The following is a 189,022-nucleotide window of genomic DNA, read 5'->3' on the forward strand; positions in this document are numbered from 1 at the left end:
TCCGGGTGGCGCTGGCCGAGGTGGCGGCGGGGCCGGGGCCGGCCGCGGCGCCGTAGCCGGGACGTTCTCGTCCGGGCGTCCCGGCCCGCGGGCGGCGTCGGGGGGCTTCGGCGCGCGCTAGGCTCGTGCGGTTCGGTGCTCGGGCCGGGCGGGCCGCGGGTGCGGTCGCGCCGCAATGCGCGCAGCGATGCGGGCCGGATTTCGAAATGATGATGGAGCGATGAAGCGTAAAGGCACGGGCCCCGACGGGCTGGTGATCGTCGACAAGCCGGAGGGCATCACCTCGCACGGCGTGGTCGCCAAGCTGCGGTGGCTGGCCGGGACCCGCAAGGTCGGGCACGCGGGCACCCTCGACCCGATGGCCACCGGCGTGCTGGTGATCGGCGTGGAGCGGGCCACCCGGCTGCTCGGGCACCTGATGCTCACCGCCAAGACCTACGAGGCGACGGTCCGGCTCGGGCAGACCACGATCACCGACGACCGGGAGGGCGAGGTCACCGCGTCCGTCGCGGCGGACGGCGTCACCCGCGCGGCGGTCGACGCCGAGGTCGCGAAGCTCACCGGCGAGATCATGCAGGTGCCGTCCAAGGTCAGCGCGATCAAGATCGACGGGAAGCGCTCGTACGCCCGGGTCCGCGAGGGCGAGGACTTCGAGCTCGCCGCCCGCCCCACCACGGTGCACGCCTTCACGGTGCACGAGGCGCGCACCGCCGTCGCCGAGGACGGCACGCCGGTGCTCGACCTCGACGTCACGGTCGAGTGCTCCTCCGGGACGTACATCCGGGCGCTGGCCCGGGACCTGGGCGCGGCGCTCGGCGTCGGCGGGCACCTGACCGCGCTGCGGCGCACCAGGGTCGGGCCGTACGCGGTCGAGTCGGCGCGCACCCTGGAGCAGCTGGAGGAGAAGCTGGAGGTGCTGCCGATCGCCGAGGCCGCGGCCGCCGCCTTCCCGCGCTGGGACGTGGACGCCGAGCAGGCCCGGCTGCTCTCCAACGGCGTGCGGCTGGACGCCCCCGGGCTGGGCACGGCCGGGCCGGTCGCGGTCTTCGACCCGGACGGGCGGTTCCTGGCGCTGATCGAGGAGAGCGGCGGCAAGGCCAAGCCGGTGGCGGTGTTCGTCGGCTGAGCGGCACGCTCCGGCAGCGGCCCCGGCGGGATGCGTCCCGCCGGGGCCGCCGCCGTTCTCAGCGCAGCGGCAGGCGCCAGTCGTTGCTGCGCAGGAAGCGCCCCGAGCCCCGCGGGTACTCGAAGGCGCACGGGCCGGCGCAGGTGAAGCCCAGCCGGGCGCAGAGCGCGTTGGACGGCGCGTTGTCGACGGCCGGGAAGGCGTGCAGCACGCCCGGGGCGGCCGGGTCGGCGGCGACCAGCGCGCGCAGCGTGCCGAGCAGCGCGCGGCCGGCCGCGCGCGCGACGCCGCGCCCCTGGAACTCGGGCAGCACGTTCCAGCCGGCCTCGTGCACCTCGGCGCCCTGCCAGTCGCGCCGGTGGCGGGCGATCGAGCCGGCCGGGGCGCCGTCGGCCAGCACGGCGTACACCATGCCGCCCCGGGACGGCAGTTCGAGGTAGCGGCGGTGGCGCAGGAGCAACTGCTCCTCGCTCTCCGCGCCGCCGACGTGGCGGCGCATCAGCGGGGTGTTGACGCGGCGCAGCAGGTCGAGGTCGGAGTCGGACCAGGGGGTCAGGCGGACGTCCATGCCGGGCAGGGTGACTCCCGGGGCGGGCGGGACGCCAGCGGTTTTCCGGTCGCGGGGCCCGAAACGCGATGAGCGGCGCGGGCAAGTACGCGGCGGAGGTCGGCAGTTGGCGGCGGACGGGAGCGGGCCGGGTGGTCCGGGGCGGGGTGCGCGCCGGGCGGGGCGGTGGGGGGCGCGCGGAGTGAAGCGGTGTGGTGAGAGGGGCGTGCGGGGTGCCGTGGGGCTGGTGGGGGGCAGGCTCACCCGCGGTGTGCACGGCGGCCGGACCCCGGCGCCGTGCGGGGCCGGGCGCGGCCCGGCACGGAGGACCGGCGGGAGGACTGGCGGGATGGGCGAGGGTGCGGGCGCCGGCTTCGCGGGGGATCCGGCACGGGCGCTGCTGCGGATCAGGGACCAGCAGGGCCGGCTGTGCGGCCTCGGCTTCGTCGCCGACCGGCACGGCACCGTGGTCACCGCGCACGAGGCGGTGGCCGGCGTGCCCCGGCTGGTGCTGCACACCCCCGGCGGGCAGTCCCGGGTGCTCGGCCCGGAGAGCGTCGACCTGCTGCCCGGCCACGGCCTGGCCCTGCTGCGCACCGCCGCGGTCGGCGGCCTGCCCGGCCCCGCGCTGCCGATCGGCCGCACCGCCGTCACCGGCCCCGTCGCGGTGCCGCACCAGCGCTGGGAGGACGGCGCGCCCGCGCTGGCCCGCGGCGGACCGATCGGCCGGGAGAGCGGCCGCTGCGGCGACGGCGCGCTGGTGCGCACCGTCCCCGGCGTGCTGGTGCTCGACCTCCCGGTCACCCCGCCCGCCGGGTCGCCGGTGCTCGACCCGGAGACCGGCGCGGTGCTCGCCGTGGTCGCCCCCCGGGTGCGCGCCGTCGCCGGGCCCGGCGTGGCGGCCGTCCCGCTGGCGGCCGGCCCCGGCCCCGAGGACTCCCCGCTCGGCCGACTGCTGGCCCGCAACGGCGCCGACGCCCCCGCCTTCGGCCGGGCGCTCAACCTGGGCGGGGCGCTGCGCCTGACCGAGGCCCAGCTGGAGGCCGCCGCCGCCGGGCCCGGCCGGATCGCCGAACTCGCCGCCGACCGGGTCGACCGCCCCGACGGCCTCAGCGGCGAGGAGCCGCAGGACGTCCTCACCGTGCTGCTCGGCGAGAGCGGCAGCGGCCGCAGCACCGAACTGGCGGCACTGGCGGTGCGCCGGGCCGGCGCCGCGCAGCCGCTGCCCACGCTCTGGCTGCGCGGCGCCGACCTGGCCGCCGGGGACCGCACCCTCGGCGACCCGCTGCGCCGCCGACTCGCCCTGGCAGCACGGGAGTTCGGCGTACCGGAGGTCGACCCGGGGGAGCTGGCCGCGCTGTGCGCCGCCGCCGGACGGCCGCTGCTGGTGGTGCTCGACGGCCCCGAGGAGGCGCCGCTCGCCCTCTCCGCGCGCTGGCTGACGGCCGGGCTGGAGTGGCTGCGCGCGCACCGCGCCCGGGCCCTGGTCGCCTGCCGGCCCGACGGCTGGGAACAGCTCGGCCCCTGGCGCTCCACCGCCCGGGCGCTGTGGCTCGGCCCGCTCACCGACGACGCCGCGGCCCGGGCCGGCCGCCGCTACGGCCTGCCCGGGACGTTCCTCGCCCCGGCCGAGCGCGGCCACCCGCTGGCCCTGCGGCTGGCCGGCGAACTGCGCGGCGCGGGCGCGCACGGCCCGGTCGGCAGCCGGGCCGAACTCTTCGACGGCTGGCTCGACCTGGCCTGCCTCGCCGTCGCCCGCCGGGTCGCCCGCACCCCCGGCGGCCCGCGCCGCCACCGGCGCGGCGGCCCGGCCGCACCCGGCGAGGACGCCCGGCAGGTCCGCCGGCTCGCGGCCGTCGCGGCCGGACGGCTGCACGAGGCCGCCCGCCTGATGCTCGGCGCGGGGGACGGGGCGCTGCCCGCCGCGGACTTCGCCCGGCTGTTCCCGGAGGCGGGCGGATGGGCCCGGGCCGTCCGTGAGGAGCGGCTGCTGGTGCCCGCGGGCGCGGGCCACCGGGCGGGCCACGAGGAGTGGGGGAGTGGCTCCAGAGCCTGCACCTGGACCTGGACGCGGCGCTGCGGCTGCTGCTGGAGGAGCCGGACGGGCCGGAGGAGGGGGACGCGGCCGGGGCCGGGGCGGACGGTGCCGACCTCGACGGCGCGGACGCTTTCGGGGGCGGGGGCGGGGGCGCTGTCGGCGGCGGGGGCGGCGCGGGGCAGGCGTCGGGGAGCGGTGGGACGCTTCGCGCGCCCGCCGGCGGGGCCTCCGGCGGCGGCGAGCCGCGGGCCCGGGCGGACGCCGTGCCCACGCCCGCCGCCCCTACCTCAGCCGTCCTCGCGCCCGCCGTTCCCCGGCCCGTCGGCGAGGTCCGGGGCGGCGTGGGCCGGGGCCGGGTCGGGGTGGTGGTGGGGGCGCTGCGGCGGGTGGGGCAGGTGCGGGGCGCGGCGGTGCTGGACGGGTGGCTGCGGCGGGTGCGGGCGGCGCTGGAGCGGGCGGAGCGGGGCGGGGAGGCGGACTGGTGGGCGGCCCGGCTGCTGGCGGCGGGGATCGCGGCGAGCCCGGAGCCGTCCGCGCACCGGGAGTTGCTGGAGCTGCTGGCCGAACGGGCCGGCCGGGACGAGCGGTTCGGCCCCGGGTTCTGGACCGGGCTGCCGCTGCCGGTGGCCGAACGGGTCGCGCTGCTGGGCCGGCTGGCCGGGGACCCGGGCCGGGCGGAGGTGGCCCGGACGGCCGCCGCCGAGCTGCTGACGGCCGATCCACGCGGCGTGCTGCCGCTGCTGTGCGCCTGGTACGGGCGGACCTCCAGGGGCGCCGAACGCACCGAGAACGCCGAACGCACTGAACGCGCCGGGGAGGCCGAACGCGCCGAGCGCACCGAACGCGCCGCAGCGCTGGCCGACGAGCTGCTGTACGAGCACCGGGCGCTGGCGCTGGACGAGTTGACCGAGGCCCTGGTGGCCACCGCGCACCCGCGGGCGGACGCGCTGCTGGGCCGGCTGGCCGAGCGGGAGCCGTCCGCGCTGTGCCGGGCGGTCGACCGCTGGAGCCACGACCCGCGCCCCGAGCGGCACGTCGCGGCGGCCGTGCACGCGCTGCGCACCGCCCCGCACGCGGGCGGCTCGGGCGCGCAGCTGCTGCGGCTGGCGGCCCGGACGCTGCTCGCCCGGGAGGACGAACCCGCCCTGCACGGCGCGGCGTTGGCGCTGCTGGTGCGCGACCCGGCGGGCCGGGCCGAGCACCTGCCGGCCGTGCTGGCCGGGTACCGGGCGGGCGATCCGTTCCTGACCGCGGAGGTGCTGGCCGGGCTGCTGGCGGAGCACCCGGCACCGGTGCTGGCGGCGGTGCGCGAGCGGCTGCGGGCGCCGGGCGCCCGGGCGGGGGAGGGCCTGCGGGTGCTGGCCGGGGCGGCCGACCCGGCGGTGGCGCGCTCCGGCCTGCTGCTGGCCGCCGAGTTGCTGCGGGAGGACCCGGAGCGGGCCGAGGAGGTCGCCCGGCACCTGGACGCGGCCCTGGACGCCGGGTGGGACGGCCGTCCGCTGCTGGACGCGGTGCTGGCGGCCGGTCCGGCGGTGCGGGCCCGGTTCGCGCCGGTGCTGGCGGCGCCCGGCGGCGGACGGGAGGCGCTGCTGGACGCCCTGCTGGCCGTCGAGCGGGACGGGCGGGTGCTGGCGGCGGTGGTGGAGGCGCTGGCGGCCCGGCACGCCGGGCACCCGGAGCGGCGGGTGCGCGAGCTGCTGCTGCTGGTCGCCGAGCGGTGGCCGGGCGCGGATGCCGCCCTGGTGCGCTGTGCGGGCCGCTGGGCGGGTTTCGCGCGGCTGCTGGCGTCCTGGCCCGAGGACGCCCCGCCGCCGCCCCTGGGGCCCCGGCTGGCCCGGCTGCGGGCCCTCGCCGCGTCCGGCCGGGACCCGCAGTACGCCGCCGCCGAGGCCGAGCGGCAGGTCGACCGCCCCGGCGGTCGTCTGACCGGTCACACCAAGGGCCTTCCGGTACCTGGGCAGGGCCGGGCGCATGGCACGCTATAGGGGTTCGGTTTCGGTCTTTCGCGTGCACGGCCCGTGCACCCCGTAGGAACAAGGAGCGGTCAGGTGCAGCGCTGGCACGGCCTGGAGGAGATCCCCGGGGACTGGGGGCGCAGCGTCGTCACCATCGGATCGTTCGACGGGGTCCACCGCGGACACCAGTTGATCATCAACCGGGTGGTGGAGCTGGCCGGCGAGCTGGGCGCGCGGTCGGTCGTGGTCACCTTCGACCCGCACCCCAGCGAGGTGGTCCGCCCCGGCACCCACCCGCCGCTGCTGGCGCCGCAGCCGCGCCGGGCCGAGCTGGTCGAGCAGTTGGGCGTGGACGCCGTCCTGGTGCTGCCGTTCACCGCCGAGTTCTCCCAGGAGTCCCCGGAGTACTTCGTGCGGTCGGTGCTGGTCGAGGCGCTGCACGCGAAGGCGGTCGTCGAGGGCCCCAACTTCCGCTTCGGGCACCGCGCGGCGGGGAACGTCGAGCTGCTGGCCGAGCTCGGCCGGGCCGACGACTTCACCGTCGAGGTGGTCGACCTCCAGGTGCGCGGCGCGGCGGGCGACGGCGAGCCGTTCTCGTCCAGCCTGTGCCGCCGGCTGGTCGCGGCCGGCGACATGACCGGCGTCGCCGAGATCCTCGGCCGCCCGCACCGGGTCGAGGGCGAGGTGGTCCGCGGCGCCCAGCGCGGGCGCGAACTCGGCTACCCCACCGCCAACGTGGACACCGTCCCGCACTCGGCGATCCCCGCCGACGGCGTGTACGCGGGCTGGCTGACCGCCGACGGCGAGACCATGCCCGCCGCGATCTCGGTCGGCACCAACCCGACCTTCGACGGCACCGCCCGCACCGTCGAGGCGTACGCCATCGACCGGGTCGGCCTCGACCTGTACGGGCAGCACGTGGCCGTCGACTTCCTGGCCTGGCTGCGCGGCATGGAGAAGTTCGACTCCGTCGACGCCCTGCTGGAGCGGATGGCCGAGGACGTCAAGCGGGCCCGCGAGCTCACCGAGCGCCCCTGAGCGGACGTCAGGAGCCCCCGCGGACGGGTCGTCCGCGGGGGCTCCGGCGCGTGCGGGCCCGGCCCGGGTGGCCCGGGTGGCGGGCGCGGGCTCAGCCCTGGTGGGGCGGCGGGTAGCCGTACCCGTGCGGCGGCGGGTAGCCGTAGCCGGGCTGCGGGGGCTGCTGCTGCGGCTGGCCCTGCGGCGGGTAGCCCCCCTGCTGCGGGTAGGGCTGGCCGGGCGGCTGCTGCCACGGCTGGCCCTGCTGCGGGTAGCCCCCCTGCTGCGGGTACGGCTGGGGGTAGGGCTGCTGCTGCGGGTAGCCGCCCTGCGGCGGGTACTGCTGCTGCCCCTGCCAGCCCGCCTGCTGCTGGGAGCGGGCGATGTCCTCGCCGACCAGCGCCGCCAGCTCGAAGTAGGCGTCCCGGACCTTGGGCCGCATCATCTGCAGGTTGACCTCGGCGCCGGCCGCCAGGCTCTCGTCGAACGGCACCACCACGACGCCGCGGCAACGGGTCTGGAAGTGCGCCACGATGTCCTCGACCTTGATCATCTTGCTGGTCTCGCGGACCCCGGAGACCACTGTGATCGAGCGCTGCACCAGGTCCGCGTAGCCGTGCGCGGACAGCCAGTCCAGCGTGGTCGAGGCGCTGGAGGCGCCGTCCACGCTGGGCGTGGCCACCACGATCAGCTGGTCCGCCAGGTCCAGCACGCCGCGCATCGCCGAGTACAGCAGGCCGGTGCCGGAGTCGGTCAGGATGATCGGGTAGTGCTGCCCGAGCACCTGGATCACCTGGCGGTAGTCCGAGTCGTCGAAGGTGGTGGAGACCGCCGGGTCCACGTCGTTGGCGACGATCTCCAGGCCCGAGTTCGGGTCCTGCGAGGTGTACTGGCGGATGTCCATGTAGCTGCGGATGTTCGGGATCGCCGTCACCAGGTCGCGGATGGTCGCCCCGGTCTGCCGCTTGATGCGGCGGCCCAGGGTGCCCGCGTCCGGGTTGGCGTCGATCGCGATGACCTTGTCCTGCCGCTCGCTGGCCAGGGTCGCGCCCAGCGAGGTGGTGGTCGTGGTCTTGCCGACACCGCCCTTGAGGCTGATCACCGCGATCCGGTAGCAGGTCATCACCGGGTGCCGGATCAGCTCCAGCTTCTGCTGCTTGCCGGCCTGCGCCGACTTGCCGCCGAACTGGAACCGGGACTGCTTCTGCACCTTCGGCTGGCCGCGCAGCAGCCGGTCCGAGGACAGCTCCACCGCCGCCGTGTACCCGAGCGCCGCACCGTGCGCCGCGGCCTGCCCGCCCCCCTGCTGGAACTGCGCCGGAGCCGGCGGCGCGACCCCCGGACCCTGCTGCGGGTACGGCTGCGGCCCGCCCTGCCCCGCCTGCGGCCAGCCACCCGCCCGCGGGTCGACCGGCGGCTGCTGCTGCCACGGCTGGCCCTGCTGCGGGTACGGCTGCTGCTGCGCCTGCGGCGGCTGCGGCTGGGGCCACGGCTGGCCCTGCTGGGGGTAGGGCTGCGGCGGCTGCTGCACCTGCGGCGGGTACGGCTGCTGCTGCTGGACGGGCGGCTGCTGGACGGGCTGCGGCTGCGGCGCCGGCTGCTGCACCGGCGGCTGCGGCTGCTCCGGCTGCTCCGGCTGCGCCGCCGCCGGCGGGGCCGCGTCCGGCACCGGGGCCGGCGCGGCCTGGCCGTGCGGACCGGCCTCCGGCTGCGCCGCGACCTGCACCTGCGGGTCCGGCTGGGGAGCCGGCTGGGCGGCCTGCTGCTGCACCGGCGGCTGCGGCTGCTCCGGTTGCACCGCCGCCGGCGGCTGCGCGGCCTGCTGCTGGACGGGCGGCTGCGGCTGCTCCGGCTGCGGCTGCACCGGTGCCGGGCCGGTCACCTGCGGCGGCGGCTCCTGCTGCTGCACCGGTGGCGGCTGGACCAGCGGGGGCTGGGCCGCCGGCGGCACCTGCTGCTGGACGGGCGGCTGCTGGACGGGCTGCGGCTGCGGCGCCGCGGTCGGAGCACCCGGCGCGGCGCTCTGGGTGTACCAGGACGGAGCGGTGTAGTCCGGGGCGTCGGACCAGTCATCGTCGTCCTCGGCCGCGTTGTCGCCGACGTAGACGCCGTCCCGATCGCTGCTCACTGGGGCTCCCTCGTTCTCGCCGAAGCTGCTTCGGCGGTTGCCGTCGGGCAACAAGACTAGGCCGTGCACAGGGCCGCTTTGAAGGCGGTGCCCGACCTGACGGCGGATTCGTCCGGCCCGGCCGGCCGGCCCGCCCCGGGCCGCGGGAGCCGCCCCGGAGCGCGCCGGCCGGGCCGGTGGGCGGTCAGTCCATCCGGCGGGGACCGCCCAGCACCTGGGTCTCGGCCTCGCCCTGGTTGGTCATCACGTACTGGCGCCGCATCCGGGTCGCCCACAGCGTCACGTTGTCCGGCAGCGTCGGCAGCGCGCTGACGTCACCGGGGGCCAGCGACAGCAGCCGGCCCAGCAGATCGGCCTCCTGCGGCGAGACCCGCTGCAGGCCGACCAGGTCGGCGGCGTTCAGCACCCGGCTCGCGTTCGGGCCCAGGTACGGCAGCACGGTCAGCGTGGTCTGCCAGGGCGTCGCCGACAGCCGGCTGCGGTTGGGCCGCGCGCCCAGGTCGCGGACCACCAGAACGGGGGACGCCACCGACGCGCCCTGCGCGCCCAGCCGGCCCACCTGGTGGATCGTCACGCACGGCTGCCCGCCGCCCGCCGCCTGCGCCATCGGCGCCCACGCCTGCGGACGGCCGGTCTCCACCGCGATCCGGGCCCCGGTCGCGGCCGCGCGCAGCGCGATCAGCTGCGCCGTCCACATGCCGCCGACCAGCACCACGTCGAACGCGGACGGGCGGAACAGCCCGATCACCGCGGGCTGCTGCTGGTGGTCCAGGCCGATCACCACGCCGTCGTCACCGACCGGGAAGGCCACCGCCGCCAGGTCCTCGACCGTCAGCACGTGCTTCTCCCGGCGCGGGCCGCGCAGGCCGTAACCGGGGCGCACCCGCACCGGCCGCTGCTCGACCGGCTGCGGGGCCTGGCCGGAGTAGGTCTGGTAGGCCATCAGGACGTCCCTCCCAGGGGCAGCGTAGCGAGCAGGCCGGGGGCGTGCTCCAGGTCGAGGCGGGTCAGCGAGGCGCCGTTGTGCTGCGCCCGGGACTCCGCCTGGCGGCCCATCTGGTCGAGCCTGGCCTCGTTGTGCTCGGTCAGCCGCAGGTGGCCGCTGAGCGCCACCGCACCGCCCATCGCGCGGGTCGCGGTGACCGAGAAGGTCGAGGCGAACGCGGGGGTGCTGGTCAGCTGGTTGATCAGGTCGGGGGCGGTCACCCGGCCGCCGCCGATGCCCGGGCGGGACAGCACCGGCCACTTGGAGATCCAGTACGTGGCGTGCCAGCGGTCGTCGATCCGGCAGTACTTCGACGACTCCTGGGCCCGGCGCACGCCGACCCCGCCGCCGCCGGAGCCCTGCCGGCCCGCCACCGCCACCGGGTTGGCGCACACCGAGATGGCCAGCGCGGCGATCAGCTCCCGCTCGTCCAGCACGGTCGCGATGAACCCGGCGCTGTTCAGCCGCCCGGCCAGCTGGTCGGTGACGCGCTGCAGCGTCTTGCGGGCGCCCTCCTCGCCGCCGCCGCGGGCCAGCACGGCGGTGGCCGCGCGCTCCGGGTCGAGCTTGAGCGCGACCCAGGTCAGGCGCAGCGCCGGGGTGCTGACCCCGCCGGGGGTCTGCTGGTAGGCGCGGGCGGCCAGCGAGTGCTCGGGCAGGTGCGGCGCGGGGGCGGGCTGGGTGTGCTGGACCAACTGCACCGACTCCAGGCCGATGTCGTCGACCTGGAGGATCGAGCAGATCAGGTCCAGCGGCACCGAGGAGGTGGCCCGGCCCGGGCGCAGCGGCTGGTCCTTGGACTGGACGAGCAGCACCGAGGTGAAGAACGTGCCGTCGCCGACCATGCCGGTCTCGCGGCGCAGCGGACGGCCGTCGCCGAGGTCGGTCTCGATCGCGTGGGTGCAGGTCTTGAGCGCCGGGTCGAGCTCCATCACCGGGGCGATCGCCGGGTCGGTGCCGGGCGGCGGGACGTTGTACTTCGCCTCCTTGCGGCGGGCGTTGTACGCCGAGCGGACGCTCACCGCCTCGCCGGTGGTCCGGCCGCGCAGCCGCAGCAGGGCGATCGCGACCAGGACCAGCGCGGGCACCGCGAAGACCCCGGCCATCATCGTGTTGATCGACCAGCCGACCGCCACCAGGGCGGCGGCGACCTCCAGTTGGACGATCTGCTTGAGTTCCAGCCGGCGGCCCAGCAGCCCGGGCCTGGGCAGCAGCCGCAGGCCCACCGGGCCGACCGCGGCCGGGGCGGGCGGTGCGTTGCGGGCCCGGCGTCCGCCCGGGGCGTCCGGCCGCCGGTCCTGCGGAGTGGAGCGTCGTCGTGCTGGAGCGGACTGGCTTGGCATCCCCCGAATTGCCCTCTCTGCTTCAGATGTCCCGTCAGATCCCCCTGCGGGCCCGGACGAGTCTCGGGCGGGGGCCGGGTCGGCGGCCCGGATGGCGGACCGTCGGAGCCTACCCGTTACCGTACTCACCGTCTGCTGCCGCATCGTAGAGGAGTGGCCCCGGGGGCCGCCCGCCGGGTGGCAGACTCACGGACAGCACAAGCGCGTTGACACCCGCGCGGCGGGTCACACAGGGGAGACGGGGACGAGCATGGCATCACGCCGGGACGAGCTGAACGCCTACACCTTCGCCCGGAAGCGGATGGTGGGGGCCTTCCTGCAGCCGGGCGGTGGCGGCAACGACGAGGACGCGCCGCGCCCGCTCCGGGCGGTGCTGCCGAGCTTCGTGGTCGCCGCGGTGGTCGTCGCCGGCTTCGGCATGTGGGGCGTGCTCAAGCCCGCCGCGCCGCCGAACTGGGACAACGGGAAGTACATCCTCCAGGGCAAGTCCTCCACCACCCGCTACGTGATCCTGAACGACGGGAAGAACAAGGAACCCACCCTGCACCAGGTGCTGAACATGTCCTCGGCCCGCCTGGTGCTGCCCGCGGGCGCCACCGTGCTGTCCGTCGCCGACGACGTGCTGGACAAGTACCCGAGGCGCGGCGCCACCATCGGCATCCCCTACGCGCCCGACAAGCTGCCCAACAAGGACGACGCGGGCAGGCAGAAGCTCTGGTCGGTCTGCGACACCCAGGGCAAGGACAAGACCCAGTCGAGCATCGGCCAGTCGGTCTTCGTCGCCGCCGGCGACGAGGAGAAGAAGCTCAAGAACCCGGCCCTGGTGCTCAACGAGGAGCAGGTGCTGTTCGTCCAGGAGCCGCCGGTGGACGCCAAGACCGACGGCTCGCTCTACCTGGTGGACTCCAACGGGCTGAAGCACGCGATCGGCACGTACAACCAGACGTCGGAACAGGTCAAGTCCCTGAAGCTGGCCCTCTTCGGCCAGATCCCCCTGCCGCAGCAGGTCACCCAGGCCTGGCTGGACACCCTGGGCAACGGCTCCCCGGTGCAGTTCCCGGTCATCCCCGGGATGGGCGACAAGGGCGCGGCCGGCTCCTCCCGCCTCGACATGTCCGACCCGAAGCAGAAGCGGATCGGCCACCTGCTGTCCTTCCAGGACGCCTTCTACGTGGTCGGCGCCGATCAGCTCTACCAGATCACCCCGTTCCAGTACCAGCTGATGCGGAACGACCCCGCCGTGGCGATGGCGTACGGCGGGACCGAAGAGGTCAAGGCCGAGCCGATCAACGCGAGCGACATCAACAAGCTCCAGCCCATGATCGACAGCCACCTGATGACCGAGCGCCCGGACATGCCCACCCACCAGGTGAAGGCCGTCAACGCCGGGGAGAAGCCGCGCACGGTGGTCTGCTCGACCTACGCCGGGGCCGAGGCGGACGGCCGGATCAAGCGCACGGTCTGGGCCGACGTCGAGTACCCGGCGACCGTCACCGCGAACTCGCTCAGCGCCCACGTGACGGCCGGACACGGCCTGCTGTACCGCGCGGTGGACGGCGACACGCTCGACACGAGCGGCCAGGCCAGCTCCGGCAGCTACTTCCTGATCACCGACGCGGGCCTGCGCTACTCGCTGCCCGCCAGCACCGCCGCCCCCGCGGCCGACGGCTCCTCCGCCGCGCCGGCCGCCCCGGCCGCCAAGTCGGACACCAACGAGGCCCAGGCCCGGCTCGACTACAAGGACGTCGTGCCGCCCCAGGTCCCGGCCGCCTGGTCCAAGCTCGTCCCGGCCGGTCCGGTGCTCGACACCATGGCCGCAGTTCAGCCGCAGAACGCCTGACGGGACGTCAACGCGGGTAGCGCGATCCAGTGTCATGGTCTGGTAACTACCCGCTACCCGGTGTTGGGTGTAGGGCAGTTGGCCGTTACAGTGCTTCAGAGCACCACACAAGTGGTGCCCGTACGGGCGTTCGCCACAGGGGCGTCCGGACGTAGTCTGTCTCATGGGGGACGGTGGATCATGGCAGGTCAGTTCACGACGACCGCGGAGGAAATGACCGCCTTCGCGAACCGCATCGGTGAGGTCAACCAGCAGGTCCAGGGTGAGATCGGTCGCCTCAACAACCTGGTCTCCGAGATCGCCTCGGGCTGGAAGGGCGCGGCCGCGTCCGCCTACCAGCAGATGCAGTCGCAGTTCAACGAGGACGCCAACGCGCTCAACCGGATCCTCGACGAGATCCGTCAGGCCATCGAGGCGACCACCAAGGCCTACTCGATGACCGAAGAGGAGCAGCGCGCTGCGGTCGGTGGCATCGGCTGACGCCGGTAGCTCAGTAACCACCACCACACTGCGTCTCCGCGGAGGCGCGCCGTGAATCCATCGAAGGGGAGAGATCAATGTCCGGCATTCTCGTCAATTTCCAGACCATCCAGAACGCCAGCTCCGAGGTCCGGCAGACCGCTTCGCGCATCCAGAACCAGCTGGACGACCTGAAGTCCGGCGTCCAGCGCATCGCCTCCAGCTGGGAGGGCGCCGCCCAGCAGGGCTACCAGGCCCGCCAGGCCGAGTGGGACGCCAAGGCCGCCGACCTGCAGGAGGTCCTCGGTCGGATCGCCGCCGCGCTGGACAACGCCGCGCAGAGCTACCAGCAGACCGAGAACGCGAACGCGGGCATCTGGGGCTGACCGTCTGCCGACGGCACGGGGGAACCGGCACGGCGAGTGCTTGACACGGGCGGGCGTCCTCAGGGGCGCCCGCCCTTCGTGTGCCGCACGGGGCGGGGCACGACCGGAACGGGTGGAACGCAGTGAGGGGTGGAGCAGAGGTGTCGTCAGGATCGTTGCGCCGAACGGGTGCGGTGCTGCTGGTGCTGGGCGCGATCGGCCCGATGGCGATCGGCCCCGCCTGGGCCGGACCGGCTCCGGCGGGCGGTGACACCCGCGGACAGCTGCGGCCCGCCGGGTCCGGCGACTGCGACTTCCCGATCAACGACGACGTCGCGGCCAAGCCGTGGTCGCTGCAGCGGGTGTTCCTCGACGAGCTGTGGGGCACGGACAAGGCGCGGGCGAGCGCGTCGCCGTCCGGCCAGGGCGTCTTCCCGAACCAGACCGGCAACGGCATCAAGGTCGCCGTCATCGACACCGGGGTGGACGACAAGAACCCGCAGCTGAAGGGCAAGGTCGACGCGGGGCCCGACCTGCTCACCGACACGCTGCGGAAGAAGGGCAAGCAGCTCCCCGCCACCAACTCCAGCACCGAGGACAACGTCGGCCACGGCACCAAGGTGGCCGGCATCATCGCGGCCGCCCCGGTGCCGGGCATCGGCTTCGTCGGCCTGGCCAAGGACGCCCGGATCTACGCGATCCGGCAGAACGACGCCGAGGGCAACGGCGACGTCTCCAGCCTGATCGAGGCGGTCGACAAGGCGATCGAGGCGAAGGTCGACGTCATCAACATCTCGCAGGACGTCCGGGTCCAGATCGACCCGAACAAGTCCGAGAACCAGGACCGGTTCGACAACGACCAGGCGCTCAAGGCCGCCATGGAGCGGGCCGACAAGGCCGGCATCGTGGTGGTCGCCTCCTCGGGCAACGACGGCGTCGAGGGCCCGACCTTCCCGGCCGCCTACCCGACGGTGCTGTCCGTGGGCGCCTCCGACCGGAACAACGAGCGGGCCCCGTTCTCCCAGTACGGCGACTTCGTCAAGGTGGCCGCGCCCGGCGTCGACATGCTCTCCACGGTGCCCGGCCACGGCCAGTGCACCGACAACGGCACCAGCTTCTCCGCCCCGTACGTCTCCGGTCTGGCCGCCGTCCTCAAGAGCCTGCACCACGACTGGAACCCGATGCAGATCCGCACCGTGATCGAGCAGACCGCGCAGCGCACCGAGCGGGGCCCCAACAAGTACATCGGCTGGGGCGTGGTCGACCCGGTGAAGGCCGTCGAGTACGCCAAGGTGCCCGGCCCGAGCGCGTCGCCCAGCATGGACCCGAAGGTCAAGCTCGACAACGTCGCGCTGCAGCCGCAGCCGCTCGGGCTGGAGGAGACCCAGGCCGACCGGGACCGCCGCACCGGCACCTTCGTGCTCGGCATCGGCGCCCTGGTGGTGGCGGGCCTGGCCGGCGGCGCGATCGTCACCCGGGACCTCAACCGGCGCCGCGGGCGGCACGGCTGATCCGCCGGAGCCGTTCCGCTTGAGCCGGTTCGCCGGAGCCGTTCCGCCGGAGCGCGGGAGGCGGGCAGGACGCACCAGGGGCCGGTCCCGGAACAGGGGCCGGCCCCGTCCGGTCTCGGGGACCGGACGGGGCCGACGGGAGCGGGTCCGCGGGGGTCAGACGCGCTCGTCCTCGGGGAGGGTGATCACCCAGCGGGTCTCCGGGCGGGGGCGGAGGTAGAGCGCCCAGTAGAGGCTGGCCGCGGCGGTGATGCCGAGCGTCCACCACAGCGCGGTGTGGTCGAGCTGGGTCAGGACGTACGCCAGGGCCACGATCACCAGGACCGGCAGCGCGGGCCACAGCGGCTGGCGCCAGGCCGCGGCGTCCTTGTGGTGGGCGCGGCGGGAGAACAGCGCGCCGACGGCGACCAGCAGGTAGAGCGCGGCGACCGCGACGCCGGTGATGTTGATCAGCATGCTCTGCGGCACGAAGCAGAGCACCGCGCCGGGGACGCCGACCGCCAGGGTGGAGATCCACGGGGCGCTGAACTTGTTGAGGTTGCCGAACGCCCGGTTCACCGGCTCCGGCCAGGCCTTGTCGCGGCCGGAGGCGAACAGCACCCGGGAGTTCTGGATGACCATCACGATGCCGGCGTTGATGATCGCCAGCGCGATGCACAGGCTGATGAAGGTGCCGACGCCGCTGTTGCTCCAGCCGATCACCAGCTGCGAGACGTTGCCCGAGGTCAGCGCGGTCAGGTCGGGGGCGCCCAGGGTGATCGCGGCGACCGGGATCACGATGACGGCGGTCGACAGGCCCAGCGTCCACAGCACGGTGCGGGCGACGTTCTTGCGCGGGTTCTCCAGCTCCTCGGAGAGGTAGATGGCGGTGGAGAAGCCCTGGGTGACGAAGAGCGCGGTGCCCATCGCGGTCAGGACCGCCGCGAAGCCGACCCCGGTGGAGCCGCCAGCCCCGTCGGAGACCGCGCCGTGCAGCAGGCTGCCCACGCCGCGCTCGGAGTGGCCGAAGCCGAGGAAGGCCACCACGGCGCAGGCGATGACCTCCAGCACCAGGAAGACGCCGGTGATCCAGGCGTTGGCCCGCAGGTCCAGCAGACCGGCCACGGTGGCGGCCAGCATCACCGCGGCGCCGGCCCACTTGGGGTCGAGGTGGATGATCGGTTCCAGGTAGTCGGCGGTGCCCATGGCGATGATCGAGGGCACGATCATCACCACGATCAGTGACTGGATGAACACCAGCCAGCCGGTGAACTTGCCGGCCAGGGTGCCGACCATGGCGTACTCGCCGCCCGCGGAGGGCACCAGGGTGCCGAGCTCGGAGTAGCAGAACGCCACCGCGACGCAGATGACCGTGCCGATCACGATCGACATCAGGGTGAAGGTGCCCAGCGAGTTGAAGAGGTCCGGGACGATCACGAAGAGTGAGGATGCCGGTGTCACGCAGGAGAGCGTGAGCAGGGTTCCGCCCACGACGCCGAGCGATCGGGCGAGCTTCTTGGGGCTGCCCGCGGTGTCCTCCGCGACGGGGGAGGCTACCTGCGGGGGAAGCGTGTCGGTCATGGGGGCATCCGATCCACTGAGCGGCGGTGTGGGGGTCGGGAGCGCTATCGCCTCCGAAGCACGGTCTCGCGGTCTGGTTCTGCTTCGCTCCCGGTTCGCCAGGTTGCCTGGGCGAGTTGGCCCAGTCAACGCGGGATCGGCTGCGGATTCCGTTGTCGTAAGGCCGTTCTGCCTGCGGAACGCAGCTCCGGAGCGCGTGGGACGCATGTTTCCGTAGTGTCAACTCCGGTGAACCGCGCTTGAATCGAAGGTGAAGTGAGCTGGGTAACGCCCGATTCCAAGGCGCTCCACCGTGCCGCGCTGCTGGGCCGAAAACCGCCCCCGACCGGCCCGGAGGGGTACGGGAACCGAAGGAAAACCGCGAAAAACGGAAGATAACGTTATGACACCGTTCCGGGGCGGGAGTGCCGAAAGGGCCGGACCCCTTTCGGAGTCCGGCCCTTTCGGTCACCGTGCGTGAACGGCGTCCCGGCTAGATCTGCGTCGGCAGCCAGCCGGTCTGCACCGTCTGGCCCGCCTGGATGCGGCGGGAGACGAACACGCCGCGGCCCGGCGGCTGCGGCTGCGGCTTGACCGTGCCGAGCAGCGCGCCCTCGCCCTTGTCACCGGAGAGCAGCAGGCCCTGGCCGCCCAGCTCGCGCATCCGCTGCATCACCGGCTCGAACAGCGAGCGGCCGGCGCCGCCCGCGTTGCGGGCGATGATCAGGCGCAGGCCGATGTCGCGCGCGAACGGCAGGAACTCCGCCAGCGGCGCCATCGGGTTGCCCGACTGGGTGGCGACCAGCTCGTAGTCGTCCACGATCACGAACATGTCCTTGCCGCTGTACCAGCTGCGGTTGCGCAGCTGCTCCGGCGTGACGTCCGGGCCGGGCAGCCGGCGCCCGCAGGCCCCGCGCAGCATCTCCACGATCGCCGACATGGCGGGCGCGGCGGCCGCGTACTCCACCAGGTACTCCGGCGGCACCACGCCGAGCAGCGAGCGGCGGAAGTCGCCGACCACGATGCCCGCCTGGTCCGGGGTGTACCGCTCGGTGATCTGCTTGATCAGCATCCGCAGCATCGCCGACTTGCCGGACTCGCTCTCGCCGAAGACGACGAACAGCGGGTCGGTCTCGAAGTTGACGAACACCGGCGCCAGCTCGACCTCGTCGACGCCGAACGCGACGCCCAGCTCCGGGTGCTCGAAGCCCTTGGGCAGCGAGTGCCCGTCCAGCACCGGCGGCAGCATGCGCACCTGCGGGGCCCGCGGGCCGGTCCAGGCCGCGTTGACCTGGGCGACCAGGTCGGCCACGCCGTCCACCAGGTTCGCCACCTCGCTGGAGCCGTCGATCCGCGGCAGGCCGGAGAGGAAGTGCAGCTGGTCGGCGGTCAGGCCGCGGCCGGGGATGGCCGGGACGTTCGCGGCGACCTTGCGGCCGATCTCGGACTCCATCGAGTCGCCGAGCTTGAGCTCGACCCGGTTCTGCAACTGGTCCTTCAGCGCCGGGCGGACCTCGGCGTAGCGGGCCGCGGTGATCACCACGTGCACGCCGTAGCCGAGACCGCGCTGCACGATGTCGGCGATGACCGGCTCCAGGACCTCGAACTCCTGCTTGAAGGTCAGCCAGCCGTCGATGAACAGGAACACGTCGCCGAACTGCTCGTCGGGCAGCTGCCCGGCGGCCCGGCGGGACCGGTAGGTGGCGATGGTGTCGATGCCGGTCGAGCGGAACAGCTCCTCCCGGCGGTTGAGCACGCCGTGCACCTCGCTGATCATGCGGCGGACCTTCTCGACGTCCAGCCGGCCCGCGACGCCGCCGACGTGCGGCAGGTCGGCCAGCGAGCCGAAGCCGCCGCCGCCGAAGTCGAGCAGGTAGAACTGCGCCTCGACCGGCGTGTGGGTGACCGAGAAGCCGGCCACGATGGTGCGCACCATGGTGGACTTGCCCGAGCGCGGACCGCCCACGACCATGCCGTGGCCGGCGGCGCCGGAGTAGTCCAGGTACATCACGTCGCGGCGCTGGTCGCGCGGCTTGTCGACGATGCCGACCGGGACGACCAGGTTGCCCTGGCGGACGGCCGCCGGGGTCAGGCCGCGGTCCGGGCTGACCTGCAGCGGCTCCAGCAGGCTGTCCACCGACGGCGACTCGTCCAGCGGCGGCAGCCACACCTGGTGGGCCGGCGGGCCCTGGCCGATCATCCGCTGCACGAACACGTCGAGCATGGTGTCCAGCAGCGCCTCGTCGGTCTCCTCCTCGGGGAGCTCGGGCAGCACCTCCACCTCGGGCTCGACCACCTCGACCTCGGCGGCGGTGAACAGCACCGGCTGGGCGGTGACCACCTGCCCGCCGACCGCGCGCTGGGCGCCCGGCGCCCGGTACTTGCCGGAGACGTACGCGGCGCGGAAGCGCTCCATCACGTCGGAGCCGAACTTGAGGTAGCCCACGCCGGGGATCGGCGGCAGGTGGTAGGCGTCCGGCACGCCGATCGCGGCCCGCGACTCGGCGGCCGAGAAGGTACGCAGGCCCAGCCGGTAGGAGAGGAAGGTGTCCAGACCGCGGAGCTTGCCCTCCTCCAGCCGCTGCGAGGCCAGCAGCATGTGCATGCCGAGCGAGCGGCCGATCCGGCCGATCTGGATGAACAGCTCGATGAAGTCCGGCTTGGCGGTGAGGAGTTCGGAGAACTCGTCGATGATCATCAGCAGCGAGGGCAGCGGGTCGAGCGGCGCGCCCGCCGCGCGGGCCCGCTCGTACTCGTTGATGTTCGCGTAGTTGCCCGCCGCGCGCAGCAGCTCCTGGCGGCGGTTCATCTCGCCCTCGATCGCGTCGCGCATGCGGTCGATCAGGGTCGCTTCGCCCTCGAGGTTGGTGATCACGGCCGCGGTGTGCGGCATCTCCGACATGCCGGCGAAGGTCGCACCGCCCTTGAAGTCCGCGAGGACCAGGTTCAGCACCTCGGAGGAGTGGGTGACCGCCAGCGCCAGCACGATGGTGCGCAGCACCTCGGACTTGCCGGAACCGGTCGCGCCGACGCACATGCCGTGCGGGCCCATGCCCTCCAGCGAGGCTTCCTTGATGTCCAGCCAGACGTACTCGCCGTTGCTGCCGACGCCCAGCGGGACGCGCAGCTTCTCGCGCATCGGCTTGGGACGCCAGTGCCGGGTCGGGTCGAAGGAGCCCGGGTCGCCGGTGTGCATCATCTCGGTGAAGTCCATCGACACCAGCGACGGGTCGCTGTCGTCGCCGCCCGCCGACGCCCGGAACGGCGCCAACTGCCGCGCCAGCGCCTCCGACTGCCAGGCCGACAGGGTGTCCGGCTTGCCCGGGTAGCTCGCCCCGGAGGCCGCCTCCAGCAGCAGCTCGTCCTTGCCGACGGTGATCACCAGGTGGCCGTTCGGCTCGTCCAGGTCGCCCGGGACGACCTCGATCACGGTGACGCCCTGGACGCCCTCCGGACCGGCGATCACCGAGTCGACCGGCACCGAGGCGCCGTCCATGATGACCACCAGGTGCGGCTGGTCCGGGGACGGCGTGCTGTCCCGGGAGAAGCCCTTGCGGCCGGCCAGCTCGTTGGCCAGCAGCTCCTCCAGCTCGCCCAGCCCGGAGGCGATCAGGCGGCGCGAGCCGGCCCCGTCGCTCTCCTTGCGGTGCTGGGTGTGCGGCAGCCACTTCGCCCACTCCCACTCCTCCACCGCGCCGGGCGCGGCGGCCACCCCGATCATCAGGTCCTCGGGGGAGTGCAGGGTCGCCAGCTGGGCCACCATCGCCCGCACGTTGCCGTACACCGAGTCCGGGTCGCCGCACACCGTGATGTGGTAGAACGCCCGCAGCGAGACCGCCAGCGGCAGGTCCTGCAGGGTGCCGTGGGTCTTGATGAAGGTGCCCATCGCCTCCGCGGCGAGCGGCTCCAGCTCGTCCATCGGCGCGGTCTGCGGCGCCACCAGCGGCGTCGACAGCTGGAGCGGGCCCAGGCCGACCCGGATCTGCGCGAAGTCGGTGTCCGTCGGCCGGCGCTCCCACAGCCGGCGGCCCTCGGCCACCACCGACCACAGCTGGTCCGGCTCCGGGTGGGTGAACAGCAGCGCGCCGCGCTGCCGCTCGGCCGTGCGGCGCACCTCGCGCCGCTTCTGCTGCAGGTACTTCAGGTAGTCGCGGCGCTCGTCCGAGGTGGCCGCGCTGCCGCCCTTGCGGGCCCGGACGATCTGCGCCACCGCCATCGCGGCGGTGGAGGCGATCATCAGGACGCCCATCATCTTCATCGGGCCCTGGCCGCCCTGGAACAGGAAGGCCGCGCTGCCGCCCATGCCGAGCATCGGCATCAGCGTCATCAACCAGTCCTCGCCGCCGCCGCGCGGCAGCTCGGGCGGCGGAACCAGCTCGACCGGCTCCTCCGACACCGCGGGCGGGAACGCCCGCGGCGGGCGCTTCACCGTCACCGTACTCATGCGTCCACCCCGCAAGCGCTCGGCGCGCGCTTCGCCCGCGCGCGCCCCTCGACGAGGAACTCGCTCCGCTCGTTCATACCGTCACCCCGTCCCGGGCGGCAGCCGCAGCGCGCGACCCGCCGTTCTCAACGGCGCGCCCTCCCAGGGCACTTGACAGGGGGCACCCCCATCGCTCGCTCACAATCCGCCCTCACGCATCTGGATACGTACGGTGAGGGCGCCCCGTGTGATGACGCCGCCCCCGCTCCGCCGAACCGCAGGCGCGCGGGGCTGCCGCGTCTTCGACCGCCGCCCCCGTACGCCGTGCGCAGGGGCCGATCCTACTGCGCACGCCAAGCGGTTCGTCCACGGGGTCGCACCGGTTCCCGCCCGGCCCTGACCGCCCGTCAGCCGCGCCGCCCGGCCCGACCGGCGCGGAACCGCGCCGCACCCGGCGCACACCGCCCTTCCCGCGGAGGGTAAGGTGTCGCCGCGCCAACTCTCGTTCGGACCGTGACAGTTCCGGAGCCGTTGCGACGAGTGGTCAGCAGCCTTGCCGACACAGCCAACGAGGGGGAGAGGGCCGGTGAGCAACAACGCAACGACCGGTTTCTGCCGGGTCACCGTAGTGGCGCCCGACAGCCGGATCGACGTCGCCCTGCCGGAGGACGTCCCGCTCGCGGACATCTATCCGGAAGTGCTCAGGCTCTCCGGACAGACCCAGGTGGACGGAACGCCGACCGGCTTCCACCTGGTCCGGCGGGACGGCACCGTGCTGGACAGCGGACTGCCGCTCGCGGCCCAACAGGTCCGCGACGGCGACCTGCTGAGCCTGCGGCCGTTCGCCGAATCACTGCCGCCGGCCGTCTACGACGACGTCGCGGACGCCATCGCCTCCGCGGTCGAGGCCGACCGCCGGTTCTGGAGCCCCGACCTGATGCGGGCCTTCGGCCTGATCGCGGGCACCGTGCTGCTGGCGCTGCTGGCCTTCGCGCTCTGGTTCTCCGACCTGCGGCACGACATGTTCGGCCTGCCCGGCATCCTGTCCGGCGTCACCGCGATCGTCCTGGTGACCTTCGCCGGCGTGCGCGCCCGGGTCTACGCCGACCACACCGCCGCGCTGGCCCTCGGCCTCGGCGCGCTGCCGCACGCCATGCTGGCCGGCTCCGGCATCATCGACGTCCCCGGCGCCGGCGACGGCCCCGGCCGGCTCCAGTTCCTGGTCGGCTGCGTCACCGTGCTGGTGGTCTCCGTCCTGCTGGTCGGCCTGCTCCCGGAGAAGGACTCGGTGTTCGTCGCCGCCGCCTTCCTGGCCGCCGCCGGCACCCTGGCCACCTTCGCCGCGGTCCTGATGTCCGGTACCGCGGTCACCGACATCGCCGCCGTCACCGGCGTCGCCGCGGTCGCCGTGATCGGCTTCCTGCCCGCGCTCTCCGCCCGCTTCGCCCGCCTGCCCGTCGGCTTCAGCGCCCCCGGCCAGACCCGCACCCGCGGCACCGCGTACGGCGAGGAGGCCAACAGCGCCGAGACCGTCCAGTACGAGCGGATCGCCGCCCAGGCCCGCCGCGGCCACGAGGTGCTGGTCGGCCTGGTCGGCGGCGCCTCCGCCACCATCGTCGGCGCCTGCACCGTGCTCGGCTTCAGCGACCGCACCTGGGCCGAGCTGCTGGCCCTGGCCATCGGCGTCTCCACCATGCTGCGGGCCCGGCTGTTCCGCTACACCGCGCAGGTCTTCGCGCTCACCATCTCCGGCCTGGTCGCGCTCTCCCTGCTGATCCTCGGCCTCGCCCTGCACACCCCGGTGCACCTGCTGCTCACCCAGCTGACCACCGGCTCCACCGGCGGCACCGACCTGCGCACCGTCTGGCTGGCCGCGTCCATCGCGGCGGGCGCGGCGGTGATGACCGCCATCGCGCTGATCGTCCCGCGCTCGGGGTGTCCCCGTTCTGGGGCCGCATCCTGGACATGGTCGACAGCCTGATGCTGCTCTCGCTCGTCCCGCTCGCCCTCGCCGTGCTCAACGTCTACAACGTGGTGCGCGGCGCGACCAGCTGAGCCGGACTGCTAGGGTTTAGTGGACCGAGTCTTGTCAGGTCCTGTGCTTCCTACCAGGACCGCTCGGACACACCGAAGGAGATGCCCGTGGCCCTCGCCGCTGACGTCAAGAAGCAGATCATCGCCGAGTTCGGCCAGAAGGAGGGCGACACCGGCTCCCCCGAGGTGCAGGTGGCCATGCTCTCCCGCCGGATCTCGGACCTGACCGAGCACCTCAAGTTCCACAAGCACGACCACCACTCGCGCCGCGGCCTGCTGATCCTGGTCGGCCAGCGCCGCCGCCTGCTGCAGTACCTGGCCAAGAAGGACATCGAGCGCTTCCGTACCCTGGTGGACCGCCTCGGCATCCGCCGCGGTGCCGCCGGCGGCGCCCGCTGACACCGCTCGTAGGGGCGGCTCCCCTCTCCGGGGGAGCCGCCCCTCGGCGCATTCCGCGCCACCTCGCGACCACGCCCCGCGACGAACCCGTCCGCGTAAAGCCGCGCTCGGTAGGGTGTGAATTTGTAAGGTAAAGGGCATGCCCGCCCTTGCGGGCCGGAACAAGGCTTCAAACGGAAGCCGCCCGCACCCCGCAGGAGCGTCCACACGCCGACCGCCGCACGCCGAGAGGCGCCGGTCCTCGGTAGTGGCCGCCGGGAACCCCACGAGAGGGTCCGACCCGGTGGCTTCGATCGAAGACCGGCCCAGTTGCCCGGGCCACGGCAGGCAAGCGCAGGGGCGCTCCTGGGGAGACGTACGAAAGAGGAGATCTTCCAGGTGGAAGAGAACGTTTTCTACGCCGAAGCCGTCATCGACAACGGCAGCTTCGGTACCCGCACCATCCGCTTCGAGACCGGCCGCCTGGCCCGCCAGGCCGCCGGCTCCGCCGTGGCCTACCTGGACGACGACACCATGGTGCTGTCGGCCACCAGCGCCTCGAAGCAGCCCAAGGAGCACTTCGACTTCTTCCCGCTGACGGTCGACGTCGAGGAGCGGATGTACGCCGCCGGGCGCATCCCCGGCTCGTTCTTCCGTCGCGAGGGCCGCCCCTCCGAGGACGCGATCCTCACCTGTCGCCTGATCGACCGCCCGCTGCGCCCGTCCTTCGTCAAGGGCCTGCGCAACGAGATCCAGGTCGTCGTGACGGTCATGGCGCTCAACCCCGACCACCTGTACGACGTGGTGGCCATCAACGCGGCCTCCGCCTCCACCCAGCTGGCCGGCCTGCCGTTCTCCGGCCCGATCGGCGGCGTCCGCGTCGCGCTGATCAACGGCCAGTGGGTGGCCTTCCCGACCCACTCCGAGCTGGAGTCGGCCGTCTTCGACATGGTCGTCGCCGGCCGCGCCCTGCCCGACGGCGACGTCGCGATCATGATGGTCGAGGCCGAGGCCACCGACAAGACCATCAAGCTGGTCGAGGGCGGTGCCGAGGCCCCCACCGAGGAGGTCGTCGCCGCCGGCCTGGAGGCCGCGAAGCCGTTCATCAAGGTGCTGTGCGCCGCGCAGTCCCAGCTCGCCAAGCAGGCCGCCAAGCCGACCGGCGAGTTCCCGCGCTTCCTGGAGTACCAGGACGACGTGCTGGCCGCGCTGACCTCCGCCGTCAAGGACGAGCTCGCCAAGGCGCTCACCATCGCCGGCAAGCAGGAGCGCCAGAACGAGCTGGACCGGATCAAGGGCGTCGCCGCCGACAAGCTGCTCCCGGAGTTCGAGGGCCGCGAGAAGGAGATCAGCGCCGCCTACAACGCGCTGACCAAGAAGATCGTCCGCGAGCGCGTCATCAAGGACAAGGTCCGCATCGACGGCCGCGGCGTCACCGACATCCGCACCCTGGCCGCCGAGGTCGAGGCCATCCCGCGGGTGCACGGCTCGGCCCTGTTCGAGCGCGGCGAGACCCAGATCCTGGGCGTCACCACGCTGAACATGCTGCGCATGGAGCAGCAGCTCGACACGCTCTCCCCGGAGACCCGTCGCCGCTACATGCACAACTACAACTTCCCGCCGTACTCGGTCGGCGAGACCGGCCGGGTGGGCTCGCCCAAGCGCCGCGAGATCGGCCACGGCGCCCTCGCCGAGCGCGCGATCCTCCCGGTCCTGCCGTCCCGCGAGGAGTTCCCCTACGCGATCCGCCAGGTCTCCGAGGCGCTCGGCTCCAACGGCTCCACCTCGATGGGCTCGGTCTGCGCCTCCACCATGTCGCTGCTGAACGCCGGTGTGCCGCTCAAGGCCCCGGTCGCCGGCATCGCGATGGGCCTGATCTCCCAGGAGATCGAGGGCGAGACCCACTACGTGACCCTCACCGACATCCTCGGTGCCGAGGACGCGTACGGCGACATGGACTTCAAGGTCGCCGGCACCCGCAACTTCATCACCGCCCTCCAGCTCGACACCAAGCTCGACGGCATCCCGGCCTCCGTGCTGGCCGCCGCGCTGAAGCAGGCCAAGGACGCCCGCCTGCACATCCTCGACGTCATGAACGAGGCCATCGACGCGCCCGACGAGATGTCCCCGAACGCGCCGCGGATCATCACCATCAAGATCCCGGTGGACAAGATCGGCGAGGTCATCGGCCCCAAGGGCAAGATGATCAACCAGATCCAGGAGGACACCGGCGCGGACATCACCATCGAGGACGACGGCACCATCTACATCGGTGCGGTCGACGGCCCCTCGGCGGAGGCGGCCCGCTCGACGATCAACCAGATCGCCAACCCGACCATGCCGGAGGTCGGCGAGCGCTACCTGGGCACCGTGGTGAAGACCACCACCTTCGGCGCCTTCGTCTCGCTCATGCCGGGCAAGGACGGCCTGCTGCACATCTCGCAGATCCGCAAGCTGGCCGGCGGCAAGCGCGTCGAGAACGTCGAGGACGTGCTCGCCGTCGGTGCCAAGGTGCAGGTCGAGATCGCCGAGATCGACCCGCGCGGCAAGCTCTCGCTGATCCCGGTCATCGAGGGCGAGGAGGGCGGCGAGGCCGCCGCCTCCGAGTGACCTCCCGGTAGCACCCCGCGGCCCGCACGCCCCCACCGGCGCGTGCGGGCCGCACCCTGTTCGTGAAGTCCTGTTCGTGCAGCAGCAGTTGGAAGGAACACCCGTGGCCCAGGCCTCGGCGGCGAAGCAGCGCCCCGGAACCACCCGGACCCTGCTCAAGGGCACCGACGGCGCGGGCACCGTCCGCCGTACGGTGCTCCCCGGCGGCCTGCGGGTCGTCACCGAGACCCTCCCGACGGTGCGCAGCGCCACCTTCGGCATCTGGGTCGGCGTCGGCTCCCGCGACGAGACCCCGGTCCTCAACGGCGCCACCCACTACCTCGAACACCTGCTCTTCAAGGGCACCGCCCGGCGCGACGCGCTGGAGATCTCCGCCGCGCTCGACGCGGTCGGCGGCGAGATGAACGCCTTCACCGCCAAGGAGAACACCTGCTACTACGCGCGGGTCCTGGACACCGACCTGCCGCTCGCCATCGACGTGGTCTGCGACATGCTGACCGGCTCGCTGATCCGCCCCGAGGACGTGGAGTCCGAGCGCGGCGTCATCCTCGAGGAGATGGCGATGGCCGAGGACGACCCGGGCGACGTGGTGCACGACCTGTTCGCCAAGGTGATCTTCGGCGAGACCCCGCTCGGCCGCCCCATCCTGGGCACCCAGGAGACCGTCACCGGGCTCACCCGCGACCAGATCGCCGGCTTCTACCGGCGCCGCTACAAGCCGGAGAACCTGGTGGTCGCCGCGGCCGGCAACCTCGACCACGCCGAGGTGGTCAAGCTGGTCGAGCGGGCCTTCGCACCCGTCCTGGCCAAGTCCAAGGGCCACCCCGCCGAGGTCCGCCGCGGCGTCAAGGCCGTCCGCACCGCGGGCCGGGCCGCCGTCCTCAACCGCCCCACCGAGCAGGCCCACCTGGTCCTCGGCGTCCCCGGCGTGCCGCGCCACGACGAGCGCCGCTGGGCGATCGGCGTGCTCAACGCGGCCCTCGGCGGCGGCATGAGCTCCCGGCTGTTCCAGGAGGTCCGGGAGAAGCGCGGCCTGGCCTACTCCGTCTACTCCTACTCCTCCTCGTACGCCGACACCGGCCTGTTCGGCATCTACGCCGGCTGCCAGCCCAAGCGGGTCGAGGAGGTGCTGAGGATCTGCCGCGCCGAGCTCGCCCGGGTGGTCGACGAGGGCATCACCGAGGAGGAGCTGCGCCGCGCCATCGGCCAGATCTCCGGCTCCACCGTGCTCGGCATGGAGGACACCGGCTCGCTGATGAACCGGATCGGCAAGGCCGAACTCTCCTACGGCCACCACCTGTCGGTGGACGAGATGCTGGCGAAGATCGCCGCGGTGACCCTGGACGACGTGCACGCCGTCGCCCGTGATGTGCTGGGGGCGCACCGCCCCTCGCTCGCCCTGATCGGCCCGATCAACGACCGGCGGGCGGCCAAGCTCGCCGACCTGCTGGTCTGACCGACCGGCCTGAGAGGATGACTGACATGACGCTGCGCGTCGCCGTGATCGGCGCCGGGGGCCGGATCGGCTCCGAGGCCGTCAAGGCCGTCGAGGCCGCCGAGGACATGGAGCTGGTGGCCGCGCTGGGCCGCGGCTCCGACCTGACCGAACTCACCGGGGCCCGGGCCGACGTCGCCGTCGAACTCACCCACCCCGACGCGGTGATGGGCAACCTCGACTACTGCCTGCACCACGGCATCCACGTGGTCACCGGCACCACCGGCTGGGACGACGCCAGGCTCGCCGAGGCCGAGGGCTGGCTCGCCGCGAACCCGGCCGTCGGCCTGCTGATCGCCCCGAACTTCTCCATCGGCGCGATCCTCGGGATGAAGTTCGCGCAGACCGCCGCCCGGTACTTCGAGTCCGTCGAGGTGCTCGAACTGCACCACGACCGCAAGGCCGACGCCCCCTCCGGCACCGCCACCCGCACCGCCCAGCTGATCGCCGCCGCCCGCGCCGAGGCCGGCCTGCCCCCGCAGCACGACCCCACCACCCACGGCCTGCCCGGCGCCCGCGGCGCCGACGTGGACGGCGTCCCGGTGCACGCGGTGCGGCTGCGCGGCCTGCTGGCTCACCAGCAGGTGATGCTCGGCGGCGAGGGCGAGACCCTGACCATCCGGCACGACTCGACGCACCACAGCAGCTTCATGCCCGGCATCCTGCTCGGTGCCCGGAAGATCGCCGACCACCCGGGCCTCACCTTCGGCCTGGAACACTTCCTGGACCTGTGACATGACCTCCCGCACCGGCTTCTTCGTCCTCTCCGGCGTCCTGCTGCTGGTCAGCCTGGTCTGCGTCGGCGAGGGCGTCCAACTGGTCGCCACCGGAAAACCGCTGGGCATCGGCATCGGCCTCTGCGCCTTCGTCATCCCGGTGATCGGCATCTGGTTCCTCGCCCAGACCGTCCGCTTCGGCCGGGCCAGCGAGCGGCTCGCCCGCGAGCTGGAGGCCGAGGGCGGCCTGCCGGTCGACGAGCTCCGGCGCACCGGCGGCGGCCGGATCGACCGGGCCTCCGCCGACGCGGTGTTCACCCGCCGCAAGGCCGAGACCGAGGCCGACCCGGCGGACTGGCGGAACTTCTTCCGCCTCGCCGTCGCCTACGCGGACGCGGGCGACGTGCCGCGCGCCCGCAAGGCGATGCAGCACGCCATCAAGCTGCACGACGCCCACGGTGCCGGGGCCCCGGCCGCCCGACCGTAGACTGAACCGGTCCCCCCTCCAGACTCCTCAGGACGTTCTCCATGCGCGCAGTCGAACCCCAGGTCCACCTCATCGCCCGCCCCGAGCTCGACTACGACGAGGTCGCCGCCTACCTCCAGGACGTCGGCGGCGAGAGCTGGCTGGAGCGGGTCGACCGCGGCGACCTGGACGACGCCCAGAACCTGGCCGAGTTCGCCGGCCGGATCTGCTACCGCTCGTGGAAGCCGGGCCTCAACCCGAACGTCACCAAGGTCCGCACCGACCAGGACGCCTACCTCAAGAACATCCTGGCCAGCGCGCACGGCTCGGTGCTGGAGCACGTCTCCTTCACCTTCGTCCTGCACAACGTCAGCCGGGTGGTCACCCACGAGCTGGTCCGCCACCGGGCCGGCGTCGCGGTCTCCCAGGAGTCGCTGCGCTTCGTCCGCCTCGACGACATCCCGTTCTGGTTCCCCGAGTGGGCCCGGCAGGACGAGGCGCTGATGGCCCGGGCCACCGGCCTGATGAAGGAGATCGAGGAGTTCCAGCACTGGATGGCCGACCACTTCGGGCTGGACGAGGAGGGCGTGCCCTTCCACGAGAAGAAGGAGAAGACCTCCTTCATGCGCCGCTTCGCCCCCGAGGGCCTGGCCACCGGCCTGGTCTGGACGGCCAACGTCCGCACCCTGCGGCACGTGATCGAGAACCGCACCGCGCCGGGCGCCGAGGAGGAGATCCGGCTGCTGTTCGGCAAGATCGGCGAGCTGATGGTCAAGGAGGCCCCGTCGCTGTTCGGCGACTACACCGTCGAGGACGGCGCCTGGGTGCCGGGCTGGCGCAAGGTCTGACGGGCCGTCGGCGCACCGGCCCGGCCGCCCTCACCCGTGCGGCCTGCGGCCGTCGGCGGCGGCCCGCCCGCTGACCTGCGCCGACGGGCAGATGGGCGGACTGTCCGGCATGTCTGGATTGCGGCTTTCTCGGCCGCTCCATACGCTCAGGACACGGATTCCGGTGCTGCGTGAACCCCCGAGCGCGCAGCACCGGAATCCCATTGTCCGGCCCGGGTTGTGCCGCCCCGACCGCCGCCCCGCACTGTCCAAACCCTGGACCTGCGTGGCTACCGACCACCGCCCTACGAGTAGCTTTGGACCCATGGCTCCGACCTCCACACCGCAGACGCCCTTCGGCCGGGTCCTGACCGCGATGGTCACCCCGTTCACCCCCGAAGGTGACCTCGACCTCGACGGCGCCCAGCGCCTCGCCGCCCACCTGGTGGACTCCGGGAACGACGGCCTGGTCCTCAACGGCACCACCGGCGAGTCGCCCACCACCACCGACGCGGAGAAGTCCCGCCTGGTGCGGGCCGTGGTCGAGGCGGTCGGGGACCGCGCCCACGTCATCACCGGCGTCGGCACCAACGACACCCGGCACAGCGTGGAGCTCGCCCGCCAGGCCCTCGAGGCCGGCGCGCACGGCCTGCTCGCCGTCACCCCGTACTACAGCAAGCCCCCGCAGGAGGGCCTCTACCGGCACACCGTCGCCATCGCCGACGCCACCGACCTGCCGGTCATGCTGTACGACATCCCCGGCCGCTCCGGCGTCCCGCTCGACCTGGACACCCTGGTCCGGCTCGGCGAGCACCCCCGGATCGTCGCCAACAAGGACGCCAAGGGCGACGTCGCCGCGGCTTCCTGGGCCGTCGCCCGCGCCGACCTCGCCTGGTACTCCGGCGACGACAACCTGACCCTGCCGCTGCTCTCGGTCGGAGCCGTCGGCGTGGTCAGCGTGGTCGGCCACGTCGTCGCCGCCGAGATGCGTGCCATGATCGAGGCGTTCGCGGCCGGCGACACCGCCAAGGCGCTCGCCGTCCACCAGTCCCTGCTCCCGGTCTTCAGCGGAATGTTCCGCACCCAGGGAGTGATCCTGGCCAAGGCGGCGTTGAACCTGCAGGGACACCCGGCCGGCCCGCTCCGGCTGCCCCTGGTCCCCGCCACGGACGCGGAGACCGCCCGGTTGAAGGAGGATCTCGCCGCCGGCGGGGTACACCTGTAACCAACAACAGACGTGCGCGTCCCCGGCTCGCCGGACCCACCCGGGTCCGCCGCTGGACCGGGACCGAAGGCGCGCGGCACTCGGCAGTCAGGTAACCACGATGGACGCACGCCATATGCCACCGGGGGAGGAACCCCCCGGGCATGTGGCGTGCGTCGTGAGGAGAGTCTTTTGAGCCACCCGCACCCCGAACTCGGCGCGCCGCCCGCACTCAAGGAAGGCGCCCTCCGCATCACCCCGCTCGGCGGCCTCGGCGAGATCGGCCGCAACATGACGGTCCTCGAGTACGGCGACCGCATCCTGATCGTCGACTGCGGCGTCCTCTTCCCCGAGGACGAGCAGCCCGGCGTCGACCTGATCCTCCCCGACTTCAGCTACATCCGGGACCGCCTCGACAAGGTCGACGGCATCATCCTGACCCACGGCCACGAGGACCACATCGGCGCCGTGCCCTACCTGCTCCGGGAGAACCCGGACATCCCGCTGATCGGCTCGAAGCTCACCCTCGCCCTGATCGAGGCCAAGCTCGCCGAGCACCGCATCCACCCCTACGTCCTGGAGGTCGTGGAGGGCGACCGCGAGCGGATCGGCCCCTTCGACTGCCAGTTCATCGCGGTCAACCACTCCATCCCGGACGCCCTCGCCGTCGCCGTCCGCACCCCCGCGGGCATGGTGGTCGCCACCGGCGACTTCAAGATGGACCAGCTCCCGCTGGACGGCCGGCTGACCGACCTCCCGGCCTTCGCCAAGCTGGCCGAGGAGGGCATGGACCTGCTGCTGGTGGACTCCACCAACGCCGAGGTCCCCGGCTTCATCCCGCACGAGCGCGACATCTCCGCGGCCCTGCGCAACGTCTTCGCCAACGCGGACAAGCGCATCATCGTCGCCTCCTTCGCCAGCCACGTGCACCGCATCCAGCAGGTGCTGGACGCCGCGCACGAGTACAAGCGCAAGGTCGCCTTCGTTGGCCGCTCGATGGTCCGCAACATGGGCATCGCCCGCGAGCTCGGCTACCTGAAGGTTCCCGGCAACCTGCTCGTCGACGTCAAGACACTCGACGACCTCCCCGACAAGGAGGTGGTGCTGATCTGCACCGGCTCCCAGGGCGAGCCGATGGCCGCGCTCTCCCGGATGGCCAACCGCGACCACCAGATCCGCATCGTCGAGGGCGACACCGTCGTCCTCGCCTCCTCGCTGATCCCCGGCAACGAGAACGCCGTCTACCGCGTCATCAACGGCCTCACCCGCTGGGGCGCCAAGGTCGTCCACAAGGGCAACGCCAAGGTGCACGTCTCCGGCCACGCCTCGGCCGGCGAGCTCCTGTACTTCTTCAACATCTGCAAGCCCAAGAACCTGATGCCCGTCCACGGCGAATGGCGCCACCTGCGCGCCGCCGCCGACCTGGGCATCGCCACCGGCATCCCGCGCAACCGCGTGGTCATCGCCGAGGACGGCGTCTGCGTCGACCTGGAGAAGGGCGTCGCCCGGATCGTCGGCAAGGTCCGGGCCGGCTACGTCTACGTGGACGGCTCCTCGGTCGGCGACATCACCGAAGCCTCGCTCAAGGACCGGCGCATCCTCGGCGAGGAGGGCTTCATCTCGGTCTTCGTGGTGGTCGACTCCGCCAACGGCAAGATCGTCAGCGGCCCGACCATCCAGGCCCGCGGCTCCGGCATCGAGGACAACGCGTTCACCTCGATCGCCTCCAAGCTGGAGGAGGCCCTGACCCGCTCCGCCGGCGAGGGCGTCCTGGAGGTCCGCCAGATCCAGCAGCTGGTCCGCCGGACCGTCGGCAAGTGGGTCGCGGACAACTACCGCCGCCGCCCGATGATCCTCCCGGTCGTCGTCGAGGTCTGAGCCACGGCCTGATTTGACCTGGGGCAGCCCGGTGCGTAATGTTCTCCGGGTTGCCCCACGGTCGTGCGGCTTCGCCCCGGATTCGAATTCGTTCGAATGGGGGCGGGGAAAACAGGCCGAGAAACTCTGATAGAGTTCGGGAGCGCCGAAAGGCGAAAGCGAATCGGATCGAATGAAACTCCGGAAAACGGAGCGGAAAACGTCTGATAAGCTGGGAACACGAAAGAACGAAGCGCCCGGAGATGCGGTCGGAAGGCCGGTCGAAGGAAGCGTCCGTTCCTTGAGAACTCAACAGCGTGCCAAAAGTCAACGCCAGATATGTTGACATCCCCGGCCTCGACTCTGTTCGGGGTTGGAGATTCCTTTTGAAGTAAAACACTAGCGAGGACGCAGTGCGCGGGGCCGCCCTATTCCGGTGGTTGCCGTGCCGCTCTTTCGTGGAAGCATTCACGGAGAGTTTGATCCTGGCTCAGGACGAACGCTGGCGGCGTGCTTAACACATGCAAGTCGAACGGTGAAGCCCTTCGGGGTGGATCAGTGGCGAACGGGTGAGTAACACGTGGGGAATCTGCCCTGAACTCTGGGACAAGCCTTGGAAACGAGGTCTAATACCGGATACGACCTTCTCCTGCATGGGGGTTGGTGGAAAGCTCCGGCGGTTCAGGATGATCCCGCGGCCTATCAGCTTGTTGGTGGGGTAATGGCCTACCAAGGCGACGACGGGTAGCCGGCCTGAGAGGGCGACCGGCCACACTGGGACTGAGACACGGCCCAGACTCCTACGGGAGGCAGCAGTGGGGAATATTGCACAATGGGCGGAAGCCTGATGCAGCGACGCCGCGTGAGGGATGACGGCCTTCGGGTTGTAAACCTCTTTCAGCAGGGAAGAAGCGCAAGTGACGGTACCTGCAGAAGAAGCACCGGCTAACTACGTGCCAGCAGCCGCGGTAATACGTAGGGTGCGAGCGTTGTCCGGAATTATTGGGCGTAAAGAGCTCGTAGGCGGCCTGTCGCGTCGGATGTGAAAGCCCGGGGCTTAACCCCGGGTCTGCATTCGATACGGGCAGGCTGGAGTGTGGTAGGGGAGATCGGAATTCCTGGTGTAGCGGTGAAATGCGCAGATATCAGGAGGAACACCGGTGGCGAAGGCGGATCTCTGGGCCATTACTGACGCTGAGGAGCGAAAGCGTGGGGAGCGAACAGGATTAGATACCCTGGTAGTCCACGCCGTAAACGTTGGGAACTAGGTGTTGGCGACATTCCACGTCGTCGGTGCCGCAGCTAACGCATTAAGTTCCCCGCCTGGGGAGTACGGCCGCAAGGCTAAAACTCAAAGGAATTGACGGGGGCCCGCACAAGCAGCGGAGCATGTGGCTTAATTCGACGCAACGCGAAGAACCTTACCAAGGCTTGACATACGCCGGAAACTGGTAGAGATATCAGCCCCCTTGTGGTCGGTGTACAGGTGGTGCATGGTTGTCGTCAGCTCGTGTCGTGAGATGTTGGGTTAAGTCCCGCAACGAGCGCAACCCTTGTTCTGTGTTGCCAGCGAGTAATGTCGGGGACTCACAGGAGACTGCCGGGGTCAACTCGGAGGAAGGTGGGGACGACGTCAAATCATCATGCCCCTTATGTCTTGGGCTGCACACGTGCTACAATGGCCGGTACAAAGGGCTGCGATGCCGCGAGGCGGAGCGAATCCCAAAAAGCCGGTCTCAGTTCGGATTGGGGTCTGCAACTCGACCCCATGAAGTTGGAGTTGCTAGTAATCGCAGATCAGCATGCTGCGGTGAATACGTTCCCGGGCCTTGTACACACCGCCCGTCACGTCACGAAAGTCGGTAACACCCGAAGCCGGTGGCCTAACCCGCAAGGGGAGGAGCCGTCGAAGGTGGGACCAGCGATTGGGACGAAGTCGTAACAAGGTAGCCGTACCGGAAGGTGCGGCTGGATCACCTCCTTTCTAAGGAGCACATGGCCGCTTGCGAGCGCATGTCTCGCACGGTTGCTCATGGGTGGAACGTTGACTATTCGGCACACACGGTGATGGATCGCCAGTACTGCCCCTCCGGGGTGTGGAACGCGGCTCCTGGAGCGGGTGTGTCGGGCACGTTGTTGGGTCCTGAGGGAACGGCTTGCCGTTGTCTCATGGATGCCGGCCTCAGGCGAGGCCACCTGTGAGGGTGGTCTGGTGTGGGTGTCTGGTCGTTGTTTGAGAACTGCACAGTGGACGCGAGCATCTGTGGCCAAGTTTTTAAGGGCGCACGGTGGATGCCTTGGCACCAGGAACCGATGAAGGACGTGGGAGGCCGCGATAGGCCCCGGGGAGCTGTCAACCGAGCTTTGATCCGGGGGTGTCCGAATGGGGAAACCCGGCAGTCGTCATGGGCTGTCACCCATACCTGAACACATAGGGTATGTGGAGGGAACGCGGGGAAGTGAAACATCTCAGTACCCGCAGGAAGAGAAAACAACCGTGATTCCGGGAGTAGTGGCGAGCGAAACCGGATGAGGCTAAACCGTTGTGGTGTGAGACCCGGCAGGGGTTGCCAGAGCGGGGTTGTGGGAAAGTTCTTCAGTCGTCTGCCGGCGGCTGGGCGAGTCAGAAACCGTATGGGTAGTCGAAGGACATGCGAAAGGTCCGGCGTAGAGGGTAAGACCCCCGTAGACGAAATCTGTACGGCTCGCTTGAGCTTCTCCCAAGTAGCACGGGGCCCGAGAAATCCCGTGTGAATCTGGCGGGACCACCCGCTAAGCCTAAATATTCCCTGGTGACCGATAGCGGATAGTACCGTGAGGGAATGGTGAAAAGTACCGCGGGAGCGGAGTGAAATAGTACCTGAAACCGTGTGCCTACAAGCCGTGGGGGCAGTCCTTTTGGGGCTGTGACTGCGTGCCTTTTGAAGAATGAGCCTGCGAGTTTGCGGTGTGTAGCGAGGTTAACCCGTGTGGGGTAGCCGTAGCGAAAGCGAGTCCGAATAGGGCGACCATAGTTGCATGCCCAAGACCCGAAGCGGAGTGATCTAGCCATGGGCAGGTTGAAGCGCGGGTAAGACCGTGTGGAGGACCGAACCCACCAGGGTTGAAAACCTGGGGGATGACCTGTGGTTAGGGGTGAAAGGCCAATCAAACTCCGTGATAGCTGGTTCTCCCCGAAATGCATTTAGGTGCAGCGTCGCGTGTTTCTTGCCGGAGGTAGAGCACTGGATAGGCGATGGGCCTTACCGGGTTACTGACCTTAGCCAAACTCCGAATGCCGGTAAGTGAGAGCGCGGCAGTGAGACTGTGGGGGATAAGCTCCATGGTCGAGAGGGAAACAGCCCAGAACACCGACTAAGGTCCCTAAGCGTGTGCTAAGTGGGAAAGGATGTGGAGTCGCAGAGACAACCAGGAGGTTGGCTTAGAAGCAGCCACCCTTGAAAGAGTGCGTAATAGCTCACTGGTCAAGTGATTCCGCGCCGACAATGTAGCGGGGCTCAAGCACATCACCGAAGTCGTGTCATTGCAGCATGAAGGGCCAACGCCTGCTGTGATGGGTAGGGGAGCGTCGTGTGCCGGGTGAAGCAGCCGAGGAATCGAGTTGTGGACGGTTCACGAGTGAGAATGCAGGCATGAGTAGCGATACAAGAGTGGGAAACTCTTGCGCCGATTGACCAAGGGTTCCTGGGTCAAGCTGATCTGCCCAGGGTAAGTCGGGACCTAAGGCGAGGCCGACAGGCGTAGTCGATGGACAACGGGTTGATATTCCCGTACCCGCTTTGAAGCGCCAACGTCGAACCTCTTGATGCTAAGCCCGTGAAGCCGGCCCGGAGTCTTCGGACGAAGGGACGTGGTGGAGCCGGTGACCCAACGGGGTAGTAGGTGAGCGATGGGGTGACGCAGGAAGGTAGTCCAGCCCGGGCGGTGGTTGTCCCGGGGTAAGGGTGTAGGACGAACGGTAGGCAAATCCGCCGTTCACGTAGTCTGAGACCTGATGCCGAGCCGATTGTGGTGAAGTGGATGATCCTATGCTGTCGAGAAAAGCCTCTAGCGAGTTTCATGGCGGCCCGTACCCTAAACCGACTCAGGTGGTCTGGTAGAGAATACTGAGGCGTTCGGGTGAACTGTGGTTAAGGAACTCGGCAAAATGCCCCCGTAACTTCGGGAGAAGGGGGGCCATTGCTGGTGACGGGACTTTGCTCCCTGAGCTGGTGGTGGCCGCAGAGACCAGCGAGAAGCGACTGTTTACTAAAAACACAGGTCCGTGCGAAGCCGTAAGGCGATGTATACGGACTGACGCCTGCCCGGTGCTGGAACGTTAAGGGGACCGGTTAGTCCGATTTCGGTCGGGCGAAGCTGAGAACTTAAGCGCCAGTAAACGGCGGTGGTAACTATAACCATCCTAAGGTAGCGAAATTCCTTGTCGGGTAAGTTCCGACCTGCACGAATGGCGTAACGACTTCTCGACTGTCTCAACCACAGGCCCGGTGAAATTGCATTACGAGTAAAGATGCTCGTTTCGCGCAGCAGGACGGAAAGACCCCGGGACCTTTACTATAGCTTGATATTGGTGTTCGGTTCGGCTTGTGTAGGATAGGTGGGAGACTGTGAGACTCGGACGCCAGTTCGGGTGGAGTCGCCGTTGAAATACCACTCTGGTCGTGCTGGATGTCTAACCTGGGTCCGTGATCCGGATCAGGGACAGTGTCTGGTGGGTAGTTTAACTGGGGCGGTTGCCTCCTAAAGGGTAACGGAGGCGCCCAAAGGTTCCCTCAGCCTGGTTGGCAATCAGGTGTTGAGTGTAAGTGCACAAGGGAGCTTGACTGTGAGACTGACGGGTCGAGCAGGTACGAAAGTAGGGACTAGTGATCCGGCGGTGGCTTGTGGAAGCGCCGTCGCTCAACGGATAAAAGGTACCCCGGGGATAACAGGCTGATCTTCCCCAAGAGTCCATATCGACGGGATGGTTTGGCACCTCGATGTCGGCTCGTCGCATCCTGGGGCTGGAGTAGGTCCCAAGGGTTGGGCTGTTCGCCCATTAAAGCGGTACGCGAGCTGGGTTTAGAACGTCGTGAGACAGTTCGGTCCCTATCCGCTGTGCGCGTAGGAGTGTTGAGAAGGGCTGTCCCTAGTACGAGAGGACCGGGACGGACGAACCTCTGGTGTGCCAGTTGTCCTGCCAAGGGCATGGCTGGTTGGCTACGTTCGGGAGGGATAACCGCTGAAAGCATCTAAGCGGGAAGCCTGCTTCGAGATGAGCACTCCCACCTCCTTGAGAGGGTAAGGCTCCCAGTAGACGACTGGGTTGATAGGCCGGATATGGAAGCCCTGTGAGGGGTGGAGTTGACCGGTACTAATAGGCCGAGGGCTTGTCCTCAGTTGCTCGCGTCCACTGTGTTGTTCTGAAACAACGACCCCCGCGTCATGGCGGGCGGTGCACAGTTTCATAGTGTTTCGGTGGTCATAGCGTGAGGGAAACGCCCGGTTACATTCCGAACCCGGAAGCTAAGCCTCACAGCGCCGATGGTACTGCAGGGGGGACCCTGTGGGAGAGTAGGACGCCGCCGAACAATCTTTGTGGGAAAGCCCCCTGACGGGATGTCAGGGGGCTTTTTCGCGTTCCCGGGAACGGGCGGGTAGCCTTCGCCAATGCAGAACCTGACGTTGACGTGGCAAACCTCGGCCGGTGCCTCCGCGGCGCTGTACGCTGCGGCGTTCGCGGTCAGGCGAGGGGTGGCTCGGCGAGCCGGCGGGGAGGTGCGGCGGCGTCGGGCGGGGGTGGCGGCGGACGCGCTGCGGGAGGCGGGGACGCTGCTGGCGTTGTTCGCGCTGTGGCAGGTGGTGGGGCACCTGTCGTTGGTGGGCACCGGCCACGCGTTGGAGCGGGCGGAGTGGATCCACCGGACGGAGGGGGAGTTCGGGCTGCCGGACGAGGCGTCGTGGCAGCGGGCGGTGGTGGGGCATCCGTGGCTGGTGCAGGGGGCGAACTACTACTACGCGACGATGCACTTCGGCGTGATGCTGGTGGTGTTGCTCTGGCTGTTCCTGCGGCACCGGGCGCGGTACGCGTGGGTGCGGACCACGGTGGTGGCGACCACGGCGGTGTGCCTGCTGATCCAGTTCATCCCGGTGGCGCCGCCGCGGATGCTGCCGGGCAGCGGGTTCGTCGACCTGGCTGAGCAGTACGGGCAGTCGGTGTACGGCAGCGCGGTCGCGGGGGTGGTGGCGGACCAACTGTCGGCGATGCCCTCGGTGCACGTGGCGTGGTGCGTGATCGCGGCGGTGGCGGTGGTCTCGGTGGCGCGCGGGCCGTGGCGGTGGCTGATGGTGCTGCACCCGGTGGTGACGGTGTGGGTGGTCGTGGTGACGGCGAACCACTTCTGGGCGGACGGACTGGTGGCGGTGGTGATCCTGCTGACCGTGTACCTGGTGCAGGCGGCGGTGTCGGGGTGGCGCCAGAAGGAGGAGGACGAGCCGCAGGCCGCGGCGGCGGGGCCGGGGGAGCGGGAGCCCAGCGCGGCCCGGTAGGGCCGGAGGTCAGCCGGGTTGGGCGGAGAGCAGGGCCTCGGCGAGGGCGGTGCGGTAGTAGCGGCCGGTGGTGGTGCCGGCGATCAGGCGGGCGTCGAGCAGGACGGTGAGGTGGTCGTCGACGGCGGCCGGGCCGAGGCCGGTGAGGGCGGCCAGCTGGGTGGTGTCGCGCGGGCGGTCGAGGCCGGCCAGGAGTTCGGCGCGGGCGCTGCCGAGCAGGCGGCCCAGGCTGGCGGGTGGGGTGCGCGGGCCGGGGACGGGGGCGGCCGAGGTCGGGTAGACGAGGGCGAGCCGGTTGCGCGACTCGTCCGGGCAGAGCCAGCCGTGGCGGGCGCTGGTGGGGACGAGCAGTAGCTCGGGGGAAGGGTGCGGGGGCGGCGGGAGGTCGGGGGCGGTGAGGCGCAGGCGGCCGTCGGGGAGCCAGCGGTGCTGCGGGCCGGGGTGGGGGAGGGCGGCGGGCCAGCCGTGGCGTTCGGCGCGTTCGCGGCGGGCGGTGAGGTCGGCGCGGAAGGCGCGCAGGCGGGCGGGCCATTCGGGGCGGACGACGTGCTGCCACGTCCAGTCGAGGAGTTCGGTGAGGTCCGGCGGCAGGCCGGTGTCGGTGAGGTCGAGCAGCCGGGGGTCGGCGTCCGGGTCGGGGACGGGCAGGCGCAGTTCGCCGGGCCAGTCGGCGGCTTGGCGGGCGCTGGGCCGGGGGGCGGGCTGCCGGGTGGCCGCGAGGTGGGCCCGGAAGGCGGGTTGGTGGGTGGCGAGCCAGCCGCGGCGCCACGGCTCGGGGCGGATCTCGGCGAGGATGCCGACCGCGGCGACCGTCTCGACCAGGGGTGAGAGCGCGAAACGGCATGCGGCGAGGGACTCCGTGCCCACCAGCCAATGACCCATCCGTTCCCCTCCGCACGCAGACAGTAGCAACCCGAGGTGAATGGGTCAGGCGATTGTGCGATCACCGGGGGTGGGGCGGGTGTGGGCGGCGACGAGGTCGCCCAGGGGCGGGAGAAGATCGGGGGCGAACCAGGGCAGCATGGGGATCGCGTGCGACCACTCACCAGCCCGGAGGAGCGCGTCGAACAGGGGACGGGCGGGCGACGGGCCGGCAGTGGGACGCAAGGCTTGGCAGAGGCTGGTGAGGGGATCGTCGTGGGCCAGGACGGTAGGGGCTCCGCTGAGGACCTTGGCTCCGGCGGCGAGGACCGCGACCCAGGTCGTCCGGTCAGGGGCGGTGCTGGCGATGTGTAGCACCTCGGCTGTGTTGTGTTCGAGCGCGGCGAGCAGGGCGCGTTCGGTGTGTCGGGTGCGTTCGTTGCGCAACCAGGCGCTCCACCAGGGGAGCCGGGCGACGGCGGCGGGGTCGATCGGGCAGCCGAGGTGGTGCAGGAGCGCGAGGACCACGACCGGTTCGGCGGTGCGGGGCCGAGGCGGTCGCGTGGCGAGTCGGCTCGCGGTGCGGAGCACGTCGGGCAGAACACCGGCCGGTTGATCCGGGCGCGGGTGCGCGAGTAGCAGCGCGGAGAGCGGGCGGAGCCGTTTGGAGGGATCGGCGGCCAGTCGGACGGCCAGATCGAGGGCAGCGGCGTCGGAGAGCTCGATCGCTCGACTGGGGGAGTGCTCGAGTAGCCCGGCGGCGAGCAGGGCGGCCGTACGGGAGAAGTCGGGTCCATCCGAAGGGAGTGCGACGACTGCCAAGGCCGAATCGCAGTCGCCGCTGTGGGCGAGGGCTTGGGCGACCGTGAGGCGGGTGCCGGGTCGGGAGGAGGCGGTGAGGAGGCGAGCGGCGACACGGGCCTGGGCGAGTGCCTCTGCACGGCGGCCGCTGAGTACGCAGCCGAGGGACAGCGAGGCGTGGCGGACGGCGCGGGCCTCGCCAGTCGGTGCAGCGAGGACCAAGCGGTGGGCCTGGGACAATGCGCCGACAGTGCCGAGTGCGCGCAGCAGCGCTTGCACGTGGCGCTCGGCGAACGGAGTGGGGCCATCGAGGTAGAGCGTGCGGAGGGCCGAGGTGGCCTGTTCGCGGGCGAGTGCGGTGTTGCCCGTGAGGAAGGAACGCCGGGCGCGGGAGAAAGGGGTGTCGTCGAGGGGTGTGGAGGTGTCGACCGCCGCTTCGATGACGGCTCGGGCCCGTTCGGTCGGGTCGTCGCCGAGGATGCCGGTGCGGCCGGCGGCCAGGTGGGCATTCGTCAGGAGGGCTGATTTGGCAGCTGGGTACCTAGGGTTGGTGGCGCTTTCAGCCAGGGCGATCTGTTCAAAGGTGGCTGACAGTTCGCGTCCGAGATGGGACCGGTCGGCGGGGCTGCCCGGTTCGACCAGGGACGGAAGAAGAAGATCCCAGACGGCGTGTAGGGCGGTGGCGGCTTTTCGCGGGTACCCCTGCTCAGCCAGGGCGGACGCCTGGATGGAGCGGGCCGCGGCTGCGGCAAGGCGCTGCTCGGGGTCCGGGGCGGCTGTGATCTCGGACATCTTCGCGAGGGCCTGGTCCCGGAGGGCATCGCCGATTTTTCGGCGGGGGATGGAGGCGTCGGCGCCCTGCTCGGGGAGCACCTTGTCGGCGAACCGGGCGACGGTACGCAGGAGGTCCACGGAGACCGCGACGTACTCGGGGCGTTCCTCGGCGAGGGCGAGGGCGTATTCCATCAGCTCGGGAATCGACGCGTCGGGGTCGAGGGCCATCGCCTCCACCTGAGCCGCCAGGTCTGCGGCCCCGCTGCGGGCCGCGGCCCGGAACAGCAGCTGAGCCGCGTCTCTGAGGCGGAGGTTGGCGAGGGCGCGGGCGGCGTCGGTGATCTGGGTGCAGGCGTCGATGATCTCGGGTGTCCGCGGGGTGAACGGGCCGGCATCGTGCAAGAGCGCGGCGGCCTCTTCGGCGAGACCGATCACCGTCGGGTCATGCTGGTCGGCGCTCGCGAGGGTGACGGCGACCTGTACCAGGGCGGCCGCACGGGCCGGCCTTGCAGTGACGGATCGGGCGAGGGCGAGCGCGCGCGGCAGGTCGCCGAGCAGGGCGAGCAGAGCGGGAGCCTCGGCGGGGACGGAGCGCAGGCGCTGGCACAACAGATCCCACGAGACGGTGGCCAGGAAGCCTGTCCGAGCAGATCCTCCTCGGTGGTGGTGGAGTTGGTGGAGGACCAGCTCCGGTCCCAGTGTGTCGGCGAGGCGCAGCTGGCGCTCCGGGGCGAGCAGGAACGCGACGCGCTCCGCGGGGTCGTCGAGCAGCCGCAGATAGTCGGTGAGCAGGTAGGGCGGAGTGTCGGCCGGCCAACCAGCGTCGCGGAAGGACGCGGCCCAGGTGTGCAGGCGGACGGTGCGGCCGCTGTCCCGAGGGTGAGGTTCGGGGGCCGGGACCCAGGAGGCCAGACGGAGCCCCCCTGGCACGCGGGGGTCGGTGACCACAGCACGGTTCTCCCGGTGGGTCAGCAAGAGGTTGATCTCCTCGACGGTGGATCCGGTGAGCTGCGTCAGGTCCTGGGGACGCAGCCAGCCTCCGGTAAGAGCGAGGAATGCGATGACCTCCCGGTTGAGGGGGGCGCGGTCGAAAGGGGACTGCGTCGGGCCGGCGGGCGGGAGTCCTGCGGTGGGGGTGAGAGCGCGGCAACAGGCGCGCAGCCGCAGGGGATGGTCGGCGACAAGGTCCGCAGGGACGGGGGCGGTGCGGCGGGTGGTGACGACGATCCGTACCCCATTGGGGGGCCGGACCGGGAGCATCGCGGCGATGCTGTGCGGTGCGGCGGGGTGAGTGTCGAAGTGGGGCCAGCCGAGGTCGGCGTCCAAGTCGTCGATCATCAGGAGGAACAGGTGGCGGCCCCTTGCTCGAGTCCTGGCCGCGGTCTCTCGCAGGAGTCGGGCGCAGGCCGCTTCGTCGGTGGTGAGGCCGGTCGGCGGGGCGATTTCGAGGGCGTCGTGCAAGCGGAGCAGGAAGCCGGCCCGGGTGTGGGTCCCGGCTTCGGCGGATACGGCCTGGTAGCGGGCGTCGATCTGTCCAGGGGAGTCGCATTCGTAGTCGGCGAGCAAAGTCGTCTTGCCGTGGGGGAGTTCTGTATGCCACCACAGGTACGACGGCGCGTCGGCGATGGTGGAGCGGGCGAAGGCGTCCAGTTCGGTGGGTGGGTGGAGCCTGCCGGGCTTCTGCCAGCGCTGCTGTTGTTCCCGGGCTTCTCGCCGGGCGGCGTCGAGGGCGAGTTCCCACTGCGGGTGGCTGCGGTCGGAGAGCGCGAAGTGGTCGATCAGGGCCCAGAACAGTGTGGTGTCGTTCGGCGCGTGGCTGCCCTGGCACCAGCGTTGGAGGGCACGCGCGGACAGACCGGGAATGTGCGAGGCGGCGGTGCGCACGCTGAGGCCACCGCGAGCGGTCAGCAGTTCTCGGAGCATTGAGCCGAGGTGTTTCCGGGCCGCGTATGGAGCCGTGCCATTCATCTTACTTTTGCTCCCGCTCTCTGCATAGAACGCTATGACCTGGAGGAATACTGGGAAGGCCGTCGTGACGCATGGGAGCCGCCCGGAAAGCTCAAGTCATCGACCGCCGTCCTTGGCGGACTGAGACGAAAGGGCGTACTCCGTGATCTCTCTGTTCGACGAGGCGACGAAAGCCGCCGAACTGACGGCCGCTGCCGGAGCGGTCTACAGCCTGCTCCTCACTGCGGTGGCCCTGACGTCGGTGCTGGCCCGCTCGGCGGCTCGGCGGCGCGATGCGCGCGAGACGCTGCGGATCCTGATGCGGCGCCGCGGGTCGGGGTGACCGATGTGGAAGTGAATCCGGGGGTTGTTGCTTTGAGGTCCGCCAAGTTACCGGAACTCGATAGGCGTAGGGGCATCGACACAATGTCGAACGCATGGCCGAGTGCAGGCTTCTCCTCGGTTCGGCGGACTGCTGCTGGCAATCTTCTCGGCAGTGTGTTGCGGGTGCTGGGTCCAGCGCTCCCGCGCACCAAAACGATGGGGTGTCATGGATCGAGGAGGTGATGGACATGGGCGGCTGGTTTTGGCGTGAAGTACTTGTGGCGTGGCTCGGAACGGTGGCGGGCACGTTGACCGCATGGCGCGTGGAGCAAATGTTCTAGTCGGGTCGGGGGCTCGGTGCCATCACCTCACCGAGCCCCCTCATAGCCCATGTCGTTCGCGTCGCCCTGTTCTCGCAGGGCGACGCGAACGATGCACCCGTTCGGGTGATGGACTGTGCAGTCGAGTGTAGTGGGTGGACATCCAGATCGAATTTCCGCAACTCTGTTTAAGTCGCCGAGGGCTGGTAGTTGAGGGCGATTCGCCTCCCGCGATCGCAGGAGTGGCCCGTCGATGGGCTTGGGTGCTTCGTCGGGCAGTTCCCCGCGCGTGCGGGGATTGAAGCTGTTGCGCTGTTCGGATAAGCGCCATTCGATGCGCTTCATGTTTGAACTTGATCGCTATTTTTTATTCTTGGCGAACGGGCTCGTTGGGCCGGTTACCGGGTGCTAGCGTTCGGGTCAGTGGGGCCGACTCGTGCTCCGAGTAGGCAGATCAGAATGAAGTGGATAGGCGGCGCTTTGTCTCTGGCGCACTCTTCAGCCCTGGCCGGGCCGCGACTCGGCTGGGATCCGCGGCGTCAGCCCTGTGTATCGGTGATCACCTGTGATGGTGAGTCCAAGTCGGTAAGTCTGTGTGAACTGTTCCAGGAATCCGAGGGGTTGGCGGCGATCGCCGGCGGGACGCCGGGCGAGACGGTCGCGATAGTCGAGTTCCTATTGGCGGTCTGCTTCGCGGCGGGCGAGTGCCCGGCCAGCGCGGGCGAGTGGCAGCGATGGGTCGCCGAGCGGCGCGGGTTCACTGGCGCGGCGGCGTGGCTGGCGCGGCAATCGGACGGCGACTGGGACATGTTCGATCCGCTGCACCCGCTCGGGCAGAACGCGCTGCTCCGCGAGTCGTTCGAGCAATCGGCAACGGGTACCGCGCAGTTGGTGATCGAGCGGGCGGGGGACTATCTGCAGTTCTTCGACCGGCATCACCTGGAGGACGGCGAGTCGCTGTCGGCGGCGGAGGCCTTCCGGGCGGTGCTGACCCAGCACGTGTACGCCCCGTACGGACGAGGACGCATCAGCGGGGAGAAGCTCGGTCCGGCCATCACCAATCTTGCGACAGGGCGGCTGCTTGGGCGAATCCGGGTGGTGGCGCTCGGTGAGACGGTGGGGGAGACACTGCGGCTCAACCTCTACCCGTACGCGGGGGAGGCCGGCGGACTCAACACCTCCTGGACCACCGGCTCCGTGGTGCGCCGTACCTTCGAAGCGAAGGCCCGGCCCAGGATGCCGCGGAACCCGGCGGACCTGCACAGCGCGCTCGGGCGGTCGATCCTGCTGGAGGGACGCCTCGACGAGAAGCAGGGCCCCGTGGTGGACCGGGTGCTGATCGGAGCGGGCGAGGTCCTGGAGCTCGACCCGGAGCGGGATATGAAGGACGCCGTGCTCAGCCGGACGACTGCCGGCCTGGTCAAGCCGCTGTGGCCGTCGCCGAGTCGGGCGCTGTGGCAGGAGGCACACGCGTTGTACGCGGCGGTGAAGGACCGCCAGCCCGGGCTGTACGAACTGCTGTGGTCGCTCCCGTACGAGCGAACCGGCATGGACGTTCCGTACCAGCTGTGGGCCGTCGGGCTGATCGCCAACAAGACGCTGCCGGTGACGTGGGTCGAGGGCTGCTTCCCGTACGCGCCGGGGATGGCCGAGCACCTCTACCTGGCGTCTTCCCGCGGATCGCGGATTGCGGAGTTCCTGGCGATAGCGCTGAGACGGGCGGCGCTGGTGGCCTCGCAGACGGTGCACTCGGCGAAGGCACCGGCGGACGAGGCGGCGCTGGTGGCCCGGTACGACGCGCGATGGCGGTTCTGGGCGGATGCCGCGGAACCGTTCGACAAGTTGCTGGAGAAAGTGGCCGACCTCGACCCGGATTCGCCGACCGCCGTGGTCGTCGAACTGGTCACGGAGTACGCGAAGGACCTGCGGGACATGGCCCGCGAGCAACTGGTCCAGCGGCTCGAGTCGCTACCCCCCAATGATCGGGGCTACCGGGCCAGAGCCCGTGCCATGGAGCGGTACGAGGACGACGTTGCCGGTGACAACGCCCCCGCTGAGATCCGAGAGCTGGTCGGACCATGAGTGAGCCCGACAACTTCTCCGCCCCGGAGGAGTTCCCGCACGACAGCGAGGCACTGCTGGCCTGGCTGACCACGCTGGTGCGCAACCACGACTCCGGGACGCTGGCGGAGCTGCGGCGGACCGGGACGCGGACGGCCGCGCACATCAGGGCCGGTTGGTACGGCGGGGACCGGCAACGGGACCTGTTCGAGCGGATGGCATTCTTGTTCGCGCTCTACCACCAGGGGCAGGGCAAGCCTTCGTACGGGTACGGGAGCCTGGGCGCGGCAGCGGCCCGGATCGGTGGCGGGGCGGGTCGTGGCCCGCGGGACCCGGGCGCGCAGCGACTGGTGGAACGCGTGGTGGCGAGTCGGCGGGTGCCGTGGCGCCACCTGCAGCACACCGTGGTGCGGCTGCGCACGTGCGAGCAGCAGCCACCGTCGTGGGCGCGGTTGACGGAGGACCTGATCCAGTGGAACGACCGGGAGGCCCGGATCGCGTACTGGTGGTCGGTGGACTTCCACACGCCCGCCGGCCGGTCGCGGGAGCGGACGGCGGCGCAGGAACAGCAGTGGAAGAAGCGGTAGGCACGGCGAAGTGGGACAACCGGAAGGACGTGACGGCGTGAGTGCTGACGATCGAAGCCCGTTTCTCTCCCTCCACCTGTTGGAGACGCTGGTCGCGGTGCTCCCGGTACGGGACGAGACGGGCCAGCCGAAGTCCCTGGTGTACGGAGGCGTGGAACGGCACATGATCACCAGCCAGGCCCGGCGTCGGGCCGAGCGGGTGCACGCGCGGGACCGGGCGAATGCCGGCGTCGGGGCGCTGGGCGGGCGGAGCATGGGAACCCGCACCAGGGAGTGGGCGCTGCTGACCGGTGAGGAACTCGTCCGGCGGTACGGCTGGGACCGGGATGAGGCGGTGGCCACCGCGAGAGCGGTGATCGAGGCGTGCGGGCTGAAGTTCGGCGACCCGGGGAAACGGACGGTGGCCAATCTGACGAAGGTCCTGGTGTTCGCGCCGGCCGACGCCGGCGCCCGGATCGCCGACCACCTCGCCGCCTACCGGGACGAGTTGGCGCGGTGGCGGGAAAAGTACCTGAAGGCACAGTCGGCGAAGAAGGCCAAGCGCGGCGCTGAGCAGGGGGCGGAGGCCGAGGGTGCTCCGCTGCCGCTGCCGAAGGCGACCAGGGACGCCGTGCTGCTGGCGCTCGCCCCACGGGACGCGGTGGACATCGCGCTCTACGGCCGCTTTCTGGCGGAGATCGCCGACTCCCCGAACGTGGACGGTGCCGTGCAGACCGGGCATGCGTTCACCGTGCACGCCGCCGAGCAGGTCGAGGACTTCTACGCGGCCGCTGACGACGCCAAGTTGGAGCGCAGGCGCGGTGCGTGGGACTTCCTCGACGCCGCGGACGACGCAGGCGCGGGTATGACGGGTTACCAGTCGCTGATCTCCGGCACCTTCTACCGGCACGCGGTGCTCGATCGCGCCCAGTTGCGGGCGAATCTGAGACGAGCCGGCATGGGCGAGGAGGAGGCGGAGCAGACGGCGATCGCGGCGGAGCGGGAGTTCGTCACGGCGTTCGTGGAGGCTTTCCCAGAGGCGAAGAAGAACTCCACGGCGTCCACGGGGTCGTTGCCGGTGCTGGTGCTCGCATTCGAGGGCGAGCGGCCGTACAACTACGCCGGGGCGTTCCAGCGCCCGGTGGACGAGAACCCGCCCGAGGGCGGCGGCGAGGGTCCGGCAGGCCCGGCAGCGGCGCGCCGCCTGCTGCGGCACCACCTGTTCGTGGCGGGCAAGCGCAAGGACCTGCGGTACGCGCGAGTACTCACCTATGACCCGGAGATCGGAGACCTGCTCGACGAGTTGGCGCCAGCCGACCGGGTGCGGCCGGTGAACGGCATCGAGGAGCTCGTCCCGTGACCGATGTCCCGGGCGCAGATGAGGAGGACATCGACACGCCGCCGCACGTACTGCTGATCCGGCTGGCCGGACCGTTGCAGTCCTGGGGCGTCCAAGGCCGGTTCGCGCAGCGCGACACCCGTACCCGGCCGACCAAGTCCGGGGTGGTCGGTCTGTGCGCGGCAGCCCTCGGCCTGGACCGAGCCGACCCGCTGACCGGGCTGAGGACCGCGCTGTTCGGGGTACGCGCCGATCGGCCGGGAACGCTGGTGCGGGACTATCACACGGTGGGCGGCGGTCGTTACCCGCTGCGACCGCGGGACCTGATCACCGACCACCGCCGGGCCGCCGCCTTCGAGCACCTCGAACCGGCTGACCGCCCGGGCACGTTCGGACGGCAGCGCGAGACCTCCTGGTACGGCGCACCGAAGCTGATCGCCGCCGATCCGGGCTCGGGGGCTCTGATGGCGGGCAAGGTCGCGCGATACTCGCTGCTCAGCGAACGCTGGTACCTGTCGGACGCCGCGTTCCTGGTCGGCCTGCAGCATCCCGACAGCGAACTGCTGGCCCGGGTCGCCCACGCCCTGGAGCATCCGGAACGGCTGCTGTGGCTGGGCCGCAAAGCCTGCCCGCCGTCCGGCGACCTCGCGCTCGGGGTGGTGCCCGGTACGCTCCGCGAGGTGTTCGAGCATCGGGCGCTGCTGCCGACCGCGGACGGTGTCCCGCCGTCGGACACGAGGCCGTGGGCGTGGTTCGAAGAACCGTCTCCGCGGCTCGGCGCCGCTCCGGTGCACGACCAGCCGACCGAGGCCGGCTATCCGGACAGCGGCCCCGTGCACGGCTACCGCTGGGAAACCCGGCAACGCCTCACCCTCGCCCCCGACGCCGTCGGATGGAAGGACCTGGTCCTGTGAGCACCGAAGAAGTTCTGAGCGCCGAAAGCACCCCGGACGCCGGGAACGTCCCGAGCACTGGAGCGGCCGCGGGCACCGGGAAGCCTGCGGGAACAGCCCGGTTGGTGACCACCCACACCCTACTTACCCTGGACGCCCGGCACCCGTACACCGCGAAGGTGCTGATCGACGTGCAGGAACTGCACCGGACGGTGATGAGCGGTTTCAAGGGTTGGGTGGACGACGGCAGCCCGGACGCCCGGGCGCAGCTGCGGACGCTGTTCAACTGGACGGTCGACCTGCGGCGGGCCCGGCTGGCGTTGGTGGTGCAGTCGATGGTGCCGGGTGACTGGTCCGAACTGCCGCGCGGGGTGCTGGCGCAGCGCCCGGAGAGCCTGGTGGTGGACCGGGTGTTCCGGGTAGGAGACCGGGTCGACTTCCGGACAGTCGTCAACCCGGTGGCGAGTCGGCACCCGACGTCGCAGGTGCCGGGCAGCGGGCCGACCGCCCGCACGGAGCGGGGGAAGCGGGTGGCACTCAACCGGCCGGAGCAGGTGAAGGCGTGGTTCGTGCGCCGGCTGCAGCCGCTCGGCGAGCCCGTGAGGGCGGGGGACGGAGTGGTGCGGATCGGTGTGGACACCGACCCGGAACGCCTGGCGCTGCGGATCCTGCCCCGGGTGTCGGGCCAACGCCAGCACCAAGGGCTGAAGTTGGCCCGGGCGGAGTTACGCGGCACGCTGACCGTGACGGACCCGTCGGCATTCGTGACGGCGCTTGCCCAGGGAGTGGGGCACGGACGGGCGTACGGTTGCGGGCTGATCCTGGTGCGCTGAGCGCGCCATTGGTGAACGGATGACTCGTCAGGGTGTCACGCGGGTCTGAGGGGAGTGTGGTTGCCCTGCGGACATGCCGGAGCCCGGGCGCCGTGGGGGTGGCGTCCGGGCTCCGGGGTGAACGGTGGTGCGGCGGTGCGGTGCTGCGGTGGTGCGCGGTGCGGTGGTTACCTGACCGGGAAGGCGACCCGGCCCCAGCGGCCGTCGGTCAGGGCGGCGGTGGCCGAGTACCAGGCGGCGAGGCCGGCGACGGCGGCGACCCAGCCGCCGACCTTGGCCCAGCCGGAGGCGTCGCCGAAGGCGCCGATGGCGCTGAGCACCAGGGAGACCGTCAGGAGGCCGTACACCGCGCGGGTGAGCAGGCCGGCGCCCCAGGAGGCGGCGGTCAGGGTGAGCGCCAGCAGCGCCCACAGCAGCAGGAACAGGCCCGCGGTGTTCTTGCCGGCCGGGCCGGCGGCGGCCCAGGTCGCCCAGAAGGCGCCCAGGGCGGTGAACGCGGTGCCGCTGAAGCGGTCGCCGCCGCGGAACTGCCAGAGGCCGGCGACGAACAGCGTCACGCCGCCGACCAGGTTGGCCAGCGTGGAGGCGCCGCCGGCCGAGGTGCCGCTGAGGACACCCGTGCCGAGCAGGCCGTACGCCAGCAGAGTCAGACCGAGGGCCAGGTAACCGAGCGGACCCGCGTCAGCGGATCGGGCGTTCGCCCCGGAGGCTTCGTTGCTCACCGGAGGCTCCTTTCACTCTGCGCCAGGGCATGGCGGGATCACGGTGAAAAGTGGGATGTGCGGAGGTGGTGCCGAGTGCCGGGTCGTGGGCGCACCGAAGAGGGGTGCGGCGGCTGCGGCGAGTGAGAGAACCGGCGGCCGAGCCGCTGGTCGTGCCCTCCGGGGTGGAAGCCCCCGGTGCTCACGGTGTACCCGGCCGCCGGGCTCCGTACCCGCGCGCCTCACGCAGAATGAGCAAGCGTGAGCAAACCGTGACCGGTTCTGACACCGGCCCGTCACCGGTTCGAAAACCGGTGATCGGTCAGCTCTGCCGCTGGGTCGGGATGCGCAGGGTCAGGATGGCCATGTCGTCGGACGGCGGCTCGGGCGCGAACCGCTCCACCGCCCGGTGCACCCGGGCCGCGACGGCGCCCGCGGTCAGGCCCGCGCAGCCGGTCAGCACCTCGGCCAGGCCGTCGTCGCCGAGCATCCGGCGGCCCTCCCGGCGTTCGGTAACGCCGTCCGTCACGCACAGCAGCACCTCGCCCGGGGCGAGGACCAACTCCTCGGCGACCAGGTCGAGTTCGTCCATCACGCCGAGCAGCGGCTGCGGCGAGGCGGCCTGGTCGACCTGCCCGTCGGTGCGCAGCCGCAGCGGCAGCGGGTGGCCGGCGCAGACCAGCGACAGGACGGTCGAGCCGTCCTCGCGGGGCGTCAGCTCGCCGTAGAGCAGGGTGAGGAAGCGGGCCCGGCTGCCCTCGTCCAGGATCGCGGCGTTCAGCCGGGTGAGCACCTGCGGGGCGTCGAGGCCCTCGCGGGCCAGCAGGCGCAGCGAGTTGCGGGCCAGGCCGGTGACCGAGGCGGCCTCGGGTCCGGTGCCGCAGACATCGCCGATGGCGAAGCCGTAGGTGCCCTCGCGGATCGGGAACAGGTCGTAGAAGTCGCCGCCGACCTCGTTGCCCTCGCCCGCGGCCTGGTAGAAGACCTCCACCTCGACGCCGGGGATCTTCGGCAGCTCCGGCGGCAGCAGGGCGCGCTGGAACGCCTGGCTGATCGCGGTGCGCTCCGAGTACAGGCGCGAGTTGTCCAGCGCCAGGGCGGCCCGGCGGGAGAGGTCCTCGCCGAGCTCCAGGATCTCCTGGCGGAACCGGACGCCGTGCCGGGTGCCGAGCACCAGCAGGCCGATCACGCGGTTGCGGGCGGACAGCGGCATCACCACCGTCTCGCCCAGCTCCGGCCCGACCGGGTGGCCGAGGGCCCGGGCGGTCTCGGCGGGCGCGGACCACGGGCGGGCGCCCGGGCTGGGCACCGCCTCCGGGGCGGGGGACTTGTCGAGCAGGGCGCGCAGCGCGTCGATCCGGTCCTCGTCCTCGTGCAGCACGAAGGCGAGTTCGGCGCCGGCCGCGGCGTCCGTGCCGGTGGTGTAGACGGCGCACCAGGAGGAGAGGGTGGGGACGGCCATCTGCGCCATCAGGGCGAGCGTCTGCTCGTGTTCCAGGGTGCCCGCGAGCAGGTCGGAGGCCTCCACCAGGAAGGACAGCGAGCCGCGCCGCAGCCGCTCCAGCTCGCCGAGCCGGGCGCTCTCCAGGGCCAGCGCGATCCGGTCGGCGGCGAACTGCAGGCGCAGCGCGTCCTCGTTGTCGTAGCGGCCGGGGGCGGCCGCGGCCACCCCGAGCGAACCGGTCAGCCGGCCCTCGACCTTGAGCGGGACAGTGATCAGCGAGCGCAGGTCGGTGCCGTCGAGCAGCGGGGCGGCGCCGGTGGGGCGGACCGCGAGGTCCTCGTGGACGGCGGGCAGCCGGGCCGAGTCGAAGCGGCCGGCCCCGGCGTCGATCGGCAGCCGGGAGAAGCGGCGGGCCGGGCCGGCCAGGCCGGTGGCGGCGCGCAGTTCGAACTCGGTCTCGTCCTCACTGGTGAGCAGCAGGTAGGAGGCGTCGGCGTCGAGCAGGTCGCGGGCCCGCTCGACGATCCGCTGGAGCAGGCTGGACAGGTCGTCGGGGGAGACCGGGCCGACCAGCAGGTCCAGCGGCTCGACGGCGGTGCCGGCGCTCTCCACGGCGGCGCCGGGGGTGCCGGGGCTGCGCAGCACCGCGCGGTCGGCCTCCCGGACCAGCACGCACGCCACGGTCGGGGTGCCCTGGCTGTCGCGCAGCCGCACGTGGGTGCCGTACACCTCCTGCACCGCGCCGTCGCCGCCGCGCACCGCGTACGAGCCCTCCCAGCGGGCCAGCCGCAGGGTGTCGCCGAGGCCGAGGCCGGGGGTCTGCGGCCAGACGGCCAGTTCGGCCCAGGGGCGGCCGAACACGGCGTCCGCCGGCCGGTGGAAGAGCGTCTCGGCGTCGGCGTTCCAGTGCCGGACCCGCCCGTGGTCGTCGAGCTGCACCACGGCGACCCGGACCGGGCCGTCCGTGGTCGGCAGCTCGCCGCCGGGCAGGCTGGGCAGCGCGTACCGGGTGCCGGGCCGCTGCTCGGGCAGGGCGAGCCGGAACCAGACGGTCTTGCGGCCGGCCGCGTACTCCACACCCCAGCTGCTGGACAGCGCCGAGCACATCAGCAGGCCGCGGCCGCCCTCGCCGTCCGGGTCGGCGTAGCGCTGCGAGTTCATCGTCACGTTGGCGAAGGAGGGCAGGCCGCGCTCCGGGTGCCGGTCGCTGACCTCGATCCGGACGGTGTCCTCCTCGCGCAGGCAGGCCACCTCGGCGGCCGTCCCGGCGTGCACCACGGCGTTCGTGACCAGCTCGCTGACCAGCACCACGGCGTCGTCCACCACCTCGGGCACGCCCCAGCCGAGCAGGGCGTCCCGGACGAAGCCGCGGGCCGCGGCGGCCGACCGGTCGACCGGTTCGAAGGTGGCGGCTGCGCGCGCGGTGACCACGGCCACGGCTCCTCTGCTGCTGGTCCGGCGGACGGTCCGGGCGGACGGTTCGGGCGGTACGGCGGGCGCGGGGCGGCGTCGCCTCGGCCCGGTGCGGCCCTCCACCCTACTTTCCGGTTGGTACCCAGTGGGGCCGGGGCGTCGAAACAGGCACCTGGGGGTGATTTCGTTCACCACTTTCCCTGCTCGCCGGGAAAACCCTGCGCAACCGGTCCGACACCGGCTGTCGGTGCTGCCACACTGGGGGGTCCGCGTGCCGTCACCGCCGCAGTACGGTCGACAGGGACGGCGCGGGAGCCGACCGGCCGGACGCCGATCCTCCCGCGGCGGTGAACCGAGTCAGGACCTGGGAGGGCCCCGTTGAGTTCGGCGACCAAGGACGTGTCCGGTACGACGACCGCCGCTGCGCGCGGCGCCCGCCCGGTGCCGCCGTCGCGGGCCGGCGGCGGGCGGCGCCCGGGGCCGGGGCGCGGCGCGGAGCCCGCGGAGCTGCGCAAGCTGCTGACCGCGCTGACCGCGATGCGCGACGGCAACTTCCGGCGCCGGCTGACCTTCCCGGGCGACGGCCTGCTGGCCGAGATCGCCGCGGTGTTCAACGAGGTCGCCGAGCGCAACCAGCACCTCACCGGTGAACTGGCCCGGGTGCGGCGGGCGGTGGGCCGCGAGGGCCGGCTCTCGGAGCGGCTGGAGACCGGGGTCGGCGAGGGCGCCTGGATGGCCGCCGTGGACAACTGCAACGCGCTGATCGACGACCTGGCCCGGCCGATGGCCGAGGTCGGCCGGGTGCTGTCCTCGATCGCCGAGGGCGACCTGACCCAGACCATGGAGCTGCGCTCGCTGCACACCACCGGGGCGAGCTACCCGCTGCGCGGCGAGTTCCTGAAGGTCGGCCGGACGGTCAACGGCCTGGTCGACCAACTGTCGGAGTTCACCGACGAGGTGACCCGGGTGGCGATCGAGGTCGGCACCGAGGGCAAGCTCGGCGGCCAGGCCCGGGTGCGCAGCGTCTCCGGCTCCTGGAAGGACCTGTCGGACTCGGTCAACACCATGGCGGGCCGGCTGACCGCGCAGGTCCGCAACATCGCCGAGGTGACCACCGCGGTGGCCCGCGGCGACCTGTCGCGCAAGGTCACCGTCGACGTCGACGGCGAGATGCTGGAGCTGAAGAACACCGTCAACACCATGGTGGACCAGCTCAACTCGTTCGCCGCGCAGGTCACCACGGTGGCCCGCGACGTGGGCACCGAGGGCCGGCTCGGCGGCCAGGCGCAGGTGTCGGGCGTGGCCGGCGTGTGGCGCGACCTCACCGACTCGGTGAACTTCATGGCCGCCAACCTGACCGCGCAGGTCCGCAACATCGCCGAGGTGACCACCGCGGTCGCCAAGGGCGACCTGTCGCGCAAGATCGAGGTCGACGCCCGGGGCGAGATCCTGGAGCTGAAGAACACCATCAACACGATGGTCGACCAGCTGTCCGGGTTCGCCGAGCAGGTGACCCGGGTGGCGCGCGCGGTGGGCACCGAGGGCATCCTCGGCGGGCAGGCCCAGGTGCCGGGGGTGGCCGGCGTCTGGAAGGACCTGACCGAGAACGTCAACTCGATGGCGAACAACCTGACCAGCCAGGTCCGCAACATCGCGCAGGTCACCACCGCGGTCGCCCGGGGCGACCTGTCGCAGAAGATCCAGGTGGACGCCCGGGGCGAGATCCTGGAGCTGACGAACACCATCAACACCATGGTCGACCAGCTCTCCTCGTTCGCCGACGAGGTGACCCGGGTCGCCCGGGACGTCGGCACCGAGGGCATCCTGGGCGGCCAGGCCAGCGTGCCCGGGGTCTCCGGCACCTGGAAGGACCTCACCAACTCGGTGAACCTGATGGCCAACAACCTGACCAGCCAGGTGCGTTCGATCGCCGAGGTGACCACCGCGGTGGCCCGCGGCGACGTCTCCAAGAAGATCACCGTCGACGCGAAGGGCGAGATCCGCGAGCTCGTCACCACCGTCAACACCATGGTCGAGCAGCTGTCCGCGTTCGCCGACGAGGTCACCCGGGTGGCCCGCGAGGTCGGCACCGACGGCATCCTGGGCGGCCAGGCCCGGGTCTCCGGCGTCTCCGGCATCTGGCGCGACCTGACCGACAACGTCAACCTGATGGCGTCCAACCTGACCAGCCAGGTCCGCAACATCGCCGAGGTCGCCTCCGCGGTGGCCCGCGGCGACCTGTCCAAGAAGATCGCCATCGACGCGGCCGGCGAGGTCGCCGCGCTGGCCGGCACCCTGAACACCATGGTCGACCAGCTGTCGGCCTTCGCCGTCGAAGTCACCCGCGTCGCCCGCGAGGTCGGCACCGACGGCATCCTGGGCGGCCAGGCCGGCGTCCCGGGCGTGGCCGGGATCTGGAAGGACCTGACCGAGAACGTCAACCTGATGGCCAACAACCTCACCGGCCAGGTCCGCAACATCGCCCTGGTGATCACCGCGGTGGCCCGCGGCGACCTCTCGCAGAAGATCGACGTCGACGCCCGGGGCGAGATCCTGGAGCTCAAGACCAGCATCAACACCATGGTCGACCAGCTCGGCGCGTTCGCCGACGAGGTCACCCGGGTCGCCCGCGAGGTCGGCACCGACGGCCGGCTCGGCGGCCAGGCCCGCGTCCCCGGCGTGGCCGGCACCTGGCAGGACCTCACCGAGTCGGTGAACGAGCTGGCCAACAACCTGACCCGGCAGGTGCGCGCGATCGCCCAGGTCGCCACCGCCGTCACCCGGGGCGACCTGTCGCCCCGGATCAACGTGGACGCGTCCGGCGAGCTCGACGAGCTCAAGGACAACATCAACCAGATGATCGCCAACCTGCGCGAGACCACCCGGACCAACAAGGAGCAGGACTGGCTCAAGTCCAACCTGGCCCGGATGTCCGGCCTGCTCCAGGGCCGCCGCGACCTGTCCGCCGTCGCCTCGCTGATCATGAGCGAGCTGACCCCGGTGGTCTCCGCCCAGCACGGTGCCTTCTTCCTCGCCCAGCCCGCCGGGCGCACCGCCGAACTCGTCACCGAGGACGACGACGAGAACGACATCGTGCTGCGCCTGATCGGCTCCTACGGCTACCACCGGCGCACCATGCCCACCACCTTCCGGCTCGGCGAGGGCCTGATCGGGCAGGCCGCCGTGGAGAAGCGGCCGATCGTGCTCAAGGAGACCCCGCCCGGCTACCTGAAGATCTCCTCCGGCCTCGGCGAGTCCTCCCCGGCGCACGTGGTGGTGATGCCGGTGCTGTTCGAGGGCCGGCTGCTCGGCGTGATCGAACTGGCCACCTTCTCCAGCTTCACCACCGTCGCGCTGGACTTCCTGAACCAGATCGCCGACCAGATCGGCGTCACCGTCAACACCATCTCGGTCAACACCAAGACCGAGGGACTGCTGCTGGAGTCCCAGCGGCTGACCGCCGAACTCTCGATGCGCTCGGCCGAGTTGGAGGCACGCCAGGAGGAACTGGAGCGCACCAACGAGGAGTTGCAGGAGAAGGCCGAGCAACTCGCCCAGCAGAACCGCGACATCGAGATCAAGAACAGCGAGATCGAGGAGGCCCGGCAGATCCTGGAGGAGCGCGCCGAGCAGCTCGCCCTGGCCTCCCGCTACAAGAGCGAGTTCCTCGCCAACATGTCGCACGAGCTGCGCACCCCGCTCAACTCGCTGCTGATCCTGGCCAAGCTGCTCTCCGACAACAACGAGGGCAACCTGTCGGCCAAGCAGGTCGAGTTCGCCGAGACCATCCACGGCGCGGGCAGCGACCTGCTCCAGCTGATCAACGACATCCTCGACCTGTCCAAGGTCGAGGCGGGCAAGATGGACGTCCGCCCGGCCCGGATCGCGCTCGTCCAGCTGGTCGACTACGTGGAGGCCGCGTTCCGGCCGCTGGCCGCCGAGAAGAACCTGGACTTCGCGGTCCGGGTCTCCCCGGACCTGCCGGTCACCCTGCACACCGACGAGCAGCGCCTCCAGCAGGTGCTGCGCAACCTGCTGTCCAACGCGGTGAAGTTCACCGACGCCGGCGCGGTCGAGCTGATGATCCGCCCGGTGGCCGGCCAGGAGATCCCGCAGCACGTGCGCGAGCAGCTGCTGGAGTCCGGCACCATGGCCGACCCGGACGAGCCGCTGATCGCCTTCTCGGTCTCCGACACCGGCATCGGCATCCCCGGCAACAAGCTCCGGGAGATCTTCGAGGCGTTCAAGCAGGCCGACGGCGGCACCAGCCGCAAGTACGGCGGCACCGGCCTGGGCCTGTCGATCAGCCGGGAGATCGCCCGGCTGCTCGGCGGCGAGATCCACGTCGAGAGCGAACTGGGCCGCGGCTCCGCCTTCACCCTCTACCTGCCGCTGCGCAGCGAGGGCCCCGAGCCGGTCACCCTGGAGCGCGGCGGCGCCCCGCGCGCCCTCGAAGCCCCCCGCACCCCCGCCGAGCAGTGGACCCAGGAGGCCCGCGGCCTGGTCGAGGAGCGCCGCCGCTCCACCGTCGAGCGCCGCCGCCCCGCCGACGCCCCCCGCCCCGCCGAGGAGACCGTCCCGCGCCAGGGCGAGCCGTCCCGCCCGGCCGCCGCCCCGCCGCGCTTCGACGGCGAGCGGGTGCTGATCGTCGACGACGACATCCGCAACGTGTTCGCCCTCACCAGCGTGCTGGAGCAGTACGGCCTGACCGTGCTGTACGCCGAGAACGGCCGCGAGGGCATCGAGATGCTGGAGCAGCACGAGGACGTCGCCCTGGTGCTGATGGACATCATGATGCCCGAGCTGGACGGCTACGCGACCACCGAGCAGATCCGCCGGATGCCCCGGTTCTCCGGCCTGCCGATCATCGCGCTGACCGCCAAGGCGATGAAGGGCGACCGCGAGAAGAGCCTCCAGGCGGGCGCCACCGACCACATCACCAAGCCGGTGGAGACCGACCACCTGCTGGCGGTGATGCGCCAGCACCTGCCTGTCAGGTGACCGCCGCCCGCGGGGGCCGCTCCGGCTGGCCCCCGCGGGCGGGAACCCGGTAAGGTCACCCGTCGTTGCCAACAGTGACCGTACGGTGACGCCCGGCACCGGGCCTGTGGCAGGCGAGGGGGTACGGCTAGCATGACCGGGGCAGTGATGGGCGGCACGAAGGTGCCGGCCCACGGGAAACAACCGGCAGGAGGGCGGGTCCTGGTGCAGAAGGCGAAGATCCTCCTGGTCGACGACCGTCCGGAGAACCTGCTCGCCCTGGAGGCGATCCTCTCCGCGCTCGACCAGACCCTGGTGCGCGCCGCCTCCGGCGAGGAAGCGCTCAAAGCTCTGCTCACCGACGACTTCGCGGTGATCCTGCTGGACGTCCAGATGCCCGGCATGGACGGGTTCGAGACCGCGGCGCACATCAAGCGCCGCGAGCGGACCAGGGACATCCCGATCATCTTCCTGACCGCGATCAACCACGGACCGCACCACACCTTCCGGGGCTACGCGGCCGGCGCGGTCGACTACATCTCCAAGCCCTTCGACCCGTGGGTGCTGCGGGCCAAGGTCTCCGTCTTCGTCGACCTGTACCAGAAGAACACCCAGCTCAAGGAGCAGGCCGCGCTGCTGCGCCTGCAACTGGAGGCGGGCGAGGAGCCGGCCATCGGCGGGGCGCTGCTCGGCGAGCTGTCGGCCCGGCTGGCCGCAGTCGAGGAGCAGGCCGAGGCGCTCACCAAGCAGCTCGACGCGGGCCCGGACGGCGGCGCCGCCGCCACCGCCGCGCACCTGGAGCGGAAGATCGCCGGCCTGCGCGGGGCGCTCGACGCGCTGCGCCCCGGCTCCCCCTGACGGGACGTCGGCGTCGCCCGTCCGGGTGGTTCCCGGGCGGCTGACGGCGCGTCGGCGACACAACCCGCCGAAGTGCGCCCGCGCATGTCCCCGGCCCGGGCGCGCCGGTAGGCTGCCCCCCATGGCCACACGAACGCCCGGAAGCGCCGCACGCACCAGCAAGCCCGGGCCGGCCAAGGGCGCGCCGGCCAAGAAGGCGCCCGCCAGGGCCGCCGCGGCCAAGGCGCCCGCCAGGAAGGCCCCGGCGAAGAAGGCCGCCCCGGCCCGGCGGGCCCCGGCCGCGCCGCCGCCCCCGCCGGCCCCGCCGAGGCGGCCGATACTCTTCCGCGCCCTCCGCGCCCTCTGGCTGGGCCTGGCGCACCCGGTGGGCGCGCTGTTCCGCGGCTTCGGCCACGGCGCCCGCAACCTGCACCCCGAGCACCGCAAGGACGGCGTGGCGCTGCTGCTGCTGGCGCTGGCCCTGGTGACCGCCGCCGGGACGTGGTTCAGTCCGCAGGGCTGGCTCGGCGAGGCCGCCACCAACGTGGTCTCCGGCCTGTTCGGACGGCTCGACGTGCTGGTGCCGTTCCTGTTCGGCGCGCTCGCCGTCCGGCTGATGCGCCACCCCGAGCTCCCCGAGGCCAACGGCCGGATCGCGATCGGCCTGAGCACCCTGGTGGTCGGCGTCCTGGGCCTGGTGCACATCGGCTGCGGCGCGCCCGCGATGGGCGCCGGCGCCACGAAGATCCGGCAGGCCGGCGGGCTGATCGGCTGGGCCGCGTCCACCCCGATGATGGCCGCGGCCGGCCCGCCGCTGGCCGTCCCGCTGCTGCTGCTGGTCGCCTTCTTCGGCCTGCTGGTGGTCACCGCCACGCCCGTCAACCGCATCCCCGAGCGGCTGCGGCTGCTCGGCGTGCGCCTGGGCGTGGTCGAGCCGCTGCCCGGCGACCCGGAGGAGGCCGAGGCGTCCGACGCCGAGCGGGCCTACTCCACCGCCCCGCCCGAGGACGCCGACCCGGACGCGCTGCCGATCACCGTCGAGAGCGACGAGCTCTCCGCCCGCCGCCGGCGCCGCCGCCGCAAGGGCGAGGGCGACGGGGGCCTGGAGCCCACCGAGCCGCTCCCGCTGGAGAAGGACCCGTACCAGACCCGGGACATCGCGGCCGGGGTCGCCGCCGACCTGGACGGCGCGCTGCTGTACGGGGTGCCCGGCTCGCCCGCGGTGGCCAGCATGATCGGCCAGGTCAAGGACAACACCGCGCCCCCGGAGGAGCCCTGGACGCCCGAGGTGCCCGCCGCCCGGGCCTCGGACACCCCGGCCGCCCCGGCCGCCCCCGAGGGCCACGGCGCCGCCCCGGCCCGGATGGAGCAGCTCCGGCTCTCCGGCGACGTCACCTACGCGCTGCCCCCGCTGGACCTGCTGGAGCGCGGCGCCCCGGCCAAGGCCCGGTCCCAGACCAACGACGACGTGGTGGCCCAACTCAGCGGCGTGTTCGCCGAGTTCAAGGTCGACGCGCGGGTCACCGGCTTCACCCGCGGCCCGACGGTGACCCGCTACGAGGTCGAGCTCGGTCCCGCCGTGAAGGTCGAGCGGATCACCGCGCTGGCGAAGAACATCGCCTACGCGGTGGCCACCCCCGACGTGCGGATCATCTCGCCGATCCCCGGCAAGTCCGCGGTCGGCGTGGAGATCCCCAACCGGGACCGGGAGATGGTCACCCTCGGCGACCTGCTGCGCTCGCGCACCGCCGCCGAGGACACCCACCCGATGGTGGTCGGCATGGGCAAGGACGTCGAGGGCCACACCGTGATGGCCAACCTGGCGAAGATGCCGCACGTCCTGGTGGCCGGCGCCACCGGCGCGGGCAAGTCCTCCTGCATCAACTGCCTGATCACCTCGGTGCTGGTGCGCGCCACCCCCGACGAGGTCCGGATGGTGCTGGTCGACCCCAAGCGGGTCGAGCTGACCGCGTACGAGGGCATCCCGCACCTGATCACGCCGATCATCACCAACCCGAAGAAGGCCGCCGAGGCGCTCCAGTGGGTGGTGCGCGAGATGGACATGCGCTACGACGACCTGGCGGCCTACGGCTTCCGGCACGTCGACGACTTCAACGCCGCCGTCCGGGCCGGCACCGTGCAGCCGCCGCCGGGCAGCGAGCGCGAGCTGTCGCCCTACCCGTACCTGCTGGTGATCGTCGACGAGCTGGCCGACCTGATGATGGTCGCCCCGCGCGACGTCGAGGACTCGGTGGTCCGGATCACCCAGCTCGCCCGCGCCGCCGGCATCCACCTGGTGCTGGCCACCCAGCGCCCCTCGGTGGACGTGGTCACCGGCCTGATCAAGGCCAACGTGCCGTCCCGGCTGGCCTTCGCCACCTCGGCGATGGCCGACTCCCGGGTCATCCTCGACCAGCCCGGCGCGGAGAAGCTGATCGGCAAGGGCGACGCGCTGTTCCTGCCGATGGGCGCCTCCAAGCCGGTCCGGATGCAGGGCGCCTTCGTCACCGAGGCGGAGATCGCCAAGATCGTCCAGCACTGCAAGGACCAGCTGGCCGCCCGCTACCGCGACGACGTGGTGGTCGGCGGCGGCCCCAAGAAGGAGATCGACGAGGAGATCGGCGACGACCTCGACCTGCTGATCCAGGCCGCCGAGCTGGTCGTCACCACCCAGTTCGGCTCGACCTCGATGCTCCAGCGCAAGCTGCGGGTCGGCTTCGCCAAGGCGGGCCGGCTGATGGACCTGATGGAGTCCCGCGGCATCGTCGGCCCCAGCGAGGGCTCCAAGGCCCGCGACGTGCTGGTCAAGCCGGACGAACTGGACGGTGTACTGGTGACCCTCCGGGGGTAGGCGGCGGGCGGCCGCACGACCGGAGACCGCGGTGACCGCCCGTCAAGTTCTGTTGCGAGACTGTGGCACGTTCGGGCCCCCTCCGGTTGAGAAACGTTCCGCCCCCACCCCTAGACTGGTGCTTCAGCAGGTGGCCTCCGCTCGAAAGGCGTGCCCAGTGACCATCGGCAAGTCCCCCCGCAGTTCCGCCCCCGACGCCTCCGCGCCCGCCGCCGCCGAGGAGCCGAGCCGTACCGCCGGCGGGCCGAGCATCGGGCGGCTGCTCGCCAGGGCCCGGATCGACGCGGGCCTGACGGTCGACCAGGTCAGCACCCGGACCAGAATCCGGGTGCCGATCGTGCACGCCATCGAGTCCGACGACTTCGACCGCTGCGGCGGCGCCTTCTACGCCCGCGGCCACCTGCGGCTGCTGGCCCGCGAGGTCGGCCTGGACGGCGAGGCGCTGGTCGCCCGCTACGACGCCGAGCACGGCGGGGCGCCCGCGCCGACCGCCGGCCAGCTGATCGACTCCGGCCCGATCAAGGTCAAGGACCACAACCGGCCGAACTGGACCGCCGCGATGGTGGTGGCGATCCTCGCCGTGGTCATGCTGATCGGCTACAACCTGGTCGGCTCCTCGTCCTCCGGCGGCGACCAGCCCGGCGCGGCCAGCGCCCCGCTGCCCTCCGGCGTCCCCGCCCCGGCCACCGCCTCCCCGTCCGCGCAGCCGCCGGCCCCCGAGAGCAGCGTCGCCGCGATCGCCGCCGCGCCCGCCGACAAGGTCACCGTCAAGCTGGTCGCCGGGTCGGACAAGAGCTGGGTCACCGCCAAGGACGGCAACGGCAAGTCGCTCTACTCCAACAACCTGGAAGCCGGCCAGGACCAGACCTTCACCGACGCCAAGAAGATCACCCTGGTGATCGGCAACGCCGGGGCCGTCCACCTGTTCGTCAACGGCAAGGACCTCGGCCCGGCCGGCCAGGACGGCCAGGTCGTGCACCTCACCTACACCCCGGGCGACCCGCAGGCGGGCTGAACCGGGACGATCCGCCCGCCGAAGCGAACCGCGCGCCCTCCGGAGGGAACTCCACCGGGGGGCGCGCGTTAATCTTGGCGTCATGCCTGAAACCCGCACTGTCGCCCTGGTCACGCTCGGATGCGCCCGCAACGAGGTCGACTCCGAGGAACTCGCCGGGCGACTGGAGGCCGACGGCTGGCGGCTGGTGGACGACGCCAGCGAGGCCGACGTCGCCGTCGTCAACACCTGCGGATTCGTCGAGGCCGCCAAGAAGGACTCCGTCGACGCCCTGCTGGAGGCCAACGACCTCAAGGGGCACGGCCGCACCCAGGCCGTGGTCGCCGTCGGCTGCATGGCCGAGCGCTACGGCAAGGAACTCGCCGACGCCCTCCCCGAGGCCGACGGCGTGCTCGGCTTCGACGACTACGCCGACATCTCCACCCGCCTGAACACCATCCTCTCCGGCGGCCACGTCGAGGCCCACACCCCCCGCGACCGCCGCAAGCTGCTCCCGCTCACCCCGGTCGAGCGGCAGGCCGCCGCCGCCGAGATCGCGCTGCCCGGCCACGGCGCCCCCGCGGACCTCCCCGACGGCCTGGCCCCCGCCTCCGGCCCGCGCACCCTGCGCAAGCGGCTGGACGACGCCCCGGTCGCCTCGATCAAGCTCGCCTCCGGGTGCGACCGCCGCTGCTCGTTCTGCGCCATCCCGGCCTTCCGCGGCTCCTTCATCTCCCGCCGCCCCGGCGACGTGCTGGGCGAGGCCGTCTGGCTGGCCGGGCAGGGCGTGCGCGAGGTGGTCCTGGTCTCCGAGAACAACACCTCCTACGGCAAGGACCTCGGCGACATCCGCCTGCTGGAGACCCTGCTGAGCGAGATCGCCGCCGTCGAGGGCATCGAGCGGGTCCGGGTCAGCTACCTGCAGCCCGCCGAGATGCGCCCCGGCCTGATCGACGTGATGACCGGGACCGACAAGGTCGTGCCCTACTTCGACCTGTCCTTCCAGCACTCCGCGCCCGCCGTGCTGCGCCGGATGCGCCGCTTCGGCTCCACCGAGCAGTTCCTCGGCCTGCTGGAGACGATCCGGGCCAAGGCCCCCGGGGCCGGCGCCCGCTCCAACTTCATCGTGGGCTTCCCCGGCGAGACCGAGGAGGACTTCGCGGAGCTGGAACGGTTCGTCACCCACGCCGGCCTCGACGCCATCGGCGTCTTCGGCTACTCCGACGAGGACGGCACCGAGGCGGCCGGCTACGACGGCAAGCTCGACCAGGACGTCGTCGACGACCGCGTCGCCCGGCTCTCCAAGCTCGCCGAGGAGCTCACCGCGCAGCGCGCCGAACAGCGGGTCGGCAGCGAGGTGACGGTGCTGGTCGAGTCGGTCGAGGACGGGGTGGTCGAGGGCCGGGCCGCCCACCAGGCCCCGGAGACCGACGGCCTGACCACCCTGCTCGGTGTCGAGGACGCGGTGGTCGGCCGGTTCTACCGGGCCACGGTGACCGGCACCGAGGGCGTCGACCTGGTCGCCGAGGCCGTCGGGGCCGTCGAGGTCCAGCAGCTCGCCGGAGCCGACGTATGACGAAGGGGCCGGGCGCCCCGGCCGCCACCCGGCCGACCCCGGCGGCCGTCCCGCCGCAGCCCGGCGTGTGGAACATCGCCAACGTGCTGACCATGTTCCGGCTGGTGCTCGTCCCGGTCTTCGCCGCGCTGCTGTTCGCCGACGGCGGCCACGACCCGAAGTGGCGGGCCCTCGCCTGGGCGGCCTTCGCCGTCGCGATGATCACCGACGTCTTCGACGGCGCGCTGGCCCGCAGCAAGGGCCTGGTCACCGACTTCGGCCGGATCGCCGACCCGATCGCCGACAAGGCGATCATGGGCACCGGCCTGATCGGCCTGTCCCTGCTCGGCGACCTGCCCTGGTGGATCACCGTGGTCATCCTGGCCCGGGAGATCGGCATCACCCTGATGCGGTTCTGGGTGATCCGCTACGCCGTCATCCCGGCCAGCCGCGGCGGCAAGGTCAAGACGCTCGCCCAGGGCACCGCGGTCGGCATGTACGTCCTGGTGCTCACCGGGCCGCTGGCCACTGCCCGGGCCGTGGTGATGGGCGTCGCGGTCCTCCTCACCCTGGCCACCGGCCTCGACTACCTGCTCCAGGCCGTCCGGCTGCGCCGCGAGGGCATCGCCCGGGAGCGCCGCGGTGGGTGAGCCCGGCACCGCGGCGGCCCGGGCGCTGGCCGCGCTGCGGGCCGACGGCGCCACCCTGGCCGTCGCCGAGTCCCTCACCGGCGGGCTGCTGGCCGCCGCCCTGGTCGGCGTCCCCGGGGCCTCCGCGGTCTTCCGGGGCTCGGTCACCGCGTACGCCACCGACCTCAAGTCCGCCCTGCTCGGCGTCGACGAGGGCCTGCTGGACGTGTCCGGCCCGGTCCACCCCGTGGTGGCCCGGCAGATGGCCGAGGGCGTCCGCCGGCTGCTCGGCGCCGACTGGGCGCTGGCCACCACCGGCGTGGCCGGGCCCGAGCCGCAGGACGGGCAGCCGGTCGGCACCGTGTACGTGGCCCTGGCCGGACCGGCGGGAACAGAAGCGCTCCCGCTCCGGTTGTCGGGTGGGCGTGACACGATCCGGCAGGGTTCGGTGGACGCCGCGCTGGAGCTGCTGCTGCGGCGCCTGGCGTCCCGCCCCGGCTGAGCTTCGCCGAAAGACCCGGTGCGGCGGGCCGAAAACCCGGGAACCCACCGCACCCGCCGGGGGAACGTGTTACACCGGATGCTCCGGCCGGGCGGGGCCCCGCCGGGAGGCACATCCGTCGACCCGGCGTCGACCGCGCGTCCGGAGCCGGACATCTGCCCGTCACGGGTGGTTCGACGGCCCCGGCGGGGAAGAAACAGGGAGGGGGCGCCTTGCAGCCCAGAGTGAACACGACCCCGGTCCCGGCACGGGATGCTGGCAAGGCGGTACGGTGGGGTCGTGACATCTCGATCCGCAGTCCGAGGAGGGAGGCACCGATGATTCTGCTCCGTCGCCTGCTGGGCGATGTGCTGCGTCGGCAGCGCCAGCGCCAGGGCCGCACACTCCGCGAGGTGTCGGCAGCTGCCAGGGTTTCGCTCGGGTACCTCTCCGAGGTCGAGCGGGGTCAGAAGGAGGCGTCCTCCGAGCTGCTCTCCGCCATCTGCGACGCGCTCGACGTGCGGATGTCGGAGGTCATGCGGGAGGTCAGCGACGAACTGTCGCTCGCCGAACTTGCGGCGATGGCGACACTCTCGGAGGGTGATCTGCTGAGGCCGGTGCTCGAACCGGTTCCGCTGCCGGCACCCGGCGTCGACCGGTCCGGGTCCATCTCGCCCAAGGCGGCGATGGACGTGGTGGCGGCCTGACCGGACCTCGTCCGCCCCGCCACCGCGGGGCGCCGGGTGAAGGAGGGCCACGATGCGGAGTGCGCGCAGTGCGCTGCTGCTCGGTGCGACGGCACTGGTCGGTCTGGGCCTGATACTGCTGCTGAGGGGCGGCACCGCGATACACGGCGGTGCCGCCCTCGGCATGCTCGCGGCCGGCTGGTGGGGGGCGGGGCTGATCCCGGTGCACACCAGGCTGGTGCCGGAACCCGGGAAACGGGGGGACACCCCGGACGCCGGGAACCCCCCGCCGCCGGGGCCGCCCGGGGCGGGGAGCCCTCCCTCGGACGGGTGAACCGCCCGCGCCCCGCCCCCGCTACCTGAGCCGGTAGCCCTTCGGGGTGGGGTGGAAACCGGCCGTTTCCAGGTGCCCGCCCAGGGGGCTGGTGAGGGCCGGGTGGCCGTTGACGCGCTCGATGGTGAGCGGCCCGGCCAGCCCGGCCAGCGCCGCGGCCAGCGCGGGGCCGTCGGTGGACCAGGCGAGCAGGGACTTGCCGCCGCGCTCCAGGTAGAGCACCAGCTCGCCGTCGACCAGGGCGACCAGCGAGCCCGCCTTGCGGCCGGGGCGGTGCGCGGCGGCGGTGCCCGCGGGCGGCTCGGGCCAGGGCAGGGCCGCGCCGTACGCGTTGGCCGGGTCGGCGGCGGCCAGCACCACGGCCTGCGGGGCCTGGTCGGGGGCGGCGGCCGTCCACTCGGTGGCCGCCGCCCGCTCCAGCCGGGAGCTGACCGAGCGCAGCCGGTCGGCGGCGCCGGCCATGGCGAACTGGGCGCCGCCCAGGCCCTCGACGAAGTAGCCGCGGCGGGCCTTGCCGCGCTCCTCGAACGCGGACAGCACCCGGTAGACGCCCGCGAAGCCGCCGGGCACCCGCTCGGCGGCCACGGTGCCGCGGGTCAGCACGCCGTGCCGGTCGAGCAGGGCCTGCGCCCGGGCGGCGGCCCGCACCGTCGGGTCCCCGTCGAGGGCGGGCAGCAGCGACCAGCGGCCCACGGTGGTCGGCGGGCCGGTGCGGGCCGCGGGGCGGGCCAGGCCGCGCCCCGCGCCGCCGTAGCGGCCGCGCGGGGTGGTGCGCGGCGCGCGGTGCGCGGTGGCCCCGGCGGTGCGGCCGGAGCCGAGCAGGCCGCGCAGCGGGGCCAGGGTGTCGTTGGTGACGTACCCGGCCCAGACCAAGTCCCACAGGGCGTCGGCGATCTCGGCGTCCGGGGTGTCGGGGACGCGCTCGGCGAGCTGGCGGAAGAACGCGCCGTAGCCGCCGGTGAGCGCCTCCAGCAGGGCGGTGTGCACCGGGCCCGGGGTGAGCGGCAGCGGCTCGGGGCGCAGCAGGTGGGCGTTCTCCGGCAGGTGCAGGCTGATCCAGCCGTCCTTGCCGGGCAGCGCGCCCGCGCCGGACCAGCCGATCTCGCCGGCCGCCGTCAGCTCGTCCAGCAGGGCGGGGGAGTAGTCGGCGAGCCGGGCGGGCAGCACGAGCTTCTCCAGGGCGGAGGCGGGCAGCGCGGTGCCCTGGAGCTGCTCGACCACCCGGTAGAGGCCGTCGGCGCCGCGCAGCCGGTGGCCGGCCAGGTGCTGCCACTGCGGGAGGAACGCGGCCAGCGCCCCGGCCGGGACGGCCTCCACCTCGTGGCGCAGGGCGGCCAGCGAGCGGCGGCGCAGGCGGCGCAGCACCTCGGTGTCGCACCACTCGGGGGCGGCGGCCGAGCCGTCCGGCCGGAACTCGCCCTGGACCAGGCGGCCGGCGGCGGTGAGGCGGTGCAGGGTGCCGGTGACCACGGCGGTGCCGAGGCCGAAGCGCTCGGCGGCGTCCTGCGCGGTGAACGGGCCGTGGGTGCGGGCGTGCCGGGCCAGCAGATCGCCCAGCGGGTCCTTGACCGGCTCGGTGAACGTCTCGGGGACGCCGACCGGCAGCGGGGTGCCGAGGGCGTCGCGCAGCCGCCCGGCGTCCTCGATCGCGGCCCAGCGCAGCGCGCCGCCGATCCGGACCTGGATCGCCCGGCGGGCGGCCTCCAGCTCCAGCGCCCACAGCGGTTCGGCGCCGCGCAGGCCCAGTTCGGCCTCGGAGAGCGGGCCGAGCAGGCGCAGCGCGTCGGCGACGCCCTCGGCGTCCTTGATCCGGCGCTCGGGGGTGAGCCGCTGGAGCTCGGCCTCCAGGTCGGCGAGGACCTGCGGGTCGAGCAGTTCGCGCAGCTCGGCCTGGCCGAGCAGCTCGGACAGCAGCCGGGAGTCCAGCGCCAGGGCGGCGGCGCGGCGCTCGGCGATCGGGGAGTCGCCCTCGTACAGGAACTGGGCGACGTAGCCGAACAGCAGGGAGCGGGCGAACGGGGACGGCTCGGGGGTGGTGACCTCGACCAGCCGCACCGCGCGGGACTCCAGGTCTCCCATCAGCTCGACCAGGCCGGGCACGTCGAACACGTCCTGCAGGCACTCGCGGACGGCCTCCAGGACGATCGGGAAGGAGCCGTACTCGGCGGCCACCTCCAGGAGTTGGGAGGCGCGCTGGCGCTGCTGCCACAGCGGGGTGCGCTTGCCGGGGCTGCGGCGGGGCAGCAGCAGGGCGCGGCCGGCGCACTCGCGGAAGCGGGCGGCGAACAGGGCGGAGCCGCCGACCTGGTCGGTGACCAGCTGCTCGATCTCGGCGGCGTCGAAGACCGCGGCGTCGGCGCCGACCGGGGCCTCGTCGGTGGGCGGGGCGTCACCGGTGGGCGGGGCGGCCGAGGGGAAGTCGCCCAGCAGGTCGGCGTCCGGCAGCCGCAGCACGATGCCGTCGTCGGCGTGCATCACCTGCGGGTCCAGGCCGTGCTTCTCGCGCAGCCGGGCGCCGATGGCCAGCGCCCACGGGGCGTGCACCTGGGCGCCGAACGGGGAGTGCACGACGATCCGCCAGTCGCCGAGCTCGTCGCGGAAGCGCTCGACCACGATGGTGCGGTCGTCGGGCAGGTGGCCGCAGGCTTCGCGCTGCTCGGCGAGGTAGGCGAGCAGGTTGGCGGCGGCCCAGTCGTCCAGGCCGGCCGCGCGCAGCCGGGCGGTGGCCGCCGCCGGCTCCAGGGCGCCGAGCTCGCGGACGAACGCGCCCAGGGCGCGGCCGAGTTCGAGCGGGCGGCCGAGGGTGTCGCCCTTCCAGAACGGGAGCCGGCCGGGGACGCCGGGGGCGGGGGTGACCAGCACCTTGTCGTGGGTGATCTCCTGGATGCGCCAGGAGGTGGTGCCCAGGGTGAAGACGTCCCCCACCCGGGACTCGTAGACCATCTCCTCGTCCAGCTCTCCGACCCGGCCGCCGCCCTTCTTCCCCGCCTTCGGATCGGACCCGGCCGCGCCCGCGATGAAGACGCCGAACAGGCCGCGGTCGGGGATGGTGCCGCCGGAGGTGACGGCCAGCCGCTGGGCGCCGGGGCGGCCGGTGACGGTGCCCGCGACGCGGTCCCAGACCAGGCGGGGGCGCAGCTCGGCGAAGGCGTCGGACGGGTAGCGGCCGGCCAGCATGTCCAGGACGCCGTCGAACGCGGACCGCGGGAGGGTGGCGAACGGGGCGGCCCGGCGGCACAGCGCGAGCAGCTCGTCGACGTCCCAGACGTCCAGCGCGGTGATCGCGACCAGCTGCTGGGCCAGCACGTCCAGCGGGTTGCGCGGGACGCGCAGGGCCTCGATGGCGCCCGCCCGCATCCGCTCGGTGACCACGGCGGACTGCACCAGGTCGCCCCGGTACTTGGGGAAGAACACGCCGCTGGAGACCGCGCCGACCTGGTGCCCGGCCCGGCCGACCCGCTGCAGGCCGGAGGCCACCGAGGGCGGGGACTCGACCTGCACCACCAGGTCGACGGCGCCCATGTCGATGCCCAGCTCCAGGCTGGAGGTGGCCACCACGGCGGGCAGCCGGCCGGCCTTCAGCTCCTCCTCCACCAGCGAGCGCTGCTCCTTGGACACCGACCCGTGGTGGGCCCGGGCCAGCAGCGGCGGGGCGCCCGCGGCCGCCCCGGAGCCGCCCATCAGCTCGGCGGGGGAGTGCGCCCCGGGCAGCGGGGCGCCGGTGGCCCGCTCGTAGGCGATCTCGTTCAGCCGGTTGCACAGCCGCTCGGCCAGGCGGCGGGAGTTGGCGAACACGATGGTCGAGCGGTGCGCCTGCACCAGGTCGACGATCCGCTCCTCGACGTGCGGCCAGATCGAGCCCTGCCGCTGCGGGTCGGTCTCCTCGGCCGGGGCGGCGGGCAGGTCGGCCAGGTCCGGGACGGGGACCACCACGGACAGGTCGAAGCGCTTGTCGCCGCCGGGTTGGACGATCGCCGCACCGCGCTGCGGGCTGAGGTAGCGGGCGACCTCCTCGACCGGGCGGACGGTGGCGGACAGGCCGATCCGGCGGGCCGGGCGCTCCAGCAGCTCGTCCAGGCGCTCCAGGCTGAGCGCCAGGTGGGCGCCGCGCTTGGTGCCGGCCACCGCGTGCACCTCGTCCAGGATCACCGTGTCGACGCCGCGCAGGGCCTCCCGGGCTGCGGAGGTGAGCAGCAGGAACAGCGACTCGGGGGTGGTGATCAGGATGTCCGGCGGCTGGGTGGCGAAGCGGCGGCGGTCGGCGGCCGGGGTGTCGCCGGAGCGGATGCCGACCCGGACCTCGGGCTCCGGCAGGCCGAGCCGGACGCTGGCCTGCCGCAGGCCGGCCAGCGGGGCCCGCAGGTTGCGCTCGACGTCGACCGCGAGGGCCTTCAGCGGGGAGACGTAGAGCACCCGGCAGCGGCGCTTCGGGTCGGCCGGGGGCGGGGTGGCGGCCAGCCGGTCCAGTGCGGAGAGGAAGGCCGCCAGCGTCTTGCCGGAGCCGGTCGGGGCGACCACCAGCACGTCCGTCCCGAGCCCGATCGCCGACCAGGCGCGGGACTGCGCCTCGGTGGGCGCGGCGAACGCGCCCGTGAACCAGGCCCGGGTGGCCGGGGCGAAGCCGTGCAGCGGGTCAGCGTCGGAGGAGGCCATGACCCCATGGTGCCCCGACACGCTGACAGGTCACGGAACGGTCACCGTCTGACCCAACCCCGCGCAGCAAATCGTACAAATCGCCCATATGGTGAGGAACCGGACCCGATCCCGGTGTTCGGCCCTGCCTGACGAGCGGAGAGCGTGCGATGGAGCAGGTGAGCCAGGCCCCCGGCAGCACCCCCGCCCCCCGCCGGCGCCGCAGCGTCCGGGTGCTCGGCGCGACGCTGCTCACCGGACTGCTGCTCGGCGGCGCCGTCCCCTACGTCACCGGCACCGGCGACACCTACCTCAGCTACCTGGTGCTGGACGAGCGCACCGACGCCCAGGGCGCCGAGCACGCCGGCGACCAGGCCCGGGCGGTCGGCGGCAAGGTCGTCCAGGACTACCCGCAGATCGGCGCGGTGCTCGCCTACGCCGGGCCCCGGTTCGCCGAGAAGCTGCGCGGACGGCCCGGGATAGCCGCCGTCGGCGCCACCCGCACCGTCCCGGTGCCCTCCCCGCCCCGGCCGCTGGCCGGCGCCGCCTTCGACACCGGCACCGGCACCGCCGCCGCCCGGCCCGGCGCGCTGCCGCTCGGGGACGCGGAGCGGACCGCCGCGCGCGGTACGGCGGGTACGGGCGGGGGCGCGGGGGCGGCCGTCGAGACCGTCGAGGGGGCCGACGACTCCACCGCCACCGTGCCCGACCCCGGCGAGCAGTCCGACTGGAACCTCGCCATGATCGGCGCCCTCGACCGCCCCGCCGGGCGGGGCGCCGCCCTGCTGCGCCCGCCGGTCGCCGACCGGGCCGGGCCGACCTCCGCCGACCGGGCCGGCGCGCTGCCCACCGCCCAGCAGCTGTCCAAGGTCACCGTCGCCGTCCTGGACTCCGGCGTCGACGACACCCACCCCGACCTGCGGGCCGCCGTCGACCCGGCCGCCTCCGCGTCCTGCGCCGACGGCCGCCCCGACTCCCGCAGCGGCGCCTGGCGGCCCGACGACGCGATCAACGAGAGCGGCCACGGCACCCACGTCGCCGGGATCGTCGGCGCCGCCCGCGACGGCCACGGCGTCACCGGCGTCGCCCCCGGCGTGCGGATCGCCGCCGTCCGGCTGCTCGGACCGCTCGGGCAGTACTACACCGAGAACATCGTCTGCGGCATGCTCTGGGCCGCCGACCACGGCGCCCGCGCGATCAACGACAGCTACTTCGCCGACCCGTGGAAGTACAACTGCCCCGAGGACGCCGACCAGGCCGCGCTGGCCGCCGCCGTCGGCCGGGCCGTCGCCTACGCCCAGCGCAAGGGCGCCGTGGTGGTCGCCTCGGCCGGCAACGACGGCCAGGACCTGAACGCCGGACGCACCGACCAGCGCAGCCCCAACGACCGCACCACCGGCCCCCCGGACGACCGGCAGCTCGGCACCGAGTGCATCCGGCTGCCCGGCGAACTGCCCGGCGTGGTCACCGTCACCGCCGTCGACCGCAACGGCCTGCCCGCCGGGTACAGCAACTACGGGCGCGGCAAGGTCTCCATCGCCGCCCCCGGCGGCGACCCCGACGGCGGCACCCAGGGCGCGATCGTCTCCGACTGGCCCGGCGGCCGGTACGCCGCGCTGGCCGGCACCTCGATGTCCGCCGCGCACGTCACCGGCGCGGTCGCCGTGGTCGCCGCCCAGCACCCCGACTGGAGCCCCGACCGGATCGCCGCCGCGCTGGCCCTGGCCGCCGACCAGGGCTGCACCACGACCCTGCCGCTCGGCTGCCAGGACCGCGACTTCTACGGCGCCGGCCTGCTCACCCTGCCGACGGGCTGACCACCGCCCCGGGGCGGGCGGCCGGTGCCCGATACTGGGGCGCATGAGGCTGACCGAGTTCTGGCGACGGATGCACGAGCACTTCGGCGAGGCGTACGCGGAGTCCTTCGCCCAGGACCACGTGATGGGCGAGCTCGGCGGCCGCACCGTCCGGCAGGCGCTGGACGCCGGGTGGGAGGCCAAGGACGTGTGGCGGGTGGTCTGCGCCACGCAGGGGGTGTCGCCGCAACTGAGGTGAGATTATTCGCGCCGGAGTGGGTGAGACTGTCCCGGTGGCGAGCAGCGCAGAGAACCCCGACCCGACCGGCGACCCGGCCCCCGACACCGCGCCCGGCACCACGGCCCGGGCAGCCGACGCGGCGGAAGCCGCCGACACCGCGAGGGCGGGCGCCGGGAGCCCGGGCGCCGAGGGGGCGGACACGGTGGCCGCCCGGCTGCTGCGCCGGGCCGAGCTCGGCGGCGGCGCGATGCCCCGCTGGCTGCCCAGGGCGCTGCTGCTGGCGCTGCTCGGGGTCGGACTGTTCCAGCTCGCCGACTGGGCCTTCCACCAGCTGATCGACCTGTTCGTGATGCTACTGGTGGCGTTCTTCCTGTCGCTGGCGATGGAGCCCGCCGTCGACCGGATGGCCGCCCGGGGGGTGCGCCGGGGCCTCGGCACCTTCCTGGTGTTCATCGGCCTGTTCATCGCCGCCGCCGGCTTCCTGGCCTCGCTCGGCACCCTGCTGGTCGACCAGATCACCCAGATCGCCGGGAAGCTCCCGCAGCTGCTCCAGGACCTGATCAACTGGATCAACCACACCTTCCACACCGACCTGTCGCTCGACCAGCTCCAGCACCAGGTGCTCAAGGACTCCGGGACGATCGAGAAGTACGCCCAGCAGGCCGCCGACAACGTCTGGGGCGTCACCGGCACCGTCATCGGCGGGCTGTTCCAGGCGTTCACCGTCGGCCTGTTCACCTTCTACTTCACCGCCGAGGGCCCCCGGGTGCGGCGCACCGTCTGCTCGCTGCTGCCGCCCTCCAAGCAGGGCGAGGTGCTGCGGGCCTGGGAGATCGCGCTCGCCAAGACCGGCGGCTACCTCTACTCCCGGGCGCTGCTCGCGCTGATCTCCGCGCTCGCGCACTGGGCGTTCTTCGCGATCATCGGGCTGCCGTACGCCGCCGCGCTGGCCGTCTGGGTCGGCGTCATGTCGCAGTTCGTGCCGACCATCGGCACCTACCTGGCCGGCGCGCTGCCGGTCCTGGTCGGGCTGACCGTGCGGCCGGTGGACGCGCTGTGGGTGCTGGCCTTCGTGACCGTCTACCAGCAGATCGAGAACTACCTGCTGCACCCGCGGATCACCGCGAAGACGGTCGACGTGCACCCCGCCGTCGCGTTCGGCGCGGTGATCGCCGGGGCCGCGCTGCTCGGCGCGGTCGGCGCGCTGATCGCCATCCCGGTCGCGGCCACCCTGCAGGGCTTCGTCGGGACGTACGTGCGCCGCTACGAGGTCGAGGACGACCCGCGGATCGACCACGGCGAGGAGCGGCGCGAACGGCGGCGGCACACCGTGCGGCGGCTGCGGCGGATGGTGTCGGGCGGCGCGGGGCGCTCGGGCGGCTCGGGCGGTTCCGACGGCGCCGGTGGTTCGAGCGGCTCGAGCGGCTCGAGCGGCTCGGACGGCTCGGGCGGCTCAGGTGGTTCGAGTGCGGACGGTGCCGGTGGGGGAAGGTCGGACGGGGAGCGGCGGGAGGAACCGCCGGGGGAGTGACCGGGCGGGTAAGCGTTTCGCGCCTCCTCCGGGCTCTGGACGGGTGAGGAGGTGTTCACGGGAGAAGAGACGCGGAGCGGCCCGGAGCAGGATTTCCGGGCGTTCATCGTGGGGGCGTGGCCCTGGCTGCTGCGGACGGCGTACCTGCCGACCGGCGACCGGCACGCGGCGGAGGACCTCGCGCAGTTCGCCGCGGAGCGGACCTGCGCGGCCTGGACGAAGGTCCGCCGGGCCGACGACCCGCACAGCTACGTGCGCCGGATCATGGTCAACCAGCACGCCCGCCGCCGGCGCCGCCGGCCCCCGGAGGTGCTGGTGGAGGCCGTGCCGGACACGGCCGGGCCCGAGGACGGGTACGCCAGGTCGGACCGGCGCCGGGAGCTGATGGCGGCCCTCGCGACGCTGCCGGTCCGGCAGCGGCAGGCCGTGGTGCTGCGGCACTGGGAGGACCTGAGCGACAGCCAGGCGGCAGCGGCGATGGGGTGCTCGGCCGGGGCCGTGCGCAGCCACGCCGCCAAGGGGATAGCCCGGCTGCGGGAGACCGCGGGCCTGGGGGAACCGAAGGACATGACACGGATCGGGGGTGCGGTGTGACCACGGGTGGCAACGGAACGCGGGGGGACGGCGAGATGTGGGTCGAGCTCGGGCTCGCCGGAGCCGCGGCGCAGGTGCCGATCGGGCCGGTCCCGGTCGAGGGCATCGAGGCCGGGGGGCGGCGGCTCCGCCGGCGCCGCCGGACCGCGGTCGGAGCGCTCGCGCTGGCCTCGGTGGTGGTCCTGGGCGGCGGCGCGGCGGCCGGACTGCACGCCGGACCGGCCGGTGCGCGCACCGCGCAGTCGATCGGCCCGGCCGGCACCGGAGGCGACGGCGGCCCGGCCGCCGCGTCCCCGTCGGCCGCGTCCCCGTCGGCCGCGTCCTCGTCGGCCGTCCCCCGGGACCCGCTCACGCCCGTCCGGACGGTGATCGGGCAGGGCGTCGTGGACGGCAAGGAGTGGAAGCTCTGGGAGGCGCTCTGGCCGGTCGCCCCGCAGGAGCGGGCGTACGAGCAGGCGGTCGCGGTCTGGCAGGAGCGCAGCGCCGTCGACCCCTCGCTGGACCGGCCCACGGAGGCGTACGTCCAGCAGTACTGGCAGCCTAACGAGGACGTCGTCAACACCTACGCGACCCTGGACGGGGTCCGGCAGAAGTACGACGAGCAGGGCGGCTACCCGGCCCCCGGGCACTTGGAGCCGGGGATGGGGACCACCTTCAGCGGCGGCACGATGGCCGCCCGGACCAAGGGCGACCACCCCGGGCCGCTGCCGGTCGCGCTCGCCGTGATGGCGTTCGGCCCGGACATCGCCAAGGTGGTGGTGACCTGGGACGACGGCACCACCTCCGAACCGCCGCTGGTCACCGTCGGCGACTCCCCGTACCGGCGGATGGTGGTGCCGGAGCAGAGCGGGAAGCGGGCCGTGTCCTGGCAGTTCTTCGACAGGGCCGGCACCGAGGTGCCGAACGCGGGGGAGGACATGCTGAGTTGAGCCCCCTGCGGCCGGTGCCCCGCGGACGCCTGGCGCCGGCCGTGCGCGGGTGGGCGGTCAGGGCAGCAGGACGGTGCGCACGCCCGGGGCCTCGGGGGCGGTCCACACCGCCTCCACGTCGGCGAGCGGCGCGGTCCGGGCGGGGACGGTGAGCCGGCCGTGGTCGATCTCCTCGATCAGGGAGGGCAGTTCGGCCAGGTAGGCGCGGGTGGAGACGGCGCCCTGGCCGTTGCCCCGCAGGCGCAGGTCGGCCGAGCGCAGCAGGACCGAGGGCAGGTCGAGCGAGGGGCCCGCCACCGAGCCGATCTGCACCCAGTCCAGCGTCCGGCTCCGGTCCGACCTGGCCCGCAGCAGGGCCGACATCGCGGCGGCGGCCGGCTCGCCCCACAGGTAGTCGAGCACCACGTCCACCTCGGCGGCGGCCTCCGCCAGGGCCGCCGCGGTGGTGTCGGCGTCGGCGGTGAGCGCGACGGCCGCGTCCGCCCCCAGGCCGGGCAGGGCCGCCAGCCGCTCCGGATCGCGGCCGGCGCCCACCACCCGGCCGGCCCCGAGGCGCCCGGCGACCTGGACCGCCATCCGCCCGGCGTTGCCGGTCGCGCCCAGCACCAGGACCGACTGCCCCGGTCGGAGCGGGACGCGGCGGCGCAGCGCCACCCAGGACGACATCGCGGGGTTCATCGCGGCCGCGATCCGCACCGGGTCCGTGCCCTCGGGCAGCGGGATGCTGCGGCGGGTATCGATGACGGTGCGGGTGGCCATCGGGCCGACTAGGTCGTCGTCGGCGACGAAGTACACCGCGGTGCCGTCCGCGCGGCGGCCGACGCCGTCGACGCCGGGGACCATCGGGAGCCGCCCGGTGCTGGTGTAGTGCCGTCCGGACGCGCCGGTGCGCACCCGGGGGTGCAGGCCGACGGCGAGGACGTCGACCAGCGCGTGGTCCTCGTCGGTCGGCGCCGGGAGGTCGAAGGGGCGGTAGCGGGGCGAGCGGTCGAACGAGTCGACGACGGCGGCGCGGATCTCCACGGGGTGCCTCCAGGGGTTGGTTTGTGCCACGTACCAAAAGTAGTACGTGGCGCAAACCTTTTCAACTATGATCGGGCCCATGACTTCCTCCGAGGGCGCCCGGCCCGCCTCCGCCTCCGCCCCTGCTTCCGCTCCTGCCTCCGCCTCCGCCTCGGCCTCAGCCTCCGCCTCCGTGGCGGACCTCGGCCTGGTCGACGGACTGGCCCAGCTCACCTTCCTCGTCCACGGCGCCCTGGCCGAGATCGCGGCCCGGCAGGACCTGTCGATGATCCAGGTCCGGCTGCTCGGCGTGCTCCGCGACCGCGAGCCCGCCATGCGGGAACTGGGCCGGCTGCTGGGTCTGGACAAGTCCTCGGTCACCGGCCTGGTCGACCGGGCGCAGCGCCGCGGCCTGGTGGTCCGCGAGGCCAGCGCCACCGACCGCCGCTCCTACCGGGTCTCCGCCACCCCCGCGGGGCGGGAGCTCGCGGAGCGGGTCGCGGCGGAGTTCGCCGAGCGGATCGACGCCTTCGCGGCGGCGCTGACCGGGGACGAGCGGCGCCTGCTGGCCGGACTGGCCACCCGGGTCGTCACGGCGGACGCCCACCGGCACGGCGTCGACCTGCGGACCGGGGGGAGCTGAGCGGGGGCGGTGGGCGCCGGGAAGGGGCGGCTGCCCGGCTGCCCGGCGGGCGCGGAGCGGTCCGGCAGGTGGCCGGGGGCGCGGGCTCGGGCCTGGGCGGGGTCCGCGCCTCGGTGGGTGTCGAGGCGGGGCCGGGCTTCGGCGGGTGCTGAAGTGGGGCCCGGGTTCGGGCCGTTGGGCGGGGCCCGCGGCCGGGCGGGGGTGCCGGGCGGGTCAGGCGAAGGGGCCCTCGGTGGTGAAGCGGCGCAGGTGGCGGGCGAAGTCCTCGGCCTCGCCCGGCGGCCAGTCGGCGAGGCCCTCGGTGATGCGTGCGGTCAGGCGGCGGCGGAGTTCCGCGACGGCCTGTTCGCCCTGCGGGGTCAGGACCAGCAGGTGGGCGCGGCGGTCGGCCGGGTCCGGCTCGCGGCGGATCAGGCCCGCCTCCTCCAGGCGGGAGGCCCGGCGGGTGGTGCCGGAGCGGTCCAGCCCGATCTCGGGCGCCAGGTCGGCGGCGCTGTGCGGGCCGGTACGGGCCAGTGCGCTGAGGACCGGGTAGGTCAGCTCGTCCAGGGCCGGCCCCAGGCCCTCGGTCAGCTGCCGGTGCAGCCGGACCCGGGTGGTGCGGCGGAGCAGGACGCCGAGTGCTTCGGCGATGGCGGTGCCCGTGTCGTTCTCCATGTCCGCCAGATTAGCGTGCGCAGCGCACGCTTTTTCGGCCCAGATGCGTGCGTCGCGCACGCATCTGGGCTAGAGTCCTGAAAGAAGCGTGCGCCGCGCACGCATTTCGATCCGCATCGACGGAAGGACCCCGCCATGACCCGCACCGGCATCGAGGCCGCGCTCACCGACCTCCTGCTCGACCGCGACCTCACCGTCGCCGAGGCCGCCGACCGCCACTTCGCCCCCGACTACCGCCAGCGCACCGACGGCGAGTGGGCCGACCGCGCGCAGTTCGTCGACCACATCTCGCACCTGCGCGGCGTCGTCGCCGGGGGCCGGTTCGAGGTCCACGAGGAGCTGCGCGACGGCGACCGCTACGCGGACCGGCACACCGCGCACCTGGTCAAGACCGACGGCTCCACCGTGAGCATGGAGGTCTACGTGTTCGCCGACCTGGCGGCGGACGGCCGGTTCCGCCGGATCGAGGAGACCACCCTGCTGCTGGAGGGGGCCGAGGCCGACCGGGGCATGGGCAGCGCCCGCTGAGTCGGGACGGGGCGGGGCCGCGCCGCGCCGCACCGGACGGCGCGGCGCGGCGCGGCCCCGGAGTGGGCCGGTGAGGTGCGACACTAGAATCGAACAGATGTTCTTTGTACTCTTCGGCGCGGAGTTTTCCACAGGCCGAGCCCGTCCGGGGCCGATTGTCGGTGGGACGCGCTAGCGTCGGTGACGATGAAGCGCACAGGACAGAACCCGAGGGTGGAAGCCATGGCAGGAACGGACCGCGAGAAGGCCCTTGAGGCCGCACTCGCCCAAATCGAGCGACAGTTCGGCAAGGGCTCGGTGATGCGCCTCGGCGAGAAGGCGAACGAGCCGGTCGAGGTGATCTCCACCGGCTCCACCGCCCTCGACGTGGCGCTCGGCGTGGGTGGCATCCCGCGCGGCCGCGTGGTCGAGATCTACGGCCCCGAGTCCTCCGGCAAGACCACCCTGACCCTCCACCTCGCCGCCAACGCGCAGCGGGCCGGCGGCACCGTCGCCTTCGTCGACGCCGAGCACGCGCTCGACCCCGAGTACGCCAAGAAGCTCGGCGTGGACACCGACGCCCTGCTGGTCAGCCAGCCGGACACCGGCGAGCAGGCGCTGGAGATCACCGACATGCTGATCCGCTCCGGCGCGATCGACCTGGTGATCATCGACTCGGTGGCCGCGCTGGTGCCGCGCGCCGAGATCGAGGGCGAGATGGGCGACTCGCACGTCGGCCTCCAGGCCCGGCTGATGAGCCAGGCGCTGCGCAAGATCGCCGGCGCGCTGAACCAGTCGAACACCACCGCGATCTTCATCAACCAGCTGCGCGAGAAGATCGGCGTGATGTTCGGCTCGCCGGAGACCACCACCGGTGGGCGCGCGCTCAAGTTCTACGCCTCGGTCCGCCTCGACATCCGGCGGATCGAGACCCTGAAGGACGGCACCGAGGCGGTCGGCAACCGCACCCGCGTCAAGGTGGTCAAGAACAAGGTCGCCGCGCCGTTCAAGCAGGCCGAGTTCGACATCCTCTACGGCGTCGGCATCAGCCGCGAGGGCGGCCTGATCGACATGGGCGTGGAGCACGGCTTCATCCGGAAGTCCGGTGCCTGGTACACCTACGAGGGCGACCAGCTCGGCCAGGGCAAGGAGAACGCCCGCAACTTCCTGCGCGACAACCCGCAGCTGGCCGACGAGATCGAGGCCAAGATCAAGGGCAAGCTGGGCATCGGCCCGAAGCCGCCCGTCGTCGAGGGCGAGGCCCCCGCGGCGGAGGTCCCGGCCGTGGTCCCGGCCGCGGCGGCCCCCGCGAAGGCCGCGGCCAAGAAGACGGCGGCCGCTGCCAAGAGCTGATCCGTTGACACGCCACCAGCAGCACGACCACCCGGCACCGGGTCCGTCCGAGGACGGGCCCGGTGCGGGCGTTCCCGGGGACACCGGCGACCACGGGAGCGGGGACGGCCCGCCGGACTGGTTCGCGGCCGTCGCGGGGGAAGAGGAGGAGCCGGTGCCGGAGTCGGACGGCCCGCCGGACTGGTTCGCGGCGGCGGCCGAGGAACCGGCGGCTCCGGTGGGGGAGTTGCCCGGGCTGGTGCGGGCGTCCGAGCTGCCCGGGGGCAGGCGGCGACGGCGCAGCGCGCTGGGGGAGCTGTCGGCCGCGGAGCCGGCGGCGGCGGAGCGGCCGCGGGCCCGGCGGCGCACCAAGGCCGAACGCGGGGAGACCGGGCGTGGTGAGACCGCACGCGCGGAGACCGGGCGCGCGGAGGGCGAACGGACCGGTGGCGACGGGGAGTCGCGGTCGGGACGGCGCGGGCGGGCGCGGGCCGCCGAGCCGGTCGGCGATCCGGCGGACCGGGCCCGGGACATCTGCCTGCGGCTGCTCACCGGGGCCGCCAAGTCCCGCAAGCAGCTGGCCGACGCGCTGCGCCGCAAGGAGATCCCGGACGAGGTGGCCGAGCAGGTGCTGTCCCGGCTGGAGGAGGTCGGGCTGATCGACGACGCCGCCTTCGCCGAAGCCTGGGTGGAGTCCCGGCACGCGGTGCGCGGGCTGTCCCGGCGGGCGCTGGCGCAGGAGTTGCGGACCAAGGGCGTCGTCGGGGAGGCCGCCGAGCGGGCCCTGCTCCAGGTGGACGCCGAGGACGAGTCGGAGGCCGCCCGGGCGTTGGCGGCCCGGAAGTTGCGCTCCACCGCCGGGCTGGACCGGGACGTCCGGATTCGGCGGCTGGTCGGGGTGCTGGCCCGGCGCGGCTACGCCGAGGGCCTGGCGTACCGGGTGGTCCGGGAGGCGCTGGACGCGGAAGGCGCCGACGGCGCGGAGGAGGGTGCGGAGGACTGGGCGGACGCGGACGACTGACCACGGGCAGGGGCCGCGGGCCGCGGGACGAGACGTGGTGCGGTGCGATGTGATGACTGGTGATCAGATCGCCGGAGCCAATTCTCGATCGCATCTTGACCGTTTCGTAACCTCGGCCTAGCCTCACACTCAGTGGCAGGACGATCGCGGAGGTCGCCTCGGCGGTAGCGTGAGCAGGACGGGGAGTGGCCGGATGGGCATCGCTCAGGGCACCGAAACGGGTTCCTCCCTGCTGCTGGCGGCCGGAGTGCTGATCGGCGCCCTGGTGCTGGTGCTGGCCGCCGGGTTCCTGATGCTCCGGCAGCGCCGGGCCGAACTCGACCGCCGCGAGGAGCGGTTGACCTCCGAACTGCACCGCCTGCACGCGCACGAGGACGAACTCGCCGCCCGCGCCGCCGACGCCGAGCGGGTGCGCGACGAACTAGCCGACCAGGCCGTGGAGAACCGCCTGCTGCTGGAGCGCACCGCCGGGCTGACCGCCGCCCAGGCCCGTGAGGAGATCGTCCGGGCCGCCGAGTCGGAGGCCCGCCGGGAAGCCGCGCTGAGCGTCCGGGAGATCGAGCGGCGGGCGGTCACCGAGGGCGAGGGCCGGGCCCGGGAGATCATCGCCTCGTCCGTCCAGCGGCTGGCCGCCGAGCACACCGCCGACACCGTGGTCACCACCCTGCGGCTGCCCAGCGAGGACATGAAGGGCCGGGTGATCGGGCGCGAGGGCCGCAACATCCGCGCCTTCGAGGCCGTCACCGGCGTCAACCTGATCGTCGACGACACCCCCGGACTGGTGCAGCTCTCCTGCTTCGACCCGGTCCGCCGGGAGAGCGCCCGGCTCACCCTGGAGGCGCTGCTGGTCGACGGGCGCATCCACCCGGCGCGGATCGAGGAGGCGCACGAGCGCAGCCGGGCCGAGGTCGAGCGGCTCTGCGTCCGGGCCGGGGAGGACGCGCTGCTCACCGTCGGGATCGGCGCGAGCGGCGAGATGTCGCCCGAACTGGTCCGCACGCTGGGCACGTTGCGCTACCGCACCTCGTACGGGCAGAACGTGCTCGGGCACCTGGTGGAGTCCGCGCACCTGGCCGGGATGATGGCCGCGGAGCTCGGCGTCGACCCCGAGCAGGTGCGCCGGGCCGCGCTGCTGCACGACATCGGCAAGGCGCTCAGCCACCGGGTGCCGGGCAGTCACGCCGCGATCGGCGCGGAGTTCGCCCGTCGGCACGGCGAGGCGGAGGAGGTCGTGCACGCGATAGCGGCGCACCACGGCGAGATCGAGGCGAAGACCGTCGAGGCGGTGCTCACCCAGGCCGCCGACGCCTGCTCGGCCGGGCGGCCGGGCGCGCGCAAGGAGTCGGTGGAGGCGTACGTCCGCCGGCTGGAGCGGCTGGAGGAGATCGCCCGGGCGCACGAGGGCGTCACCAAGGTCTACGCGATGCAGGCCGGCCGGGAGGTCCGGGTCATGGTGCAGCCGGAGGCGGTGGACGACCTGCGGGCGCAGGAGATCGCCAAGGAGGTCGCCCGGCAGGTCCGGGAGGAGCTGACCTACCCGGGGCAGATCCGGATCACGGTGGTGCGGGAGTCGCGGGCGACCGAGGTCGCCCGCTAGGACCCGTCTTCGAACCCCCGCCGTCGGACCCCGGCGCGAGGGAGGCCGGTCAGCCCTTGGTCCGTTCCTGCTCCAGGCCCGGCTTGGGGGTGAGCGGGGCGGTCAGGGCGTGCAGGGTCTCGGGCTGGAGGCCGGGGGTGGTGCCCAGCAGGTGGCCGTCGGGGCGGATCAGCAGGACGGTGTGCGGGGTGGCGCCGGGGTAGCCGTCGGTGACCAGGACCTCGGTGGGGACGGGGAGGGCGGCGGCGAGTTCGGCGAGGCGGGGCATCAGGCCGGCGCCGAGCCAGTGCTCGGCGGACCAGACGGTGGTGCCGGGGGCGACCAGGACCAACAGGAACGGGCCGCCGAGGCGGGCCCGGAGGGTGTCCGCGGCGCCGTCGGCGGTGACCACCGGGAGGTCGGGGACCAGGACGCCGGGGGCGGTGGCCGGGAGCTGCTCGGTGAGCGAGGTGCCGCGGCCGGCGCCGCGCTGCTCGGGGACGCGGGGGACGACGCCGGAGGGCGCGGCCGGGTAGGCGGGGGCGCCGCCGAAGCGGCCGGTGCCGAGCTGGCCGTCGGCGAGCAGCGGGGCGTGCTTGCGGAAGGAGCCGGAGATCAGCGCCCGCCGGGTCTCGGCCCAGCCGCGCAGCGGGCGCAGCAGCGGCATGCTCTGGTCGACGGCGCGCAGCCGGGCGCCGACCGCGCCGCGGCGCTCGGCCTCGTAGCCGTCCAGCAGGGCGCGGTCGGCGCGCTCGGTGCCGGGGGGCAGGTGCCAGGCGAGGGCGAGTCGCCAGGCGAGGTTGTCGGCGTCGCGCAGGCCGTCGGCGAGGTTCTGCATGCCGAGGGCGCCGTGCAGGTGGGCGGCGTCGCCGGCGAGGAAGCAGCGGCCGGTGCGGAAGCGGCCGGCCAGCCGCTGCTGGTAGGTGTGGTCGGCGGCGGCCAGCAGCTGGTGGGGCGGGAGTTCGCCGCACCAGCCGGTGAGCGCGGCGGTGACCCGGGTGAGCAGGGTGTCGCCGGTGACGATGCCGGGCCAGGTGGCGTGCGGGTCGACGGGCTCGGTGGGCTGGGGGCGGCCTGGGGGCAGCCGCCAGTCGAGCCGCCACAGGCCGTCGGGCAGCGGGCGGGCGGAAGCTTCGCGGTCGCCGCGCCACGGGGGTTCGCGATGCAGCCGGGCCTCGCCGGGGAAGGGGAGGTCGACCCGGACGGTGGCGACGGCGTGCCGGTCGACGGCGGGCCGGCCGGGGAAGCGCACCTTGAGCAGCTTGCGGACGGTGGAGCGGGCGCCGTCGCAGCCGACCAGGTGGCTGCCGTGCCACCAGGCGTCCTCCCCGGCGGAGGTGGTGCGGACCGCCACCCCGTCGCGGTCCTGGGCGAGTTCGACCACCCGGTGGCGCGGCAGCAGGCGGATCAGCGGGGCGGCGGCGACGGCGTCGCGCAGGCCGCGCTGCAGGCGGTGCTGGGCGAGGTGCAGGACGGGTTCGGCGTCCAGCGGCAGGCGCAGCACCTCGGCCCGGCGGCGCCAGACGGTGAAGGCGTCCCAGCGGGCGGCGTCGGAGACCACCCGGGTGTAGCCGATCCGGGCCAGGAAGGCGGCGGTGTCGCCGCCGAGCACGACGGTGCGGGGGCTTTCCGGGCTCACGCCGGTGCCCTCGTCCAGGACGGTGCTGGGCACGTCGTTGCGGGCCAGGGCGAGGGCCAGGGCGAGACCGACCGGCCCGGCCCCGACGATGATCACCGCGTCCATGCCGGGGCCTTCGGGCGGGCGGCCGCGGCCGCCGGTGCGTCATATGCCGGGTGGGAGGTCCCAGGTGGTGTCACGAAGAGCAATGCAACAGATCACCTGGGTGTCCGTCAAGCAGCGGACGTGCGGCGGGGCTTCGCGCCGCGACGGCCGCGGGACTCGATCCAGCGGGCCAGGCCGCCGAGGGCGAGGCACATGGCGATGTAGATCGGGGTGATCACCAGGACGACCGGGATGTACGGGTAGCCGTCGGAGTTGGAGGCGATCAGCTTGCCCACGTACAGCAGCTCGGGGTACGTGATGATGTAGCCGAGCGAGGTGTCCTTGAGGGTGACGACCAGCTGGCCGATGATCGCGGGCAGCATGGTCCGGACCGCCTGCGGGACGAGCACCAGGCTCATCACCTGGGTCTTGCGCAGGCCCAGGGCGTGGGCCGCCTCGGACTGGCCGCGCGGGACGGCGTTGATGCCGGAGCGGATGATCTCGGCCTGCACGGCGCCGTTGTAGAGGACCAGGCCGATGACCAGGCCCCACATCGGCTGGGCGGTGAACACCGCCTGGTAGAGCGCGAAGATCATGATCACCAGCGGCATGGCCCGGAAGAACTGGACCACCGCGGTGCACACCGCCCGCACCGGGCGGTGGTCGGACAGCCGCCCGACCGCGAGCAGCGAGCCGAGCACCAGCGAGCCGACCGCGGCCAGGCCGAAGGCCTTCAGGGTGGCCAGGACGCCGTCGAGGATGCGCTGCTGGACGGCGGTGTACTGGAAGGAGTCCCAGAGCCAGCCGTCGAACTGGCCCTGGTCGGCCAGGGTGGAGACGACCCACCAGAGCAGGGCGGCGATGCCGAGCGCGCCGAGCGCGCCGAGCAGCAGGTAGCGCCGCCGGGCCCGCGGGCCGGGGACGTCGTACAGGACGGAGGCGGTGCGGGTGCTCATCGGGTCACCGCCGTGCGCCGCTCCAGGGCGGAGACGACCGTGCCGATCGCGAAGCTGATCACCAGGTAGGCCAGGGCCACCCAGAAGAAGATGGCGAAGATGGCGTACCCCTTCTCGGTCAGGGTCTTCTGCACGCTGAACAGCTCGAACACGTTGAAGGCGCCGGCGATGGCCGAGTTACGGGGCAGCGCGATGAACACCGAGCCCATCGGCGCGGTCACCGCCCGGGCCGCCTGCGGCAGCACCACCAGGCCGAGGGTCTGGCCGAAGCCCATGCCCAGCGAGCGGGCGGCCTCGGCCTGGCCCAGCGGCACCGTGTTGATGCCCGCGCGCAGCACCTCGCAGACGAAGCTGCCGGTGTAGACGCTGAGCGCGGCCACGGCGGCGGTGAAGCTGCTGATGTGCACGTCCAGCCGCGGCAGCACGAAGGTCACCGCGAAGAACAGCAGGGTCAGCGGGGTGTTGCGGAAGATCGTCACCCAGGTGCCGCCGAAGGCCCGCAGCACCGGGACCGGCGAGACGCGGAAGGCCGCCAGCATGAAGCCCAGCAGCAGGGCGAACAGGGCACTGAGCGCGCTCAGTTCGAGCGTTCCCAGGAACCCGCGGACGAACAGCGAGAAGTTGCCGTCCTCGAACGGTATGCCCATGCCGGCGGCCCTCCTTTCTCGGTATCGGTCGGGTCGGGCGTCAGGCGGTCGGGTCCAGCGCGGGGACGGACGGCGCGGCCGAGCCGGACAGGCCCAGGGTGGCGTCGTACGCCTTCTTCCAGTCGCCGTTGTCCTCGTGCTTCTTGAGGGCGTCGTTGATCGCCTTCTGCAGCACCGCGTCGCCCTTCTTCAGGCCGACGCCGTAGCGCTCGGTGGAGAACGGCTCGCCGACGACCTTGAGCTTGCCCTGGTTCTTCGCGGCGTAGCCCTTGAGGATCGCGTCGTCGGTGGTGACCGCGTCGACCTCCTTGGTGAGCAGCTTCTCCACGCAGAGCGAGTAGCTCTCGAAGGTGGTGACCTTGGCGCCGTACTTGTTGATGTTGTCGACCGAGGTCGAACCGGTGACGGTGCAGACCGCCTTGCCGCTGGTCGACTTCGCGTCGGTGATGGAGGTGTCGTCCTTGTTCACCAGCAGCGACTGGCCGGCGATGTAGTACGGGCCGGCGAAGTCGATCTGCTTCTTGCGGTTGTCGTTGATCGAGTAGGTGCCGACGTAGTAGTCGATCTGGTCGCCGGAGATCGAGGTCTCGCGGGCGCTGGAGTTGATCGTGGTGAACTCGACCTGGTCTGCGGAGAAGCCGAGGTCGGCGGCGATCATCTTGGCGATCTCGATGTCGAAGCCGTTGCGCTTGCCGGTCTGCACGTCCTCGAAGCCGAGGAACGGCTGGTCCGACTTGGCGCCGATGCGGAGCTTGCCGCTCGCCTTGGCCTTGGTCCACACCGGCGAGCCGTCCAGCTTGGCGTCGGCGTTCACCTGGTAGGTCGGCAGCTGGGGGGCGGCCGAGCCGCCCTTCGCGCCGGCGTCCGAGTTCGGGGTGCCGTCCTTGCCGCAGGCCGCGACCGCGGTCAGGGCGAGCACGGACAGGGCGGCGGCTACGGTACGACGGGCCTTCATGCGGTCGTTCTCTCCTCGGTAGGGGCCATCGCTGGCTCCGGGCAAATGCGAACTGACGCTAGATCAATGTCGGACTCAGTGGTGCAGGATCTTCGAGAGGAAGTCCTTGGCGCGGTCGCTGCGCGGCGCGGTGAAGAACGCCTCCGGGGTGTTCTCCTCCACGATCCGGCCGTCCGCCATGAACAGGACGCGGTTGGCGGCCGAGCGTGCGAAGCCCATCTCGTGGGTCACCACCACCATGGTCATGCCCTTGGCGGCGAGCGAACGCATCACCTCCAGCACCTCGTTGACCATCTCCGGGTCGAGGGCCGAGGTCGGCTCGTCGAACAGCATCACCTTCGGGTCCATCGCCAGCGCGCGGGCGATCGCCACCCGCTGCTGCTGGCCGCCGGACAGCTGGGCGGGGTACTTGTCGGCCTGCGCGCCGACGCCGACCCGCTCCAGCAGCTCGCGGGCGGTCCGCTCGGCCTGCGCCTTCGGCACCCGGCCGACCTTCACCTGGGCGAGCACCACGTTCTGCAGCACCGTCTTGTGCGCGAACAGGTTGAAGGACTGGAACACCATGCCGACCTGGGCGCGCAGCCGGGCCAGCTCGCGGCCCTCGGCGGGCAGCGGGCGGCCGTCCACCTCGATCGTGCCGGAGTCGATGGTCTCCAGCCGGTTGATGGTGCGGCACAGCGTCGACTTGCCGGAACCGGACGGGCCGATCAGCACCACGACCTCGCCCTGGGCGATCTCCAGGTCGATGTCCTGCAGCACGTGCAGCGCGCCGAAGTGCTTGTTCACCCCGCGCAGCGCCACCAGCGGGGCGGCCCCGCCGCCTTCCGGCTCGGGCAGCCCGGCACTGTTCTCGGTCATCGCGGCTCGCTCCCTCGTCCTCCGAACCCGGGCCAACTCGCAAGGGCCGCAGAGCCGGTGATGGTCCGTCTGATGTCCGGGGGCCGGAACCGGCGGAGCCCACGGCCCCCGGACGGGGTGACTTTAGGCAGGTACACGACCCCTCGTCAGCCGATCTGAGCTGAACTTGAGGATCACGGTTCGGCTACGCCGGGTAGTCGACGGGTAGCGGATACCGGCTGGGTAACGGACCGGGCAACCCGGTTGACCGGGTGACGCCGGATGGGCATGGATGCCAGGATGGCCCGGTCCCGCCGCGGGCCCGGCCATGACAACGCGCTGCCGCGCGCCGTGCCCCGACCCGGGCCCGGGCCGCGGCACCGAACGCCCGCACGTGTCCGAACCAGCCCGAACGAACCCCACGGAAAGGAGACCCGATGCGCCTGCTCCTGGTCGAGGACGACGACCGCGTGGCTTCCGCCCTGGTGGCGGTGCTCGGCCGGCACGGCTTCCAGGTCCGGCACGCCCGCAGCGGCCACGAGGCCCTGGACGCGCTCGTCCCGGACGGCAGCGACCCCTACCGGGTGGTGCTGCTCGACCTCGGCCTGCCCGACCGCGACGGCTTCGAGGTGTGCAGCCGGATCCGGGCCGGCAGCGGCGTCCCGGTGATCATGGTGACCGCGCGGGCCGACATCCGCTCCCGGATCCACGGCCTCAACCTCGGCGCCGACGACTACGTGGTCAAGCCCTACGACATGGGCGAGCTGCTGGCCCGTATCCACGCCGTGGCCCGCCGCGGCACCCCCCGCAGCACCGAGGAGAACGGCCCCGAGCCGTCCGGGCCGCTGGCCTCCCGCGGCGTCGAGATCGACCGCGAGCGCCGCCGGGTCTCCGTCGAGGGCCGCGACGTCCCGCTGACCCGCAAGGAGTTCGACCTGCTGGCGCTGCTCGCCCAGAGCCCCGGCGTGGTCTACCGCCGCGAACAGATCTTCAGCGAGGTCTGGCGCTCCGGCTGGGAGGGCAACGGCCGCACCCTGGAGGTGCACATCGGCTCGCTGCGCACCAAGCTCGGCCTGCCCGGCCTGGTCGAGGCGGTCCGCGGGGTCGGCTACCGGCTGATCCCCGACCAGCCCGACACCGGCCCCGGGCACGGCTCCGGCTCCCAGGACGGCACCGGCACCGGCACCGGCGACGGCCCGGCGGGGCGCTGACCGCACGTGCGCAACCGCCTGCTCGGCATCCTGATCGCCCTGATGGCCTGCGTGCTGGCCGCGCTCGGGGTGCCCCTGGCCTACCTGATCGCCGCCTCCGAGCAGTCCGAGGTGGTCGTCGACCGGATCGACGACGCCGCCCGCTTCGCCCAGGACCTGCCCACCCAGGGCCGCCTCACCACCGCCGTCAAGGGCGACCCGCAGCCCGGCCCCGGCGACAACGGCCGGCTGCACGCCCTGGCCACCGAGGCCGACCGCTACCACGAGCTGTACGGCGCCCGGATCGGCCTCTTCCAGCGCGACGGCAGCGCCATCGCGGTCTCCCCCGGCGGCTGGCGGCCCCCCGCCGCCGGGCCCGGTCGGCAGGCCTACCAGGAGGCCCTGGCCGGCCGCCGCAGCCACAACCCGCCGCAGGTCTGGCCCTGGACCCCCGACCGCACCCTGGCCGTCGCCCTGCCGGTGGTCCGGGACGGCGACGTGATCGCCGTGGTGCTCACCGAGTCGCCCACCGACGGGCTGCGCTCGCGCGTCCTGCACCGCTGGATGGTGCTGGCCGGCGGCGAGGCGCTCGCCATGATCGTCGCCATCCTGCTCGCCGTCCGGCTCACCGGCTGGGTGCTGCGTCCCGTCCGCACCCTGGACCGGGCCACCCACGACATCGCCACCGGACGGCTCGGCGCCCGGGTCGCCCCCAGCGGCGGACCGCCCGAACTGCGCCGGCTGGCCCGCTCCTTCAACGACATGGCCGACCACGTGGTGCTCGCCATCGACCAGCAGCGGGCCTTCGTCGCCGACGCCTCCCACCAGCTGCGCAACCCGCTCGCCGCGCTGCTGCTGCGGGTCGAGCTGATCGGCCTCGACCTGCCCGAGGGCCACGAGGAGGAACTCGTCGCGGTCCGCGAGGAGGGCGCCCGGCTGGCCCGGGTCCTGGACGACCTGCTCGGCCTGGCCACCGCCGAGGGCTCCCGGCCCGAACCCGAGCCGGTCGACCTGGTCGACCTGGTCCGCACCCGGGCCGACGCCTGGCGCCCGCTCGCCGAGCAGCGCGGCGTCGCCCTGCACTGGGAGGGCCCGCCGATGGCGCACGCCTGGGCCGACCCGATCGGCTTCGGCAGCGCGCTGGACGCCGTGCTGGACAACGCGCTGAAGTTCACCCCGGCCGGCAGCACCGTCCGGGTCGGCCTGCTGATCGGCAAGGACGAGGTCACCGCCACCGTCACCGACGCCGGACCGGGCCTCACCGAGGAGGAGCTGGACCGGGTCGGCGACCGGTTCTGGCGCTCCTCCCGGCACCAGAACATCGACGGCTCCGGCCTCGGCCTGTCCATCGCCCGCACCCTGCTGCTGGCCGGCGGCGGCGGCCTCGGCTTCGAGCCCGCCGAGCCGCACGGCCTGACCGTGCGGCTCAGCGTGCCCCGGCGGCGGCGCTGACCGGCCCGCGCCGGACCCCGCAGCGGCCGGGGCGGAAGCCGGGGCGGGGGCCGGGGCGGCGGCTCAGGGCTTGACGGACTGGTAGTAGCGCCGGGCGCCCTCGTGCAGCGGCAGCGGGTCGGTGTACACCGCGGTGCGCAGGTCCACCAGCTGGGCGGCGTGCACCTGGCGGCCGATGTCGTCCCGGCTGTCGATCACCGCCCGGGTCAGCGCCTCCACCAGCGCCGGGTCCACGTCCGCCCGGGTCACCAGCAGGTTCGGCACCGCGACCGTCGGCACCGCCGTCCGCTCCGGCTCCACGTCCGGGTAGGCGTCCGCCGGGATGGTCGCCGCCCGGTACGCGTCCATGCCGGGGCCCGCCAGCTGGTGCAGCGGGTCGGACAGGTCGCCCATCGGGACGATCCGGATCGGGGTGCGCTGCGACAGGTCGGACAGCGCCGCGGTCGGCAGGCCGCCCGACCAGAAGAACGCGTCCAGCCGGTCGCGCTGCAGCTCGTCCGCGGCCTGGACGACGCTGACCGGCGACGGCCGCACGTCCCGGTCCGGGTTCAGGCCCGCCGCCTCCAGCAGCCGCCGGGTCACCAGGTTCACGCCCGACTTCGCCTGCCCCACCCCGACCCGCAGCCCGCGCAGGTCCGCCACCGAGTGCACCGGCGAGTCGGCCGGCACCACCAGCTGCATGTAGTCGTCGTACAGCCGGGCGATCGCCCGCAGCCCCGGCTTGTCCGGGCTGCCGAAGCTGGCCACCGCGTCGGCCGTGGCCACCGCGAAGTCGTCCTGGTGCGACACCAGCCGCTCCAGGTTGTCCAGCGAGCCCTCGGAGTTGTCCAGCTGGACCTTCAGCCCCGGCATGTGGCCGCCCAGGTACTGCTGCAGCAGCACCCCGTAGCGGTCGTACACCCCGCCGTCCACCCCGGTGGCGAACGCCACCCGCCCGTGCGGGCCGGACGAGGAGCGCGCCGAGGACACCCACCAGCCGCCCGCGCCCCCCGCCACCAGCAGCAGCACCGCGGCGACCCGCACCGGCCGGCCGCGCAGCACGGAACGCGCCGCGGACCGCAGCGCGGCGCCGGGGCGGAGGAGCAGGTTCGCAGCAGCCATGCCGTGGATACTGCCAGCCCCCACCGCCCGGCGGGAGCCCCCTCCCCGCCGCCCGCACCCCGGCGGGAGGCCCGCGCCGCTGCCCTTACCCTTGGCTCTGTGGGTATGGAGGAGAGCTTGCGAACTTACAAGGTCGTCACGTACGGCTGCCAGATGAACGTCCACGACTCCGAGCGCCTGTCCGGGCTGCTGGAGGAGGCCGGCTACGCCAAGGCGGCCGGCGACGGCGACCCCGACCTGGTGGTCTTCAACACCTGCGCGGTCCGCGAGAACGCCGACAACAAGCTGTACGGCAACCTCGGCCGGCTCGCCCCCGCCAAGCAGGCCAACCGCGGCATGCAGATCGCCGTCGGCGGCTGCCTGGCGCAGAAGGACCGCGAGACCATCGTCCGCAAGGCCCCCTGGGTCGACGTGGTCTTCGGCACCCACAACATCGGCCACCTGCCCGCCCTGCTGGAGCGCGCCGCCGTCGAGCGCAAGGCCCAGGTCGAGATCCTCGAATCGCTGGAGACCTTCCCCTCCACCCTGCCCACCCGGCGCGAGTCCGCGTACGCCGCCTGGGTCGCGATCTCGGTCGGCTGCAACAACACCTGCACCTTCTGCATCGTCCCCGCCCTGCGCGGCAAGGAGGAGGACCGCCGGCCCGGTGACGTCCTCGCCGAGGTCGAGGCGCTGGTCGCCGAGGGCGTCGTCGAGGTCACCCTGCTCGGGCAGAACGTCAACGCGTACGGCTCCGACCTCGGCGATCGGGAGGCGTTCGGCAAGCTGCTGCGCGCCTGCGGCCAGGTCGAGGGCCTGGAGCGGGTCCGGTTCACCTCCCCGCACCCGCGCGACTTCACCGACGACGTCATCGCCGCGATGGCCGAGACACCCAACGTGATGCACCAGCTGCACATGCCGCTGCAGTCCGGCTCCGACACCGTCCTCAAGGCGATGCGGCGCTCCTACCGGCAGGAACGCTTCCTCGGCATCATCGAGAAGGTCCGGGCCGCGATGCCGGACGCGGCGATCTCCACCGACATCATCGTCGGCTTCCCCGGCGAGACGGACGAGGACTTCGAGCAGACCCTGCACGTGGTGCGCGAGGCCAGGTTCGCCAACGCCTTCACCTTCCAGTACTCCAAGCGCCCGGGGACGCCGGCCGCCGACATGGCGGACCAGGTGCCCAAGGCCGTGGTGCAGGAGCGCTACGACCGGCTGATCGCCCTCCAGGAGGAGATCTCCTGGGAGGAGAACAAGAAGCAGGTCGGCCGCACGCTGGAGATCCTGGTCGCCGAGGGCGAGGGCAAGAAGGACGACCGCACCGACCGGCTCTCCGGCCGCGCCCCCGACAACCGGCTGGTCCACTTCTCCCGGAGCTTGCGAGGGGAGAACGAAGAGCACAGCGCGCGGCCCGGCGACATGGTCACCGTCGAGATCACCTACGCCGCCCCGCACCACCTCCTCGCGGAGGGCCCCGCGCTCGCCGTCCGCCGCACCCGGGCGGGCGACGCGTGGGAGAAGCGGCAGGCGGCCCCGCCGGCCGCGAAGCCGGCCGGCGTGATGCTGGGGCTGCCGACGATCGGCGCGCCCAAGCAGCCGGCGACCGCGCCGAGCGGCGACGGGTGCGGTTGCTAGCGGAGGCGCACGCGCATCCGGGGGCGCGGGGAACCGCGCGCTGCGGGAGTCGCACGTCGGCGAGGTCGCGGGAGGGGGCAAGGCACTGTCCCGCGTCACGGTCCGGCGGTGCGTGCTCGGCCGGCCGCGCGGTTCCCCGCGCCCCCGGTTTCGCCCTGTCGGGCAGGTCTGCCCGCGCCCCTGTCCGTCACGCCCGGCGCAGCGGTTCGCTCCGCGTCCCCGGTTCCGTCCGGTCGGTGGCGCGTAGAGTGATCGACATGCTTGCTGTCGCCTCCGTGTGCCCCTGCCCGCCGTTGCTCGTGCCGGAGGTGGCGGCGGGGGCCGCCGGTGAGGTGGCGGGGCTGCGGGAGGCGTGTCTGGCGGCGGTGGGGGAGCTGGCCGGGGTCGATCTGGTGGTGGTGGTCGGGACCGGTGAGCGGGCCGGGGTGTGGACGGAGGGCGGCGCGGGGTCGCTGCGCCGGTACGGGGTGGCGAAGGCGGTGCGGCTGCCGCTGGGCGGGGTGGACGGTCCGGAGCTGTCGCCCGCGTTGACGGTGGGGGCGTGGCTGCTGGAGGAGGCGGGCGTGCGGGTGCCGACGCACGCCGTCGCGGTGCGGCCGGACACGGCGCCGGAGCGGCTGCTGGGCCTGGGCCGGGGGCTGGCCGAACTCGCGGACCGGGTGGGCCTGTTGGTGCTGGGTGACGGCAGTGCCCGGCGCTCGGTGAAGGCCCCCGGGTACCTGGACGGGCGGGCCGAGGGGTACGACCGCGCGGTGGCGCTCGCGCTGGCCGGGGCGGACGCGGCGGCGCTGGCCGGGCTGGACGCGGAGCTGTCGGCGGAGCTGATGGCCGAGGGGCGTGCCCCGTGGCAGGTGCTGGCGGGCGCCGCGGAGGGCGCCGCGCTCGGCGGTGAACTGCGCTACGAGGACGCCCCGTACGGCGTCGGCTACCTGGTGGCCTCCTGGCGCTGACGCGCCGGCTCAGCCGTTGGCGGGCGGGACCGGCGGGGTCGGGCCGGTCGGCGGGGTGGGGCCGGTCGGCGGGGTCGGGCCGCCCGCGGGCGGCGGCAGGTCGTCCTGGGGCTTGGCCGCGAAGTCGTCCCGGGCGTGCTTGGTCGCGGAGGTGCCCTTCACGATCTTGTCGGAGTACTTGTGCTTGGTGGCCTTGTCGATCGTCTCGCCGGCCTTGTCCACCATGCCGTCGATCTTGTCGCCGTGCTTCCCGGCCAGCTCGCTGGCCTTCTCCTTCAGTTCCTCGGCCTTGCCCTTGAGGTTGTCCATCAGGCCCATGGGTGCACTCCTAGCATTTCGGGTCATTCCCGCACCAGACATAGCTGATCCTCCCCGGTCAACGACGCAGTGACACGGGAGGTGCCCGGCTTTTGCGAGACTGGTGGGGTGAGCGGTTCCTCTTCTTCCTCCCCTTCCGCACGTCCCGACGTCCCGACCCGGGTGGTCTCGGTGGTCGGCGCGACGGCGGCCGGCAAGTCCGACCTGGCGGTGGCGATCGCCCGCGAGCTCGGCGGGGAGGTGGTGAACACCGACTCGATGCAGCTGTACCGGGGCATGGACATCGGCACCGCCAAGCTGACCGCGGCGGAGCGCGGCGGCGTCCCGCACCACCTGCTGGACGTGTGGGAGGTCACCGAGGCCGCCTCGGTGGCCGAGTACCAGGGCCTGGCGCGGGCGGAGATGGACCGGCAGCTGGCGGCCGGGCAGGTGCCGGTGCTGGTCGGCGGCTCGGGCCTGTACGTGCGGGCGGCGATCGACGAGATGGAGTTCCCCGGGACGGACCCGGCGGTCCGGGCCCGGCTGGAGGAGGAGCTGGAGCGGGTCGGCCCCGGCGCCCTGCACCGGCGCCTCGCCGAGCTGGACCCGGCGGCGGCGGAGGCGATCCTGACCGGCAACGGGCGGCGGATCGTCCGGGCGCTGGAGGTCATCGAGATCACCGGCCGGCCGTTCACGGCCAGCCTGCCGACCCAGCGGGCGGTGTACCCGGCGGTGCAGATCGGCGTCCAGGTGCCGCGTCCGGAGCTGGACCGGCGGATCGAGCTGCGCGTGGACCGGATGTGGGAGGCCGGGCTGCTGGACGAGGTGCGGGAGTTGGAGAAGGCCGGGCTGCGCGAGGGGCTGACCGCGAGCCGGGCGCTCGGCTACCAGCAGGTGCTGGCGTTCTTCGCGGGGGAGTGCACCGAGGACGAGGCGCGGGCGGAGACCGTGCGGGCCACCCGGCGGTTCGCCCGGCGCCAGGAGTCCTGGTTCCGCCGGGACCCGCGCATCCACTGGCTGGAGCGGCCGGAGGGCGCCGATCCGGTCGAGCTGCTGGGCCGGGCACTGGAACTGATCCACCGTCCGGAAGCGTCCCACCGAGCGGGCTGACCGGCGGTTTCCGGCTGCCCGGCGGAGGTATTCGGCCAGGCTCGCGGCGTCTGCACCGGCAGACGCAGGTGCAGGAGGTACCGGCGGTCACGGCGGGATCACGTCCTGGCATCGGATCACCCGATCAAGCCGTGCGACCCCCTGCGGGCGTGTTGGTACGTGCCATCATCGGTACCACCGAGGCCCGGCACGCGGGCCGGCCTCACCGCCCGCGAGCTCCGGAGCTCGTGTCGAGCCGTCAGGGGAGGCCGCGTGTCAACGGGTACCGGCCCCGAAACCGATGAGCTGCTCGGCGACGTCTCCGACGGGTCCGAGACCCTCCCCGAGCTCGCCGTCCCCACCACCTCGTACGCGGTGGCACTGCCCGCGATCGACGACCTGGCCGCCGCGCCGGGCGTGGTCCACGAGCGGGACATCCGGCCGCGCCGCCGGCTGCGCTGGTGGCAGATCCTGCCGATCGCCGCGACCGTGATGTTCGGCTCGCTGATGTTCGCCTTCCCGCTGGCCTTCGGCAGCGAGGGCGCGACCGCGATGATCGGCATGCTCGGCCTGCTGATCACCGCCGCCTCGGTCGGCTGGGGCGCGATGGCCGCCCGCCGGGCCGGGTACAAGTGGCCGGGCGTGCCGCGCCGCGGCAGCACCGAGCGGGCCGGGTGGAAGGCCATCGTGCTGTACACCCTGCTGGCCGCCGTGGCCGTGGCCCTCGCCGTCTGGCGGGTCGTCCACCTGCGCGGCTAGGCCCTGTCCGGCCGATCTTGCCGGGCGCGCGACGCCGGATCATCCCTCCCCCAGCCCCAAGGGGGGCTGGGAGGTGCCCCCTCGGAAGCACCGGCGAAACACCCGAGTACACCCAGTACGAGGGCGTTCCGCCGGCACTCCCAGCCGGGCGCCCGACGCCGCGCGCCGATCCGACAAGATCGACCGGACCTAGGCCCGGCCCGGCAGGATCGGCCGGGCGGGGTCCGGGCCCCGCCCGCCGGGTCCGCCCCCGTCTCACGGGCCGTCCGCCCGGGGTCGGAGCGGCCCGGTTTCGTTACCATCGGCGGTGTGAGCGAGCGCAGCGGTATCAGCGGAACGGCCTTCCTCAAGGGGCACGGCACCCAGAACGACTTCGTGATCCTCCCCGACCCGGACGGCCGGATCGACCTGTCGGCGGCCACCGTCGCCGGGCTGTGCGACCGGCGGGCCGGGATCGGCGCGGACGGCGTGCTCCGGGTGGTCCGCTCGGCGGCCGAGCCCGCGGCGGCGGGGACGGCCGAGCGGGCCGAGTGGTTCATGGACTACCGCAACGCGGACGGCTCGATCGCCGAGATGTGCGGCAACGGGGTGCGGGTGTTCGCCCGCTACCTGGTGCACGCCGGGCACGCCAAGCCGGGCGAGCTGGCGGTGGCCACCCGCGGCGGGGTCAAGCGGGTGCGGATCGCCGAGGACGGCCCGGACGGCATCCCGGGCGAGGTCACCGTGGACATGGGCCGCGCCGTGCTGCCCGGCCCGGACGGCGTCACCGTCACCGTGGACGGGCGCAGCTGGCCCGCGCTGAACGTCAACATGGGCAACCCGCACGCCGTCGCCTTCGTCGAGGACCTGGCGCACGCGGGCACCCTGCTGGACGCCCCGGCCACCGCCCCGCGGGCGCGTACCCGCAGGGCGTGAACGTGGAGTTCGTGGTGGACCGCGGCGAGCGGCACGTGGCGATGCGGGTGCACGAGCGCGGCTCCGGCGAGACCCGCTCCTGCGGCACCGGCGCCTGCGCCGTCGCGGTGGCGGCGATCCGGCGGGACGGTGCCGACCCGGCGGTCACCGGCGAGGCGGTGCGCTACACCGTGGACGTGCCCGGCGGGCGGCTGGTGATCGAGGAGTTCCCGGACGGCCGGATCGAGATGACCGGCCCCGCGGTGATCGTCGCCGAGGGCGTGCTGGTCTGACCGCAGGTCAGCGCGACGGAGCGTCAGCTCCCGCTTCCCACTCGACCCTCCGGCTAATCCGCCCGTTCGAGTGATCCGAGTGACAGAGGGGAAGCGGGGGCTCGCGGAACGTGCTCTGCTCGGTAGCATGGACCACCGGGTCGGCCGTCGCTCCGGTGTTGCTGCCGGAGGTGCAGATGACCATCCGCTCCGAGTTGGCGGGTTCGCCGTCCAAGCAGCAGGCGAGCCGGTTCAGCCGCGCGGCACTCGGCCGGGCCGGTCGGGCGGCGCTGCTCGCCACCGGGCGGACGCCCGTCCCCGACGCCATCGAGCCGATCGTCCAGGCCCACCGGGTGCACCACCCGCAGGCCGACGTACCGCTGCTGACCAGGGCGTACCGGGTCGCCGAGGAGAGCCACCGCGGGCAGACCCGCAAGAGCGGCGAGCCCTACATCACCCACCCGCTCGCGGTGACGATGATCCTCGCCCAGCTCGGCGCGGACACCACCGCGCTGGTCGCCTCGCTGCTGCACGACACCGTCGAGGACACCGAGGTGACGCTCGATCAGGTCGCCGAGGACTTCGGGCCCGAGGTGGCGTACCTGGTCGACGGCGTCACCAAGCTGGAGAAGGTCGACTTCGGGGCCGCCGCCGAGCCGGAGACCTTCCGCAAGATGCTGGTCGCCACCGGCGACGACGTCCGGGTGATGGTGATCAAGCTCGCCGACCGGCTGCACAACATGCGCACCATCCGGCACATGAAGCCCGCCAGCCGGGTGCGGATCGCCAAGGTCACCCGGGACGTGCTGATCCCGCTGGCCGAACGGCTCGGCATCCAGGTGGTCAAGGCGGAGCTGGAGGACATCGTCTTCGCCACCCTGCACCCCGAGGAGTACGAGCGCACCGGCGCGGTGGCCGAGGGCTGGGCGGACGGCGTGCTCGCCCCGTTCGCCGCCGAGCTCGGCCGCCAGCTCGGCGAGGCCGGCATCCCCGCCGCGGTCACCGTCCGCCCCCGGCACCTGGTCTCGCTGCACCGGGTGATGATCAAGCGCGGGGCCGGGCCGGACGGCGCCGGACTGCGGCCCGCCGACTTCGGGCGGCTGCTGGTGGTGGTCGAGGAGAACGCCGACTGCTACGCCGTGCTCGGCGAGCTGCACACCTGCTGGACGCCGCTGCCCGGCGAGTTCAAGGACTTCGTCGCCGCCCCCAAGTTCAACCTGTACCAGTCGCTGCACACCGCGGTCGCGCTGCCCGGCGGCGAGGTGGTCGAGGTGCTGGTCCGCACCCGGCGGATGCACGAGGTCGCCGAGACCGGCGTGGTCGCCCTCGGCGACTCGCGCACCGCCCAGCAGAGCGCCGCCGACGACCCCGAGGACCGCACCGACCCGGCCCGCCCCGGCTGGCTGGCCCGGCTGCTCGACTGGCAGCAGGACACCCCCGACCCGGACGCCTTCTGGTCCGCGCTCACCGCCGACCTGCGCGACGACCGCGAGATCACCGCCGTCACCGAGGACGGCGCCACCCTGCACCTGCCCGCCGGGTCCAGCTGCCTGGACGCCGCCTACCTGCTCGGCGAGGAGACCGGCCACCGATGTATCGGCGCGCGGGTCAACGGCCGGCTCGCCGCGCTCTCCACCGAACTGCGCGACGGCGACATGCTCGGCCTGCTGCTCGCCCCCGACGGCGAGGACAGCGGGCCCGACCCGCAGTGGCTGGAGTACGTCCGCACCCCCGGCGCCCGGCTCGCCGTCGAACGCCGGCTGGCCGCCGTCCGGCCGCCCCCGCCGCCGAGGTGCCCGAGCAGACCGGGGCCCCGGCCGTCCCCGCCGCCGGGGCCCCGGTCGCGCCGCCCGCCGCCGTCGCCCCGGCCGAGGTGCCCGACCTGCCCGGCGCCGCCGTCCGGCTGGCCCGCTGCTGCACGCCCGTCCCGCCCGACGAGGTGACCGGCATCGTGCTGCGCGGCGGGGCCGTCGCGGTGCACCGGGCGGGCTGCCCGACCGGCACCCGGATGCTGCACGGCGGCCGCCGCCCGGTCGAGGTCCGCTGGCTGCCCGGCGGCGCCCCGCAGTGGGGCTACCGGGCCACCCTGCACGCCGAGGCGCTCAACCGCCCCCGGCTGCTCGCCGACCTGACCGCGGCGATCTCCGGCGAGGGCGCCTCCATCTTCTCCGCCGAGGTCGAGCCGCCCCGCCAGCTGCGGGTCCGGCACAGCTACACCCTGGAGCTGCCCGACGCCGCCGCGCTGCCCGCCGTGATGCGCGCGGTGCTCCGGGTCTCCGGCGTGTACGACGTCTACCGGCCCGGCGGCCCCGAGACGGCGGCGGACGGGGCGGCGGCGGACGGGGCGGCGGGGGCGGGTGCCGACCCGGACGGGGCGGCTGGTAAAAGGGATGACTCGGGCACGGCGGACGTGCAACCATCGTGGGGAATTCACGGCGCCTCCGCCGTGTTGTCCGAGAGCACGATCCGATCAACCCAAGGATGAAATGACCTCCACGTTCGACAGCCGCACCCGATCGAGCGAGTCCGCCAGCCGGCTCGCCGACCTCAAGGCGGAAGCCCTGATGGACGAGGACCTCGCGGCGATCGACGAGGGCCTCGGCAACTACGACGGAGAGCAGTACGACCGCTCCGAGCGCGCCGCGCTCCGGCGCGTGGCCGGTCTCTCCACCGAACTACAGGACGTCACCGAAGTCGAGTACCGCCAGCTCCGCCTGGAGCGCGTGGTGCTCGTCGGCGTGTGGACGGACGGCACGCTGGAGGAGGCGGAGAACTCGATGGCCGAGCTCGCCGCCCTCGCCGAGACGGCCGGCTCCGAAGTCCTGGACGGCGTGATCCAGCGCCGCGACAAGCCCGACGCGGCCACCTACATCGGCTCCGGCAAGGCCAAGGAGCTGCGCGACATCGTCGCCTCCACCGGCGCCGACACCGTGGTCTGCGACGGCGAGCTGACGCCCGGCCAGCTGATCCACCTGGAGGACGTGGTCAAGGTCAAGGTGGTCGACCGCACCGCCCTGATCCTGGACATCTTCGCCCAGCACGCCAAGTCCCGGGAGGGCAAGGCGCAGGTCTCGCTCGCCCAGATGCAGTACATGCTGCCGCGGCTGCGCGGCTGGGGCCAGTCGCTGTCCCGGCAGATGGGCGGCGGCGGCTCCGGCTCCTCGGGCGGCGGCATGGCCACCCGCGGTCCCGGTGAGACCAAGATCGAGACCGACCGGCGGCGTATCCGCGAGAAGATGGCGAAGCTCCGCAAGGAGATCGTCGAGATGAAGAAGGGCCGCGACACCAAGCGGCAGGAGCGGCGGCGCAACCACGTCCCCTCGGTGGCCATCGCCGGGTACACCAACGCGGGCAAGTCCTCGCTGCTCAACCGGCTCACCGGCGCCGGCGTCCTGGTGGAGAACGCCCTGTTCGCCACCCTGGACCCGACGGTCCGCCGGGCCGAGACCCCGAGCGGCCGGCTCTACACCCTGGCCGACACCGTCGGCTTCGTCCGGCACCTGCCGCACCACCTGGTCGAGGCGTTCCGCTCCACCATGGAGGAGGTCGCCGACGCCGACCTCATCCTGCACGTGGTGGACGGCTCGCACCCCGAGCCGGAGACCCAGCTCGCCGCCGTCCGCGAGGTGATCGTCTCGGTCGACGCCCAGAACGTGCCGGAGATCGTGGTGATCAACAAGGCCGACGCGGCGGACCCGCTGGTCCTCCAGCGCCTGCTGCGCCGCGAGCCGCACGCCCTGGTGGTGTCGGCCCGCAGCGGCCAGGGCATCGAGGAACTGCTCGCCCTGATCGACCAGGAACTGCCCCGCCCCGCGGTGGAGGTCAGGGCCCTGGTCCCCTACACCCGCGGCGACCTGGTCTCCCGGGTGCACGCGGAGGGCGAGCTGATCTCCACCGAGCACACCGCGGACGGCACCCTGCTGCACGCCAAGGTGGCGACGGCGCTGGCCGCCGAGCTGGAGCGGTACGCGGTCGTCACGGCCTGACCGACCCGGCACCGGCACCGGCAGTCCCAGCGGCGGAGGAACGGGCGGGTGGCGCACCCCGGGGTGCGCCACCCGCCCGTCCGTCGTCGCGGCTACTTCACCAGGAAGGCGTCGAACATCTTCTTGGCGTCCGGGCCGAGGGTCGGCCCGGCCTGCCAGCGGTTGGCGTTGTCGCCGATCGAGACGTTGGAGAACAGCATCGTCCGGCCGCCCTGCTTGGTCAGCCAGCCGCCGCCGGAGGAGCCGCCGGTCATGCTGCAGCCGATGGCCAGCATCGGCGGGCGCGAGCGGTCGAAGACGAACGGGGTCAGCTTGGCGCCGGAGTCGCAGTGCTCCAACTCCTCGCCGTCGTACGGCTTCCCGGCCGGGTAGCCGTACGCCCTGGGCGCGGTGATGTCCTCCGGCTTGGCGTTGAACAGGATCGGCACCGAGCCGCCGACGGTCTCCTCCAGCGAGACGTCCGAGCCGTCCAGCGAGGCCACCCGGATCACCGCGAAGTCGAACTGGTTGGCCGCGGTGCCCACCATGCTGCCCTCCTGGGTCCACTGCGGCATCACCAGCATGCCGGTGGCCAGCCAGCGGCCCAGCGGGGCGACCTGCTCCCAGGTGGCGTCCCGGCCCTTGCCGTTGCTGGTGACGCCGGTGCGGTTGTAGCCGGGCGCGAACATCACCTTGGTGAAGTAGCCCTTGCCCTTGCCCCCGTGGGCGCAGTGCGCGGCCGTCCACACCAGGTTGCTCTTCCCCGGATTGTTCGGGTCGGAGACCACGGTGCCCGAGCAGACCGCCTGGCCCTCGTCCGTCTCGAAGAAGATCTTGCCGATCACGGCGGTGTCCGCGGCGTACGGGTGCGGCTGGGCCTTGGCCGGTATGGTCGGCGGGAAGACCACGTCCCGGATGCTGGGGGCCTTCTCGTCCGGCGTGATCACGGTGGTCTTCTTGGGGTCGGAGGGCTTCTTGGTGTCCCAGAAGCTCCTGATCGCCTCGATGTCCTCCGGCTTGAAGCCGTTCTTGGAGGCCCACTCCTTCCAGTCGTCGGAGCTCCAGTTCGGCACCCGGGACAGGAAGTTCTGCAGTGCGCCGATGTCGACGGACTCCTTCGACGCGGAGGAGGAGGACTTGGCGGGCGGCGGCGAGGGGAGCGCCTTCTGGGTGCAGCCGGCGGTGGTGACGGCGAGTACCGTCACCAGGGCGGCCGCGGCCGCGTTCCGGACTCGGCGCGCTGTGCGGTGCTGGTCGGTCATGGGTGTTCCCCCGGGGTCGGGTCGGGTCGGATCGGGCGGAGGCGACGGGCGGTCGTCACTTCCGGGAGATGTAGTCGAGTGCCTGGCGGGCCACGTCCTCCAGGTAGGGGCCGTTGAGCGCGGTGTGCGCCTGGGTGCCGATCGAGGTGTTGCTGACCAGCCGCTGGCGGCCGTCCGGGCCGTCGGCGAACCAGCCGCCGCCCGACGCGCCGGCCGTCATGGTGCAGCCGATCACCAGCATCGGGGGCCGGGCCGGGTCGAAGCCGCGCGAACCCGGGCGGCCGGAGTCGCAGCGCTCCAACTCCTGCCCGTCGAACGGGGCCAGCGCCGGGTACCCCCAGGCCTGGATCGCGAGCTGCTCGCGCGGGGCGTCGAACCAGACCGGCACGGCGGTGCCGATGACCTCCTCCAGCGAGCGGGTCTCGCCCTCCGGGCCGCGCACCTTGATCACCGCGAAGTCGTACTGGTTGGCGGCGCCCCCGCCCTTGGTGCCCTCGGTGGTCCACAGCGGCGAGGTGATCACCTTGTCGGCCCACCACTGCCCGAGCGGGGCGACCTCGGCCAGCGCCGCCCGGCGGTGGTCGCTGGCCGCGCCGGAGCTGTTGTACGCCGGGACGAACACCAGGTTCCGGTACCAGTCGCCGCCCTTGCCCTCGTGCACGCAGTGCGCGGCCGTCCACACCAGGTCGCTCTTCCCCGGGTGGTTCGGGTCGGCGACCACGGTGGCCGAGCACTGGCCGGTGCCGCCGTTCGGCGCGGTCATGAAGACCTTCCCGGACGCCGGGTAGCTGGTGTACGGGCGCGGCACCGGCTGGGCGGCCACCGGCGGCGGCGCGGACGGCGCGCCGGCGGTGGCGGACGCGGTGGTGCCGGCGGACGCGGCGTCGGGGCCGGACGTGCCGGTCGGGGCGTTCACCGAGAACGACGGCGACGGCGGGGCGGCCGGCCCGTCCGGGGCCGGGGCGGGCTGCCGCGGCGGGGCCTGGTCCATCCGGTCGGCGCTCCACAGGCCCGGCACCGCCGGGTTGCGGAAGCCGTGGCGCTGCGCCCAGCCGTCCCACTCGGCGTACCCCCAGCGCTTCAACTCGGCGAAGCTGTGCGGCTCCCCGCCGCCCCCGCGACCGCCGGTCGAGGTGCAGGCGCTCGTCCCGCCCGCCACCACGGCGACCGCGGACAGCAGGGCCACCACCCCCCGTGCCCTCACCATCAACCCCCCAGAACGGACCGACTCCCGGGACAGTCTTCCACCCGGGCCCGGAGCGGCGGGCGCGCGGTGCCCCTCCGTTGACGTCCGGTCATCGAACCGTGACGGTGACGGTCCGTCAGGGTGCCGTCCGCTCACACCTGCGGGTGAGGGATCGCCCGAAACTCACCGGAACGAGTGATCCGTCCTTGTGTCCGGTGGTGGTGGACAGGCAACCCTTACCCGTAGGCAGTCACGCGGCTACAAGGAGCGGATTTGGCCAGCACCCTCACCGGCGTCCCCCCGGCCGCCCGGCCCGCGGCCGGGCACCCCACCCCGGACCCGCTGCTCGACCCCGACCCGGCCGTGGCCGCCGAACACGCCGCCACCGAGAGCCTGTTGCGCTGCTGGGCCCGGGAGACCGCGGCCGAGCGCCCCGACGGCGACCTGCTGCGGATTCCGGTGCTCGGCGGCGCCGCCCAGCTGTCCGCGCCGGTGCGGCACTGGTCGGCCTGCGGCTGGCACCGGTTCGGCCCGGCCACCGTCTCCACCGGCGCCGCCGAGCACCCGGTCGACGCGGTCACCGTCGCCGCCCTGGTGGCCGGCGCCACCGGCCGCCCCGAACCCGGCCAACTCGCCGACCTGACCGCCCGGGTGGCCGACTCCTCGGCCCGCACCGCGGAGATCCTCACCCACCGCCGGGCCGCCCCCGCCGCGCCCGCCGACGCGTTCCTGCGCGCCGAGCAGTCGCTGCTGCTCGGCCACCCGCTGCACCCCACCCCGAAGAGCCGCGACGGCCTCGGCCCCGCCCAGTCCGCCGCCTACTCCCCGGAGCTGCACGGCTCGTTCCGGCTGCACTGGTGGGCCGTGCACCGCTCGCTGCTGGCCGGCGACAGCGCCACCGGCACCCCCGCCGAGCAGCTCACCGCCGACCTGTACGGCCGCCCGCTGCCCGCGGGGACGGCCGCCCTGCCGCTGCACCCCTGGCAGGCCCGCGAGCTGGCGCTGCGCCCGGCCGTCGCCGACCTGCTGGAGCAGGGACTGCTGACCGACCTCGGGCAGCACGGCGAGCCCTGGCACCCCACCAGCTCGGTGCGCACCGTCTGCCGCCCCGGCACCCCGTGGATGCTCAAGCTGTCGCTGGGCCTGCGGATCACCAACTCCCGCCGGGAGAACCTCCGCAAGGAGCTGCACCGGGGCACCGAGGTGCACCGCCTGCTGGAGTCCGGCCTGGCCGCCCAGTGGCGGGCCGCCCACCCCGGCTTCGACATCGTCCGCGACCCGGCCTGGATCGGCGTCGACCACCCCGCGCTCGGCGACCCCAACGGCCTGGACACCGTGCTGCGGCAGCTGCCGTTCGGGCCCGCCGACCGGGCGCTCTGCGTGGCCGGGCTGGTCGCCGAACAGCCCCTGGACCGGCTCGACTCGCACCTGGCCGGCGTGCTCGCCGAGCTGGCCGTCCGCACCGGCCGCCCGGTGCCGACCGTCGCCACCGAGTGGTTCCTGCGCTACCTGGACACCGTCGTGCTGCCGGTCCTCTGGCTGGACGGGCGGGCCGGCATCGCCCTGGAGGCCCACCAGCAGAACAGCCTGGTCCTGCTGGACGCCCAGGGCTGGCCCGCCGGCGGCCGCTACCGCGACAACCAGGGCTACTACTTCCGCGCCTCGCACGCCGACCGGCTGCGCGCCCGGCTGCCCGGACTCGGCGCGCACAGCGACACCTTCGTGCCCGACGCGGTCGCCGACGAGCGCTTCGCCTACTACCTCGGCATCAACCACGTGCTCGGCCTGATCGGCGCCTTCGGCTCCCAGGGCCTCGCCGACGAGCAGCTGCTGCTGGCCGCGCTGCGCCGCTTCCTGTCCGGCCCCGCCGCCACCGCCACCGGCTCCGCGCTCCCCGCCCACCTGCTGGACGCCCCCACCCTGCGCTGCAAGGCCAACCTGCTCACCCGGCTGCACGGCCTGGACGAACTGGTCGGCCCGGTCGAGACCCAGTCGGTGTACGTCGAGATCGACAACCCGGTGGCCCGGGCGTGATGCCCGAGACCGGCACGATACCCACCGCGGTCGGCGAACTCGTCCTGCGCACCGTGCGGCCGGCCACCGACCTGGACCTGCTCACCGGCTGGATGAACGACCCGGACACCGACCGCTGGTGGGCCCTGGCCGGCCCGCCGCGGACCACCGCGGACCACCTCGCCGCCCAGCTCGACGGCGACGGCCGCAGCCGCCCCGCGCTGGCCCTGCTCGACTCCGTACCCACCGGCTACTTCGAGCTGTACCGGGCCGACCTCGACCCGCTGGCCGCGCACTACCCCGCCCGCCCGCACGACCTGGGCGTGCACCTGCTGCTGGCCCCCGCCGCCCGCGGCCGGGGCCTGGCCGCCCCGCTCCTCGACGCGATCGCCACCCGGCTGCTGGAGCGCGAACCGCGCTGCACCCGGGTGCTCGCCGAACCCGACGTCCGCAACACGCCCTCCGTCCGGGCGTTCGCGCGCGCCGGGTTCGACCGCGTCGCCGACCTCGACCTGCCCGACAAGCGCGCCGCCCTGATGGTCCGCCGGCGCGCCGACACCACCGCCGATACCTAGGACGACATGACCCCCCATGACGACACGGCGGGCCAGCAGCCCGAGCCGTACGACCTGATCGGCGTCGGCATCGGCCCGTTCAACCTCTCGCTGGCCGCGCTCGCCGACCGGGCCGAGACCGTCAGCGCGCTGTTCCTCGACGCCCGGCCCGAGTTCCGCTGGCACCCCGGCATGCTCGTCGACGGCGCCCGGATGCAGGTCCCGTTCCTGGCCGACCTGGTCACCCTGGTCGACCCCACCAACCCCTGGTCGTTCCTCAACTACCTGCGCGACCGGCAGCGGCTGTTCCCGTTCTACTTCAGCGAGCGCTTCCAGCTGCCCCGCCGCGAGTACGACCACTACTGCCGCTGGGCCGCCGAACGGCTCCCCAACTGCCGCTTCGGGCAGCCCGTCACCGCCGTGCACTGGGACGCCGCCGACCAGCTCTACCTGGTGCACGCCGCGGGCGCCGTGCACCGGGCCCGCAACCTGGTCCTCGGCACCGGCACCGAACCCGCCCGCCCCGAGGCCTTCGCCCCGCTGCGCCGGCACCCCGCCGTCCTGCACTCCGCCGACTACCTGGAGCGGCGCCGCTCGCTCGACGCGGCGCGGGACGTCACGGTGGTCGGATCGGGCCAGTCCGGCGCCGAGGTCTTCCTCGACCTGCTCCGGCACCGGGCCGGCGACGGCACCCGGCTGCGCTGGCTCACCCGCACCCGGGCGCTGGCCCCGATGGAGTACTCCAAGCTCGGCCTGGAGCAGTTCACCCCCGACTACACCCGCTACTTCCACGGCCTGCCCGCCGACGTCCGGGACGCCCTCGTCCCCGCCCAGTGGCAGCTGCACAAGGCCGCCAGCGCCGAGACGCTCGCCGAGATCCACGACCACCTGTACGAGCGCACCGTCGGCCGCCCGATCGACGCCGAACCGGTCGAGATCCTGCCCGGCACCGCCGTCACCGAAGCCGCCCAGGGCCCCTGCGGCGGGCTCGAACTGCACTGCCGGCACGGCGACTCCGGCCGCCGCCACCTGGTCCGCACCGACGCCGTGGTACTGGCCACCGGCTACCGGGCGGTGCGCCCCGCCGCCCTCGACCCGATCGCCGAGCTGATCGACTGGGACGGGCAGGGCCGCTACCGGGTCGACCTCGACCACCGGGTCGCCACCCGGCCGGAACTCACCGGCGGTCTGTACGTCCAGAACGCGGAGCTGCACACTCACGGAGTCGGCACCCCGGACCTCGGGCTCGGCGCCCACCGCGCCGCCGTGATCCTCAACGCCGTCGCGGGCAAGACGCTCCACCCGCTGCCCCACCGCACCGCCTGGACCACGTTCCTCCCGGCATCCGCCCCGCCGCCGTCGGCGACACTCCCACGACCCCAGGAAGGGACCGAGCGTGCAGCAGCCAGCCGCTGACTCCGTACTCCACCTGCCACCCCAGCTCACCACCGGGCACTGGCAGGCCGCCGGACGGGACATGCTCGCCAAACTGCTCGGCGAATTCGCCTACGAGGAACTGCTCCACCCGCGGCCCGACGGCGACGGCCGCCACCTGGTGCGGCTCCCGGACGCCGACTACCGGTTCGCCGCCCGCCGGGGCGCGTACGGGAGCTGGCGGGTCGACCCGGCGTCGATCGAGGGCGGCGACGACCCGCTGCGCTTCCTCCAGCAGGCCCGGCACGTCCTCGGGATGGGCGGCGACACCACCGGCCACCTGGTTCGCGAACTCACCGCCACCCTGATCGCCGACGCCCACCTGCGGGCCACCGCGCTGAGCGCCGCCGAACTCGCCGACCTCGACCACGTCGCCCTGGAGGGCCGGCAGACCGGCCACCCGTGGATCGTCGCCAACAAGGGCCGGATCGGCTTCTCCGCCACCGACGCGGCCGGCTGGACCCCGGAGGCCCGGCTGCCCCGCACCCTGCCCTGGCTCGCCGTGCACAAGAGCCTGGCCGAGTTCCGCGGCGACCCGGCCATCTACCGCACCGAGCTCGACCCCGCCTTCCGCACCCAACTGGGCGAGCGCGCCGATGAGTTCTGGCTGCTCCCGGTGCACCCCTGGCAGTGGGACGAGACCGTGGTCGGCCTGTTCGCGCCGTGGATCGCCGACGGCCGGATCGTCCCGCTGCCCAGCGACGGCGACCTCCGGCTGCCCCAGCAGTCCATCCGCTCCTTCTTCAACCTCAGCCGCCCCGACCGCTGCACCGTCAAACTGCCGCTCGCCATCCTCAACACCCTGGTCTGGCGCGGCCTGCCCACCGAACGCGCCCTCGCCGCGCCCGCCGTCACCGCCTGGATCCACCGCCTGCGCGACCAGGACCCGTACCTGCGCGACGAGTGCCGGGTGGTGCTGCTCGGCGAGATCGCCTCGGTCACCGTCGAGCACCCGCTGTACCGGGACCTGCCCGACGCGCCCTACCAGTACAAGGAACTGCTCGGCGCGATCTGGCGCGAACCGCTCGGCCGCCACCTGGAGCCCGGCGAGCGGGCCCGCACGCTGGCCGCGCTGCTGCAGACCGGCTCGGACGGGCGGGCGCTGGCCGCCGAACTCGTCGCCCGCTCCGGCCTGGCGCCCCGGGAGTGGGTGAGCCGGCTGTTCGCCGCGATGCTGCCGCCGCTGCTGCACTTCCTGTACCGCTACGGGCTGGTCTTCTCCCCGCACGGCGAGAACGCCATCGTGGTCTTCGACCAGGACGACGTCCCGGTCCGGCTCGCGGTCAAGGACTTCGTCGACGACGTCAACCTCAGCGACCGGCCGCTGCCCGAACTCGCCGACCTGCCCGCCGACATCGCCGGGGTGCTCAACCGGGAGGACCCGGACTACCTCTGCCAGTTCCTGCACTCCGGCCTGTTCATCGGCGTCTACCGCTACCTCGCCCCGCTGCTGGAGGAGCAACTCGACCTGCCGGAGCCGGAGTTCTGGGAGCTGCTGCGCGCGGAGATCCTGGGCTGCCAGCGGCGCTTCCCCGAGCTCGCGGACCGCCACCGGCTGTTCGACCTGTTCAAGCCCCGGATCGACCGGCTCTGCCTGAACCGCAACCGCCTGCTGCTCGACGGCTACCGGGACCGCCCCGACCGCCCGCACGCCGCCGTCCACGGCCAGGTCGACAACCCGCTGCACAGCACCGCGCAGCTCCCCGTCCAGCGGGTCAGGATTGTCAGTCCCGCCCCGTAGGCTGGGGGCGTCATGACGAACGACACCATCGAACCCCTGCCCGGCGGCCCGGAGACGGCCGAACCCGCCGCGCCGGTCCCCGCCTCCCGCCTGCCCGAGCTGCTGCACGCCGCCGTCGCCGCCGTCGGCGGCGTGGAGCGGCCCGGGCAGGTCCGGATGGCCGAAGCCGTCTCCGCCGCCGTCGACGAGGGCGAGCACCTGCTCGTCCAGGCCGGCACCGGCACCGGCAAGTCCCTCGCCTACCTGGTGCCCGCCCTCGCCCACGGCGACCGGGTGGTGGTCGCCACCGCGACGCTGGCCCTCCAGCGCCAGCTCGTCGAACGCGACCTGCCGCGCACCGTCGAGGCCCTGCACCCGGTGCTGCGCCGCCGCCCGCTGTTCGCCATGCTCAAGGGCCGCTCCAACTACCTGTGCCTGCACCGGGCCAACGAGGGCACCCCGAGCGACGAGGGCGAGGGCCTGTTCGACCCGGTCGACGCGCTCGGCGGCCCCGCCGGCAAGCTCGGCCAGGACGTGCTCCGGCTGCGCGAGTGGGCCGAGGAGACCGAGACCGGCGACCGCGACGACCTCACCCCCGGCGTCTCCGACCGGGCCTGGGCCCAGCTCGCCGTGACCTCCAAGGAGTGCCTGGGCGCCTCCCGCTGCGCCTACGGCGAGGAGTGCTTCGCCGAGCTGGCCCGCGAGCGCGCCAAACTGGCCGACGTGGTGGTCACCAACCACGCCATGCTCGCGATCGACGCGATCGAGGGCGCCCCCGTGCTGCCCGAGCACGGCCTGCTGATCATCGACGAGGCCCACGAGCTGGTGAACCGGGTCACCGGCGCGGCCACCGCCGAACTCACCGTCGGCGCGGTCAACCGGGCCGTCAAGCGCGCCGCGAAGCTCGCCAACGAGAAGGCGGTGGACGCGCTCCAGGCCGCCGCCGAGAACTTCCACGGCCTGATGGAGACTGCCCAGCCCGGCCAGGTCGACGAACTCCCCGAGTACCTCGGCTACGCGGTGGCCGGCATCCGGGACGCCTGCCGCCAGGTCATCACCTCGCTCGGCGAGACCCGCGACAAGGGCCTCACCGACGAGGACGCCGTCCGCAAGCAGGCGATGGCCTCCGCCGAGACGCTGCACGAGACCGCGGACCGGCTGCTCACCGGCTCCGAGTACGACGTCGTCTGGATCGAGCGCTCCGACCGCTACGGCGGGGGCACCGCCTCGCTGCGGGTCGCCCCGCTCTCCGTCTCCGGCCTGCTGCGGGAGAACCTGTACCGGGACCGCTCGGTCGTCCTCACCTCCGCCACCCTCAAGCTCGGCGGCGACTTCAACGGCGTCGCCGCCTCGCTCGGCCTGCCCGGCGAGACCAGGCTCCCCGACCACCGCACCCCCGACGGCCCGGCCGCCGAGACCGGGGAGGACGCCCCGCCGTACTGGCGCGGCCTGGACGTGGGCTCCCCGTTCACCTACCCCAAGCAGGGCATCCTCTACGTCGCCAAGCACCTCCCGCCGCCCGGCCGGGAGCCCGACCGGCCGGAGATGCTGGACGAGCTCGCCGAGCTGATCGGCGCGGCCGGCGGCCGCACCCTGGGCCTGTTCTCCTCGATGCGGGCCGCCCAGACCGCCGCCGAGAAGCTCCGCGAACGGCTGGACGTGCCGATCCTGCTCCAGGGCGAGGACACCCTGGGCGAGCTGATCCGGGCCTTCGCCTCCGACGCCGGGACCTGCCTGTTCGGCACCCTCTCGCTCTGGCAGGGCGTCGACGTGCCCGGCTCCGCCTGCCAGCTCGTCGTGATGGACCGCATTCCCTTCCCGCGGCCCGACGACCCGCTGATGAGCGCCCGGCAGAAGGACGTCGAGGCGCGCGGCGGCAACGGCTTCATGGCCGTCGCCGCCACCCACGCCGCGCTGCTGATGGCCCAGGGCGCCGGCCGGCTGGTCCGGGCCGCCGACGACAAGGGCGTCGTCGCCGTCCTCGACCCGCGGCTGGCCACCGCCCGCTACGGCGGCTTCTTCCGCTCCTCCATGCCGGACTTCTGGTACACCACCGACCGCAACCAGGTCCGCCGCTCGCTCGCCGCGATCGACGCCTCGGCCCCGCCGGTCAGGCCGCGCTAGCCGCCGACCTGCCGGTCGCCGGTCCGCCGCCCGCCGCGCGCACCGGAACGACCGACACGTGCGAGGGCCGGCCCGAACAGTTCGGGCCGGCCCTCGCACGTGTCGGTCGTTCGCCGGTGGTGCCGCGTACTCGTCGTGCCGCGTACTCGTCGTGCCGCGCACTCGTCGTGCCGCGCACTCGTCGTGCCGCGCACTCAGAGGCGGCGCAGCACCGCCACCACCTTGCCGAGGATGGTCGCGTTGTCGCCCGGGATCGGCTCGTACGCCGCGTTGTGCGGCATCAGCCAGATCTTCCCGTCCTCGCGCTTGAGCCGCTTGACCGTCGCCTCGCCGTCGATCATCGCGGCCACGATGTCCCCGTTCTCGGCGACCGGCTGCTTGCGGACCGTCACCCAGTCGCCGTCGCAGATCGCGGCGTCGATCATCGAGTCGCCCTTGACCGTCAGCGCGAACAGCTCGCCCTCGCCGACCAGTTGGCGGGGCAGCGGGAAGACGTCCTCGACGGTCTGCTCGGCCAGGATCGGGCCGCCGGCCGCGATCCGGCCGACCAGCGGCACGTAGGAGGTGGACGGCCGGCCGGAGGTCTCGGCCGCGGCCGGGCGGGCCACCTCGACGCCGCGGACCTCGTAGGCGCGCGGGCGGTGCGGGTCGCGCCGCAGGAAGCCCTTGCGCTCCAGCGCCATCAGCTGGTGCGCGACGGAGGAGGTGGAGGACAGGCCGACGGCCTGGCCGATCTCGCGCATGGACGGCGGGTAGCCGCGGCGCTGGACGGAGTCCCGGATCACCTCGATGACCCGGCGCTGGCGCTCGGTCAGCCCGGCCTCGTCGGTGCGGATGCCGGGCGGGCGGCCGGGGAGGGAGCGGGCGACGGGGACGGGCGCACCGAGCGGGGGTTCCTCGATCGACTGACTGCGGCTCATGGTCTGGTCCATGCTCTCCTGGTCAGCGGTGCGCGCGGGACGCTCCTGCACCGGGATGGCGGTCTTGGCTTCGGCGGTGTGCATGACGCTGGTGGCGCTGGGGGTGGACATCGCGGCGACCCTCTCGTCGGGCTGGTGCTCCATCTGCCCAGCTCAACTGGCCCCTCTATCGAAAGGTTGCGCCAAACACACGTTCGAGTGAACTTATTCGAGGTTGGCTGACTTGATCAAGCCTCCGGGTGTAAGTCGATTGCTTGTTCGACTCGAACAGTCTATGGCGCGGCCCCGGAAGCTGTCTCCGGAACCGCCCGTTCACTCGGCGTGGTGGAGTGTCCCGCACTACATCTAGTGGTCTAGTCTCTGGTTGGGCACAGGTGTTGTGTCCAGCGGGTAGAGTGATGACTGTTGTATGCCGTTGGACGGGTAGGGAGGGAGTTCCAGGTGCACTGCCCCTTCTGCCGGCATCAGGACAGCCGAGTCGTGGACAGCCGGGCCAGTGACGACGGGAGTTCCATCCGTCGCCGCCGCCAGTGCCCCGACTGCGGTCGACGGTTCACCACCGTCGAGACCGCCACCCTGATGGTGATCAAGCGCAGCGGCGTCACCGAGCCCTTCTCCCGCGAGAAGGTGATCTCCGGCGTCCGCAAGGCCTGCCAGGGCCGCCCGGTCACCGAGGACGCGCTGGCCCAGCTCGGCCAGCGGGTCGAGGAGTGCGTGCGGGCCAGCGGCAGCGCCGAGCTCTCCACCCACGACGTGGGCCTGGCCATACTCGGTCCGCTGAAGGACCTGGACGTGGTGGCGTACCTCCGGTTCGCCTCGGTCTACCGCGCGTTCGACAACCTCGAGGACTTCGAGGCGGCGATCGCGGAGCTGCGGGCCGAGCGGCCGGCCGCCCCCGAACCGGTGCCCGTCCCCTAGGGCGGACGCCGGCGCCTTCGCGCGCCCTTTTCCGCGCATGCAGCGCAGTACCCGTAGTACCCCGCAGTACCCGTGTGCCGTGGTGGGGTTCCGCCCTGCCCGCGTGCGGACGGAACGAACCAGTCGTGCCCGGACTTTTCCGGGCACTTCGGGCGTTTGCCCAGGAGGAGGAGCAGGAGCAGTGACAGACACCACGAGCGGGTCCGCACGAGGGTCGAAGTCGGACAAGGCCGCCAAGGGAGCCAAGGCCCCCAAGGCCGGGCTGCGGCTGGAGCGCATCTACACCACCCCTGGGGTCCACCCGTACGACGCGGTCACCTGGGAGCGCCGCGACGTGGTGATGACCAACTGGCGCGACGGCTCGATCAACTTCGAGCAGCGCGGCGTCGAGTTCCCCGACTTCTGGTCGGTCAACGCGGTCAACATCGTCACCAGCAAGTACTTCCGCGGCGCGGTCGGCACCCCGCAGCGCGAGTGGAGCCTCAAGCAGATCATCGACCGGGTGGTGCTGACCTACCGCGCCGCCGGCGAGAAGCACGGCTACTTCGCCTCCCCGGACGACGCCGAGGTCTTCGAGCACGAGCTGACCCACGCCCTCCTCCACCAGGTGTTCAGCTTCAACTCGCCGGTCTGGTTCAACGTCGGCACCCAGCAGCCGCAGCAGGTCTCGGCCTGCTTCATCCTGTCCGTCGACGACTCCATGGAGTCGATCCTCGACTGGTACAAGGAAGAGGGCATGATCTTCAAGGGCGGCTCCGGCGCCGGCCTGAACCTGTCCCGGATCCGCTCCTCCAAGGAACTGCTCTCCTCCGGCGGCAACGCCTCCGGCCCGGTCTCCTTCATGCGCGGCGCCGACGCCTCGGCCGGCACCATCAAGTCCGGCGGCGCGACCCGCCGGGCCGCCAAGATGGTCGTGCTGGACGTCGACCACCCGGACGTCGAGGCCTTCATCGAGACCAAGGTGAAGGAGGAGGAGAAGATCCGCGCGCTGCGCGACGCCGGGTTCGACATGGACCTGGGCGGCGACGACATCACCTCCGTCCAGTACCAGAACGCCAACAACTCGGTCCGGGTGAACGACGAGTTCATGACCGCGGTGGAGAACGGCACCACCTTCGGCCTGCGCGGCCGCAAGACCGGCGAGGTCATCGAGACCGTCGACGCCAAGGGCCTGTTCCGCAAGATGGCCGAGGCCGCGTGGGCATGCGCCGACCCGGGCATCCAGTACGACTCGGTGATCAACCACTGGCACACCTGCCCCGAGTCCGGCCGGATCAACGCCTCCAACCCGTGCTCCGAGTACATGCACCTGGACAACTCCAGCTGCAACCTGGCCTCGCTGAACCTGATGAAGTTCCTCCGCGACGACGACTCGTTCGACGCGGTCAACTTCGCCAAGGTCGTCGAGCTCGTCATCACCGCGATGGACATCTCCATCTGCTTCGCCGACTTCCCGACCGAGAAGATCGGCGAGACCACCCGCGCCTACCGCCAGCTCGGCATCGGCTACGCCAACCTCGGCGCCCTGCTGATGGCCACCGGCCACGCCTACGACTCGGCCGGCGGCCGCGCCCTGGCCGGCGCGGTCACCTCGCTGATGACCGGCACCGCCTACCGCCGATCCGCCGAACTGGCCGCCGTGGTCGGCCCGTACGACGGCTACGCCCGCAACGCCGCCCCGCACCGCCGGGTCATGAAGCAGCACGCGGACGCCTCGGCCGCCGTCGCCCCGCTGGACGACCTGGACACCCCGGTCTGGTCGGTCGCCAACGAGACCTGGGCCGACGTGCTCCGGCTCGGCGAGCGCAACGGGTTCCGCAACGCGCAGGCCTCGGTGCTCGCCCCGACCGGCACCATCGGCCTGATGATGGACTGCGACACCACCGGCGTCGAACCCGACCTGGCCCTGGTCAAGTTCAAGAAGCTGGTCGGCGGCGGCTCGATGCAGATCGTCAACGGCACCGTCCCGCGCGCCCTCAAGCGCCTGGGCTACCAGGACGAGCAGGTCGAGGCGGTCGTCGCGCACATCGCCGAGCACGGCAACGTCATCGACGCGCCCGGCCTGAAGACCGCCCACTACGAGGTGTTCGACTGCGCGATGGGCGAGCGGTCGATCTCCCCGATGGGCCACGTCCGGATGATGGCCGCGATCCAGCCGTGGATCTCCGGCGCCATCTCCAAGACGGTCAACATGCCGGAGAACGCCACCGTCGAGGACGTCGAGGAGATCTACTTCGAGGCGTGGAAGCTCGGCGTCAAGGCGCTGGCGATCTACCGCGACAACTGCAAGGTCGGCCAGCCGCTCTCGGCCAAGACCAAGGCCCCGGCCGCGGTTCCGGCCCCCGCCCAGGCCGCCGCCCCGGCCCCGGCCGTCCAGAAGGTCGTCGAGTACCGGCCGACCCGCAAGCGCCTGCCCAAGGGCCGCCCCGGCATCACCACCTCCTTCACGGTCGGCGGCGCCGAGGGCTACATGACCGCCAACTCCTACCCGGACGACGGCCTGGGCGAGGTCTTCCTCAAGATGTCCAAGCAGGGCTCGACCCTCGCGGGCATGATGGACGCCTTCTCCATCGCCGTCTCGGTCGGTCTCCAGTACGGCGTCCCGCTGGAGACGTACGTCGCCAAGTTCACCAACATGCGCTTCGAGCCGGCCGGCCTGACCGACGACCCGGACGTGCGGATGGCGCAGTCCATCGTGGACTACATCTTCCGCCGGCTGGCCCTCGACTTCCTGCCCTTCGAGACCCGCTCCGCGCTGGGCATCCACTCCGTCGAGGAGCGCACCCGGCACCTGGAGACCGGCTCCTACGAGCCGGCCGAGGACGACGTCGACATCGAGTCGCTGGCCCAGTCCGCCCCGCTCGCCCCCGAGAAGCCGCACGTCGCCCTCCCGCTGGTCGAGCAGCCCAAGGCCGCCCCGGCCGCGCACAACTCGACCGAGCTCGCCGAGATCCGGCTCGGCCTGAACGCCGACGCCCCGCTCTGCTTCTCCTGCGGCACCAAGATGCGCCGCGCGGGCAGCTGCTACCTCTGCGAGGGCTGCGGCTCCACCAGCGGCTGCAGCTGACCGTCCGGGGCCCCGCCCCGACCCGTTCCGGCCGCCGTCCCCCGAAGCCTCCGGGCTCCGGGGGGACTCGGCGTTTCCGGGCGGCGTCGGCCCCGGCGGGTGCCGCGTTCCCCCGGGTGCGTGGGCCGGGCTGCCGGGGGCGGTGGTCGCGGGCAGGCTGGGGGCAGTGGCTGAGCTGAGGGGTGAGCGCGATGCGGCCGATGCTCGTGACGGGCGGGACGGGGACCCTGGGGCGCGCGGTGGTGCGCCGGCTGCTGGCGCGGGGCTGCCCGGTGCGGGTGCTCAGCCGGCAGGCGCACACGCCGGGGGAGCACGGCTGGGCGGTGGGCGACCTGGTGACCGGCCGGGGGCTGGAGTCGGCGCTGACCGGCGTCGGGACGGTGGTGCACTGCGCGACCACCAACGGCGGGCGGGACGTCGCGGCCACCCGCCGCCTGGTGGAGGCGGCCCGCGCCGCCGGGGTGTCCCACCTGCTGTACGTGTCGATCGTCGGGGTGGACCGGGTACCGCTCGGCTACTACCGGGCGAAGGCGGAGTGCGAGCGGCTGGTCGCGGAGTCCGGCCTGGGCTGGACGGTGCTGCGGGCCACCCAGTTCCACGACCTGCTGCTGCGACTGCTGGAGGGACTGTCGAAGGCCCCGGTGCTGCTGCTGCCGCGCGGGGTGGCGTTCCAGCCGGTGGACGTGCGGGACGTCGCGGAGCGGCTGGCGCAGCTCGCGGAGGCCGGTCCGGCCGGGCGGGCGGACGACTTCGGCGGGCCCGAGGCGCGTGCGGTGGAGGCGTGGGCGGCGGAGTTCCTGCGGGCCCGGGGGCGGCGGCGGCCGGTGCTGCAGGTGCCGGTGCCGGTGCCGGGCGGGGCGGGGCGGGCGTTGCGGGCGGGCGGGAACCTGGTGCCGGGGCGCGCGGCGGGCCAGGCGGCGGGTCGTGCGGCGGTGGGGCGCGTGGCGGGTCGGATCACCTTCGCGGAGTTCCTGGCGGAGCGGTACCCGGCCTGATCCGGCCGCGCCGCGCGTCAACCGGGGTTGACGCGCGCCCCGGTGTCAACCTATGTTGACGTCATGAGCGAGACGACACGGCTCGCGGCCGACGCGAGCAGCAGTGACCCGGCGGCCGGCCTGCGCGCCGTCCGGGCCCTGCGCGACCTGGCCGACCGGCTGGAGGACCTCCAGGTCGGCAACGCCCGCAGCCGGGGCTGGTCCTGGCACGAGATCGCGGTCTGCCTGGGCGTCACCCGGCAGGCCGTGCACAAGAAGCACGCCCGACGGGCGGCCGGACAGGGAGGGGACTGACATGTTCGAACGGTTCGCGGTGGAGGCCCGCCGGGTGGTGGAGCTGGCCGCCCAGGAGGCCCGCCGGATGCACCACGACCACCTGGGCACCGAGCACCTGCTGCTCGGCCTGCTCGCCCAGCCGCAGGACCCGGCCGCCCGGGTGCTCGGCGGGTTCGGCCTCGACCTGGAGGGCGGGCGGCGCGCGGTGCTCCGCGCCCTGGGCGGCTCCGGCCCGGAGCGGGACGCCGCCGCGCTGGCCGCGATCGGCATCGACCTGGCGGCGGTCCGCGAGGCCGTCGAGTCCGACTTCGGGGCGGGCGCGCTGGACGCCCCGCCGCCGGCCCGCCGCCCCCGCCGGGGCGGCCCCCGGTTCACCGACCGGGGGCGGCAGGTGATGGCGCTGGCGCTGCGCGCCGCCACCGGGCGGCGCGCCCGCCGGATCGAGACCGGCCACCTGCTGCTCGGCCTGCTGAGGGAGGGCGGCGGGGTGGCCGTCCGGGTGCTCCGCGAGCAGGGCGTCGACCTGGCCGATCTGGAGCGCGAGACGGAAGCCGCGCTGGTGAGCGGCGCGCGGGCGGCCTCTTAACACGGTGCGGTTACAACTGGGGCGCTGCCCGATGAAGGTCGAACGCACTCCTTGGCGTGGAAGTACCGGTGGGTTAACGTCTTTGAGCCAGCGACCGCTGGGTACAGATCCACATCTCCGGTACAGCGCAGTGTTGTTCTGTCTGACGGCTGGCATGTCCATGCCCTGGCAAGGAGGACCGCATTGACCACCCCCGTGACCACCGGACGCCGTCGGCTGCTCGCCGTACCGGCCGTCCTGGCACTGGCCCTGACCGCCGCCTGCTCGAACAGCTCCTCCGACGGCGGTGGCGGCGGAGGGGGTGGCTCCGCCTCCGCGCTGGCGGGTGACTGCGCCAAGTACCAGGCGTACGCGGGCCACTCCGGCACCAAGGTGTCGATGTACGCCTCGATCCTCTCGCCGGAGTCGGACTCGCTGGAGAAGTCCTGGGCCGAGTTCAGCACCTGTACCGGCATCAAGATCGTCTACGAGGGCTCCAACGACTTCGAGTCGCAGCTCCCGGTCCGGGTGGCCGGCGGCAACGCCCCCGACCTGGCGATCATCCCGCAGCCCGGCCTGCTCGCCCAGATGGTCAAGAGCGGCAAGGTGGTCAAGCCGCCGCAGCAGACCGTCGAGAACGAGAACAAGTGGTCGCCGGTCTGGAAGCAGTACGGGTCGGTCAACGGCACCTTCTACGCGGCGCCGATGAGCGCCAACATGAAGTCGCTGGTCTGGTACTCGCCCAAGGCGTTCAAGGCCGCCGGGTACGAGGTCCCGAAGACCTGGGCCGACCTGATCGCGCTCAGCGACAAGATCGCCCGGGCCGGCGGCGAGACCAAGCCCTGGTGCGGCGGCATCGGCTCCGGCACCGCCACCGGCTGGCCGGCCACCGACTGGCTGGAGGAGATCGTCCTCGGCTCGTACGGCGGCGACGTCTACGACCAGTGGATCAGCCACCAGGTGAAGTTCTCCGACGAGAAGATCACCACCGCGATGCAGACCGTCGCCGGCTGGATGCAGAACCCGGCCTGGATCAACGGCGGCTTCGGCGACGTCAAGACGATCGCCACCACCACCTTCCAGGACGCCGGCACCCCGATCCTCAGCAACAAGTGCGCGATGCTCCAGCAGGCGTCCTTCTACAGCGCGCAGTGGCCCAAGGGCACCAAGGTCGGGCCGGACGGCGACGTCTTCGCCTTCCCGCTGCCCGCGGTGAACCCGCAGGTCACCAGCCCGGTCGAGGGCGGCGGCGAGTTCCTGGCCGCCTTCTCCGACCGGCCCGAGGTGCAGGCCGTGCAGAACTACCTGTCCACCTCCGAGTGGGCCAGCAGCCGGGTCAAGGTCTCCCCGGGCTGGGTCTCCGCCAACCAGGGCGTGGACAAGAGCCTGTACACCGACCCGATCGACCAGCTCTCCGCCGCGTCGCTCACCGACCCCGCGGCCACCTTCCGGTTCGACGCCTCCGACCTGATGCCCGCCGCCGTCGGCTCGGGCGCCGAGTGGAAGGCGCTGACCGCCTGGTTCGCCGAGGGCCAGTCCATCCAGAAGACGGCGGGCGACATCGACGCGGCCTGGCCGCAGTAACCGGACGCCAACGGGCAGCGCGGGCCGGCCCGCGCTGCCCTTCCCGTGCCCCGAGGAAGGACCCTCCGCATGCCCACCGACCCCCGGCTCGCCGGGCCGGCGCTCCACCTCGCCGACTCGCTGTGGCAGGACGCGGCGATCAAGTTCGGCAACACCGGGGGCGCCGTACTGGGCTTCCTCGGCGTGCTGCTCGCCGTGTTCTTCGCGGCCGGCCGCGCCACCGGACGCTTCTCCCGGCCGCTGGCGGTCGCCCTGATGCTCGGCCCGGCGGCCGTCCTGCTGCTCGTCGGACTGGTGGTGCCGCTGCTGCGCACCGTCTACCTGAGCTTCTACGACGCCGACTCCGCGAAGTTCGTCGGCGGGAAGAACTACGGCTGGGCGGCGACCAGTTCGCAGATCCACGACGTGCTGCTGAACACCCTGCTCTGGCTGGTGGTCGCCCCGATCGCGGCCACCGGGCTCGGCCTGCTGCTGGCCCTGCTGGTCGACCGGATGCGCGGCCAGGCGGTCTACAAGTCGCTGATCTTCATGCCGATGGCGGTCTCGCTGGTGGCCGCCTCGCTGATCTTCAAGCTGCTGTACGAGTCGCGCGGCAACGGGCAGAACCAGGTCGGCCTGCTCAGCCAACTCGCCGTCGCGGTCGGCTGGGACGACCCGCCGAACTGGATACTCTCCCAGCCGCTGAACAACTTCCTGCTGATGTCCGCCATGGTCTGGGTGCAGACCGGCTTCGCCATGGTGGTGCTGTCCGCCGCGATCAAGGCCATCCCGGACGAGATCACCGAGGCCGCCCGGCTCGACGGCGCCACCGGCCTGCGGCTGTTCCTGCACGTCACCGTGCCGATGATCCGCACCACCCTGGTGGTGGTGCTCACCACCATCATGATCATCACGCTGAAGGCCTTCGACATCGTCCGCACCATGACAGGCGGCAACTTCGGCACCCAGGTGCTGGCCAACGAGATGTACTCGCAGAGCTTCGAGCAGTACAACTACGGCCGCGGCAGCGCCCTCGCGGTGATCCTCTTCCTCGCGGTGGCCCCCCTGGTGGTCTACAACATCGCCCTGCTGCGCAAGGAGCGTGCGACCCGATGAGCGCCAAGCCCGCCCTCGACACGGCCTCCGGGCCCGAGCCCGAGCCCGGCGCCGCCACCGGTGCCGGTACTGCTGCCGCTGCCGGTGTCGGCACCGACCCCGGGGCCGACTCCGGGACCGCCGCGCGGGCCGCCGCGGCCAAGGCGGCCCGGCCCGACCTGCCGCCGGCCAAGGCCGTCCGCCGGGCGTTCAGCTCCCCGCTGGCCAGTGCCCTGGTGGTCGCCGTCACGGTGCTGTGGACCGTCCCGACCATCGGCCTGCTGGTCACCTCGCTGCGGCCCAAGGGCGACGTCGCCTCCAGCGGCTGGTGGGAGGCGTTCGTCCACCCCGACTTCGGGCTGGAGAACTACCGCTCGGTGCTGTTCGACAACTCCTTCGGCACCTCCGGCGGCCTGATGCCGTACCTGGTCAACTCGGTGGCGATCGCCGTCCCGGCCACGGTCTTCCCGCTGGTGCTGGCCGCGATGGCCGCGTACGTGCTGGCCTGGGTGCGGTTCAAGGGCAGCGACACGCTCTTCTTCGTGGTCTTCGCGCTCCAGGTGGTGCCGCTGCAGATGTCGCTGATCCCGCTGCTGCGGCTGTTCTCCGGCGGCGCGCACCTCGGGTCGGTGACGATCGTCCCGGCGCTCAGCCTGAAGGACAGCTACCTGCCGGTCTGGCTGACGCACACCATGTTCGCGCTGCCGCTGGCGATCTTCCTGCTGCACAACTTCATCGCCCAGCTGCCGCGCGACCTGATGGAGGCGGCGGTGGTGGACGGGGCCTCGCACTTCAAGATCTTCCGGTCGATCGTGCTGCCGCTGAGCGCCCCGGCGCTGGCCTCGTTCGCCATCTTCCAGTTCCTGTGGGTGTGGAACGACCTGCTGGTGGCGCTCACCTTCGCCGGCGGCAACCCGACCGTCGCGCCGATCACCTCCCGGCTGGCCCAGCTCTCCGGCTCCAACGGCAGCCGCTGGGAGCTGCTCAGCGCGGGCGCCTTCCTGTCGATGCTCGTCCCGCTGGCGGTGTTCTTCGCCCTCCAGCGGTACTTCGTCCGCGGCCTGCTGGCGGGGTCGGTCAAGGGCTGAGCCGCCCGGGTGCGGACAAGTGTTGAACGGACGGAGCGGGCTCCCGGGTGCGCCGGGGGCCCGCCGCCGTCTCTCCGGGCCCGGGTGTTCCCTCGGGCCGCCGCCGGTGCCGTTTCCCGGGCCGCTGCCTGTCCGCCGTGTGTGCCGCCGCCTGCCCCGCCGTCCGTGCCGTGGCCGCGGAAGGTGCGCGGACGGACCGGTCGGATGCGGAGGGTCGGGCGGTCGGATGGCCGGAACTCGTGGCTGTGATGTGAGGGTTCTGCGGACGCGCCGGGTGCGGAGCCGGTAGGACGGAGGACGGCACTTCTGCCGTTCATCCGGTCATCCGACCTTGGGGGGTTGGCGTGAGGATCAGAAAACGAATCGCCGGGCTGCTCGTGGGCCTGCTCGCAGCCAGCGGACTGATGGTGGCGCCCGCGGCACACGCGGACACCACCGCCGTCCTCGGCAACAACACCGTCGGCACCGCCACCGACTCCGGTGACTCCAACTACATCAACACCTCCCGCTTCGTGACGGGCGCCGGCGGCGGCACCGTCAGCAGCGTCAGCGTGTACGTCGGCGCCGTCGGCGCCACGCCCAACGACCAGTACCAGGTGGCGGTGTACGGCGACGTCGCCGGCAAGCCCGGACCGCTGCTCGGGTCCTCCGCCTCCGGCACGCTCACCGCGCACGCCTGGAACACCCTGCCGGTCGCCGCGACGCTCGCGCCGAACACGCCGTACTGGCTGGCGTACAACTCCAACGGCGTCTCCGCGGCGGTCAACAACCTGAACTACTCCACCGGCGGCCAGAGCGGCTACTCCACCGGCGGCACCGCCTTCGGCACCTGGCCCAGCAGCTTCGGCGCCGTCTCCACCGGCACGCTGAACTACTCCATCTACGCCACCTACACGCCCTCCGGCGGCGGCACCGGCACCCCCGGCAGCGGGCCCGGCAACGAGGGCCCGATCCTGCTAGTCACCGATTCCGCCAACCCGTACACCACGTACTACGGCGAGATCCTCAAGTCCGAGGGCCTGAACTACTACAAGACCGCCGACCTGAGCACCGTCACCTCCACCCTGCTCAACTCGTACGACGTGGTGCTGCTGGCGGAGCACCAGCTGACGGCCGCCCAGACCACCATGTTCACCAGCTGGGTGAACACCGGCGGACGGCTGGTGGCGATGCGGCCCGACAAGCAGCTCGCCGGGCTGCTCGGCCTCACCGCGACCACCGACACGCTGGCCGACAGCTACCTGAAGATCAACACCACCGCGGCGCCCGGCGCCGGGCTGACCTCCGACACCATCGGCTTCCACGGCACCGCCGACAAGTACGCGCTCAACGGCGCCACCGCCGTCGCCACCCTGTACAGCGACACCGCGGTGGCCACCACCAACCCGGCCGTCACGCTGCGCACCGTCGGCGCCGGCCAGGCCGCCGCGTTCACCTACGACCTCGCCAAGTCCGTCGTGCAGACCCGGCAGGGCAACGCCGCCTGGGGCGGCCAGCAGCGCGACAACGTGGACGGCATCGAGGCCAGCGAGATGTTCTTCGGCACCGGCGGACAGCTCAACTGGAACAACCTCGACAAGGCGCAGATCCCGATCGCCGACGAGCAGCAGCGGCTGCTCGCCAACCTGATCACCACCATGGACGCGGCCAAGAAGCCGCTGCCGAAGTTCTGGTACTTCCCGCGGGACGCCAAGGCCGTCGTGGTGATGACCGGCGACGACCACGGCATCGGCGGCACCGCCGGCCGCTTCGACGGCTACGTCGCGCAGAGCCCGGTCGGCTGCAACGTGGCCAACTGGGAGTGCGTGCGCGCCTCGTCGTACATCTACACCGACGACCCGATCACCGACGCCCAGGCCAAGGCCTACTCCGACCAGGGCTTCGAGATCGGCGTGCACGTCACCACCAACTGCACCCCGTGGGGCACCCCGGCCGACCTGCAGAACATCTACACCAGCCAGATCGGCGCCTGGCGGGCCAAGTACCCCTCGCTGCCCAACCCGGACAGCACCCGGACCCACTGCGTCGAGTGGGACGACTGGGCGACCCAGGCCAAGACCAAGCTCGCCAACGGCATCCGGCTGGACACCGATTACTACTACTACCCGGCCAGCTTCGTGCAGGACCGGCCCGGCTACTTCAACGGCACCGGCCTGCCGATGAAGTACGCGGACAGCGACGGCAGCACCATCAACGAGTACCAGGCCACCACCGAACTCACCGACGAGTCCGGGCAGTCCATGCCGAGCACCGTCAACACACTGCTGGACAACGCCTACAACTCCAAGGGCTACTACACCGTCCTGACCGCCAACATCCACACCGACTACGCCGCCTCCACCGCCTCCGACCAGGTCATCGCCTCGGCCAAGGCGCACGGCACCCCGGTGGTCTCCGGCCGCCAGCTGCTGACCTGGCTGGACGCCCGCAACGGCTCCGCCTTCTCCGGGATGGCCTGGACCAGCAACACGCTGAGCTTCAGCATCACCGGCGGCGCCAACGGCCTGCGCGCCATGGTGCCGGTCAACTCGTCGGTCGGCACGCTCACCGGCGTCAAGCAGGGCACCGCCAACGTCAGCTACCGCATCGAGACCATCCACGGCATCTCCTACGCCTTCTTCGACGGCAACGTCGGCTCCTACACGGCGACCTACGGCATGGACACCACCGCGCCGACCGTCACCGGCTCGGTGCCGGCCAACGGCGCCACCGGCGTCTCGGCCACCGCCCCGGTCAAGGCCTCCTTCAGCGAGCCCGTCCAGGCGGGCACCGTCAACGGCACCAACGTCACGCTGAAGACCACCGCCGGCTCCGTCCCGGTGCCCGGTGCCGTCGCCCTGGACGCGGCCACCAACACCGTCACCTTCACCCCGAGCGCCGCGCTCTCGCTCAGCACCGGCTACACGCTGAGCGTCGCCAACGTGAAGGACCTGGCGGGCAACACCCAGACCGCGGCCTACACCGCGGCCTTCACCACCGCCGGCGCGCCGCCGCAGACCATCGGCAACAGCGCGGTCGGCACCCTGCTCGACGACACCGACTCCAACCACCTCAACGGCTCCAAGATCACGACCGGGGCCTCCGCCATCGCGTTGACCTCGCTCAACGTGCACACCGGACAGATCAGCGCGGCGCCCAACAACCAGTTCCAGATCGCCGTCTACAGCGACAACGCCGGCTCGCCCGACGCCCTGCTGGCCACCAGCTCGGTCGGCACGCTGAGCGCCAACGCCTGGAACAGCGCGCCGATCACCTACACCCTGGCGGCCAACACCACCTACTGGGTGGTCTACAACTCCAACGGAACCAGCTCCACCGTCAACAACATGCACTACAGCTCGGGCCCGGCCGGTTCGGGCGCCTACAGCAGCACGTCCGTCCCGTTCGGGACCTTCCCGGCCAGCTTCGGCACCGCCGTGAAGGACAACCTCGTGTACTCGCTCTACGGCACCTACTGACCTCCTGGTCCGTCGAGCGCACTGAGGGGACCGCCGGGGCGGCTCGGGCCACGACTTCGTGGCCGGGGCCGCCCCGGCGGCCGTGCGGGCGCTGCCGCCCGTCACCGATGTGCTCCCGGCGACGCCGCTCCACCGGGCCGAGCTCCGCGGCGGCGTACGCTGATGAGGGCGGGGAGCACCGGCGCGCCCCGCCCCGCACCGGCCCTGTCCGGTCCGCCCCGCTCCAGTGAACGGAACCCCGATGCCGTACGACCCCCCGACCCACGCGGTCGAGCGCTCCCTGCGCCAGGCCGGCGCCCGTGTGGTGGTCGGGCTGGACGAGGTCGGCCGGGGCGCCTGGGCCGGTCCGGTCATGGTCGGCGCGGCCGTCACCGGGCTGCGCCGCCCGCCCGAGGGGCTGACCGACTCCAAGCTGCTGACCGAACGGCGCCGGACCGCGCTCGCCCCGCTCCTGGAGGAGTGGGTGACGGCGTACGCGATCGGGTCCGCCTCGGCCCGGGAGTGCGACGACCTCGGCATGACGGCCGCGCTCCGACTGGCCGCCGTCCGCGCCCTGGAGGAACTCCCGGTGCGGCCCGACGCGGTGATCCTGGACGGCAAGCACGACTACCTGGGCGGCCCCTGGAAGGTCCGCACGGTGATCAAGGGCGACCAGTCCTGCGTCTGCGTGTCCGCCGCCTCGGTGCTGGCGAAGGTCCGGCGGGACGCGCTGATGGCCGAAATCGGCACGGACCACCCGCGGTTCGCCTTCGGGGAGAACGCCGGCTACCCGTCGCCCACCCACCGCGCCGCACTGGAGGAGCTCGGCCCCACCGAGCACCACCGCCTGTCCTGGGCCTACCTGGACGGGCTGCCGCGCTGGAGCCATCTCAAGCGGCAGCGCGTCCCGGTCGACGCCGGCGAGCAGCTCTCGCTGGGTTTCTGAGCCCGGTTCTCCGGGATTTCTCCCGCCGTTCGGGGCGGGTCGACAGCCGTTCCCCGGAGCCCGGCGGTCCTGTTTCCTGACGGTTCGTCAGCATTCATCCATCGGTCATCCGAGCGTTGCCGCCGGTGCGCGCACAGTGCGCCACACTTCCAAGTGGTGGGGTGCCCGTGCGCGTCCGACCGGCATTTGATAGGAATCCGGGTATGCCTGTCTTCCCCGAGGAGCCGGAGATTCACGAGACGATCCCGGGCCCCGGCGTTCCCCTTCCCCACACGTCGGACGCACCTGCCCCCCGTATGCCTTCCTCCACCGCCGTCGCCGCTCCGGTCCCGGGCCCCCGCCCCGGTCCGCCGCGCCCCGCCCCGCCCCGTGCCGACCGTCCGGTCCCCGGCCCGCGGCCCCCGGCCCGTCCCAAGCCCGGCTCCGCGCCGCGCCCCGGTCGGCCGGACGTCCAACTCCTGCCCGCTGCCGCAGCCGAGGCGATCGACCGTGCCGACGAGGCCGTCGACGCCCTGCTGGAGTCCGGCCGCCGCCCCGGCGACGTGCTGGTCCTGACGGTCGGCGAGGCGCACCCCTGGCAGGAGCACGAGCTCAGCTTCGGCGAGGAGCGCTACTGGGCGCAGCTCGCCGACGGCGGCGACGTGTTCTACGCCGACGCCGCCGCGACGCGCCCGCTCCGCCGGGACGTGGTGGTGCTGGTGGTCAACGAGGGCCGCTCGGAGCGGGTGGCCGCTGCGGCGCGCAAGGCGCTGGAGCGGGCCGCGAAGCTCCTGGTGGTCTGCGGCGAGACGGACACCGTCGCCCCGCTGTTCGCCTGAGCACCGCTCCGTCCTTTCCGTTCCGCCTCGTTCCGTCCTGTCCTTTCTGCCTCGTCTGTCCCATCTGCTCTCCCCGTTCGTTCTGCGCTGCCCGTCCGGCGGTGTTCGTCCGTGGTGCCGTCCTCCGGCACGGCGGGCGGGCCCGGCGGGGCGGCGGTGAACGGGAGGGGTGGCGGTGGGCGTGCCGGTTCGTCGACCCTTGGTTGGCGTCCGGATTCCCCGCGCTCGGCGCGCGCCGTCCGCTCAGCGGGCGGCGGTGCGGCGGGCGCTCCGGCCGTCGTGGGACTCCTCCAGCGCGCGGATCGCGCTCAGCGAGGTGACCGGGGCGATCGGCGGCTGCTGGGGGAGCGGTGGCTCGGGCGGCGCGGCGGGCACCCCGAGCGGGATGCGCGGCGGCAGTTCGGTGACGGTGTGGATCGGGCCGAGCGCCCACGACCCGGAGTGCGGGTTGCGCCCGCGCCGGCCGTCGCCGAGCGACTGCCAGCCGGCCGGAGTGAGCGTCAGGTACGAGCCGCAGCGCAGCCCGTGCAGTTCGGCGGCGGCGCGCAGCGCCCACATCCAGGCGCCGTCCTGCTCGGTCCAGTCCGGGCCGCCCTCGCGGCAGCGCAGCAGGACGGCCGTCCGGCTGGGGCTGGACCGCTTCAGGTCGTGCGGGGTGACCCGGCGGAGATGGCCGAGCAGCGCGTTGCGGTGGTCCCACCCGTCGCTGAACTGCGGTCGGACGCCGAACGAGGCGGAGGCCGTCACCCGGTTCTCGGCGCTCAGCACCGCGACCACCGTGGTGCCCGGCTGCGGGAGGTGCCGCCGGTGCAGCTCGGTGACGAACTCCCGTGGAGCCCGCAGGAGCGGCACGCCGTAGCTCTTCCACTCCGGCAGGCTGATGGTCCGGTGGCTGTCGTGGTGGGAAGGACCTCGGTCGATGCCGTTGATCACGATCCTCCTTCCCGAGCCCGTGCCCCTGGAGCGCGCGAGCGTACGCCGAAGACCGGGTCCGGAGGACCGGGTACTGGATACCTTCCAATTCTCGGGCGAGAGCAGTCCGAGCGGCAATGATGAAATGACGATCGCAGCCCGAAATCCGGGCTTCTGCCGGGTATGTTCCACGCCCCCGGCAGGGCCATTCGGCTGACCTGCCGGTGAGCGCAGGGTGTACGGCCCGAAACGTTCCGGTGTACGCCGCCCCCCGCGCCCGGGCGCACCGCCCCGCCCGGCCGCAGGAGCGCATGCCTTCCGGCCACCGGCGGCCCTGAGACGGTCGCGGAGCCCGGCCTCACCCCCGGACGGCGAGGACGAGCGGGAGCACCGCGGTGGCGCCGGCCTGGCGGAGCAGCCGGGCGGCCACCGTCAGCGTCCAGCCCGAGTCCACCAGGTCGTCGAGCAGCAGGACCGGGCCCGGCGCGGCGGCCAGCGCGTCGGCCAGGCCCGGCGCGAGGGTGAGCGCACCGGCGACCGAGCGCAGCCGCTGGGCGCTGTTGCTGCGCGGGCCGTGCGGCGGCTCCCCGGTGGCGTACTCGACCCGCCCGAGCAGCGGCATCCGCCCGATCGAGGCCAGGCCGCCGGCCAGGTCGGACACCAGCTGGGGACGGGTGGACGAGTCGAGCGCGACCACCCCGACCGGACGGGCGAGCTGCCGGCCGTCCGGACCGGCAGGCCCGGCCCAGCCGCCGGGGCCCCTGGCCCAGTCCGCGACCACCCCGACCATCGCGTCCAGCACCTCGCGCGGCAGCGGCCCGTCCGGGGAGCGCTCGTCCAGCAGCGAGCGCAGCCGGGTGCCCCAGCCGATGTCGGACAGCCGGCCCAGGGCGCGCCCCGGCTCGGCCTGCTGGGTCGCCGGGATTCGGCCCTTCAGCGGGATGCCCAGGGACTCCATGCCGGTGGGCCACATCCGCCGGGTCTCGAAGGAGACGCCGGGGCGGCCGAGGGCGGCCCGGGCCGCGTCCAGCGCCCCGGTGGAGACCTCGGCGGAGTGCCGGGCCGGGGTGCAGCGGTCGCACCGGCCGCACGGGGCCGCCTCGGGGTCGTCGAGCTGGCGGCGCAGGAACTCCATCCGGCAGCCCTCGGTGGCCACGTACTCGCGCATCGCCTGCTGTTCGGCCTCGCGGGCCCGGGCGACCTTGGCGTACCGCGCGGCGTCGTACTGCCACGGCTCCCCGGTGGCCTCCCAGCCGCCGCGCACCCGGCGGACCGCGCCGTCCACGTCGAGCACCTTGAGCATCGTCTCCAGCCTGGTGCGGCGGAGGTCGACCGAGGTCTCCAGCGCGGCGGTGGAGAGCGGGCGGCCCGCCGCGGACAGCGCGTCCAGCGTGCGGCGGACCTGCTCCTCGGCGGGGAAGCCGATCGAGGCGAAGTACCGCCAGATCGCCTCGTCCTCCCGGCCGGGGAGCAGCAGCACCTCGGCCCGGTCCACGCCGCGGCCGGCCCGGCCGACCTGCTGGTAGTAGGCGATCGGGGAGCTCGGCGACCCCAGGTGCACCACGAAGCCCAGGTCCGGCTTGTCGAAGCCCATGCCGAGCGCGGAGGTGGCGACCAGCGCCTTGACCCGGTTGTCCAGCAGTGCCGCCTCGGCCTCGCGGCGCTCCGCGTCCTCGGTCCGCCCGGAGTAGGAGGCGACCTGGTACCCGCGCCCGCGCAGGAACTCGGTGACCTCCTCGGCGGCGGCCACCGTGAGGGTGTACACGATGCCGGAGCCGGGGAGGTCGGGCAGGTGGTCGGCCAGCCAGGCCAGCCGGTGCGCCGGGTCGGGCAGCGCCAGCACCGCCAGGCTGAGGCTCTCCCGGTCCAGCGGCCCGCGCAGCACCAGCGCCTGCTCGTCACCGGCCCCGGTGCCGAGCTGCTCCGCGACGTCCGCGGTGACCCGGGCGTTCGCGGTCGCCGTGGTCGCCAGCACCGGGACGCCGGGGGAGAGCTCGGCGAGCATGGTGCGCAGCCGCCGGTAGTCGGGCCGGAAGTCGTGGCCCCAGTCGGAGATGCAGTGGGCCTCGTCCACCACCAGCAGGCCGGTGGAGGCGGCGAGCTTGGGCAGCACGTGGTCCCGGAAGTCGGGGTTGTTCAACCGCTCCGGGCTGACCAGGAGGACGTCGACAAGGCCGTCGGCGACCTCCTGCTGGATCTCCGACCACTCCTCCGGGTTGGCCGAGTTGATCGTCCGGGCGCGGATGCCCGCCCGGGCGGCCGAGTCGACCTGGTTGCGCATCAGGGCGAGGAGCGGGGAGACGATCACCGTCGGTCCGGCGCCGCGTTCGCGGAGCAGCGCCGTGGCGATGAAGTAGACGGCGGACTTGCCCCAGCCGGTGCGCTGGACGACCAGGGCGCGCCGGCTGTCCACCACCAGCGCCTCGATGGCCTTCCACTGGTCCTCGCGCAGGGCCGCGCCCGGGCCGGCGAGGTCGCGCAGCACGGCTTCCGCGGCGGCCCGGACGGCGGCGCGGTCGGCGGGGGTGGTCGGGGGGAGTTCGCGCGTCTGCATGAGGTCATGGATACCGTGCGGCACGGACGGACCGCGAATGCCGGGCTGTGGACAGAGTGGCGTTCATCGGTTGAGCTGCTGTCAAATCGCCGTAATCGCCGAAAATACGGGTGATTCAGGGGGGAGAGATGCTGAACCCCCCGACTTATCCACAGGCTGGGACGAATTGTCCGCAGCCGACCGCGATCCGGTCCAAGCTTTCCGCCATGACCGCAGACGACCGCACCACCACCCCCGTCCCGCGCCCCGGCCACCTCCCGGTCCGGCTGCGCGGCCCCGCCGACATGGCGGAGATGCTCCCGTACCTGCTGGGCTTCTTCCCCGACGACAGCATCGTCGCGGTGGGCCTACAGGGCACCGCGCTCGACCAGGGCGGCGTGATCCGGATCGACATCCCGGAGGACCCGGCCTGCTGGGAGCGCACCGCGGCGGAATCCGCCCGGCTGCTGGTCGAGCTGTCCGAGCAGCGGGCCCACCGCCCCGTCCAAGTCCTGCTGTACCTGTGCCGGGACCCCGCCGGGGACGACCGCGCGCCCGGCGGCGGCGGGCACGCCGTGCTGACCCGGCTCCGCCCGCTGGCCGACGCGCTCGCCCGGGCCTTCCAGGAGGAACGGGTGGTCGTCAAGGAGTCGCTGTGCGTCTCCGCCGGCCGCTGGTGGTCCTTCCTGTGCACCGGAGTCGACTGCTGTCCACCGGACGGCACTCCGGTCCGGGCGGCCCACCAGCCCAGCCCGCTCGCCGCGGCGGCCACCTACGCGGGCCTCGCCCCGCGGGGCAGCCGCAAGGCGATCGTGGCCGGGCTGGCCCCGGTCGGTCCACCGCTCTCCGAGGTGCAGCGCCGCGCCCTGGAGGACGCCGGGCCGCCCTTCATCCGTGAACTGGCCGGCCCCGGCGGCCGGGCCGCGGCCGTCGAGCGCACCGCCGGGGTGCTCGCCGAGGCGATGGCCGAATTCTCTTCCGGAGCGAGCGAGTTGGATGCCGCCCGCACCGCCAGGCTGCTGATCGGCATGCAGGACAAACTCGGCCGGGACCGCGCCGCCGAGTACGCCGAACCGGACGAACTCGCCACCGCCCAGCGGTTGTGGCGGTTCCTGGTCCAGCGCTGCGTCGACCCGTTCGAACACCTCGCCGTCCCGCCGATGACCCTGCTGGCCTGGACGTCCTGGCTGGCCGGAGACTCGGCCACGGCACGGATCGTGCTGGCCAGAGCACTGGAGCTGGAACCCGGCTACACCCTGGCCCAACTCCTCTACGAATCACTGAACTCCGGCATCGCCCCGGAAGCCCTGCTCCGGGTGGTCCGCCGCGAGCGCACCACCCGGCTGCGCGACGCACCGGCCCCGCAGCCCGCGGAACCCGCAGGGCCCGGCGGAGAATCGGCCGGCGGCGGCAGCCCCGCTCCGCACGGACCGGACGACGGCTTCGACCACCGAGGCCCGGACCGGCCCCAGGCCGGTCCCGGTCCCGGCCCCGGAGCTGATGCGGCCGAGCCCGCACCGAGGTGTCCCGCACCCGCACCCGCGCCGGGATCGGATTCGGCACCGGCCCCGGACCTGGCACCGGGCAACGAGCCGGACGGGCCCGGGCCGGGAGGAGGCGAGAGCCCGGGCGACGGCCCTCCGCCCACACCGCCCGCCGCGACCGACGGGCCGACCGCCGCGGCCTGCCGACCCGACCCGGGGCGCCGTCCGCGCCCGCACCGCTTCCTTCCGCCGGGAGTCCGCGTCCGGCACGTCCGGGTGCACCGAAACCGACACGCGATCGGAGACTGACATGCGAACCCTCGGCCCGCGGCCGCGGGGCGGTCGGCTAGACCTCGCCGCGCGCCATCCGGATCAGCCGGTCCAGCACCGTCCGCCCACTGGTGCGCACGCCGTCGTGCTCCCACTCGTTGGTGACCCAGACCCGGGTACCGGCCACCGCGTCCGCGGTCTCCAGCGAATGCGCCGTGTCCACGTACATGTCGTCGTGGTACACCGCCGCGTACACCGGTACCTGGTTCGACGCCAGGCGCGGCAGGTCGTACAGGTCGGGCCAGTCGGTGCGCTCCGCCAGCAGCTGCGCCGTCTCGCGCAGCGGCCGCAGCGCCGGGTCGGTCTCGAACATCCAGGGGTGGATCATCTCGCCGGTCAGCAGCACCGGCCCGTCCCCGGCCAGCGCCGCCTCGGCGTCGAACTCGGGAAACTCCTTGCGCACCCGCTCCGCCGACCAGTCGGTGGCCCCGGCGTCGACCGAGCGCTGCCCGTAGATCGACTCGTGCAGGACGGCGTACAGGGGGTTCTGGGCGAAGGACAGGTGCGACTGCGCCCCGGCCAGGAAGGTGTCGGAGAGCTCGGGTCCGTCCGCGCCCTCCACCCAGCCCTCCTCCAGCAGGTAGTGCAGGACGGAGGAGCCCGAGCCGCCGCCCAGCAGGATGCCCAGCGCCTGGAACGCCTGGACGGTCAGCGTGCCGCCGTCGGGAAGGGTCGCGGGCCGCTCGACCAGGTGCGCCGCGATTCGCCGTACCGCCGCCACGTCCTGGGGGAAGCGCGCGTAGTGACCGGCGTTCTTGCGGGCGACGCGGGGGTAGGCCGCGCGGTAGACCTCGTCCGCCGAGCGGCGCAGACCGGCCAGGCCGCCGGTGACGAAGGCCTCGCGCAGGTGCTCCGGGGCCAGCGAGAGGTACGTCAGGGTGCAGAAGCCGCCGAAGCTCTGCCCCAGCAGGCTCCACCGGGCGTCGTCGCCGAGCAGCCGGCGGCGGATCAGTTCGGCGTCCCGGACGATCGAGTCGGCGCGGAAGTGCGCCAGGTACTCGGCCTGCTGCCGGGCGTCGCCGCGCCGGGCCAGGGTCTGGCGGTTGGCGGGGGTGGAGCGGCCGGTGCCGCGCTGGTCCAGCAGCAGCACCCGGTAGTCGTCGAGCGCCCGGTCCAGCCAACCGTCCCGGCCCATCGGCCGGTTGGCCTTCCCGCCGGGGCCGCCCTGCAGGTACACCAGCCACGGCAGCTCGTCGTGCTCGCGTCCGGCCGCCGCCACCTCGCGGGCGTAGACCTCGATCGACTCGCCGCCGGGGGCACTGTGGTCCAGCGGCACCCGGAAGACGTGGTCGGTGGTGACGATTCCGGGGATGCGGCCGAGGGGGGACATGCAACTCCTAGGTGCGAGCTGGTCACAGGCTGGTCGCGGCGCCGATCGCCGGGGTCACCGGTGCGTCCGCTGTCGTCCTCGCACCGTATCCTGACGGCGGACAGGAGCCGCCGGGGGGCGTCCGCCACATGCGGAGAACCTCGAACGGCACCACGACACAGCGGGCGCCCCGGGCGCCGGTCGCGGAGCGCCGAACCACCCTCGGCCCACGGCCGCCTCCGACCGGACGTCCGCCGGGCGGGCGTGACCTGGGGCAGGTGTGGTGCGTTCAATCTGCAGAACACCACCACCCGAACCGGCACCTCCGGGTCCACCCCGGCCGGGCCGACCGCGTCGGGCACCGGCCACGCGTCGTTCGACCCGGCGCAGCCGGCTCCCGGACGGCCCCGGCGTCCGGTCCGGGACACCACCCCGGCCGGGACGGAGCACCGGTGGTCCGGTCCGACCAGAGTCAGAGCCGCGTGTTCCGGCGGCAGAGCAGCACAGTCCGCGATCGAGCACGCTCGCGGCCGACCGGGCCCGCAGCCCTCGGCCGGTCGAGGGGAGGAGAACCCGGTGACCGACTCAAGGCCACCCCACGCAGCACCCCAGTCGCTGCCCCCTGCCACCCCACCGGTCCCCGGTGACGCCCCCGTGCCCCCCGCCCGGCCGGTCGGCCCTCCGACCCCCCGTCAGGCCACGCCCCCGTACGGCACCGGCATGCCCGGCGCTCCCGCCCCTGGGACGCCCGGAGCCGGCCCGGCGGTTCCCGGCACCCCGGCCTACGGCACCCCCCTGCACGGCACCCCGGCCTACGGGACGCCCTCGCACGGCGGCGTGCCCCCGCACGGCACACCGCCGCCCGGACCGCCCTCGGGTGCCCCTCACCCGGCAGCAGCCCACCCCTACGCGGCCCCGGCGGGCACGCCCCCGTACGGCACCCCCGCCGGCGGCGCGCCGTACGGGGGCGGCACCCCGCCGTACGGCACCGTGACGCGGCAGGCCCCGGGCCATCCGATGGCCGGACGGGGTGGGCCGGTCCCGCGCGCCGACCAGCCGCCGGTTCCGGGCGGAGCGCCGGTGGGCCGGTCCGAGCAGGTGGCGGGCGCGCCCGCCGCCGGGGCGGCCCGGCAGCCCGGTCCGGCGGCGCCGCCCAGACCGCAGCCCTCCGCCGCGCACGACGTGCTGTGCGTCAACGCCCCCGGCATGGCGTCGTCCGGGCCGGACGGCCAGCTGCGGGGCCAGGGGCTGCACGGCTTCTTCCGGCACGGGGTGCGCACCCTGGCCCGGATGGAGCTGCGGCTGGGCGGCGTGGAGCCGCTCCCGCTCCAGGGCACCCTGACGTCCACGGCGGCGGCCCGGTTCGTCGGCTCGGTCCGGGTACCGGGCGACCTCGACCCGGACCCGGCACTGACGGTCGAGCGGCTGCGGCACGCCGACGGCGCCGAGACGGTGACGGTCCGCAACACGGGCGCCCGCCCGGCCCGGCTCCCGCTGGAGATCGCGCTCGGCACCGACCTCGGCCTGCTCACCGACATCGCGGCGGGCCGCCGTTCGGCCGACCTGCCGGGCCAGGTCCAGTCGTCCGGCCTGCGCTGGGTAGGCCAGGGCCGGGCGGCCACCGTCAGCGCACGGCCCTCGCCGCACGCGGTGCTGGCCGGTGCGGGCGTGCTGCGCTGGGACTTGGAGATCCAGCCCGGCGCCCGCTGGTCGGTCGACCTCCGGGCCGAGCTGGAGACCCCGTCGACGGGCCGGCCACCGACCGGGCGCGGCCCCGGGGTGCCGCTGCCCTGGTCCGAGCCCGAGGTCCGGGCCGACGACCGCCGGGCCGCCCGGCTGGTCTCCCGGGCCCTGGATTCGCTGGGCGGCCTGCTGCTCGCCGACGCGGACCGGCCCACCGACCTCTACACCGCCTCGGGCGCACCCTGGCGCTTCGGCCTCACCGCCGCCGACGCGCTCTGGGCTGCCAGGATGACCCTGCCGCTGGGCACCCGGCTCGCCGCCGGCACCCTGCGGGCGGTCGCCCGCCGTCAGCACCAGGCGGCCCCGCAGGCCACCACCGCCCCCGCCGCTCCCGTTGCCGTTCCCAACCTCGCGGCCCGACCGGCCGACTCCGCTCCGGGTGACGGCGGGTCGGCCCCGGAGGGCGGCGCGGCCGGGCCGGTGCCGGGGAGCGCCCCCGGCCCGGTCGGCGGGCCGAACCCGCCCGGTGGCGAGGCCGGTGCGGCGGCCCAGGCGATGGATGGGGTGATCCCCGGTCCGCTGCGGCACGGCGGCCCCGAGCTGCCGGCCAGTTGCACCGCGACGGAGGCGACCCTGCTGTTCGTCACGGTGCTGGCGGAAGCCTGGCGCTGGGGCATGCCCCGGGCCGAGGTCGCCGAACTGCTGCCGGCGGCGGAACGGGCCCTCGGCGCGCTGCGGTCCGCGGTGGTGGAGGGCCCGGACGGCCCGGTCGGGTTCGTCGCCGACTTCGGGCGCCCGGCGGAGGAGCGCGCCGCGCGCCCCGGCCCGGCCAGGTGCGAGGTCCAGGCGCAGGCCCACCGGGCGGCCCTCCAGGGCGCGGACCTGCTCGACGCCTTCGACCGGCCGGGCGCGGCCCAGTGGCGTTCCTGGGCAGCCGAGTTGCGGGAACGGTTCCGGGAGCGGTTCTGGATCGACGACCTGTCCGGCGGCCGTCCGGCAGCCGCCCTGCTGGCACCGGACCGGCCGGTGCCGGCCGTCGCCTCCACCCTGGTCCACCTCTTCGACCTGGGCCTGGCCGCCGAGGGCGAACTGCACGAAGGTCTGCTCGACCGCGAGCAGACCAGGCTGCTGGCCCAGCGCCTGGTGACCCCGGAGTTCGACTGCGGCTGGGGCCTGCGCACCCTGAGCGCGAAGTCCCCCCGGTTCAACCCGCTCGGCCACCGCAGCGGCGCGGTGCGGGTCCAGGAGACCGCGCTCGCGGTGAGCGGGCTGGTGGACGCCGGGTTCGAGCGGGAGGCCGAAATCCTGCTGGAGGGCCTGCTGGAGGCGTCCGCGCACTTCGAGGGCCGCCTGCCGGAGATGTACGCCGGTGAGCAGAAGGTCGCCGACTGCCCGCCCGTCCCGCACCCGGCGGCCTGCCGTCCGGCCGCGGTCTCCGCGGCGGCCGCCGTGCACCTGGTCCTCTCGCTGGCGGGCGTCCGGCCCGACGTCCCGTCCGGACGGGTGGCCACCCGCCCGGCGAGCACCGCCCCCCTGGGCGCACTGGAACTGACCGGCCTGCGGGTGGCCGGCGAGCCGTTCTCGGTCCGGGTCAGCCGGATCGGCGTCGCGGTCGTGGAGGAGGCGCCGTCGTTCCTGCAACTCGCCGCCAGCTGAGCGCCCCGCCCCGCCCCGCCGCGACGGGGTGGGGCGGGGCGGGGCGGGGTGGGGCGGCGAGAGGGGGAAAGACGCTGTGGTCTGTGATTATCGTCAGAGAGACGACTAAGATCGACGCCATGTCGCGTTATGACCCGTCGGCCTTCCCCCGTTCGCAGTCACGGTTGACCTCGTGGTGCTGACGGTGCGCGACCATGAGCTGTGCGCCCTGCTGGTGAAGCGCGGCGAGGCGCCGTTCAAGGAGTACTGGGCGCTGCCCGGCGGCTTCGTGCGGCTGGACGAGGGCCTGGCCGAGGCGGCGTCCCGCGAGCTGGCGGAGGAGACCGGGCTGCGGGCGCAGTCGCTGCCGGGCAGTCTCCCGGGCGGACAGACCCCCGCGGGCGCGCACCTGGAGCAGCTCGCCACCTACGGGCACCCGCAGCGGGACCCGCGGATGCGGGTGGTGAGCGTCGCGTACCTGGTCCTCGCCCCGGACCTGCCCTCGCCGCGCGCGGGTGGCGACGCCAGCAGCGCCCGGTGGGCGCCGGTGAGCGAACTGCTCGGCGAGGAGCGCAACGACGGCGTGCTGCTCGCGTTCGACCACGGCCAGATCCTGACGGACGGGGTGGAGCGGGCCCGCTCCAAGATCGAGTACTCCTCGCTGGCCACCGCCTTCTGCCCACCGGAGTTCACCGTCGGCGAGCTGCGCCGGGTCTACGAGGCGGTCTGGGGCGTGGTGCTCGACCCGCGCAACTTCCACCGCAAGGTGACCGGCACCCCGGGCTTCCTGCTGCCCTCCGGCGGCACCACGACCCGTCAGGGCGGCCGCCCCGCCCAGCTGTTCACCGCCGGCGGTGCCACCGTCCTCAACCCCCCGATGCTGCGCCCCGAGTCCTGACCCGCGCTCCCCGGGGCCCCGCGGCAGGGGCAACGACCGACGCGGTACGACCGGTGCCGGTGTCGAAACCGTTGCTGCCGACGGGTGGTGACGGACCGTGAGGAAAGCGTCAGCCCGGCGGGAGGGCTGTCCCCTGTACGGGTGAGGTCGGCGCTAACACCGCCCACGACCCATCCGGAATGCCTGGTTTCACCGCTTCCGCGTCCTACTGTGCAGGCTCGGGCCAGGTGGACATCCCCGGTCTGTCGGCGGGCGAGGGAGCGGGCGGCGATGATCCAGATCACCGGACTGACCAAGGCGTACCGGCGGGGGCGTCCTCCCGCGGTGCTGGACCTGACCTTCGACGCCCGTCCCGGGATGGTCACCGCGCTGCTCGGGGACGAGGGCGCGGGCAAGTCGACGGCGCTCCGGCTGATGGTGGGGTTGGAGCGCGGCCACGGCCTCACCCTGTTCGACGGCCGGACGTACCGGCGGCTCCGGCGCCCGGAGCGGGAGATCGGCGTCCTGCTGCCCTCCGGCCGCCCGGAGGCCGGGCACCCGGGGCAGCGGGCCCGGTCCCACCTGCGGATGCTGGCCGGTGCGATCGGCGTCCCGGCGCGCCGCGCCGACGACCTGCTGGAGCAGACCCGGCTCGCCGCCGTCGCCGGCCACCGGATCGGCACCTTCTCGCCCGGCATGCACCGCCGCCTCGCGCTGGCCGCGGCCCTGCTCGGAAACCCCTCGACGCTGCTGCTGGACGCCCCCACCGAGGGCCTGTCCCCGAACGGCGAGGAGTGGTTCGGGGCCTTCCTGCGCTCCTTCGCGCTCTCGGGCGGCACCGTGCTGACGACCACCCGCTCCCCGGAGCAGGCCGCCGCGCTCGCCGACCGGGTGGTCACCCTGGACGCGGGCCGACTGGCCGCCGACCAGCCGGTGGTGGAGTTCCGCCGCACCAGGCTGCACCCCGAAGTCCTGGTCCGGGGACCGCAGATGGCCCGCCTCGCCGACCTGTTGGTCGCCCAGGGCGGCCAGGTCCGGCGGGACGGCGGCGCCGGTCTCGCGGTGAGCGGCATCGACCGCACCGAGGTCGGCGAACTCGCCTACCGCAACGGCATCCTGCTGCACGAGCTGGCCGACCGCGTGGTGCGGCGCCCGGTCTCCTACCCCTCCGCCCTGCCGAGCAGTTCGGGCCGCTCCGGCCAGGTGTCGATCCGGACGGTCCGCCAGGGCGCGGCCCCCGAGGTGAAGGCCCGGCAGGACGCGGGCGGACAGCCGCAGCCCGACCGCACCGGGCAGCCCGCCGCGGCCGGCTCCGGCGAGCACCGGCCCGCGACCGTCGGCCGCCCCGCCGGGCCGGAGTCCGAGCGCCCGCTCGACCACCGCGGCCTCCAGGCCGGCCGTTGGGCCGCGGCCGCCCTCGCGCCGAACCCGCCGGCTCGGGGAAAGGGAGCGGGAGCGGCCGAGGGCAAGGGCGGGGGAGAAGGGCGCGGGCCGGGGTCGGCTCAGGTCCGGGTGCAGGACCACGCCGTGTCCGTGCCCGCGCCGACCGCCCCCGTTCAGGCATCGCCGGCCCCCGGCGTCGACCTGACCAGGCGGACGCCCCGCGGCGCCTCCGCGCTCGGCCGGTCGGCGGGGACGCCGGGGCCGGCAGGGACGCCGGGGACGGCGCGGGCGGCGCGGGAGACGGAACGAGCGGTGGTGGAGCCGGTGGCCGGCCCCGCCGCGATCGACACCGAGCACCTGGCCGCCAACCCGACCGACGCGGAGCTGCTGACTCCCGCCCGGATCAGGGGAGTCAGCCCCCGTCCCGCCGCCTCCGTCCACCCCTTCCCGGGACGCCCCTGGTCGGCCGACGCCACCGAACTGCGCCCGGCCGGGCGAGGCGAACCGACCGAACCGACCGAACCGACCGAACCGACCGAACGGACAGAACGGACAGAACGGACAGAACGAGCCGAACGGGTCGAACCTGCCGGGCGGCCGCCGGAGTCGGGGGAGGTCCGGCCGGGCGGAACGGGTGCGGTGGACCCGCAAGGGGCGGTGCGGCGGAGCGCCGTCGGCGACGAGAACGGGAGTGAGTGACCGTGCGAGTGGTGGCGAGTGAGGTGCGTCGGCTGCGCGGGGTGCGCTCCACGTGGGTGGTGGTCGTGGGGGCGCTGCTGGTGAACGCGGCGGTGGCGGCGTTCTCGGCGCACCGGCTGCCCGCCGGGGAGTTGGCGGTGCCGGACGCGGTGCGGTCGGTCGCGGCGGTGGTGCCGGTCCTGCCGCTGCCGCTGACCGCGCTCGCGGCGGCGGTGCTCGGCGCGCTGGCCTACGGCAACGAGGCGCGCTGGCCCGGCCTGTCCGCCTCGCGGGTCACCCTGGGGCGCCGACTGGGCGCGCTCCTCGCGAAGTCGCTGGTGGTGGGCGCGGCAGCGGTCCTGCTGGCGGTGGCCGCCCTCGGGGTGAACGCCCTCGCGGCGCGGCTCGCGCTGCCCGGCGGAGTGGACGCGTCGGAAGTGCTCGACCTGTCGGGCCTGCCCGCCGGCCCGTTCGCGGCGGGCGGGATCGGCCGCCCGCTGGCGGCGTTCGTGGTGCTGGCGGTGGCGGGCGGCTGGGCCGGTCTGCTGATCACCTCGCTGGTGCGCAGCGCTGTCGTCGGCGTCCTGCTGACCGGCGCGCTGCCCGCCCTGCTGGAGCCCACCACCGGTCTGCTGCTGCACCGCACGGGCCGCAACTGGCCGGTCTGGGTGCGGGAGTTGATGCCCTTCCAGTACGGCCTGGACTGGGTCCGCGACGCCGCCGACCGGACCGCCGGCGCGCTGGACGGCGTGGTGGTCGCCGCGCTGCTGGCCCCGGCCGCCCTGCTGGTGCTGGCAGCGGTGCTGGCCCAACTGCGCCGCCGGAGCCTCTGACCAGGCACCTGCCGGCCCCCGCACCACGACGAGACGCGCGGAACGTGCGGGGAAAAACCGGGGGAGTGCCGGCGGAAGGAGCCCTGACGGTGTGACAGCCGGGACGGAGGTGACGCCTGGGGAAATCCGTACCTGATGACCGGTATGCGCATTTCCGGCTGATAAGAAGTCAATTATCCAGACACGGCCGATCACCCTTTCGTGTGCTTTTCACGAGAATGCTCAAGGCGACTCCGCCGATCGCCGACAAAGGATGGCGTGAGTACCCTTGCGCACCCCACCGTGACCGCCGCTCGCCAGGCCGAGTCGATCTCCGCCTCCGAGTTGGACCGTTTCCCGTACGCCGACCGCCCGGCTCCGCCCGCCCCCCGCTGGGAGGGCGCGGAGAGCGACCTCTCCCGGATCGGTCGGAAGACCACCAGCAGCCGCGGCCGCGGCCTGCACGGCCAGCTGGTCCAGCAGCTCGGCCAGATGATCGTCTCCGGTGACCTGGGCGCCGACCGGCCGCTGGTGCCGGAGGAGATCGGCCAGCGCTTCGAGGTCTCCCGCACCGTGGTGCGCGAGTCGCTCCGGGTGCTGGAGGCCAAGGGCCTGGTCTCGGCCCGGCCGAACGTCGGCACCCGGGTCCGCCCGGTGAGCGACTGGAACCTGCTGGACCCCGACATCATCGAGTGGCGCGCCTTCGGCCCGCAGCGCGACGAGCAGCGCCGCGAGCTGTTCGAGCTGCGCTGGGCGATCGAGCCGCTGGCCGCGCGGCTTGCGGCCGGGCACGGCCGGGAGGACGTCCAGCACCGGCTGGTCGAGCTGACCGAGATCATGGGCCAGGCCGGGAGCCAGGGCGACCTGGTCAGCTACTCCCGGGCCGACGCCGAACTGCACGGCCTGGTGCTGCAGATGGCCGGGAACCGGATGCTGGAGCACCTGTCCGGGATCGTGGCCAACGCGCTCCAGGTCTCCGGCGGCTCCGGCACCACCTGCGAGCGCCCGTCCGATTCGGCGGTCAGCCTGCACGCCCGGCTGGTCGACGCGCTCGGCACCGGCGACGGCACCGCGGCCGAGGCCGCCGTCCGCGCGCTGCTCACCGTCCACCCGGACATCGAGCACGCCGTCCCCGCGCCGCGCGAGCACTGAGCGGCCGTCCCCGACCGCCGCTCCGAGCTCCGACCGGATGGCCCTTCTGCTGCCCCACCCGCGCAGCCGAGGGGCCATCGGCACGGCGGCACGGCGGCGCATCGGCGCGTCGGCACGTCGGAGCCCGGCCGTCCGACCGACCACCCCCGGGCCGGTGCGACGCCGCCCGCCCGGCCCGGTGCGGCCCCGCCCGCGAGGCCGCTCCGACCCTGCGGATAGGCCGCTCGGGGGCTGCCCGCACCGGCCCTCGGGTGGTGTGACGGGCGCCACGACGGGCATGCGTAACACTTGAGGGGCGGCAGCGATGTGTACGGAGCGGAAGCAGCTCCGGAATATCACCACAAGCCAGCTGGCTGTGATGGTCCGCGGCGCTGCTGCCGTCCTGCAGACCCCGGTCACCGTCCACCCGTCCGAGCCCGAGCAGTCGGGCCGGTCGGCGCGGGTTCGTGTCCACTCATCGTCCGAGAGGTTGTTCGTGTCGGCCAGCACATCCCGTTCCCTTCCCCCGAGATCGCCGAGTCCGCGGCACTGCTGGCGCTCATCGAGCGGGGCAAGGCCCAGGGGCAGATCGCCGGTGACGACGTGCGCCACGCGTTCGAGGCGGACCAGATCCCGGTCACCAAGTGGAAGAACGTCATGCGCAGCCTCAACCAGGTGCTGATTGAGGAGGGGGTGGAGCTGATGGTCAGCGCGGCCGAGCCGGCCGGCGCCAAGCGCAAGAGCGTCGCGGCCAAGAGCACCACCAAGCGCACCGCGACCAAGGCGGTCACCACCCGCACGCCGGTCGCCCAGACCAAGCCCCCGGTCCGGATCGCCCCGGCGGCGACCGTGGCCCCGTCGGTCTCGGTGGCCGCGGTGGCCAGCACCGAGGTCGGCGTCGAGACCATCGAGGTCGCCGAGGCGAAGGCCGCCGTCAAGAAGGCCGCCGCCCCGGCGAAGAAGGCGGTGGCCAAGAAGGCCGCCCCCGCGAAGAAGACCGCCGCCAAGAAGACCGCCGCGGCCGCCAAGCCCGGTGCCAAGGCCGGCGAAGAGGACGTCATTGGCGAGGAGGAGCTCCTCGAGGACGTGGCTCTGCCCGGCGACGGCAAGGAGGGCGAGGCCGAGGAGGAGACCGACCAGGGCTTCGTGCTCTCGGACGACGACGAGGACGACGCCCCGGCCCAGCAGGTCGCGGTGGCCGGCGCCACCGCCGACCCGGTCAAGGACTACCTCAAGCAGATCGGCAAGGTCCCGCTGCTCAACGCCGAGCAGGAGGTCGAGCTCGCCAAGCGGATCGAGGCCGGCCTGTTCGCCGAGGACAAGCTGAGCCAGGCCGACAAGCTCGCCCCGAAGCTCAAGCGCGAGCTGGAGATCATCGCCGAGGACGGCCGCCGCGCCAAGAACCACCTGCTGGAGGCCAACCTCCGCCTGGTGGTCTCGCTGGCCAAGCGCTACACCGGCCGCGGCATGCTCTTCCTGGACCTGATCCAGGAGGGCAACCTCGGTCTGATCCGCGCGGTCGAGAAGTTCGACTACACCAAGGGCTACAAGTTCTCCACCTACGCGACCTGGTGGATCCGGCAGGCGATCACCCGCGCCATGGCCGACCAGGCCCGCACCATCCGCATCCCGGTGCATATGGTCGAGGTCATCAACAAGCTCGCCCGCGTGCAGCGCCAGATGCTCCAGGACCTGGGCCGCGAGCCCACCCCGGAGGAGCTGGCCAAGGAACTCGACATGACTCCCGAGAAGGTCATCGAGGTCCAGAAGTACGGCCGCGAGCCGATCTCGCTGCACACCCCGCTCGGCGAGGACGGCGACAGCGAGTTCGGTGACCTGATCGAGGACTCCGAGGCGGTCGTCCCGGCCGACGCGGTCTCCTTCACCCTGCTCCAGGAGCAGTTGCACTCGGTGCTGGACACGCTGTCCGAGCGCGAGGCGGGCGTGGTCTCGATGCGCTTCGGCCTGACCGACGGCCAGCCGAAGACGCTGGACGAGATCGGCAAGGTCTACGGCGTGACGCGCGAGCGCATCCGGCAGATCGAGTCGAAGACCATGTCGAAGCTGCGCCACCCGTCGCGCTCCCAGGTGCTGCGCGACTACCTGGACTGACCCCGGTCGGCCCGAGTCACCTGGACGGGCCCCTCCGCCACAGGCGGAGGGGCCCGTTCGCGTGTCCGGGGGTCGCCTGATGGGGTGGTGGACGGTCAGGGTGCGGGCACGGCGGGTGAGGGGGTGACTACGCTGGGCAGGTTGTCGCAGCTCCGCCCGGACCGGCTCGGACCCGTTCGGAGCGCCTCCCCAGCTCGCCGAACCCCCTGGAGAACCGGTGCCCATCCTGGACACGTTCGCGCCTCGGCTCCGCCGCCGGGCGGTCGCGCTCGTCGCCCTGGCCGCCCTGCCCGCCCCGCTGGTCGCGCTGGGCGCGGCCGGGCCGGCCGTCGCGCAGCGGCGGATCATCGGCGGTACCGGCGCCAGCACCGGGGACCACCCGTGGATGGTGGCGCTGGCCAGCCGGCAGCAGTTCGGCTCGGCCCGCTCCGGGCAGTTCTGCGGCGGGGCGCTGATCAGCCCGACCAAGGTGGTCACGGCGGCGCACTGCTTCTACGACGAGACCACGGCCCGGCCGACCGACCGGCCCGGGCTGCGGGTGATCGTCGGGCGGGACGACCTGCGGGGCAGCGCGGGCCGGGAGGTGGCGGTGCGCGGGGTGTGGATCGATCCGGGCTACAGCTTCACCGCGAACACCCGGGACGTGGCGGTGCTCACCCTGGCCGAGCCGCAGGACGGCCGGCCGGTGCTGGAGATGGTGGGCCCGGGCGAGACCGAGCCGTACGCGGCGGGCACCCCGGCCACGGTGTTCGGCTGGGGCGACACCCGGGGCAACGGCAGCTACTCGAACACGCTGCGCCAGGTCACCGTGCCGGTCATCTCGGACGAGGTCTGCGGCCGCGCCTACCCGGGCGGCCCGGACAGCGCGTACGACGCCCGCAGCATGGTGTGCGCGGGCGAGGAGCGGGGCGGCAAGGACGCCTGCCAGGGCGACAGCGGCGGGCCGCTGCTGGTGGCCGGGCGGCTGGCCGGGCTGGTCTCCTGGGGCGCGGGCTGCGCGGAGGCCGAGCACCCCGGGGTGTACACCCGGATCGCGGCCGTCTCGGAGGCCGTGCACGAGGTGCTGTGAGCGCGGACCGGGCCGGGGCCCGGGAACGCCACGGCCGGGTGGCCCACCCCTGGGAGGGGTGGGCCACCCGGCCGTTTCAGGCAGCTCGGTGGAGCGGGAGCGTCAGCGCTCCCCCTCCTCGGCGGCCGCCGGCGTGCCGGAGAGGCGGTCGCTCTCGTCGTGTATCTCCACGGCGATCTTCTTGAGCTCGGGCTCGAACTTGCGCCCGTGGTGGGCGCAGAACAGCAGCTCTCCGCCGCTGGAGAGGACGACGCGCAGGTAAGCCTGAGCGCCGCAACGGTCGCAGCGGTCTGCCGCGGTCAGCGGGCTCGCAGGGGTCAGAACAGTAGTCACGTCGCCTCTTCTCTAGCTCGACGAGCTGTGTACCAGGATCAACATCCAACCAGGTCGAATTCGTTCCCGCTCGTGGCTTTTCTCTTGGAGGATTCTGCCGTCGTCTTGATGAGGACGTGCCCCGGGCAACGATGGTTCATGCGTACCGATTCCCGTGGCCGGCCGATCACCTCGAACTCCCGACCGGGTCGGGGGGCGAGGTCCGCGTAGCATAATCCTCCGCTGGGTTGGAGCATAAGCCCCGTCCCGGAACCCGTTGCACCGCATCGCAGCAGCTCCGCAGCCCTCCCCGCCCGCCCGGCTCCGCCAGGACCCGTGGTGTCGGCAGGAGATGGCAGGCTGGTAACCGCCTCCGAGGCGGGAATCGTGTTCGCGCAGCGCGTACAGAGCGCGCGGGCCCCAGTGGCCCGGATCTCAGTTGCTGAGAGCATGCGGGGGTGTCCGTCAACGTCATGGAGGAGTGCAGAGCGTGAGTGGAGAAAAGACCGGCCCGTCCTCTCTGGTGACCGGTGAGGGCGGGTCCGACTACACCGCGCGGCATCTGCTCGTCCTCGAGGGGCTCGAGGCGGTCCGCAAGCGGCCGGGCATGTACATCGGGTCGACCGACAGCCGCGGTCTGATGCACTGCCTGTGGGAGATCATCGACAATTCGGTGGACGAGGCCCTGGGCGGCTTCTGCGACCGGATCGAGGTGCTGCTGCACCAGGACGGCTCGGTCGAGGTCCGCGACAACGGGCGCGGCATCCCGGTGGACGTGGAGCCCAAGACCGGGCTGTCCGGCGTCGAGGTGGTGATGACCAAGCTGCACGCGGGCGGCAAGTTCGGCGGCGGCTCGTACGCGGCCTCCGGCGGCCTGCACGGCGTCGGCGCCTCGGTGGTCAACGCGCTCTCCGCCCGGCTGGACGTCGAGGTGGACCGCTCCGGCGCCACCCACGCGATCAGCTTCCGGCGCGGCACCCCCGGCCGGTACGCCGGGGACGGGCCGGACGCGGCGTTCGAGGCCGGCAGCGGGATGACCAAGAAGGGCAAGTTCGCCCGCACCCGCACCGGCACCCGGGTCCGCTACTGGGCGGACCGGCAGATCTTCCTCAAGGACGCCAGGCTCTCGCTGGAGTCGCTGCACAGCCGGGCCCGGCAGACCGCCTTCCTGGTGCCCGGCCTGACCATCGTGGTGCGCGACGAGCGGCTCACCGAGAGCGAGCAGGTCGCCGAGGAGACCTTCCGCTACGACGGCGGGATCAGCGAGTTCTGCGAGTTCCTGGCCCCCGACCGCCCGATCTCCGACGTGCTGCGGCTGCGCGGCGAGGGCACCTTCAAGGAGACCGTCCCGGTGCTCGACGAGCTCGGGCACATGACCCCCACCGAGGTCACCCGCGAGCTCGGGGTGGACATCGCGCTGCGCTGGGGCGCCGGCTACGACACCACCCAGCGCTCCTTCGTCAACATCATCTCCACCCCCAAGGGCGGCACCCACGTCACCGGCTTCGAGCGGCAGCTCGCCAAGACCGTCAACGAGGCGCTGCGGGCCGCCAAGCTGCTGCGGGTCGCCGAGGACGACATCACCAAGGACGACGCGCAGGAGGGCCTGACCGCGGTCATCACCGTCCGGCTGGCCGAGCCGCAGTTCGAGGGGCAGACCAAGGAGGTGCTCGGCACCTCGGCGGCCAACCGGATCGTCGCGGCCGTGGTCGCCAAGGAGCTGAAGGCGTTCCTGACCTCCGCCAAGAAGGACGAGAAGCTCCAGGCCCGGGCCGTGCTGGAGAAGGTCGTCGCGGCCGCCCGCACCCGGGTCGCGGCCCGGCAGCACAAGGAGGCGCAGCGCCGCAAGACCGCGCTGGAGACGTCCTCGCTGCCCGCCAAGCTGGCCGACTGCCGCAGCGACGACGTGGACCGCAGCGAGTTGTTCATCGTCGAGGGCGACTCCGCGCTCGGCACCGCCAAGCTGGCCCGCAACTCGGAGTTCCAGGCGCTGCTGCCGATCCGCGGCAAGATCCTGAACGTCCAGAAGGCGTCCGTGAGCGACATGCTCAAGAACGCCGAGTGCGCCTCGATCATCCAGGTGATAGGAGCGGGCTCGGGCCGGACGTTCGACATCGACCAGGCCCGCTACGGCAAGGTCATCTTCATGGCCGACGCCGACGTCGACGGCTCGCACATCCGCACCCTGCTGCTGACGCTGTTCCACCGCTACATGCGGCCGATGGTCGAGCAGGGCCGGGTGTTCGCCGCGGTGCCGCCGCTGCACCGGATCGAGCTGACCAACCCCAAGCGCGGCCAGGAGAAGTACCACTACACCTACTCCGACGCCGAACTGCGGCGCACCCTGCTCCAGTTCCAGGGCAAGGGGCTGCGCTGGAAGGACCCGATCCAGCGCTACAAGGGCCTCGGCGAGATGGACGCCGACCAGCTGGCCGAGACCACCATGGACCCGCGGCACCGAATCCTGCGCCGGATCAACCTGGGCGACCTGGAGTCCGCGGAGAAGACCTTCGACCTGCTGATGGGCAACGACGTCGCCCCGCGGCGGGAGTTCATCGTCGACTCGGCGGCCACCCTGGACCGGTCCCGGATCGACGCCTGAGCCACCCCGCGGCGGACCGGCCGCGGCCCGGCCGCGGCCCCGCCGGGCGGCCCCGCGCACGAGGGCTCTCCACCCCAGGGTGGAGAGCCCTCCGCGCTGCGGATCAACCCCCGCTCCGAGGACCGGCGGGCGCCGGCTCCGTAGCGTTCAGGGTGTCGAAACCACCCCGCCCGGGAGGCACCCGAAATGACCGCCCTGTCCGACGTCCTGATCGCCGCCGCCGTGATCGTCCTGGTGGTGGGCCGGCAGCTGCGGGCCCGCCGGCTGGACACCGAACGCCGCTTCTGGCTGCTGCCGCTGGTGCTCGCCGCCGTCGCGCTGCGCGACCCGGTGCTGATCGACCCGCAGCACCGGACCGCCGCCACCGCCCTGCTGATCGGCTCGATGCTCACCACCGCCGGCATGGGCTGCGCCTGGGGCTGGACGGTGCGGATCTGGCGCGAGGCGGACGGCGCGCTGTGGAGCCGGGGCACCACCGTCACGGTGTTCGCCTGGGTCGGCGCGATCCTGGTCCGGATCGCCTGGTACGGGGTGGGCGCCGCGCTGCACGTCCACCAGTCCGGCAGCGTGCTGCTGCTGTCGCTGGCGCTGCTGCTGCTGGTCCGCTCGGCGGCCCTGCAGTGGCGGGCCCGGCAGCTGGACGGCGGCGGCAAGCAGCACCACGGCCTGGCCGCCTGACGCGCCGCCCGCCGTACCGCCCGGCGCGCCGACGCCGGGCCGGACATCCGCCGCCGGCCCCCGCAACGGGGGTCGGCGGCACCACCGTCGAGGGAGGATCAGCAGGTGAGCACGCTGGAGCGCTGGACCGGGTGGCCCGCCGGGGACGTGCCGCTCCGGGAGCACACCAGCCGGGCCCGGCTGGTGCTGTCGTTCTGCAGCCGGGCCGTCATGCTGGGCGCCGTGGTCCTCGGCACCTTCACCGAAGACCGGTACTCCGGCTGGCGGCTGCTGACCCCGGTCGGCTGGATCGCGGCCGCGGTCGCCCTGGCCACCGGCTGGTTCCTGGCCTGCCGGGCCCGGCGGGTGTGGCCCGCGCTGGGCTGCGCCGCCGGGCTGCTGGTCACCGCCGGGCTGGCCCACGAGGGCGGGGCCGACACCCTCGCCTCGGTGATCTGGTGCGGGCTCGCGGTGCTCGCCGTGATCCGGCTGCCGCTGGCCGCCGGGCTGCTCACCGCCGGGGCGGCGCTGGCCAGTTACGGCCTCGGCTCGGGCGACTCGCTGCTGGTGATGCTGGCCGTCTCGGGCGGCATCGGCCTGCTCGGCTACCTGCTGCGGCTGGACGGCCAGGCCCGCTCCGCGCAGCGCGCCCTGCTCGCCCAGGAGCGGGCCGCGCAGGCCGCGCAGGCGGAGTCCGCGGCGCTGGCCGAACGGGCCCGGATCGCCCGGGAGATCCACGACGTGCTGGCGCACAGCCTGTCCGCGCAGCTGGTGCACCTGGAGGCGGCCCGGCTGATGCTGGACGCCGGGGCCGACCGGGCCGAGATCCGCGAACGGGTGGTCGCCGCCCGGCGGATGGCGCAGGACGGGCTGACCGAGACCCGGCAGGCGCTGTCCGCGCTGCGCGGCGAGTTCGCCCCCGTCGCCGAGTTCGTGGCCGAGCTGGCCGCCCAGTCCGGGGCCGTGCTGACCGTCGACGGGGTGCCCCGGCCGCTGCCCGCCGAGGCCGGGCTGGCCGTGCGCCGGGTCGCCCAGGAGGCGCTGACCAACGCCCGCAAGCACGCGCCCGGCGGCCGGGTGGACGTCCGACTCGGCTACCTGGACGGCGCGGTGGAGCTGCGGGTGCGCAACGCCGGTGCGCCGCGCGGGGCGCACCCGGTGCTGGGCGACAGCGGGAGCGGGTACGGTCTGCTCGGGATGCGCGAGCGCGCGGAACTGCTCGGCGGCGAACTGCTGGCGGGCCCCGAGGAGGGAGGGTGGCGCGTGCTGCTGCGGGTGCCGACGTGACGGACGGACCGATCCGGGTGGTGGTCGCCGACGACCAGACCGTGGTGCGGGAGGGGATCGTGATGCTGCTCGGCCTGCTGCCGGGCATCACGGTGGTCGGCTCGGCGCCGGACGGCGAGGAGGCGCTGCGGCTGGTCGCCGAACACGCCCCCGACGTGGTGCTGATGGACCTGCGGATGCCGCGCTGCGACGGGGTGGAGGCGACCCGCCGCATCCGCGCCGAGCACCCCGCCACCGAGGTGGTGGTGCTCACCACCTACGCCGACGACGACTCGCTGTTCTCGGCGCTGCAGGCCGGTGCCCGCGGCTTCCTGACCAAGGACGCCGGGGCGGAGGAGATCGCCCGCGCGGTCGCGGACGTCCGCTCGGGCGCGGCCGGGCTCTCCCCGCAGGTCCAACTGCGGCTGCTGGAGCGGCTGTCGGCCCCGACCGGGCCCGCCGCGCGGTCGCAGACGGGATCGCAGACGGGATCGCAGACGAGGACCGAGCCGGCCGGGCGCCCCGCGCTGCCGGACGGGTTGACCCAGCGCGAGGCCGAGGTGCTGGCGCTGATCGCCGCTGGCCTGTCCAACGCGGAGATCGCCGGAAGGTTGTTCGTCAGCCCCGCGACGGTGAAAACACATATCAACAACCTTTTCGCCAAGACAGCGGTACGGGACCGCGCCCAGGCCGTGGCGTACGCCTTCAAGCATGGAATTTCCGACGGTTCGTGAACCGACTTCCGTGTAGCTGGTTCGGGTGAACGTATCTGCACGGGTTTCGTGGTGTGGTTTGTGACGCTCCATCATGGTTCGGTCCTGGTGACCGAAATGATGAGGTGTCGGCTGTGGCGCAGCAGGAGAGAGTCGACTGGTGGGCCGCGGCCCCCTCCCGACCCCGGGTGGTGGCGCAGCGGCGTGCCGCGGAACCGGCACCGCCGGAGGAGCGGGTCGGCCGGGAGGTCTACCGGAGCGTCCAGGACAGCGAGGCGTTCCAGGAGATCAGGCGCGGCTACCGCTCCTTCGTGTTCCCGGCCAGCGCCGGGTTCCTGGCCTGGTACCTGCTGTTCGTCGCGGCCCAGGCGTTCGCGCCGGACCTGATGCGCCAGCGGGTCGCCGGGCCGCTCAACCTGGCCTGGCTGCTCGGCCTGGGCCAGTTCGCCTCGACCTTCCTGCTCACCTGGCTCTACGCCCGCAACGCCCGCACCAAGCGCGACCGAGCCGCCCTCGAACTGCGCTGGGACACCCAGGACCAACTGCGATGACCCCACACCCCAGCCACGGCCTCGCGGTGGCGCTGTTCGCCGTCGTCGTCGCCGTCACGCTCACCATCACCGTCTGGGTCGGCCGCCGCGGCCACGCCGCCGAGGACTTCTACGCCGGCGGCCGCGACTTCTCGCCGCTGCAGAACGGCTTCGCCCTCTCCGGCGACTACCTCTCCGCCGCGTCCTTCCTCGGCGTCACCGGCCTGATCGCGCTGTACGGCTACGACGGCGTGCTCTACAGCATCGGCTTCCTGGTCGCCTGGCTGGTCGTGCTGATGCTGGTCTCCGAACTCGTCCGCAACGCCGGCCGCTACACCCTGGCCGACGTGCTGGCGCTGCGGATGCGCCAGCGGCCGGTGCGCGCCGCGGCCGGCCTGGCGTCCATGGTCGTCACCCTGATGTACCTGATCGCGCAGATGGTCGGCGCGGGCAGCCTGGTCGCCCTGCTGCTCGGCACCGACAGCGGCGCCGCCAAGGGCTGGACCATCGTCGGCGTCGGCGGTCTGATGATCGTCTACGTGACGGTCGGCGGGATGCGCGCCACCACCTGGATCCAGATCGTCAAGGCCTTCCTGCTGGTGGCCGGTTCGGTGCTGCTCACGGTGCTGGTGGTGGCCCGCTTCCACGGCGACCTCGGCGCGCTGATGGACACCGCGGCCCAGCGCAGCGGCGTCGGCGACAGGTACCTGGAACCGGGCCTGCGGTACGGCTCCAGCCTGGTCAGCCGGCTCGACTTCGTCAGCCTCGGCCTGGCGCTGGTGCTCGGCACCGCGGGCCTGCCGCACATCCTCAGCCGCTTCTACACCGTGCCCACGGCGCGGGCCGCGCGGCGCTCCACGATGTGGGCCATCGGCCTGATCGGCTGCTTCTACCTAATGGCGATCGTGCTCGGCCTCGGGGCCGGCGCGGTGGTCGGCGCGAAGGCCGTCCGGGCCGCCAACCCGGCCGGCAACACGGCCGTCCCGCTGCTGGCCCTCGACCTCGGCGGCGGGCCGGAGTCCACCTGGGGCCTGCTGCTGTTCGCGGTGATCTCCGCGATCGCCTTCGCCACCATCCTCGCCGTGGTGGCCGGTCTGACGCTGGCCTCCTCCGCGGCCTTCGCCCACGACCTCTACGCGCGGGCCTGGCGGCGCCCCGAGCGGCGGCAGGTCTCCGAGCGCGAGGAGGTCATCGCGGCGCGGATCTCGGCCGTGGTGATCGGTGGACTCGCCATCGTGCTCAGCCTGTTCGCGCAGAAGCTGAACGTGGCCTTCCTGGTCGGCCTGGCCTTCGCCGTGGCCGCCTCGGCCAACCTGCCGACCCTGCTGTACTCGCTGTTCTGGAAGCGGTTCACCACCCGCGGCGCGGTCTGGTCGGTGTACGGCGGCCTCGTCCCGGCGGTGGTGCTGGTGCTGTTCTCGCCGGTGGTCTCCGGCGCGAAGACCGCCGTCCTGCCGGGCCTGGACTTCCACTGGTTCCCGCTGGAGAACCCGGGGCTGGTCTCCATCCCGCTCGGCTTCCTGGCCGGCTGGCTGGGCACCGTCCTGGACCGGGAGCCGCCGGACGAGGACGGCTTCGCCGAGCTGGAGGTGCGGGCCCTGACGGGCGCGGGCGCCGCCTAAGAACGCACCCCGGGCCGGGGCGCGGGGACCGGACGCCCGGCCCCCGCGCCCCGGCCCGGGTCGGCTCCGGCCCGCGCCCCGGCCGGCGCCCCGGCCCGGGTCAGCCGGACCGGACCTCGCCGAGCCAGAAGTCGACGGTGCTGCCGAGCACGGTCCGGAACAGCTCGAAGTTCAGCGGCTTGAAGATGTAGCTGTCCGCCCCGGCGGCGTAGCAGGCGTCCACCTCCGCGGGGGCGGTGGAGGAGGTGAAGACCACCACCGGCAGCCCGGCCAGCTCCGGGTGGGCCCGGAGGTCGCCGAGCAGGTCGTGGCCGCTGTAGCCGGGCAGGTTGAGGTCGAGCAGGACCAGTCGCGGCCGTTCGGCCGCCGGGTCGAGCAGCCGCCCGAGGACGCCGTCCGCCCGCCCGGCGAACTCCAGGCGGACCAGCGGGTGCGAGCGGGCCAGCGCCCGCGCCACCGCCTCCATGTCGTCCTCGGAGTCCTCGACCACGAGCACCAGTCCCTCGGCCATCGCCGTCACGACGCTTCCCCCTCCTCGTTTCGGTCCGGTTCCGCCCCCGATGACACCCGCATCGCCAGGACGGCCATGTCGTCCGCCGAGCCCCGGCCGAAGCCGAGCGCCGCCCGGGCCAGCCCGGTGACCACCCCCGTCGGCGGGAGTCCGGCCAGCGCGCCGAGGGCGGCGGAGAGCCGGTCCTCGAAGAACGCGCCGTCGGGTGAGCGGGACTCGGTGATCCCGTCGGTCAGCAGCACCGCGGTGTCCCCGGGGCGCAGCACGTCGGTGGTCTCCGTCAGCTCGTAGTCGTCGACCACGCCGAGCAGCAGCCCGCCGGTGCCGCCCAGCGGCGCGACCGTCCCGTCCGCGCGCAGCACCAGCGCCTGCGGGTGCCCGGCGTTGGCGATCCGGGCCGCGAAGGCGCCGTCCGGGGCCGGGACCAGCGACAGCACCACGCCGGTGACGAACTTCCGGGAGGCGGCCGTCCGCAGCGCGCGGTTGAGGCGGGTGAGCGCCGCGGCGGGCGGCAGGTCGTCCTCCAGCAGCGTGCGCAGGGTGTGCCGGGCCAGGCCGGTGAGCGCGGCGGCCTCGGCCCCGCGGCCGCACACGTCGCCCACCAGGAGGGAGAACGAGTGCCGGCCGGGGACGGCGTCGTAGAAGTCGCCGCCCACCTCCAGGGCCGCGTCGCCCACCTCGTAGGCGGCGGCCAGCTCCACGCCCGGCACGGTGGGCAGGACGGCCGGCAGCAGGTGCTGCTGCAACGAGACCACGTGCTGCCGGCGCTCCTCGTACAGCGTCGCGTTGTCGATCGCCAGCGCGGCCCGCAGCGCCAGGTCGGCCAGGAACAGCGGCGGCGGCAGGCGGGACGGGTCGCGCTCGTAGACGAAGGTGACGGTGCCCAGCAGCCGGCCCCGGGCCCGCAGCGGGTTCACCGTGACCGCCCGGGCGGCCACCTCGGAGGCCGGGCCGAAGGGCGTGCCCGCCAGCTCCTCGCCGCTCAGGACGGTGCCCTCGCGCAGCGCGGACAGCTTCGGCAGGACGTCGTCCACCCAGTTCCCGTCCTCGCCCGCCGCGGTGAACCGCCGCTGCGCGCCCGCCGCCAGGTGCGCGGAGGCGACCAGCGTGAGCCCGCCGGGTCGGCACAGGTGCACCAGGCAGCCCTCGGCCACCGCGGGCACCGTCATCCGGGCCACCCGCTGGAGGGTCTCCCCGACGTCCAGCGAGGCGTCCATCTGCAGCGACGCCTCCGCGAGCAGCGCGTCCCGGGCCTGCACCCGGGCGTTCTCCCGCTCCTGCACGATCCGGTCGTTGCAGGCGGCGACCACGTCGCACACCTGGGCGACCCGGAGGCCGAGCCGGGCCGGGGCGGACCGGCCCGCGGCCAGGCCGACGGACACCACCGCCCAGTCGTCCTCCTCCAGCGCCAGCGCGCACTCCACCACCCGCACCGCCCCGGCCGCCCGCCACACCCCGTACTCGGGCCGGGCCCGCGCGTGCTCGGAGCACAGCGCGAACCGCCGGACCAGGCCGGGCACCGGAGCCGGTACGCCCGTCCAGGCCTCGCCGGGCGGAGCCAGCACCCGCTCGGGGCGGGTGTCGGGACGGCTGCTGGACCGCATGTACCGGGCCGCGCCGGACGGGGCGAACCGGGTGCCCGAGACCACGACCACCCCCGGCCGGCCCAGCAGCAGGTCGTACAGCTGCTCGGAGAGCGCCGTCACGTCGGTCGAGGTCTGGGCGAGCCGCCACATCCGGTGCAGCCCCGCGCTCCAGTCACCCTCCGCCGGGCGCCCGGACCGCGCCGCGCGGGGCGGCGGCGGGACGTCGTCGCTGCGGGGAGCGGTTCCCGCCGGTTCGTCGGGGGGCTGTTGGCGTGTCACGGCTTCTCTCTTTCCGCCCGGCCCCGTTGTACGCCGGCGGTGGAACCGGTCCGCGGTTTCCGCGTCCCGCCGGGTGGCTGCCTCCGGCGGGAGGACCTCGTCCGCAACGATAGCCCCGCCCGGCCCGCCGGGCTGCCCGCGCCGGGGGACACCTCCCGGCCCGTGGCGGCCCGCCGGGCGACGACGCGGAGCCGGGGACAGGCCCTAGGGTGGAACCGACCGCGCGGCCGACCCGGCCGGGCCGAGGACGGGAACCGGGCATGACCGAGGACGGGTGGCTGTCGGTGCGGGCGCAGCAGGCCGAGGCCGCCGCGCCCGGCGGCTTCGACCTGGCCGACTGCGTCCGGGAGCCGATCCACCTGCTCGGCGGCGTGCAGTCGTTCGGCGTGCTGATCGCGGTCGACCCGCTCGACGGGACCGTCCGCACCGTCTCCGACAACGCCGCCGACCACCTGGGACGCCCCGCCGCGGACCTGGTCGGCCGCCCGGCCCGGGACCTGGTCGGCGCCGAGGTGCTCGCCGAGGCCGGGGCCGCCGGGGAGTCCGCCGTGCTGCTCACCGGCCGGGCCCGTCCCGCCGGCGCCGCCCACCCGTTCGACGTCAGCGCGCACCGCCGGGACGGGCTGCTGGTGCTGGAGCTCGAACCCTGCGCCGAGCGGTCCGAGGCCGGCCCGGGCTTCGCCCGCCGCGTCCAGCAGGCGCTGCTGCGCATCCAGCGGTGCGCCACCGTGGCGGAGTGCTGCGAGGCCGCCGTGCGCGAGGTGCGGCTGCTCACCGGCTACTCGCGGGTGGTGGCCTACCGCTTCGAGGACGCCGAGGGGCCCGGCGAGGTCGTCGCCGAGGACCGGGCCGGGCACCTGGAGCCCTGGCTCGGGCTGTGGTTCCCGGCCAGCGACATCCCGCCGCAGGCCCGGCGGCTCTACCGGCACAACTGGATCCGGGTGATCGGCGACGTCGACGACCGCACCGCCGCGCTGCACTCCGCCCGCGGCGGGGCCGGCGCTCCGCCCCTCGACCTGTCCGCCGCGGCGCTGCGCACCGTCTCCGCGTACCACCTGGAGTACCTGCGCAACATCGGCGTGCGCTCCTCGATGTCGGTCTCGGTGCTCTCCGACGACGCCCTGTGGGGGCTGATCGCCTGCCACGGCGAGGAGCCGCGCTGGCTGTCGCCGGACGTGCGGGCGGCCTGCGAACTGTTCGGCAGCGCGCTGTCCGTGCAGCTCGCCGCGGTCGCGGACCGGGAGCGGTCGGCGGCGCTCGGCCTGGTCCGCGGCGCCCTGGACGGCCTGCTCGGCGGGGCGCCCGACGAACGGGCCCCGTCCCTGCACGCCTTCGCCGGGCTGTTCGCCGGGCTGGTCGAGGCGGACGGCCTGGTCGTCGACCAGGCCGGGCAGACCACCGTCGAGGGCCCGGACCCGGGCGCCCGGACGCTCTCCCGGCTGCGGACCGTCGCCGCGGGCCTGCGGACCACCGAGACCTGGTACACCGACCGGCTGGCGGAAGCACTCGCCGACGCGTGCGGCGAGCCGGTCGGCGCGGACGCGGCGGCGGGCGGCGACGGCACCACCCCGGGAGGCGTCCTGCTGCTGCCGCTGGGGACGGGTTCCTCGCCTGGTGGCGGGAGGAGCGGACCGGCACCCGCAGCTGGGCCACCGACCCCGCGGTACCCGTCCGGCTGGGACCGCACGGCGAGCGGTTGACGCCGCGCGGCTCCACCGAGGTGTTCCGGGCGGCCGTGCGGGGCCGCAGCCTGCCGTGGAGCGGCACCGACCTGGCGGCCGCCCACGAGGTGGCCCGGGCGGTCGCCGGGCTGCTGGCCCGGCACGCCGCCTGGACCGCGGTCTTCGCCCAGCGGCTGGAACGCAGCAACGCGGACCTCGACGCCTTCGCCCACGCCGCCGCCCACGACCTCAAGGAGCCGCTGCGCGGGATCTCCAACGCGGCCAGCTTCGTCATCGAGGACGTCGGCGACGCCCTGGACGGGGCCGGCCGCCGCCACCTGGACACCGTGCGCCGGCTGACCGTCCGGATGGACGGCCTGCTCGACTCGCTGCTGCGCTACTCCCAGGTCAGCGAGGTCGGACTGCACCGCGTCCCGGTGCCGCTCGCCGAGGCCCTGGAGCACGCCCTGGAGATCGCCGGGCCCCGGCTCGCCGAACAGCGCGTCCGGCTCCTGCGCGGGCACCTCCCGGTCGTCCACGCCGATCCCGACCGGCTCCAGGAGGTCCTGGTCAACCTGCTGGTGAACGCCGCCAAGTACGCCCGGGCGGACGGGCCGCGCACCGTCGAGGTCACGGTGGAGCGCAGGCCGGGCCCGGACGGCGGCCCGGAGCGGGAGGCGGTGGTGGTCCGCGACAACGGGATCGGCGTGCCGGCCGCCCAGCGCGAGCTGGTGTTCGGGCTGTTCCGCCGACTGCACCGGACGGCCGAGCACGGCGGCGGCTCCGGCGCCGGACTGGCCATCGTGCGCCGCATCGTCGAACGGCACGGCGGCGCGGTCTGGTTGGACGACGCCCCCGGAGGCGGCACCGCGGTCTGCTTCACCCTGCCCGAGGAGTGACCGCCCGCTGCCCGGACCCCGGCCCCCGCCGCCGCTGACCGGCCACCCGCCCGGTCAGCGGGCCACGGCCTCCAGCGCGACCACGTCCATCCGGGACGGGGTGCCCGGGCCCTTGCCGCAGCTCTCGGGGCGCGGCGGTTCGCTGAACGACTCGGCGACGGTGGCCCGCCAGTGCCGGCCGTCGGCGTGCCGGACGTCGACCGTCCAGGGCGAGCCGCCGGGGGACACCCGCAGGGTCAGCGCGTCGGCGGCGGTCTCGGCCGCCAGCTCGCGGACGGCCTGCTCGGCGGCCTGGGCGGGACGCGGCCAGTACGAACGGCCGCGCGAGTGCGCCGGGACGGTGTGGCCCGCGGCGGTCGCGGCCAGCACCTCCTTCGCGGACTCGGCGGTCAGCCGCCCGTACGCGTAGCCGTGCGGCAGCACCAGCATGGTCGGCGAGAAGCGGTGCCCGCCGAGGTGGGTGACCTCCCACGCCTCGCTGTGGCCGGCCGCCGCGATGTCCGCCGCCAGCGGGCGGCCGAGCAGCGCGCAGCAGCGGTCGCGGCGGCCGTTGGTGCACACCAGGGCGATCGGGCCGCCGACGTGCGGGGCGCCGAAGGAGCCGTGGTCGCCCGCGCCGAGGGCGGCGAAGTCGAGGGCGAGCAGTTCGCCGGGGTCGGCGACGTGCCCGCGGCGGACCCACGGGTCGGCCGGGGAGGTGTGCGCGACCAGCACCTCGTGCCGGGCCGCGAGGTCGCCGTCCGGGTGCCGGCCCGGGCGGCGGATCAGCGCCACCCGGACGCCGGTCCCCTCCGCGGCCGCCTCCAGCGCGGCGCCGACCCCGGCGTCGAGGTGACTGCCGGTCAGCGCCCGCGCCCCCCACGGGCCGGACTGCTCGACCAGCAGCCAGGTGGTGGCGGTGGCCGCGGTGGCGGTCAACGGCTCGGCCAGTTCGTGCGACAGCGTCGTGCAGGTGCTCACCCGCCCCACCCTAGGCCCTGGGGCTCCTCCGGCGGCCGGCGCGCGGGTCCGGGCCCCGGGGGCCCGGGGAGCGGCGGGCCCGGCCGCGGTGCGCCTCGACCCGCGGCTCCCCCGGCCCGGGCCGGGGCCCGTGCCGTCACATCCGGCTGCCGACCGCCCCGATCGGCGAGGGCACCGGGGTGCCGGAGCCGTCGCGGCGCGGGTCGCGCTCGGGGAGGGCGACGGGCCGGCCGGCGGTGGTGGTGCCGAGGGCGGGCAGCGGGCCGGCCCAGGCGAAGGCGAGGCCGTCCTCGCCGCGCAGGAAGCGCTGGCAGCGGACGCCGCCGGTGGCCCGGCCCTTGCGCGGGTACTGGTCGAACGGGGTGAGCTTCCAGCTGGTCTGCTCCTCGCCGGCCAGCGTGCCGGAGGCGGTGGCCACCGAGAGGACCACCGCGTCCTGCGCCGGGTCGACCGCGGTGAAGGAGAGCACCCGCGCGCCGTCGGCCAGCTTGATGCCGGTCATGCCGCCGGCCGGGCGGCCCTGCGGGCGGACCTGGCCCGCCGGGTAGCGCAGCAGCTGGGCGTCGGAGGTGATGAAGATCAGGTCCTCCTCGCCGGTGCGCAGCTCGACCGCGCCGACCACGGCGTCGCCGTCCTTGAGCGCGATCACCTCGAACTCGTCCTTGTTGGCGGGCCATTCGGGCACCACCCGCTTGACCGTGCCCTGCACGGTGCCGAGCGCCAGGCCGGGGGAGGACTCGTCCAGGGTGGTCAGGGCGAGCGGCCGCTCGTCGGCCTCCAGGCGGAGGAACTCGGAGACCGCCGCGCCGCCGGACAGCGCCGTGGTGCCCGGGGGTAGCGCGGGCAGGTCGATCACCGGCAGCCGCAGCACCCGGCCGGCCGTGGTGACCAGGCCGACGTCGCCGCGGGCGGTGGCCGGGACGGCGGAGGCCAGCACGTCGTGCTTGGCGCGGGCCGCCGACTCCTCGGTGACCGGCTCCAGGTCGAAGGTGCGGGCCAGCAGCCCGGTGGCGGAGAGCAGCACCCGGCACGGGTCGTCGGCGACCTCCAGCGGCACCGCCAGCGCGGCGGACGGCACCGCGCCGGCCTCCAGCAGCACGGTGCGCCGCTCGGTGCCGAACTGCTTGGAGACGGAAGCGAGTTCGGCGGAGACCACGGAGCGCAGCTTGCTGTCCGACTCCAGGATCTCGGTCAGTTCGGCGATCTCCTTGAGCAGCTTGGCCTGCTCGGTCTCCAGCTCGACCCGGTCGAACCGGGTGAGCCGGCGCAGCGGGGTGTCGAGGATGTACGCGGTCTGGGTCTCGGAGAGGCCGAAGCGCTCCATCAGCCGGTCCTTGGCCTGGCCCGCGTCGTCGCTGTTGCGGATGATCGCGATCACCTCGTCGATGTCGACGAGCGCGACCAGCAGGCCCTCCACCAGGTGCAGCCGGTCCTGGCGCTTGCGGCGGCGGAAGTCGCTGCGCCGCTTGACCACCGTGAAGCGGTGGTCGACGTAGACCTCCAGCAGCTCCTTGAGGCCCAGCGTCAGCGGCTGCCCGTCGACCAGCGCGACGTTGTTGATGCCGAAGGTCTCCTCCATCGGCGTCAGCTTGTACAGCTGCTCCAGCAGCGCTTCGGGGACGAAGCCGTTCTTCACCTCGATGACCAGGCGCAGGCCGTGCGCGCGGTCGGTGAGGTCCTTGACGTCGGCGATGCCCTGGAGCTTCTTCGCGTTGACCAGGTCCTTGATCTTCCCGATCACCTTCTCCGGGCCGACCGTGTAGGGCAGTTCGGTGACCACGATGCCCTTGCGGCGGGCGGTGACGTTCTCGATCGTGGTGGTGGCGCGGATCTTGAAGGTGCCGCGGCCGGACTCGTACGCGTCCCGGATGCCGGACAGGCCGACGATCCGGCCGCCGGTGGGCAGGTCGGGGCCGGGGACGAACCGCATCAGGGTGTCCAGGTCCGCCGCGGGGTGCTTGATCAGGTGCCGGGCGGCGGCCACCACCTCGGACAGGTTGTGCGGCGGCATGTTGGTGGCCATGCCGACCGCGATCCCGGTGGCGCCGTTGACCAGCAGGTTCGGGAACGCCGAGGGGAGGACCTGGGGCTCCTGCTCGGAGCCGTCGTAGTTCGGGCCGAAGTCGACGGTGTCCTCGTGGATCGACTCCACCAGCGACATCGACGCGGCGGTCAGCCGGGACTCGGTGTAGCGCATCGCGGCCGGCGGGTCGTCGTTGCCGAGCGAGCCGAAGTTGCCGTGGCCGTCGATCAGCGGCAGCCGCATCGAGAACGGCTGGGCCAGGCGCACCACGGCGTCGTAGATCGAGGCGTCGCCGTGCGGGTGCAGCCGGCCCATCACCTCGCCGACCAGGCGCGCGCACTTGACGTGGCCGCGCTCCGGGCGCAGGCCCATCTCGTTGGCCTGGTAGAGGATCCGGCGGTGCACCGGCTTGAGGCCGTCCCGGGCGTCCGGCAGGGCCCGGGAGTAGATCACCGAGTAGGCGTACTCCAGGAACGAGCCCTGCATCTCGTCCACGACATCGACGTCGAGGATGCGCTCCTCGAAGTCACCGGGCGGCGGGGTGGGCGAACTGCGGCGGGCCATCGCTGCGGGGCTCCCTTGCGGTACGTGCGGTACATGGGTACGGGCGGACGCGGGCGTGAACGCCCCCCATTGTGGACCCTCGGTGGGACACCCCCCGTCACCCGGGCCGCTTCCGCCGCTGGCGAACGCGCCCCGTGGCCGGACACCTGACGGCGGGACCCGGCGTTGCACCACAATGGGGACGTCACACGCCCCCGGCCCGGAACACTCCGGAACCGACGACGGGAAGGACCCCGCATGGCCAACCCCGCGCCCGCAAGCGGCCTCGCCATCACCGAACACCGCCTGGCCAACGGCCTCCGCGTGGTGCTCTCCGAGGACCACCTCACCCCGGTCACGGCGGTGTGCCTGTGGTACGACGTGGGCTCCCGGCACGAGGTCAAGGGGCGCACCGGTCTCGCCCACCTCTTCGAGCACCTGATGTTCCAGGGCTCGGCGAACGTCTCCAACAACGGCCACTTCGAACTGGTCCAGGGCGCCGGCGGCTCGCTCAACGGCACCACCAGCTTCGAGCGCACCAACTACTTCGAGACCATGCCCGCCCACCAACTGGAGCTCGCGCTCTGGCTGGAGGCCGACCGGATGGGCTCGCTGCTGGCCGCGCTGGACGAGACGTCCATGGAGAACCAGCGCGACGTGGTGAAGAACGAGCGCCGCCAGCGCTACGACAACGTGCCCTACGGCACCGCGTTCGAGAAGCTCACCGCGCTGTCCTTCCCCGACGGCCACCCCTACCACCACACCCCGATCGGCTCGATGGCCGACCTGGACGCCGCGACGCTGGAGGACGCCCGCACGTTCTTCCGCACCTACTACGCGCCCAACAACGCGGTGCTGGCGATCGTCGGCGACCTCGACCCGGAGCAGACCGTCGCCTGGGTGGAGAAGTACTTCGGCTCGATCCCGGCCCACGACGGCAAGCAGCCGCCGCGCGACGGCGCCCTGCCGGAGACCATCGGCCGCGAGGTGCGCGAGCTGATCCGCGAGGACGTCCCGTCCCGCGCGCTGATGGCCGCCTACCGGCTCCCGCACGACGGCACCCGGGAGGCCGACGCGGCCGACCTGGCGCTCACCATCCTGGGCAGCGGCGAGTCGTCGCGCCTGTACAACCGGCTGGTGCGCCGCGACCGCACCGCCGTCGCGGCCGGCTTCGGCCTGCTGCGGCTGGCCGGCGCGCCCTCGCTCGGCTGGCTGGACGTCAAGGCCGGCGGCGACGCCACCCTGGAGCAGATCGAGGCCGCCGTCGACGAGGAGCTGGCCCGGTTCGCCGCCGAGGGCCCCACCGCCGAGGAGCTGGAGCGGGCCCAGGCGCAGATCGAGCGCGAGTGGCTGGACCGGCTCACCACGGTGGCTGGCCGGGCCGACGAACTCTGCCGCTACGCCGTCCTGTTCGGCGACCCGAAGCTGGTCAACGGCGCGCTGCCGAAGGTCCTCGACGTCACCGCCGAGGAGGTCCGGGCGGTCGCCGCCGCCCGGCTGCGCCCCGACAACCGGGCCGTGCTGGTGTACGAGCCGACCACCGGTGACGACGACGGCACCGCGAACGACGAGAACGACGAGGAGGCGGCGGCGTGAGCGACCACACCCCCGCGATGGAGTTCCACCCGCAGCCGCAGCCCGGCACCCCCACCCCGTGGGCGTTCCCGGCGCCCGAACGGCTCACCCTGGCCAACGGCCTGACGGTGCTGCACTGCCACCGCCCCGGCCAGCAGCTGGTCGCCGTCGACATGGTGCTCGACGCGCCGCTGGCCGCCGAGCCGGAGGGCCTGGACGGCGTCGCCTCGATCCTGTCCCGGGCGCTGTCCGAGGGCACCGACACGCTCACCGCCGAGGAGTTCGCGGGCGAGCTGGAGCGGGCCGGCGCCACCCTGGACACCCACGCCGACCACCCGGCGGTCCGGGTCTCGCTGGAGGTCCCGGCCTCCCGCCTGGAGCGCGGCCTGACCCTGCTCGGCGACGCGCTGCGCGCCCCCGCGCTGCCCGCCGACGAGATCGAGCGGCTGGTCGCCAACCGCCTCGACGAGATCGTCCACGAGCAGGCCAACCCGGCCCGGCGGGCCGCCAAGGCGCTGTACGCCGAGCTGTTCCCGGCCCACGACCGGCTGTCGCGGCCGCGGGCCGGCTCCGCCGACTCGGTCAAGCGGATCGACCGGGACGCGGTCAAGGCGTTCTACGACGCCCACCTGCGCCCGTCCACCGCCACCGCCGTGGTGGTCGGCGACCTGACCGGCGTCGACCTGGCCGCGCTGCTGGAGTCCACCCTGGGCCGGTGGAGCGCCGAGACCCGGGAGCCGGCCGCGCACGGCCCGGTGGTCGGCGACGACGCCGGGCGGGTGGTCATCGTCGACCGGCCCGGCTCGGTCCAGACCCAGCTGCTGATCGGCCGGATCGGCCCGGACCGGCACGACCCCGCGTGGGCCGCGCAGGTGCTCGGCACCTACTGCCTCGGCGGCACCCTCACCTCCCGGCTGGACCGGGTGCTGCGCGAGGAGAAGGGCTACACCTACGGCGTGCGGGCGTTCGCCCAGGCGCTGCGCTCGGCCGCCGACGGCTCCGGCCGCGGGCTGCTGGCGATCAGCGGCTCGGTGGACACCGAGTCCACCGCGCCCGCGCTCCAGGACACCTGGACCATCCTGCGCGCGCTGGCCGACGGCGGCCTGACCGACGCCGAGCGGGAGGAGGCCGTCCAGTTCCTGGTCGGCGTCGCCCCGCTCAAGTACGAGACGGCCGGCTCGGTCGCCGCGACCCTGGCCGACCAGGTCGAGCAGTACCTGCCGGACACCTACCAGGCCGACTTCTACCGGAGGCTGGCCGAGCTGGACACCGCGGCCGCCACCCGGGCCGTGGTCGCCGCCTTCCCGCCGGACCGGCTGGTCACCGTGCTGGTCGGCGACGCCTCGGTGATCGCCGAGCCGGTCAAGGCGCTCGGCATCGGGGACGTCACGGTCGTCGCCAACTGAGTCCGTCCGCCGGGGGTCCGACGGGGCGTCAGCCCCGCCGGACCCCCGGCGTTTTAATGCCTTGCGCGCCGCCGCCGCCCCGTGGGTAGATATCCCCGGCCGGGCGGCAGGCGCGCGGACCACGAGTGCGGAAGGAGGCGGTCACCATGCGGGTCGAGCCACGACGACGCTCCCCGAGACTGCCCTTCCGCTGTTCGTACCGAACCGCCTGAGCGGTCCCTCCGCGCAGCGCCGTCCGCTGCCCGCGGCCCGTCCCGGGCCGCCCCCCTGGTCTTCCCCGCCGCCGCACCGGGCCCCTTCGTGCGGCACCCTGAACCCACCCGACCCAGGAGGTCGCACCCCCATGTCGTACACCGAGGTACCCGGCGTCCGCGTCCCGATCCGGATGTGGACCGACCCGGCCACCGTCGAGGGCCAGGCCATGCAGCAGCTGCGCAACATCAGCACGCTGCCCTGGCTGCACGGCCTCGCCGTGATGCCGGACGTCCACCTGGGCAAGGGCGCGACGGTCGGCTCCGTCATCGCGATGAAGGGCGCGGTCTGCCCGGCCGCGGTCGGCGTCGACATCGGCTGCGGGATGACGGCCGTGAAGTCCTCGCTCACCGCGAAGGACCTGCCCGACGACCTGTCGCACCTGCGCCACCGGATCGAGCAGGCCATCCCGGTCGGCCGCGGCCTGCACACCGACCCGGTCGACCCGGGCAAGCTGCACGGCGTGTCCACCGCCGGCTGGGACGACTTCTGGCGGCGCTTCGACGGCATCGCGCCGGACGTCCGCTGGCGGCGCGAGCGGGCCGCCCAGCAGATGGCCACCCTCGGCGGCGGCAACCACTTCATCGAGCTCTGCCTGGACGACGACGGCGCGGTCTGGCTGATGCTGCACTCCGGTTCGCGCAACATCGGCAAGGAGCTGGCCGAGCACCACATGTCGATCGCCCGGTCCCTGCCGCACAACCAGGGCCTGATCGACCGCGACCTCGCGGTCTTCATCGCCGACACCCCGCAGATGGCCGCCTACCGCTCCGACCTGTTCTGGGCGCAGGAGTACGCCAAGCACAACCGGGCGCTGATGATGGTCCTGTTCCAGGACGCGGTCCGCCGCGAACTGCCCAAGGCCCGGGCCGTGTTCGAGCCGATGATCTCCTGCCACCACAACTACGTGGCCGAGGAGCGCTACGACGGCGTCGACCTGCTCGTCACCCGCAAGGGCGCGATCCGGGCCGGCTCCGGCGAGTACGGCATCATCCCGGGCTCGATGGGCACCGGCTCGTACATCGTGAAGGGCCTGGGGAACGCCGCCTCGTTCAACTCGGCCTCGCACGGCGCCGGTCGGAAGATGAGCCGGACGGCGGCCAAGAAGCGCTTCACCACGGCGGACCTGGTCGCGCAGACGGCGGGCGTCGAGTGCCGCAAGGACGCCGGCGTGGTCGACGAGATCCCCGGCGCGTACAAGCCGATCGAGAAGGTCATCGAGCAGCAGCGGGATCTGGTCGAGGTGGTGGCGCACCTCAAGCAGGTGATCTGCGTGAAGGGCTGACGGCCGGTCAGGGCCCGGAGGTGCTGCGGGCCGGGGCGAAGACGTACCGGTCCAGCACCAGCGGGATGTCCGCGAGGATCTCCGGGTCGCCCTGCGGGTCCTCCTGGAACGCCAGGCCGAGCATCCGCACGGCCACGGCCACGGCCACACCCGCCCGGCGGCGGGTCTCGGCCGTGCCCGCCAGCCCGAACGAGTCCACCAGCACCTCGTGCACGCGCTCCACGATCCGCCGGTCCACCTCGGCCCCCTCGCTCGCCAGCGCGGGGACCTTCGCCACGTGGAACCACACGTGCCGGTAGCCGGGCAGGGTGCGGAACCGGTCCGCGTACGCCTCGACCACCCGGGCGAGGAACTGCTCGGACGACGCGCAGGCCGCCACCGCCGCCGGGTCGGTGGCGGTGGCCAGCAGCCGCAGGTCGCCCTCCAGCCAACTGCGCTCCAGCGTTTCGAGCACCGCCTCCTTGTCCGGGAAGAACCGGTACAGCGCCCCCACCGACATCCCGGCCTCGGCCGCGATCTGCTTGGTGCTGAGCTGGTCGAACGGCATGGTGTCCAGCAGCCGGGCGGTGGTGGCCAGGATGCGGGCGAACTTCTCGCGGCTGCGCTGCTGCTGCGGCTCGCGGACCAGGGGGGACACGGCGGGCTCACTCTCCTTCTGCGGTGCCGGGCGGACGGGCCTCTTGACGCACCGGAAAAACGTGAACGATATTTTTGTTCATGTATTCGCGCGGCTTCCCCGTCCTCTGGGCGTCCGTCACCATATCCAGCCTCGGCGACGGTATGCGCTTCGTCGCCCTCCCGCTGCTCGCCGTCGGGCTCACCGGCGACGCCCGGCTGATCGCCCTGGTCGCGCTGGCCGGCCAACTGCCCTCGCTGCTGCTCGCCCTCCCCGCCGGGGCCTGGGCCGACCGGCTCGACCGCCGCCGCATCCTCTTCTGGGCCGACGCCGCCCGCACCCTCGTGGTCGGCGCGCTGGCCGTCGCGGTCGCCGCCGGGACCGCCTGGATCGGCTGGCTGGTGCTGGCCGCGCTGCTGCTCGGCACCGGCGAGATCCTCTACAGCGCCGGCTGGTCCGGCATGGTCCCCACCCTGGTCCCGCCCGCCGAACGGGCCCGGGCCAACTCCCGGCTGCAGGCCAGCGCCCTGATCGCCGACACCCTGCTGGGCACCCCGCTCGGCGCGGTGCTGTTCGGGCTGGCCGCGGCGCTCCCGCTCGCCGTCGACACCCTCTCCTTCGCCGTCGCGGCCGCCCTGGTGCTCCTGCTGCGCGGAGACTTCCACCCCGGCCGGGCGGCGGACGCCACCGGGCGGGCCCCGCTGGGGAGTCAGGTCGCCGAAGCACTGCGCTGGCTGCGCGGCCGCCCCGTCCTGTTCCGGCTCTGCCTGGCCGGCGGCGTCTCGGGGGCGGTCTCCTCCGGGCTGATCGCCGTCCTGGTCCTCTACACCAGCCGCGCCCAGCACCTCGGCCCCACCGGATTCGCCCTGCTGGTCGCGGCCTTCGCCGTCGGCGGCCTGCTCGGCAGTGCCCTCACCCCGCGGCTGCTGCACCGCTGGGGCGTCCGTACCACCATGGTCGCCGGTGTCCTCGGCTCGGCGACCTGCGCGCTGCTGGTGGCGCTCGCCCCCGCCTCCGAGATCGCGGCCCTCGGTGTCGCCGCCTACGGCCTCACCGAGTTTGCCTGGGCGATCGGCGGAGTGACCCTCCGTCAGGCCCAGATCCCCTCCCGCCTGCTGGGCCGGGTCTCCATGGCCTACCAGCTCGTCTTCAGCGCCGCGGGCGCGACGGGCGCGGCCCTCGCCGGCGTCCTCGCCCACCAGTGGGGCCCCCGCGCTCCCTACTTCGCCGGTGCCGCCCTGCTCCTGGCCGTCCCCCTGCTCCTCCCGGGCACCCGCCGCGAGGCGGCGGGCTGGGCGCTGGTGAGTGGCTGAGGAGATACGGCGGGGCGCGCATCCGGGGCCCGGGGAACGGCGGGGCCGTGCTGCTGGCGGCCGGAGCCCGTCGGAGGTCCGTGCTGCTGCGTGCAGTGAACGGAACCCGAAGCAGCGGCGCGCACCGGCAGCAGACCCGGGCTCGCCGTTCCCCGAGCCCCTGGCGGGGCGCTCTGCTTATGCGGCGGGCAGCTCGTCCAGGCCCTCCTGGACCAGCTTGGCGACGCGGTCGAGCGCGGCCTCGGCGCCGTCCGCGTCGGCGGCGAGGACGACGGTGTCGCCGCCGACCGCGCCGAGGGCGAGGAGGCCGAGCATGGAGCCGGCGTTGACCGGGGCGCCGCCCTCCTTGGCGATGGTCATCGGGACGCCGGTGGAGGTGACGGCCTTGACGAAGACGGAGGCGGGACGGGCGTGCAGGCCCTCGGCCCAACCGATGGTGACGCGGCGCTCAGCCATGAGAGGTGCCTTTCACGTGGTGCAGGGTGGTGCAGTGTTGTCTAGACCAGTGTTGCACGGTCGGGCACTGCGGGCCCGTCGGCGCGGGGGCGCGGCGACGGCACGGCCAGCGTGCCGCGCCCGGCACGCCTGGCGCCATCAGGCTCGCCGACGACTACGCTGGCGGGCGTGGAGCACGAGCGCGCGGCGGCGGACAACGGGTACCCCCAGCACTGGGAGGCGGACGTCCTGCTGCGGGACGGCGGCACCGCCCGGATCCGGCCGATCACCGCCGACGACGCGGACCGCCTGGTGGAGTTCTACGAGCAGGTCTCGGACCAGTCGAAGTACTTCCGGTTCTTCGCCCCCTACCCGCACCTGTCCGACAAGGACGTCCGCCGCTTCACCCGGCACGACTACGTGAACCGGGTCGGCCTGGCCCTCGTCGTGCGCGACAGGTTCGTCGCCACCGTCCGCTACGACCGGATCGACAAGGACGGGATGCCGTCCACCACCGGCACCGACGCCGAGGTCGCGTTCCTGGTGCAGGACGCGCACCAGGGCCGGGGCATCGCCTCCGCGCTGCTGGAGCACATCGCGGCGGTCGCGCAGGAGCGCGGCATCCGCCGCTTCACCGCCGAGGTGCTGCCGGAGAACCGGAAGATGGTGAAGGTCTTCACCGACGCCGGGTACACCCAGCGGCGCAGCTTCGCCGACGGCGTGGTGCACCTGGAGTTCGACCTGGAGCCGACCGCCGCCTCGCTGGCCGTCATGCGCGCCCGCGAGCACCGCGCCGAAGCCCGCTCCGTGCAGCGCCTGCTGACGCCCCGTTCGATCGCCGTGATCGGGGTCTCGCGCAACCCGCACTCGGTCGGCCGGGCGCTGCTGCGCGACGTCCGCTCCGGCTTCGACGGCCCGGTGTACGCGGTGAACCGGGGCGCCGAGCCCGGCACCGAACTGGAGGGCGTGCCCACCCACCGCTCGGTGCTGGACGTCCCCGGGCCGGTGGACCTCGCGGTGATCGCGGTGCCGGAGCCGGCCGTCCCCGGCGCGGTCGCCGAGTGCGGGGCGCACGGCGTGCGGGGCCTGGTGGTGGTGAGCGCCGGGTACGCGGAGACCGGCCCGGACGGGCGCGACCGGCAGCGGGAGCTGGTGCGCCAGGCCCGGGCGGCCGGCATGCGGGTGATCGGCCCGAACGCGTTCGGCCTGGTCAACACCGACCCCGAGCACCGGCTGAACGCCTCGCTGGCCCCCGCGCTGCCCGCGCGCGGGCCGTTCGGCGTGTTCTGCCAGTCCGGCGCGATCGGCGTGGCCCTGCTGGAGGCCGCGCACCGGCGCGGCACCGGCATCTCCTCGTTCGCCTCGGTCGGCAACCGCGCCGACGTCTCCGGCAACGACCTGCTCCAGTACTGGGAGGAGGACGCCGCCACCGAGGTGGTGCTGCTCTACTTCGAGTCCTTCGGCAACCCGCGCAAGTTCACCCGGATCGCCCGCCGGCTCGCCGCCAGCAAGCCCGTCGTGGTGCTCAAGGGTGCCCGGCACACCGGCAGCCTGCCGCCCGGCCACGCCGTCCAGCCCGCCGCCACCCGGCTGCGCGACAGCACCGTGGACGCGCTGTTCCAGCAGGCCGGGGTGATCCGGGTGGACACCATCACCGAACTCTTCGACACCGGCGAACTGCTCGCCGGACAGCCGCTGCCCCGGGGCAACAAGGTCGCCGTGGTCGGCAACTCCGACTCGCTCGGCCTGCTCACCTACGACACCTGCCTGAGCGCCGGACTGCGCCCCCGCACCCCCGTCGACCTGACCACCGGCGCCGGCGGCGAGAACTTCCGGGTCGCCCTGGAGACCGCGCTCGCCGACCCGCACACCGACGCCGTGATCGCCGTCGCCATCCCGCCGATCGGCGTGCACGGCCCCGACCCGGCCCCCGAGCTGGTCGAGGACGCCCCGGAGATCGCCCGGGCCCTGCTGGACGCCGCCGAACGCGGCCGGGAACTCGGCAAGCCGCTGCTGCTCGCCCACCTCGCGCTGCCCGCCATGGTCGCCCGGCTGCGCGCCGGGGGAGTGCCCGCCTACCCGGCCCCCGAGCGCGCCGTGCACGCCCTGGCCGACGCCGTCCGCTACGCGAAGTGGCGCCGGCGCAGCGCCGAGGCCGAGGAGACCGCCCGGGTCCCCGAACTGGACGGCGTCGACGAGCACGCCGCCCGCGCCCTGGTCGAGCGCGCCCTGGCCGGCCGGGAGGCGGTCGCCGCCCGGCTCCAGGCCGGCGGCGCCCGGGTCACCCTGCCCGACGCCGAGGCCGCCGAACTGCTCGGCCACTACGGCATCCCGGTCAGCCCGACGCTGCCCGCCCCCGACGAGGCCGGCGCGGTCCGGGCCGCCGCCGCGCTCGGCTACCCCGTCGCGCTCAAGGCCACCGCCGAGCACCTGCGCCACCGCCCCGACCTGGGCAGCGTTCGGCTCGACCTGACCGGCGAGGCCGAGCTGCGCCGCGCCCACCGCGAGCTGGACGCCCTGCTGGGCGGCGCCGCGCAGGCCGAACTGGTGGTGCAGCGGCTGGCCCCGCGCGGCGTGGACACCGTGATCGGCGCCTCCGTCGACCCGGCCGTCGGCACCATCCTGTCCTTCGGCCTGGCCGGCGCCCCCGCCGAACTGCTCGGCGACGTCGCCCACCGCCTGGTCCCGGCCACCGACCGGGACGTGGCCGAGCTGATCCGCGAGGTCCGGGCCGCCCCGCTGCTGTTCGGCTGGCGCGGCGCCGAGGCCGTCGACACCGACGCGCTGGAGGAGCTGCTGCTGCGGGTCTCCCGCCTGGTCGACGACCTGCCCGAGGTCGCCTCGGTCGACCTGGAGCCCGTGGTGGTCGCCCCGCACGGCCTGACCGTGCTCGGCGCCCGGGTCCGGATCGCCCCGCTGCCGGTCCGCACCGATCTGGGACCGCGCGCCATGAGCACGCTGTAACCTTGCGTGGTTGCCCGCTCGGCAGGACCGGGTGACCCCCGGCACCGCGAAGGCCGGGCGACCCGGCGCAGTGCCACCCGCCGCAGTGGCGGGACATGCCAGGATGGAGATATGGCGAAGACCGGTACCACCACGCAGGACCTGCGGTCCGCGATCGAGCGCAGCGGCTACTACCCGGCGCTGGTCTCCGAGGCGGTGGAGTCCGCGGTGGGCCCCGAGCCGATCAGCTCGTACCTGGTGCACCAGGAGACCACCTTCGACGCCAACGAGGTCCGCCGGCACGTCACCGTGCTGGTGCTCACCCCGTCCCGCTTCGTGGTCAGCCACACCGACGAGCAGAACGGCGACGCGGCCACCCCCGTCCCGTACGCCACCACCTCCACCGAGACGGTCCGACTGGACCGGATCACCTCCGTGGTGGTCAGCCGCATGGTCGCCAACCCCGAGACGTACACCCCCGGCACCCCGCCGCGCGAGGTCGTCCTCACCATCGGCTGGGGCGCCGTGCAGCGCCTCGACCTGGAGCCGGCCGGCTGCTCCGACCCCAACTGCGAGGCGGACCACGGCTACACCGGCTCCGCCACCGCCGACGACCTGTCGCTGCGGGTCAGCGAGGCCGGGGACGGGCCGGAGACGGTCGCCCAGGCGCTGGTGTTCGCCCGGGCGCTGTCCGAGGCGACCGTGGCCAACGGCTGAGCCTGGCATGCACCACGAGGACCACTACGACCTGCTCGACCCGGCCGCCGCCCCCGTCCCGCGCTACGGCAGCGCCGCGCTCTCCGACCTGCTGCCCACGCTCGCGGCGGGCCTCGGCGTGCCCGGCTACCGGCCCGTGCTGCCGCTGGAGCCGGCCGACCGGGTCTGCGTGTTCCTGGTCGACGGCCTCGGCTGGGAGCTGATCCGGGCCAACCCCGACTGGGCGCCGTTCCTCACCTCGCTGACCGCCGGGCGCACCCCGATCACCGCCGGGTTCCCGTCCACCACCGCCACCTCGCTGGCCTCGGTCGGCACCGGCCTGCCGCCCGGACAGCACGGCCTGGCCGGGTACACGGTGGCGATCCCCGACAGCGGGCGGCTGATGAACCAGCTGCGCTGGACCCCGCCGGTCGACCCGCACGCCTGGCAGCCCTACCCCACCGTCTTCGAGCGGGCGCACCGGGCCGGGGTGGCCACCGCCCAGGTCTCCTCCCCGCTGTTCGCCACCACCCCGCTCACCCAGGTCGCGCTCTCCGGCGGCACCTTCCTCGGCCGCACCACCGGCGAGGAGCGGATGGACCGGGCCGCCGCCTGGCTGGCCGAGCACGACCGCGCCCTGGTCTACACGTACCTCAGCGAACTCGACGCCGCCGGGCACCGGTACGGCGTCGCCTCCGACGAGTGGCGGCTCACCCTGTTCGCGGTCGACCGCCTCGCCCGCCGCCTCGCCGAGCAGCTCCCGCCGCGCTCCGCGCTGTACGTCACCGCCGACCACGGCATGATCGACATCGCCCCCGAGGACCGGATCGACTTCGACGAGGACTGGGAGCTCTCGGCCGGCGTCGCCCTGCTCGGCGGCGAGGGCCGGGCCCGCCACGTCTACGCCCACCCCGGCGCCGCCGCCGACGTGCACGCCGTGTGGAGCGAGGTGCTCGGCGAGCAGATGTGGGTGGCCACCCGCGAACAGGCCGTCGCCGCGGGCTGGTTCGGCCCCTCGGTGGACGAGCGGGTGCTGCCCCGGATCGGCGACGTGGTCGCCGCCGCCCGCGACGACATCGCCGTCATCGCCACCCGCAGCGAACCCGGCGAGTCCCAGATGGTCGGCCTGCACGGCTCGATGACCCCCGTCGAGCAGCTCGTCCCGCTGCTCGAAGTCCGAAGCTGAGTCCCGCTGAGCCCCCGCTGACCTCCCCGTCCGACCTGTTCGACCTGTCCGAAAGGCTGACGCTCCGCCATGGCTGAATTGGTGTTCTTCTCGGGCACGATGGACTGCGGCAAGTCCACGCTGGCCCTCCAGATGGACCACAACCACGCCGCCCGCGGCCGCCAGGGCATCATCTTCACCCGCCACGACCGGGCCGGCGCCGCCACCATCTCCAGCCGCCTCGGCCTGCGCGCCGACGCCGTCGAGGTCGGCGACCTCTTCGACTTCCAGGCGTACGTCGTCCACCTGCTCTCGGCGGGCGGCAAGGTCGACTACCTGATCTGCGACGAGGCGCAGTTCTTCTCCGCCGGACAGATCGACCAACTCGCCCGCATCGTGGACGAGTTGGGCATCGACGTGTTCACCTTCGGGATCACCACCGACTTCCGCACCAGGCTCTTCCCCGGCTCCCAGCGCCTGATCGAACTCGCCGACCGGGTCGAGGTCCTCCAGGTCGAGGCCCTGTGCTGGTGCGGCGCCCGCGCCACCCACAACGCCCGCACCGTCGGCGGCGTCATGGTGGTCGAGGGGGCCCAGGTGGTGGTCGGGGACGTCGCCGTCAACGAGGACGAGATCGGGTACGAGGTGCTCTGCCGCCGCCACCACCGCCGCCGCCTCACCGCCGCCACCGCCCGCGCCGCCGTCCTCTCCCCGGACGTCCTCCCCTTCGAGGGCTGACCAGCCCGTCGGACCGCCTCCCCGCCGGACCGCCTCCCCGTCGGATCGTTTCCCCGGGTGACGCGATCGCCGGGGCCGCCCCGCGCACCGCGCCCGCGCGCCACAATGACGGCATGACCTCGCCCCTGATCACCGTCGCCGAACTCGCCGCCGCGCTCGGCTCGGACCGGCCGCCCGTTCTGCTCGACGTCCGCTGGGCGCTCGGCGGCCCGCCCGGAGCCGAGGAGTACGCCGCGGGCCACCTGCCCGGCGCGCACTACGTCGACCTCGACCGCGAACTCGCCGACCCGCCCGGCCCGGCCGGCCGCCACCCGCTGCCCGACCCCGACCGCCTCGCCACCGCGCTGCGCCGGGCCGGCGTCACCGCCGACCGCCCGGTCGTCGCCTACGACGCCGGGCCCGCGCTCTCCGCCGCCCGCGCCTGGTGGCTGCTGCGCTGGGCCGGCCACCCCGACGTCCGGGTCCTCGACGGCGGCCTCGCCGCCTGGACCGCCGCCGGCCACCCGCTCACCACCGACACCCCGCCCCCGGCGACGGCGACTTCAAGGTCGACCCCGGCCACCTGCCCACCGTCGACGCGGCCGGCGCGGCCGAACTCGCCCGCACCGGACTGCTCCTCGACGCCCGGGCCGGCGAGCGCTACCGCGGCGAGACCGAACCCGTCGACCCCCGGGCCGGCCACATCCCCGGCGCCACCTCCGCGCCCACCGGCGAGAACCTCGCCCCCGACGGCCGCTTCCTCCCGCCGGCCGCGCTGGCGGCCCGCTTCGCCGCGCTCCACCTCACCGACCCCGCCCGCACCGCCGTCTACTGCGGCTCCGGCGTCACCGCCGCCCACCAGCTGCTCGCCCTCACCCTGGCCGGGCAGGACGGCGTGGCCCTCTACCCGGGCTCGTGGAGCGAGTGGTCCGCGAACCCGGACAACCCCGTCGAGGTCTGAGCGGGAAGACACGTCCTCGAAGGGGGCGGGGTACGGCAGGGGCCCGGGCTGTGCCCGGGCCCCTGTGGACGCGCCGTTCGGTTACTCGGGCTTCTTGCGGCGCGAGCCGAAGACGATCTCGTCCCAGCTCGGCACCGTCGCCCGGCGCCCGGGGCGGACGCCGTCGGCCTCGGCCTGGCGGTCGGTGGTGCCGACCAGGCGGTCCCGGTGCGGGGCGACGGAGCGCGGCATCAGGATGTCCGCGTACGCGGAGCCCGCGCCGACGCTGGCGGCGGGGGCCGCCGTCTCCTCGATCTCCTCGGGCTCCTCGGTGACCGCGGTCTCCACGCTCGGGCCGACCGGGGTGAGGTCGCCGCGGTAGGAGGGCACCACGTCCAGCAGGCTGGTCAGCGAGTCCCGTTCGGGCACGGCGGCGGTGGCGGCGGAGGCCGCCGCCTCGCGGGCCTCGCGGACCTGCATGATGCGGTCGGCGGAGGGCCGCTCGATCATCGGGCGGGCCGGGCGGTCCTGGGGGAGCCGGGCGATCCGCGGGATGAACGGGAAGACCGAGTCCTCCTCGCGCTCGACGTTCTCGCCGATCAGCGCGCGGGCCTCGTCGTCGTTGGGCTGGACCAGCCGCCGGGGCGGGTCGTAGGACCAGGCGGCGCGCCGGTGCTCGCCCTCGGCGCGGTACCAGAGGACGACCTCCCAGGTGCCGTCGTCGCGGCGCCAGGAGTCCCAGCGCTCGGTGTCCTTCTCGGCGCCGCGCAGCGCGAGGCGCTCGGCGACGGCCTCGCCGAGCTGCGGCCCGGTGGACTCGCCGTGCCGGCGGATCGCCGTCTTGCGGGCCCGCTCGGCCATGAAGGCGCGCTCGGCGAGCACCGGGCCCTCGAAGCGGCGGACGCGCTCCACCGAGATGCCGGCGGCCTGGGCGACCTCCTCGGCGGAGGCACCGGCTCGTATCCGCGCCTGGATGTCGCGGGGGCGGAGGTGGCTCTCCACCTCGATCTCGATCTGGCCGAGCCGCGGGCGGTCACCCCGGACGGCGGCGCGCAGCCGCTCGTCGATCGGCAGGGTGTACTCCGTGCTGTCGGCAGCCTTGAGCACCAGCCGTGTGCCGTCGTTGCTGACGGCCACGACGCGCAGTTCGGGCACGGTTACCTCCCGGGTGGTGCCTGCCGACGTCACCTGCGTCGCTGCTCCCGTACTGAGTGTGGCCTGCCCGCTGGCGAGTGGCCACAACCTTGCAGAGTTACCCGGCGTGTCGGGCTTTCGCCCGGGCGCGCCGCTGTGGCACGGTTGCCTGTTTGCCACGTCGACGGTCGACATCGCACCCGGGCGCCCGGTCCGTCGTCTGACGGGTCGTAGACAGCGGGTCCGAAGGCTCAGGCTCCACGAACAGTACTCCATTCGTGGCATCCGAAGGGGCGGCTCGCCGCTCAAGTCTCCCGCGAATCACCGGAATCTCAAGAGTGGCCACCCCATTGACCCACCGGCGATCAACGGACGGTGATCATCTTCACATATATCGACCGGGGAGAACCGGATTTTCGACCCTTGTGTCCTTCTTTGGGCAAGATGGAGAGACTTGTTCAAAATTCCGACACGCCGACCGAGGGACAGGGATGCCGCACCAGAGCCAGCAGTTCGCGCACGGACCGGCCGGGGCGGAGGAGAAGGCGGAGCGCAGACGGCTCGACCTGACGACCGCTCAGGTGGCCGCGAGCGCCCTGGCCGCGGTGGTCGGCGCGGTACTCGCCTCGGAACTCGGAGTGTACGGAACGATACTCGGTGCGGCCGTCGTCTCGGTGGGGGCGACCGTCGGAAGCGCGCTCTTCCAGCACCTGTTCAAACGCACCGGGGAACAACTGCGCAACGCGGTGGAACGGGGTGCCGAATCCGCCCCCGCCGTGCACCCGGCACCCGCGCCGCCGGGCGGAATCAGCCCGGACTGGAACGCCCCCCGGGTGCTGCGCGCGAAACGCCGCTGGACCTGGAAGTCGTACACGGCGGTCTCCGCGCTGGTGTTCGTGCTCGCCATGGTGCCGGTCGTCGCGGTGGAACTCGCGGCCGGGAAGCCGATGCACGACATCACCACCGGGCAGGACGGCGGCGGCACCTCGTTCAACCCCTCGCGGCCGTCCGGCGACCGGCAGCAGCCGCCGACCCCGCGGACACCCCGTCCACCGGGCCGTCCGACCTCCCCTCCGGCCGGTCCTCCCCCACCCCCTCGGCGACGCCGAGCGGTTCGGCCGGGCCGTCCGGGGCGGCGTCGGGCTCGCCCTCCGGGGCCGCGTCCGTCCCGCCCGCGCCGAGCGGCACGCCCTCCGGCGGGGCCTCGGACGGCGGGGGCCGGGACGGTGGGGACCCGGGCGGCGGGGCGGCGCCGCCGACCGCCACCCCGGGCGGGACGGCCGAACCGACCGGCTGACGACTGACGACTGACGGCGGACGCGGCCGGGTCAGGCGCCCAGCACCCGGCGCAGGTAGGCGTTGGCGAACCGGCGCTCCGGGTCGACCTTGTCGCGCAGCGCCGTGAAGTCGCCGAAGTGCGGGTAGACGGTCGACAGGTACTCGGCGTCCCGGGTGTGCAGCTTGCCCCAGTGCGGGCGCCCCCGGTGGGCGGTCATCAGCTTCTCCACCTCGGTGAAGTAGGAGAGTTCGCGGGTGCCCCGGTACAGGTGGACGGCGATGTACACGCTGTCCCGCCCGTTCGCGGTGGAGAGCCACAGGTCGTCGGCCGGGGCCACCCGCACCTCCACCGGGAAGCTGATCCGCCAGTCGGAGCGCTCCACCAGCGCCTTCAGCTCGCGCAGCACCTCGGTGGCCGCCTCGCGCGGCACCGCGTACTCCATCTCGATGAAGCGGACCTTGCGCGGGCTGGTGTACACCTTGTACGCCTCGTCGGTGAACCGGCGCTCGGACCAGGCCCGGCTGGCGATCTTGGCTATCGTCGGGATCGCCCCGGGGAAGGCGCGGCCCACCCGGCAGGCGCCCTCCCAGACCGTGTTCGACACGAAGTCGTCGTCCAGCCAGGCCTTGAAGGCGGGCAGCGGCGCGGCCGGGCCCTGGCTGCGGTTGTTCCGCTTGGTCGAGCAGCGGTCGGTGTGCGGGAACCAGTAGAACTCGAAGTGCTCGTTCACCGCCGTCAGGTCGTCGAAGGAGCCCAGCACCTCGTCGAAGCCCATCGGCTGCTCGTGCGCGGAGAGCAGGAACATCGGCTCCACCGCGAAGGTCAGCGCGCTCACCACGCCCAGCGCGCCCAGGCCCAGCCGCGCGCCCTGGAACAGCTCCGCGTCCTCGGTCGCCGAGCAGGTCCGCACCGAGCCGTCGGCGAGGACGATCTCGACCTCGGTGACCTGGGCCGCGAGCGAGCCGGAGTCGCGGCCGGTGCCGTGGGTGCCGGTGCTGGTCGCGCCCGCGACCGTCTGCACCTCGATGTCGCCCATGTTCGTCAGCGAGAGGCCGGCGGCCGCCAGCAGCCGGTTCAGCCGGTGCAGCGGCAGGCCGGACTCGACGGTGACCGTCCCGGCCGCCCGGTCGAGCCCGCGGACGGCGGTCAGCCGGTCCGGCCGGACCAGGACGGCGTCCCCGGCGGCGGCGATCGCGGTGAACGAGTGTCCGGCCCCGACCGCCTTCACCGGCAGCCCGGCCCGCCCGGCCGCGACCACCGCCGCCGAGAGCTCCTCGACCGACCCCGGCGCCACCACCCGCGCGGGCCGCGCGCTCTGGTTCCCCGCCCAGTTCCGCCAGACCTCGGTCATCTCCAGAGCCTCCCGCTCGCGCGTGTCCTACCTTCCGGTTCTACCGGTGGGTACGGGGAGCGTAGTCACCAGGATCGCGCAGGTCTACGGTTCGACGGGAGCGGACCGACCGCCCGCCGGACCCGCCCGTCCGCCGGGGCCGGACCGGGCCTAGGAGCGCACCGCCTCCACCGCCGGCTGCCGCGCCACCGCGAGCCGGCGGCGCAGCCGGGGCAGGCCGGTGTAGGCCGCCAGCGCGGACAGCGCGGCGGCGCCGACCGGGACCCAGTAGCCGTTCGCGCTGCCGGCCGCGTCGACCACGATGCCCGCCGCCGAGGAGCCGACGGCGACGCCGAGGGCCAGACCGGTGGTGGTCCAGGTCATGCCCTCGGTGAGCCGGGCGGCGGGGACGAGCCGTTCGACCAGGGCCATGGAGGTGATCAGGGTGGGGGAGATGGCGAGGCCGGAGAGGAAGAGCGCGCCGCCCACGCCGACCAGGGCCGCGGTGCCGTGCAGGAGCTGGGCGGCGAGGATGAGCGGGGCCATCCCGGCGGCCATCACGCCGACGCCGACCAGGAAGCGGCGGTCCAGCGGGGCGGTGAACTTCAGCGCGCCGAAGACCGCCCCGGCCAGGCAGGAGCCGAGGGCGTACACGGCGAGGACGCTGCCGGAGGCGGCGGGGTGGCCCTGGGCCTTCGCGAAGGCGACGGTGACCACCTCGACGGAGCCGAAGACGCCGCCGATCGCGGCCAGCGTCAGGATCAGGATCTGGATGCCCTTGTCGCGGGCGACCGAGGCACCGGCCCGGTGCTCGACGGGGTGGGCCGGGGGTTCAGTGCGGCGCTGGGCGGTGAACAGCAGGATGCCGACCACCAGGAAGACCCCGGCGAGCAGCAGGCCGGACTCGGGGAAGAGCGAGGTGGCCAGGGTGGCGGCCAGGATCGGGCCGATGATGAAGCAGATCTCGTCCGCGACGGCCTCGAAGGAGTACGCGGTGTGCAGCTTGGGCGGCGCGTCCCGGTAGAGGTGGGCCCAGCGGGCCCGGACCATGGAGCCGGTGCTGGGCATGGTGCCCATGCCGACGGCGAAGACGAACAGCGTCCAGTCCGGGAAGCCGTAGTGCGCGCCGAGCAGCAGCCCGGCGGCGGCGAGCACGGTGACGCCGGCGGCGGGGAGGGCGACGCGGCGCTGGCCGTACCGGTCGACCAGGCGGGAGATCCGCGGGCCGAGGACCGCGGCGGAGACGGCGAGGACGGCGGAGAGCAGGCTGCCCAGCCAGTAGGAGTCCTTGATCCGGCCGAGCATCGTGACGATGCCGATCCCGGTCATGGAGATCGGCAGGCGGGCGATCAGCCCGGTGAAGGAGAAGGCCAGGGAACCGGGGGCGGCGAAGATCTGGCGGTAGCTGGACAGCACGGGGGGTGGCTCCGTCGGAGGTCGGATGGGGGTAAGACGCAACCATCGGTAATGCGCGACCGTCGCCCACACAGCTTACGAAGCGTGGTCGAACCTCTGCATCCGGGTGGTTCGCGGACATCCCGGACCTCAGCCCCCGCGCACCGGCCCGGTCGCGCCCGTGCACCGGCCGGGCCGCGCCCGTGCACCGGCCGGGCCGTCACGAGTGGCAGGATCGGAGCCATGTCCGACACGCGCATCCCGAGCCCCACCGACCCCGCGCCGTACGACGCGCTGCTGCTGCTCTCCTTCGGCGGGCCGGAGGGTCCCGAGGACGTGGTGCCCTTCCTGGAGAACGTCACCCGCGGGCGGGGCATCCCCAAGGAGCGGCTGGCCGAGGTCGGCAAGCACTACTTCCTGTTCGGCGGGGTCAGCCCGATCAACGAGCAGAACCGGGACCTGCTGGCCGCGCTGCGCAAGGACTTCGCCGACCACGGCCTGGACCTGCCGGTGTACTGGGGCAACCGGAACTGGGCCCCGTACCTGGTCGACGCCCTGCGGGAGATCGCCGACGACGGGCACCGCCGGGTGCTGGTGCTGGCCACCAGCGCCTACGCCGGGTACTCGGGCTGCCGGCAGTACCGGGAGAACCTGGCCGACGCGCTGGCGCGGCTGGCCGCCGAGGGCCGGCCGGAGCTGACCGTGGACAAGTTGCGGCACTTCTACAACCACCCCGGCTTCGTCGAGCCGATGGTCGACGCCACCCTGGCCGCGCTCGCCGAACTCCCGGAAGCGGTCCGGGACGGCGCCCGGCTGGCGTTCACCACGCACTCGATCCCGACCGCGATGGCCGAGACCTCCGGCGCCCCCGACGACCCGGCCCGCGGCACCCCCGGCGGCGCGTACGTCGCCCAGCACCTGGAGGTGGCCCGGCTGGTCGCCGCCGCGGTGGCCGGGCGCACCGGCGTCGCCGACCGGCCCTGGCAGCTGGTGTACCAGAGCCGCTCCGGCGCCCCGCACACCCCGTGGCTGGAGCCCGACGTCTGCGACCACCTGGCGGCGGAGCACGCGGACGGCGCCGCGGCCGTGGTGATGGTGCCGATCGGCTTCGTCTCCGACCACATGGAGGTCAAGTACGACCTGGACACCGAGGCGGTGGCGAAGGCCGCCGAGCTCGGCCTGCCGATCGCCCGGACCGCCACCGTCGGGGCCGACCCGCGGTTCGCCGCCGCCGTCCGGGACCTGGTGCTGGAGCGGGCCGCCGTCCGGCGCGGCGAGCCGGTCACCCGGTGCGCGCTGGGCGCGCTCGGCCCCAGCCACGACGTGTGCGCCACCGCCTGCTGCCCCAACCCGCGCGCCCCCCGGCCCGCCGCCGCCGAAGCCTGAGCGCCCGAGCGCGAGCACCGAAGCGCCGGCACCGAAGCGCGACGCCCGGGCACCGACGCCCGGGCACCGAAGCCCGAAGTCCGAGACCCGGAGGACCGAGACCAGTGATCGACGACCTGCTGCAGGAGTTGCTCGCCACCGCGCTGGAGGCGGCCACCCGGGCCGGCGAGCTGCTGCGCGACGGGCGGCCCGCCGACCTCGGGGTGGCCGCCACCAAGAGCAGTCCGGTGGACGTGGTGACCGAGATGGACCTGGCCTCCGAGAAGCTGGTGCTGGAGCTGATCTCCGCCCGCCGCCCGGACGACGGCTACCTCGGCGAGGAGGGCGCCGACCACCCCGGCACCAGCGGGGTGCGCTGGGTGGTCGACCCGCTCGACGGCACTGTCAACTACCTGTACGGGCTGCCCTCCTGGGCGGTCAGCGTGGCCGCCGAGCTGGACGGCGAGGCGGTGGTGGGCGTGGTCTTCGTCCCGGCCCGGAACGAGCTGTTCCAGGCGGTGCGCGGCGGCGGCGCCCACCTGGACGGCCGCCGGCTGGCCGTCCGCCCGGCCCCGGCGTGGGGCGGGGCGCTGGTGGCGACCGGCTTCGGCTACCTGCGCGAGCGGCGGGTGCACCAGGCCGAGGTGCTGCACGCGCTGATGGGCGAGGTGCGCGACGTCCGCCGGGGCGGCGCCGCCGCCGTCGACCTGTGCGACCTGGCGGCCGGCCGGTTCGACGGCTACTACGAGCGCGGCCTGGCCCCCTGGGACCGGGCGGCCGGCCTGCTGATCGCCGCGGAGGCGGGCGCGCTCACCGGCTCCCGCCCCGGCCTGCCCGCGGACGGCGAGCTGACCGTCGCCGCCCCGCCCGGCGTGTTCGAACCGCTGCAGGCCCGGCTGGAGGAACTCGGCGCCTGGCACGACTGATCCGCCGCGCGGCGGGCAGACGCGAAGCGCCCCGGACCGGTGAACCGGGCCGGGGCGCTGGTCGGACGGGGCCGCACCTGGCGGTACGGGAAGGGGAACGGTCAGGCGGCGGAGCGGTGCGTGCCGAGGACCGGGTCCACGCCGTGTTCGGTGGCGAGGCGCTGGAGGTCCTCCAGCTCGGACTGCTCGACCTCGGCCAGGAACTCGTCCCCGGACTCGATCGCGCGGTGCAGATCCTGCTCGGCGTTCTTGATCCGCTGAAGGATTCCGGCGGTGAAGGCGTCCATACGGGCCCCCTTTGCTGTGTCGACGGGCACGGTCCGAGCAGCCCCCCGGCGCGGAACCGGACAAACCCCGGTCGGGCCCCCTGGACCGGACGCGGGTTCCGGTCGGGTGCTCGGGCGGCGCAGGGGCCGCGACCCGGTGGTTTTCCGTCCCAGGCCGGTGCGGATGGGGCACTCGGCGGGTGGTGGTGGCCGCGACGCGCCACAGGACGGCATCACGGTGTGCACGTGTCCTCCCCACCCCCCGGCCATGGAAACCTCCAACTCTCGGGAAAGTTGCCCGAGTCACAGTCCAAACAGGCGGGCACCGCTCCGCTTTCGCGGACGGCGCACCGGACTTACGACTGCTTTACCGCGCGACCAGGCAGGATGGAGGCACCGTCGGATCCGCCTGCCCGGGTCCGCGCCCGGCGCCTCACGGCCCGCACGGGCGAGCACGGCCAGGGCCGCTCCAGCAGAAGGGACAACCACCGTGCGGGTACTCGTCGTCGAGGACGAGCAGCTGCTCGCCGAGGCCGTCGCCACCGGCCTGCGCCGGGAGGCCATGGCGGTCGACGTCGTCTACGACGGGGAGGCCGCCCTGCAGCGGATCGCCGTGAACGACTACGACGTGGTGGTGCTCGACCGGGACCTCCCGCTGGTGCACGGCGACGACGTGTGCCGCCGGGTGGTCGAACAGGGCCTGGCCACCCGGGTGATCATGCTCACCGCCTCCGGCGACATCAGCGACCGGGTCGAGGGACTGGAGATCGGCGCCGACGACTACCTCCCCAAGCCGTTCGCCTTCAGCGAACTCGTCGCCCGGGTAAGGGCGCTGGGCCGCCGGGCCACCGTCCCGCTGCCCCCCGTGCTGGAGCGCTCCGGGATCAGCCTCGACCCCGGCCGCCGCGAGGTGATCCGGGACGGCAAGCCGGTCCAGCTCGCGCCCAAGGAGTTCGCCGTGCTGGAGGTCCTGATGCGGGCCGGCGGCGCCGTGGTCTCCGCCGAGCAGCTGCTGGAGAAGGCCTGGGACGAGCACACCGACCCGTTCACCAACGTGGTCCGGGTCACCGTGATGACCCTGCGCCGCAAGCTCGGGGACCCGCCGGTGATCGTCACCGTGCCCGGCTCCGGCTACCGGGTGTGACCCGCACCCCCGAACCGTCCACCGTCTGAGAGGACTTCCGGCCATGACCACCCCGCCACTCCCCGGCGGGGCCCCCGGCACGCCCGCCCCGGGTCCGCACCAGGTGCCCCCGCGACCGTCGCACCCCCCGCGCCGCCCCGACCGCGACCGCGCCGACGACACCTACCACCCCGGCGACGGCCTGTTCGCCTGGCTGTCGCTGCGCCCCACCATCCGCATCCGGCTCACCCTGCTGTACGGCGGGATGTTCCTGATGGCGGGGGTGGTCCTGCTGCTGCTGATGTACTACTTCGTCCGCTCGGCCTTCGACCAGGCCCAGCTGCCGCACCTGACACTCGGCAACAACATCGCGGTCACCCTCAACGGCCAGGAGATCCGGGACCAGGCCACCCTGGACCGGGCGATGGCCGCCCTCCAGGAGGTCAACAGCAGCCAGGCGCTCTCCACCCTGCTGCGCCGGGCGCTGACCGCCCTGGTCTTCCTGGCCGCGATCGCCTTCGCGGTCGGCTACGCGATGGCCGGCCGGGTGCTCCACCCGCTCGGCCGGATCACCCGCACCGCCCGCGAGGTGGCCGGCAGCGACCTGCACCGCCGGATCGACCTGGACGGCCCGGACGACGAGCTCAAGGAGCTCGCCGACACCTTCGACGAGATGCTGGAGCGCCTCGACCGGGCCTTCGACTCGCAGCGCCGCTTCGTCGCCAACGCCTCGCACGAGCTGCGCACCCCGCTGGCGATCAACCGCACCCTGCTGGAGGTCCAGCTGGCCGACCCGGAGGCCTCGCCCGACCTCCAGCAGCTCGGCAAGACCCTGCTGGCCACCAACGAGCGCAGCGAGCAGCTGGTCGAGGGCCTGCTGCTGCTGGCCCGCAGCGAGAACGAGCTCACCGAGCGGCGCCCGGTCGACCTGGCCGAGGTCGCCCAGCGGGCCATGGAGCAGACCCGGGCCGAGGCGGCCAACCGCGAGGTGGAGCTGCGCGCCGAGCTGGCGCCCGCCCCCGCGCACGGCAACGGCGTGCTGCTGGAGCGGATCGCGCTCAACCTGCTGCAGAACGGCACCCGGTACAACACGCCCGGCGGCTGGGTGGAGATCACCACCTCGGCCGTCCGCGGCGGGGGCGGCGAGCTGGTGGTCAGCAACACCGGCCCGGTGGTGCCCGGCTACGAGCTGGAGCACATCTTCGAGCCGTTCCGCCGCCTCCGGGGCACCGACCGCACCCGCAGCGACAAGGGCGTCGGACTCGGCCTGTCCATCGTCCGCTCCGTGGTGCGCGCCCACGGAGGGGCCATCGAGGTCACTGCCCGCCCCGGAGGCGGCCTGCGGGTCCAGGTCCGCATCCCGTAGCCGCCGGCCCGCCCCGGGCCCGCCGGTGCCCCCTCCGGGCGCTCCGGCCGCCCCCTCCCCGCCGGACCCGTCCCAGCCGCCCCCGCCCAGCCGTGTCGGAACGACATAAGTGCTGGACAGGGGCGGCTTGTCATTTGCCGCCGCGACAACTTACGGTGTCGTAACCTACGCAGCCGTAGGTCAGCCCGTCCCCTCCGCAGGAGCAACGCCGTGACCATCGCCCCCGTGCAGCGCACCGCCACGAACGCTTGGACCGACGCCAGGCTGATCCTCGCGCTCGAGGAGGTCGTGGAGACCGAGCTCAACCGCCACCTCAAGGTGGCCAAGGAGTGGATGCCGCACGAGTACGTGCCGTGGAGCCGGGGGCGGGACTTCGACGGCGTGCTCGGCGGCGAGGCGTGGTCGCTCGACCAGTCCCGGGTCACCCCGCTGGCCCGGGTCTCCCTGGTGGTCAACCTGCTCACCGAGGACAACCTGCCGAGCTACCACCACGAGATCGCCAGCATGTTCGGCCGCGAGGGCGCCTGGGGCACCTGGGTGCACCGCTGGACCGCCGAGGAGGGCCGGCACGGGATAGCGATCCGCGACTACCTGCTGGCCACCCGCGCCGTCGACCCGGTCGAGCTGGAGCGGGCCCGGATGGCGCACATGTCCGAGGGCTTCGAGTCGGACAACGCGCACAGCATGCTGCAGTCCGTCGCCTACGTCGCCTTCCAGGAGCTGGCCACCCGGATCGCCCACCGCAACACCGGCCACCACTCCGGCGACCCGCTCTGCGACCAGCTGCTGGCCAAGATCGCCAACGACGAGAACCTGCACATGGTCTTCTACCGGAACCTGCTCAAGGCCGCCCTGGAGATCGCCCCCGACCAGACCATGCGGGCCATCGCCGACGTGGTGATCAACTTCCGGATGCCCGGCCACGGCATGCCCGGCTTCGAGCGCTCCGCCGCCCAGATCGCCATCGGCAACGTCTACAACCTGCGCATCCACCACGACGACGTGCTGCAGCCCGTGCTGCGCCACCTGAAGGTCATGGAGACCACCGGCCTCGGCCCGGTCGGCCAGCACGCCCAGGGCGAGCTGGGGGCCTTCCTGGCGGGCCTGGACGACCAGGCCACCCGCTTCGACGAGCGCCAGGCCGCGATGCTCGCCCGCCGCGCCGCCGCGGCCGCCGCCCGGGCCTGAGCGGCGGCCCGGGAGCTACCGGTCGGTATGCGGACAATTCGGCCGCGCGAACCTCGGCCGAAAGGCCCGCTTTGGCGGCAAACGCCCGCTGTCGCGCCCAATGTGACGAACCTCACACCTGTCCGGAAGGCGTACCCGCCTCCCTCGATGGTGTGATCACTCGTTCGGGTGGGCCGGTAGCGCTCGGTCACCGACCGGCCCGGCCGAAGCCCGTCCGGCCGGGCACCAAAAACCTTCCCCGGTCGCCCAGTTGCCGCCCCCGACGGCCCCGGACGATCACCGACCGTGATGATCGGTGAGTTCCGGTCCGAACCGATTCACCCGTACGGTGGACGGTGTTCGGACCCTGTTCGGTCACCCCGACGGGCCCCTGTCCGGATGTCGATTGAGTAACAGGGCTTGAAGTAAGGCACAATCTCGGCCTCGGGTCGGGCACAAGACCGGCCCCCCAGGCGTTACGTGCGCTGGAGATACCGCACACACCCAAAGGGGGAGAGCGAAAACTATGGCAACGGACTACGACACCCCACGCAAGACCGATGACGACCTCAACGAGGACAGCATCGAGGAACTCAAGGCCCGCCGGAACGAGAAGGCGTCCAGCTCGGTCGACGTCGACGAGTACGACGCCAACGAGGGGCTGGAGCTTCCGGGCGCCGACCTCTCGAACGAGGAGCTCTCGGTCCGAGTGCTGCCCCGACAGGCCGACGAGTTCACCTGCATGAGCTGCTTCCTGGTGCACCACCGGAGCCAGCTCTACAGCGAGAAGAACGGCCAGCCGATCTGCCGGGACTGCGGAGCCTGAAAACGGCGCGGCACTGGCCCGGGCGGGCGGTACCCCTCCGCCGGCCCGGTACGCCGCCCCGTCCGGCCTTGAGCAGCAGGGCCGGAGGCAGTAGCAGCGATCGCCCCGAGCGGTCGCACCCGGCAGGGCGCCCCACCGCGCTCCCGCCCCGCAGGGCTCGCAGACAGACCGAAAGGGACGGTCCCACCCACCGGGTGGGACCGTCCCTTTCGCATCCACCACCGCCCGCCGGCGGACGGCCCTCAGTGCTCCCGCGCGGCGCCCCGCCCGTCCGACGCGCCCCGCCCGTCCGACGCGGCGGCCAGCGCGTCCGCCAGCTTCTGCGGCGACCGGGTCGACAGGTACAGGTACGGGGTCGGGTCCGCCGGATCGGTCACCTCGACCTTCAGCGCCGTCGGCACGTAGCTGCGCAGCAGCATGAACGCCCGCGGATCGGCCTTCACCGACCGCCAGGCCACCGCCTCCTTCGGGTTCAGCACCTCGGCCGCGCCCAGCGCACCCACCGGGATCCGGGCCTGCCCGGCCACCAGCGACCCCTGCACCACCCGGATTCGCGCCGACCCGTAGCCGCTCAGCGCCGCCGCCCCCGCGACCACCCCCACCACCAGCCCGACCAGCGCGCCCACCCCGCTGAAACGGAGCAGGATCAGCGCGAGCGACAGCCCGAGCGCCACGGACAGCAGCCACCAGGACCGCGGGACGGTGAGACGTTCCTCGTACATGCCCCCCATTGTGGGCGCTCCGCACACCGCGCCCACCCCCGGGGCCCCGCCGCCGCACCTGTCCCGGAAAACTACCGACAGGTAGGGTCGGCGCCGTGAACGGACCCACCACCCCCACCACCCCGCCCGCGGACGCCGTCCTCCCCGACCGCTCCCCGCTGGCCCCCGCACCCGGCACCCTCATCGGCTCCCACTACGACGAGTGCTTCGGCTGCGGCCCGCACCACCCCCAGGGCCTCCAACTCACCGCCGTCGCCGGCGAACACCTCGACGTCACGGCGCAGTTCACCGTCAAGCCGGCCCACCAGGGCGGCCCCGGCCTGGCCCACGGCGGCGTCCTGGTCAGCGCCATGGACGAGACCCTCGGCACGCTCAACTGGCTGCTCGGCGCCCCCGCCGTCACCGGCCGCCTGGAGACCGACTTCGTCCGCCCCGTCCCGGTCGACTCGGTGCTGCACATCCACGCCCGGGTGACCGGCGTGCACGGCCGCAAGGTCTACAGCGCCG

At 73.5% G+C, this 189,022-nt stretch carries 131 protein-coding genes, 3 rRNA genes and 6 pseudogenes (2 of these 140 cut by a window edge); 102 read left to right on the plus strand and 38 right to left on the minus strand.

Annotation, left to right across the window (positions count from 1 at the left end; genetic code table 11):
- Together QMQ26_RS24325 and truB are read left to right on the plus strand one after the other, a co-directional pair.
- Window positions 1-56 carry the final stretch of a DHH family phosphoesterase gene (locus tag QMQ26_RS24325; RefSeq protein WP_282202675.1) on the plus strand. The gene continues 1,102 nt to the left of window position 1, outside the view, so 56 of the gene's 1,158 nt are visible here — the last part of the coding sequence; the start codon falls outside the window, past its left edge; the stop codon is at window positions 54-56.
- A gap of 164 nt (window positions 57-220) precedes the next feature.
- Entirely contained in the window at window positions 221-1,126 is a 906-nt protein-coding gene (gene truB, locus QMQ26_RS24330; protein WP_282202676.1) for a tRNA pseudouridine(55) synthase TruB, read from the plus strand.
- Window positions 1,127-1,184: 58 nt separating this feature from the next.
- Here truB and QMQ26_RS24335 read toward each other — a convergent pair whose 3' ends face one another.
- A complete protein-coding gene (locus QMQ26_RS24335; RefSeq protein WP_282202677.1) occupies window positions 1,185-1,694 on the minus strand; it encodes a GNAT family N-acetyltransferase in 510 nt (169 codons plus the stop codon).
- A gap of 328 nt (window positions 1,695-2,022) precedes the next feature.
- Here QMQ26_RS24335 and QMQ26_RS24340 point away from each other — a divergent pair, with 328 nt between their 5' ends.
- Entirely contained in the window at window positions 2,023-4,422 is a 2,400-nt protein-coding gene (locus tag QMQ26_RS24340) for a serine protease family protein (protein ID WP_282202678.1), read from the plus strand.
- Window positions 4,423-5,759: 1,337 nt separating this feature from the next.
- On the plus strand, window positions 5,760-6,704 hold the full coding sequence (locus QMQ26_RS24345; protein WP_100840450.1) for a bifunctional riboflavin kinase/FAD synthetase: 945 nt from the start codon (window positions 5,760-5,762) through the stop codon (window positions 6,702-6,704).
- A gap of 91 nt (window positions 6,705-6,795) precedes the next feature.
- Here QMQ26_RS24345 and QMQ26_RS24350 read toward each other — a convergent pair whose 3' ends face one another.
- The 3 genes from QMQ26_RS24350 to eccE all read right to left on the minus strand — a co-directional run bounded on the left by QMQ26_RS24350 (window position 6,796) and on the right by eccE (window position 11,139).
- The gene (locus QMQ26_RS24350) at window positions 6,796-8,811 is read right to left on the minus strand and encodes a MinD/ParA family ATP-binding protein (RefSeq protein ID WP_282202679.1); all 2,016 of its coding nucleotides are present in this window, start codon (window positions 8,809-8,811) and stop codon (window positions 6,796-6,798) included.
- Between the two features lie 184 nt (window positions 8,812-8,995).
- Window positions 8,996-9,754 carry a hypothetical protein gene (locus tag QMQ26_RS24355; protein ID WP_100840448.1) on the minus strand — a complete coding sequence of 253 codons (759 nt, stop codon included), beginning with the start codon at window positions 9,752-9,754 and terminating at the stop codon, window positions 8,996-8,998.
- Window positions 9,754-11,139, minus strand: coding sequence for a type VII secretion protein EccE (gene eccE, locus QMQ26_RS24360; protein ID WP_100840447.1), 1,386 nt, complete (start codon window positions 11,137-11,139; stop codon window positions 9,754-9,756). Before eccE ends, QMQ26_RS24355 begins: the two co-directional genes overlap by 1 nt.
- Window positions 11,140-11,389: 250 nt before the next feature.
- On the opposite strand from eccE, the gene eccB reads away from it, so the two are divergent.
- From eccB to mycP, 4 genes are all read left to right on the plus strand, one after another.
- Complete coding sequence (eccB, locus tag QMQ26_RS24365) at window positions 11,390-12,979, plus strand: type VII secretion protein EccB (RefSeq protein ID WP_159073346.1); 1,590 nt, start codon at window positions 11,390-11,392, stop codon at window positions 12,977-12,979.
- A 180-nt stretch (window positions 12,980-13,159) separates the two neighbouring features.
- On the plus strand, window positions 13,160-13,459 hold the full coding sequence (locus tag QMQ26_RS24370; RefSeq protein ID WP_030462703.1) for a WXG100 family type VII secretion target: 300 nt from the start codon (window positions 13,160-13,162) through the stop codon (window positions 13,457-13,459).
- Window positions 13,460-13,536: 77 nt separating this feature from the next.
- Window positions 13,537-13,824 carry a WXG100 family type VII secretion target gene (locus tag QMQ26_RS24375; protein WP_100840445.1) on the plus strand — a complete coding sequence of 96 codons (288 nt, stop codon included), beginning with the start codon at window positions 13,537-13,539 and terminating at the stop codon, window positions 13,822-13,824.
- A 155-nt stretch (window positions 13,825-13,979) separates the two neighbouring features.
- Window positions 13,980-15,314: a type VII secretion-associated serine protease mycosin gene (gene mycP, locus QMQ26_RS24380; protein ID WP_282202680.1), complete on the plus strand. Its 1,335-nt coding sequence runs from the start codon at window positions 13,980-13,982 to the stop codon at window positions 15,312-15,314.
- A 156-nt stretch (window positions 15,315-15,470) separates the two neighbouring features.
- Here mycP and QMQ26_RS24385 read toward each other — a convergent pair whose 3' ends face one another.
- A complete protein-coding gene (locus QMQ26_RS24385; RefSeq protein ID WP_282202681.1) occupies window positions 15,471-16,874 on the minus strand; it encodes an APC family permease in 1,404 nt (467 codons plus the stop codon).
- 472 nt (window positions 16,875-17,346) lie between these two features.
- Window positions 17,347-21,297: a type VII secretion protein EccCa gene (eccCa, locus tag QMQ26_RS24390; protein WP_100840443.1), complete on the minus strand. Its 3,951-nt coding sequence runs from the start codon at window positions 21,295-21,297 to the stop codon at window positions 17,347-17,349.
- 565 nt (window positions 21,298-21,862) lie between these two features.
- On the opposite strand from eccCa, the pseudogene eccD reads away from it, so the two are divergent.
- The 13 genes and pseudogenes from eccD (at window position 21,863) to QMQ26_RS24455 (ending at window position 39,391) form a co-directional block, all read left to right on the plus strand.
- A pseudogene (gene eccD / locus QMQ26_RS24395) lies at window positions 21,863-23,331 on the plus strand (type VII secretion integral membrane protein EccD).
- Between the two features lie 87 nt (window positions 23,332-23,418).
- Complete coding sequence (gene rpsO / locus QMQ26_RS24400; RefSeq protein WP_030462697.1) at window positions 23,419-23,709, plus strand: 30S ribosomal protein S15; 291 nt, start codon at window positions 23,419-23,421, stop codon at window positions 23,707-23,709.
- 378 nt (window positions 23,710-24,087) lie between these two features.
- Entirely contained in the window at window positions 24,088-26,298 is a 2,211-nt protein-coding gene (locus QMQ26_RS24405) for a polyribonucleotide nucleotidyltransferase (protein WP_100840441.1), read from the plus strand.
- Between the two features lie 103 nt (window positions 26,299-26,401).
- The gene (locus QMQ26_RS24410; RefSeq protein ID WP_282202682.1) at window positions 26,402-27,754 is read left to right on the plus strand and encodes a M16 family metallopeptidase; all 1,353 of its coding nucleotides are present in this window, start codon (window positions 26,402-26,404) and stop codon (window positions 27,752-27,754) included.
- 26 nt (window positions 27,755-27,780) lie between these two features.
- Window positions 27,781-28,527: a 4-hydroxy-tetrahydrodipicolinate reductase gene (gene dapB / locus QMQ26_RS24415; RefSeq protein ID WP_100840439.1), complete on the plus strand. Its 747-nt coding sequence runs from the start codon at window positions 27,781-27,783 to the stop codon at window positions 28,525-28,527.
- 1 nt (window position 28,528) lies between these two features.
- Window positions 28,529-28,996, plus strand: a complete 468-nt coding sequence (locus QMQ26_RS24420) for a hypothetical protein (protein WP_100840438.1) — start codon at window positions 28,529-28,531, stop codon at window positions 28,994-28,996.
- A 41-nt stretch (window positions 28,997-29,037) separates the two neighbouring features.
- On the plus strand, window positions 29,038-29,823 hold the full coding sequence (thyX, locus tag QMQ26_RS24425; protein ID WP_282202683.1) for an FAD-dependent thymidylate synthase: 786 nt from the start codon (window positions 29,038-29,040) through the stop codon (window positions 29,821-29,823).
- 304 nt (window positions 29,824-30,127) lie between these two features.
- On the plus strand, window positions 30,128-31,027 hold the full coding sequence (dapA, locus tag QMQ26_RS24430) for a 4-hydroxy-tetrahydrodipicolinate synthase (protein WP_282202684.1): 900 nt from the start codon (window positions 30,128-30,130) through the stop codon (window positions 31,025-31,027).
- A 171-nt stretch (window positions 31,028-31,198) separates the two neighbouring features.
- The gene (locus QMQ26_RS24435) at window positions 31,199-32,884 is read left to right on the plus strand and encodes a ribonuclease J (RefSeq protein WP_282202685.1); all 1,686 of its coding nucleotides are present in this window, start codon (window positions 31,199-31,201) and stop codon (window positions 32,882-32,884) included.
- Between the two features lie 446 nt (window positions 32,885-33,330).
- Window positions 33,331-34,847: ribosomal RNA gene (locus tag QMQ26_RS24440) — 16S ribosomal RNA — on the plus strand.
- Window positions 34,848-35,128: 281 nt separating this feature from the next.
- Window positions 35,129-38,240, plus strand: a 23S ribosomal RNA gene (locus tag QMQ26_RS24445).
- A gap of 76 nt (window positions 38,241-38,316) precedes the next feature.
- Window positions 38,317-38,433, plus strand: a 5S ribosomal RNA gene (gene rrf, locus QMQ26_RS24450).
- Together the 16S, 23S and 5S rRNA genes form the textbook arrangement of a ribosomal RNA operon.
- 187 nt (window positions 38,434-38,620) lie before the next feature.
- Window positions 38,621-39,391 (plus strand): phosphatase PAP2 family protein, encoded by a 771-nt coding sequence (locus tag QMQ26_RS24455; protein WP_282202686.1) that lies wholly within the window; start codon window positions 38,621-38,623, stop codon window positions 39,389-39,391.
- A 9-nt stretch (window positions 39,392-39,400) separates the two neighbouring features.
- On the opposite strand, the gene QMQ26_RS24460 is transcribed toward QMQ26_RS24455, so the two are convergent.
- Window positions 39,401-40,258 carry a winged helix-turn-helix domain-containing protein gene (locus tag QMQ26_RS24460; RefSeq protein ID WP_282202687.1) on the minus strand — a complete coding sequence of 286 codons (858 nt, stop codon included), beginning with the start codon at window positions 40,256-40,258 and terminating at the stop codon, window positions 39,401-39,403.
- Between the two features lie 60 nt (window positions 40,259-40,318).
- Complete coding sequence (locus QMQ26_RS24465) at window positions 40,319-43,711, minus strand: hypothetical protein (RefSeq protein ID WP_282202688.1); 3,393 nt, start codon at window positions 43,709-43,711, stop codon at window positions 40,319-40,321.
- Window positions 43,712-43,937: 226 nt separating this feature from the next.
- Between QMQ26_RS24465 and QMQ26_RS24470 the strand changes: the two genes are divergently transcribed.
- The 6 genes from QMQ26_RS24470 to cas6e all read left to right on the plus strand — a co-directional run bounded on the left by QMQ26_RS24470 (window position 43,938) and on the right by cas6e (window position 50,110).
- Entirely contained in the window at window positions 43,938-44,117 is a 180-nt protein-coding gene (locus tag QMQ26_RS24470) for a hypothetical protein (RefSeq protein ID WP_282202689.1), read from the plus strand.
- Window positions 44,118-44,877: 760 nt separating this feature from the next.
- A complete protein-coding gene (locus tag QMQ26_RS24475; RefSeq protein ID WP_282202690.1) occupies window positions 44,878-46,500 on the plus strand; it encodes a type I-E CRISPR-associated protein Cse1/CasA in 1,623 nt (540 codons plus the stop codon).
- Window positions 46,497-47,066, plus strand: coding sequence for a type I-E CRISPR-associated protein Cse2/CasB (gene casB, locus QMQ26_RS24480; RefSeq protein ID WP_282202691.1), 570 nt, complete (start codon window positions 46,497-46,499; stop codon window positions 47,064-47,066). Before QMQ26_RS24475 ends, casB begins: the two co-directional genes overlap by 4 nt.
- Before the next feature lie 37 nt (window positions 47,067-47,103).
- Window positions 47,104-48,405 (plus strand): type I-E CRISPR-associated protein Cas7/Cse4/CasC, encoded by a 1,302-nt coding sequence (locus tag QMQ26_RS24485; RefSeq protein WP_282202692.1) that lies wholly within the window; start codon window positions 47,104-47,106, stop codon window positions 48,403-48,405.
- Complete coding sequence (cas5e, locus tag QMQ26_RS24490; protein ID WP_282202693.1) at window positions 48,402-49,298, plus strand: type I-E CRISPR-associated protein Cas5/CasD; 897 nt, start codon at window positions 48,402-48,404, stop codon at window positions 49,296-49,298. The genes QMQ26_RS24485 and cas5e overlap by 4 nt, the downstream gene beginning before the upstream one ends.
- A 104-nt stretch (window positions 49,299-49,402) precedes the next feature.
- Window positions 49,403-50,110 carry a type I-E CRISPR-associated protein Cas6/Cse3/CasE gene (gene cas6e / locus QMQ26_RS24495; protein WP_282202694.1) on the plus strand — a complete coding sequence of 236 codons (708 nt, stop codon included), beginning with the start codon at window positions 49,403-49,405 and terminating at the stop codon, window positions 50,108-50,110.
- 167 nt (window positions 50,111-50,277) lie between these two features.
- On the opposite strand, the gene QMQ26_RS24500 is transcribed toward cas6e, so the two are convergent.
- Window positions 50,278-50,832 (minus strand): acetate uptake transporter, encoded by a 555-nt coding sequence (locus QMQ26_RS24500; protein WP_282202695.1) that lies wholly within the window; start codon window positions 50,830-50,832, stop codon window positions 50,278-50,280.
- A gap of 301 nt (window positions 50,833-51,133) precedes the next feature.
- Complete coding sequence (locus QMQ26_RS24505) at window positions 51,134-53,791, minus strand: SpoIIE family protein phosphatase (RefSeq protein WP_404813949.1); 2,658 nt, start codon at window positions 53,789-53,791, stop codon at window positions 51,134-51,136.
- A 414-nt stretch (window positions 53,792-54,205) separates the two neighbouring features.
- On the opposite strand from QMQ26_RS24505, the gene QMQ26_RS24510 reads away from it, so the two are divergent.
- The 8 genes from QMQ26_RS24510 (at window position 54,206) to QMQ26_RS24545 (ending at window position 66,702) form a co-directional block, all read left to right on the plus strand.
- On the plus strand, window positions 54,206-58,669 hold the full coding sequence (locus QMQ26_RS24510; protein ID WP_100840724.1) for a HAMP domain-containing protein: 4,464 nt from the start codon (window positions 54,206-54,208) through the stop codon (window positions 58,667-58,669).
- Window positions 58,670-58,870: 201 nt separating this feature from the next.
- Window positions 58,871-59,506: a response regulator gene (locus tag QMQ26_RS24515; protein WP_100840723.1), complete on the plus strand. Its 636-nt coding sequence runs from the start codon at window positions 58,871-58,873 to the stop codon at window positions 59,504-59,506.
- A gap of 121 nt (window positions 59,507-59,627) precedes the next feature.
- Window positions 59,628-62,336, plus strand: coding sequence for a DNA translocase FtsK (locus QMQ26_RS24520; RefSeq protein WP_282202697.1), 2,709 nt, complete (start codon window positions 59,628-59,630; stop codon window positions 62,334-62,336).
- Window positions 62,337-62,493: 157 nt separating this feature from the next.
- The gene (locus tag QMQ26_RS24525; RefSeq protein ID WP_282202698.1) at window positions 62,494-63,351 is read left to right on the plus strand and encodes a helix-turn-helix domain-containing protein; all 858 of its coding nucleotides are present in this window, start codon (window positions 62,494-62,496) and stop codon (window positions 63,349-63,351) included.
- Window positions 63,352-63,433: 82 nt separating this feature from the next.
- Window positions 63,434-64,906 (plus strand): 30S ribosomal protein S12 methylthiotransferase RimO, encoded by a 1,473-nt coding sequence (gene rimO, locus QMQ26_RS24530; RefSeq protein ID WP_282202699.1) that lies wholly within the window; start codon window positions 63,434-63,436, stop codon window positions 64,904-64,906.
- On the plus strand, window positions 64,903-65,535 hold the full coding sequence (gene pgsA / locus QMQ26_RS24535; RefSeq protein WP_100840429.1) for a CDP-diacylglycerol--glycerol-3-phosphate 3-phosphatidyltransferase: 633 nt from the start codon (window positions 64,903-64,905) through the stop codon (window positions 65,533-65,535). The genes rimO and pgsA overlap by 4 nt, the downstream gene beginning before the upstream one ends.
- Window positions 65,528-66,016: a CinA family protein gene (locus tag QMQ26_RS24540; protein WP_100840428.1), complete on the plus strand. Its 489-nt coding sequence runs from the start codon at window positions 65,528-65,530 to the stop codon at window positions 66,014-66,016. Before pgsA ends, QMQ26_RS24540 begins: the two co-directional genes overlap by 8 nt.
- Before the next feature lie 317 nt (window positions 66,017-66,333).
- On the plus strand, window positions 66,334-66,702 hold the full coding sequence (locus QMQ26_RS24545; protein WP_030457965.1) for a helix-turn-helix domain-containing protein: 369 nt from the start codon (window positions 66,334-66,336) through the stop codon (window positions 66,700-66,702).
- A gap of 334 nt (window positions 66,703-67,036) precedes the next feature.
- Here QMQ26_RS24545 and QMQ26_RS24550 read toward each other — a convergent pair whose 3' ends face one another.
- A complete protein-coding gene (locus QMQ26_RS24550) occupies window positions 67,037-71,668 on the minus strand; it encodes an ATP-dependent helicase (protein WP_282202700.1) in 4,632 nt (1,543 codons plus the stop codon).
- A gap of 149 nt (window positions 71,669-71,817) precedes the next feature.
- Between QMQ26_RS24550 and QMQ26_RS24555 the strand changes: the two genes are divergently transcribed.
- Genes QMQ26_RS24555 through QMQ26_RS24575 form a run of 5 tightly spaced genes read left to right on the plus strand, consistent with a single transcriptional unit; the run spans window position 71,818 to window position 76,738 of the window.
- A complete protein-coding gene (locus tag QMQ26_RS24555) occupies window positions 71,818-73,464 on the plus strand; it encodes a S8 family serine peptidase (protein WP_282202701.1) in 1,647 nt (548 codons plus the stop codon).
- 43 nt (window positions 73,465-73,507) lie between these two features.
- Complete coding sequence (locus tag QMQ26_RS24560; protein ID WP_100840424.1) at window positions 73,508-73,702, plus strand: DUF3046 domain-containing protein; 195 nt, start codon at window positions 73,508-73,510, stop codon at window positions 73,700-73,702.
- A 34-nt stretch (window positions 73,703-73,736) separates the two neighbouring features.
- Window positions 73,737-75,215, plus strand: coding sequence for an AI-2E family transporter (locus QMQ26_RS24565; RefSeq protein ID WP_318552038.1), 1,479 nt, complete (start codon window positions 73,737-73,739; stop codon window positions 75,213-75,215).
- 51 nt (window positions 75,216-75,266) lie between these two features.
- Complete coding sequence (locus QMQ26_RS24570) at window positions 75,267-75,809, plus strand: SigE family RNA polymerase sigma factor (RefSeq protein ID WP_282202702.1); 543 nt, start codon at window positions 75,267-75,269, stop codon at window positions 75,807-75,809.
- 35 nt (window positions 75,810-75,844) lie between these two features.
- A complete protein-coding gene (locus tag QMQ26_RS24575) occupies window positions 75,845-76,738 on the plus strand; it encodes a hypothetical protein (RefSeq protein WP_282202703.1) in 894 nt (297 codons plus the stop codon).
- Between the two features lie 57 nt (window positions 76,739-76,795).
- Here QMQ26_RS24575 and QMQ26_RS24580 read toward each other — a convergent pair whose 3' ends face one another.
- Window positions 76,796-77,761, minus strand: coding sequence for a quinone oxidoreductase family protein (locus QMQ26_RS24580; RefSeq protein WP_282202704.1), 966 nt, complete (start codon window positions 77,759-77,761; stop codon window positions 76,796-76,798).
- Between the two features lie 79 nt (window positions 77,762-77,840).
- On the opposite strand from QMQ26_RS24580, the gene QMQ26_RS24585 reads away from it, so the two are divergent.
- Window positions 77,841-78,383 carry a MarR family winged helix-turn-helix transcriptional regulator gene (locus tag QMQ26_RS24585; protein WP_282202705.1) on the plus strand — a complete coding sequence of 181 codons (543 nt, stop codon included), beginning with the start codon at window positions 77,841-77,843 and terminating at the stop codon, window positions 78,381-78,383.
- A 213-nt stretch (window positions 78,384-78,596) separates the two neighbouring features.
- Here the strand turns inward: QMQ26_RS24585 and QMQ26_RS24590 are convergent, their stop codons facing one another.
- Entirely contained in the window at window positions 78,597-79,040 is a 444-nt protein-coding gene (locus QMQ26_RS24590; RefSeq protein ID WP_282202706.1) for a MarR family winged helix-turn-helix transcriptional regulator, read from the minus strand.
- Window positions 79,041-79,175: 135 nt separating this feature from the next.
- On the opposite strand from QMQ26_RS24590, the gene QMQ26_RS24595 reads away from it, so the two are divergent.
- From QMQ26_RS24595 to rny, 4 genes are all read left to right on the plus strand, one after another.
- The gene (locus QMQ26_RS24595; protein WP_282202707.1) at window positions 79,176-79,568 is read left to right on the plus strand and encodes a nuclear transport factor 2 family protein; all 393 of its coding nucleotides are present in this window, start codon (window positions 79,176-79,178) and stop codon (window positions 79,566-79,568) included.
- Window positions 79,569-79,790: 222 nt separating this feature from the next.
- Window positions 79,791-80,900: a recombinase RecA gene (gene recA, locus QMQ26_RS24600; RefSeq protein ID WP_100840417.1), complete on the plus strand. Its 1,110-nt coding sequence runs from the start codon at window positions 79,791-79,793 to the stop codon at window positions 80,898-80,900.
- Between the two features lie 4 nt (window positions 80,901-80,904).
- Window positions 80,905-81,900: a regulatory protein RecX gene (locus QMQ26_RS24605; RefSeq protein WP_282202708.1), complete on the plus strand. Its 996-nt coding sequence runs from the start codon at window positions 80,905-80,907 to the stop codon at window positions 81,898-81,900.
- A gap of 193 nt (window positions 81,901-82,093) precedes the next feature.
- Window positions 82,094-83,497 (plus strand): ribonuclease Y, encoded by a 1,404-nt coding sequence (rny, locus tag QMQ26_RS24610; protein ID WP_282202709.1) that lies wholly within the window; start codon window positions 82,094-82,096, stop codon window positions 83,495-83,497.
- Between the two features lie 49 nt (window positions 83,498-83,546).
- On the opposite strand, the gene QMQ26_RS24615 is transcribed toward rny, so the two are convergent.
- From QMQ26_RS24615 to QMQ26_RS24635, 5 genes are all read right to left on the minus strand, one after another.
- Window positions 83,547-85,220, minus strand: coding sequence for an FAD-dependent monooxygenase (locus QMQ26_RS24615; RefSeq protein WP_282202710.1), 1,674 nt, complete (start codon window positions 85,218-85,220; stop codon window positions 83,547-83,549).
- 107 nt (window positions 85,221-85,327) lie between these two features.
- Window positions 85,328-86,155 carry an amino acid ABC transporter permease gene (locus QMQ26_RS24620; protein ID WP_100840414.1) on the minus strand — a complete coding sequence of 276 codons (828 nt, stop codon included), beginning with the start codon at window positions 86,153-86,155 and terminating at the stop codon, window positions 85,328-85,330.
- A complete protein-coding gene (locus QMQ26_RS24625) occupies window positions 86,152-86,802 on the minus strand; it encodes an amino acid ABC transporter permease (protein WP_100840413.1) in 651 nt (216 codons plus the stop codon). Before QMQ26_RS24625 ends, QMQ26_RS24620 begins: the two co-directional genes overlap by 4 nt.
- 40 nt (window positions 86,803-86,842) lie before the next feature.
- Window positions 86,843-87,757: a glutamate ABC transporter substrate-binding protein gene (locus QMQ26_RS24630; RefSeq protein WP_100840412.1), complete on the minus strand. Its 915-nt coding sequence runs from the start codon at window positions 87,755-87,757 to the stop codon at window positions 86,843-86,845.
- Between the two features lie 75 nt (window positions 87,758-87,832).
- Window positions 87,833-88,615: an amino acid ABC transporter ATP-binding protein gene (locus QMQ26_RS24635; RefSeq protein WP_100840411.1), complete on the minus strand. Its 783-nt coding sequence runs from the start codon at window positions 88,613-88,615 to the stop codon at window positions 87,833-87,835.
- Window positions 88,616-89,031: 416 nt separating this feature from the next.
- On the opposite strand from QMQ26_RS24635, the gene QMQ26_RS24640 reads away from it, so the two are divergent.
- On the plus strand, window positions 89,032-89,805 hold the full coding sequence (locus QMQ26_RS24640) for a response regulator transcription factor (RefSeq protein WP_282202711.1): 774 nt from the start codon (window positions 89,032-89,034) through the stop codon (window positions 89,803-89,805).
- Window positions 89,806-89,811: 6 nt separating this feature from the next.
- Entirely contained in the window at window positions 89,812-91,236 is a 1,425-nt protein-coding gene (locus tag QMQ26_RS24645) for a sensor histidine kinase (protein ID WP_100840410.1), read from the plus strand.
- Between the two features lie 63 nt (window positions 91,237-91,299).
- On the opposite strand, the gene QMQ26_RS24650 is transcribed toward QMQ26_RS24645, so the two are convergent.
- Window positions 91,300-92,337, minus strand: a complete 1,038-nt coding sequence (locus QMQ26_RS24650) for a TAXI family TRAP transporter solute-binding subunit (RefSeq protein ID WP_282202712.1) — start codon at window positions 92,335-92,337, stop codon at window positions 91,300-91,302.
- Window positions 92,338-92,442: 105 nt separating this feature from the next.
- On the opposite strand from QMQ26_RS24650, the gene miaB reads away from it, so the two are divergent.
- Both miaB and QMQ26_RS24660 read left to right on the plus strand, forming a co-directional pair.
- Entirely contained in the window at window positions 92,443-93,954 is a 1,512-nt protein-coding gene (gene miaB, locus QMQ26_RS24655) for a tRNA (N6-isopentenyl adenosine(37)-C2)-methylthiotransferase MiaB (protein WP_282202713.1), read from the plus strand.
- Window positions 93,955-94,211: 257 nt separating this feature from the next.
- Window positions 94,212-94,904 (plus strand): class III extradiol ring-cleavage dioxygenase family protein, encoded by a 693-nt coding sequence (locus QMQ26_RS24660; RefSeq protein ID WP_282202714.1) that lies wholly within the window; start codon window positions 94,212-94,214, stop codon window positions 94,902-94,904.
- Window positions 94,905-94,913: 9 nt separating this feature from the next.
- On the opposite strand, the gene QMQ26_RS24665 is transcribed toward QMQ26_RS24660, so the two are convergent.
- On the minus strand, window positions 94,914-95,222 hold the full coding sequence (locus tag QMQ26_RS24665) for an antitoxin (protein ID WP_282202715.1): 309 nt from the start codon (window positions 95,220-95,222) through the stop codon (window positions 94,914-94,916).
- Between the two features lie 108 nt (window positions 95,223-95,330).
- Here QMQ26_RS24665 and miaA point away from each other — a divergent pair, with 108 nt between their 5' ends.
- The 6 genes and pseudogenes from miaA (at window position 95,331) to hflX (ending at window position 102,201) form a co-directional block, all read left to right on the plus strand.
- Window positions 95,331-96,311, plus strand: a complete 981-nt coding sequence (gene miaA, locus QMQ26_RS24670; RefSeq protein WP_100840406.1) for a tRNA (adenosine(37)-N6)-dimethylallyltransferase MiaA — start codon at window positions 95,331-95,333, stop codon at window positions 96,309-96,311.
- A 252-nt stretch (window positions 96,312-96,563) separates the two neighbouring features.
- Window positions 96,564-97,049, plus strand: a complete 486-nt coding sequence (locus QMQ26_RS24675; RefSeq protein WP_282202716.1) for a hypothetical protein — start codon at window positions 96,564-96,566, stop codon at window positions 97,047-97,049.
- A 327-nt stretch (window positions 97,050-97,376) separates the two neighbouring features.
- Window positions 97,377-98,236: pseudogene (gene dapF, locus QMQ26_RS24680) on the plus strand (diaminopimelate epimerase).
- A 176-nt stretch (window positions 98,237-98,412) separates the two neighbouring features.
- Window positions 98,413-100,158: a RelA/SpoT family protein gene (locus QMQ26_RS24685; protein ID WP_404813951.1), complete on the plus strand. Its 1,746-nt coding sequence runs from the start codon at window positions 98,413-98,415 to the stop codon at window positions 100,156-100,158.
- On the plus strand, window positions 100,089-100,700 hold the full coding sequence (locus tag QMQ26_RS38330) for an ACT domain-containing protein (RefSeq protein ID WP_404813952.1): 612 nt from the start codon (window positions 100,089-100,091) through the stop codon (window positions 100,698-100,700). The genes QMQ26_RS24685 and QMQ26_RS38330 overlap by 70 nt, the downstream gene beginning before the upstream one ends.
- A gap of 1 nt (window position 100,701) precedes the next feature.
- Window positions 100,702-102,201 carry a GTPase HflX gene (gene hflX / locus QMQ26_RS24690; protein ID WP_100840403.1) on the plus strand — a complete coding sequence of 500 codons (1,500 nt, stop codon included), beginning with the start codon at window positions 100,702-100,704 and terminating at the stop codon, window positions 102,199-102,201.
- A 92-nt stretch (window positions 102,202-102,293) separates the two neighbouring features.
- On the opposite strand, the gene QMQ26_RS24695 is transcribed toward hflX, so the two are convergent.
- On the minus strand, window positions 102,294-103,442 hold the full coding sequence (locus QMQ26_RS24695; protein ID WP_282202717.1) for a trypsin-like serine peptidase: 1,149 nt from the start codon (window positions 103,440-103,442) through the stop codon (window positions 102,294-102,296).
- A gap of 55 nt (window positions 103,443-103,497) precedes the next feature.
- The gene (locus tag QMQ26_RS24700; protein WP_282202718.1) at window positions 103,498-104,649 is read right to left on the minus strand and encodes a trypsin-like serine peptidase; all 1,152 of its coding nucleotides are present in this window, start codon (window positions 104,647-104,649) and stop codon (window positions 103,498-103,500) included.
- 252 nt (window positions 104,650-104,901) lie between these two features.
- Here QMQ26_RS24700 and QMQ26_RS24705 point away from each other — a divergent pair, with 252 nt between their 5' ends.
- The 5 genes from QMQ26_RS24705 (at window position 104,902) to QMQ26_RS24725 (ending at window position 112,473) form a co-directional block, all read left to right on the plus strand.
- Window positions 104,902-106,662 carry an IucA/IucC family protein gene (locus tag QMQ26_RS24705; RefSeq protein ID WP_100840400.1) on the plus strand — a complete coding sequence of 587 codons (1,761 nt, stop codon included), beginning with the start codon at window positions 104,902-104,904 and terminating at the stop codon, window positions 106,660-106,662.
- Window positions 106,662-107,216 carry a GNAT family N-acetyltransferase gene (locus tag QMQ26_RS24710; protein WP_404813953.1) on the plus strand — a complete coding sequence of 185 codons (555 nt, stop codon included), beginning with the start codon at window positions 106,662-106,664 and terminating at the stop codon, window positions 107,214-107,216. Before QMQ26_RS24705 ends, QMQ26_RS24710 begins: the two co-directional genes overlap by 1 nt.
- A 6-nt stretch (window positions 107,217-107,222) precedes the next feature.
- Window positions 107,223-108,611 (plus strand): lysine N(6)-hydroxylase/L-ornithine N(5)-oxygenase family protein, encoded by a 1,389-nt coding sequence (locus QMQ26_RS24715; RefSeq protein ID WP_282202719.1) that lies wholly within the window; start codon window positions 107,223-107,225, stop codon window positions 108,609-108,611.
- A gap of 61 nt (window positions 108,612-108,672) precedes the next feature.
- Window positions 108,673-110,370, plus strand: coding sequence for an IucA/IucC family protein (locus tag QMQ26_RS24720; RefSeq protein ID WP_282206604.1), 1,698 nt, complete (start codon window positions 108,673-108,675; stop codon window positions 110,368-110,370).
- 12 nt (window positions 110,371-110,382) lie between these two features.
- Entirely contained in the window at window positions 110,383-112,473 is a 2,091-nt protein-coding gene (locus tag QMQ26_RS24725) for an ATP-dependent DNA helicase (RefSeq protein ID WP_282202720.1), read from the plus strand.
- A gap of 194 nt (window positions 112,474-112,667) precedes the next feature.
- Here QMQ26_RS24725 and lexA read toward each other — a convergent pair whose 3' ends face one another.
- Window positions 112,668-113,393 carry a transcriptional repressor LexA gene (lexA, locus tag QMQ26_RS24730; protein ID WP_282206605.1) on the minus strand — a complete coding sequence of 242 codons (726 nt, stop codon included), beginning with the start codon at window positions 113,391-113,393 and terminating at the stop codon, window positions 112,668-112,670.
- Between the two features lie 441 nt (window positions 113,394-113,834).
- On the opposite strand from lexA, the gene nrdR reads away from it, so the two are divergent.
- From nrdR to QMQ26_RS24785, 11 genes are all read left to right on the plus strand, one after another.
- Window positions 113,835-114,311 (plus strand): transcriptional regulator NrdR, encoded by a 477-nt coding sequence (gene nrdR, locus QMQ26_RS24735; protein WP_282202721.1) that lies wholly within the window; start codon window positions 113,835-113,837, stop codon window positions 114,309-114,311.
- 181 nt (window positions 114,312-114,492) lie between these two features.
- Window positions 114,493-117,378, plus strand: a complete 2,886-nt coding sequence (locus QMQ26_RS24740; protein WP_100840395.1) for a vitamin B12-dependent ribonucleotide reductase — start codon at window positions 114,493-114,495, stop codon at window positions 117,376-117,378.
- Between the two features lie 191 nt (window positions 117,379-117,569).
- Entirely contained in the window at window positions 117,570-118,373 is an 804-nt protein-coding gene (locus QMQ26_RS24745) for an SDR family oxidoreductase (protein ID WP_282202722.1), read from the plus strand.
- 63 nt (window positions 118,374-118,436) lie between these two features.
- Entirely contained in the window at window positions 118,437-118,667 is a 231-nt protein-coding gene (locus tag QMQ26_RS24750) for an RNA polymerase subunit sigma-70 (protein ID WP_100840393.1), read from the plus strand.
- 1 nt (window position 118,668) lies between these two features.
- Window positions 118,669-119,235, plus strand: coding sequence for a Clp protease N-terminal domain-containing protein (locus tag QMQ26_RS24755; protein ID WP_282202723.1), 567 nt, complete (start codon window positions 118,669-118,671; stop codon window positions 119,233-119,235).
- Between the two features lie 183 nt (window positions 119,236-119,418).
- Window positions 119,419-120,798 carry an ABC transporter substrate-binding protein gene (locus tag QMQ26_RS24760; RefSeq protein ID WP_282202724.1) on the plus strand — a complete coding sequence of 460 codons (1,380 nt, stop codon included), beginning with the start codon at window positions 119,419-119,421 and terminating at the stop codon, window positions 120,796-120,798.
- 69 nt (window positions 120,799-120,867) lie between these two features.
- Window positions 120,868-121,893 (plus strand): carbohydrate ABC transporter permease, encoded by a 1,026-nt coding sequence (locus QMQ26_RS24765; protein ID WP_100840390.1) that lies wholly within the window; start codon window positions 120,868-120,870, stop codon window positions 121,891-121,893.
- Window positions 121,890-122,960, plus strand: a complete 1,071-nt coding sequence (locus QMQ26_RS24770) for a carbohydrate ABC transporter permease (RefSeq protein WP_282202725.1) — start codon at window positions 121,890-121,892, stop codon at window positions 122,958-122,960. Before QMQ26_RS24765 ends, QMQ26_RS24770 begins: the two co-directional genes overlap by 4 nt.
- Before the next feature lie 404 nt (window positions 122,961-123,364).
- A complete protein-coding gene (locus tag QMQ26_RS24775) occupies window positions 123,365-126,418 on the plus strand; it encodes an Ig-like domain-containing protein (protein WP_282202726.1) in 3,054 nt (1,017 codons plus the stop codon).
- A 241-nt stretch (window positions 126,419-126,659) separates the two neighbouring features.
- On the plus strand, window positions 126,660-127,343 hold the full coding sequence (locus QMQ26_RS24780; protein WP_100840388.1) for a ribonuclease HII: 684 nt from the start codon (window positions 126,660-126,662) through the stop codon (window positions 127,341-127,343).
- Window positions 127,344-127,639: 296 nt separating this feature from the next.
- Window positions 127,640-128,161 carry a hypothetical protein gene (locus tag QMQ26_RS24785; protein ID WP_318552039.1) on the plus strand — a complete coding sequence of 174 codons (522 nt, stop codon included), beginning with the start codon at window positions 127,640-127,642 and terminating at the stop codon, window positions 128,159-128,161.
- A gap of 243 nt (window positions 128,162-128,404) precedes the next feature.
- Here the strand turns inward: QMQ26_RS24785 and QMQ26_RS24790 are convergent, their stop codons facing one another.
- Entirely contained in the window at window positions 128,405-129,094 is a 690-nt protein-coding gene (locus QMQ26_RS24790) for a hypothetical protein (RefSeq protein ID WP_404813954.1), read from the minus strand.
- A 337-nt stretch (window positions 129,095-129,431) separates the two neighbouring features.
- Window positions 129,432-131,627 (minus strand): DEAD/DEAH box helicase, encoded by a 2,196-nt coding sequence (locus tag QMQ26_RS24795; RefSeq protein WP_282202728.1) that lies wholly within the window; start codon window positions 131,625-131,627, stop codon window positions 129,432-129,434.
- A gap of 206 nt (window positions 131,628-131,833) precedes the next feature.
- Here QMQ26_RS24795 and QMQ26_RS24800 point away from each other — a divergent pair, with 206 nt between their 5' ends.
- A complete protein-coding gene (locus QMQ26_RS24800) occupies window positions 131,834-133,399 on the plus strand; it encodes a DUF4192 domain-containing protein (RefSeq protein WP_282202729.1) in 1,566 nt (521 codons plus the stop codon).
- 37 nt (window positions 133,400-133,436) lie between these two features.
- On the opposite strand, the gene QMQ26_RS24805 is transcribed toward QMQ26_RS24800, so the two are convergent.
- Window positions 133,437-134,750: an alpha/beta fold hydrolase gene (locus QMQ26_RS24805; RefSeq protein ID WP_282202730.1), complete on the minus strand. Its 1,314-nt coding sequence runs from the start codon at window positions 134,748-134,750 to the stop codon at window positions 133,437-133,439.
- Window positions 134,751-135,809: 1,059 nt separating this feature from the next.
- Between QMQ26_RS24805 and QMQ26_RS24810 the strand changes: the two genes are divergently transcribed.
- The 7 genes and pseudogenes from QMQ26_RS24810 to QMQ26_RS24840 all read left to right on the plus strand — a co-directional run bounded on the left by QMQ26_RS24810 (window position 135,810) and on the right by QMQ26_RS24840 (window position 146,109).
- Window positions 135,810-138,068: a glycogen debranching N-terminal domain-containing protein gene (locus tag QMQ26_RS24810; RefSeq protein WP_282202731.1), complete on the plus strand. Its 2,259-nt coding sequence runs from the start codon at window positions 135,810-135,812 to the stop codon at window positions 138,066-138,068.
- 119 nt (window positions 138,069-138,187) lie between these two features.
- Window positions 138,188-138,945 (plus strand): annotated as a pseudogene (locus QMQ26_RS24815) (NUDIX hydrolase).
- A gap of 270 nt (window positions 138,946-139,215) precedes the next feature.
- Window positions 139,216-141,006, plus strand: coding sequence for an ATP-binding cassette domain-containing protein (locus QMQ26_RS24820; RefSeq protein ID WP_282202733.1), 1,791 nt, complete (start codon window positions 139,216-139,218; stop codon window positions 141,004-141,006).
- An 11-nt stretch (window positions 141,007-141,017) separates the two neighbouring features.
- Window positions 141,018-141,818 carry a hypothetical protein gene (locus QMQ26_RS24825; RefSeq protein ID WP_159073340.1) on the plus strand — a complete coding sequence of 267 codons (801 nt, stop codon included), beginning with the start codon at window positions 141,018-141,020 and terminating at the stop codon, window positions 141,816-141,818.
- 258 nt (window positions 141,819-142,076) lie between these two features.
- Window positions 142,077-142,949, plus strand: a complete 873-nt coding sequence (locus QMQ26_RS24830) for a FadR/GntR family transcriptional regulator (protein WP_100840379.1) — start codon at window positions 142,077-142,079, stop codon at window positions 142,947-142,949.
- A 475-nt stretch (window positions 142,950-143,424) separates the two neighbouring features.
- Window positions 143,425-145,040: pseudogene (locus tag QMQ26_RS24835) on the plus strand (RNA polymerase sigma factor).
- A gap of 217 nt (window positions 145,041-145,257) precedes the next feature.
- Entirely contained in the window at window positions 145,258-146,109 is an 852-nt protein-coding gene (locus QMQ26_RS24840; protein WP_282202734.1) for a S1 family peptidase, read from the plus strand.
- 102 nt (window positions 146,110-146,211) lie between these two features.
- Here the strand turns inward: QMQ26_RS24840 and QMQ26_RS24845 are convergent, their stop codons facing one another.
- Complete coding sequence (locus QMQ26_RS24845) at window positions 146,212-146,442, minus strand: DUF7455 domain-containing protein (protein ID WP_100840376.1); 231 nt, start codon at window positions 146,440-146,442, stop codon at window positions 146,212-146,214.
- A gap of 469 nt (window positions 146,443-146,911) precedes the next feature.
- Between QMQ26_RS24845 and QMQ26_RS24850 the strand changes: the two genes are divergently transcribed.
- The 6 genes from QMQ26_RS24850 (at window position 146,912) to QMQ26_RS24875 (ending at window position 153,811) form a co-directional block, all read left to right on the plus strand.
- Window positions 146,912-149,023, plus strand: coding sequence for a DNA gyrase/topoisomerase IV subunit B (locus QMQ26_RS24850; protein WP_100840375.1), 2,112 nt, complete (start codon window positions 146,912-146,914; stop codon window positions 149,021-149,023).
- A 186-nt stretch (window positions 149,024-149,209) separates the two neighbouring features.
- Window positions 149,210-149,701, plus strand: coding sequence for a CcdC protein domain-containing protein (locus QMQ26_RS24855; RefSeq protein ID WP_111555774.1), 492 nt, complete (start codon window positions 149,210-149,212; stop codon window positions 149,699-149,701).
- 105 nt (window positions 149,702-149,806) lie between these two features.
- A complete protein-coding gene (locus QMQ26_RS24860) occupies window positions 149,807-150,967 on the plus strand; it encodes a sensor histidine kinase (RefSeq protein ID WP_404813955.1) in 1,161 nt (386 codons plus the stop codon).
- Between the two features lie 62 nt (window positions 150,968-151,029).
- On the plus strand, window positions 151,030-151,680 hold the full coding sequence (locus tag QMQ26_RS24865) for a response regulator (RefSeq protein WP_404814201.1): 651 nt from the start codon (window positions 151,030-151,032) through the stop codon (window positions 151,678-151,680).
- Window positions 151,681-151,793: 113 nt separating this feature from the next.
- Window positions 151,794-152,210, plus strand: a complete 417-nt coding sequence (locus tag QMQ26_RS24870; protein WP_100840372.1) for a DUF485 domain-containing protein — start codon at window positions 151,794-151,796, stop codon at window positions 152,208-152,210.
- Window positions 152,207-153,811 carry a solute symporter family protein gene (locus tag QMQ26_RS24875; protein WP_100840371.1) on the plus strand — a complete coding sequence of 535 codons (1,605 nt, stop codon included), beginning with the start codon at window positions 152,207-152,209 and terminating at the stop codon, window positions 153,809-153,811. Before QMQ26_RS24870 ends, QMQ26_RS24875 begins: the two co-directional genes overlap by 4 nt.
- A 100-nt stretch (window positions 153,812-153,911) precedes the next feature.
- On the opposite strand, the gene QMQ26_RS24880 is transcribed toward QMQ26_RS24875, so the two are convergent.
- Window positions 153,912-154,322 (minus strand): response regulator, encoded by a 411-nt coding sequence (locus tag QMQ26_RS24880; protein ID WP_282206608.1) that lies wholly within the window; start codon window positions 154,320-154,322, stop codon window positions 153,912-153,914.
- Between the two features lie 5 nt (window positions 154,323-154,327).
- Window positions 154,328-156,187, minus strand: coding sequence for a PP2C family protein-serine/threonine phosphatase (locus tag QMQ26_RS24885; protein WP_282202737.1), 1,860 nt, complete (start codon window positions 156,185-156,187; stop codon window positions 154,328-154,330).
- Between the two features lie 260 nt (window positions 156,188-156,447).
- Between QMQ26_RS24885 and QMQ26_RS24890 the strand changes: the two are divergent.
- Window positions 156,448-158,747: pseudogene (locus QMQ26_RS24890) on the plus strand (ATP-binding protein).
- A gap of 54 nt (window positions 158,748-158,801) precedes the next feature.
- Here the strand turns inward: QMQ26_RS24890 and QMQ26_RS24895 are convergent.
- Complete coding sequence (locus QMQ26_RS24895) at window positions 158,802-159,707, minus strand: sucrase ferredoxin (protein WP_282202738.1); 906 nt, start codon at window positions 159,705-159,707, stop codon at window positions 158,802-158,804.
- 136 nt (window positions 159,708-159,843) lie between these two features.
- Window positions 159,844-162,294 carry a DNA gyrase/topoisomerase IV subunit A gene (locus tag QMQ26_RS24900; protein ID WP_282202739.1) on the minus strand — a complete coding sequence of 817 codons (2,451 nt, stop codon included), beginning with the start codon at window positions 162,292-162,294 and terminating at the stop codon, window positions 159,844-159,846.
- Between the two features lie 237 nt (window positions 162,295-162,531).
- Between QMQ26_RS24900 and QMQ26_RS24905 the strand changes: the two genes are divergently transcribed.
- From QMQ26_RS24905 to QMQ26_RS24915, 3 genes are all read left to right on the plus strand, one after another.
- Window positions 162,532-163,869, plus strand: coding sequence for a M16 family metallopeptidase (locus QMQ26_RS24905; protein ID WP_282202740.1), 1,338 nt, complete (start codon window positions 162,532-162,534; stop codon window positions 163,867-163,869).
- Between the two features lie 17 nt (window positions 163,870-163,886).
- Window positions 163,887-165,254, plus strand: a complete 1,368-nt coding sequence (locus QMQ26_RS24910; protein ID WP_282206609.1) for a M16 family metallopeptidase — start codon at window positions 163,887-163,889, stop codon at window positions 165,252-165,254.
- Between the two features lie 343 nt (window positions 165,255-165,597).
- Window positions 165,598-166,791, plus strand: coding sequence for an RtcB family protein (locus QMQ26_RS24915; protein ID WP_100840365.1), 1,194 nt, complete (start codon window positions 165,598-165,600; stop codon window positions 166,789-166,791).
- Window positions 166,792-166,798: 7 nt separating this feature from the next.
- On the opposite strand, the gene QMQ26_RS24920 is transcribed toward QMQ26_RS24915, so the two are convergent.
- Window positions 166,799-167,428: a TetR/AcrR family transcriptional regulator gene (locus QMQ26_RS24920; protein ID WP_282202741.1), complete on the minus strand. Its 630-nt coding sequence runs from the start codon at window positions 167,426-167,428 to the stop codon at window positions 166,799-166,801.
- Between the two features lie 80 nt (window positions 167,429-167,508).
- Here QMQ26_RS24920 and QMQ26_RS24925 point away from each other — a divergent pair, with 80 nt between their 5' ends.
- Entirely contained in the window at window positions 167,509-168,720 is a 1,212-nt protein-coding gene (locus QMQ26_RS24925; RefSeq protein ID WP_282202742.1) for an MFS transporter, read from the plus strand.
- A 177-nt stretch (window positions 168,721-168,897) separates the two neighbouring features.
- On the opposite strand, the gene QMQ26_RS24930 is transcribed toward QMQ26_RS24925, so the two are convergent.
- Window positions 168,898-169,176 carry an HPr family phosphocarrier protein gene (locus QMQ26_RS24930; RefSeq protein ID WP_282202743.1) on the minus strand — a complete coding sequence of 93 codons (279 nt, stop codon included), beginning with the start codon at window positions 169,174-169,176 and terminating at the stop codon, window positions 168,898-168,900.
- Between the two features lie 168 nt (window positions 169,177-169,344).
- On the opposite strand from QMQ26_RS24930, the gene QMQ26_RS24935 reads away from it, so the two are divergent.
- The 5 genes and pseudogenes from QMQ26_RS24935 to QMQ26_RS24955 all read left to right on the plus strand — a co-directional run bounded on the left by QMQ26_RS24935 (window position 169,345) and on the right by QMQ26_RS24955 (window position 175,637).
- On the plus strand, window positions 169,345-172,119 hold the full coding sequence (locus tag QMQ26_RS24935; RefSeq protein WP_100840361.1) for a bifunctional acetate--CoA ligase family protein/GNAT family N-acetyltransferase: 2,775 nt from the start codon (window positions 169,345-169,347) through the stop codon (window positions 172,117-172,119).
- A gap of 111 nt (window positions 172,120-172,230) precedes the next feature.
- Window positions 172,231-172,815, plus strand: coding sequence for a DUF5998 family protein (locus QMQ26_RS24940; protein ID WP_100840360.1), 585 nt, complete (start codon window positions 172,231-172,233; stop codon window positions 172,813-172,815).
- A 7-nt stretch (window positions 172,816-172,822) separates the two neighbouring features.
- Window positions 172,823-173,980, plus strand: coding sequence for an alkaline phosphatase family protein (locus tag QMQ26_RS24945; RefSeq protein WP_282202744.1), 1,158 nt, complete (start codon window positions 172,823-172,825; stop codon window positions 173,978-173,980).
- 69 nt (window positions 173,981-174,049) lie between these two features.
- Window positions 174,050-174,697 carry a thymidine kinase gene (locus QMQ26_RS24950; RefSeq protein ID WP_100840358.1) on the plus strand — a complete coding sequence of 216 codons (648 nt, stop codon included), beginning with the start codon at window positions 174,050-174,052 and terminating at the stop codon, window positions 174,695-174,697.
- A 113-nt stretch (window positions 174,698-174,810) separates the two neighbouring features.
- Window positions 174,811-175,637: pseudogene (locus QMQ26_RS24955) on the plus strand (sulfurtransferase).
- An 81-nt stretch (window positions 175,638-175,718) separates the two neighbouring features.
- Here the strand turns inward: QMQ26_RS24955 and sepH are convergent.
- From sepH to QMQ26_RS24970, 3 genes are all read right to left on the minus strand, one after another.
- The gene (gene sepH / locus QMQ26_RS24960) at window positions 175,719-176,804 is read right to left on the minus strand and encodes a septation protein SepH (RefSeq protein ID WP_100840356.1); all 1,086 of its coding nucleotides are present in this window, start codon (window positions 176,802-176,804) and stop codon (window positions 175,719-175,721) included.
- A gap of 1,274 nt (window positions 176,805-178,078) precedes the next feature.
- On the minus strand, window positions 178,079-179,380 hold the full coding sequence (locus tag QMQ26_RS24965; protein WP_282202745.1) for a D-arabinono-1,4-lactone oxidase: 1,302 nt from the start codon (window positions 179,378-179,380) through the stop codon (window positions 178,079-178,081).
- Between the two features lie 150 nt (window positions 179,381-179,530).
- Window positions 179,531-180,775 carry an MFS transporter gene (locus QMQ26_RS24970; RefSeq protein WP_282202746.1) on the minus strand — a complete coding sequence of 415 codons (1,245 nt, stop codon included), beginning with the start codon at window positions 180,773-180,775 and terminating at the stop codon, window positions 179,531-179,533.
- A gap of 222 nt (window positions 180,776-180,997) precedes the next feature.
- Here QMQ26_RS24970 and QMQ26_RS24975 point away from each other — a divergent pair, with 222 nt between their 5' ends.
- Together QMQ26_RS24975 and QMQ26_RS24980 are read left to right on the plus strand one after the other, a co-directional pair.
- On the plus strand, window positions 180,998-182,140 hold the full coding sequence (locus QMQ26_RS24975) for a ferrochelatase (RefSeq protein WP_282202747.1): 1,143 nt from the start codon (window positions 180,998-181,000) through the stop codon (window positions 182,138-182,140).
- A gap of 104 nt (window positions 182,141-182,244) precedes the next feature.
- Window positions 182,245-183,045 (plus strand): inositol monophosphatase family protein, encoded by an 801-nt coding sequence (locus QMQ26_RS24980; RefSeq protein ID WP_282202748.1) that lies wholly within the window; start codon window positions 182,245-182,247, stop codon window positions 183,043-183,045.
- A gap of 101 nt (window positions 183,046-183,146) precedes the next feature.
- Here the strand turns inward: QMQ26_RS24980 and QMQ26_RS24985 are convergent, their stop codons facing one another.
- Window positions 183,147-183,332, minus strand: coding sequence for a hypothetical protein (locus tag QMQ26_RS24985; RefSeq protein ID WP_030458050.1), 186 nt, complete (start codon window positions 183,330-183,332; stop codon window positions 183,147-183,149).
- 469 nt (window positions 183,333-183,801) lie between these two features.
- Between QMQ26_RS24985 and QMQ26_RS24990 the strand changes: the two genes are divergently transcribed.
- From QMQ26_RS24990 to QMQ26_RS25005, 4 genes are all read left to right on the plus strand, one after another.
- Window positions 183,802-184,455, plus strand: coding sequence for a response regulator transcription factor (locus QMQ26_RS24990; RefSeq protein WP_100840350.1), 654 nt, complete (start codon window positions 183,802-183,804; stop codon window positions 184,453-184,455).
- A 43-nt stretch (window positions 184,456-184,498) separates the two neighbouring features.
- Window positions 184,499-185,800, plus strand: a complete 1,302-nt coding sequence (locus tag QMQ26_RS24995) for a sensor histidine kinase (RefSeq protein ID WP_282202749.1) — start codon at window positions 184,499-184,501, stop codon at window positions 185,798-185,800.
- A gap of 210 nt (window positions 185,801-186,010) precedes the next feature.
- A complete protein-coding gene (locus QMQ26_RS25000; protein WP_282202750.1) occupies window positions 186,011-186,988 on the plus strand; it encodes an acyl-ACP desaturase in 978 nt (325 codons plus the stop codon).
- A gap of 505 nt (window positions 186,989-187,493) precedes the next feature.
- Window positions 187,494-187,793, plus strand: a complete 300-nt coding sequence (locus tag QMQ26_RS25005) for a DUF4193 domain-containing protein (protein ID WP_014138508.1) — start codon at window positions 187,494-187,496, stop codon at window positions 187,791-187,793.
- 242 nt (window positions 187,794-188,035) lie between these two features.
- Here QMQ26_RS25005 and QMQ26_RS25010 read toward each other — a convergent pair whose 3' ends face one another.
- Window positions 188,036-188,515, minus strand: a complete 480-nt coding sequence (locus QMQ26_RS25010; RefSeq protein ID WP_404813956.1) for a DUF3093 domain-containing protein — start codon at window positions 188,513-188,515, stop codon at window positions 188,036-188,038.
- 95 nt (window positions 188,516-188,610) lie between these two features.
- Here QMQ26_RS25010 and QMQ26_RS25015 point away from each other — a divergent pair, with 95 nt between their 5' ends.
- On the plus strand, window positions 188,611-189,022 hold the 5' portion of the coding sequence (locus QMQ26_RS25015) for a PaaI family thioesterase (RefSeq protein ID WP_282202752.1). The gene runs 173 nt beyond the window's last position; 412 of the gene's 585 nt are visible here — the first part of the coding sequence; its start codon is at window positions 188,611-188,613; its stop codon lies beyond the right edge, outside the window.

The sequence above is a fragment of the Kitasatospora fiedleri genome (assembly GCF_948472415.1).
Classification (GTDB): Bacteria; Actinomycetota; Actinomycetes; order Streptomycetales; family Streptomycetaceae; genus Kitasatospora; species Kitasatospora fiedleri.

Coding starts and splice junctions, on each gene's coding strand:
- QMQ26_RS24930 (WP_282202743.1), bottom strand. CDS start 169,176: ATGGCTGAGCGCCGCGTCACCATCGGTTGGGCCGAGGGCCTGCACGCC.
- QMQ26_RS24940 (WP_100840360.1), top strand. CDS start 172,231: ATGGCGAAGACCGGTACCACCACGCAGGACCTGCGGTCCGCGATCGAG.
- QMQ26_RS24785 (WP_318552039.1), top strand. CDS start 127,640: ATGCCTTCCTCCACCGCCGTCGCCGCTCCGGTCCCGGGCCCCCGCCCC.
- rny (WP_282202709.1), top strand. CDS start 82,094: ATGGGCATCGCTCAGGGCACCGAAACGGGTTCCTCCCTGCTGCTGGCG.
- QMQ26_RS24865 (WP_404814201.1), top strand. CDS start 151,030: ATGCTGCTCGGCCTGCTGCCGGGCATCACGGTGGTCGGCTCGGCGCCG.
- QMQ26_RS24520 (WP_282202697.1), top strand. CDS start 59,628: ATGGCCACACGAACGCCCGGAAGCGCCGCACGCACCAGCAAGCCCGGG.
- QMQ26_RS24745 (WP_282202722.1), top strand. CDS start 117,570: ATGCGGCCGATGCTCGTGACGGGCGGGACGGGGACCCTGGGGCGCGCG.
- QMQ26_RS24975 (WP_282202747.1), top strand. CDS start 180,998: ATGTCCGACACGCGCATCCCGAGCCCCACCGACCCCGCGCCGTACGAC.
- QMQ26_RS24795 (WP_282202728.1), bottom strand. CDS start 131,627: ATGCAGACGCGCGAACTCCCCCCGACCACCCCCGCCGACCGCGCCGCC.
- QMQ26_RS24720 (WP_282206604.1), top strand. CDS start 108,673: ATGCTCGCCAAACTGCTCGGCGAATTCGCCTACGAGGAACTGCTCCAC.
- QMQ26_RS24775 (WP_282202726.1), top strand. CDS start 123,365: ATGGTGGCGCCCGCGGCACACGCGGACACCACCGCCGTCCTCGGCAAC.
- QMQ26_RS24615 (WP_282202710.1), bottom strand. CDS start 85,220: ATGGACGCGGTGATCATCGTCGGGGCCGGGCCGGTCGGTCTCGCCCTG.
- QMQ26_RS24585 (WP_282202705.1), top strand. CDS start 77,841: ATGACTTCCTCCGAGGGCGCCCGGCCCGCCTCCGCCTCCGCCCCTGCT.
- QMQ26_RS24855 (WP_111555774.1), top strand. CDS start 149,210: ATGACCGCCCTGTCCGACGTCCTGATCGCCGCCGCCGTGATCGTCCTG.
- QMQ26_RS24650 (WP_282202712.1), bottom strand. CDS start 92,337: ATGGCTGCTGCGAACCTGCTCCTCCGCCCCGGCGCCGCGCTGCGGTCC.
- casB (WP_282202691.1), top strand. CDS start 46,497: ATGAGTGAGCCCGACAACTTCTCCGCCCCGGAGGAGTTCCCGCACGAC.
- QMQ26_RS24420 (WP_100840438.1), top strand. CDS start 28,529: ATGACCTCCCGCACCGGCTTCTTCGTCCTCTCCGGCGTCCTGCTGCTG.
- QMQ26_RS24880 (WP_282206608.1), bottom strand. CDS start 154,322: ATGGCCGAGGGACTGGTGCTCGTGGTCGAGGACTCCGAGGACGACATG.
- QMQ26_RS24620 (WP_100840414.1), bottom strand. CDS start 86,155: ATGAGCACCCGCACCGCCTCCGTCCTGTACGACGTCCCCGGCCCGCGG.
- QMQ26_RS24370 (WP_030462703.1), top strand. CDS start 13,160: ATGGCAGGTCAGTTCACGACGACCGCGGAGGAAATGACCGCCTTCGCG.
- QMQ26_RS24950 (WP_100840358.1), top strand. CDS start 174,050: ATGGCTGAATTGGTGTTCTTCTCGGGCACGATGGACTGCGGCAAGTCC.
- QMQ26_RS24945 (WP_282202744.1), top strand. CDS start 172,823: ATGCACCACGAGGACCACTACGACCTGCTCGACCCGGCCGCCGCCCCC.
- QMQ26_RS24640 (WP_282202711.1), top strand. CDS start 89,032: ATGCGCCTGCTCCTGGTCGAGGACGACGACCGCGTGGCTTCCGCCCTG.
- QMQ26_RS24900 (WP_282202739.1), bottom strand. CDS start 162,294: ATGGCCCGCCGCAGTTCGCCCACCCCGCCGCCCGGTGACTTCGAGGAG.
- QMQ26_RS24590 (WP_282202706.1), bottom strand. CDS start 79,040: ATGGAGAACGACACGGGCACCGCCATCGCCGAAGCACTCGGCGTCCTG.
- QMQ26_RS24770 (WP_282202725.1), top strand. CDS start 121,890: ATGAGCGCCAAGCCCGCCCTCGACACGGCCTCCGGGCCCGAGCCCGAG.
- miaB (WP_282202713.1), top strand. CDS start 92,443: ATGGAGGAGAGCTTGCGAACTTACAAGGTCGTCACGTACGGCTGCCAG.
- QMQ26_RS24510 (WP_100840724.1), top strand. CDS start 54,206: ATGCGCGACGGCAACTTCCGGCGCCGGCTGACCTTCCCGGGCGACGGC.
- eccCa (WP_100840443.1), bottom strand. CDS start 21,297: ATGAGTACGGTGACGGTGAAGCGCCCGCCGCGGGCGTTCCCGCCCGCG.
- QMQ26_RS24805 (WP_282202730.1), bottom strand. CDS start 134,750: ATGTCCCCCCTCGGCCGCATCCCCGGAATCGTCACCACCGACCACGTC.
- QMQ26_RS24595 (WP_282202707.1), top strand. CDS start 79,176: ATGACCCGCACCGGCATCGAGGCCGCGCTCACCGACCTCCTGCTCGAC.
- QMQ26_RS24550 (WP_282202700.1), bottom strand. CDS start 71,668: ATGGCCTCCTCCGACGCTGACCCGCTGCACGGCTTCGCCCCGGCCACC.
- QMQ26_RS24715 (WP_282202719.1), top strand. CDS start 107,223: ATGACCCCCCATGACGACACGGCGGGCCAGCAGCCCGAGCCGTACGAC.
- QMQ26_RS24665 (WP_282202715.1), bottom strand. CDS start 95,222: ATGGGCCTGATGGACAACCTCAAGGGCAAGGCCGAGGAACTGAAGGAG.
- QMQ26_RS24560 (WP_100840424.1), top strand. CDS start 73,508: ATGAGGCTGACCGAGTTCTGGCGACGGATGCACGAGCACTTCGGCGAG.
- QMQ26_RS24985 (WP_030458050.1), bottom strand. CDS start 183,332: ATGGACGCCTTCACCGCCGGAATCCTTCAGCGGATCAAGAACGCCGAG.
- QMQ26_RS24910 (WP_282206609.1), top strand. CDS start 163,887: ATGGAGTTCCACCCGCAGCCGCAGCCCGGCACCCCCACCCCGTGGGCG.
- QMQ26_RS24335 (WP_282202677.1), bottom strand. CDS start 1,694: ATGGACGTCCGCCTGACCCCCTGGTCCGACTCCGACCTCGACCTGCTG.
- QMQ26_RS24725 (WP_282202720.1), top strand. CDS start 110,383: ATGACGAACGACACCATCGAACCCCTGCCCGGCGGCCCGGAGACGGCC.
- QMQ26_RS24355 (WP_100840448.1), bottom strand. CDS start 9,754: ATGGCCTACCAGACCTACTCCGGCCAGGCCCCGCAGCCGGTCGAGCAG.
- QMQ26_RS24385 (WP_282202681.1), bottom strand. CDS start 16,874: ATGACCGACACGCTTCCCCCGCAGGTAGCCTCCCCCGTCGCGGAGGAC.
- QMQ26_RS24475 (WP_282202690.1), top strand. CDS start 44,878: ATGAAGTGGATAGGCGGCGCTTTGTCTCTGGCGCACTCTTCAGCCCTG.
- eccB (WP_159073346.1), top strand. CDS start 11,390: ATGGCATCACGCCGGGACGAGCTGAACGCCTACACCTTCGCCCGGAAG.
- QMQ26_RS24965 (WP_282202745.1), bottom strand. CDS start 179,380: ATGACCGAGGTCTGGCGGAACTGGGCGGGGAACCAGAGCGCGCGGCCC.
- QMQ26_RS24625 (WP_100840413.1), bottom strand. CDS start 86,802: ATGGGCATACCGTTCGAGGACGGCAACTTCTCGCTGTTCGTCCGCGGG.
- QMQ26_RS25005 (WP_014138508.1), top strand. CDS start 187,494: ATGGCAACGGACTACGACACCCCACGCAAGACCGATGACGACCTCAAC.
- QMQ26_RS24905 (WP_282202740.1), top strand. CDS start 162,532: ATGGCCAACCCCGCGCCCGCAAGCGGCCTCGCCATCACCGAACACCGC.
- QMQ26_RS24630 (WP_100840412.1), bottom strand. CDS start 87,757: ATGAAGGCCCGTCGTACCGTAGCCGCCGCCCTGTCCGTGCTCGCCCTG.
- QMQ26_RS24875 (WP_100840371.1), top strand. CDS start 152,207: ATGACCCCACACCCCAGCCACGGCCTCGCGGTGGCGCTGTTCGCCGTC.
- rimO (WP_282202699.1), top strand. CDS start 63,434: ATGCCTGAAACCCGCACTGTCGCCCTGGTCACGCTCGGATGCGCCCGC.
- QMQ26_RS24555 (WP_282202701.1), top strand. CDS start 71,818: ATGGAGCAGGTGAGCCAGGCCCCCGGCAGCACCCCCGCCCCCCGCCGG.
- QMQ26_RS25010 (WP_404813956.1), bottom strand. CDS start 188,515: ATGTACGAGGAACGTCTCACCGTCCCGCGGTCCTGGTGGCTGCTGTCC.
- QMQ26_RS24375 (WP_100840445.1), top strand. CDS start 13,537: ATGTCCGGCATTCTCGTCAATTTCCAGACCATCCAGAACGCCAGCTCC.
- QMQ26_RS24755 (WP_282202723.1), top strand. CDS start 118,669: ATGTTCGAACGGTTCGCGGTGGAGGCCCGCCGGGTGGTGGAGCTGGCC.
- lexA (WP_282206605.1), bottom strand. CDS start 113,393: ATGAGCCGCAGTCAGTCGATCGAGGAACCCCCGCTCGGTGCGCCCGTC.
- QMQ26_RS24820 (WP_282202733.1), top strand. CDS start 139,216: ATGATCCAGATCACCGGACTGACCAAGGCGTACCGGCGGGGGCGTCCT.
- QMQ26_RS24780 (WP_100840388.1), top strand. CDS start 126,660: ATGCCGTACGACCCCCCGACCCACGCGGTCGAGCGCTCCCTGCGCCAG.
- dapA (WP_282202684.1), top strand. CDS start 30,128: ATGGCTCCGACCTCCACACCGCAGACGCCCTTCGGCCGGGTCCTGACC.
- hflX (WP_100840403.1), top strand. CDS start 100,702: ATGACCTCCACGTTCGACAGCCGCACCCGATCGAGCGAGTCCGCCAGC.
- thyX (WP_282202683.1), top strand. CDS start 29,038: ATGCGCGCAGTCGAACCCCAGGTCCACCTCATCGCCCGCCCCGAGCTC.
- pgsA (WP_100840429.1), top strand. CDS start 64,903: ATGACGAAGGGGCCGGGCGCCCCGGCCGCCACCCGGCCGACCCCGGCG.
- QMQ26_RS24750 (WP_100840393.1), top strand. CDS start 118,437: ATGAGCGAGACGACACGGCTCGCGGCCGACGCGAGCAGCAGTGACCCG.
- recA (WP_100840417.1), top strand. CDS start 79,791: ATGGCAGGAACGGACCGCGAGAAGGCCCTTGAGGCCGCACTCGCCCAA.
- truB (WP_282202676.1), top strand. CDS start 221: ATGAAGCGTAAAGGCACGGGCCCCGACGGGCTGGTGATCGTCGACAAG.
- QMQ26_RS24545 (WP_030457965.1), top strand. CDS start 66,334: ATGATTCTGCTCCGTCGCCTGCTGGGCGATGTGCTGCGTCGGCAGCGC.
- QMQ26_RS24710 (WP_404813953.1), top strand. CDS start 106,662: ATGCCCGAGACCGGCACGATACCCACCGCGGTCGGCGAACTCGTCCTG.
- QMQ26_RS24925 (WP_282202742.1), top strand. CDS start 167,509: ATGTATTCGCGCGGCTTCCCCGTCCTCTGGGCGTCCGTCACCATATCC.
- QMQ26_RS24695 (WP_282202717.1), bottom strand. CDS start 103,442: ATGACCGACCAGCACCGCACAGCGCGCCGAGTCCGGAACGCGGCCGCG.
- dapB (WP_100840439.1), top strand. CDS start 27,781: ATGACGCTGCGCGTCGCCGTGATCGGCGCCGGGGGCCGGATCGGCTCC.
- QMQ26_RS24765 (WP_100840390.1), top strand. CDS start 120,868: ATGCCCACCGACCCCCGGCTCGCCGGGCCGGCGCTCCACCTCGCCGAC.
- QMQ26_RS24340 (WP_282202678.1), top strand. CDS start 2,023: ATGGGCGAGGGTGCGGGCGCCGGCTTCGCGGGGGATCCGGCACGGGCG.
- QMQ26_RS24700 (WP_282202718.1), bottom strand. CDS start 104,649: ATGGTGAGGGCACGGGGGGTGGTGGCCCTGCTGTCCGCGGTCGCCGTG.
- QMQ26_RS24995 (WP_282202749.1), top strand. CDS start 184,499: ATGACCACCCCGCCACTCCCCGGCGGGGCCCCCGGCACGCCCGCCCCG.
- eccE (WP_100840447.1), bottom strand. CDS start 11,139: ATGCCAAGCCAGTCCGCTCCAGCACGACGACGCTCCACTCCGCAGGAC.
- QMQ26_RS24685 (WP_404813951.1), top strand. CDS start 98,413: ATGACCATCCGCTCCGAGTTGGCGGGTTCGCCGTCCAAGCAGCAGGCG.
- QMQ26_RS24575 (WP_282202703.1), top strand. CDS start 75,845: ATGTGGGTCGAGCTCGGGCTCGCCGGAGCCGCGGCGCAGGTGCCGATC.
- QMQ26_RS24660 (WP_282202714.1), top strand. CDS start 94,212: ATGCTTGCTGTCGCCTCCGTGTGCCCCTGCCCGCCGTTGCTCGTGCCG.
- QMQ26_RS24800 (WP_282202729.1), top strand. CDS start 131,834: ATGACCGCAGACGACCGCACCACCACCCCCGTCCCGCGCCCCGGCCAC.
- QMQ26_RS24635 (WP_100840411.1), bottom strand. CDS start 88,615: ATGACCGAGAACAGTGCCGGGCTGCCCGAGCCGGAAGGCGGCGGGGCC.
- QMQ26_RS24915 (WP_100840365.1), top strand. CDS start 165,598: ATGTCGTACACCGAGGTACCCGGCGTCCGCGTCCCGATCCGGATGTGG.